The organism is Micromonospora halophytica, assembly GCF_900090245.1.
In the GTDB taxonomy this organism is placed as follows: domain Bacteria; phylum Actinomycetota; class Actinomycetes; order Mycobacteriales; family Micromonosporaceae; genus Micromonospora; species Micromonospora halophytica.
In genome coordinates, this window is sequence record NZ_FMDN01000003.1 from 339099 (window position 1) to 517372 (window position 178274).

The 178274-nt window shown below is 72.3% G+C and carries 160 protein-coding genes, 1 tRNA gene and 1 other RNA gene (1 of these 162 only partly in view); 99 read left to right on the plus strand and 63 right to left on the minus strand.

Translation table 11 applies throughout. The features are described from left to right. The 5 genes from GA0070560_RS06700 to GA0070560_RS29760 all read left to right on the plus strand — a co-directional run. Nucleotides 1–1355, plus strand: the 3' portion of a protein-coding gene (locus tag GA0070560_RS06700; RefSeq protein ID WP_091292609.1) for an NAD(P)/FAD-dependent oxidoreductase. It extends 67 nt beyond the left edge of the window; the window shows 1355 of its 1422 coding nt (coding positions 68–1422); its start codon lies off the left edge, out of view; it ends in the stop codon at nucleotides 1353–1355. Beyond that, complete coding sequence (locus GA0070560_RS06705) at nucleotides 1355–2557, plus strand: saccharopine dehydrogenase family protein (protein WP_091292613.1); 1203 nt, start codon at nucleotides 1355–1357, stop codon at nucleotides 2555–2557. The genes GA0070560_RS06700 and GA0070560_RS06705 overlap by 1 nt, the downstream gene beginning before the upstream one ends. Then, nucleotides 2554–3567, plus strand: coding sequence for an agmatinase (gene speB, locus GA0070560_RS06710; protein ID WP_091292615.1), 1014 nt, complete (start codon nucleotides 2554–2556; stop codon nucleotides 3565–3567). Before GA0070560_RS06705 ends, speB begins: the two co-directional genes overlap by 4 nt. A gap of 239 nt (nucleotides 3568–3806) precedes the next feature. After that, on the plus strand, nucleotides 3807–4652 hold the full coding sequence (locus tag GA0070560_RS06715; protein ID WP_091292618.1) for a DUF559 domain-containing protein: 846 nt from the start codon (nucleotides 3807–3809) through the stop codon (nucleotides 4650–4652). A 43-nt stretch (nucleotides 4653–4695) separates the two neighbouring features. Next, nucleotides 4696–4830 carry a hypothetical protein gene (locus GA0070560_RS29760; RefSeq protein ID WP_281183672.1) on the plus strand — a complete coding sequence of 45 codons (135 nt, stop codon included), beginning with the start codon at nucleotides 4696–4698 and terminating at the stop codon, nucleotides 4828–4830. 142 nt (nucleotides 4831–4972) lie between these two features. Here GA0070560_RS29760 and GA0070560_RS06720 read toward each other — a convergent pair whose 3' ends face one another. The 6 genes from GA0070560_RS06720 to GA0070560_RS06745 form a co-directional block, all read right to left on the minus strand. Beyond that, complete coding sequence (locus GA0070560_RS06720; protein WP_091292621.1) at nucleotides 4973–6907, minus strand: S8 family peptidase; 1935 nt, start codon at nucleotides 6905–6907, stop codon at nucleotides 4973–4975. A gap of 292 nt (nucleotides 6908–7199) precedes the next feature. Beyond that, nucleotides 7200–8189, minus strand: a complete 990-nt coding sequence (locus GA0070560_RS06725) for an ABC transporter permease (protein ID WP_091293013.1) — start codon at nucleotides 8187–8189, stop codon at nucleotides 7200–7202. Further along, nucleotides 8186–9076, minus strand: a complete 891-nt coding sequence (locus GA0070560_RS06730) for an ABC transporter ATP-binding protein (protein ID WP_091292622.1) — start codon at nucleotides 9074–9076, stop codon at nucleotides 8186–8188. The genes GA0070560_RS06725 and GA0070560_RS06730 overlap by 4 nt, the downstream gene beginning before the upstream one ends. A gap of 11 nt (nucleotides 9077–9087) precedes the next feature. Next, the gene (locus GA0070560_RS06735; protein ID WP_091292624.1) at nucleotides 9088–9504 is read right to left on the minus strand and encodes a GntR family transcriptional regulator; all 417 of its coding nucleotides are present in this window, start codon (nucleotides 9502–9504) and stop codon (nucleotides 9088–9090) included. A gap of 168 nt (nucleotides 9505–9672) precedes the next feature. After that, complete coding sequence (gene gabT, locus GA0070560_RS06740; protein WP_091292626.1) at nucleotides 9673–10944, minus strand: 4-aminobutyrate--2-oxoglutarate transaminase; 1272 nt, start codon at nucleotides 10942–10944, stop codon at nucleotides 9673–9675. A gap of 45 nt (nucleotides 10945–10989) precedes the next feature. Further along, nucleotides 10990–12426 (minus strand): gamma-aminobutyraldehyde dehydrogenase, encoded by a 1437-nt coding sequence (locus tag GA0070560_RS06745; RefSeq protein WP_091292628.1) that lies wholly within the window; start codon nucleotides 12424–12426, stop codon nucleotides 10990–10992. 140 nt (nucleotides 12427–12566) lie between these two features. On the opposite strand from GA0070560_RS06745, the gene GA0070560_RS06750 reads away from it, so the two are divergent. Then, nucleotides 12567–14006, plus strand: coding sequence for an aldehyde dehydrogenase family protein (locus tag GA0070560_RS06750; RefSeq protein ID WP_091292630.1), 1440 nt, complete (start codon nucleotides 12567–12569; stop codon nucleotides 14004–14006). A gap of 76 nt (nucleotides 14007–14082) precedes the next feature. On the opposite strand, the gene GA0070560_RS06755 is transcribed toward GA0070560_RS06750, so the two are convergent. Next, nucleotides 14083–15123, minus strand: a complete 1041-nt coding sequence (locus GA0070560_RS06755; protein ID WP_245675386.1) for an SUKH-3 domain-containing protein — start codon at nucleotides 15121–15123, stop codon at nucleotides 14083–14085. A 268-nt stretch (nucleotides 15124–15391) separates the two neighbouring features. Between GA0070560_RS06755 and GA0070560_RS06760 the strand changes: the two genes are divergently transcribed. From GA0070560_RS06760 to ahcY, 13 genes are all read left to right on the plus strand, one after another. Next, the gene (locus tag GA0070560_RS06760) at nucleotides 15392–15823 is read left to right on the plus strand and encodes a YbaB/EbfC family nucleoid-associated protein (protein WP_342670413.1); all 432 of its coding nucleotides are present in this window, start codon (nucleotides 15392–15394) and stop codon (nucleotides 15821–15823) included. Continuing rightward, complete coding sequence (locus GA0070560_RS06765) at nucleotides 15816–16160, plus strand: hypothetical protein (protein WP_091292634.1); 345 nt, start codon at nucleotides 15816–15818, stop codon at nucleotides 16158–16160. Before GA0070560_RS06760 ends, GA0070560_RS06765 begins: the two co-directional genes overlap by 8 nt. 17 nt (nucleotides 16161–16177) lie before the next feature. Continuing rightward, nucleotides 16178–20608: a toxin glutamine deamidase domain-containing protein gene (locus tag GA0070560_RS06770; RefSeq protein ID WP_091292636.1), complete on the plus strand. Its 4431-nt coding sequence runs from the start codon at nucleotides 16178–16180 to the stop codon at nucleotides 20606–20608. Further along, a complete protein-coding gene (locus tag GA0070560_RS06775) occupies nucleotides 20605–21042 on the plus strand; it encodes a hypothetical protein (RefSeq protein WP_091292638.1) in 438 nt (145 codons plus the stop codon). The genes GA0070560_RS06770 and GA0070560_RS06775 overlap by 4 nt, the downstream gene beginning before the upstream one ends. A 382-nt stretch (nucleotides 21043–21424) precedes the next feature. After that, complete coding sequence (locus GA0070560_RS06780; RefSeq protein WP_091292641.1) at nucleotides 21425–21634, plus strand: hypothetical protein; 210 nt, start codon at nucleotides 21425–21427, stop codon at nucleotides 21632–21634. 26 nt (nucleotides 21635–21660) lie between these two features. Then, entirely contained in the window at nucleotides 21661–22383 is a 723-nt protein-coding gene (gene nfi / locus GA0070560_RS06785; protein WP_091292643.1) for a deoxyribonuclease V, read from the plus strand. A 220-nt stretch (nucleotides 22384–22603) separates the two neighbouring features. Next, a complete protein-coding gene (locus GA0070560_RS06790) occupies nucleotides 22604–23698 on the plus strand; it encodes a hypothetical protein (protein WP_091292646.1) in 1095 nt (364 codons plus the stop codon). A 69-nt stretch (nucleotides 23699–23767) separates the two neighbouring features. Further along, nucleotides 23768–25150, plus strand: a complete 1383-nt coding sequence (locus tag GA0070560_RS06795; RefSeq protein WP_091292648.1) for a phosphomannomutase/phosphoglucomutase — start codon at nucleotides 23768–23770, stop codon at nucleotides 25148–25150. A gap of 62 nt (nucleotides 25151–25212) precedes the next feature. Continuing rightward, on the plus strand, nucleotides 25213–25398 hold the full coding sequence (locus tag GA0070560_RS06800) for a Trm112 family protein (RefSeq protein ID WP_091292650.1): 186 nt from the start codon (nucleotides 25213–25215) through the stop codon (nucleotides 25396–25398). Further along, the gene (locus GA0070560_RS06805; RefSeq protein ID WP_091292652.1) at nucleotides 25395–26591 is read left to right on the plus strand and encodes an SIS domain-containing protein; all 1197 of its coding nucleotides are present in this window, start codon (nucleotides 25395–25397) and stop codon (nucleotides 26589–26591) included. The genes GA0070560_RS06800 and GA0070560_RS06805 overlap by 4 nt, the downstream gene beginning before the upstream one ends. A gap of 76 nt (nucleotides 26592–26667) precedes the next feature. Continuing rightward, the gene (locus tag GA0070560_RS06810; protein ID WP_091292654.1) at nucleotides 26668–27654 is read left to right on the plus strand and encodes a cation diffusion facilitator family transporter; all 987 of its coding nucleotides are present in this window, start codon (nucleotides 26668–26670) and stop codon (nucleotides 27652–27654) included. A 2-nt stretch (nucleotides 27655–27656) separates the two neighbouring features. Then, the gene (gene manA / locus GA0070560_RS06815) at nucleotides 27657–28820 is read left to right on the plus strand and encodes a mannose-6-phosphate isomerase, class I (protein ID WP_091292656.1); all 1164 of its coding nucleotides are present in this window, start codon (nucleotides 27657–27659) and stop codon (nucleotides 28818–28820) included. A 289-nt stretch (nucleotides 28821–29109) separates the two neighbouring features. After that, a complete protein-coding gene (ahcY, locus tag GA0070560_RS06820; RefSeq protein ID WP_091292658.1) occupies nucleotides 29110–30597 on the plus strand; it encodes an adenosylhomocysteinase in 1488 nt (495 codons plus the stop codon). Nucleotides 30598–30823: 226 nt separating this feature from the next. On the opposite strand, the gene GA0070560_RS28620 is transcribed toward ahcY, so the two are convergent. After that, nucleotides 30824–30967, minus strand: coding sequence for a hypothetical protein (locus GA0070560_RS28620; RefSeq protein ID WP_170839306.1), 144 nt, complete (start codon nucleotides 30965–30967; stop codon nucleotides 30824–30826). Between the two features lie 79 nt (nucleotides 30968–31046). Further along, nucleotides 31047–32063: an RDD family protein gene (locus tag GA0070560_RS06825; protein ID WP_245675388.1), complete on the minus strand. Its 1017-nt coding sequence runs from the start codon at nucleotides 32061–32063 to the stop codon at nucleotides 31047–31049. Between the two features lie 41 nt (nucleotides 32064–32104). Here GA0070560_RS06825 and GA0070560_RS06830 point away from each other — a divergent pair, with 41 nt between their 5' ends. Next, entirely contained in the window at nucleotides 32105–33073 is a 969-nt protein-coding gene (locus tag GA0070560_RS06830; RefSeq protein WP_091292660.1) for a stage II sporulation protein M, read from the plus strand. A 60-nt stretch (nucleotides 33074–33133) separates the two neighbouring features. On the opposite strand, the gene GA0070560_RS06835 is transcribed toward GA0070560_RS06830, so the two are convergent. The 5 genes from GA0070560_RS06835 to GA0070560_RS06855 are packed head-to-tail and all read right to left on the minus strand — an operon-like array spanning nucleotide 33134 to nucleotide 38316. After that, nucleotides 33134–34444, minus strand: coding sequence for a DUF58 domain-containing protein (locus GA0070560_RS06835; RefSeq protein WP_091292662.1), 1311 nt, complete (start codon nucleotides 34442–34444; stop codon nucleotides 33134–33136). After that, nucleotides 34441–35433: an AAA family ATPase gene (locus GA0070560_RS06840; protein ID WP_091292664.1), complete on the minus strand. Its 993-nt coding sequence runs from the start codon at nucleotides 35431–35433 to the stop codon at nucleotides 34441–34443. Before GA0070560_RS06840 ends, GA0070560_RS06835 begins: the two co-directional genes overlap by 4 nt. After that, nucleotides 35430–36830, minus strand: coding sequence for a DUF4350 domain-containing protein (locus GA0070560_RS06845; protein ID WP_091292667.1), 1401 nt, complete (start codon nucleotides 36828–36830; stop codon nucleotides 35430–35432). Before GA0070560_RS06845 ends, GA0070560_RS06840 begins: the two co-directional genes overlap by 4 nt. Continuing rightward, nucleotides 36827–37417, minus strand: a complete 591-nt coding sequence (locus GA0070560_RS06850; RefSeq protein WP_091292669.1) for a DUF4129 domain-containing protein — start codon at nucleotides 37415–37417, stop codon at nucleotides 36827–36829. The genes GA0070560_RS06845 and GA0070560_RS06850 overlap by 4 nt, the downstream gene beginning before the upstream one ends. Then, the gene (locus GA0070560_RS06855) at nucleotides 37414–38316 is read right to left on the minus strand and encodes a hypothetical protein (RefSeq protein ID WP_245675389.1); all 903 of its coding nucleotides are present in this window, start codon (nucleotides 38314–38316) and stop codon (nucleotides 37414–37416) included. Before GA0070560_RS06855 ends, GA0070560_RS06850 begins: the two co-directional genes overlap by 4 nt. Nucleotides 38317–38483: 167 nt before the next feature. On the opposite strand from GA0070560_RS06855, the gene mtrA reads away from it, so the two are divergent. The 5 genes from mtrA (at nucleotide 38484) to hpf (ending at nucleotide 44364) form a co-directional block, all read left to right on the plus strand. Beyond that, complete coding sequence (mtrA, locus tag GA0070560_RS06860; protein WP_091292672.1) at nucleotides 38484–39173, plus strand: MtrAB system response regulator MtrA; 690 nt, start codon at nucleotides 38484–38486, stop codon at nucleotides 39171–39173. 88 nt (nucleotides 39174–39261) lie between these two features. Then, the gene (mtrB, locus tag GA0070560_RS06865; RefSeq protein ID WP_245675408.1) at nucleotides 39262–40944 is read left to right on the plus strand and encodes an MtrAB system histidine kinase MtrB; all 1683 of its coding nucleotides are present in this window, start codon (nucleotides 39262–39264) and stop codon (nucleotides 40942–40944) included. Then, nucleotides 40941–42749, plus strand: coding sequence for an LpqB family beta-propeller domain-containing protein (locus GA0070560_RS06870; protein ID WP_091292676.1), 1809 nt, complete (start codon nucleotides 40941–40943; stop codon nucleotides 42747–42749). The genes mtrB and GA0070560_RS06870 overlap by 4 nt, the downstream gene beginning before the upstream one ends. A gap of 52 nt (nucleotides 42750–42801) precedes the next feature. After that, nucleotides 42802–43473 (plus strand): ComF family protein, encoded by a 672-nt coding sequence (locus GA0070560_RS06875; RefSeq protein WP_170839317.1) that lies wholly within the window; start codon nucleotides 42802–42804, stop codon nucleotides 43471–43473. Between the two features lie 252 nt (nucleotides 43474–43725). Then, nucleotides 43726–44364, plus strand: a complete 639-nt coding sequence (hpf, locus tag GA0070560_RS06880) for a ribosome hibernation-promoting factor, HPF/YfiA family (RefSeq protein WP_091292681.1) — start codon at nucleotides 43726–43728, stop codon at nucleotides 44362–44364. 103 nt (nucleotides 44365–44467) lie between these two features. Here hpf and GA0070560_RS29365 read toward each other — a convergent pair whose 3' ends face one another. Both GA0070560_RS29365 and GA0070560_RS06885 read right to left on the minus strand, forming a co-directional pair. Further along, entirely contained in the window at nucleotides 44468–44593 is a 126-nt protein-coding gene (locus GA0070560_RS29365; RefSeq protein ID WP_245675390.1) for a GNAT family N-acetyltransferase, read from the minus strand. Continuing rightward, on the minus strand, nucleotides 44590–45747 hold the full coding sequence (locus GA0070560_RS06885; protein WP_091292684.1) for a GNAT family N-acetyltransferase: 1158 nt from the start codon (nucleotides 45745–45747) through the stop codon (nucleotides 44590–44592). Before GA0070560_RS06885 ends, GA0070560_RS29365 begins: the two co-directional genes overlap by 4 nt. A 169-nt stretch (nucleotides 45748–45916) precedes the next feature. Here GA0070560_RS06885 and secA point away from each other — a divergent pair, with 169 nt between their 5' ends. Continuing rightward, nucleotides 45917–48814 (plus strand): preprotein translocase subunit SecA, encoded by a 2898-nt coding sequence (gene secA / locus GA0070560_RS06890; RefSeq protein WP_091292686.1) that lies wholly within the window; start codon nucleotides 45917–45919, stop codon nucleotides 48812–48814. A gap of 245 nt (nucleotides 48815–49059) precedes the next feature. On the opposite strand, the gene GA0070560_RS06895 is transcribed toward secA, so the two are convergent. Together GA0070560_RS06895 and GA0070560_RS06900 are read right to left on the minus strand one after the other, a co-directional pair. After that, entirely contained in the window at nucleotides 49060–49650 is a 591-nt protein-coding gene (locus GA0070560_RS06895) for an Rv3235 family protein (protein ID WP_091293023.1), read from the minus strand. Between the two features lie 104 nt (nucleotides 49651–49754). After that, entirely contained in the window at nucleotides 49755–49982 is a 228-nt protein-coding gene (locus tag GA0070560_RS06900) for a helix-turn-helix transcriptional regulator (protein WP_091292689.1), read from the minus strand. A gap of 268 nt (nucleotides 49983–50250) precedes the next feature. On the opposite strand from GA0070560_RS06900, the gene GA0070560_RS06905 reads away from it, so the two are divergent. Further along, nucleotides 50251–50763 carry a DUF6912 family protein gene (locus tag GA0070560_RS06905; protein WP_091292692.1) on the plus strand — a complete coding sequence of 171 codons (513 nt, stop codon included), beginning with the start codon at nucleotides 50251–50253 and terminating at the stop codon, nucleotides 50761–50763. 28 nt (nucleotides 50764–50791) lie between these two features. On the opposite strand, the gene GA0070560_RS06910 is transcribed toward GA0070560_RS06905, so the two are convergent. Beyond that, complete coding sequence (locus GA0070560_RS06910; RefSeq protein ID WP_091292695.1) at nucleotides 50792–51811, minus strand: hypothetical protein; 1020 nt, start codon at nucleotides 51809–51811, stop codon at nucleotides 50792–50794. Between the two features lie 355 nt (nucleotides 51812–52166). Between GA0070560_RS06910 and pruA the strand changes: the two genes are divergently transcribed. The 9 genes from pruA to GA0070560_RS06955 all read left to right on the plus strand — a co-directional run bounded on the left by pruA (nucleotide 52167) and on the right by GA0070560_RS06955 (nucleotide 60325). After that, the gene (gene pruA / locus GA0070560_RS06915; protein WP_091293025.1) at nucleotides 52167–53795 is read left to right on the plus strand and encodes an L-glutamate gamma-semialdehyde dehydrogenase; all 1629 of its coding nucleotides are present in this window, start codon (nucleotides 52167–52169) and stop codon (nucleotides 53793–53795) included. A gap of 236 nt (nucleotides 53796–54031) precedes the next feature. Next, nucleotides 54032–54547, plus strand: coding sequence for a PadR family transcriptional regulator (locus GA0070560_RS06920; RefSeq protein ID WP_091292697.1), 516 nt, complete (start codon nucleotides 54032–54034; stop codon nucleotides 54545–54547). Between the two features lie 65 nt (nucleotides 54548–54612). Beyond that, on the plus strand, nucleotides 54613–55734 hold the full coding sequence (gene prfB / locus GA0070560_RS06925) for a peptide chain release factor 2 (RefSeq protein WP_091292700.1): 1122 nt from the start codon (nucleotides 54613–54615) through the stop codon (nucleotides 55732–55734). 118 nt (nucleotides 55735–55852) lie between these two features. Next, a complete protein-coding gene (gene ftsE, locus GA0070560_RS06930; RefSeq protein ID WP_091083937.1) occupies nucleotides 55853–56533 on the plus strand; it encodes a cell division ATP-binding protein FtsE in 681 nt (226 codons plus the stop codon). Between the two features lie 70 nt (nucleotides 56534–56603). After that, nucleotides 56604–57479, plus strand: a complete 876-nt coding sequence (gene ftsX / locus GA0070560_RS06935; protein WP_091292703.1) for a permease-like cell division protein FtsX — start codon at nucleotides 56604–56606, stop codon at nucleotides 57477–57479. A gap of 134 nt (nucleotides 57480–57613) precedes the next feature. Then, nucleotides 57614–58093 carry an SsrA-binding protein SmpB gene (gene smpB, locus GA0070560_RS06940; protein ID WP_091293028.1) on the plus strand — a complete coding sequence of 160 codons (480 nt, stop codon included), beginning with the start codon at nucleotides 57614–57616 and terminating at the stop codon, nucleotides 58091–58093. A 105-nt stretch (nucleotides 58094–58198) separates the two neighbouring features. After that, nucleotides 58199–58574: a transfer-messenger RNA gene (gene ssrA, locus GA0070560_RS06945) on the plus strand. 307 nt (nucleotides 58575–58881) lie between these two features. Beyond that, nucleotides 58882–59340 carry a hypothetical protein gene (locus tag GA0070560_RS06950; protein WP_091292705.1) on the plus strand — a complete coding sequence of 153 codons (459 nt, stop codon included), beginning with the start codon at nucleotides 58882–58884 and terminating at the stop codon, nucleotides 59338–59340. 40 nt (nucleotides 59341–59380) lie between these two features. After that, a complete protein-coding gene (locus GA0070560_RS06955) occupies nucleotides 59381–60325 on the plus strand; it encodes a hypothetical protein (protein ID WP_091292707.1) in 945 nt (314 codons plus the stop codon). Between the two features lie 4 nt (nucleotides 60326–60329). Here the strand turns inward: GA0070560_RS06955 and mdlC are convergent, their stop codons facing one another. Next, nucleotides 60330–61925, minus strand: a complete 1596-nt coding sequence (mdlC, locus tag GA0070560_RS06960; protein ID WP_091292710.1) for a benzoylformate decarboxylase — start codon at nucleotides 61923–61925, stop codon at nucleotides 60330–60332. A 107-nt stretch (nucleotides 61926–62032) separates the two neighbouring features. Continuing rightward, on the minus strand, nucleotides 62033–62836 hold the full coding sequence (locus GA0070560_RS06965; protein WP_091292712.1) for an S-methyl-5'-thioadenosine phosphorylase: 804 nt from the start codon (nucleotides 62834–62836) through the stop codon (nucleotides 62033–62035). A 141-nt stretch (nucleotides 62837–62977) separates the two neighbouring features. Between GA0070560_RS06965 and GA0070560_RS06970 the strand changes: the two genes are divergently transcribed. Then, the gene (locus tag GA0070560_RS06970; RefSeq protein ID WP_245675391.1) at nucleotides 62978–63577 is read left to right on the plus strand and encodes a YqgE/AlgH family protein; all 600 of its coding nucleotides are present in this window, start codon (nucleotides 62978–62980) and stop codon (nucleotides 63575–63577) included. A gap of 90 nt (nucleotides 63578–63667) precedes the next feature. After that, nucleotides 63668–63740 (plus strand) — tRNA-Ala (locus GA0070560_RS06975). A gap of 849 nt (nucleotides 63741–64589) precedes the next feature. Here the strand turns inward: GA0070560_RS06975 and GA0070560_RS06985 are convergent. The 3 genes from GA0070560_RS06985 to GA0070560_RS07000 form a co-directional block, all read right to left on the minus strand. Then, on the minus strand, nucleotides 64590–65000 hold the full coding sequence (locus GA0070560_RS06985; RefSeq protein ID WP_091292714.1) for a type II toxin-antitoxin system VapC family toxin: 411 nt from the start codon (nucleotides 64998–65000) through the stop codon (nucleotides 64590–64592). Then, complete coding sequence (locus GA0070560_RS06990) at nucleotides 64997–65275, minus strand: type II toxin-antitoxin system Phd/YefM family antitoxin (protein WP_091292716.1); 279 nt, start codon at nucleotides 65273–65275, stop codon at nucleotides 64997–64999. The genes GA0070560_RS06985 and GA0070560_RS06990 overlap by 4 nt, the downstream gene beginning before the upstream one ends. Nucleotides 65276–65732: 457 nt before the next feature. After that, a complete protein-coding gene (locus tag GA0070560_RS07000) occupies nucleotides 65733–67370 on the minus strand; it encodes an alpha/beta hydrolase family protein (RefSeq protein WP_091292720.1) in 1638 nt (545 codons plus the stop codon). A gap of 349 nt (nucleotides 67371–67719) precedes the next feature. On the opposite strand from GA0070560_RS07000, the gene GA0070560_RS07005 reads away from it, so the two are divergent. After that, nucleotides 67720–68562 (plus strand): glutamate ABC transporter substrate-binding protein, encoded by an 843-nt coding sequence (locus tag GA0070560_RS07005; protein ID WP_091292722.1) that lies wholly within the window; start codon nucleotides 67720–67722, stop codon nucleotides 68560–68562. Nucleotides 68563–68653: 91 nt separating this feature from the next. On the opposite strand, the gene GA0070560_RS07010 is transcribed toward GA0070560_RS07005, so the two are convergent. The 4 genes from GA0070560_RS07010 to GA0070560_RS07025 form a co-directional block, all read right to left on the minus strand. Then, the gene (locus tag GA0070560_RS07010) at nucleotides 68654–71236 is read right to left on the minus strand and encodes a CHAP domain-containing protein (RefSeq protein WP_245675409.1); all 2583 of its coding nucleotides are present in this window, start codon (nucleotides 71234–71236) and stop codon (nucleotides 68654–68656) included. Between the two features lie 197 nt (nucleotides 71237–71433). Further along, nucleotides 71434–72291 carry a hypothetical protein gene (locus GA0070560_RS07015; RefSeq protein WP_091292726.1) on the minus strand — a complete coding sequence of 286 codons (858 nt, stop codon included), beginning with the start codon at nucleotides 72289–72291 and terminating at the stop codon, nucleotides 71434–71436. Then, nucleotides 72288–72797 carry a SigE family RNA polymerase sigma factor gene (locus GA0070560_RS07020; protein WP_091292728.1) on the minus strand — a complete coding sequence of 170 codons (510 nt, stop codon included), beginning with the start codon at nucleotides 72795–72797 and terminating at the stop codon, nucleotides 72288–72290. The genes GA0070560_RS07015 and GA0070560_RS07020 overlap by 4 nt, the downstream gene beginning before the upstream one ends. A 150-nt stretch (nucleotides 72798–72947) precedes the next feature. After that, on the minus strand, nucleotides 72948–73919 hold the full coding sequence (locus GA0070560_RS07025) for a helix-turn-helix transcriptional regulator (protein WP_091293035.1): 972 nt from the start codon (nucleotides 73917–73919) through the stop codon (nucleotides 72948–72950). Nucleotides 73920–73982: 63 nt separating this feature from the next. Here GA0070560_RS07025 and GA0070560_RS07030 point away from each other — a divergent pair, with 63 nt between their 5' ends. Beyond that, nucleotides 73983–75185 carry an epoxide hydrolase family protein gene (locus GA0070560_RS07030; protein ID WP_091292730.1) on the plus strand — a complete coding sequence of 401 codons (1203 nt, stop codon included), beginning with the start codon at nucleotides 73983–73985 and terminating at the stop codon, nucleotides 75183–75185. A gap of 63 nt (nucleotides 75186–75248) precedes the next feature. Here the strand turns inward: GA0070560_RS07030 and GA0070560_RS07035 are convergent, their stop codons facing one another. Then, entirely contained in the window at nucleotides 75249–76874 is a 1626-nt protein-coding gene (locus GA0070560_RS07035; protein WP_091292733.1) for a glycoside hydrolase family 43 protein, read from the minus strand. 249 nt (nucleotides 76875–77123) lie between these two features. Between GA0070560_RS07035 and GA0070560_RS07040 the strand changes: the two genes are divergently transcribed. From GA0070560_RS07040 to GA0070560_RS07055, 4 genes are all read left to right on the plus strand, one after another. Further along, entirely contained in the window at nucleotides 77124–78416 is a 1293-nt protein-coding gene (locus GA0070560_RS07040) for an extracellular solute-binding protein (protein ID WP_091292735.1), read from the plus strand. Nucleotides 78417–78471: 55 nt separating this feature from the next. Then, nucleotides 78472–79470, plus strand: coding sequence for a carbohydrate ABC transporter permease (locus tag GA0070560_RS07045; protein WP_091292738.1), 999 nt, complete (start codon nucleotides 78472–78474; stop codon nucleotides 79468–79470). Next, on the plus strand, nucleotides 79467–80306 hold the full coding sequence (locus tag GA0070560_RS07050) for a carbohydrate ABC transporter permease (RefSeq protein ID WP_091292740.1): 840 nt from the start codon (nucleotides 79467–79469) through the stop codon (nucleotides 80304–80306). Before GA0070560_RS07045 ends, GA0070560_RS07050 begins: the two co-directional genes overlap by 4 nt. Before the next feature lie 98 nt (nucleotides 80307–80404). After that, nucleotides 80405–81391 (plus strand): LacI family DNA-binding transcriptional regulator, encoded by a 987-nt coding sequence (locus GA0070560_RS07055; RefSeq protein WP_425412605.1) that lies wholly within the window; start codon nucleotides 80405–80407, stop codon nucleotides 81389–81391. 63 nt (nucleotides 81392–81454) lie between these two features. Here GA0070560_RS07055 and GA0070560_RS07060 read toward each other — a convergent pair whose 3' ends face one another. Together GA0070560_RS07060 and GA0070560_RS07065 are read right to left on the minus strand one after the other, a co-directional pair. Continuing rightward, on the minus strand, nucleotides 81455–83608 hold the full coding sequence (locus GA0070560_RS07060; protein WP_091293037.1) for a DUF4153 domain-containing protein: 2154 nt from the start codon (nucleotides 83606–83608) through the stop codon (nucleotides 81455–81457). A 99-nt stretch (nucleotides 83609–83707) separates the two neighbouring features. After that, complete coding sequence (locus GA0070560_RS07065; RefSeq protein ID WP_091292744.1) at nucleotides 83708–84709, minus strand: 2-hydroxyacid dehydrogenase; 1002 nt, start codon at nucleotides 84707–84709, stop codon at nucleotides 83708–83710. A 130-nt stretch (nucleotides 84710–84839) separates the two neighbouring features. On the opposite strand from GA0070560_RS07065, the gene GA0070560_RS07070 reads away from it, so the two are divergent. After that, nucleotides 84840–85769 carry a lytic polysaccharide monooxygenase auxiliary activity family 9 protein gene (locus tag GA0070560_RS07070; protein ID WP_091292747.1) on the plus strand — a complete coding sequence of 310 codons (930 nt, stop codon included), beginning with the start codon at nucleotides 84840–84842 and terminating at the stop codon, nucleotides 85767–85769. Between the two features lie 1119 nt (nucleotides 85770–86888). Here the strand turns inward: GA0070560_RS07070 and mgrA are convergent. Continuing rightward, on the minus strand, nucleotides 86889–87884 hold the full coding sequence (mgrA, locus tag GA0070560_RS07075) for an L-glyceraldehyde 3-phosphate reductase (RefSeq protein ID WP_281183674.1): 996 nt from the start codon (nucleotides 87882–87884) through the stop codon (nucleotides 86889–86891). A gap of 73 nt (nucleotides 87885–87957) precedes the next feature. Here mgrA and GA0070560_RS07080 point away from each other — a divergent pair, with 73 nt between their 5' ends. From GA0070560_RS07080 to GA0070560_RS07110, 7 genes are all read left to right on the plus strand, one after another. After that, nucleotides 87958–88971 (plus strand): aldo/keto reductase, encoded by a 1014-nt coding sequence (locus tag GA0070560_RS07080; protein WP_091292749.1) that lies wholly within the window; start codon nucleotides 87958–87960, stop codon nucleotides 88969–88971. Between the two features lie 61 nt (nucleotides 88972–89032). Next, entirely contained in the window at nucleotides 89033–90262 is a 1230-nt protein-coding gene (locus tag GA0070560_RS07085) for a sensor histidine kinase (RefSeq protein ID WP_245675392.1), read from the plus strand. Beyond that, nucleotides 90259–90909: a response regulator transcription factor gene (locus tag GA0070560_RS07090; protein ID WP_091292753.1), complete on the plus strand. Its 651-nt coding sequence runs from the start codon at nucleotides 90259–90261 to the stop codon at nucleotides 90907–90909. The genes GA0070560_RS07085 and GA0070560_RS07090 overlap by 4 nt, the downstream gene beginning before the upstream one ends. A 94-nt stretch (nucleotides 90910–91003) precedes the next feature. Further along, complete coding sequence (locus GA0070560_RS07095; RefSeq protein WP_091292756.1) at nucleotides 91004–92080, plus strand: hypothetical protein; 1077 nt, start codon at nucleotides 91004–91006, stop codon at nucleotides 92078–92080. 100 nt (nucleotides 92081–92180) lie between these two features. Beyond that, a complete protein-coding gene (locus GA0070560_RS07100; protein ID WP_091292758.1) occupies nucleotides 92181–93659 on the plus strand; it encodes a magnesium chelatase ATPase subunit I in 1479 nt (492 codons plus the stop codon). 2 nt (nucleotides 93660–93661) lie between these two features. After that, nucleotides 93662–95614 (plus strand): VWA domain-containing protein, encoded by a 1953-nt coding sequence (locus GA0070560_RS07105; RefSeq protein WP_091292761.1) that lies wholly within the window; start codon nucleotides 93662–93664, stop codon nucleotides 95612–95614. 64 nt (nucleotides 95615–95678) lie between these two features. Continuing rightward, nucleotides 95679–96149: a hypothetical protein gene (locus tag GA0070560_RS07110; protein WP_091292763.1), complete on the plus strand. Its 471-nt coding sequence runs from the start codon at nucleotides 95679–95681 to the stop codon at nucleotides 96147–96149. Nucleotides 96150–96160: 11 nt separating this feature from the next. On the opposite strand, the gene GA0070560_RS07115 is transcribed toward GA0070560_RS07110, so the two are convergent. Continuing rightward, nucleotides 96161–96886: an RICIN domain-containing protein gene (locus GA0070560_RS07115; protein WP_091292766.1), complete on the minus strand. Its 726-nt coding sequence runs from the start codon at nucleotides 96884–96886 to the stop codon at nucleotides 96161–96163. Nucleotides 96887–96943: 57 nt separating this feature from the next. Next, complete coding sequence (locus GA0070560_RS07120; protein ID WP_091293042.1) at nucleotides 96944–97228, minus strand: DUF427 domain-containing protein; 285 nt, start codon at nucleotides 97226–97228, stop codon at nucleotides 96944–96946. 189 nt (nucleotides 97229–97417) lie between these two features. Between GA0070560_RS07120 and GA0070560_RS07125 the strand changes: the two genes are divergently transcribed. The 14 genes from GA0070560_RS07125 (at nucleotide 97418) to GA0070560_RS07190 (ending at nucleotide 113132) form a co-directional block, all read left to right on the plus strand. After that, nucleotides 97418–98800 carry an FAD-binding oxidoreductase gene (locus GA0070560_RS07125; protein ID WP_091292768.1) on the plus strand — a complete coding sequence of 461 codons (1383 nt, stop codon included), beginning with the start codon at nucleotides 97418–97420 and terminating at the stop codon, nucleotides 98798–98800. After that, nucleotides 98797–100140, plus strand: a complete 1344-nt coding sequence (locus tag GA0070560_RS07130) for a class I SAM-dependent methyltransferase (protein WP_091292771.1) — start codon at nucleotides 98797–98799, stop codon at nucleotides 100138–100140. The genes GA0070560_RS07125 and GA0070560_RS07130 overlap by 4 nt, the downstream gene beginning before the upstream one ends. Nucleotides 100141–100231: 91 nt before the next feature. Further along, nucleotides 100232–100792, plus strand: coding sequence for a winged helix-turn-helix domain-containing protein (locus GA0070560_RS07135; RefSeq protein ID WP_091292773.1), 561 nt, complete (start codon nucleotides 100232–100234; stop codon nucleotides 100790–100792). Next, on the plus strand, nucleotides 100785–101642 hold the full coding sequence (locus GA0070560_RS07140; protein ID WP_091292776.1) for an SRPBCC family protein: 858 nt from the start codon (nucleotides 100785–100787) through the stop codon (nucleotides 101640–101642). Before GA0070560_RS07135 ends, GA0070560_RS07140 begins: the two co-directional genes overlap by 8 nt. Nucleotides 101643–102032: 390 nt before the next feature. After that, the gene (locus GA0070560_RS07145; protein WP_091292779.1) at nucleotides 102033–102326 is read left to right on the plus strand and encodes a hypothetical protein; all 294 of its coding nucleotides are present in this window, start codon (nucleotides 102033–102035) and stop codon (nucleotides 102324–102326) included. A gap of 43 nt (nucleotides 102327–102369) precedes the next feature. Then, nucleotides 102370–102603, plus strand: a complete 234-nt coding sequence (locus tag GA0070560_RS07150; protein ID WP_091292782.1) for a zinc-ribbon domain-containing protein — start codon at nucleotides 102370–102372, stop codon at nucleotides 102601–102603. 254 nt (nucleotides 102604–102857) lie between these two features. Next, entirely contained in the window at nucleotides 102858–104240 is a 1383-nt protein-coding gene (locus tag GA0070560_RS07155; protein ID WP_091292784.1) for an MFS transporter, read from the plus strand. Between the two features lie 70 nt (nucleotides 104241–104310). After that, a complete protein-coding gene (locus GA0070560_RS07160; RefSeq protein ID WP_091292787.1) occupies nucleotides 104311–105399 on the plus strand; it encodes a hypothetical protein in 1089 nt (362 codons plus the stop codon). Next, complete coding sequence (locus GA0070560_RS07165) at nucleotides 105396–106901, plus strand: hypothetical protein (protein WP_091292790.1); 1506 nt, start codon at nucleotides 105396–105398, stop codon at nucleotides 106899–106901. The genes GA0070560_RS07160 and GA0070560_RS07165 overlap by 4 nt, the downstream gene beginning before the upstream one ends. Before the next feature lie 128 nt (nucleotides 106902–107029). After that, nucleotides 107030–108583 carry a glycosyl hydrolase gene (locus GA0070560_RS07170; RefSeq protein WP_091292792.1) on the plus strand — a complete coding sequence of 518 codons (1554 nt, stop codon included), beginning with the start codon at nucleotides 107030–107032 and terminating at the stop codon, nucleotides 108581–108583. A gap of 180 nt (nucleotides 108584–108763) precedes the next feature. After that, entirely contained in the window at nucleotides 108764–111031 is a 2268-nt protein-coding gene (locus tag GA0070560_RS07175) for a putative bifunctional diguanylate cyclase/phosphodiesterase (RefSeq protein ID WP_245675393.1), read from the plus strand. Nucleotides 111032–111211: 180 nt separating this feature from the next. After that, the gene (locus tag GA0070560_RS07180; RefSeq protein ID WP_091292794.1) at nucleotides 111212–111850 is read left to right on the plus strand and encodes a hypothetical protein; all 639 of its coding nucleotides are present in this window, start codon (nucleotides 111212–111214) and stop codon (nucleotides 111848–111850) included. A gap of 155 nt (nucleotides 111851–112005) precedes the next feature. Beyond that, nucleotides 112006–112764 carry a MerR family transcriptional regulator gene (locus GA0070560_RS07185; RefSeq protein WP_091292797.1) on the plus strand — a complete coding sequence of 253 codons (759 nt, stop codon included), beginning with the start codon at nucleotides 112006–112008 and terminating at the stop codon, nucleotides 112762–112764. 83 nt (nucleotides 112765–112847) lie between these two features. Beyond that, nucleotides 112848–113132, plus strand: a complete 285-nt coding sequence (locus tag GA0070560_RS07190) for a putative quinol monooxygenase (protein ID WP_091292799.1) — start codon at nucleotides 112848–112850, stop codon at nucleotides 113130–113132. A 66-nt stretch (nucleotides 113133–113198) separates the two neighbouring features. On the opposite strand, the gene GA0070560_RS07195 is transcribed toward GA0070560_RS07190, so the two are convergent. The 3 genes from GA0070560_RS07195 to GA0070560_RS07200 all read right to left on the minus strand — a co-directional run bounded on the left by GA0070560_RS07195 (nucleotide 113199) and on the right by GA0070560_RS07200 (nucleotide 117094). After that, on the minus strand, nucleotides 113199–115919 hold the full coding sequence (locus tag GA0070560_RS07195) for a cation-transporting P-type ATPase (protein WP_091292802.1): 2721 nt from the start codon (nucleotides 115917–115919) through the stop codon (nucleotides 113199–113201). After that, nucleotides 115919–116086, minus strand: coding sequence for a hypothetical protein (locus GA0070560_RS28070; protein ID WP_211565762.1), 168 nt, complete (start codon nucleotides 116084–116086; stop codon nucleotides 115919–115921). Before GA0070560_RS28070 ends, GA0070560_RS07195 begins: the two co-directional genes overlap by 1 nt. 138 nt (nucleotides 116087–116224) lie before the next feature. Then, complete coding sequence (locus GA0070560_RS07200) at nucleotides 116225–117094, minus strand: alpha/beta fold hydrolase (protein WP_091292805.1); 870 nt, start codon at nucleotides 117092–117094, stop codon at nucleotides 116225–116227. Between the two features lie 39 nt (nucleotides 117095–117133). Here GA0070560_RS07200 and GA0070560_RS07205 point away from each other — a divergent pair, with 39 nt between their 5' ends. Next, a complete protein-coding gene (locus GA0070560_RS07205; protein WP_425412606.1) occupies nucleotides 117134–117748 on the plus strand; it encodes a TetR/AcrR family transcriptional regulator in 615 nt (204 codons plus the stop codon). Here GA0070560_RS07205 and GA0070560_RS28075 read toward each other — a convergent pair. Beyond that, entirely contained in the window at nucleotides 117733–117915 is a 183-nt protein-coding gene (locus GA0070560_RS28075) for a hypothetical protein (protein WP_139131451.1), read from the minus strand. The two genes, GA0070560_RS07205 and GA0070560_RS28075, sit on opposite strands and share 16 nt — an antisense overlap. 62 nt (nucleotides 117916–117977) lie before the next feature. Between GA0070560_RS28075 and GA0070560_RS07210 the strand changes: the two genes are divergently transcribed. Then, nucleotides 117978–119096: a hypothetical protein gene (locus GA0070560_RS07210; protein ID WP_091292809.1), complete on the plus strand. Its 1119-nt coding sequence runs from the start codon at nucleotides 117978–117980 to the stop codon at nucleotides 119094–119096. 151 nt (nucleotides 119097–119247) lie between these two features. Here the strand turns inward: GA0070560_RS07210 and GA0070560_RS07215 are convergent, their stop codons facing one another. Next, nucleotides 119248–119802, minus strand: coding sequence for a hypothetical protein (locus tag GA0070560_RS07215; protein WP_091292811.1), 555 nt, complete (start codon nucleotides 119800–119802; stop codon nucleotides 119248–119250). A gap of 110 nt (nucleotides 119803–119912) precedes the next feature. Here GA0070560_RS07215 and yidD point away from each other — a divergent pair, with 110 nt between their 5' ends. Together yidD and GA0070560_RS07225 are read left to right on the plus strand one after the other, a co-directional pair. Then, the gene (yidD, locus tag GA0070560_RS07220; protein ID WP_091292813.1) at nucleotides 119913–120293 is read left to right on the plus strand and encodes a membrane protein insertion efficiency factor YidD; all 381 of its coding nucleotides are present in this window, start codon (nucleotides 119913–119915) and stop codon (nucleotides 120291–120293) included. A gap of 41 nt (nucleotides 120294–120334) precedes the next feature. Then, entirely contained in the window at nucleotides 120335–121495 is a 1161-nt protein-coding gene (locus tag GA0070560_RS07225) for a phosphotransferase family protein (RefSeq protein ID WP_091292816.1), read from the plus strand. A gap of 76 nt (nucleotides 121496–121571) precedes the next feature. Here the strand turns inward: GA0070560_RS07225 and GA0070560_RS07230 are convergent, their stop codons facing one another. Continuing rightward, nucleotides 121572–121940 (minus strand): VOC family protein, encoded by a 369-nt coding sequence (locus GA0070560_RS07230; protein ID WP_091292819.1) that lies wholly within the window; start codon nucleotides 121938–121940, stop codon nucleotides 121572–121574. 266 nt (nucleotides 121941–122206) lie between these two features. On the opposite strand from GA0070560_RS07230, the gene GA0070560_RS07235 reads away from it, so the two are divergent. Together GA0070560_RS07235 and GA0070560_RS07240 are read left to right on the plus strand one after the other, a co-directional pair. Then, on the plus strand, nucleotides 122207–123169 hold the full coding sequence (locus GA0070560_RS07235) for a hypothetical protein (RefSeq protein WP_091292822.1): 963 nt from the start codon (nucleotides 122207–122209) through the stop codon (nucleotides 123167–123169). A 97-nt stretch (nucleotides 123170–123266) separates the two neighbouring features. Then, a complete protein-coding gene (locus GA0070560_RS07240; protein ID WP_245675394.1) occupies nucleotides 123267–123854 on the plus strand; it encodes a class IV adenylate cyclase in 588 nt (195 codons plus the stop codon). Here the strand turns inward: GA0070560_RS07240 and tmk are convergent. The 3 genes from tmk to GA0070560_RS07255 are packed head-to-tail and all read right to left on the minus strand — an operon-like array spanning nucleotide 123812 to nucleotide 126715. Continuing rightward, nucleotides 123812–124468: a dTMP kinase gene (gene tmk, locus GA0070560_RS07245; RefSeq protein WP_091292825.1), complete on the minus strand. Its 657-nt coding sequence runs from the start codon at nucleotides 124466–124468 to the stop codon at nucleotides 123812–123814. The two genes, GA0070560_RS07240 and tmk, sit on opposite strands and share 43 nt — an antisense overlap. Then, complete coding sequence (locus tag GA0070560_RS07250; protein WP_245675395.1) at nucleotides 124465–125979, minus strand: B12-binding domain-containing radical SAM protein; 1515 nt, start codon at nucleotides 125977–125979, stop codon at nucleotides 124465–124467. The genes tmk and GA0070560_RS07250 overlap by 4 nt, the downstream gene beginning before the upstream one ends. After that, nucleotides 125912–126715, minus strand: a complete 804-nt coding sequence (locus GA0070560_RS07255) for a DNA glycosylase family protein (RefSeq protein WP_245675396.1) — start codon at nucleotides 126713–126715, stop codon at nucleotides 125912–125914. The genes GA0070560_RS07250 and GA0070560_RS07255 overlap by 68 nt, the downstream gene beginning before the upstream one ends. Before the next feature lie 606 nt (nucleotides 126716–127321). Between GA0070560_RS07255 and GA0070560_RS07260 the strand changes: the two genes are divergently transcribed. After that, nucleotides 127322–132763: an AAA domain-containing protein gene (locus GA0070560_RS07260; RefSeq protein ID WP_245675397.1), complete on the plus strand. Its 5442-nt coding sequence runs from the start codon at nucleotides 127322–127324 to the stop codon at nucleotides 132761–132763. 66 nt (nucleotides 132764–132829) lie between these two features. Here the strand turns inward: GA0070560_RS07260 and GA0070560_RS07265 are convergent, their stop codons facing one another. The 3 genes from GA0070560_RS07265 to GA0070560_RS07275 all read right to left on the minus strand — a co-directional run bounded on the left by GA0070560_RS07265 (nucleotide 132830) and on the right by GA0070560_RS07275 (nucleotide 138629). Then, nucleotides 132830–135892, minus strand: coding sequence for a DEAD/DEAH box helicase (locus tag GA0070560_RS07265; RefSeq protein WP_091292827.1), 3063 nt, complete (start codon nucleotides 135890–135892; stop codon nucleotides 132830–132832). Nucleotides 135893–136248: 356 nt separating this feature from the next. Further along, the gene (locus GA0070560_RS07270) at nucleotides 136249–137175 is read right to left on the minus strand and encodes an aminoglycoside phosphotransferase family protein (protein ID WP_245675398.1); all 927 of its coding nucleotides are present in this window, start codon (nucleotides 137173–137175) and stop codon (nucleotides 136249–136251) included. Next, nucleotides 137172–138629 (minus strand): helix-turn-helix domain-containing protein, encoded by a 1458-nt coding sequence (locus tag GA0070560_RS07275; RefSeq protein WP_091293057.1) that lies wholly within the window; start codon nucleotides 138627–138629, stop codon nucleotides 137172–137174. Before GA0070560_RS07275 ends, GA0070560_RS07270 begins: the two co-directional genes overlap by 4 nt. Nucleotides 138630–139165: 536 nt before the next feature. On the opposite strand from GA0070560_RS07275, the gene GA0070560_RS07280 reads away from it, so the two are divergent. From GA0070560_RS07280 to GA0070560_RS07305, 6 genes are all read left to right on the plus strand, one after another. After that, nucleotides 139166–139447: a hypothetical protein gene (locus tag GA0070560_RS07280; protein ID WP_245675399.1), complete on the plus strand. Its 282-nt coding sequence runs from the start codon at nucleotides 139166–139168 to the stop codon at nucleotides 139445–139447. Further along, the gene (locus tag GA0070560_RS07285) at nucleotides 139444–139755 is read left to right on the plus strand and encodes a globin family protein (protein WP_091292829.1); all 312 of its coding nucleotides are present in this window, start codon (nucleotides 139444–139446) and stop codon (nucleotides 139753–139755) included. The genes GA0070560_RS07280 and GA0070560_RS07285 overlap by 4 nt, the downstream gene beginning before the upstream one ends. Further along, entirely contained in the window at nucleotides 139752–140669 is a 918-nt protein-coding gene (locus GA0070560_RS07290) for an FAD-binding oxidoreductase (protein WP_091292832.1), read from the plus strand. The genes GA0070560_RS07285 and GA0070560_RS07290 overlap by 4 nt, the downstream gene beginning before the upstream one ends. Continuing rightward, complete coding sequence (locus GA0070560_RS07295) at nucleotides 140669–140932, plus strand: hypothetical protein (RefSeq protein ID WP_091292834.1); 264 nt, start codon at nucleotides 140669–140671, stop codon at nucleotides 140930–140932. The genes GA0070560_RS07290 and GA0070560_RS07295 overlap by 1 nt, the downstream gene beginning before the upstream one ends. Nucleotides 140933–141084: 152 nt before the next feature. Next, nucleotides 141085–142590: a hypothetical protein gene (locus GA0070560_RS07300; protein WP_139131452.1), complete on the plus strand. Its 1506-nt coding sequence runs from the start codon at nucleotides 141085–141087 to the stop codon at nucleotides 142588–142590. Between the two features lie 110 nt (nucleotides 142591–142700). Beyond that, on the plus strand, nucleotides 142701–144014 hold the full coding sequence (locus GA0070560_RS07305) for an AAA family ATPase (RefSeq protein WP_091292839.1): 1314 nt from the start codon (nucleotides 142701–142703) through the stop codon (nucleotides 144012–144014). Between the two features lie 22 nt (nucleotides 144015–144036). On the opposite strand, the gene GA0070560_RS07310 is transcribed toward GA0070560_RS07305, so the two are convergent. Further along, on the minus strand, nucleotides 144037–144315 hold the full coding sequence (locus GA0070560_RS07310; RefSeq protein WP_091292841.1) for a hypothetical protein: 279 nt from the start codon (nucleotides 144313–144315) through the stop codon (nucleotides 144037–144039). A gap of 618 nt (nucleotides 144316–144933) precedes the next feature. On the opposite strand from GA0070560_RS07310, the gene GA0070560_RS07315 reads away from it, so the two are divergent. The 4 genes from GA0070560_RS07315 to GA0070560_RS07330 all read left to right on the plus strand — a co-directional run bounded on the left by GA0070560_RS07315 (nucleotide 144934) and on the right by GA0070560_RS07330 (nucleotide 146935). Beyond that, nucleotides 144934–145626, plus strand: a complete 693-nt coding sequence (locus tag GA0070560_RS07315) for a hypothetical protein (RefSeq protein WP_091292843.1) — start codon at nucleotides 144934–144936, stop codon at nucleotides 145624–145626. Nucleotides 145627–145639: 13 nt separating this feature from the next. After that, complete coding sequence (locus GA0070560_RS07320; RefSeq protein WP_091292846.1) at nucleotides 145640–145900, plus strand: hypothetical protein; 261 nt, start codon at nucleotides 145640–145642, stop codon at nucleotides 145898–145900. After that, entirely contained in the window at nucleotides 145897–146301 is a 405-nt protein-coding gene (locus GA0070560_RS07325; protein ID WP_091292847.1) for a hypothetical protein, read from the plus strand. Before GA0070560_RS07320 ends, GA0070560_RS07325 begins: the two co-directional genes overlap by 4 nt. Nucleotides 146302–146434: 133 nt before the next feature. Beyond that, complete coding sequence (locus GA0070560_RS07330) at nucleotides 146435–146935, plus strand: GNAT family N-acetyltransferase (protein ID WP_091292849.1); 501 nt, start codon at nucleotides 146435–146437, stop codon at nucleotides 146933–146935. A gap of 97 nt (nucleotides 146936–147032) precedes the next feature. Here GA0070560_RS07330 and GA0070560_RS07335 read toward each other — a convergent pair whose 3' ends face one another. From GA0070560_RS07335 to GA0070560_RS07345, 3 genes are all read right to left on the minus strand, one after another. Beyond that, nucleotides 147033–147884 (minus strand): aldo/keto reductase, encoded by an 852-nt coding sequence (locus GA0070560_RS07335; RefSeq protein WP_091292852.1) that lies wholly within the window; start codon nucleotides 147882–147884, stop codon nucleotides 147033–147035. 129 nt (nucleotides 147885–148013) lie between these two features. Next, nucleotides 148014–149195 (minus strand): endonuclease, encoded by a 1182-nt coding sequence (locus GA0070560_RS07340; RefSeq protein ID WP_091292854.1) that lies wholly within the window; start codon nucleotides 149193–149195, stop codon nucleotides 148014–148016. A gap of 56 nt (nucleotides 149196–149251) precedes the next feature. After that, on the minus strand, nucleotides 149252–150211 hold the full coding sequence (locus GA0070560_RS07345; RefSeq protein ID WP_091292856.1) for a LysR family transcriptional regulator: 960 nt from the start codon (nucleotides 150209–150211) through the stop codon (nucleotides 149252–149254). 37 nt (nucleotides 150212–150248) lie between these two features. On the opposite strand from GA0070560_RS07345, the gene GA0070560_RS07350 reads away from it, so the two are divergent. After that, complete coding sequence (locus GA0070560_RS07350; protein ID WP_091292858.1) at nucleotides 150249–151136, plus strand: serine hydrolase; 888 nt, start codon at nucleotides 150249–150251, stop codon at nucleotides 151134–151136. 154 nt (nucleotides 151137–151290) lie between these two features. Then, nucleotides 151291–152259 carry an MBL fold metallo-hydrolase gene (locus GA0070560_RS07355; RefSeq protein WP_091292860.1) on the plus strand — a complete coding sequence of 323 codons (969 nt, stop codon included), beginning with the start codon at nucleotides 151291–151293 and terminating at the stop codon, nucleotides 152257–152259. 45 nt (nucleotides 152260–152304) lie between these two features. Here GA0070560_RS07355 and GA0070560_RS07360 read toward each other — a convergent pair whose 3' ends face one another. From GA0070560_RS07360 to GA0070560_RS07385, 6 genes are all read right to left on the minus strand, one after another. Beyond that, nucleotides 152305–152526 (minus strand): TM2 domain-containing protein, encoded by a 222-nt coding sequence (locus tag GA0070560_RS07360; RefSeq protein WP_091292863.1) that lies wholly within the window; start codon nucleotides 152524–152526, stop codon nucleotides 152305–152307. A gap of 212 nt (nucleotides 152527–152738) precedes the next feature. After that, a complete protein-coding gene (locus GA0070560_RS07365) occupies nucleotides 152739–153173 on the minus strand; it encodes a Rho termination factor N-terminal domain-containing protein (RefSeq protein WP_091292864.1) in 435 nt (144 codons plus the stop codon). Then, on the minus strand, nucleotides 153170–154102 hold the full coding sequence (locus tag GA0070560_RS07370) for a ParA family protein (protein ID WP_170839309.1): 933 nt from the start codon (nucleotides 154100–154102) through the stop codon (nucleotides 153170–153172). Before GA0070560_RS07370 ends, GA0070560_RS07365 begins: the two co-directional genes overlap by 4 nt. Nucleotides 154103–154178: 76 nt before the next feature. Then, complete coding sequence (locus tag GA0070560_RS07375) at nucleotides 154179–154742, minus strand: SOUL family heme-binding protein (protein WP_091292868.1); 564 nt, start codon at nucleotides 154740–154742, stop codon at nucleotides 154179–154181. 125 nt (nucleotides 154743–154867) lie between these two features. Next, the gene (locus GA0070560_RS07380; protein ID WP_091292870.1) at nucleotides 154868–155650 is read right to left on the minus strand and encodes an ABC transporter permease; all 783 of its coding nucleotides are present in this window, start codon (nucleotides 155648–155650) and stop codon (nucleotides 154868–154870) included. After that, a complete protein-coding gene (locus tag GA0070560_RS07385) occupies nucleotides 155647–156546 on the minus strand; it encodes an ABC transporter ATP-binding protein (RefSeq protein WP_091292872.1) in 900 nt (299 codons plus the stop codon). Before GA0070560_RS07385 ends, GA0070560_RS07380 begins: the two co-directional genes overlap by 4 nt. A 133-nt stretch (nucleotides 156547–156679) precedes the next feature. Between GA0070560_RS07385 and GA0070560_RS07390 the strand changes: the two genes are divergently transcribed. The 3 genes from GA0070560_RS07390 to GA0070560_RS07400 all read left to right on the plus strand — a co-directional run bounded on the left by GA0070560_RS07390 (nucleotide 156680) and on the right by GA0070560_RS07400 (nucleotide 159408). Then, nucleotides 156680–157930 carry a sensor histidine kinase gene (locus tag GA0070560_RS07390; RefSeq protein WP_091292875.1) on the plus strand — a complete coding sequence of 417 codons (1251 nt, stop codon included), beginning with the start codon at nucleotides 156680–156682 and terminating at the stop codon, nucleotides 157928–157930. After that, nucleotides 157906–158610, plus strand: a complete 705-nt coding sequence (locus tag GA0070560_RS07395; protein ID WP_091292877.1) for a response regulator — start codon at nucleotides 157906–157908, stop codon at nucleotides 158608–158610. The genes GA0070560_RS07390 and GA0070560_RS07395 overlap by 25 nt, the downstream gene beginning before the upstream one ends. Nucleotides 158611–158898: 288 nt before the next feature. Beyond that, nucleotides 158899–159408, plus strand: a complete 510-nt coding sequence (locus tag GA0070560_RS07400) for a hypothetical protein (protein WP_091292880.1) — start codon at nucleotides 158899–158901, stop codon at nucleotides 159406–159408. Between the two features lie 84 nt (nucleotides 159409–159492). Here the strand turns inward: GA0070560_RS07400 and GA0070560_RS07405 are convergent, their stop codons facing one another. Then, entirely contained in the window at nucleotides 159493–160272 is a 780-nt protein-coding gene (locus tag GA0070560_RS07405) for a D-Ala-D-Ala carboxypeptidase family metallohydrolase (RefSeq protein ID WP_091292882.1), read from the minus strand. Between the two features lie 322 nt (nucleotides 160273–160594). On the opposite strand from GA0070560_RS07405, the gene GA0070560_RS07410 reads away from it, so the two are divergent. Both GA0070560_RS07410 and GA0070560_RS07415 read left to right on the plus strand, forming a co-directional pair. Further along, on the plus strand, nucleotides 160595–161236 hold the full coding sequence (locus GA0070560_RS07410; RefSeq protein ID WP_091293060.1) for a DUF6642 family protein: 642 nt from the start codon (nucleotides 160595–160597) through the stop codon (nucleotides 161234–161236). 86 nt (nucleotides 161237–161322) lie between these two features. After that, nucleotides 161323–161787, plus strand: a complete 465-nt coding sequence (locus GA0070560_RS07415) for a PPOX class F420-dependent oxidoreductase (protein WP_091292885.1) — start codon at nucleotides 161323–161325, stop codon at nucleotides 161785–161787. A gap of 11 nt (nucleotides 161788–161798) precedes the next feature. Here the strand turns inward: GA0070560_RS07415 and GA0070560_RS07420 are convergent, their stop codons facing one another. Together GA0070560_RS07420 and GA0070560_RS07425 are read right to left on the minus strand one after the other, a co-directional pair. Continuing rightward, on the minus strand, nucleotides 161799–162440 hold the full coding sequence (locus GA0070560_RS07420; RefSeq protein ID WP_091292888.1) for an NAD(P)-dependent oxidoreductase: 642 nt from the start codon (nucleotides 162438–162440) through the stop codon (nucleotides 161799–161801). Nucleotides 162441–162545: 105 nt separating this feature from the next. Further along, the gene (locus GA0070560_RS07425; RefSeq protein WP_091292891.1) at nucleotides 162546–163778 is read right to left on the minus strand and encodes a serine hydrolase domain-containing protein; all 1233 of its coding nucleotides are present in this window, start codon (nucleotides 163776–163778) and stop codon (nucleotides 162546–162548) included. A 79-nt stretch (nucleotides 163779–163857) separates the two neighbouring features. Between GA0070560_RS07425 and GA0070560_RS07430 the strand changes: the two genes are divergently transcribed. The 3 genes from GA0070560_RS07430 (at nucleotide 163858) to GA0070560_RS07440 (ending at nucleotide 166426) form a co-directional block, all read left to right on the plus strand. Then, on the plus strand, nucleotides 163858–164451 hold the full coding sequence (locus GA0070560_RS07430; RefSeq protein WP_091292894.1) for a pentapeptide repeat-containing protein: 594 nt from the start codon (nucleotides 163858–163860) through the stop codon (nucleotides 164449–164451). 34 nt (nucleotides 164452–164485) lie between these two features. After that, complete coding sequence (heR, locus tag GA0070560_RS07435) at nucleotides 164486–165244, plus strand: heliorhodopsin HeR (protein WP_091292897.1); 759 nt, start codon at nucleotides 164486–164488, stop codon at nucleotides 165242–165244. Between the two features lie 294 nt (nucleotides 165245–165538). After that, a complete protein-coding gene (locus tag GA0070560_RS07440; RefSeq protein ID WP_245675400.1) occupies nucleotides 165539–166426 on the plus strand; it encodes a hypothetical protein in 888 nt (295 codons plus the stop codon). A 268-nt stretch (nucleotides 166427–166694) separates the two neighbouring features. On the opposite strand, the gene dacB is transcribed toward GA0070560_RS07440, so the two are convergent. Next, entirely contained in the window at nucleotides 166695–168278 is a 1584-nt protein-coding gene (gene dacB / locus GA0070560_RS07445; RefSeq protein WP_091292900.1) for a D-alanyl-D-alanine carboxypeptidase/D-alanyl-D-alanine endopeptidase, read from the minus strand. Between the two features lie 354 nt (nucleotides 168279–168632). Here dacB and GA0070560_RS07450 point away from each other — a divergent pair, with 354 nt between their 5' ends. After that, nucleotides 168633–168914 (plus strand): HesB/IscA family protein, encoded by a 282-nt coding sequence (locus GA0070560_RS07450; RefSeq protein WP_091292902.1) that lies wholly within the window; start codon nucleotides 168633–168635, stop codon nucleotides 168912–168914. 1 nt (nucleotide 168915) lies between these two features. Here the strand turns inward: GA0070560_RS07450 and GA0070560_RS07455 are convergent, their stop codons facing one another. Then, the gene (locus tag GA0070560_RS07455; protein WP_245675401.1) at nucleotides 168916–169980 is read right to left on the minus strand and encodes a beta family protein; all 1065 of its coding nucleotides are present in this window, start codon (nucleotides 169978–169980) and stop codon (nucleotides 168916–168918) included. A gap of 711 nt (nucleotides 169981–170691) precedes the next feature. Between GA0070560_RS07455 and GA0070560_RS07460 the strand changes: the two genes are divergently transcribed. The 3 genes from GA0070560_RS07460 to GA0070560_RS07470 all read left to right on the plus strand — a co-directional run bounded on the left by GA0070560_RS07460 (nucleotide 170692) and on the right by GA0070560_RS07470 (nucleotide 174583). Next, nucleotides 170692–171084 (plus strand): cupin domain-containing protein, encoded by a 393-nt coding sequence (locus GA0070560_RS07460; protein ID WP_091292904.1) that lies wholly within the window; start codon nucleotides 170692–170694, stop codon nucleotides 171082–171084. A 105-nt stretch (nucleotides 171085–171189) separates the two neighbouring features. Next, the gene (locus tag GA0070560_RS07465; RefSeq protein ID WP_091292906.1) at nucleotides 171190–172974 is read left to right on the plus strand and encodes a glycoside hydrolase family 15 protein; all 1785 of its coding nucleotides are present in this window, start codon (nucleotides 171190–171192) and stop codon (nucleotides 172972–172974) included. 244 nt (nucleotides 172975–173218) lie between these two features. Further along, nucleotides 173219–174583 (plus strand): pectate lyase, encoded by a 1365-nt coding sequence (locus tag GA0070560_RS07470; protein WP_091292909.1) that lies wholly within the window; start codon nucleotides 173219–173221, stop codon nucleotides 174581–174583. Between the two features lie 51 nt (nucleotides 174584–174634). On the opposite strand, the gene GA0070560_RS07475 is transcribed toward GA0070560_RS07470, so the two are convergent. Together GA0070560_RS07475 and GA0070560_RS07480 are read right to left on the minus strand one after the other, a co-directional pair. Further along, on the minus strand, nucleotides 174635–175828 hold the full coding sequence (locus tag GA0070560_RS07475) for a threonine synthase (RefSeq protein ID WP_091292911.1): 1194 nt from the start codon (nucleotides 175826–175828) through the stop codon (nucleotides 174635–174637). A gap of 14 nt (nucleotides 175829–175842) precedes the next feature. Further along, on the minus strand, nucleotides 175843–176877 hold the full coding sequence (locus GA0070560_RS07480; RefSeq protein ID WP_091292913.1) for a DNA polymerase ligase N-terminal domain-containing protein: 1035 nt from the start codon (nucleotides 176875–176877) through the stop codon (nucleotides 175843–175845). 78 nt (nucleotides 176878–176955) lie between these two features. On the opposite strand from GA0070560_RS07480, the gene GA0070560_RS07485 reads away from it, so the two are divergent. Next, entirely contained in the window at nucleotides 176956–177738 is a 783-nt protein-coding gene (locus GA0070560_RS07485) for an aldo/keto reductase (RefSeq protein WP_091292916.1), read from the plus strand. 291 nt (nucleotides 177739–178029) lie between these two features. Beyond that, the coding region (locus GA0070560_RS07490) for a transposase family protein (protein ID WP_139131453.1) at nucleotides 178030–178274 on the plus strand (245 nt) is incomplete at its 3' end.

Below are 178274 nucleotides of genomic sequence, written 5' to 3' on the forward strand. Positions count from 1 at the left end.
CGGAACGCCCCGACCCGCTGCCGCCGCTGCACGGTACGCACACCGCCGACCTGCTGGTCGTCGGCGGCGGGTACGCCGGACTCTGGACCGCCCTGCTCGCCAAGTCCGACGCCCCCGACCGGGACGTGCTGCTGGTCGAGGCGGGCACCTGCGGGTGGGCCGCGTCCGGGCGCAACGGCGGATTCTGCGCCGCCTCGCTCACCCACGGCCTCGCCAACGGCGTGGACCGCTTCCCGGGCGAGATCGACGAGCTGGAACGACTCGGCCGGGAGAACCTGGACGCGATCGCGGCGACCGTCGAGGCGTACGGGATCGACTGCGACTTCGAACGCACCGGCGAACTGGCGGTGGCGGTGGCGCCGTACCAGCTCGCCGGGCTGGCCGACGACGCCGAACTGGCCCGCCGGCACGGCCACGACGTACAGCTGCTCGACCGTGACGAGGTCCGCGCCGAGGTGGACTCGCCCACGTACCTCGGTGGCATGTGGGACCGGGGCCGGGTGGCCATGCTCGACCCGGCGAAGCTGGCCTGGGGGCTGCGCCGGGCCTGCCTGGAACTCGGCGTCCGCATCGTCGAGCACACCCGGGTCACCGGGCTGCGCCGCGACTGCGCCGCCCTGCGCGCCGTCACGGCTGGCGGCCCGGACGCCGTCCCCGGCCTGGTCCGGGCCCGGCAGGTCGTGCTCGCCACCAACGCCTTCCCGCCGCTGCTGCGCCGGCTGCGCGCCCGGATCGTGCCGGTCTACGACTACGCCCTGATGACCGAGCCGCTGAGCCCGGCCCAGCGGGACGCCGTCGGCTGGCGGAACAGGCAGGGGCTCGCCGACACCGGCAACCAGTTCCACTACTACCGGATCACCGGCGACGGGCGGATCCTCTTCGGCGGCTACGACGCGGTCTACCACTACGGCAACCGGGTCGCCCCGGAGCTGGAGCAGCGACCGGCCACCTTCACCGCCCTCGCCGAGCATTTCTTCACCACCTTCCCGCAACTGGCCGACCTGCGCTTCAGCCACCGCTGGGGCGGGGTCATCGACACCTGCACCCGGTTCTGCCCGTTCTTCGGCACCGCCTACGACGGGCGACTGGCGTACGCGGCCGGCTTCACCGGCCTCGGCGTCGGCGCCACCCGGTTCGGCGCGCGGGTGATGCTCGACCTGCTGGCCGGCGGGGACACCCCGCTGACCCGGCTCGACCTGGTCCGCAGCACGCCGCTGCCGTTCCCGCCGGAACCCGTCCGGGCCGCCGGCATCAACCTCACCCGGTGGTCGCTGGCCCGCGCCGACGCGCGCGAGGGCCGGCGCGACCTGTGGCTCCGTACCCTCGATCGTCTTGGACTGGGGTTTGATTCCTGATGCGCATCCTGCTCGTCGGCGCCGGCGGTGTCGGCTCCGCCGCCGTCGCCATCGCCGCCCGCCGATCCTTCTTCGAGACCATGGTCGTCGCCGATCACGACCTGGACCGCGCCGTGCGGGCCGTCGCCGGCCACGGTGACCGGTTCGTCGCCGCGACGGTCGACGCCTCCTCGACCGAGGCGGTCACCGCGCTCTGCCGGGAGCACCGGATCACCCACGTGCTCAACGCGGTCGACCCGCGCTTCGTCATGCCGATCTTCGACGGCGCGTTCGCTGCCGGGGCCGACTACCTGGACATGGCGATGTCGCTGTCCCGGCCACACCCGTCACGCCCCTGGTCCGAGACCGGCGTGAAGCTCGGCGACGAGCAGTTCGCCGCAGCCGACCGGTGGGAGACGGCCGGGCGGCTGGCGCTGTGCGGCATCGGCATCGAACCCGGTCTGTCCGACGTGTTCGCCCGCTACGCCGCCGACGAACTGTTCGACGAGATCGACGAGATCGGGGTACGCGACGGCGCGAACCTCACCGTCGACGGGTACGACTTCGCGCCGTCCTTCTCCATCTGGACCACCATCGAGGAGTGCCTGAACCCGCCGGTGATCTGGGAGGCCGGCCGGGGCTGGTTCACCACCGAGCCGTTCAGCGAGCCGGAGGTCTTCCACTTCCCGGAGGGCATCGGCCCGGTCGAGTGCGTCAACGTGGAGCACGAGGAGGTGCTGCTGATCCCGCGCTGGGTCGAGGCGAAGCGGGTCACCTTCAAGTACGGCCTCGGCGACGAGTTCATCGAGGTGCTCAAGTCCCTGCACAAGGTCGGGCTCGACGCCACCACCCCGGTCACGGTGCGCGGGGTGCAGGTGTCACCGCGGGACGTGGTCGCCGCCGCGCTGCCCGACCCGGCCACCCTCGGCGACCGGATGCGCGGCAAGACCTGCGCCGGGACCTGGGTACGCGGCCGGTCCACGTCCGGCGAACCCCGCGAGGTCTACCTGTACCACGTGGTCGACAACGAGTGGTCGATGCGGGAGTACGGCCACCAGGCCGTGGTCTGGCAGACCGCGGTGAATCCCGTGGTCGCTCTGGAACTGCTCGCCACCGGCGCGTGGTCCGGCACCGGCGTGCTCGGGCCGGAGGCGCTGCCGCCGAAGCCGTTCCTGGACCTGCTCACCGGGTACGGCTCGCCGTGGGGGATGGAGGAACGATGACCCGCTATGGCCCGATGTACGGCCCGGACGTCACCTTCCTCGGCGTGCCGCCGTGCACCCTGGAGGAGCCCGTCACCTACGTCGACGCCGACGTGGTGATCATCGGCGCGCCCTTCGACGGTGGCACCTCGCACCGGCCGGGCACCCGGTTCGGTCCGTCCGCCATCCGGCAGGCCTGCTACCTGCCGCACGACGGCTCCCGCCCGTCCCTGGCGATGCGGGTGGACGGGCTGCGGGACCTGCGCGTCTACGACGCCGGTGACGTGGAGATGTTCGCCGGCGACATCGAGCGGTCGCTGGCCGCGCTGGAGTCCGCCGTGCACGCGGTCGCGCACGCCGGGGCGATCCCGGTGGTGCTCGGTGGCGACCACTCCATCGCCCTGCCCGACGCCACCGGGGTGGCCCGCCACCACGGGCTCGGTCGGGTGTCGCTGGTGCACTTCGACGCGCACGCCGACACAGGCGACGTCGAGTTCGGCTCGCTGCACGGGCACGGCCAGCCGATGCGCCGGCTCATCGAGTCCGGTGCGGTACGCGGCGACCGGTTCCTCCAGATCGGCCTGCGCGGCTACTGGCCCGGCCCTGCCACGTTGGAGTGGATGGCCGCACAACGGATGCGCTCGTACGAGATGACCGAGCTGGTCGCCCGCGGGCTCGACACCTGCCTGACCGAAGCCTTCGCGATCGCGGTGGACGAGTGCGAGGGCGTCTTCCTCTCCGTCGACGTGGACGTGGTCGACCCCGGCATGGCCCCCGGCACCGGCACCCCGGAGCCCGGCGGGCTGACCTCTCGGCAGCTCCTCGACGCCGTCCGCCGGGTCTGCTACGAGCTGCCCGTCGTCGGCCTCGACGTGGTCGAGGTGGCCCCGCCGTACGACCACGCAGACATCACCGCGTACCTCGGCAACCGGGTGGTCCTGGAGGCCCTGTCGGCGATCGCCCGCCGCCGCCGCGACGCCGCCGGCGGCCCACCCTGGAACCCCCACCAGCCCCTCCTCGACGCCCGCTGACGACCCCCGCGCCCGCCCCGCCCTTCCCCGCGCCCCGCCCTTCCCCGCGCCCGCCCCGCCCTTCCCCGCGATCTTGCAGTTGCGGCCTGGATTTTCGGGACAGAGGCGACATTCCGTAGACCCAAACTGCAAGATCAACGAGGGGGACAGGTGGTGGGGTTGTCCACAGGGGTGGGGGTTGTCCACAGGGGCGGGGGCGGGGGGAGCGGTGGGGTGGTGGGGCGGGGGATTCTGCCGACATGGCGAACCGGCTATGGCGGACCACTTCTCTGCTCCAGCTGACCACCCGCAGGCGGCTGCGTACCCATGTCGAGAGAGGGCGGATCATCCGGGTGCGCCGTGGCGTCTACGGAGACCGGTACGCCTCCGACCTCGACGTCGTGCGGGCGGTGCTGATGTGCCTGCCTCCTGAGGCGATGCTGGCCAGGCACAGTGCCGCCCGGCTCCACGGCTTCGGTGTGCTGCGAGAGGACGCCGTCCACGTCCAGTTGCCGGCCCAGGTGTCGAAGCCGCGGCTTCCGGGCCTGGTGGTGCACCATTCGGTACTGCCCGTGCAACCCGTCCTGGTACGTGGGCTGCCCTGCGTCCCGCCGGCTCGGTGCGCGGTGGACCTCGCCCGGACCGTTCGTCGGTTGGACGCCCTGCCGGTGCTCGACGCGGCCGTCCGCTCCGGTGCCGTGTGTCGCGACGAGTTGATCGAGGAGGCGCTGGCCCATCGAGGGCTGCGAGGCGTACGGCAGGCCCGTGACCTGGCCCGGTTGGCGGACGGGCGGGCCGAGTGCCGGCAGGAGAGCCAGCTGCGGTTGGTGCTCGTCGACGGTGGGTTGCCGGCTCCCGAGCCGCAGATCGAGGTGTGCGACGAGGACGGCATACCGCGCTTTCGGCTCGACCTCGGATACCGGGAGCGGCGGGTCGGCGTCGAATACGACGGCATGTCCCATCTCGACCGTGACCGGCTGCGGCACGATCGGGACCGTGCCAACTGGCTGGCCGGCAACGGGTGGACCATGCGCCACTTCACCGACCGCGACCTCTACCGTCGACCGGCCCACATCGTCGCCACGGTCGCTGCCGCATTGACCTGAACCCCGTCTCCCTCTCGCGATCTTGCAGTTGTGGCCGGTGCGAATGGTGCAGAACGAGCATTGCGGAGGCCTCAAGTGCAAGATCGCGGGGGTGGGTGGGGTGGCCGCTGCCAAGGACGAGATTCGGGAGCCCGGCAAGAACCTGGGCCGCCGCAAGGTGGTCGAACTGTTCCGCTGAGCCGGCTGGGGCCAGCGGTCCCGGCACCCGCGCGCCGAGCTGATCACGGCGCACGACGACGGGTGGAACAGCCGACAGGGCCCCTCGCCAACCGATGGCGAGAGGCCCCGGGGGCCGACCCGGTCGAACCGGGGCAGCAGAGCTACAGGGTCAGCGTCCAGCTGTCGATGTAGCCGGTGTCACCGCCGGCGGCGTCCTGGACCCGCAGGTTCCAGGTGCCGTTGCGGGTCTCCGAGGAGAGGTTGACCGTGTAGGTCTGGTTGATGTTGTCGGTGGAGCTGCCGCTGCGGTTGTGCAGGGTGTAGACGCTGCCGTCGGGGGCGACGAGGCTGACCACCAGGTCCCCGATGTAGGTGTGCACGATGTGCACCTCGACCTTGCTGGTCGACGAGGCGGTGCCGCTGCAGCCCGAGACCGCGATGGCGCTGGAGACCGTGGTGTTGTCGCTGATCGTCACGTTGTTGCCGTTGTTGCCGCCGCAGGTGGCCGACGAGCCGCCCAGGTTGAGCGTCCAGCTGTTCAGGTAGCCGGTGTCACCGCTCGCGGCGTCCTGGACGCGCAGCTTCCAGGTGCCGTTGGCGACCTCGGAGGAGAGGTTGACCGTGTAGGTCTGGTTGATGTTGTCGGCCGAGCCGCCGGTACGGTTGTGCAGGGGGTAGGCGCTGCCGTCGGGAGCGATCAGGCTGACCGCCAGGTCGCCGATGTAGGTGTGCACGATGTTCACCGCGACGGTGCTGGCGGCACCGGCGTTGCCCGTGCAACCGGAGATGGTGATCGCGCTCTCGACGGTGGCGTTGTCCCTGACGGTCACGTCGGTGCCGTTGGTCTGCGTGCAGCCGGGCGTCGGCGTGGTGGTGCCGCTGCCGACGTGGAGCAGCTTGTTGGGCGAGCCGGTGCCGACGTTGGTCACCACGTTGCTGGTGGCGTCGGTGACGAGCTTGTCGCGCACCTGCCGCGGGGTGAACGACGGGTTGGCGGCGAGCACGAGCGCCGCGGCGCCGACCACGTGCGGCGTCGCCATCGAGGTGCCGCTGATGGTGTTCGTCGCGGTGTTGCTGGTGTGCCAGGCCGAGGTGATCGAGCTGCCCGGAGCGAAGATGTCCAGGCAGCTACCGATGTTGGAGAACGACGAGCGGGCGTCGGTGTTGGTGGTCGAGCCGACCGTGATGCCCTCCGGGGTGCTGGCCGGCGAGCTGTTGCAGGCGTTCGCGCCGCTGTCGTTGCCCGCAGCCAGGCCGTAGGTGACGCCGTCGGCGATGGATCGGGCGACCGCGTCGTTCAGCGCCTGGTTGAGGCCGCCGCCGAGGCTCATGTTGGCGACCGCGAGCTGGCCTGCGGTGTGGTCGCCGGTCACCCAGTCGACGCCCTGGATCACTCCGGCGTTGGTGCCGCTGCCCTGGCAGTCGAGCACCCGGACGCCGACCAGGGTGACGCCCTTGGCCACGCCGTACGAGGTGCCGCCGACCGTGCCGGCGACGTGCGTGCCGTGCCCGTTGCAGTCGTCCGCGGTGCCGCCGTCGACGGAGTCGAACCCGGAGATGGCGCGACCGCCGAAGTCGCTGTGGCTGGTCCGGATGCCGGTGTCGATGATGTACGCCTTCACGCCCGAGCCGGTGTTCGGGTACGTGTAGGAGTTGTTCAGCGGCAGGGCGCGCTGGTCGAGCCGGTCGAGCCCCCAGGACGAGGTCGGGCTCTGCGTACCGGTGATGCGCATGGTGTGGTTCTGCTGGACGTATCGGACGGACGGGTCGGCGGCGAGCTTGCGGGCCTCGGCCTCCGACAGCCGGGCCTCGAAGCCGCGCAGCGCGTTCTGGTAGGTGCGGGCCACCGCGCCACCGTGCTCGGCGGCGAGGGCGCGTGCCGTCCTCGCGACGTCGGCCCGGCCGACCGCGGCGTCCTTCAAGACGACGATGTACGAGTCGGTGACCGCGGTGGCGCCACCGGCCTGGAGGATCTGTCCCTCGGCGGGGGCGGTCGGGGCGGCGGTCGCCGGGGCGCCGAGGGCCACCGCGGTGGTGACGGCGGCTGTGGCGATTCCGATGCGCCAGGGGCTTCGGGGTGCGTGGGGGTTCGTCATCCCTGGGGGTGTTCCTTCCGGTGAGGTGTGCTCGTGGCACACCGCCCGATCGATGTTGATCGAGTTGAAGGAGATCGTAGGGCCAGACATCGACGCATGTAGAGACTTCGACAAGATCGGAAAAAAATCACAAACGCTGGACGGGACGGGCCTCGGCCTCGTATGCGCAGGCAGCTGGGCCCGTCTGGCTCGTGCCCGGCTGACTGAAGAGTCAGTTTTTCGGTTGCCGTGCCCGTCGCAACGGTCGGTGGAACACCACGGGTGCCACGCACCCGTGGTGTTCCACGGCTCGTCAGGCGATGCGCCGGATGCGGCGGACGGCCAGGTAGAGCAGGAGCACGGCGAGGGCGACGAAGATGCCGGTCTCGATGCCCTGGAACAGCCAGAACCGGTCGGCCGGCTGGTAGAGCTGCCAGTTGTACGCCCCCGGCTGAAGGCCCAGCTCGGCGCCGCAGGCCCGACCGTCCGGTGCCTTGCCGCCGGGCGGGCAGATGATCCGTGCGTCCTCCGCCACCATCGTCCCGTCGGCGTTCCGGATGCCCCGGGCGAGGACCCAGTCGCCGCGTCCCATGTCTGCCTCGGTGGCCCCCTCGATGGGGAAGGTGAGGGTGCGGGCCGGCTGATAGTGCGGTCGGGCCAGGATCGCCACCGCCGCCCGTACGCCGATGAAGCCGGCCAGGGTGATGCCCATGGCGGGGAGCATCCGCTTCCACACGGTGCCGGCGAAGATGCCCAGGGCCACGGCGAAGAGGGTGTATCCGATCGGGACGACGCCCTGGAGGTCGAAGACGATCATGCCGAACCGGCCCTCCCGCGCGGCCTGGGTGAGCGGCGCGACCCACCACGACATGCCCAGCCCGTAACCGACGGCGAGGGCCGTCACCGCCGTGCCGACCAGCCCGAACTTCGCCAGCGCCCAGCGGCTGCGAGCGACGCCCTGGGTCCAGACGAACCGGTGCGTGCCCTGCTCCACCTCGCGGGCGACCAGCGGGGCGCCCCAGAACAGGCCCACCAGCACCGGCAGGGTGAGCAGCAGCACGGCCAGCAGGTTCAAGTTGCCGTACTCGTGGGTGAAGCGGTAGAAGCCCGCCTCGCAGGTCTCCCGGGTCGCCGCCGCCACGTCGGTGCCGGCGACCTGGCGTACGCACTCCGCCAGCCCGAGGTCGGCGAAGGTGTGCCGCATCGACAGGCCGATCGGCACCATCAGGGCGGCGAGTGCCGCGAACCCCAGCAGAGTGAAGAACGCCTGCTTGCGGTGTTGCCGCCAGGTCAGCCAGATCATGCCGGCACCCCCCACTCCCGGTGACTGGTCTGCGTGGCGCCGTCGGCCAGGTAGGCCAGGACGACGTCCTCCAGGCCGACGTCGCGCACGGTCCAGGTGGGGTCGGTGACCGGGCCGTCGGTGCGGACCAGCAGCGTGGACTGCCGGTCGGTGTGGCTGGCCCGGACCACCTCGGCGACGCCGCCGATCGAGCCGTCGTCGTGCCGCGGGCCGACCAACTGCCGGTGCGCGGCGATCAGGTCGTCGACGACGCCGACGAGCTGCACCCGGGCGGAGTTGAGCACGATCAGGTAGTCGCAGACCCGTTCCAGGTCGGCCAGCAGATGCGAGGAGAGCAGCACGGTCGTCTCCGACTCGGCGACGCTGCCCATCAGCGACTGGTGGAACTCCCTGCGGGCCAGCGGGTCGAGGCTGGCGACCGGCTCGTCGAGCAGCAGCAGCCGGGGTCGTTTCGCCAGCGCGAGCGCGAGCGCGACCTGGGCGCGTTGGCCGCCGGAGAGCCTGCCTACCGGCAGGTTCGGTGGGATGCCGAGCTGGGCGAGCCGGTCCCGCGCCAACGTGGCGTCCCAGCGCCGGTTCATCCGGCCGCCGAGGTGGACCAGTTCGGCCGCGGTGAAGTCGCGGTACAGCGGGGTGTCCTGGGCGACGAAGCCGATCTCCGGCAGGACCCCCGGGTTGTCGTACGGCGACTCGCCGAAGATCCGCACCGCGCCGGCGTCCGGTCTCAGGAGGCCGACCGCCAGGTGTAGCAGGGTGCTCTTGCCCGCACCGTTGGGCCCGACGAGGGCGGCGACGCGCCCGGCGGGCAAATGCAGTGAACAGTCCCGCAGCGCCCAGCTCTTGCCGTACCGCTTGCCGAGCTGCTCGGCCTCCAGCACGATCTCCATCTGCTGTCCTCTCATTCCGTTCGTGCGGTCTGGTCGCGCGACGCCTCGGCGGCGAGTGCGGCCCGCATGGTGGTCTCGACCAGGGCGGTGACGTCTTCCGGGGCGAGCCCGGCGGCCCGGGCCCGCTGCACCCAGGCGACGAGCTCCTCGCGCAACTCGAGCTGGTTCCCCAGGGACGCGCCGGCGAGGGTGCGCCGGACGAAGGTGCCCACCCCGGGGCGGCCCTCGACCAGGCCCTCGATCTCCAGCTCGCGATACGCCTTCAACACCGTGTTCGGGTTGATCGCCAGCGACTGTGCGACGTCGCGGACCTTGGGCAGTTGGTCGCCCGGCATCAGCAGCCCGACGCGCAGGGCCTGTTTCACCTGCTCGATCAGCTGCACATACGTGTTCACCCTGGACCGGCCGTTCAGCACGAACTCGATCACCCAGGACCAACCCTTCTATTGTCCTACGACAGTAAGACTATAGGACAGGGTGGCGGGGTGGGAACCCTGCGTCGGGCGCCTCGGACGAGGTGGGCGCTGCTGAGGGGAGAGCGCAGCGAACCCGCCCCTGGTGGTGAGGGACGGGTTCGGTGGCGGGTCGGACGGGCGTCAGCCGAAGGCGGCGTCCAGGATGTCCAGGCCGCGGGTGAGATGCTCGTCGGAGATGACCAGCGGGGGCAGGAACCGCAGCACGTTGCCATGCGTGCCGCAGGTCAGGGTGAGCAGGCCGGCGGCGTGGCAGGCCGCCGAGATCGCCGCCGCCGCGGCCGGGTCCGGGATCAGGGTGCCCGGCTGGACGAGTTCCACCGCCAGCATCGCGCCACGACCGCGTACCTCGGCGATGCGCGGGTCGCGGGCGGCGATCACGCGCAGCCGGTCGCCCATCACCTGCCCGATCCGCCGCGCGGCGGCGGGCAGGTCCAGCTCGTGCATCGTCTCGATGCTCGCGAGCGCCGCCGCACAGGCGAGCGGGTTGCCGCCGTACGTGCCGCCGAGGCCGCCGACGTGCACCGCGTCCATCAGCTCGGCCCGGCCGGTCACCGCCGCCAGCGGGAGCCCACCGGCGATGCCCTTGGCCAGCGTGATCAGATCCGGCTCGACGCCCTCGTGCCGGCAGGCGAACCAGTCGCCGGTGCGGCAGAAGCCGGTCTGGATCTCGTCGGCGATGAACACCACCCCGGTGGCGGTCGCCCACTCGCGCAGCGCCGGCAGGAACCCCGGCGCGGGTACGACGAAACCACCCTCGCCCTGGATCGGCTCGATCAGCAGCGCGGCCACGTTCTCCGCGCCCACCTGCTTCTCCACCGTCTCGATCGCCCGGGCCGCCGCCTCGGCGCCGGAGAGACCGCCGTCGCGCAGCGGGTACGACATCGGCACCCGGTAGATCTCCCCGGCGAACGGCCCGAACCGGTGCTTGTACGGCATGTTCTTCGCGGTCAACGCCATGGTCAGGTTGGTCCGCCCGTGGTACGCGTGGTCGAAGACCACCACCGCCGGCCGCCCGGTGGCGTGCCGGGCGATCTTCACGGCGTTCTCCACCGCCTCGGCGCCGGAGTTGAACAGCGCCGACCGCTTCTCGAACATACCCGGCGTGAGAATGTTCAACTGCTCGCACACCGCCACGTACGACTCGTACGGGGCGACCATGAAACAGGTGTGGGTGAAGCGTTCGACCTGCGCCTGCACCGCCTCGACCACCCTCGGCGCGCAGTTGCCGACGTTGGTGACCGCGATGCCGGCGGCGAAGTCGATCCACTCCCGGCCGTCGACGTCGGTGATCGTGCCGCCGGAGGCCCGGTCCACGTAGTACGGGACGACGCTGCCGACGCCACGGGCGACCGCCGCGTCACGCCGCTTGTGCAGCTCCTCCGACGACGTCACGGCGGTGCCTCCCTCGTTCGTGGCCTCACTCCCCGCGCTCACGGATCAGCCCTCGATGTTGTGCATGACGTGCTTGATCCGGGTGTAGTCCTCCAGGCTGTACACGGAGAGGTCCTTGCCGTGGCCGGAGTGCTTGAAGCCGCCGTGCGGCATCTCGGAGACGAACGGGATGTGGGTGTTCACCCAGACGCAGCCGAAGTCGAGCCGGCGGGTCATCCGCATCGCCCGGCCGTGGTCCTTCGTCCAGACCGAGGCCGACAGGCCGTAGTCGACGCCGTTGGCCCAGCGCACCGCCTCGTCCTCGGCGGAGAAGCGCTGCACGGTGATGACCGGGCCGAAGACCTCGTCCTGGATGATCTCGTCGGCCTGCCGGACGCCGGAGACGACGGTCGGGGCGTAGAAGTACCCGCGCTCACCCAGCGTCGACCCACCGGTCTCGACCGAGGCGTGCTCCGGCAGCCGGTCCACGAAGCCGCGTACCCGGGCGAGCTGGTTGGCGTTGTTCAGTGGGCCGTAGAGGACGTCGGAGTCGTCCGGTGCGCCGGTCCTCGTGTTGCGGGCCTGCTCGGCGAGGGCGGCGACGAAGTCGTCGTACACGCCGGGACCGGCGAGCACCCGGGTCGCGGCGGTGCAGTCCTGACCTGCGTTGAAGTAGCCGCCCATCGCGATCGCCTCGGCCGCGGCCGCCACGTCCGCGTCGTCGAAGACCACCACCGGGGCCTTGCCGCCCAGCTCCAGGTGGGTCCGCTTCAGGTCGGGCGCGGCGGCGGAGGCGACCTCCATGCCCGCGCGGGTCGAGCCGGTGATCGACACCAGCTGCGGGGTCGGGTGCGCCACCAGGGTACGACCGGTGTCCCGGTCGCCGCAGACCACGTTGAACACGCCCGGCGGGAAGAACTCGGCCGCGATCTCGGCGAGCAGCAGCGTGGACACCGGCGTGGTGTCCGACGGCTTGAGCACCACCGTGTTGCCGGCCGCCAGCGCCGGGGCGATCTTCCAGACCGCCATCATCAGCGGGTAGTTCCACGGGGTCACCTGCGCGCACACACCGATCGGCTCACGCCGCACGTACGAGGTGTGCCCGGCCAGATACTCGCCGGCCGAGCGCCCCTCCAGCAGGCGGGCGGCGCCAGCGAAGAAGCGGAACTGGTCCACCGCCGGCGGCAGCTCCTCGTCGGTGGTGAGCTGGCGCGGCTTGCCGGTGTTGCGCACCTCGGCGTCGACCAGATCGGCCGCCCGGGCCTCGACCGCGTCGGCGAGCTTCAGCATCGCGCGCTGCCGCTCGGCCGGAGTGGTGTCCCGCCAACTCTCGAAGGCGGTGGCAGCAGCCGTCATCGCCGCGTCCACGTCCGCCGCACCGGAGACCGGCGCCTGGGCGAAGACCTCCCCGGTGCACGGGTCGATCAGGTCGGCGTACCCGCCGTCCACCGGGTCGACGTACTCGCCGTTGATGAAGTTACGGAGCTTCTGCTGCTCGCTCATGAGGGTGACTCCGAGGGTGGCCGGGAGATGATCAGCGGAGGTAATCGCAATCTGTCTGCCATCTTGGCTACTGAATTCGCGGCAGACAAGGCCCACGGCGACTGTTTCCGTGTGGACGGGGAGTCGTCTACGCTGCCGACGTGGAGCCGAGAGCCTTCTACGTCGCCGGCCGGGAAGTCCACGGCGAGGGCGAGCTGACCGTCACCCACCCGTACGACGGCCGGACGGTGGGGCGTACCACCCTCGCCACGGCCGACCAGGTCGAAGCCGCCGTCGCGGCAGCGGCCGGCGTGGCGGCGCAGGCCGCGGCCCTGCCCGCGCACGCCCGGGCGGCGGCCCTGGACCAGGTGTCCCGCCGGCTGGCCGAACGGGCCGACGAGGTCGCGGCGCTGATCACCGCCGAGAACGGCAAGCCGGTCAAGTGGGCGCGGGCCGAGGTGGGACGCGCGGTGTCGACGTTCCGCTGGGCGGCCGAGGAGGCCCGCCGCTTCTCCGGAGAGCTGCAACGCCTCGACACCGACCCGACGGCGACCGGGCGGATCGCCCTGGTACGCCGGGTGCCCCGAGGGCCCGTGCTGGGCATCGCCCCGTTCAACTTCCCGCTCAACCTGGTCGCGCACAAGGTCGCCCCGGCGATCGCGGTCGGTGCACCGATCATCGTCAAGCCAGCCCCGGCGACCCCGCTGTCCGCGCTGCTGCTCGGGGAGATCCTGGCCGGGACCGACCTGCCGGCGGGCATGTTCTCGGTGCTGCCGCTGCCCAACGACCGTGCCGCCGAACTGGTCACCGACCCGCGCCTGCCGGTGGTGTCGTTCACCGGCTCCGGCCCGGTCGGCGCGGCGATCCGCCGATCCGTGCCGGAGAAGCACGTCACCCTGGAACTGGGCGGCAACGCGGCGGCGGTGATCTGCGAGGACTGGGCCGCCGACGAGGACCTCACCTTCGCCGCGCACCGGATCGCCACGTTCTCCAACTACCAGGCCGGGCAGTCGTGCATCGCGGTGCAGCGGGTGTTCGTGCACGAGTGGCTCTACGACGGCTTCCTGCCCCGGCTGGTCGCGTCCGTGCAGGAACTGCGCACGGGTGACCCCGCCTCGGAGTCGACCGACGTCGGGCCGCTGGTGTCGGAGGACGCCGCGCGCCGGGTCGAGGCGTGGGTGGACGAGGCGGTAGCCGCCGGGGCGACCATCGAGGTGGGCGGCCGGCGCGACGGCGCCACCTACCCGCCGACCGTGCTGTCCGGGGTGCCGTCGTCGGCCAAGGTCTGCGCCGAGGAGGTCTTCGGGCCGGTCCTGGTGGTCGCCAAGGCCGAGACCGACCGCGCGGCGTTCGCGGCGGTCAACGACTCGGCGTACGGGTTGCAGGCGGGTGTCTTCACGCACCGCCTCGACGTGGCCTTCGAGGCCGCTCGGGTGCTGGAGGTCGGCGGGATCATCGTCGGGGACGTGCCGTCGTACCGGGCCGACCAGATGCCGTACGGGGGCGTCAAGGGCAGTGGGGTCGGGCGGGAAGGGCTGCGCAGCGCGATGGAGGACTACACCGAGCCGCGGGTGATGGTGCTGACCGGGGTGCAGTTGTAGACGGTCCATGCCGGCCTGACGGTCGGCGGCCCGGCGCGATCACCGGACGGGCAGGCCCGGTGCCTGCGGGCGGCTGTCACCAGGTGCCGTCGTCGTGGACCCGCCGTGGGGCCAGGCCGAGCAGCAGCGTGGTCAGCGCGGCGTCGATGTCGTCACCGAGGAACCACTCGCCGGCCTGGTCGAGGGCGAAGATCCTGCCCCGCTCGTCGACCGCGAGGATGCTGTCCTGGCGTTCGGAGCCGATCGGGAAGAGCCGGACGCCGAGGACGGCGCCGAAGTCGGCGAGCGTGTCGGCGGTGTACGCGGCTCGTAGCGGATTGGTGTCGAAGAGGCGAACCCACACCTCCTGCCCCGGCCGCCGGCGGAATGTTCCGATCGCCGGGAAGTCCAGGAAGACGCGTTCGGCGGCCGGGAACGGCTCATGGCGATGCGTCGGTCCTAGCACTTCGCAGGTTTCGGCAATGGCACCGTCGGCCATGGCCCAGTTCAAAGGATTCTGGTCCCATCCCGCGTCGGCCAGAGCTTGGGCCACCTCATGAGGAAAGCGGTCGGGAACCGGAATCTGCCGCCTGAGAGCAGGAGGTTCCGTGATCGCCCCTAGCTCTCCCCATGGAAGAGGGCCGAGACGGACAAGAGCGGTCGTGCACGACTCGCACAGGTTCTCCGTCCTGCCACCGGCCGGGTCGCCGGGCTCCCGAACGCGGAAGACCTCCAGTCTGCCGCTAGCCAGCAGAGACCTGGCTTCTTCTGCTGTCAGTGGTGGCTTACCAACGGCGGCGCGGCGGTGGTCGTAATCGTGAAGGACGTCGGAGACGACGATCAGTTCGGCGTGGCGGTCCCCGCCCCGGACCAGGTGCCCGGGCGGCAGTTCGTCCAGGTAGGCGCGGACCAGCGGGTGGTGATGCAGATCGATGTCGCCCTTGGCGCCCTGCGCCACGTACGTCCGGCCGTCGACGGTGAGATGGGCGACCGTGGCCGGAGTCGGCAGCCGACGGATCTCGCGGAGCAACTGGCTCGCCGGATCGACGGTGCGCGGCGCGGGCGTGCCGGTGGGGCGACTGCGGCGGTACATCTGCTCGACTGCGGTGGCCGGCACCCGCGGCCAGGTGGAGACCACGCCGGTCTCCTTGTCGACCACCGTGGTCGGCAGGTCGCCAGGGACGGTGTCGACCTCCGGGGCCACGACCGACCTGATGACGTAGCCCAGATCGAACTCGTCGACCCGGGGCCGGCATTCGTGCCCGAGGCGCTCGGAGTCGCGGCGGGCCCACACCGTGGCGAGCTGCTCGGCCTGCTGGCGATCGATCACGAGGCTGAAACTACCGGACCCTCACGATTCCGTGGCGCCCGGTATGGTTCGCCTGACTGAACGTGACCGGGGGAGGGTGGCGTTGGCCGAAAGTGTCGACCGGGAGGCCAATCGCGCGCTCCGGGCGCGGTTCGACGAGATCCACGGGCAGTACCAGCGGCTCCGGTCCGGTCTGGACGAACTGCAGACGAAGCTGGCACAACTGCGGGTCACCGAACGCTCCGACGACGGTCAGGTGACCGCGACCGTGGGAGCCCGAGGCGAGCTGATCTCGGTGGAACTCCACCCCAGCGTCTTCCACGACCGCGACGCCAAGGCGCTGAGTCGGAAGATCACCCTGACGGTGCACCGGGCCACCGCGACCGCCGCCACCACCACCCAGGAACTCGTCGCCGGTTACCTGCCGGCCGGGTCGGGGTCGGTGGAGTTCCTGCGTACCGGCGACTTTGGGGCGCTGTTGGGCCGGGCCGACGCGGTGTTCCGAGGCGAGGGGGAGCGGCGTGGCTGAGGGACAGCTCTGGCTCGACCCGGACCGGGCCCGCCGGGGCGGCAAGGACCTCCACCTCGCCGGCGAGACGGTCGGCAGCCGGCGGAAGGAGATCGGTGGCCGGATCGCGGCGGCGAGCGCCCAGCGGCCCTGGGGCCGCGACGACATCGGGGCCGCGTTCGAGAAGAGCTACCGGGGCTACGAGGAGACGCTGCTGCGCGCCTGGGAGGGCCTCGGCCGTTCAGTGGCCGGGCTCGGCGCGGACGTGGTCACCTCCGTCGAGGCCACCGTGAACACCGACACCGCGAGCGGCCGGCGCCTCGACGGAGTCGCCGGCCGGCACGACTACCGGCGCTGACCTGCGGAGGACCAGGCGTGAGCATCCTGCCGAGCCCGATTCCGCATCCGCTCCAGTACAGCCCCTGGGACCTGCCGGGCTGGGTCTACGAGGCGTTTGACTGGGTCATCGGGGTGGAGTGGCCCGAAGGCGACGAGCGCGCCGTCTGGGACCTCGCCGACCAGTGGTACGCGGTGGCCTCGACGCTGACCGGTCCCCGGGACGACGCGATCACCGCCGCCGCCGAGGTGCGCAGCGGGTACGGCGGTGTCGGTCTGGTGGCCGAGGCGTTCGACACGGCCTGGCGGCGGGTGGCCGAGGGCGACGACGCTCCGCTGGCGGTCCTGCTCGCGGTCAGCAGCGACCTGGGCCGGCTCGTCGAGGAGTGCGGTTGCGACATCGAGGGCGCCAAGCTGGAAGTCTGGATCGAGCTGGGCATCCTCGTCGTCGAGCTGATCTCGCTGGCCGTGGCGGCGGTGCTGACCGCAGGCGCGGCGTCGCCGGCCGCCGCAGCGGCGATCACCGCCACCCGGGTCCTGGTCCAGCAGATCTTCAAGCGCCTGCTGGCTCAGCTCGCGAAGAAGGAGCTCAAGGCCGGCCTGAAGGAGGCCGGGGAGCGGGCCGCCAAGCAGGTGACGAAGGACGGCATGCGGGGGCTCGGCAAACGTTCCCTCAAGGGCGGGTTGGAGGAGGCGGCGGAGGAGTCCGGGATCAACCTCGCCACGCAGGCGTACCAGAACACCACCGGGCGACGCGACGGCCTGGACATGGCCGACCTGGGCGCGTCGGCCGTCGGTGGCCTGGCCGGTGGCGCGGTGGCGCCCCTGGCCGGGCTGGGACGGCACGCCCAGGGCCGGGGCGGGCGGATCGCCGAGCACTTCGGTCGGGAGATGACCGGCGAGACGATGGCGGAAGGGGCGGCGAGCCTGGCGACCGGCCAGGGCACGCTGTCGCTGGAGGACGCGGCCAGGGCTGCCGTCTCCGGTGCCACCGGCTCCGCGACCGGCCAGGCGGACGCGGCGCTGCGTGCCCGCCTCGACAGCCAGTTGGGCGCGCTCGCCGCGCCTGTTCCATCAATGGACCTACCGCCTGCGCCACCAGTGACGGCTGTAAGCGAGGTTCCCTCCCCTCGGAGCGCACCAGACGTTGATGCGGACACGTCCACGCCGACCGTGTCGAGCGCTGGTGTCGCTTCCGCAGGCGTCCACGACAGCCCGGTGTCCGCCATGCAGCCTGACCCGGCTGCTGCCGCCACGAGGGGCGCGTCGCCCGCTCTAGTCGAGGACCTGGGATCGACGGCAAACGCTGCCGTGTCGCTCGGCACTGTTGGCGCCGACGGTTCGACCGGGAGCGACTCCAGCTCGGCCAGCCCGACGCTTTCCTCGGTGGCCGAGCGTCTGTCGTCGCTTCCGCACCAGCCGGTCGACATGCCGGCGACGGCGGGTCAGTCGACAGCCCAACAGATGGCTACGGCCACCATGGCGACAGCCGGCCCGGTGACCCCTGCACCCGCGACGTCGTCCGCGACGGCAATGGTCTCTGGCAGCGTGGGGGTATCCGCGACTTCGGTCTCATCCGCCGGTGTGGCGGCCGGGGGCACATCGTTAACCGGCGGCACACCACCTCTCGATTCGCAGAACGGTCGTGCCTGGACAGCGGCGTTCCATACACCGGTGGCGGCACCCCACTCCGCTGCCTCGACCGCCGCTGCACCCTCCCATCCAGGGCAGTCTTCGGAGATCGGTGCGGATTCGACACCGAAGCCGGCCGGCGCGACGACGGAGCGAAACGGCGACGCCAGCACGGCACGGAAGCTGAACCGCTTCCCCGAGCTGGAGGTACTGGCCCCAAAAACGGCGGCCCCGCCACCGTCCGACGTGCCGCCTCCCGTGTCGCCCTCGCTGGGCCCTGGCAATGAGGAACCTCGTCCGAGGACGCCGGAATGGTATGCCGCCAAGTGGGCCGCTGAACGTGAAGCTCTGGAGCGGCGCCGCTACCAGGGCTACTTCGAGTCGCAACGCGCTTGGTACGAAGACAGGCGGCGAAGGGATCTGGCGGCTCATCTTCTGCAATCAGCAAGTCACTACCTCGACCGAGCGCGGTGGTTGAAACGACGCGCACGCCAACTGGTCGAGGCAGGCCTGACGCTCCGCGCTGAGCACATGTTCAAGGCCAGCAGCGTCGCGGAGCGGGACTCGTACGATTTCACCGACTGGGCGGACGCGGTTCGGGACGGCAGGGTCGTGCCGGAGCAGGTTGTCATTGACGATCCAGCCGACTTCCAGCGGATCAACGATGACGTCGCCGAGTTGGCTATCGGTGCGGTGGAGACGAGTGACCGGTCGGCGTTGACCTGGGACGACCACCCACCACCGATCGACCGATCCCGTCCCTACGGGCGGTGGGGCGGTCTGCGACCGCCGCTCGCGTTGCATCAGACCGACCTCGAACGGGCGATGCCGCGCAACGCCGACGGCAGCGTCGTGCGTACCGCCGACCCACGGCAGGGCGGGTGGTTCGCGCTTGCCAACGACGGAGGATCGCAGGCCGACCCCACCCGGGGCATCAACTGCCTCGACTGCACGCTGTCGCTCTACGACACCTGGATGCACGGCCGGCCGCGCGTCTCCGCGCCGCGTACCTTCGACGGCTACACCGACGGCGACATCTCACGGCCGATCATGGGCGAGCAGGGCGGCCCTGGCCGGGTGGAGGAGGTGACCGGCGGGCGCTTCCAGAGGCTCATGGCGATCCCCGAACACGAGGAGTGGAACCCGAGCCTGACGCGCCACGCCGTCAACCGCCGTTTCGACAACCTCCAGTACCAGTTGCAACTCGGTGGCCACGGCAGCTACGCCTTCCTCATCACCGAGTGGGAGAGCGGAGGCTCGCACGCCTGGGTCGCGCTCAACCAGAACGGCACCATCCTCTACCTCGATCCGCAGAGCGGCGCGGTCCGTGACCAGCCGCTGTACGGGCACGCTGGGGTGGCCCACGAGGACAACGTTGTCGGCATCGACGTGCTGATACTCGGTGGGGACGGGCGGCCGATGCCACTTGGCGGGCTGGCCCGTGGACGGTTCAGCGCCCTACCGGACCTGCCCGACTATCCGTCGGTGCCGGACGAACTGGCGGGAGCCGGGGACCCGTACCTGAACCGCCTGTATCTGCTCGACGGACCGGGCTCCGCTGCACCAGTGTCTGGTTCAGAGGGAGAACCCTTTCCTGGTGTTCCACCTGCCCCGCTTCCGAGTCGAGGCGAACCGAACGCCGACCAGGAGGTGCTGCGGCGGGAGCGGGATCGGGCCGTGGCGAATCGGCTCTCCACTGGAGCATCACCACGCGACGCCATAGCAGTCAGCCGGGATCTCGGCCAGGTCTTCCTCGCTGGGATCACGCCTGCGGAGGTTGCGGCACATCTCGACGTCCCGACGCTGCGGCGGCTTGTCCCGCATCTTGACGAGGCGGCGGCCAAGGATGTGGCTCGGTTCTTCGCCGACCCACAAGTCAGGCACATGCTGGACGACACCTGGCGGGCGCCGCCACGCGGGGAACCGATGCTCGCCGAGGTGCTGGTCCGCCAACTGACCCGGCAGCCTGACCTCGTACGTATGGTCCTCGACACACCCGAGTTGGCGTACTCGCTCACGGCTCGACCGGTGACGCTGCATCACCTCGCCGGGCACCAGCAGGCGATCAATGTCCTCGGTTCGGTGCTCGATGGAATCACTGAACAGGGTGCGGCCGCGATCGTAGCTGGAAATCCGCCCCTGCCTGCTCCGACGCCGCTGTCGGACGACCATCGCCAGATCAGTGCCAGCGTCGAGGCGGACGGGGAGAACGTCAGGCAGCCAGGGTTCGACCGGAGCCGGCTGGGTGATGCTGCTTACTGCAGCGCCTACCTTGACGATCTATATGCATCGGCCGCCGTCGCCCAGGCGGAACTCAACAGGCTCGCGCAAGAGCTGGCGTGCGTCGATGACGAGGTTGTCGGCCGCCCCGGCTGGCGTCTGAAGCCCAAGGACCGTCGGCGGGCCGAAGACAAGATCGAGAAGTATCGAGGTGATGCCGCGAAGCTGATCGACCTGGCTGCGGCAAAGGTGGAGTTCCAGTCGCTGGATCAGGTGTACGCAGCACTCAGTCGTCTGAGGGATCACCCTGGCGTGCGCATCGTGCGGTACGAGGATAGGTTCGTTGTCCCGCAGGACAGTGGCTATCGTGACATTCAGCTCGTCCTTGAGATGTCGAACGGGCATCTCGCGGAGTTCAGGCTGCACCTCGCCGTCCTCGACGAGGTTGCGGGCTGGGAGCATGCGCTGTTTGAGGTACGTCGTGACCTCAAGAGCCTTGCTCGCAAGGAGAACCGGGCCCTTTCTGTTATGGAGAAAGCGATCGCCGAGAGGATCCTGCGACATGAGCAGCAGTTGTTTTGGCGTGCGTTGCTCTCGACGTACGAGGAGATGCCTTGACTAGTGGTGCGCCAGGTCTGGTGCTGCCTTCCTACTACTCTTACTACGACTCGCCCGTCAAATTGTTGGCGACGCGTGACGGCGGTGTGTGCGTATGGCGCGTTTCGCGCGACGACGGCGGGTGGCGCGAGGAGAACGACCTTTTCGAAGAGGTTTCCTTCGCCCGTGGTGGGGAGATATTCAAGCGCACCCCGGCGGAATTCGTCCAGGATGTCGAGCGCTACCGTGCCGACCATCTTACTGGAACTGGTCCGGTATTCGCACTCTATGAGACGGTTAATGCGATCATCGATGCCAGCAGGCGGGAGGGGAGATCGCTGACATTGGAGGAGCGAGCTCTCATCGCCGGCATCCGACGCAGGACCTTCGTGATGTTCGAGGACCAGTTGCGAAATTTCGGTGACCGAGCAGCGGATCCTGGTATTGCCGCCTAACCCTGCTCGATGTCGACCAGTCCCCGGACCTGGGCGTCAAGACAGCCGGGGCGACCTGAGCACCTCGCTACGCGAGCTGCTGGGTGCCCATGCTCGAGGAGCATGCCCCGTCAAAACGGGCACGCCGACCTGCTCCGGGAACGGATCGACGGCTGCGTCGACCAGTGACCGGGTGGTCCGCTCGCCCTGGCCGGCGGGCGCTCTTCGGCGGCGATCCGCAGCCTCGTCAGTTGCGCGTGGAGATCGGCTTCCGGGTGTCGCGGGGTACCGCGCTCGGATTGAGCCACATTTGCGCTCACGTCGGAAGCTTCTCCCGCGCCGGCCCGGGAGCGCGGCTCAACAGGCGCGACACCAGCTTGCAGCGGCCAAATAGGATCAAGTGATGACGAGTTCCGAGAGCACGAAGCGGCAGTCCGCCGCCTGGGGGTTGGGCCTCCTCTTCGGCGTCGTCATCGGCCTGACCGTGTTCCAGGACGCCTCGGGGGTGGCGTTCGGGATCGCGATCGGCGTCGCCTTTGCGGTCGCCTTCGGCGCCATGAGCAAGGGTGGTCGGGCAAAGGACAGGTCGGGGATGGGCGACGTAACCCCGTGACAGGTCATGCCAGCCGATCCGAAGATGTGTGTCAGAGCCAGGACCAGCCGCGCACGGTGGCCGAGGCGGTGGCCGTACAGGACCGGTTGCGACCGCTCGCCGACCTGGTCGGGCCGGGTCCGCTCCGGCCCGCGACGGTGGCCGGCCTCGACGTGGCGTACGCGGAGAGCGGTGACCTGCTCGCGGCGGCCGTGACCGTGCTCGACACCGCGACGCTCGCCGTGGTGGACCGGGCGGTCAGCGTGGGACGGCCGGCGTTCGGGTATGTGCCGGGGCTGTTCGCCTTCCGGGAACTGCCGGCGCTGCTGGCCGCGCTGGACCTGTTGACCACCCGTCCCGAGTTGCTGGTCTGCGACGGGCACGGGCTGGCTCACCCGCGTCGGTTCGGGCTGGCCTGCCACCTGGGCGTGGTCACCGGGTTGCCGGCGATCGGGGTGGGCAAGACCCCGCTGGTCGGGCAGTGGACCGAGCCGGCGCGGGAGCGGGGCGCCAGCGCACCGCTGGTGGACCGGGGCGAGACGGTGGGGCGGGTGCTGCGTACCCGCGACGGGGTGAAGCCGGTCTTCGTCAGCGTCGGGCACCGGATGAGTCTCGACAACGCCGTCGAGCAGGTGCTCGCCCTCACCCCGCGCTACCGGCTGCCGGAGACCACCCGTACCGCCGACCGGCTCTGCCGCGACGCCCTCGCCGCTGCCATTCCTGCCGCCGGACCGGGCGGTGCCGGCCTCGGACCGGGCGGCCCGGGCTGACGTCGGCACCGGACCGGGTGACGTCGGCACCGGCAACAGACGCGGCGCCGGCAGGCCGGGCGGCGCCGGCGAGCGGGCCGTTGCGCGGCTGGCGTGATTCAGGCCACGGCCGGCAGGGTAATGCCGCACACATGTGGAGCGTTCAATGAGCGGGGGACCCCCTGACCCGGTAGTAGCCTGACCGCCGGACCCCAGCGGGGGCAGAGACGGTGAGGTGGAGATGTCGGTGCGTCGGCACCTGGCGCGCCTGGTGACGGCGGGCGCGCTGCTGGGTGGCCTGCTGGTCGTCGGCGCCGCCCCCGGGTACGCGGACTCCGACCGGGTCGGGGTGCGCGTGGCGAGCAGCTTCGCGGCCGGCGGTTCTCCGGGCGGCGCCTCCCTGGAGGTGCGCAAGCGCACCGACGGGTGCGTGCAGCTGCGTAGTTCGCTCGGGCTGCGCCTGCGGGGATTGAACCCGGACCAGGTGCGGGTACAGGTGAACGTCGGAGGCCGCTGGTTCCCGGTGCCGGTCTCCGGTGGGGGTGGCAGCGTGGCCACCGCCCGTACCTCGCCGGCCGAAGCGACGTTGTGCAAGGGGAAGAGCATCACCGTCCGGTACCGGATCGCGTTCGTCGCGGGCGCACCCGCGGGCCGGCTGGAGGTGGTCGGTGAGGCGACGACCGCGGTCGGCCGGCTCATCGGCCGGGCCGTCGACACCTCCCGGGTCGGTGGTCGGGCGGCTGCCTCCCCGACGCCGAGCAGGAAGCCCACGCCGACCCCCAGCCCGAGCGCGATCGAGACCCCTGCCACGGACGAGCCGACCCGGGCCGTCCCGGCAGCCCCGACCACCGGCCAGGCCACCGCCGCTGCCGAAGAGTCCTCCGGAGGATCCATGCTCATGTGGTTCGGCATCGCCCTGGTCGCCGTCGGCGTCGGGCTGATCGCCCTCCTCGTCCGCAACAACCGTAAGGACCGCTCGCACGTCGAGGAGCCGTCGGCCTACCCGGGCGTGCCGCTGCCGCGCAACCCCGGTCCGACCACCTACCGCTCCGGCGGCGGGCTGCCGGGCGGAGCCCCGGCACCGACCGGCCAGGTGTACGGCCAGCAGGCCGCTCCCGCGCCCCGCTCCAACGGCCTCTACGGCAGCCCTGGCGCGTACCCGACGGTCAACCCGGCGTCCCGCCCGACCAGCGGCGTGTACGGCGCCCCCGCCGCGCCGGACCGCCCGCACCCCGCGCCGGACCGGCCCACCTCCGCGCCGCCCACCCCGCACAACCCGCCTCCGGCGGCCGCGGGCGGCGACGCGACCACGGTGATGCCCCGCCTGCCCGGCTAGGACGGGACGGACCCGTCCGCTCCGTTACGCTCAGGTTCGTTGACGACCTGCTGCCGAGGAGCTGAACCGGTGTCTGACCTGTCCCAGATCGTGAAGGCGTACGACGTCCGGGGGACGGTGCCCGACCAGTGGGACGAGCGTACGGCTGAAGCCCTCGGGGCTGCGTTCACCCAGGTCCTCAACGCCAGCGGCGAGCCGGGTGAGGCGGTGCTGATCGCGCACGACATGCGGGCCACCGGGCCCGGCCTGGCGGCTGCCTTCGCGGCCGGTGTCCGGGCCGAGGGGCGGCGGGTGATCGAGTTGGGGCTGGCCTCCACCGACATGCTCTACTACGCCTCCGGCGCGCTGGACCTGCCCGGGGCGATGTTCACCGCCAGCCACAACCCGGCGCAGTACAACGGCATCAAGATGTGCCGCTCCGGCGCCCGTCCCATCGGGCAGGACAGCGGCCTGGCCGACATTCGGGACCGGGCCCAGGCCCTGCTGGACCGCGGCGAGCGTCCGGCCGGTGAGCCGCAGGCCCCGGCCCAGCGGCGGGACCTGCTCGCCGACTACGCCGCCCACCTGCGCAAGCTGGTCGACCTGTCGACCATCCGACCGCTGAAGGTGGTCGTGGACGCGGGCAACGGCATGGGCGGGCACACGGTGCCCACCGTGCTCGGCGATGCCGCCCTGCCCGCCCTGCCGCTGGAGATCGTGCCGCTCTACTTCGAGCTGGACGGCACCTTCCCCAACCACGAGGCGAATCCGCTGGACCCGAAGAACCTGGTCGACCTGCAGCGTGCCGTGGTCGACCACGGCGCGGACATCGGCCTGGCCTTCGACGGCGACGCTGACCGCTGCTTCGTCGTCGACGAACGGGGCGAGCCGGTTTCCCCGTCGGCGATCACCGCCCTCGTCGCGGCCCGGGAACTGGCCAAGCACCCCGGCTCCACGGTGATCCACAACCTGATCACCTCCCGCGCGGTGCCGGAGATCATCCGGGAGCACGGCGGCGAGCCGGTGGTGGCCCGGGTCGGCCACTCCTTCATCAAGGCCGAGATGGCCCGGACCAATGCGATCTTCGGTGGTGAGCACTCCGCGCACTACTACTTCCGCGACTTCTGGTTCGCCGACACCGGCATGCTCGCCGCCATGCACACCCTGGCCGCGCTGGGCGAGCAGTCCCAGCCGCTGTCGATCCTGGCCAGCGTCTTCGAGCGGTACGTCGCCTCCGGTGAGATCAATTCCACGGTGGTGGACCAGGCGGCGAAGGTCGCCGAGGTGCGCGCCGCGTACCCGGAGGCGGAGGTCGACGAGCTGGACGGGCTGACCCTGCGGTTCCCCGACGGGGCCTGGTTCAACCTGCGCGCGTCCAACACCGAGCCGTTGCTGCGGCTCAACGTCGAGGGCCCGACCGAGGAGCGGATGATCTCGCTGCGCGACGAGGTGCTGGAGCGGGTTCGCCGATAAGATCCCCAGCGCCGGTCGGCACCGCCGGCCGACGACGACCGCACAGTGGAAGGAGCCGCACCGTGGCCCTGGACCCGCAGTTGCTCGAGATCCTCGCCTGCCCGGACACACACCACGCCCCGCTGGACTATGACGCGCAGGCGCAGACCCTGACCTGCACCGAGTGCGGCCGCGTCTTCGAGGTCCGCGACGACGTGCCGGTGCTGCTGCTGGACGAGGCGCGCGGCGGGCCGGAGGCGCAGCAGTGATGGACGGGACGGCCGGCGTCAGCGGCCGGCGGGTGGCCGACGAGTCCGTGCTGGACGACCCGGACACCTTCGCCGAGCAGGATCCGGGCGGCATGCTCCGCTTCACCGCCTCCGCTGGCGCCCAGGTACGCGAGTCGGCGGCGCTGGCCGCCGAGGCGAACCTTCAGCTGCTGGAGGACGAGGGCCGCCCCCGCGCGGTCGTCATCGCCGGTATCGGCACCGCCGGGCGGACCGGTGACGTGCTTGCCACGGTCGCCGGGCCGCGCTGCCCGGTGCCGGTGATCCCGCACCGCAGTGCCGGCGTGCCCGGCTGGGTCGGCGCGGCCGACGTGGTGATCGCGGTCAGCGCCTCCGGCCGCAGCCCCGAGGCGCTGGGCGCCGCCGAGGCCGCGCACCGGCGGGGCGCCCGCCTGGTCGCGGTCGGCGCGCCGGACTCACAACTGCAGTCGGTGGCGGAGCGGGCCCGCGCGCCGTTCATCCCGGTGCCTCGGCGTGCCCCGGCCCGGGCCAGCCTCTGGGCGCTCACCGTGCCGGTGCTGCTGGCCGCCCGCACGCTCGGCCTCGTCAAGGTCAACGAGGCGGATCTGGCGGAGACCGCGGCCCGGCTGGACGCCGACGCCGACCGGTGCCGCCCGACCGCCGAGTCCTTCGTCAACCCGGCGAAGTCGCTGGCGCTGGGGCTGGCCGGGTCGATCCCGATCGTCTGGGGGTCGTCCCCGCTGGCCACGGTCGCGGCGCGACGGTTCGGCGACACCCTCTCGGCCAACGCCCGCTACCCGGTGGTGACCGGGGCGCTCGGTGAGGCCGGCCGGGGGCGGGTCGGCCTGCTCGACGGTGTGTTCGGCGGGCTCGTCGAGTCGACGCGGGACATCTTCGCCGACCCGGCCGACGTCGAGGCCGACCCGACCCGGCTGCGGCTGGTGCTGCTGCGCGACGGTGGCCTGAACGCCGAGGACGACACCGACGAGCCGCTCGCCGTCGAGGAGCGCCGCGCCGACGCGGTGCAGACTCTCGCCGAGCGGCGCGGGGTGCGCTGCGACGTGGTGACCGCCGAGGGGGGCTCGGCGCTGGAGCGGCTCGCCTCGCTGGTCGCGGTGCCCGACTTCGCCTCGATCTACCTCGCTCTGGCCCACGGCCTGGACCCGATGGCGGTCCCGGCGATCACGGAAATGAAGGAGCTGGCAAACCAGTGAGCGACCGTAGGGAGCGAACCATTCGGCTCAGCGGTGTGGTGCCTCGCGCTGCCGCGCAGCGGAGCGGAGCGGCGGCGTGAGTGCAAATGGCGGGACGAAGGCGATCGTCGCCGCCCTGCTGGCCAACGTCGGCATCGCCGTCACCAAGTTCATCGCCTTCCTGCTGACGGGTTCGTCGTCGATGCTGGCGGAGTCGATCCACTCGGTGGCCGACTCCGGCAACCAGGGCCTGCTGCTGCTGGGCGGCAAGCGGGCCAAGCGGGAGGCCACCCCGCAGCACCCCTTCGGGTACGGCCGGGAGCGCTACATCTACGCGTTCATCGTGTCGATCGTGCTGTTCACCGTCGGTGGTCTGTTCGCTCTCTACGAGGCGTACCACAAGTGGTCGCACCCGGAGCCGATCACCAGCTGGCAGTGGGTCCCGGTCGTGGTGCTCGTGGCCGCGATCATCATGGAGACCTTCTCCTTCCGGACGGCCATCGTGGAGTCGAACCATGTCCGGGGCAACCAGTCCTGGGTGAAGTTCGTCCGCCGGGCCAAGGCTCCCGAGCTGCCGGTGGTGCTGCTGGAGGACCTGGGCGCGCTGGTCGGTCTGGTTTTCGCCCTCTTCGGCGTCGGCATGACCCTGATCACCGGCAACGGCAAGTGGGATGCCGCCGGCACCGCGATGATCGGTGTGCTGCTGGTGGCGATCGCGATCATCCTGGCCATCGAGACCAAGAGCCTGCTGCTCGGTGAGGGTGCCGAGGAGCACGACGTGGCCGCGATCGAGCGGGCGGTCACCGACGGCCCCGAGGTCGAGCGGATCATCCACATGAAGACGCTCTACCTGGGTCCGGAGGAGCTGATGGTCGCCGCGAAGATCGGCGTGCCGGCCTGCGACAACACCGAGAAGCTGGCCCGCGACATCAACACCGTCGAGGCCCGGATCCGGGCCGCCGTGCCGCTCGCCCGGGTCATCTACCTGGAGCCGGACATCTACAACCCGGCCGCTGCCGGGCGGGCGGGCGCGGTGCGGTCCGAGGCCGGTTCGGACGAGGTGTCGGAGCGGGCCGGGAGCTGAGCGTGGAACTGCTGTACGGGCCGATCCGCGACTACGCCTGGGGGTCCCGCTCGGCCATCGCCGCGTTGCAGGGGCGTCCGGTGCCGAGCGACGGACCGGAGGCGGAACTGTGGCTGGGCGCCCACCCGGGCGCCCCGGCCATGGTCGACCGGGACGGCAACCGGGTGAGCCTGGTCGACCTGCTGGTCGCCGAGCCGGACCACTGGCTCGGCGAGCGGGTGGTCGACCGGTTCGGCACCCGGTTGCCGTTCCTGATGAAGGTGCTCGCCGCGGACGCCCCGCTGAGCCTGCAGGCCCACCCGGACGCCGAGCAGGCCCGGGCCGGGCATGCCGCCGACGCGGCGCGCACCGACGGGCACCGCAACTACGTCGATCCGTACCACAAGCCGGAACTGCTGGTCGCCATCTCGCCGATGGAGGCGCTCTGCGGTTTCCGGGACCCGGCCGAGTCGGCGCAGGTGCTCGCCGCGTTCGGCGTACCGGCGCTGGAGCCGGTGGTGGCGGCGCTGCGCACCGGGCCGGCGGGGCTCCGGGAGGCCGTACGCCTGCTGCTGACCTGGCCGTCGGCGGAGCGGGCCGGGCTGGTCGAGGCGGTGGTGGCGGCGGACGTCGCCGGCCCGGACGCGGAGCTGGCGCGGGCCCTGGCCGCCGGCTACCCGGGCGACCCGGGGGTGCTGGTGGCGCTGCTGCTGCACCATGTGGAGCTGGCGCCGGGGGAGGGGATCTGGATGCCGGCCGGCAACCTGCACGCCTACCTGCGGGGCACCGGCGTGGAGGTCATGGCGGCCAGCGACAACGTGCTGCGTGGCGGGCTCACCCCGAAGCACGTGGACGTCGACGAGCTGCTGCGGGTGCTCTGTTTCGAGGTGCTGGCCGATCCGGTGGTCACCGCGCGGCCGGTGGCGCCGGGGGTGGTCTGTTGGCCCGTGCCGGTGGACGACTTCGCGCTGCACCGGGTGACGGTGGACGCGGCCACGCCGCAGGTGCGGCTGCCGCTGCCGGGGCCCCGGGTGGTGCTCTGCCGGGCCGGCAAGCTCTCGGTGGACGATGGGGCCGGCGTGGTCACCATCGGCCCGGGGCAGGCCGCCGTGGGTACGGCTGTCGCGGAACCGCTGGTCTTCTCCGGCGAGGGTGAGGCGTTCGTCGCCACCTGCGGCGCCCACTGACCTGACCCTCGCTCGGACGACACGAGTCCGACTTTCCCGAAATAGCTTGACTCGTCGGTGGCGCGGTGTGAGTCTATGGGTACGCAGCGTTGTCGTGACGAAGGTCCGGGAACGTGCGGGGGAAACCAAACCGGGGGGATGCACGGGGCGGCCGGCCGTGGACGGAGAGTCAGTCCACACCGACCGCCCCGTGCGCTGTCCGCGTTCATTCACGGCGGTGCTCCCTGCGATCCACGGGCACGCGCGTAAGGTGGAGGGTCGCGCAGCACAACGTTCGACAGGAGCTTCCATGACCAGCACCCTCCCGGCGTCCACCAGCGGCGCCCGGCCGAGCACCCTCGCCGAGGGCGACTACAAGGTGGCGGATCTGTCGCTCGCCGAGTTCGGGCGTAAGGAGATCCGGCTTGCCGAGCATGAGATGCCCGGCCTGATGGCGATCCGTCGTGAGTTCGCCGATGCGCAGCCGTTGGCCGGTGCGCGTGTCACCGGTTCGTTGCACATGACCATCCAGACTGCTGTTCTGATCGAGACCCTGGTCGCGCTCGGTGCGCAGGTCCGGTGGGCGTCGTGCAACATTTTCTCGACCCAGGATCATGCCGCGGCGGCGATCGTGGTGGGCCCGCAGGGGACTCCTGAGGCTCCTGCCGGTGTCCCGGTGTATGCCTGGAAGGGGGAGAGCCTGCAGGAGTACTGGTGGTGTACCGAGCAGGTGTTGAACTGGCCGGACGGGCAGGGTCCGAACATGATCCTCGATGATGGTGGTGACGCCACTCTGCTCGTGCACAAGGGTGTCGAGTTCGAGAAGACGGGTGTGGTTCCGCCGGTCGAGTCCGCCGATTCCGAGGAGTACGCGGTCATCCTGGAGTTGCTGCACCGTTCGTTGGCCGAGGACGGGCAGCGGTGGACGCGGGTGGCGTCGACCATCAAGGGTGTGACCGAGGAGACCACCACCGGTGTGCACCGTCTCTACGAGATGCACCGTGCCGGCACGTTGCTGTTCCCGGCGATCAACGTCAACGACTCGGTGACCAAGAGCAAGTTCGACAACAAGTACGGCTGCCGGCACTCGCTCATCGACGGCATCAACCGGGCCACCGACGTGCTCATCGGCGGCAAGATGGCCGTCGTGCTCGGCTACGGCGACGTGGGCAAGGGCTGCGCCGAGTCGCTGCGCGGGCAGGGCGCCCGGGTCGTGGTGACCGAGGTCGACCCGATCTGCGCGCTGCAGGCGGCGATGGACGGCTACCAGGTCGCCACCCTGGAGGACGTCGTCGAGCAGGCCGACATCTTCATCACCGCGACCGGCTGCTTCGACGTCATCACCAACGAGCACATGGCCCGGATGAAGCACCAGGCCATCGTCGGTAACATCGGCCACTTCGACAACGAGATCGACATGGCCGGCCTGGCCAAGCGCCCGGACGTCACCCGGGAGAACATCAAACCGCAGGTCGACGTGTGGCGCTTCGACGACGGCCACGCCATCATCGTGCTCTCCGAGGGCCGCCTGCTCAACCTCGGCAACGCCACCGGCCACCCGAGCTTCGTCATGTCGAACTCGTTCGCCAACCAGACCATCGCCCAGATCGAGCTGTACACCAAGACCGACCAGTACCCCGTCGGCGTGTACGTGCTGCCGAAGCACCTGGACGAGAAGGTCGCCCGGCTGCACCTGGACGCCCTCGGCGCCAAGCTGACCGAGCTCACCAAGGAGCAGGCCGCGTACCTCGGCGTCTCCGTGGAGGGTCCGTTCAAGCCGGAGCACTACCGCTACTGAGCCCCACCCGCAGACCGGGTCGGCCGCCGCGCGGCCGGCCCGGTCTGTTCTTCGGGTACGCCCGCGTCCGGTCTCCCCCGGCGCTGCGCGCCGGCTCCCGGCGTCCGGGTGGCCCGTGCCGCCGTGCTCGACTCCGTCGTGGGACGCGACGGCGTCCCGCCGTGCCGAGGCCGTGGATCCCGGCCCGGCGCGTCCGCCGTGGCACCCGACCGGTTGGCGCTGGAGGTCAGCGTGGGCCGGGGCGGACCCAGGTCCAGACGCACCAGACCAGCCAGGCGAGCGACACCACGGTCGCGAGGGCGCGCAGGCGCAGCGCACTGAGGACGAAGACCACCGCCAGCACCGCCACCCAGGGACCCCACCCTCTCACCCGCACCCCCTCCTCCCGACCCCGTCGATCATGGCGTTGGCGGTACGACACGTCGTCCCGCCGGATGGCAGCTTCATGGTCAACCGAGCGTCGGCGGGGTGGCCGGAGGGCCGGTGCGGGCGGTGGGGACCGACGGGCGAACGGCGTTCGGCGCGGACCCCGGTACGGCGGCGGACGCCGGGGTGAGCCGTGGCGTTGGGGTGAGCTGCGGGGCCGGGTTCAGCTCCGGCCACAGGGTGGCGGTCACCGCCCGGGTACGGCGCAACCGCAGCGACCCCCGACGGTTCCGTTCGGCCAGCACCGTGGCGAGCAGCAGCTGCTCCGGTACGCCCCGCGGCGGCGGCGGGGAGGTCACCGCCGCCATCTCGCTCCACAGCCCCTGCGCCAGCCGGGTCCGGGACGGCTCGGCGAACCCGTGCGCCCGGGTCAGGTACTGCCGTACGGCCAGCGCCAGCGCGTCGTCCATCCGGGTCAGGTCCAGCGTGGCCGCCCAGCCGACCAGCGGCGGGATGATCATCGGTGTCGGTCGCCACGACCGTGTCGTGCGGGTGTGTACCACCATGGTGCCGGCCACCAGGTCGCCCAGTCGTCGCCCGCGCCGGTCGGTCAGCATCACCGTCACGCCGGCCACCCAGCTCAGCAGGGGCAGCACCAGGCCGGGCCACTCCACCGCCACCCCGACCAGCGCCCGGGTCAGCGACTGCCGCAGCCCGACGGGGCCGCCGTCGACGCTGACCACCCGCAGGCCGACCGCCATCTTGCCCGGCGTACGCCCGTGGCAGAAGCGCTCGAAGAGCACCGGGTAGCCGACCAGCGCGAACACGAGGAAGACCGTCGCGAGGCCCTCGAAGAAGGCGCCGTCGACCAACCCCGAGGGCAGCAGTGGCACCGCCAGCGTGCTCAGCAGGATCGCCAGCAGCAGCGTCAGCACCGCCTGGGCGACGATGTCCAGCAGCAGCGCCAGCACCCGGGATCCGAGTCGGGCGGCTCGTACGTCCAGCTCCACGGCCTCGCCGCTGACCAGGCCGGCGTCGGCCCACGCCGGGGCACGGCCGGCTGTGCCGGTCGGGGCGGACACCGGTGGTTGCGCGGTCACCCGCACAGTGAACACTATGAGCGCCGGACGGGGGAGGACGAGTGGATCTCGACGCGTACGTCGCCGAGCACGAACACGAGTGGCGGCGGCTGGACCAGCTCTGCGGCCGGCGGCGGCCGGACGCCGACGAGATCGACGAGCTGGTGGCGCTCTACCAGCGCACCGCCACCCACCTCTCCGCGCTGCGCAGCCGAGCGCCCGACCCGGCCCTGGTCAGCCGCCTCTCCCAGCTCGTGCTCCGGGCCCGGGCCCGGATCGCCGGCCGGCGTCGCCCGTCCTGGGCGGCGGTGGGCCGGTTCCTGACCGTCGGTTTCCCGGGGGCGGTCTACCGGGCGTGGCCCTGGTGGTGTGCGGTGTCGACCGGCTTCACCGCGCTCAGCTTCTTCCTGATCTGGTACGTCGCCGACAACCCGGACACCGCTGCGGCGTTCATCGGCCCGGAGGCGGCGGCCGACCTCGTCGACTCCGGCTTCGCCGGCTACTACACCGAGTTCTCCGCGCCGACCTTCGCCTTCCACCTCTGGACGCACAACGCCTGGATCGCGGCCCAGTGCCTGGCCTCCGGGGTGCTCGTCGTGCCGGTGTTCTACCTGCTCTGGCAGAACGCGCTCAACGTCGGAGTGGTGGGCGGGGTGATGGTCTCCTACGGCCGGGCCGACGTCTTCTTCGGCCTGATCACCCCGCACGGGCTGCTCGAACTGACCGGGGTGTTCGTCGCTGCCGGGGTGGGGCTGCGGACCGCCTGGGCGTGGATCTCGCCGCCGTCGCACCTGCCCCGGGGGCGGGCGGTGGCCGAGGCGGGCCGCTCGGCGATCCTGGTCGCCGTCGGCCTGGTCGGGCTCTTCGCCGTCTCCGCGCTGCTGGAGGCCTTCGTGACCCCGGCGCCGGTGCCGACCGCGCTGCGCGTGGGTGTCGGGGCTGCCGTCTGGCTGGGTTTCCTCGGGTACGTCGTCGTCCTCGGCCGCCGCGCGGTCCTCGCCGACCCCACCCGCCCCCTTTCCTGGCGTTGACCATGAGGTTGGCGGCACCATCAGCCCATCACCTTCGGGTCAACCCGGCCAGCCTCACGGTCAGAGTTGGCCGAGGGCCTTGAGGCGGAGGTAGGTGTCGGCGACGGTAGGGGCCAGGCGGTCGGCCGGGGCGTCGACGACGGCTACGCCGTAGCGGGCCAGGGCGGCGCGTACCCGGCCCCGCTCGGCGAGCGCCCGCCAGCCGGCCGCCGCCGCGTACGCGTCGCCGGGGCGGGCCGGCTCGGCGGTGGTGAGTCCGGTGAGCACCGGATCGTGCACGGCCGCCACCACCACCCGGTGCCGGGCGGCCAGCCGGGGCAGCACCGGCAGCAGCCCCTCGCCCAGCGCACCCGGCTCCAGGGCGGTGAAGAGGACCACCAGGCTGCGCTGCCGCTCCCGGCGCAGGATCTCCCCGGCGATCAGCTCGAAGTCCGTCTCCACCAGGGCCGGTTGGAGCGGCGCGACCGCGGTCACCAGCCGGCTGAGCAGCGCCGGCCGGCCGCTGCCGGTCACCGTGGCCCGGATCGTGGCGTCCGCGGCGAGCAGGTCGACCCGGTCGCCGGCGCGGGCGGCCAGCGCGGTGAGCAGCAGCGCCGCGTCGATCGCGGTGTCCAGCCGGGGCTCGTCGCCGACCCGGACCGCCGAGGTGCGGCCGGTGTCCAGCACGCAGAGCAGTCGCCGGTCCCGCTCCGGCCGCCAGGTGCGCACCAGCACGTCGGCCCGGCGGGCGCTGGCCCGCCAGTCGATCGAGCGGACGTCGTCGCCGACCACGTACTCGCGGAGGGTGTCGAACTCGGTGCCCTGGCCCCGGCCCCGGGTCACCTGCGTGCCGTCGATCACCCGCAGCCGGGACAGCTTCTCCGGCAGGTGCCGGCGGGAGTCGAAGCGGGGCAGCACCCGCAGCGTCCAGGCCGGGGTGGCGGGCCGCCCGGCCCGCTGCCGGAAGGCCAGCCCCAGCGGCCCGTGCGAGCGCACCGTCAGGGCCACCGCCGGCCGGTCGCCGCGCCGGGTCGGGGTCAGCCGGCCGGGCAGCACCGCGGTCGCGCCGGGCGCCACCCGGGTCACCCGCTCCGGCGGTACGTCCGCGACCGCGCCCGCCGAGGGCACCCACGCGTCGCGCACCTGGGCGCGCAGCGTACGGCCGGAGGTGTTGGTCAGGCGCAGCGTGACGGTGGCGGTGCCGCCGAGGCGTACCGACCGGTCACCGTCGCGGGTGGCGGTGAGCGCGTGCAGCGGGGCGGCGAGCGCCCAGTCCAGGGCGCAGAGCAGCAGCACGGCGCCGGTCATCACCGCGACGCCGGAGAACGGGTCCGGCCAGACCGGCAGGGTCAGCGCGCCCACCAGCAGCAGGACGGCCGCCCGCCAGGTCATCGCGGGGTCGGCACGGTGGCGAGCACCGTGTCCAGCACCGCGTCCACCCCGACGCCCTCCAGTTCCACCTCCGGGCGCAACCGCAGCCGGTGCCGCAGCGTCGGCCGGGCGGTCGCCTTGACGTCGTCCGGGGTGACGTGGTCCCGCCCGGCCAGCCAGGCCCACGCCTTGGCGGTGCTGAGCAGGGCCGTGGCGCCCCGGGGCGAGGCGCCCAGCTCCAGCGCCGGGGTGGCCCGGGTGGCCCGGCACAGGTCCACGATGTAGGCGAGGACCGGCTCGGCGACGTACACCCGGCCGACCGACTCCCGCGCGGCGGCCAGGTCGGCCGCGGTGGCCACCGGCCGTACGCCGGCGGCGGCCAGGTCACGCGGGTCGAAGCCGGCGTGGTGGGCGCGCAGCACACCCAGCTCCTCGTCCCGGGTGGGCAGCGGCACGGTGAGCTTGAGCAGGAACCGGTCCAGCTGCGCCTCGGGCAGCGGGTAGGTGCCCTCGTACTCGATCGGGTTCTGGGTGGCGGCCACGATGAACGGGTCGGGCAGCGGGCGACGTGCCCCCTCGACGGAGACCTGCCGCTCCTCCATCACCTCCAGCAGCGCCGACTGGGTCTTCGGCGGCGTCCGGTTGATCTCGTCGGCGAGCAGCAGGTTGGTGAAGACCGGCCCCTCCCGGAAGGTGAACGCGGCGGTGTGCGGGTCGAAGATCAGCGACCCGGTGACGTCCCCCGGCATCAGGTCAGGGGTGAACTGCACCCGCTTCGAGCCGAGGTCCAGCGCGGTGGCGACGGTGCGGATCAGCAGCGTCTTGGCCACTCCCGGGACGCCCTCCAGCAGCACGTGGCCACGGCAGAGCAGCGCGATCACCAGCCCGGTGACCACGGCGTCCTGCCCGACGACCGCCTTGGCCACCTCGGCGCGCAACCGGTGCAGGGCGGCACGGCCGTCGTCCGCGCCGGCGGTCGCGGGCGCGGCGGGTGCGGCGGGGTGGGTCACCGGGGGTCTCCTTCGGTCGGGTGGTCGGGGGCTGCCGTGACCGTACGGGTCACCCGGTCCAGTGACCGGGCCAGCGCCAGCAGTTCGGCGTCGGTGCTCGGCTCCGCCCCGTACAGCAGCTCGTGGACCTCGTCGGCGGTGCCGCCGGCGCGGGCGGCGACGAACGCGGCGACCTCGGCGGGCGGCGTGGTGGCGGGCAGGTTGAGTCGGGTCAGCAGTCGGTCGAGGGTGGCCGCGCGCAGCGTACCGGCGGCCGGGCCGCGCGCCCGGGCCTGCTGGTAGAGCCGGGCCCGGCCGAGCACCGTCTCGGCGGCGCGGACCTGCACCGGCAGCGGTTCGCCGACGGGTGGGCCGAGCCGGCGGGCGCGCCAGAGCACCACCAGCAGCGCGGCCAGCGCGAGCTGGAGCAGCAGCGCCCAGAACCAGGGCGGGAAGGCGGACCAGAGCGGGTTCTCCTCCGGCTGCGGCCCGTCGGCCCGGTCCTGCTCGTCGCTGTCGCCGCCGTCGCCCGGGCCGCCGGGACCGCCGCCGGCCGGACCGCCGTCCCCGGTGCCGCTGCCGTCGCCCCAGGTGGTGGAGCCGCCCGGGGCCGGTGACCAGGCCGGCGGGCCACTGCTGCCGGTGCCGAAGTGCGGGGGCGGCGCGGGGCCGTCCAGGTCGAGCCAGACCACCCGGCCGCGTACGCCGAGCAGCCCGGTGGACAGCGCCTCGTTGCCCCACTCGCCGATCCGGTCGTTGCGGAACGGGTCGCTGGCGCCGATCACCACCACGTCCGCGGCCCACGGCAGGTGGACCAGGCCGCCGGAGTAGCAGCGGCGCAGGTCGCCCGCGTAGCCTCCGGCCGCGGCGTAGCCCTGGAGCCGGACGGCGGCGGTGCCGGCCCGGTCCGCCTCGGGCAGCGGGCACGGCCTCCCGTCCGCTTCCGGGTCGACCGCGCGGGCGGCCCAGCGACGGTCGGTGGGCGCCACCGGCAGGTCGACCGACTCCAGTACGCGCCGCGACGGGTCGACCAGCACCAGCCGGCTGCCGGCGGGCAGGTCGCCCAGCGCGCCGACGGTGTCCGGGTGCAGCAGTTCCGGGGCCGGTACGAAGAGCGTCGCCGGCCGGCCGTCGAGCGCCAGCAGCGCCCGCAGGGTGTCCGTCTCCCGCTGCACGGTGACGCCCTGCCCGCGCAGCGCCTCGGCGAGCCGACTGCCGCCGTCGTCGCCGGTCGCCACCGGGGAGAGGAAGCCCCGGTCCCCCGCGTCGGGCTGGTCCGCGGCATGGGTGAGCAGGGTGACCGTGACCAGCACGGTGGCGAGCGCGAACGGGATCACGATCCGGTGCCACCGTCGCCGCCGCCGCACCGGGGCGGTCTTCGCGGGTACGGGCGCGGGTGGCGCGGCGGTGGCGGTCATCGCGGCTCCTCCGGGTGGCCGGCGAGCACCCGGTCGAGTTCGTCGGCGAGCTCCCGCATCCGCCGGTCGTGCGCGGCCGAGGCGGGGTGGTGGGCGTACCAGAGCTCGGAGAAGATCGTGCCGGCCGCGCGCAACGGAGGGTCGACCGGCGGCCGGTTGCGGGCCGCCTCGTCGGCCAGTTCGGTCACGGTCATGCCGGGGCGTTGCTCCACCACCCCGACGGCGACCAGCCGGCGGACCATGTCGCGCAGCCGCTCCCGGACGGCCTCGGCGAAGCGCCCCTCGGCGGCCAGCCGGTCGGCCAGGCAGAGGCCGGCACCGGCCGGCGCGTCCGACCCGCCGTCGCGCGGGCGGGGCACCTCGGCCACCGACACGTCGGCCTCCGGCCGGCGGCGCCGTCGGCGCTTGCGCCGAGGCCGGCGGAACCGGGGCAGTCGGGGCAGGCGTCGGGGCACCCAGGCGGGGAAGTGGTACCAGGCCAACGCCGCCAGCGCGGCGGTCAGCAGGAGGAGCACCGCCGCGAGCGGTAGCGGGACGAGGTCGCCGAGCGCGGCGGTGGCCTCGGTCCACCAGCGGCTGAAGCTCATCGGTCGGCCGCCAGCAGGACGGGCTCGGTCAACCCGGCGGGGGAGCGGGAGAGACGGATGTCCAGCCCTTCGGTGCGCATCCGGTTGTCCAGGTGCAGCACGGCGTCCAGGCAGGCCAGGGCGGGGTACGCGACGGCGTTCACCGCCGCGAAGACGGCCATCGCGGTCAGCGTCCGCATGCCCGGCTCCCGCAGGTCCAGCAGGTCGAACGAGGCCAGCCCGTAGAACGCACCGAGGGCGAGGCCGACCCGCAGCAGCCACCAGCCGAGGTAGCCGAGCAGCCGGATGCCCGCCGCCCGGGCCCCGCCGCGCAGCGCGAGCCCGGCTGCCCGGTCGAGCGCCCGCCACGCGGGCACCCGGTCGAGCACCAGGGCCGCCGCGAGGGAGCCCCACATCCCGAACGCGAGCAGCCAGACCGGCCCGGCCAGCGAGGCCAGCAGGACGAGGGCGCCGACGGGCGGGGCGAGCAACAGGGTCGCGCCCCACCGGGCGCCCCGGGGGCGGAGCAGCTCGGCCACGCCCGCGCGTCGGCCGAGCAGCGCGGCGCCGGCGGCCCGGGCGGCCGGGTTGCCGAGCAGCGTGATGATCACCGCCTCCGTCCCCGCGCCGACGGCGAGCATGAGCCACACCCAGCCGAAGTTGTCCAGCTCCGGCCACCAGGTGGGCGGGTCGACCCGGGCGGCGTGCCGCAGTGGCAGCAGGAGGAGTTGTTCGCCCACGGCGAGCAGGGCGCCCAGCGGGATCAGCAGCCGGCCCTGGCCGCGCAGCAGCAGCACCGCGGAGTCGAGCAGTTCGCCCACGGTGAGTGGTCGGCGGGGGAGCACGGCGGTCGGGCCGACGTCGGGCAACGCGTACTCCTGGCGGTCTTGGTGGCGGGCGGCGGCGCGCCCGGGGATCATGGTGACACGACCGGTCCGATCCGGTGGACCCGCACGCCGCGTGAGCCGCGGCGGCGACCACGGAAACGGTCGTTCCGCGTGGAACGTGCGGGGACGCCTCTCCCGGCAGTACGGTGCCGGGTGACGCCGATCCCACCTGACAGAACGGGGATGGGAACATAAACCCCATGAGAGCCCGGGTACTGGTGGTCGACGACGACCCCGCGCTCGCCGAGATGCTCGGCATCGTCCTGCGCAGCGAGGGCTTCCTGCCCTCCTTCGTCGCCGACGGGGAACGGGCACTGGCCGCGTTCCGGGACAGTCGACCCGATATCGTCCTGCTCGACCTCATGCTGCCCGGTATGAGCGGTATCGACGTGGCCCGGGCGATCCGGGCCGAATCCGGCGTGCCGATCGTGATGCTCACGGCCAAGAGCGACACCGTGGACGTGGTGCTCGGCCTGGAGTCCGGCGCCGACGACTATGTGGTCAAGCCGTTCAAGCCCAAGGAGCTGGTGGCCCGGATGCGGGCCCGGCTGCGGCGCGGTGAGGACGTCGCCCCGGAGATGCTGACCATCGGTCCGCCCGGCAACCAGATCACCATCGACGTGCCGGCACACACCGTCAGCCGGGACGGCGAGGAGGTCAAGCTGACGCCGCTGGAGTTCGACCTGCTGGTCGCGCTGGCCCGCAAGCCGCGCCAGGTGTTCACCCGTGAGGTCCTGCTGGAGCAGGTGTGGGGCTACCGGCACGCGGCGGACACCCGGCTGGTCAACGTGCACGTGCAACGGCTGCGCGCCAAGATCGAGCCGGATCCGGAGCGGCCGGAAATCATCCTCACCGTTCGGGGCGTGGGCTACAAGGCGGGTACCGGATAGCCTGGTCTGCACCGTGACCAGCGCCCCGAGTTCCCTCCCCGAGTCCCCCGCCGGCTGGCGTCCCGCCGCGCGGGCGCTGGGGCGTGCCCTGACCGGCCGGGTCCTCGGCCTGGCCGCCGGGCTGCACCAGACCTGGCGACGCTCGTTGCAGGTCCGGGTGGTGACCATCACGTTGGTGGTGTCCAGCCTGCTGGTCGGCGGGTTCGCCTACCTGATCGCCAACAAGATCACCGACATCCTGGTGGAGAACGCCAAGGCCGACACGCTGCTGCGCCTGCGCAGTGGCAGCGACTACTCGGCCAAGCAGTTCTACCTCTACCACCAGCCGCAGGAGGCGCAGCTCCAGGACACCATCGAGGGCACGGTCAACTACCTGGCCGGGGGCGACCCGCAGCAGACCAGCGGGGTCGTCGTGGCGATCACCGCGGACAGCTACGCCGGGGTCATCGAGACCCGGACGTCCCCGGCGACCGACGTGCGGCCGCTGGTCAGCCGGGAGCTGCGGGCTGCCGTCGCGGACGGCAAGGTGGCTCACCAGATCCGGACCGGCCGGCTCGGCGACGAGCGCACGAAGTACCTGGTCTACGGCTCGCCGGTGCCCACCCGCTTCGGCCAGCTGGAGCTCTACTACCTCGTCCCGCTGACCCGGCAGGACGCCACCGCCGCCGACGCCCGGGCCACCGTGCTCGCCACCGGCCTCGCCCTGGTGCTGCTGCTGGGCCTGCTCGCCGCCCTGGTGACCCGCCTGGTGGTCACCCCGGTACGGGTGGCCGCCCGCACGGCCCAGCGGCTCTCCGCCGGCCTGCTCGACCAGCGGATGGAGGTCAACGGCGAGGACGACCTGGCGCTGCTGGCCGCCTCGTTCAACCAGATGGCGACCAACCTGCAACGGCAGATCCTCCGGCTGGAGGAGATGTCCCGCCTGCAACGCCGGTTCACCTCGGACGTGTCGCACGAGTTGCGCACCCCGCTGACCACCGTACGGATGGCCGCCGACCTGATCTTCGCCGAGCGCGACGAGTTCGACCCGGCGGTGGCCCGCAGCGCCGAGCTGCTCCAGGCCGAGCTGGACCGGTTCGAGGAGCTGCTCACCGACCTGCTGGAGATCAGCCGGTTCGACGCCGGCTTCGCCATGCTCGACTCCGAGCCGACCGACCTGGTGCCGGTGGTGCACCGGGTCGCCGACCGGCTGGCCGGGCTGGCCGAGCGGGTGGGCGTGGCCATCGAGCTGGACGTGCCGAGCACCCCGGTGATCGCCGAGGTGGATCCGCGCCGGGTCGAGCGGGTGCTGCGCAACCTGGTCGGCAACGCGGTCGAGCACGGCGAGGCCAAGCCTGTCCTGATCACCCTCGGCGTGGACCGGAGCGCCGTCGCGATCACCGTGCGGGACCACGGCGTCGGGCTCAAGCCGGGGGAGGAGAAGCTGGTCTTCAACCGCTTCTGGCGGGCCGACCCGTCCCGCGCCCGGCAGACCGGCGGCACCGGGCTGGGCCTGTCGATCAGCCTGGAGGACGCCCGGCTGCACGGCGGATGGCTGGAGGCGTGGGGCGCGCCCGGGCAGGGCGCCCAGTTCCGGCTCACCCTGCCGGCGCGCGCCGGGGACCGGCTCACCACCTCGCCGCTGCGGCTGGTGCCGGCCGACGCCGCACTGCCCTTCGGCGGCCCCCGCGACGGCGAGATCCTGGCCATCGGCCCGGCCGGCGGCGGTGCGCTGGCGATCGGGCCCGGTCCGGCGGCCGAGGCCGGGGACCGGGCGGAGGTGCGGTCGTGAGGCGGGTGCTCGCCGGCGTGCTCGGTGCCGTCCTGCTGGCCCTGACCGGGTGCGGCATCCCGGCGAACACCGAGGTGCAGGTGGACGGGTCCGGGCCGGCGGTCGAGGCGGGGGCGTCCAGCTTCCGCCGGGACGAGCCGCCGAGCCGTACGGCCAGTGGCGACGACCGGGAGCTGTTCGTCCGTAACTATCTCGCCGCCGCGGCGGGCGAGCCGGAGCAGGCGTACCCGCGGGTGAAGAAGTTCATCGCGCCGGAGAACAAGAGCCGTCTGCAGGAGAAGCAGGGCAGCGAGATCGCGGTCAACGTGGTCCGGCTGACCGAGAAGCCGGTGATCACGGAGAACGCCAACGGGTTCTTCTCCGTCCGGCTGCCGGTGCAGCAGATCGGGCTGCTGCGCGCCAACGGCGTGCTCGGGCCCCCGGTGGCGACCGACAAGGAGTACCGGTTCAGCCTGCGCGGCGCGGGCTCGCCCGGGCAGGACGGGCCCGCGGAAGCGGGCCTGTTCGTCACCGACCCGCCGAACGTGCTGCTGCTCAGCGTCGACGCCCTGCGCGAGTACTACCAGACCTCGCCGGTCTACTTCTGGAGTTCCGACCAGAGCCGGCTGGTGCCCGACCAGCGTTACCTGCCGCTGGCCGTGCCGCACGAGCGGCGGGTCAGCGAGGTGGTCAAATGGCTGATCGCCGGCCCCTCGGAGTGGCTGAGCGCCGGGGTGAGCCGCCTGCCGGACCGGACGGCCCTGATCAACAACGCCACCGAGACCGACGGCCGCTGGGACGTCACCCTCGACCTGCCCGGTGACGACAGCCGCCGGCTCGCCCAGATCGGCACCCAGCTCGCCTGGTCGCTGCCCGAGTTGGACGGGCAGCTCCAGCTCACCACGCGCAACCAGTCCCGGGTCTTCATCGACGACCTGAAGAAGCACCGCCTCGCCCACCCGGTCTACCCGGTGAACGACAACCCCCAGCGGTACGCCGTCTACGAGGGCGCGGTGCACCCGCTGGCCTTCTCCGGCGAAGCGAGCGGCCCGGTGCCGCTTGCGGCGGAGGTCAACCGGAACGTCGTGTCGGCCGGGCTCAGCCGCGCCGACGAGCGTGTCCTCGCCGCCCTCGTGGTCGACGCGCCGGGTGGTCGGCGGCGCCTGGTCACCGGCTCCGGGCCGGATCCGGTGCAGGTGGGCAATCCCTCGGCGCAGACCTTCAAGACGATCGGGCGGCCGGTCTGGCTGCGCTCGCCGGACCCCCGCCAGCCGTACGGGCTGGTGGTGGCCGACGGCAACCTGTGGCGCTTCGACGACCGGGGCCGGATGGAGCAGGTGCCGCTCAACGTCCCCGGGCCGGTGACGGCGGTGGCCGCCTCGTTGGAGGGCCACCGGATCGCCCTGGTGGTCGGTGGCGCGCTGCACCTGGCGGCGGTGAACCTGGACGGCGGCGTGGTCACCCCCGGCCCGGCCCGCCGGGTGGCGACCTCGCTGACCGAGTTGTCGGCGGTGGACTGGGCGGGAGAGAACACCCTGGTCCTGGCCGGTACGGCCGGCCGCTCGGCGGTCTACCAGGTGAGCATCGACGGCGCCCTGGAGACGCCCCTGGTCGCCGACGTGGGCGCCCGGGTGACGCACCTGTCCACGTATCCGACCAACCCGGTGGTGCGCCTGCCCAGCGCACTGATCATGTACGAGGCGAACGGGGTGGCCTACCGGTACCCGCAGGGCGACACCATCCGCCGGGACCAGGTCCTGGAGGTCACCCCGCCACCGAACGGCGTGCGTCCCGGCAGCCCGACCGCGCCGTTCTTCCTGTTCTGAGCACATCGTGCGGCGGGACCTCGGGGACATCTGGGCGGACCTGACCGACCTGGTGCTGCCGGTGGAGTGCGCGGGCTGTCGGCAGCGTGGCCCGGCCGTCCGGCGGGGCTTCTGCCCGGCCTGCGCCGACGCGCTCGAGGCGCTGCGTCCCGCCCCGGCACGGCCCGATCCCGCCCCGCCCGACCTGCCGCCCTGCCACGCCCTCGGCCCGTACGCGGGTGAGCTGCGGGAGGCGCTGCTGGCGTACAAGGAGCGGGGCCGGCACGGGCTGGCCCGGCCGCTGGGCGCGCTGCTGGCCGAGGTGGTGGCCGTCGCGGTCGGCGGCGCGGCACGACCGGTGCTGCTGGTGCCGGTGCCGGACACGGCGGCCGCGGCCCGGGCCCGCTACGGCGACCACCTGGCCCGGCTGGCCCGGCACGCCGGGGCCCGGTTGCGTGCGGCGGGCTGGGACGTGCGGACAGCCCGGCCGCTGCGGGCGCTGCCCCGGCCGGACTCGGTGGCGCTGGACAGCGCCGGGCGGGCCGCGGCGGCGGAGTCGGCGTTCCGGGCGCGGGCGCGGGCCGGGTCGGGGCCGGTCGGCGGCGGTCGGGTGGTGGTGGTGCTCGACGACATCCTCACCACGGGAGCGACCCTGGCGGCGGTGAGTCGGACTTTGCGCGGCGTGGGAATGACGCCAAACGTCGCGGCGGTGCTCGCGGCAACGCAAAAGTGGCGGCAATGGTGACGCTTCGTGTTTCCTTTTCACCCCTTGGTGGCGAGAGCTGTGAGTTTTCTGAGGGTTGTCGACAACCAGGGGTGACGGCCGGGCGAACAAGAGTTAGCGTTTCCATTACCGGGGTAGGAGGTGTCAAACCCCACCCCGGCGGTGGAAGGAGGCGTAGCCGTACTGACCGGTCGACGCCACGCGGGGCGCTCCCCCGAGGGCCGGTCGACCGGGTCCTGAAGATCAGACGACCATCCGAAAAAGGGAGGTCACGTGGACATCGTGGTCAAGGGCCGAAACGTCGAAGTGCCGGACCATTACCGGGTGCACGTCGCGGAGAAGCTCGCGAAGATCGAACGCTACGACCACAAGCTCATCCGGGTCGACGTGGAACTGTTCCACGAACGCAATCCCCGACAGTCCGACATCTGCCAGCGGGTGGAGATCACCTGCGTCTCGCGCGGGCCGGTGATCAGGGCCGAGGCCTGTACGAACGACTTCTACAGCGCGCTCGACGCGGCCATCGCCAAGCTCGACACCCGACTTCGCCGCGCGGCCGACCGCCGCCGCGTACACCGGGGCCGCCACGCGCCGATCTCCGTCGCCGCCGCCACCGCGGACCTGCCGGTGGCCGACCTCGACGGGCCCGGCCTGGCGACGCTGAACGGCCGCTCGGCCACCGCGGTCGCCGAGCGCGACGAGGAGCCGGCCGACGAGTACGACGAGCAGCCCTGGCACATCGCCCGGGCCAAGGTGCACCCCGCCGAGCCGATGACCGTGGACGACGCCCTGTTCCAGATGGAACTCGTCGGGCACGACTTCTACCTGTTCCACGACAAGGAGACCGGCCGGCCGAGCGTCGTCTACCGACGGCACGCGTACGACTACGGGATCATCTCGCTCGACACCTGACCCCTGTCCACCCCTCGCGACCGGTCACGGGGTCCCGGTGGTCCGCCACCGTGGACTCCGTGACCGTTTCCGTCTCCGCCCACGCGGCAGCGGGGTCGTCCCGTCACCGGCGGCCGGCGTCCTCGCGTGCCGTGCGCGGATCGTCGCAGCCGGCGGCGAGGTCGTCGGCGTCCTCCGGCCGGAAGGGCCGCAGCCGGATGTCGCCCGCCTCGACGACCTCCGGGATCACGTCAGGTCCTCGGCCAGCAGCGCGGCGACCCAGGCGTCGCCACGGCCGCCGTCCCGGGTGGGCAGCCGGCCCCGCGCGGTGCCCTCGACGGTGAAGCCGGCCTTCTCCGCCACCCGCCGCGAGGCGGTGTTGCCGACCAGCGCCAGCCACTCGATCCGGGCCAGGCCGAGGGTGGTGAAGCCCCAGGCGGTCAGAGCGCCCACCGCGGCCGGCATGTAGCCCCGGCCGCGGGCGTGCGGGGCGGTCATGAAGCCGACGTGCCCGAGCAGCGGGTCGGGGCCGACCCGCAGGTCGACCGAGCCGACGTACCGGTCGTCGGCGTCGGCGATGGTGTAGTACGCCCCGGTCCCCCGGGCCCAGGCCAGGTCGGCGATGTCCCGGACGAAGCTCTCGGCGTCCTTCCGGTGGTACGGGTGCGGCACGGTGGTCCAGCGGATCGTGTCGGCGTCCCGGCAGGTCGCCACGATGGCGTCGAGGTCGCGCTCCTCCCGTGGGCGCAGCCGCAGTTCGGTGTCGCCGGCGGTGGCGAAGAGGACGGGCTGCGGCCGGCCGAAGACGGCGGCGCGGCGGGCGTCCAGGGTGTCCGGGCCGGCCGGGCCCGGCTCGCCCGGGGCGGGCACCTCGCCGGGGAGCAGCGAGCCGACCCAGCCGTCCGTCCGGCCGCCCTCGGCGGGGTGGGCCAGCCGCAGTTCGCCGGAGACGCGGAAGCCGGCGCGCAGCGCCACCAGCCGGGAGAAGTGGTTGCCCACCTCGGCCTGCCAGACCAGCCGGCGCAGCTTCAGCGTGTCGAACGACCACCGGGCGACCGCCCGGGAGGCCCGTACGGCGACCGCGCGACCGCGTGCCCACGGCGCGGTCCAGTAGCCGAGTTCCCCGGAGTCGAGGGACCGGTCGATCGAGACCAGCCCGCAGGAGGCCAGCAGTTCCCCGGTGGCAGCGTCGCAGACCGCGAACGGGGCTCCGGTGCCCTCGGCCCAGGCCCGGCCGCTGAGGTCGGTGACGAAGCCGTGAGCGTGCTCCGGCAGGTAGGGGCGCGGCACGGTGGTCCAGCGCTGGATGTCCTGGTCCTGGCAGGCGCGGTGTACGGCGTCGGCGTCGTCCGCGCGCCAGGGGCGCAGCAGCAGGCCGTCCTCGGTGATCTCCACGGGCTCCATCCGGCCCATCGTGCCGGACCGTTCGCGATGGGCGTAACCGGATATCCGCCGGTGGGGCCGTGGGTCGCGTGTTATGTCGTTTTCGTCGCCACGGACCGCCGCCACCAGTGACCATCACGCCGATGGAGCGCCTACGATGGTTCGAGACTGTCTAGGGGAGCGTTGATCCGTGTCGATTCTGGAAAAGGTCCTCCGCGCCGGCGAGGGCCGCATGGTGCGCCGGCTGAAGGCCATCGCGGCCGCCGTCAACTCGATCGAGGACGACTACGTCAACCTCACCGACGACGAGCTGCGGGGCCTGACCGCGCAGTACAAGGAACGGCTCGCCGACGGTGAGACCCTCGACGACCTGTTGCCGGAGGCGTTCGCCACGGTGCGCGAGGCCGCCGCGCGGGTGCTCGGCCAGCGCCCGTACGACGTCCAGGTGATGGGCGGTGCGGCGCTGCACTTCGGCAACATCGCCGAGATGAAGACCGGTGAGGGCAAGACGCTGACCTCGGTCATGGCCGTCTACCTCAACGCGCTCTCCGGCAAGGGCGTGCACGTGATCACGGTGAACGACTACCTGGCCCAGCGCGACGCCGCCTGGATGGGCCGGGTGCACGAGTTCCTCGGGCTCACCGTCGGCGTGGTGCTGCCGAACCGGCCGGCCAGCGAGCACCGCGCCGCGTACGAGTGCGACATCACCTACGGCACCAACAACGAGTTCGGTTTCGACTACCTGCGCGACAACATGGCCTGGTCGAAGGACGAGCTGGTCCAGCGCGGGCACAACTTCGCGGTGGTCGACGAGGTCGACTCGATCCTCATCGACGAGGCCCGGACGCCGCTGATCATCTCCGGCCCGGCCGAGCACTCCGCCCGCTGGTACCAGGAGTTCGCCGGCGTGGTGGCCCGGATGCAGCCGGGCACCGACGGCGCGGGCGACTACGAGGTCGACCACGCCAAGCGCACCATCGCGGTCACCGAGCGCGGTGTCGCCAAGGTGGAGGACCGGCTCGGCATCGACAACCTCTACGAGTCGGTCAACACCCCGCTGGTCGGCTACCTCAACAACGCCATCAAGGCCAAGGAGCTCTACAAGCGCGACAAGGACTACATCGTCAGCGACGGCGAGGTCCTGATCGTCGACGAGTTCACCGGCCGCATCCTGCACGGCCGTCGCTACAACGAGGGCATGCACCAGGCGATCGAGGCCAAGGAGGGGGTGGAGATCAAGCAGGAGAACCAGACCCTGGCCACCATCACCCTCCAGAACTACTTCCGCCTGTACGAGAAGCTCTCCGGCATGACCGGTACGGCCCAGACCGAGGCGGGCGAGTTCAACAAGGTCTACAAGGTCGGCGTCGTGACCATCCCGACGCACCGGCCGATGGTCCGGCAGGACCGCGCCGACGTCATCTACAAGACCGAGCGGGCCAAGTTCAACGCGGTCATCGAGGACATCGCCGAGCGGCACGAGAAGGGCCAGCCGGTGCTGGTCGGCACCGTCTCGGTGGAGAACTCCGAGATCCTGTCCCAGCTGCTGCGCCGCCGTGGCATCCCGCACTCGGTGCTGAACGCCAAGTTCCACGCCCGGGAGGCGGAGATCGTCGCCCAGGCCGGTCGCAAGGGCGCGGTCACCGTCGCCACCAACATGGCCGGCCGGGGTACGGACATCCTGCTCGGCGGCAACGCCGAGTTCCTCGCCGCCAACGAGCTGCGCCAGCGCGGCCTCGACCCGGTGGAGAACGAGGAGGAGTACGCCAAGGCGATGGAGGAGGTCCTCCCCACCTGGAAGCAGGCGTGCGAGACCGAGGCCGAGGAGGTCGCCGCGGCCGGCGGTCTCTACGTGCTCGGCACTGAGCGGCACGAGTCCCGCCGGATCGACAACCAGCTGCGTGGCCGTGCCGGCCGGCAGGGTGATCCGGGTGAGTCCCGCTTCTACCTCTCCCTGCAGGACGAGCTGATGAAGCGGTTCCGGGCCGGCGCGGTCGAGGCGGTGATGGAGCGCTTCAACATCCCGGAGGACGTGCCCATCGAGTCGAAGATGGTCACCCGGCAGATCAAGAGTGCGCAGGCCCAGATCGAGGGCCAGAACGCCGAGATCCGCAAGAACGTCCTGAAGTACGACGAGGTGCTCAACAAGCAGCGCCAGGTGATCTACGCCGAGCGGCTGCGCGTGCTCAACGGCGAGGACCTCTCCGACCAGGTCCGCAACATGATCGACGACGTGATCGGCGCGTACGTCGTGGGTGCCACCAGCGACGGCTACGCCGAGGACTGGGACCTGGAGCAGCTCTGGGCCAGCCTCAAGCAGCTCTACCCGGTCGGCGTCACGATCGAGGACCTGGAGGAGGAGGTCGGCTCCCGGGCCGGCCTCGACCAGGACTTCCTGCTCGCCCGCCTCAAGGAGGACGCGAACGCCGCGTACGACCGGCGCGAGGAGCAGCTCGGCGAGGAGGCGGTACGCCAGCTGGAGCGGATGGTGCTGCTCCAGGTCATCGACCGCAAGTGGCGTGAGCACCTCTACGAGATGGACTACCTCCAGGAGGGCATCAGCCTGCGGGCGTACGCCCAGCGCGACCCGGTCATCGAGTACCAGCGCGAGGGCTTCGACATGTTCGCCACCATGATGGACGGCATCAAGGAGGAGACGGTCGGCTTCCTGTACAACCTGGAGGTGCAGGTCCAGGAGCCGGAGCCCGAGGCCGAGGAGGTCCAGCTGTTGGAGAAGCCGGTCGAGATCCGGGCCAAGGGTCTCAGCCGTGCGCCGCAGCAGCAGGGCCTGCAGTACTCCGCCCCGACCATCGACGGCGAGGCCGGTTCGGGCGCGGTGGCGGTCGAGCGGCCCGAGGAGCAGGCCCCCGCGCTCGGCGTCGGCCGTCCGGAGGCGCCGGAGCGCCCGGCGGCGCAGGCCAAGTCGCGTCGTCCGCTGGGCGGGCAGGCGATGGCCGCGGCGAGCACCGCCCGGCGGGCCGTGCCGGGTGAGGCCGCCGAGGCCGGCCCGTCCCGCAACGCCCCCTGCCCGTGCGGCTCCGGCCGCAAGTACAAGCGCTGCCACGGCTCGCCCAACGGCGGCGCCTGATCCCCACCAGACCGGCCCGCCCGGTCGCCCCGCACGACACCACGGAGCCGCGGTCCCCAGGGGGCCGCGGCTCCGCTGCCTCTCCCTCCCCCTGCCTCTCCACCCCGCTCCGCCCACCCGTTCCGCCCGCCCCTGCCCCAATCCCGCGATCTTGCAGTTCGGGTCGGTGATTCATGGGGTTTTGCGCCACTTTATCCCGACCGGAAGTGCAAGATCGCGGGATTGGGGCAGGGCCGGGCGGGCTGTCAGAGGATGTGCAGGGTGGTGCAGAGCCAGGTGCCGCGGCGGTGTTCGAGGCGTACGGCCATGGCCCAGCTGCGGCCGGCGGCGGCGAGTACGGCGGCCACCTCGACGGCGGCCGGGCGTGGCTCGCAGACCCGTAGCCGGCGCAGGTGCACGGTGGGTCGGGTGGACCGGCGGCGGACCGGCCCGGTGCGGGACGTGGCACGGGCCAGTTGTTCGCTCGCCTCGGTCATCCGCCCCGGTTCGACCAGGGCGCGGAGCTGCCCGGGTGGCCGGTAGCCGTTGAGGATCTCCAGGAAGGTGCCGACGAACCGCTGCGCGGCCCGGGTCGCCTCCGGCGTGGCGGCGGGGACGCCCGACGGTGGGCCGGTGGGTGGCCGGCCCGGCCGGGTCGGTGCCGGTCGGGGATCGTGCCGGCGACCTGACGGGCGTCCGGCGGGCTGCTGCCCGGTGCCGAAGAGGTCCAGGGCGAGCTGGCCGCTGGGGCGGGGCCACAGGTCGGGGGCCTCGTCGGCGTACGGCGGCTCGCTGACCGGGGCCGGGCGCAACCGGATCGGGGGCCGGGACGGCCCGGGACGGCGGGAGTCGACCATCACCTCACCCCTCAATCGTTGCGTTTGCTTTCGTTTGCCTTCAACAGGCTTTGATTCTTGGGCACGGTAGTGCCCGCCGTCAATGTCAGAATGGGGTCGGGTCGCTACTCGGAGTCGCGGTCGACGAGGGGATTGCCGCGTACCCACTCCGCGGTCTCGGCGTACTTGCGTTGGATGTACTCCTCCAGCCGGGCGCGCTCGACGCGCCACTGGCCACGCCCACCGATCTTGATCGCGGGCAGCTCGCCGCTGCGGACCATGTGGTAGACCTGCGAGTCCGACACGTTCAGCTCGGCGGCCACGTCGGAGAGCAGGAGAAACCTCGGCTCCACGGTCAACCCCCGGTGTTGGCGTCGTTTGCCTCAGTTTGCCACCGCCGCCCGGCGCGGCCCAGTGCCGCCGCCCGGTACGGCCCGGCATCCTCGCCCGGCACCACCCGGACACCGCCGGCCGGCCCGGCCGAGCACCGCCGGCAGCGGACGTACGGTGAGCCGCCTTCCACTGGCGCGGTGCGAGGTGTATGACGGTCTCGGCGTGCGGCATGATCGGCGCCCGGGACCGGCGGACCTGCCGGTCCGGCGAACGATCGGGGGAGTTGACGTGAGCGACCAGTTGGTCCGGGTGTACGTCCCGGCGACCGTGCCGATGCTGACCCGGCTGCGCGAGCACGGGCTGCCGGCTGCGGAGGCGCACGCCGTCACCCCGGCCCTGCGCGAGTGGTACGCCGAGGGCGACGAGGAGGAACTGGAGTATGTCGCGTTCACCCGCGCCGCCCAGGACGCCCTCCAGCTCCTGCGGGAGGACCCGGCCGCCCCCCGTCGGCGGGTGGTGGTCTCGGTGGACCTGCCCCCGGCGGCGGTCGGTCGAGGCGACGGCGAGCTCGGGTCCAGCTACGTGCTGCTCGACGGGCCGGTGCCGGTCAGGTCGGTGGCGGCGCTGCACGTGGACGGGGCGGACGCGGTCGACGACGTCAGTGCCGCGGTGGAGGTGATCGCCGAGGCGCTGGCCGGTGACCCGGACGCCCAGTTCACCGTCGACAGCGCCGAGGACCACGAGCTGGAGTGGTACGACCCGTCCGAGCTGGACCTGCTGCTGCGCGCGGCGACCTCCTGACCACACACGGCGCCGGCGGGTCGGAGGCTCAGTCCGTGGCCGGCTCCGGCTCGCCGTCCTCGTCGTGCCGGGCCGGGCCGAGGGTGCGGCCGAAGAGGACCAGCGCGGTGAGCGCCCCGACGAAGAGCACCCAGATCCCGTTGTCGATCCGGGAGGTGCCGAGACTGGTCTGGGCGACCGCGTCCGCCTCGCTGAGTGCGCCGGCCAGGTCGAGCAGGGTCCCGCCGCCGATCCGGATGATCACCTCGGCGAGCAGCAGGAGCAGCCCCGGCCCGGCACCGGCGACCAGGTAGACGGGCCAGCGCAGCGCCGGCGCGGCCGGGTCGCGTCGGACGGCCCGGCGTCGGGCCCAGGTCAAGTAGCCGAAGACGAGCAGGCCGGCGAGCAGGCCGGCGAGCAGCGACTCGGTGCGGGAGACCCACTTCGCGGCGGTGACCAGCGACGCCTGGGAGCCGTCGGAGCCGAAGAGGTCGAAGAGGGGGTCCCGGGCCCGGCTGAACGCCACCACGAACAGCAGCGTGCCGAGGGCGGCGGTGACGACCGCGCCGACCGGGGCGGCGGTGCGCGCCCCGGCGATCGCCCCGCCGATGATCGCCGCCGCCGCGCTGGTGCCGGCGATGGTGTTGGTGGTGGCGTTGTCGGCGTACGTCAGGTTGATCGCGAGCGCGGTGCCGAGCCCGACCAGCATGCCGGCGCCGATCGCCGCCGCGAAGCGCACGCTCGTCCGTTCGCCGAGCCGGCGGGCGGCCAGTTCGCTCGCCGCCAGTGCGACGGCCGTGCCGGCCACCAGCGCGGCGGAGATCACCCCGGGCAGCGCGAAGGCGGAGAGGCTGATCGCGGTGAGACCGGCCGCCGCCGAGGTGATCGCCTCCCGGGTCGACCAGAGCATGGCGGCCAGCCAGCCGACCGCGAGCAGGGCCAGCACCGGCGTGCCGGGAGCGCCGGCCGGGTGGGCCGTGCCGGCCTCCGGCGCGACCTCGTCGACCGGGTCGGTGGTGTCCGGCTGGTCCGGCTCCGCGGCCGTCGAGCTGCCGGGCTGGTTGCTCATGCTCTCCCCTTCGACACCGCGCCCGCCGTGTCGACGGGCCGGGCAGGTCACCGGCCATCCAGCGTACGCGCCCGGCCAGGGCGGGCCCGCGCGCCCGCAGGGCTGCCCGCAGCCTGCATTCCTTCGGCAGATCACCACATTCGGGTACGGATCAGTGCCCGATGCCGGTGTGCGCTTGACGATCCACGGTTTCGGGGCGGGCGTGGCGTGATCGTCGGGGTGCGGGCGTGGGAGAATCGCGGCAGGTCCCGCCGCCGCGACCGGGTACGCCGTGCGGTGTCCGGCGTCCGGCCGCCCGGTCGGTGCCCGCGGGTCCGGTTTCGCCACCGCCGTCGAGATCGCACAGGAGCCTGTGATGGACGCCGTGTTCTCCGTACCCGAGCCGCGCAACGAGCCGGTACGCACCTACGAGCCGGGCAGCGCCGACCGGGAGCGGCTCCAGCGGAGGCTGGCCGAGCTGGCCGCCGAGCGGATCGAGCTGCCGATGACCATCGCCGGTGAGCAGCGGATGGCCGGCGGCGCGTCGATCGACGTGGTCCAGCCGCACAAGCACGCGCACGTGCTCGGCGTCACCGGTCACGCCACCCACGACGACGCCCGGGCCGCGGTGAAGGCCGCCAAGGACGCCGCCCCGATGTGGCGGGCGCTGCCGTTCTCCGAGCGTGCCGCGATCTTCCTGCGCGCCGCCGAACTGCTCGCCGGCCCCTGGCGGGACACGCTGAACGCGGCCACCATGCTGGGCCAGTCCAAGACCGCCGTGCAGGCGGAGATCGACGCGGCCTGCGAGTTCATCGACTTCCTCCGGTTCAACGTGCACTTCGCCCGCAACCTGCTGGAAGAGCAGCCGATGTCGTCGCCGGGGGTGTGGAACCGCTTCGACCACCGCCCCCTGGAGGGCTTCGTCTACGCGGTCACCCCGTTCAACTTCACCGCGATCGCCGGCAACCTGCCCTCGGCGCCGGCCCTGCTCGGCAACACGGTGGTCTGGAAGCCGGGCCCGACCCAGCAGTTCGCCGCGCACTTCACCATGCGGCTGTTCGAGGCGGCCGGCCTCCCGCCCGGCGTGATCAACATGGTCACCGGGCGCGGCGAGGAGGTCTCCGACGTCGTGCTCGCCGATCCTGACCTGGCCGGGATCCACTTCACCGGCTCCACCAAGGTCTTCCAGCACCTGTGGAAGACGGTCGGCGAGAACATCGCCGGCTACCGGGGCTACCCGCGCCTGGTCGGCGAGACCGGCGGCAAGGACTTCGTGGTCGCCCACTCCAGCGCCGACGTCGACACCCTGCACACCGCGCTGATCCGCGGCGCGTACGAGTACCAGGGCCAGAAGTGCTCGGCCGCCTCGCGGGCGTACGTCCCCCGGTCCATCTGGGAGGGCGGGCTGCGTGACCGGCTGGCCGCCACCGCCGAGGCGCTCACCTACGGTGACGTCGCCGACTTCAGCAACTTCGGTGGCGCGGTCATCGACGACAAGGCGTTCTCCCGGCACACCGCCGCACTGGAGCTGATCTCCGGCGACGACGCCTGCCGGATCCTGGCCGGCGGCACCGCCGACGACTCGGTCGGCTACTTCGTCCGGCCGACGCTCTTCGAGTGCACCGACGCGGCGCACGAGACCTTCACCACGGAGTACTTCGGCCCGATCCTCGGCGTGCACGTCTTCGACGACGCCCGCTTCGACGACGTGGTGACCCAGGCCGAGTCGATCGCGCCGTACGCGCTGACCGGCTCGATCTTCGCCACCGACCGCCGGGTGGTCGACGCGGTGGCCGAGAAGATGCGGTACGCGGCCGGCAACTTCTACATCAACGACAAGCCGACCGGCGCGGTGGTCGGGCAGCAGCCCTTCGGTGGCGCCCGGGCCAGCGGCACCAACGACAAGGCGGGCTCCTGGCACAACCTGGTCCGCTGGATGTCGCCCCGGACGATCAAGGAGACGTTCGTGCCGCCGACCGACCACACGTACCCGCACATGGGCTGAACCGGCGACGGCCGTCGGCGGCGCGAGCGGCGTCGCCGGCGGCCGGGCCGGCCCTCGACCCGCCCCTCGGGGGAGGGCCGGCCGCCGATCATCGGAGTCCGCGTGGCCGGACGGCGGCGAGGCATCGATGGTCCTGGCACCACTGTCGTCCGCCGACAGTGCACATAGGAAATCCTGCCGGGTGGCAAATACGGAAATCCTGGACGCGGTGACGGCAAAGTGGCAGCTTAGAGGGCATGGCGGAATCCGGAGTCAACCCCACCGCGGCGGCCCTGCTCGGCCTGCTGCACGAGGGGCCGATGACAGGCGGTCAACTGATGGCCGCCGCCGAGCGCCGACTGGCGCCGTACTGGTCGATGACCCGCAGTCAGGTCTACCGGGAGTTGCCGGTGCTGGCCGAGCGGGGTCTGGTGCGGCTCGGCAAGCCCGGGCCGCGGATGAGCCAGCCGTACGCGATCACCGCGAGTGGGAAACGGACGTTTTCCCGCTGGTTGGCGGAGAGCCCGGGGCGGGACACCATCCGCAACCCGGTCGCCCTGCGTATCGCCTTCGGTGAGCTGCACTCGGCCAGCCAGCTGAAGAACCTGTACGCCTCGGCGAACGAGTACCACACCGAGGCCCTGGCGCACGTCCGTGAGCAGGTGAAGAACGCCAAGAAGGAGGGCGACACGTACGACGCCAGCGCGCTGGAGTTCGCCGTGGCGTACCACAAGGCCGCCCTGTCCTGGCTCAAGACCGCCCCGGTCGGCTGACGACCTGTGTCGGCTCGGCCATCTGAGGTGAACGGACCGCAGGTCGCCAAGTACCCTTGTCTGTCGTGACCGCTGCCGATTACGCCGAACAGCTCAAGGAACTCGACGCCACCCTGCGCAACATCGAGTCGGTGCTCAACCTCGACCGCCTGCGGGAGGACAAGGCCCGGCTGGAGGAGCAGGCGTCCGCGCCGGACCTCTGGGACGACCAGGCGCGGGCGCAGCAGGTGACCTCGCAGCTGTCGTACGTCAACGGCGAGATCAGCAAGCTGGGCAGCCTGCGCTCCCGCCTCGACGACGCGCACGTGCTGCTGGAGCTCGCCGAGGCCGAGGATGACGCCGGGGCGCTGACCGAGGTCGAGACCGAGGTCGCCGGGCTGAAGAAGGCCATCCAGGAGATGGAGGTCCGCACCCTGCTCTCCGGCGAGTACGACTCCCGGGAGGCGCTGGTCGCCATCCGGGCGGGCGCCGGCGGGGTGGACGCCGCCGACTTCGCCGAGATGCTGCTGCGGATGTACCTGCGCTGGGCCGAGCGGCACGGCTACCCGACCGAGGTCTACGAGACCTCGTACGCCGAGGAGGCCGGCCTGAAGTCCGCCACCTTCGCGGTGAAGGTGCCCTACGCCTACGGCACCCTCAGCGTCGAGTCGGGCACCCACCGGCTGGTGCGGATCAGCCCCTTCGACAACCAGGGCCGCCGGCAGACCAGCTTCGCCGGGGTCGAGGTGCTGCCGGTGGTGGAGCAGACCGACAGCATCGACATCCCCGAGAACGAGATGCGTGTCGACGTCTACCGCTCCTCGGGCCCGGGTGGGCAGAGCGTCAACACGACCGACTCGGCGGTGCGGATCACCCACATCCCGACCGGCATCGTGGTGACCTGCCAGAACGAGAAGTCCCAGCTGCAGAACAAGGCCTCCGCGCTGCGCGTGCTCCAGGCCCGGCTGCTGGAGCGCAAGCGCCAGGAGGAGGAGGAGAAGCTGGCCGGCCTCAAGACGGGCGTCACCAGCTCCTGGGGCGACCAGATGCGGTCGTACGTCCTGCACCCGTATCAGATGGTGAAGGATCTGCGAACCGAGCAGGAGACCGGCAACCCGTCCTCCGTCTTCGACGGGGAGCTGGACAGCTTCATCGAGGCCGGCATCCGCTGGCGCAAGCAGCAGCAGTTGGCCGGCGACGCTGCGTGATCGTGCGCGGACGGGGCGCGTCGCCGATCTCCTGGTGAGCGGGCGAATCGACGACGCGCCTCGCATCGGTGGGGCGTAGGACTTGGCTCAGCGGTTACACCGCGTAGACTCACCACCCGTGATTCAGCTTGAGCAAGTGACGAAGACGTACCCGAAGGCGTCCCGGCCTTCGCTCGACAACGTGTCCGTCTCGATCGAGAAGGGCGAGTTCGTCTTCTTCATCGGTCCTTCCGGCTCCGGCAAGTCCACGATCATCAAGATGCTGCTGCACGAGGTCAGCCCCAACAAGGGCCGGGTCGTGGTCAACGGCAAGGACGTCACCTCGATGCGCTCCTGGAAGCGACCCCACTTCCGGCGTTCGATCGGTTGCGTCTTCCAGGACTTCCGGTTGCTGCCCAACCGCACCGCGTACGAGAACGTGGCGTTCGCCCTCGAGGTGATCGGCAAGACCAAGGCGGTGGCCCGCCGGGTCGTACCCGAGGTGCTGGAGCTGGTCGGGCTCGGTGGCAAGGAGCACCGGTACCCGCACGAGCTCTCCGGTGGTGAGCAGCAGCGCGTGGCCGTCGCCCGGGCGTTCGTGAACCGTCCGCTGATCCTGCTCGCGGACGAGCCGACCGGAAACCTCGACCCGGACACCTCGATCGAGATCATGCGCCTGCTGGACCGGATCAACCGCACCGGCACGACCGTCGTGATGGTCACGCACGACTCCAACATCGTGAACCAGATGCGCCGCCGCGTCATCGAGATCGAGAGCGGCCGCATCGTGCGTGACCAGGCCCGCGGCGTCTACGGGTGAGCCGACGCTCCACCCCTGCCGTACGACCTGACGACGAACATCTCACGCCGGAGAGCCGGAGGAACACCCGATGCGGATGAAGTACGTCCTGTCCGAGGTACTGGTCGGACTGTGGCGCAACGTCACCATGACCGTCGCGATGATCATCACGATGGCGGTGTCACTGACCATGCTCGGCGCCAGCGGCCTGATGTACCAGCAGGTCGGCGACATGAAGGACCTCTACTACAAGAACATCCAGGTTTCGATCTTCCTGAAGACCGACGTCAGCGCCCAGCAGCGTGACGACCTGGACGCCAAGTTGAAGAGCGACCCCCTGGTCAAGGAGGTCCTCTACGTCAACAAGGACGAGGCGTACAAGCGGTTCCAGGAGATGTACCAGGACGCCCCGGACCTGGTGAACGCCGTCAAGGCGGACCAGCTGCCCGAGTCGTTCCGGATCAAGCTGGTCAACCCGGAGCAGTACAAGGACATCTACGACCAGTACAAGGACACCGAGGGCGTCGACGAGATCGTCGACCAGAGTCGACTGCTGGACAAGATCTTCGACATCCTCACCGCGATCCAGAACATCGCGTTGGCCGCCGCGATCGTGATGGCCGTCGCCGCGCTGCTCCTGGTCGCCAACACCATCCAGGTGGCCGCGTACAGCAAGCGGCGTGAGGTCGCGGTCATGAAGCTGGTCGGCGCGTCCAACTGGTTCATCCAGGCGCCGTTCGTGCTGGAGGCCGTGGTCGCCGGTCTGATCGGTTCACTGCTCGGCCTGATCGCGCTGATCGGCGCGAAGTACTTCCTCTTCGACGGGTCGTTGCAGGCGCTGCGCGGGCTGCTCTCGCCGATCCAGTGGTCGGACATCTTCCTGATGTTCCCGCTGATGGCCGGCGTCGGCGGTCTGGTCAGCGCGGTCACCGCCTGGGTCACGCTCCGCTTCTACCTGCGGGTCTAGTCGCCGTACGGCTCTCCGGGGGCCCTTCCGCGCCAGGAATAAACGGCGCGGGAGGGCCCTTGTCGTTCGGGTAGCATGATCTCCGCCCACCGGCCGGTCGCCGGCGGGCGGATCACCGGAAGGGGGTGGCGCCGATGCCACGGGAAAAGGGTCGCAAGGTGGTCGCCTCCAACAAGAAGGCACGCCACGACTACGCCATCCTCGACACGTACGAGGCGGGCATGGCGCTGACCGGCACCGAGGTGAAGTCGCTGCGCGCGGGTCGGGCCTCGCTGGTCGACGCGTTCGCGCAGGAGCGCAACGGCGAGCTCTACCTGCACGGCATGCACATCCCGGAGTACACCCAGGGCACCTGGACCAACCACGAGCCCCGGCGTACCCGCAAGCTGCTGCTCAAGCGCCTGGAGATCGACCGGCTGATCGGCAAGACCCGCGAGGGCGGCCTGACCATGGTGCCGTTGCAGGTCTACTTCTCCGACGGCTGGGCCAAGGTGGAGATCGCCCTGGCGAAGGGCAAGAAGTCGTACGACAAGCGTCAGGACCTGGCCAAGCGGGACGCCGACCGGGAGATCGCCCGGGCGGCGGGTCGGCGCGGCAAGGGGATGGACGACTGATTCATCCCGTTCGTCCGGTTGGCAAGTTCGCCCCGGGCCTCGGGATGAATCCGGTTGCGGCAGGCGTTACGCTTGACGGAGCCGCCAACACCGGCGGCCCGCCGAGGGGGTGACTGGTTTCGACTTCGTACGTTGCGGCAGGGGAAGCGAGCCGAGGAAGCCGACGTCGTCTCGAGAATCGTTCGTCGGAAACCAATAAGCGCCAAGAACAATCGCGCTGACTTCGCTCTCGCCGCCTGAGGCGAGTAGTGAGTCTGTCGGCCTGGGAGCGCCTTCGACCCAGTTAGCCGGCATCAGCTAGAAGGCTGGCCAACCGGACCCGGTCGCGGGGTCCGTGCGGCGAGATCAATCAGCGACTGGGCCCGTCACACCGACTCGCTCGCGTGATCGGAGGGGCCGAGTAGAGGCACAGCGAGCTGCGCTCGGAGAAGCCCTGACAAACCGGCGAAGGACCCGGGTTCGATTCCCGGCACCTCCACCACCTGAACTGTGCGCCCCGGTCCACCGGACCGGGGCGCACAGTCGTCTCCAGGTCCGGTCGACGCTGCCGCCCGGTCGGCGCGTTCGCCGCCGCGCGGGCCAAGCCGGGCGCCGAGCGCGGCTTCCGGGCGTCCCGACCGCGCCGCGCGGGCCCGCACCCCGGCGAGACGGTGGGGCAGGAGAGACAGCTGTGACCAGCGGGACCGGTGGGGCGGACGGGCCGAATGAGACCGCGCCGGAGCCTGGACAGGGCCCCGTCACGGGTCCACCATCGCTGTACGCGGAAGCACGCAGCGCGGGAGGTGCCCATGGTCACCGGTCCGATCCAGCAGCCGTCCGTCGCCCCCACGACGGTCCGCCCGCCCGCCGCCCGCCGGCCCGTCGGCGACCTGCCCGCCCTGACCCGGGCGTTGGCCGTGCCACCGGGGGAGCCGCACTGGCGGGAACGGGTCATCCGGCAGCTCGCCCCGGTCCGCCGGGGCTTCGCCGAACACGTCCGGCTCACCGAGGGGCCGGCCGGTCTCTACGCCGAACTGCTCGCCCAGGCGCCCCGACTGCACCGGGGCGTACGGCTGCTGGCCAGGGAGCACGCGGCCATCGTCGCGGCACTCGCCGAGCTCCAGCACGCCGTCGAGCGGCCCGGGATGCCCGCCGAGGAACTGCGACGGCGCACCGACGAACTGCTGGACGCCCTGGCCCGGCACCGGCAGCACGGCGCGGACCTGCTCTGGGAGGCGTACCAGACCGACCTCGGTGGGGAGACCTGAGCCGGCGGAACCGGACGACGACGCGGGCCGTCCAAGGGGTATGCGTCGACTTCTGGTCCTGCTGAGCCTGCCCCTGGTCGCCGTGGCCGCCTGCGCGCCCGCCGGCTCCGACCCGGCCGACGGCGGGTCCGCCGGCAGCCCCGACCACCGCCGCGAGGCGTTCGCGCAGCGGGCCGTCGAGGTCGCCGAGGCGTGGCGCCCCGGCCCGGCCTGGACGACCGGCTACGTCCCGTTGCAGGACCAGACCGTGCTCGTCGGCGACCCCGACTTCACCGCCGACACCGAGGCGGCCTTCCGGGCCGGCTGGTACCGGGATCAGATCGAGCTGCCGGCCGCCCGCCCGGCCGCCGGCACGATCCGATTCCCCGACGGGACGATCACCGTGCCGCTGGTCAGCGCGGCCGAGGCGTACCGGCAGCTCGACCAGGGCGACCCGCCGCCGTGCGAGGGCCGGCCCAAGGAGCCCCGCCCGACCATCGAACCCGGTCCGGACGGTTCGGTCTCCAGCCCGGTCGCCACGGCCTGCATCCCGCTCACCGTCACCGCCGTGCGGCTCGGCACCGCCGGAGTACGGACCAGCCGGGGCGTCGCCGAGGTGCCGGCCTGGCTGTTCACCGTGGAGGAGTTGGCCGCGCCGGTGGCCCGGGTCGCGGTCGCGCCGCAGTCGGTGGGTGCCCTGCCGGCGCCGACCGCGCCCGCCCGGCCCGCCCCCGACGGGGTGGTGGCGGCCCAGCACCTCCGCGCGACCGACGGGGCGACGCTCACCTACGTGCTCGGGGTCGGCTCCTGCGACACCGGGATCACGCCGCTGGTGCAGGAGCGCGACGACCTGGTGGTGGTCGGTGGCGCGGTGACCCGGTCGACCGGCGTCTGCGACGCCATGCTCAGGCTGGCGCCGGTCACCGTCACCCTGGCGGCGCCGCTCGGCGGCCGGCCGGTGCTCGACGTGGTCACCGGCCAGGTGCTCACCGAGCAGCCCGGCTGAGGCGTCAGAGGATCCGCGGCACCTCGCCGCTGACCGGCACCGGGAGCACCGTCGGCCGGTCGGCCCGCAGCGCCCGCTCCAGCGCCTCCGGCAGCTCGTCCAGCGATCCGACGGTCCGCGCGGCGCAGCCGTAGCCGTGGGCGATGGCGGTGACGTCCAGCCCGGGCAGCTCCAGCCCGGGCACCCCGGGGGTGGACTTCAGCTCGGCGAACGCCTTGAGGATCGCGTACTGCCGGTTGGCCGGCACCACGACGGCGAGGGGCAGGCGCAGCTGGGCCGCGGTCCAGAGCGCCTGCACCGAGTAGTGGAAGGAGCCGTCGCCGATCACCGCGACCACCGGCCGGTCCCGCCCGGTGTCCCGCTCGGCCAGAGCGATGCCGACGGCCGCCGGCAGGCCGTAGCCGAGCCCGCCGCTGGCCATGGTGAAGTACGACGCCGGTCGGGTCACCGGCAGCCGGCGGCGCAGCGCGGCCAGGTTGGACGGTGACTCCTGGACCAGCACCCCCTCGGTCGGCCAGCAGTCGGCCAGCGCGGCGAAGAGCGCGTCGGCGCTCGGCGGGTCGCCCGCCTCGGGCGGCTCCGGGTCTCCCCGGGGCGACGGCGCGGGCCGGTCGGCCGCCGGCAGCAGGTCCAGCAGCGCGGCGAGGGTCAGCCCGGCGTCGCCGAGCAGGCTGTCGCCGACCGGGGCGCGCGCCGCCTCGTCCGGGTCGTCGGTGACGTGCAGCAGCCGGGCCCCGTCCGGCAGGTGCTCGCCGGGCACGTACGGGTAGTAGCGGAACACCGGGGCGCCGACGACCAGCACGACGTCGTGGCCGCGCAACTGTTCCGCCAGCGGGGCCATCGCGAACGGCAGCACACCCCGGTAGTGCGGGTGCTGTTCGGGGAAGGCGGCCCGCTCCGGCGCGGGCGCGGACCACACGGGCGCGGCGAGCCGCTCGGCCACCGCCACGGCCACCGGCCAGCCGGCGGCCCGGTCCACGGCCGCGCCGAGGACCAGCACCGGGTTGCGGCTCGCGGCCAGCAGCGCGGCGAACTCCCGTAGCCGCCGGGGATCGGGGGCGAAGCGGGTGGCCACGGTACGCACCTGCGGCGGCGGGTCCGCCGGCTGCTCCCAGTCGTCCAGGGGCAGGGAGAGGAAGACCGGCCCGGCCGGAGGCTGGGCGGCCGTGGCGTACGCCCGCATCACCGCCGCCGGCACGTCCTGTGCCCGGACCGGTTCGTGGCTCCACTTCACGTACGGCTGGGGCAGCTGCGTCGGGTGGCGCGCCGCCAGCCGGGGCTCCATGAGCAGCATCGTCCGGCTCTGCTGGCCGGCGGTGACGATCAGCGGGGTCCGGTTGTGCCAGGCGGTCACGAGGTTGCCCATGCCGTTGCCGGTGCCCGGGGCCGTATGCAGGTTGACGTGCGCCGGGCGTCCGGTGGCCTGGGCGTACCCGTCGGCCATCGCCACCGCGGACGCCTCGTGCAGGGCGTGGACGTAGCGGAAGTCGGCCGGGAAGTCCTGGAGGAAGGGCTGCTCGGTGGAGCCGGGGTTGCCGAAGACGGTGGTCATGCCGAGGGCGCGCAGCAACTCGTACGTGGTGTCCCGGACGGTCGCCATCGCACCTGCCTCCGTGTCGCCGCGCCTGCCGGGAGCGGCGGCCCCGACCTGCCGAATCTATCGGGGCGAACCGGGTGCTTCGGGCGCTTTGCGCGGCGCGGGTCGGCTCACGGCAGGTCGAACGGGAGCGTGATGCCGTCCAGGGCGTGCCCGCACGGGCAGTCCCGGTCGGCCGGCAGCGCCGCCACCGCGTCCAGCAGCACCGCACGCAGCCGGTCGGTGTTCTCCGCGAAGACGCGGAACACCTCCTCCTGGGTGACGGATCCGCCGGCCTCCACGCCCGCGTCCAGGTCGGTGACGAGTGCGATCGAGGTGTAGCAGAGTGCCAGCTCGCGGGCCAGCACCGCCTCCGGATGGCCGGTCATGTTGACCACCGTGCCGCCCATCGCCGCGTACCACCGGGACTCGGCACGGGTGGAGAAGCGGGGCCCCTCGACCACCACCACCGTGCCGCCGTCCACCGCCGGCACGTCCCGCCCGGCCGACGCGCCGAGCAGCGTACGCCGGCCCACCGGGCAGTACGGGTCACCGAACGCGACGTGCACCGCGCCCCGGTCGTAGTAGGTCTGGGTACGGCCACTGGTCCGGTCGATGAGCTGGTCCGGCACCACGAAGGTGCCCGGCCCCAGGTCCGGCCGCAGCCCGCCCACCGCGCACGGGGCGAGCACCTGACGCACCCCGAGCGAGCGCAGCGCCCACAGGTTGGCCCGGTACGGGATCAGGTGCGGCGGGTGCCGGTGGTCGCGGCCGTGCCGGGGCAGGAACGCCACCCGTCGCCCGCCCACCTCGGCGATGGTCACCGCGTCCGAGGGCGCTCCGTACGGCGTGGCGACCTCGTGCTCGGTCGCGCCGTCGAGCAGCGCGTAGAGCCCTGACCCGCCGATCACCGCGATGTCCGCCGTCGGACCCATCGCACCTCCCTCGATCTTGCTCGATCACCCGCCGGTCAGACCTTAGCCAGCGCCCCGGACGCAGGCTATGGTGCCAGGCATGGCGGTGACAGCACGGACGGACGGCGGCGCCTCGTCTCACGACGCGGAGCGCGGCTGACCATGTCCGAGATGCAGGAGGAGGGACGCGCGATCGGCGGTCGAGCCACGGAGTCGATGACCGGACGGCTGCTGGTCGCGACTCCGGCCCTCAAGGATCCGAACTTCGACCGTACGGTGGTGCTGCTGGTGGCCCACGAGCCGGGCGGGGCGCTCGGCGTGGTGCTCAACCGGGCCACCGAGGTGCCGGTGGCGGACGTCCTCGGGGACTGGAGCGACCTGGCCCGCCACCCCGCGGTGCTGTTCGAGGGCGGCCCGGTGCAGCCGGAATCGGCGATCTGCCTGGCCCGGATGCGACACCCGATGCGGCGGCTCAAGGGCTTCCAGCAGATCTCCGGCGCGGTGGGCACCGTCGACCTGTCGGCCGACCCGGAGAAGATGCGGGACAGCATCGGTGGCATCCGGGTCTTCGCCGGTTACTCCGGCTGGGGTTCCGGCCAGTTGGAGCAGGAGATCGAGGAGGGGTCCTGGTTCGTCTTCGACGCGCTGCCCGGCGACGCCTTCGTCGATCGCCCCGACGACCTGTGGCCGATGGTGCTGCGGCGGCAGGGCGGGATGATGGCGGCGGTGGCCCACTTCCCGCCCGATGTGGCCCTGAACTGAGCCCGGCGCGGGGGGACCCCCGCGATATGACCATGCCGGCCGTCGTGTGTATAGTTCTCTCCGTGCCCGGGACACCGGGGACGACAGCAAGGGGCCGTGGCGCAGCTGGTAGCGCACCACACTGGCAGTGTGGGGGTCAGGGGTTCGAGTCCCCTCGGCTCCACCCATACGAAACGCCCTGGTGGGGGACAGGATCCCCCACCAGGGCGTTTGTCATTGCGCATGCCTGAGTCGCTACGTGCCAGAACCGTGCCAGATCACGCGTCGACCTTGCCTCGCGCCTCGTTGATCAAGACGTCTAGAAGGCGGCGATGGCGTGATCGCGAGCACGGGTGACGGCGAACGGCTGCCCCGTTGTTCGACGCACGTCGGCTCCTCGCATCGCCGACCGGATCTGCCGACATGTCGGGGGGCTGGTGTCGCCAGGGCGTGGCGGCGAATACCGGCCTCCGTTACGATCATTACCCCGCCTCCCATTAGGAGGGATATATGGAAAATTCCCTTCTGGCTTGGTTTGCTCCTAGGTGTTCCGTTGTCCATCATGGCAAATATGCTCACCACTCCAATTCAGCGCCAAGTGGCCCATCACAGCCGCAAGGTAAGGATGCGCCAAGAGGAGAAGCGGAACCGAAGTCAGCAACTGGCGGAGATCCACGCTCAGCACCCCGAGTCGCTAGGGGCGCAGCCTCGCGCCTCTTCGGTCAAGGCGTCCAGCGCGGCGGCGATGGCTTGATCGCGGTCACGGGTTGCGTGCTGGTAGGTCATAGCGGCACGGGTGCTGGAATGCCTGATGCGTGCCATCAACTCCTTGAGCGTCGCGCCGCTCTGCGCCGACCAGCGGCGGGTGCCATGCTCGGCCCGACTCGCGTCCTTGGCGACTCGGCGAGCGATTTCGCAGCGGCAGGGCATTGCTTCGTCGTCCAGCTCGACAGTTGGCGGAGATGCGGGCGGGGCCGGGCTTCGGTGAGGCGGATTTCGCCGTCTTCCGGTGCCCGTCTTCGGGAGCCGTGAGTCAGTTCTGGCCGGGGCTTGCTACGGGTAGTCCTGCTTCCTTGGCGCATTCGAGCAGTCGCCGGTCGTAGGTGACGAAGGCGATGAGCGCCGTTCCGGACTCGTTGGTCAAAACCTGGGCGGTGGCCAGGTGGATGGCATCGAGGCTGCGTAGCGTCGGCTCGGCGAACGCGGCCGCGGTCGCGCGGATCGTACTGTCGATCTCCAGTCGGAAGAGCCGTCCGACGGCCGCTGGTACTCCGATCAAGGCTTGGGGAGCTGATCGGCGCAGCGCTCTGGGCACTTCCACCTCGACGAGAGCGGAGGAGACCAGTGGCACGTCGTCGTGGTTGTTGAGCCAGGTGACGAGGTCGGCGCTGCATGCCTCCTGCCGGACCAGTTTGACGACGGCGGCGGAGTCGAGGTAGATCACCAGCGCTCCTCGTCTCGCATCGCGGTGAGCGTGGCGGCCACGTCCACATCCTCGTCACCGAGCTTCGGAGGAAGCGGAACAGGACCGCCGCCGGTCGGGGCGAGGGCTCGCCCCGCAGCTACCAGCTTGGCCAGCGTCGACCTGTCGTCACCGACTGGAACAAGTCGGGCGATCGGGTGCCCGCGATCGGTGATCTCGACGGTCTCACCGCCGCTCACCCGAGCCAGCACCTGGCTCGTGTTCTGGTTCAGCTCCCTGACACCGATACGTTCCATGGCAAGAGTGTAGAACCAAATGTTCTACGTTTCCAGTTGCTCGCGTGACCAGCGGCTTCCTCCTCGTCACGGCCAGAACCGACGGCATCAGGCCGCCATTGAGAGGGCCCGCCGGTAGTTCCTCGCAGGACAGGACCCGGGGGCGCATTCGATCACCGTCTGCCCCTGTGGTCGCCACGGATGTTGCCGGCCGTCCCCGGCGCGGGTCGACGCGCTCCAGGCATGGTGGTCGACCGGCGGTTCGGCCGGTCGGGCCGGAATCATCGGGCGCCATCCGAGCTCCGTGAGTTGGACAAACTCAGCGGTAGCGGGTCACCGGCGATGGTGGCGATGTGGTTCGCCTGGTGGTACCTCCGGCCCACCCGAGCGGAAACGCCTTGGTGAGGGAGATGATTCCCACCAAGGCGTTCGTCGTTTCCCCCTCCCTCAGGTCGCTACGTGACCCAGGCGGTTCGGCTCAGGGCCGGCAGGGTTCCCGTCGCAATGCCGCGTCGGGCTGGTCGGCGGCATGCCATGCCGGGTTGAGTGCCAACGGCAGGGCCGGCGCCTGCCACGCCCCGGCGACCCGCTGGAGGGCCGAGTACTCCCAACGGAGCAGGTTGCTCGGTGGCTTGCCGGTGAGGTGATCGGCCAGGTGGCGCAGTCCGGCCGGCCGGTCGATCAGGTGGCCGTGGAAGCCGGCCATCTGGATCACGGGAATCTGGGCGTTGAGCTCCGCCGGGACCGCGATGGCGTCGACAATCGGCAGGAGCGCGATCATCCGCACGCCCGGCACCGGGCAGAGCAGGCGGTTGCGGTAGAACGGGGCGTCGTCCAGCAGGGAGCGGATGAACGGCGAGTCGGGCGTGTCCGGCGCCTCGCTGGTGGCCTCCATCAGCTTGAACATGCCGCGCAGTTGCCAACCCGTGGCGATGCCCCAGCCCGATCGAGCCTGCGGCGGCGGGTAGTAGGCACGCCCGGCCCGCAGGATCGGGCTGTCCAGCACCACCGTGTCGACTGCGGGGTGCGGGTATCGGTCCAGGTAGTAGCGGACGACGAGGGCGCCTTCGCTCTGCCCGACCAGCGAAACCCGTTTACCGCTGCGCGCGTGGAGCTGGTCCACCTGGGTGGCGAGCAGTTGGGCGCTGGTGGACAGCGACTGGTGGGTGTCGACCGGTGAGTAGAACACCGGCTTTCCGTGGTTGTCGGTCCCGCGGTACGAGAAGCGCACGATGGGAGGTTGGGATTCTGACGGGTCCCCGTAGTGGGCCGAGTTGTAGCCGCCGAGGAAGATCACCGGATGGCCGATGTCCCCGAACTGTGGCAGGGCGTCGATGGGTTGCAGCGACTGGCCGGCGCCGCGGGCCCCCCGGTCCTCGGCGTATTCGACCAACAGCAAGCTGCTCACCACCAGGGCGACGACCAGCGGCGTCACGGGCAGTCGGGACCACCGCACCCGTTGCTGGAGCACTGTGGCGCGCACCTTCTGCTGCCACAGAAGGCCGTTGACCATTCCGGCCACGGCGGCTGCCGGTACCGTCAACCAGTCCGGGACGGACCAGACGAGCGCGGCGCCCGCGGCGAGGGTCACGAAGTTGAGCAGCGACCAGCCGACCATGGCGGCCGACGGCAGACCGCGCCACCAGTTCGGCACGATCCCGCCCCGCTGGAGCAGCGGGGCCAGGATTATCACCGGCACCAACTCGAGAAACTGGAAGTAGGCCAACGAGACATCCGAGGCGACCACGGCCAGCGCGGTCCACGGCGAGAGAATCACGGCGACGACGGCCGCGAAGGCCAGGTTGCGACCGGCCAGCCGGCGAAACGACGGACACGGCCGCTCGGCCGGCCAGGCGAGCGAGACCAGTAGGGCCGAGAACAGTCCGCGGAGCACGATGGCGCCCAGTAACAGCCCGGCGAACATGGCCCAGGAGTTGTGGTACACCAGCACCCAGCGCAGGTCGAAGAACGCCCCGTACGGCGAGATCGCGCTGGCCTGGGGGGCCAGGCCGAACGCCGAGGTGAAGTCGACGGCGTACAACACGGTCGCCACGGCCGCCGCCGGCAGGGCGGTCAGGACGAGCAGCCACAGCAGACGTACCCGATCAGGGCGCACGGCTTCTCCCTTCCGCCAGCCGACCGGAGGGTGCGAGACCAGTTGGGGTCAACCTACCGTTCTGCTGCTATTTCCGGACCAAGTAGGTAAGACCTGGGTAGCCTGGGCGCACGGGACGGTAGGTCGGGGCGTCGGCCGACTGCTCATCCCGCACGCGTGGTCGGCCAGCGCCCGCGCCGCCGCGGTGCGGCCCACGGCGATGCTCTTCGACGAATGGTCCGGCGCACTCGACCCGCACCTGGTCGGCGAGCAAGCGGCCGAGGACTTCCTGCCGACGATCCCGATGCGCGAGGGGTCCCGTGTGGGTGTGCGGCTTCGGGGTCGTGCGCAGTCGGGGAAGGAGAGATGAATGCGTGCCAGGCGGGCGGCGGTGATGGCCGTGGTTGCGGCACTCTCACTGACCACCGGCGCCTGCGGTGAGGGCGACAGCGGCCCCGGTGTCATCGAGAAGGCCGCGAGGACAAAGACGCTCGCCATCGGCGTCATTCCCGACCAGCCGGGCCTCAGCCTGAAGACCGACGGCACCTACGTGGGCTTCGACGTCGAGATCGGCAAGATCGTCGCCAAGGGACTCGGCGTCGACCCGGCCAACATCCAGTGGAAGGACACCAACGTACCGATCCGCGAAGAGGCCATCAAGGAGGGCACTGTCGACCTGGTCGTGGCCGCCTACACGATCAACGACGCGCGCAAGAAGGAGGTCAGGTTCGCCGGTCCGTACTACGTCGCCGGCCAGGACCTGCTGGTCAAGACCGACTCGACCATCAGAGGGCCGGAGGACATCGACGGCAAGGTCGTCTGTTCGAACACCGGCTCGACGTCCGCCAGGCGGATCCGGTCGCAGTATCCGAGCGTCCGCCTGCAGCAGTACGACCAGGACTCCAGGTGCCTGCCGGACCTCGAGTCAGGCGCGGTCGACGCGATGAGCACCGACGACGTCGTCCTCCTCGGCTACTCCATGCAGCCGGAATACGTGGGCAAGTTCAAGCTGGTGGGCAAGACCTTCTCCGAAGAGCCCTACGGCATCGGAATGAAGAAGAAGGACACAGCCGGCTGCGAGAAGATCAACGAAATTCTGCAGGCCGCCGCGCGGGACGGGTCGTACCAATCGGCCTGGAACGCCACGTTGGGCAAAAATGACCACTCGGTACCGACGCTGGACGCCGGCAGAATGAGCCACTGCGGTGCATGAGTGATCGAGGCCGGCAGCGGCAACGGTCGCGATCGGGGCGCCGGCGGCGTGAGGGGCCCCGCCACGTCGCGCGGAGCCCCTCACCTGCCTGCTACTCGGCCACGACAATCATGTGGCCCTGGCCGGGGATGCCGTCCATGTTGGTCATGCTGTACATCTGGCTCGCGGTGACCAGATGGTGGTCGTCATGGGCGGGGTCCCACACGATGAACTTGTCGATGTCGTAGGTGCCGTTGCTGTTCTTGATGCCGGAGTAGCCCTGCACCACCAGGTAGTGCATGGTGAAGTAGTCGTCGTTGCTCCACCAGGGGATGTCCTTGGCCTGCACGACGATGGCGGCCGGCTGGCTCAGGTCGACCGAGCGGGCCAGCTTGTTCATCACCAGCTTCCACTTGTCGCTGGAGGCACCCTCGGCCGCGTAGTCGTGGTACACGTAGCTCTTGATCCCGGACCTGCCGGCGAGTTCGGCGTTGAGCACGTCGCGTACGTCCCACGGATTGGTGCCGAGCGAGTCGGTGCCGAGCTTGGCGGCGTACCCGGCCTGCGTGTCCAGCGGCGTCTTACCGAGCGACTTGAGGATCGCCTGCAGCGCGGTCGGCCCGCACCAGGTGCCGGTCTGCTGCTGCTCGCCGTTGACGTTCATGCTGGCCACCCGCAGGGTGTGCTTCCAGCCGCCGTCGATCTCGATGCCGGTCTGCAGCACCGTCGTCCCCCCGGTGGTCGAGACGAAGCTCGGCCCGTCGCAGGATCTGTCGTTGCTGTAGTACGCCGCCTGGCAGGTGTTCAACGTCAGGTCACCGGCTGAGTCGATCATCGTTAGCTTGCCGCGGATGACCCTTGAGGTGCTCAGCGGTTGCGCGTACAGGTGGGCCTTGACGCTGCTGCCGGAGTACTCCAGACAGCCGGTGTAGTACACACCCGGGTACGCCGAGGCGGCGCACAACTCCTCGCCGCTGTCGACGCCGTCGTTCTCCGCGTCTTGGTCGGAGATGGCCTTGGTGCCCCACTTCTTGTCGGTGGACGGGTCGGCGACCGGGGCGACGACGGCGTAGATGTTGTCGTACGTGTGCACAGCCCCGGGGTTGTTTGGGTGGAACGGGCCGACCTTCTTCACGGTGTTGCCGTAGTTGCCCTCGATGGTGGTGATCCGGCCGTCCGGCAGCACGTCGACGACGACCCCGACGTGCTGGCTGGAGTAGTAGCCGTTGCCGTAGAGGACCACGTCGCCGGGGCGGATGTTGGACTTCGAGCGCAGCAGGCCGTGGTTGCGGCCCCAGGTCTCGAAGGTGCCCGAGTACGGGAAGTACACGTCGACACCGGCCTGCTGCCAGGTCCACGAGGCGAACATCGAGCACCACGGGTCGCCGCACTTCACGGTGCCGTGGTAGCCGTAGGGGTTGCAGTTGTCGCCCCACTCGTCGGTGCCGAGCTGACCGTAGGCGGCGTTCACGATCGCCGAGCGGATGTTCGACGAGGCGACACTGCCCGGGCTCGGGGTCGTGGGCACGGTCGGGTTACCCGGTCCTCCGGTGGGCTTGGGGTCGCTGTCGCAGCGCGGCAGGATGATGTCGACCGAGCCGGTGGAGACGTAGAAGTCGGGCACCCACAGCCCGTCGCTGGTCTTGTCCCACACCGCCGAGCCGCCGTAGTTGAACTCACCGTACGCCTGGCAGGTGATGGTGAGGTAGCTGCCGCCCGGGTACTTGTCGACGACGCTGCCCGAGGTCAGGCTCTTGCCGTAGTAGCCGTTGAGGGTGGTCTTGGCGAGGAACCGGTTCCCGCCACCGGACGGCGAGTCGCTGTCGCACTGGCGCATCACGAGGCTGCTGGATCCGGTGATGACGTAGAAGTCGGGAATCCACAGCCCGTCGCTGGTCATGTCCCAGATCGCCGAGCCGCCGTAGTTGACCTCGCCGTACGCCTGGCACATGACGGTGACGTAGCTGCCCTCACCGTACTTGTCCCAGACGTTGCCCGCGCCGAGGCTCTTCTCGAAGTAGCCGTTCAACGTCGCGCGGATCTTGAACTGGGTGCCACCGTTCGGGTTGGTGGCCACGCCGCCGCTGATGCCGATCGAGGAGCACAGCGGAACGCCGGTGATGCGACCGCTCGTGCCGGTGGTGACGTACGCGTCGGGAACCCAGTAGCCGTCCGTCGTGTAGATCCACAGGGTCGAGCCGCCGGCGCTGACCCCGTAGTCCTGGCAGCGCACCCAGAGCGAGCTGCCGTCGGGGTACGCGTCGACGCGGATGCGGTCGTTCGGATCGGCGCTGCCGCGGCCGTCGATGGCGAACTTCACCGGGTACGGGCCGGAGTTGGAGCCGCCGCCCGACGGGGTGCCGTTGATGCCGATGGACAGGCAACGCGGAACGCCCGCGACGAAGCCGCTGGTGCCGGTGCGTACGTAGGCGTCGGGAATCCAGTAACCCTCACGGGTGTAGTCCCAGATGGTGCTGCCGCCGGCGGTCATGCCGGAGTCCTGGCAGCGCAGGTAGATCTGCTCACCGCTGAGGTACAGGTCGGTCGCGGTGCGGTCGTTCGGGTCCATGCTGCCGCGGCCGTCGATCGCGGTCGTGGCCGGGTAGGGGCCGTACAGCGGGAAGGTCGGATCGGCTTGTGCGGGAGACGTGATCGCCACGGCGGCGACCAGTGCTGTGCAGGCACTGACCGTCATGGCGAGCACGCGTTGCAAGGTACGCAGCTCCGTTCAGAGATGGTGAGCGATCCGAGCGGTCGCCCGTCTGATCAGACCGAAGCAGGCAGGGCTGCACAAGGTGGCTCATCGGGGAGGTCTCGCTGACCTTCCCGGCCGTGCGGCGAACGCCGCGTCTCGTGGGGCGCGGCGACCGCCACGCCCCACGAAAGCCAGTCTCACCGCAGGTGGAACCGTTCGTCGCCGGTCATGGCCGCGAGCTGCTCGACGGAGAACGGCAGCGCCGTCAGCCCTGGACCGGTGCCCAGGCTCCTGGCCTGTGCGACGTAGACCACCACGCCGTCCGGGTGCCGGTACGCCGCCCACTGGTCGAACCGGTCGTCCCCGGTGGGACGGACCACCACGCCGACCTTCCGCCCGCCGACGGTGGACACCTGGCACTCGCCCTGCATCCCCCAGAACCGCCGGGCCAGGTCGCACGGTTCGGACGGCAGCGTGTTGCCCGCGGTGTGCACCTCGACGGCGAGGCGGCCCGTCCGAGCCCCCTGCTTGAGGGTGACCGTGGACAGGTAGCTCCACACGTCGACGCCGTTGATCTTGTTCTCGAACTGTGCCTGGTGGTCCCGCAGCGGCATCTGGCCGGCGGGCCGGTTCGCGGGGTTCTCCGGCGCGGTGTAGCCGGCGGGCACCACGGCGAGGATCGCGTCGAGCAGCCGTACCCCCTGGTCGTGCCGGGTGCCGGCCCGCGCGGTCCGGTCCTGCTGCGGAACACCGTCCGGTCCGGTCGGCCAGGGCTTCGCGGTGTCCTTCGCCGACGGGTTCGGGATGCCCTGCGGCACGGGTCCGGCCGGGCCGGGGCCCGCCGGGCGGTAACCCTCCGCACCCGGGACGCCGACGGCCGCGACCCCGGCGACCGCCAGCACCGCGGCGGCGGCGCCGGTACAGGCCCAGGCGGTGTGGCGGCGGACCCGGGCCCGTCGTGCGAGGGCCAGGGCGGTGGCCGCGCTCAACGGTGGCGGCGCGTCGACCTCCGCCATCTCGCTGCGCAGCGTCTCGCGCAACTCTTCCCCGTTCATCGTTCCCCCTTCTCGGTCCCGCTGTAGGTGGGGGTCAGGAGCCCGCGCAGCGTGTCCAGACCGCGAGCCGCCTGGCTCTTGACCGTCCCGGCCGAGCACCCGAGCAGCGCCGCCACCTCGTCGACCGACAGGTCCTCCCAGTACCGGAGCACCAGGACGGCCCGCTGGCGCGGCGGTACGGCGGCCAACGCCCGCAGCATCACCAGCCGGTTCTCCGGCGAGTCGGGCGGGGTGGGCCGTTCGGCGTCCTCCCCGCCCACCCGCTCCCGCCGCCACCAGCCGCGACGCCGCTCGTCCAGGAAGGTCCGGACCAGGATCTGGCGCACGTAGGCGTCGAGCACCTCGTGCCGCGTCACCCGGTTCCAGACCAGGTAGAGCTTGGTGAACGCGGTCTGGACCAGGTCCTCCGCCCGATGCCAGTCACCGCAGAGCAGGTACGCGGTGCCGCGCATCGACGCCGACCGTGCGGCGAAATACTCCGCGAACGCGGTGTCGCGATCGCCCATTCGAGCCTCCGATCCCCGATTCGGAGATAGTCACGCGGGGTCGGCCTCCCAGGGTTGCAGCCGGACCGGCGCCTTCGACGCACGGCTCGCCGGCGCGAGTCCCGTCGTGTCCGGGCGGACCCGGACGGGCAGCGACCGCGCAAGCCGTCGTCACGGGTGCCCGTCCGCCGTGCCGTGGACCGCACGTGCGCACCGCGCACCGAGGGCTCGGACGGCCTCGACGAACTCCGGTGGCCCGGACACGGTGAAGTCGACGCCGAGCACCGTGACCATCCAGGCCAGGTCGGCCGGGGTGTCGGCGCCGAGGTGCAGCAGGCAGCTCGTCGCGTCGACGGCCTCGACGGCGCCCATGCCGGGCCAGAGCCGCCCGGCCACGAGGGTCGCCGGCTCGGGCACGGTGACCGTGGCCCGCACCGCCCACGGCCCGACGGAGAGCTGCCGTGCCAGGTACGCGGCGGCGTCGCCACCGGGTGGGTCCCGGCGGGTGAACCGGGGCCCGGTCGGTGTCCACGGCCGCAGCCGGTCCACCCGGAACGACCGCCAGTCGTCGCGGTCCGGGTCCCAGGCGATCAGGTACCAGTGTCGGCCCCAGCTGACCAGGGTGTGCGGCTCGACCAGCCGGGTCGACCGGTCGCCGTGGTGGTCGGTGTAGTCGAACCGCAGCTGTTCCCGGCGGTGGCAGGCGTCGGATATCGCGGTGAGGACGTCCGGGTCCACGGTGGGCCCGGGGTGTGCGGCCCGGACGGTCGCCTTCTGCACCGCCGTGACCCGGTGCCGCAGGCGGGACGGCAGTACCCGCTCCAGCTTGGCCAGCGCACGCAGGGCGGTCTCGTCGATGCCGGTCACCGCGCTGGCGGCGGCGGTGCGCAGCCCGATCGCGACGGCGACCGCCTCGTCGTCGTCGAGCAGCAGGGGAGGCAGTGCCGCGCCGACGCCCAGCCGGTAGCCGGCGGTGCCCTGGGCCGCGTGCACGGGGTAGCCCAGCTCCCGCAGGCGGTCGACGTCCCGGCGTACCGTCCGGACCGTCACGCCGAGCTGGTCCGCCAGCTCGGCGCCGGACCAGTGCCGGTACGTCTGCAACAGCGACAGCAGCCTGAGCAGCCGCGCGGACGACCTCAACATGACCACGAGACTGCCAGCCACTTAGGTCCGGAACTGACCTGACCGGCTCCTACCGTCGGATCCGTGACGACATCACCGGACATTCAACCCTTCCGTATCGACGTGCCCGGCTCCCAGTTGGACGACCTGACGGCTCGGCTGGCGAGCACCCGCTGGCCCGACCTGCCCGACGTCGGCTGGCACCGCGGCGTGCCGGTGTCCTACCTGCGCACGCTCGCCGAGCACTGGCGCACCGGGTACGACTGGCGCCGGCACGAGGCGGCGCTCAACGAGATCCCGCAGTACGTCACCGAGGTCGACGGTCAGCGGCTGCACTTCCTGCACGTACGCTCGCCCGAGCCGGACGCGACCCCGTTGCTGCTGTTGCACGGCTCGGCGGGCTCGTTCGTGGAGTTCCTCGACGGCATCGGCCCGCTGACCGACCCGAAGGCCCACGGCGCCGACCCGGCCGACGCGTTCCACCTGGTGATTCCGTCGCTGCCCGGCTTCGCGTTCTCCACGCCGCTGTCCGGGCCCGGTTGGGGCAGCGAGCGGATGGCCGGCGCGCTCGTGCGGCTGATGGCCCGCCTCGGCTACGACCGTTACGGCGTGCAGGGCGGCGACACCGGGTCCTGGGTCGCCCCGGCGATCGGCCGGCAGGCCTCGGACCGGGTCGTCGGGGTCCACGTCAACGCGCTGCTCACCTTCCCGACCGGCGCGGCGGGGGAACTCGACGGGCTCACCGAGATCGAGCGACGGCGTCTCGAGGCGATGGAGAGCTACAACGACGGCTACCTCCAGATCCAGGCGAAGTCACCACACACGCTGGCGTACGGGCTGCAGGACTCCCCGGTCGCCCAGCTCGCCTGGATCCTGGAGCTGTTCCAGCGGCTGACCGACCACCCCGACGACGGGCTCGCGGAGGACGTGGTCGGCCGGGACCGGTTGCTGACCAACGTCATGCTCTACTGGCTGACCGGTGCGGGCGGCTCGTCCGCCCAGGTCTACTACGAGGACATCACCGCCAGCGCGTGGGGCGACGAGGCGTGGGGCGACGGCACGGGATGCGGTGCCGGCGACGCCGGCCGGGAGGCGGCGGCACCGGGCACCGTACCCACCGGGGTCCTGGTCGCCACCACCCGGGACGTCACGGTCCGCCGCTTCGCCGAGCGCGACCACCACGTGGTGCACTGGTCGGAGTACGACCGCGGCGGGCACTTCTTCGCGCTGGAGCAGCCCGATCTGTTCGTCGCCGACGTGCGGCAGTTCTTCGGCAAGGTCCGCTAGCCGTCCCCGCCCGGGCCGGGCCCGCGCGTGCGGCCCGGCCCGGGCGGAGGCGAGTGCGTCGGGTCAGTGCTCCCGGTAGGTGGCGAGGTCGAAGTCGGCGTGCACACCGTCGCCGCCGAGGTCCTGCACCCACAGGCCGAGGAACGCGCCGGTGAAGCCCCACGCCGCCGGTTCCCCGTCGATGATCAGCGCGGCGTGTTCGTCGGAGAGGATGGTGGCGTCCAGTTCCACCGGGAGCTGTCGCCAGCCGGCGCCGAGGTCGTGGGCGAAACGCACGACGGGCCCGTCGAACACCGCTCGCAGGCCGACCCGGGCGGCGCCGGTGGCGTCGACGGTGAGTGCGGGGTACGCGGTGCGCCGGCCGCTGTCGGAGCTGAGCAGCTCCAGCACCGTCCGGCCGTCGTCGGCGCGGGTCAGGTAGAGGTGGTGCCAGTTGAGCGTGTTGTAGTAGGCGGTGATCCCGGCCAGCTGGCGGTGGTCGACCGGGTCGAACTCGACGACGGTCTCCAGCGAACAGTGCGTCGCGCCGACGCGCCGTGCGACCAGGCTGGGGGTCTGCCGGCCCACCGGGGACTGTCCGCCGTGAACGCGCAGGTGGGACGGGCGCGACCGCAGGTCGATCCAGTCCGGGGTGGCCGGCCGGCGCAACGTCGACCAGCAGTGATCGAGCTGTGGGTCGTCGAAGTGGTCGGTGGCGGGCTCCGCCGGCCACGGGTGTGCGGGCAGGCCGGGCGCGACGACCTCGTCCGCCGGCACGCCGCCCGGGATCCGGGGCCAGCCGCCCCGCGGCCACTCGACCCGCTGGATCGCGGTCTCCCGCCCGAGCACGCAGTTGCCCAGTGGGGTGTAGGGACGGCCGACCAGGTGGGCCAGGTACCACTCGCCGTGCGGGGTGCGAACCAGGCTGCCGTGACCGGCCTTCTGCAGCCGCAGGTCGGGCCGGCCCACGGAGGTCAGCAGCGGCCCTTCCGGGTCCACCTCGTACGGCCCGAACAGCTCGCGCGACCGGGCCACGGTGACCTGGTGCTCCCAGCTGGTGCCCCCCTCGGCGGTGATCAGCCAGTACCAGCCGTCGTGGCGGTACAGGTGCGGGCCCTCGGTGAGCCCGGCCGGGGTGCCGGTGAACAGCAGGCGTGGTCGGCCGACGAGGCGGCGCGCGACCCGGTCGTACTGCTGGATCTCGATGCCGCCGAAGCGGTCGCGACCTGGCCGCCAGTCGGCGCTCATGCTCAACAGCCAGCTGGTGCCGTCGTCGTCGTGGAACAGCGAGGCGTCGAACCCGTGCCCGTGCAGCTTCACCGGGTCGGACCAGGGGCCGCCGATGTCGGGGGCGGTGACCAGGTAGTTCTGCGGGTCCCAGTAGCCGCTGGCGAAGCTGGCCACGTCGCTGTAGACGAGGTGGAACTCGCCGTCGTGCCAGGACAGGTCGGGTGCCCACACCCCGTTGGAGTCGCCGCAGCCGCGCAGGTCGAGCAGGCGGCGCTCGGTGATGATCCCGCCCAGCGGACGCCAGTGCACGAGGTCGCGCGAGTGGTGCACGCGGACTCCCGGATACCACTCGAACGTCGAGGTGGCCAGGTAGTAGTCGTCGCCGACCCGCAGGATCGACGGGTCCGGGTGGAACCCGGCGAGGACGGGATTGCGGATCGACCGGGCAGCGGTCGCCACGTCAACGGTCTCGGTCGACACGTGGACTCCTCTGGTGCGGTTCTCGGAAACTTTCGGAGAGTATTCCGGAAGTTCGGGAAGTCCTGACCACGCTAGCCGTTCTCAGCGCGATGCGACAGACCCCTTGACCCGCACGGAATCAGCTCGTAGCGTGCCGGCCATCGATCGGTAATACCGAGCAAGACCCTGAAAGTTTCGGAGTTCGACGTTGGGTGTCCCGCCGAGCTGATCGGCACCCGAGCACCTCGTGATTTCTGGAAGGGACGGATCATGACCGCGCACCTCTCCCGCAGAACGCTGCTCGGCCTCGTCGGCGCCGGTGCCGGCGCCTACCTGCTGAGCGCCTGCAGCGACGACGAGTCCGGCGACCCGGACGGCCCGCAGACCATCAACTGGTGGCACATTCAAAACACCGAGCCGATGCTGCCGGTGTGGGCGGCGATGGCCCAGGAGTACCAGGGCGCGCACAGCAACGTCACCGTCAAGATCCAGCCGCTGGAGAACGAGGCGTTCAAGGCAAAGCTGACCACCGCCACCCAGGCCGGGGACCCGCCCGACCTCTTCCAGTCCTGGGGCGGCGGCGTGCTCCGGCAGCAGGTGGACGCCGGCCTGGTCAAGGACCTCACCGACGACGTGCGGCCGTGGATCGGTGGCCTGCTGCCCGCCGCCCTGCAACCCTTCACCATCGACGAACGGATCTACGGCGTTCCGTTCGACGTCGGCATGGTCGGCTTCTGGTACAACAAGGACCTCTTCGCCCGGGCCGGGATCACCGCGATGCCCACCAGTTGGGCCGGCGTGCTCGACGTGGTCCGCAAGCTCAAGGCCGCCGGGATCGTCCCGATCGCGCTGGCCGGCAAGGACAAGTGGCCGGGCCACTTCTACTGGGCCTACCTGGCGATGCGCATCGGCGGGCTCGGCGCCCTGCAACAGGCCGCCAAGGACAAGAACTTCGACACCCCCGACTTCGTCGCCGCCGGCGAGCGGCTCAAGGAACTGGTCGACCTGCAGCCGTTCCAGAAGGGCTTCCTCGGCGCGGAGTACGGCTCCCCGGACGGGCAGGCCGCCACCATCGGCAACGGCGGCGCGGCCATGGAACTCATGGGCCAGTGGGCACCGTCGGTGCAGGCGTCCAGTTCCACCAGCAAGAAGGGCCTCGGCGACAAGCTCGGCTTCTTCCCGTTCCCCGCCGTCGACGGGGGCAAGGGCTCGGCGGCGGAGGTGTTCGGCGGCGGCAACGGCTTCGCCGTCGGCAAGGACGCCCCCGCGGCGACCGTCGACTTCCTCAAGTCCCTGCTGACCGCCGACAGCCAGCGCCGGGCCGCCAAGACCGGCGCGGTGCTCCCGACGGTCAAGGAGGCCGCCCCGGCCATCTCCGACCCGAACAGCAAGATCGTCGCGGAGAACCTGGCCAACGCCACCGGCTTCCAGCTCTACCTGGACCAGGCGTACCCGCCCGCCGTCGGCCAGCAGGTCAACGACAGCGTGGCCGAACTGATCGCCGGCAACAAGTCGCCGGCACAGGTCGTCAAGGACGTCACCCAGGTGGCGAAGAGCCAGTAGCCGTGGCGACCCCGTGCCGGTCCGCAGCCGGCGGCGAGACCCGAGTGGAGCAGGCATGACCAGTTCATCGGCCGTGTCGGGCGCGTTGCGCGGTGGCCCGGCGACCGACCCGCCGGCACCGGGGCCGGGCACCGCGCGTCGGCGCGACCGACGGCCCCGGCCGGGCCGCCGCGGCACCCTCGCGGCCTTCCTGACCCCGTCCCTGGTGCTGTTCCTGCTGCTGGTCGTCGCCCCGATCGCGGTGGCCAGCTACGCGAGCCTGTACAAGTGGAACGGCTTCGGCCTGCCGGAGAACTTCGTCGGGCTGGACAACTACACCCGCGCCTTCGCCGACCCGACCTTCCGGGGCGACCTGTGGCGCGGGCTCGTGCTGATCGTGCTGTCCCTGGTGGTCCAGCTGCCGATCGCGCTGGCGCTGGCCATGCTGCTCAACCAGCCGCTGAAGGGCCGCAGCGTCTACCGGCTGATCTTCTTCGCCCCGTACGTGCTCTCCGAGGTCACCACGGCCGTCCTGTTCACCCTGGTGTTCTCGCCCAACCGAGGGCTGGGCGACACGATCTCGCGGTGGCTGGGGGCCGACGCCGGCGCGGTCTTCGGTGACCCGGACACCGTGCTGTTCGCCGTCTTCCTGGTGGTGTCCTGGAAGTACTTCGGCCTCTACATGATCCTCTTCCTGGCCGCCCGGCAGAGCATCCCCAAGGAGCTGTCCGAGGCCGCCGTCACCGACGGCGCCAGCGCCTGGCAGGCCTTCCGCCACGTCACCCTGCCCCTGCTCGGGCCGACGATCCGGATCAGCGTGTTCCTGTCGGTGATCGGCACCATCCAACTGTTCGACATGGTCTGGGTGCTCACCGGTGGCGGCCCGATCCACGCCTCGGAAACCATGGCCGTGACGATGTACCAGTACGGCTTCCGCCGCTTCGAGGTCGGCTACGCCAGCGCGATCAGCATCGTCATGTTCGTCCTGAGCCTCGTCTTCGCCCTCTTCTACCAGCGCGTCGTCATGCGCCGCGACACCGAGGGCGCGCTCACCAACCAAGGAGACCAGCGATGACCGGCACGGCGAACCCGGCCCTGCGGACCCGCCGCCTCGTGCTGCACCTCGTCTGCATCGCCGTCGGCGCGCTCATCGTCGTACCGGTCTGGTTCGGGGTGCTCGGCGGATTCAAGGACAACGGGCAGCTCTCCACCAACCCCCTCGGCTGGCCGGACCCCTGGGTGCCCGGCAACTACACCGGCATCCTCGGCTCCGAGGTGTTCTGGCGGCAGCTCGGCAACAGCGTCCTGATCGCCGTCAGCAGCACGCTCATCATGGTCGGCGCGGCGGCGATGGCGGCGTTCGTCTTCGCGCGCTTCGCCTTCCGGGGCCGGGAACTGCTGTTCACCCTGTTCGCGATCGGACTGATGTTTCCGTTCGCGGTGGCCATCCTGCCGTTGTTCGTCCTGCTACGCGGCATGGGGCTGCTGGACAACCCGCTCGGGGTGATCCTGCCCCAGGCCGCCTTCGGACTGCCGATCACCATCGTCATCCTGCGCCAGTTCTTCCGCACCATCCCCGGCGAGGTCGAGGAGGCCGCGACCCTCGACGGGTGCAGCCCGTTCGGGTTCTTCTGGCGCATCCTGCTGCCGATGGCCCGGCCGGCCCTGGCCACCGTCTCGGTGCTCGCCCTGGTCAGCAGCTGGAACAACTTCATGCTCCCGCTGGTGGTGTTCACCGACCAGAGCTGGTGGACCCTGCCCGTCGGGGTGCAGGCGTTCCAGGGCCAGTACGCCGACGACACCGCCCGGGTGCTCGCCTTCGTCGTGCTGTCCATGCTCCCGGCCCTCGGCTTCTACGCCGTGGCCGAACGCCAGCTCATCGGCGGTCTGGCCGGCAGCGTCAAGGGGTGACCGACAAGCCCTGCGGTAGCCTTCTGCGACCGTAGGATCCCGCCACGACGAGAGGGTGGACCGTGGACTCCGACAACAGCCGGAACGTCACCATCGCGATGATCGCGCGCTTGGCCGGCGTCTCCGTGCCCACGGTCTCCCGGGTCCTCAACGGCCGCTCCGACGTCGCCCCCCAGACCCGGGAACGGGTCGAGGACCTGCTCTCCCGGCACGGCTACCGCCGCCGCCCGCCGAGCAGGCGTACCAGCTCGGCGCTGATCGACCTGGTCTTCAACGACCTCGACAGCCCCTGGGCGGTGGAGATCATCCGCGGGGTGGAGGACGTGGCGCACAGCAGCGGCGCCGGCACCGTCGTCTCGGCCATCCACCGGCGTACCTCCTCGGCCAAGCAGTGGCTCGACAACATGCGTACCCGCTCCACCGAGGGCGTCATCTTCGTGACCTCGATGGTGGAGCCACCCTTGCAGGCCGAGCTGCGCCGGCTCCGCCTCCCCGTGGTCATCGTCGACCCGGCCGGGGTGGCCCCGCAGGACGCGCCCACCATAGGCGCGACCAACTGGGAGGGCAGCCTGCGCGCCAACCAGTACCTGCTCGGCCTCGGTCACCGCCGCATCGGCTTCATCGCCGGCCCACCGCAACTGATGTGCAGCCGGGCCCGGATGGACGGCTACCGGGCCGCCCTCGACGCCGCCGGCATCGCCATCGACGACACCCTGATCCGCCCCGGCAACTTCTACCACGAGGCCGGCTACACCGCCGGCACCCAACTGCTGGCGCTGCCCGATCCGCCGACTGCCATCTTCGCCTCCAGCGACCAGATGGCACTCGGCGTCTACGAGGCGGTCCGCAAACGTGGCCTGCGGGTGCCCGACGACATCAGCGTGGTCGGCTTCGACGACCTGCCCGAGGTCCGGTGGTGCTCGCCTCCGCTCACCACGATCCGTCAGCCTCTGGCCGAGATGGGCATGCTGGCCGCCCGTACCGTGCTGCGCCTGGCCCAGGGCGAGAAGATCGAGAGCCCGCGCGTCGAACTCGCCACCGAACTCGTCATCCGCGACAGTGCCGCGCCGCCCCGGACGCGCTGACGGCGGGGAACCGGCCGCTGTGCCGTGCCGCCACGGCCGGATGACCGTGACGGCGCGGCGGGGTCAGCGCGTGCTGCGCCTCTTGGGCAGGTCGAACTGGTCGGCGGCCTTGCAGTCCTTCTGGCCGCCGGCCGCGCCCGGCCCGAGCCGGTCGAGTTCGGCCCGGGCCCGGGCCCGGCCCAGGTTCCAGGCGTACCAGGGGTCGGGCTGGTCGAGGTCGTCGTCGATCCAGCTCAGCGTGCACCGGCGGACCCGGTCGGGGAGCGTGGCCAGCGTCGGGGTGGCGTCGGCGGAGAGCGCCCGCAGGTACCAGGCGTCGATCTTGCCGGTCTGCTCGTACCGGGCGACGTTGCGGCGGGCGGCGTAGTCCTCCGGGTTGAGCACGGCCAGGCTCAGCAGCATCGCCACCGCCAGGGCGACGGTGACCCCGGGGATCCACCGCCCCCGCCACCGCACACCGGCCGCGATGATCATCAGGAAGACGGCCCCGAGCAGCAGCTCGAACGCCATCACGAAGATCCGCTCCCCGGTGAAGCTGTAGACCTTCTGGTACGTGTACATGCGCGACAGCGCCGAGATCACGATCACCACGCTGAGCGCGCTGAGCAGGCCGAGCAGCACCCGCAGCAGGGTGCGCTCCACCGGCTTGTCCCGCCGCGCCCACCGGGTGACCCCGCCCAGCACCGCCAGGGTGAGCAGGGTGACGACGACGAGCTGCCAGAATCCGCTGCGGGCGTACTCGGCGTAGCTGAGGCCGGCGGTACGCAGGACGTGGCGCTGACCGCCGAAGAGCACGGTGAACTGCACGGCCACGAAGCCGCCGAAGAGCGCGGTCAGCGCGGCGATCGCCGGGGCCCACTCCAGGATGCCGAAGCGCCGCTCACCCGGCCTGTCGACGGTGGAGAGGTCCGGCGGGGCGGCCAGGGTGTAGACGGCGGCGACGGCGATCAGGCCGCCCACCGCGGCCAGGAAGAGCCACCGGAACACGCTGCCGACGTTGATCTCCGGCACGATCGCGCCGAGGACCTCGGAGAAGGCCGCGTCGGCGGAGGAGAGCAGGCCGCCGAAGACCAGCAGCACCAGCGCCGTGGCGACCACCGACCAGGCCACCCGGCGGACCGCCCCGGTGTCCGGTCCGGCGGTGACGTGCCGGCGTACCCAGGGCAGGCCCCTCAGGGCCGCGAACGGGGCGGCGACCAGGCTGAACAGGATCGAGCGGAGGAGTCGGCCGCCGACGATCGCCAGCGCCGCGCAGCCGAGCGCGCCGAGCACGCAGAAGGTCACCAGCCACCAGGCGTTGCGGAAGGCGAGCACCGCGAGCAGCGCGAGTGCCGCCCCCGCCCAGCCTGCCCGGACCAGCCGTTCGGTCCGGGGCAGCGCGGCGGTGCCGCGCCGGACCGCGACGACCACCGCGACGGTCAGCACGAGCCAGCCCAGGAACCAGCCGATGCCGACCCGGCTCAGCGGCACGAAGGACGCCACGCCCAGCGCCGCGGCACCGACCGCGGCGGGCACCGCCCATCCGGTGGCGGGCTCCGGGCCGGGCCAGCGCGTCTGCAGGAACGACGGCGGCGGGTCCGCTCGGGGCGCCCAGGACACCGGCGGGCCGCCGTACTGCGGCATCGGCCGTGCCCCGGGAGGCGGCGGCACGGCGAGCGGCCCGGGGCGTGGGTCGGACGGCACCGGCAGCGCGGGGCCCGCGACGGCGACGGCCGGCCCGGTCGCGGCCGGCGCGGCCTCCGTGCGGGGGGCGGGGACAGCGCCCGTGGCCGGGCCGCCGGCCGGTGGCGTGGGGGCGGCGGTCGAGGGTTCCGCGGGCGTGGGGGCGCTGGTCACCTGGGTCGGGATCACCGGGCCGGGAGACGCCGCCGGGTCCGGGCCCGGCGCGCTGCCGGACGCGGCCGAGGTCGCGGGTGCGGCGTCCGCCGGTGCGGCGGCGGGCTCGCCGGTGGTCGCCGGCGTCATAGGGCTCTCCGGCGCCGCCGCCGGCACCAGAGGCACGAACACCGCGTACCCGCGGGTGCCCGGTGGCACGGTGACCGGGATGGCCCAGGCGGGCTGGCCCTGCTGGCCCGGCCACACCACGCTCGGCGGCGCGCCGTCGGCGGTCGGCATGACCAGCAGGTACGGCGTCCCGTCGGCGGGCAGTGGGCTGCCGGCGTCCCCGGCGGGCGCGGTGGCCCCGGGGGAGTCTGGCGTCGGTGGCGGCTCGGACACGGCACGCTCCTCGATCATGGAGTGGTGCGGTCACTGTAGAGCCGTGCAGGTGCCGCCCGCCGTCCCGTGACCCGGCGTGCCGCAGGCCGGTACGGCCGGTCAGCAGACCCGGGCCGGGCCGGTCACCCCGTCCGGGCCGTCACGCTCGACGGCGGTGAGGTTGGCGATCGTGGTGGCGGCGATGTTGTGCAGCGCCTCCTCGGTGAAGAACGCCTGGTGGCCGGTGATCAGCACGTTCGGGAAGGTGCTGAGCCGGGAGAAGTCGTCGTCGCGCAGCATCTGGTCGGAGAGGTCCTCGAAGAAGAGGTCGGTCTCCTCCTCGTACACGTCCAGGCCGAGGTGGCCGATCCGGCCGTTCTTCAGCCCCTTGATGACCGCCCGGGTGTCGACCAGCGCGCCCCGGCTGGTGTTGATCAGCATCACCCCGGGACGCATCTGCCGGATCCGCTCCTCATCGATGAGGTGGTGGGTCTCCGGGGTGAGCGGGCAGTGCAGGGTCACCACGTGCGACTGGGCCAGTAGCGTCTCCAGCGGCACGTACTCCACCCCGGCGGCGAGCGCGTCGGCGTTGGGGTAGGGGTCGCTGGCCAGCACCCGGCAGCCGAAGCCGGTCATGATCCGGGCCACGCAGACCCCGATCTTGCCGGTGCCGACCACGCCGACGGTCCTGCCGTGCAGGTCGAAGCCGAGCAGCCCGGTCAGGGCGAAGTTGTGTTCGCGTACCCGGTTGTGCGCGCGGTGGATCTTGCGGTTGAGGGCGAGCATCAGGCCCACGCTGTGCTCGGCGACCGCGTACGGCGAGTATTCCGGCACCCGGACCACGATGAGGCCGAGCTTCGCCGCGTTGGCCACGTCGACGTGGTTGTAACCCGCCGACCGCAGTGCCACCACCCGCACCCCGGCCCCGGCGAGCTGCTCCAGCACGGGCGCGCCCAGGTCGTCGTTGACGAACGCGCAGACCGCGTCCGCGCCGCGCGCCAGGGTCGCCGTCTCCACCGACAGGCGGGGCTCCAGCAGGGCCAGTTCGTGTCGCCCGTCGGCGTTCGCCGCGGTGAGGAAGTCCCGGTCGTACGGCTTGGTGCTGAAGACGGCCACTCGCATGGTGATCACGTTAGGCGGCCCGGGACCGGAGTGCGGAGCGGCTCCCAGCAGCCGGGCGCGGATCGCCGGTTTCCGGCCCGTCGAACCTTTGCCGCCCGTCGCCCGTACCAGTAGGTGGGAGGTCCGCCTGATGACCGTACGCCGAGTGCTCGTCGCCGTCGCGGCCGTCGCCGCGACCGTCCTGCCGACCGCGACGCCCGCGGCGGCGCACGGTGCGCCCACCAACCCGATGAGCCGCTCCGCGGCCTGCGGTCCCGAGGGTCCGCACGCCTCGATTCCGGCCTGCCGGGCGGCTGTCCGGGCCGGCGCCGCCCTGCGGGAGTGGGACAACGTCCGGGTCTTCGGCGTCGCCGGCCGGGACCGGGAGAAGATCCCCGACGGTGAGCTGTGCAGCGGTGGCCTCTCCGCGTACCAGGGGCTGGACCTGCCTCGCGCCGACTGGCCGGCGACCCGGCTGACCGCGGGCGCGACGTTCACCTTCCGCTATCGGGGCACCATTCCGCACAGGGGCACGTTCCGGCTCTACGCCACCCTCCCCGGGTACGACCCGCAACGGCGACTGACCTGGGACGACCTCTCGCCGCGCCCGTTCCTGACGATCACCGACCCGCCGCTGCGCAGCGGGTCGTACCAGATGCGGGGGCAGCTGCCGGCCGGGCTGACCGGACGACATCTGATCTACACGGTGTGGCAGAACTCGGACAGCCCGGACACCTACTACTCCTGCTCCGACGTGGAGTTCCGGGCGGCGGCCGAGGTGCCCCCGGCCGCCCGCGCCAGCGACCCACCGGCCGCCGAGGCCGCCACCCCGAAGCCCTCCGTGGCGTCCGACGCCACCGCGGTACCTGCCTTCACGGCGGCGCGGGACCCGGGCGTACCGGTCGCGTCGGTGACCGAGCTCGGCGGTGACGACCTCCGGTTGGTGATCGGTGGCGTAGCGGTCACCGCAGTCCTGGTCGCCGTGCTGGCCGCGATGCGGTTGCGCCGGCCCGTTCCCGTTCCGCCGGGCCGCCCCTGCGAGGTGCGCAACCACCGCGCCGGCCGCCGCCGCACCTGGTGACGCCGGGGGCGTCCCGGCTCACCCCGTCGGGCCTCGACGCCCGTGACGGCGGGTGACCGGCGGCGCGGTGGCTGCGCAACGGCGGCGCGGTGTGGTGGCGGCCGGTGCGACGGGCGCAACGGCTGTCGGGATCACGGCGGCCGGCGCGACGGGCCACAACGACGGGCATCGACGTCGGCGTACGTGGTCGTCAGCTTGTCCACCGCCCAGGAGGCCGGCGGGTGCACGGACCGCCGGGGCAGGCGGGCGCGCGGTCGCAGGCGGCGGGCCCGGTCGCGATGGTGGTCATGCCGTCACCCCCAGCGCAGGCGGTGGGCCCGGTCGCCGGGCGGGCGCGGAGCGAGCGGCGTCGTCGGCGGTGCTGGCGGGACCGGCAGGGTGTCGGTGGGACGCTACGGACCTGATCGCATGGATGGATCAGCGCGGCGGGTCGATGGATCGGGCACTCTCACCTGGCCGGCGGCCCGCCGGCACCCGGCCGCACCGGCATCGGCTTGGTCGGCGTCGGGTAGACCAGCTTCCGGAACGCCAGATGTCGGCCACAGGGCGCTGGTCCCGATCACTGACATGCCGGTGCGCGCACGCCGGGCCGATGGCGAGGCGCTGATCCACCCATGCGATCAGGTCTGTAGCGTCCCACCGACACCCCACCGGTCCCGCCTGGAGCGCCGACGACACCGTCAAGGAGTCGGTCCCGCCGTCCGCCCGATCGCCGCCCGATCGCCGCCCGATCGCCGTCCGCCCGATCGCCGCCCGATCGATTCCGGTACGCCGGCGGCTCCTGTCACGTCGACGGTGTCGGCCACGCCGTGCCTGCGACCCCGCCGCCGCCCCACTGTTCGCGTTCCCGCGCGGCTGCCGTGCTCGCCTTCCCCGCGCGGTTGCCGTGCTCGCCTTCCCCGCGCGGTTGCCGTGCTCGCGGTCCCCGCGTGGTTGCCGTGCTCGCGGTCCCCGCGTGGTTGCCGTGCTCGCCTTCCCCGCGCGGCTGCCGCGCCGCCCTTTCCGCGCGGCGGCCGCGCTCGCGACTCCCGCGTGGTGCTGCGATCGCGACCCCGCGACCCGCCCACCTCAAGGGCGACGCCGCCGCGAAGCAGTGGGGCCGGCAGGGAGCTGCGGTGGTCAGCCGAGCAGCCGGTCGATCTCGGCCAGCTCCTCGGCGGTGAAGTCGAGGTTCTCGACGGCGGCGACGTTGGTCTCCAGTTGCGCCACGCTGCTCGCCCCGATGATCAGGCTGGTCATCCGCGGGTCGCGCAGCGCCCAGGCGAGGGCGAGCTGGGCCAGGGTCTGCCCGCGCTGCTCGGCGATCCTGCCGAGCCCTCGGATGGTGGCCAGCTTCTCCTCGGTCAGGTCGCTCTCGTTGAGGAACACGCTGGTCCGCACCCGGGAGTCCGCCGGGATGCCGGCCAGGTAGCGGTCGGTGAGCAGCCCCTGCGCGAGCGGGCTGTAGGCGATGCAGCCCGCGCCGACCTCGGCCAGGGTGTCCAGCAGGCCGTCGGACTCCGTCCAGCGGTTGAGCATCGAGTACGACGGCTGGTTGATCAGCAGCGGGGTGCCCAGGTCGTGCAGGATCGCCGCCGCCCGGGCGGTCTGCTCCGAGTCGTAGTTGGAGACGCCGACGTAGAGCGCCTTGCCGGAGCGGACGGCGGCGTCGAGCGCGCCCATCGTCTCCTCCAGCGGGGTGTCGGGGTCGTAGCGGTGCGAGTAGAAGACGTCGACGTACTCCAGCCCCATCCGGCGCAGCGACTGGTCCAGCGAGGAGACCAGGTACTTGCGCGAGCCCCACTCGCCGTACGGCCCGGGCCACATCAGGTACCCGGCCTTGCTCGAGATCACCAACTCGTCCCGGTACGGCTTGAGGTCGGTGGCGAGCATCCGGCCGAACGACTCCTCGGCCGCCCCGGGCGGCGGGCCGTAGTTGTTCGCCAGGTCGAAGTGGGTGACCCCCAGGTCGAAGGCGCGCCGGACGATGTCCCGCTGCCGGTCGAAGGGCCGGTCCGGCCCGAAGTTGTGCCAGAGCCCCAGCGAGACGGCGGGCAGCCGCAGCCCGCTGCGCCCGCTGCGACGGTAGGTCATCCGGTCGTAGCGCTCATCCGCGGCGAGGTAGGTCACGGCCACGACCCTAGACCGCCGCGACCCGGCCTGACGGTGCGGGCGGGCCGGCGGCGGCGGCGCGGGTAGCGTCGAGAGCATGCGTTTCGTCCCGCTCGACACCCCCCGGCCCATCTCGAAGATCGGCCTCGGCACCTGGCAGTTCGGCTCGAAGGAATGGGGTTACGGCCCCGACTACGAGCGGCGGGCGGCGGACATCGTCCGGCGGGCGCTCGACCTCGGGGTCACCCTGTTCGACACCGCCGAGCTGTACGGCTTCGGCCGCAGCGAGCGGATCCTCGGCACGGCGCTCGGCGACGACCGGGACAGGGTCGTGGTGGCCAGCAAGATCTTCCCGGTGCTGCCGCTCGCCCCGGTGGTGCAGCAGCGGGCGGTCGCCTCGGCGGCCCGGCTCGGTGTCCGCAGCATCGACCTCTACCAGGTGCACCAGCCCAACCCGGTGGTCGCCGACACCACCACCATGCGGGGCATGCGCGCCCTGCAGGACGTCGGGCTCGTCGGCGAGGTCGGGGTCAGCAACTACAGCCTGCGCCGGTGGCGGTTCGCCGAGGCGGCGCTGGGCCGCCGGGTGCTGAGCAACCAGGTCCGCTACAGCATGATCGACCGTGGCCCGGAGGAGGACCTGATCCCGTACGCGCAGCAGGCCGGCCGGATCGTCATCGCGTACAGCCCGCTCGCGCAGGGCTTCCTCTCCGGCCGGTACGGCGCGACGAACCCGCCGACCGGCGCGATCCGGCGGGCCAACCCGTACTTCCTGCCGGAGAACCTGGAGCGCGGCGCCGCGCTGGTCGCGACGCTGCGCGAGGTGGCCGACGCGCACCGGGCCACCCCGAGTCAGATCGCCCTGGCGTACCTGCTGCGCCACCCGAACGTGGTGGCCATCCCCGGCGCGTCCGGCGTGGAGCAGATGGAACGCAACGCCGCCGCCGCCGAGATCGACCTGGCCGACGACGAGTACGCGGCCCTGGCCGCCGCCGCCCGGCAGTTCCGGCCGGTCACCGGCCTGGCCGCGGTGCCGAAGCTGATCCGGGCCCGAGCGGGCCGATCTCCCCGTCGCGGGGGATCCGCCGGGCCCGACGGGTGGCGAGAATGACCGGATGGGCCTCCGGACGGCCGTCGCGCCGCTGATCCGTGCCAGCACCCTCCGACGCGGCGTGTTTCTGCTGCTTGGCGGGGTGCTGGTGCTGCCGTACGTGCTGCTCGGGGCTACCTTCGCCCAACTGCTCACCCGTGGGGAGGTGCCCCGGCCGCTGGTCCTCGGGCTGGCGGTGATCGCCGCGGTCATCGGCGCGGTGCCGTTCTTCCTCGACGGCAGCCGGGCGTTGGAGATCGCCGCCGTCCGCGCCCTGCTCGGCGTACGGCTGCCGGAGCCGGCCACCGGCCACCCGGCGGACCGGGAGACCCGGCTGCGCGCGGCGCTCTGGATCGCCATGCACATGACCGTCGGCGGCGTGGTGATGTTCGCGCTGATCAGTGCCCTGCCGATGGCGCTGTCGTTCATCGCCGCGCAGTTCGGCATCGGCGCCGAACTCGTCGCCCGGGAACGCTTCGGCCCGCTCGACGGGCGGGACACCGGCTGGCTGAGCCTCACCGGGGTGCTGGTGCTGCTCGGTCTCGGGTACGCCGTCGCCGGGCTGGGCGCGCTCGCCACCTCGATGGCTCCGGCGCTGCTCGGCCCTTCGCCGGGCGAGCGGATCGCTGCCCTGGAGGCGCGGGCCGCCCGGCTCGCCGAACGCAACCGGCTGGCCCGGGAGCTGCACGACTCCGTGGGCCACGCGCTCACCGTGGCCACCCTGCAGGCCGGCGCGGCCCGGCAGCTCCTCGACGACGACCCGGAGTTCGTCCGGCGTGCGCTCACCGCGATCGAGGAGACCAGCCGGCACGCGATGGACGACCTGGACCATGTGCTCGGCCTGCTCCGCGACAACGGCGACGGCAGCCGCGCGTCGGCGGGCACCGCCCCGCAGCGCACCCTGACCCAGCTCGACCGGCTGGTCGCCGACACCCGTACGGCCGGACTGCCGGTGACGGCGGAGATCACCGGCGACCTGGGGGAACTGCCCGCAGTGGTGTCCCGCGAGGGCTACCGGATCGTGCAGGAAGGGCTCACCAACGCCGCCCGCTACGGTCGTGGGCCGGTACGGCTGCGGGTGGGCGTACCCGGGGAGCCGCGCGCCGGGGCCGACCCGCCGGACGGCCGGTGGCTGGAGATCGAGTTGGACAACGCCCTCGCCGGGGCGGCCCGGCCGGGGCGCGCCGGGCGCGGGCTGGACGGCATGCGGGAACGGGTGCTGCTGCTCGGCGGCCGGATCACCGCCGGGCCGGAGGACGACCGCTGGCGGGTCAGGGTGCGGCTGCCGGTGTCGGGAGGGGAGACACGGTGAGCGTGGACGTGCTGATCGTCGACGACGACGAGCTGATCCGGGTGGGGCTGCGGGCGATCATCGACGCCCAGCCGGACCTGCGGGTGGTGGGGGAGGCCGCTGACGGCGTGGAGGTGCCGCCGCTGGTGGCGAAGCTGCGTCCCCGGGTGGTGTTGATGGACGTCCGGATGCCCTCGATCGACGGCATCCAGGCCACCCGGCGGCTGCTCGCCACCTCGGCCGACCCGCCCAAGGTGCTGGTCGTCACCACCTTCGCCAACGACGAGTACGTCTACGAGGCGCTGCGTGCCGGGGCGAGCGGTTTCCTGCTCAAGCGGGCCCGGCCCGCCGAGGTGGTGGAGGCGATCCGGGTCGTGGCGGCCGGTGACTCGCTGCTCTTCCCGGCGGCGATCCGGCAGCTCGTCGGCGCGTACGGCGGGCCGGGCGGGGACCGGTTGCGCTCGGCCCGGCTCACCGATCGGGAGGCCGAGGTGCTGCGCCTGATGGCCACCGGGTTGTCCAACACCGAGATCGCCGGGCAGCTCGTCGTCGGTGTGGAGACGGTGAAGACGCACGTCGGCAACGTGCTGGCCAAGCTCGGTGTCCGGGACCGCACCCAGGCGGTGATCGCCGCGTACGAGTCGGGCTTCGTGGTTCCCACCGGCTGATCCCCGTCGCGGGCCGGGCCGGTCCCCCGGGTGGGGGAGCGGGTTCGCCGGCGCGCGGGAGGGAAGCCGCCCCGGCGCGGCCGACGCTGGAGCCATGACGACGATCACCACAGCATCCCGCACCCGAGGTGGCTGGACCCGGCGGGCCGCACCGCTGGCCGCCGGCTGGCTCGGCCTCTGGGGCGTGCTCGCCCTGCTCTGCACCCTCACCGGCGCCGGCTACCCGTTCGGCGCGAACGACCCGCACGGCGGCGACGCCACCCTGCTCCGGCTGGTGCCGGTGGACGTGGGGCCACCGGTCTTCGCCGTGCTTCTGCTCGGCGCCGCGGTCGCCGCCCTGGCCATGAGCGGTGGCGTGGCGACCGGTCTGCCCCGGCCGCTGCGCGCCCTGCTGCTCGGCTACGGCTGGACGGTCGCCTTCCTGCTCGCCGTCGTGGTGCCGGACTTCCGGGTGCTGGCGTTCCTCGGGTACCTGCCCGTCCTGATCGTCGGTGCGCCGTTCGGCTGGCCGGAGGTGGACTACGCCGACATCTTCACCTGGTCGCTGTTCGCCCGGTTCGCGGCCGTCGTCGGCGGGGTGCTGCTGGCCGGGGCGGTGCTGGCCTGGCAACGCCGGACGGCTGCCGGGTGCCCGGCGTGCGGGCGGGACGGCACCGACCGCGACGTGGCCCGGGCGGCGACGGTCGTCCGCCGGGGCCGGTGGGCGACCTATGTGGCCGCGGTCATCCCCGCCCTGTACGCGGTGACCCGGCTGGCCTGGGCGGTCGGCGTGCCGCTCGGCATCGACCGGGCGTTCCTGGACGAGATGCGGGATTCCGGATCGGTGTGGGCCGCCGCCGGGCTGGGTGCGTTCGCCCTGGTGGGGACGGCCCTAACGCTCGGTCTGGTGCAGCGTTGGGGCGAGCGGTTCCCGCGCTGGATGCCGGGGCTGGCCGGCCGGCGGGTGCCGGTGGCTCTCGCCGTCGTGCCCGCCGGCGGGGTCGCGGTGGCGGTGTCGGCGGCCGGTGTCGGCCTGCTCTCCACCCCGGCCTTCTGGGACTTCTCCTCGGGAGTCGACCTGGCGACCGCGCCGGTCCTGCTCTGGCCGCTCTGGGGTGCCGCGCTCGCCGTCGCGACGTACGCCTACCACCTGCGTCGCCGGGGTGCCTGCCGCCGGTGTGGCCGGCACTGACCGCGTCCGGGTTCGGGACGCCCCGCCCTCGGGACGGCGGGGCGTCCCGGACGGGTGGGCGGCACGTGGAAGGAGGCGGGGTCGGGTGCACCGCGCTAGCGTGGTTCGGGTGACTGCGCCCCATCAGGTTCTCCCGGTTCCGCCCGCCGACCTGCCGGGCACGCTCGGCGCGCTGCGCGCCGCCGGGTACGGGTACAAGACCGTCAAGCAGGAACTCCGTGACAACCTCCTCGCCCGGATGCGCGCCGGCGGTGACCGCTTCCCCGGCATCGTCGGCTACGACGACACCGTCCTGCCCGAGGTCGAGCGGGCCCTGCTCGCCGGCCACGACATGGTGCTGCTCGGCGAGCGGGGCCAGGGCAAGACCCGGCTGATCCGTTCGCTGGTGGCGCTGCTCGACGAGTGGACCCCGGTCATCGAGGGCTCGGCGCTCAACGAGCATCCGATGCGCCCGCTCACCCCGGCGTCGCGCGCGCTGGTCGCCGAGGCCGGTGACGACCTGGCGGTCGGCTGGCTGCACCGGTCGCTGCGGTACGGCGAGAAGCTGGCCACCCCGGACACCAGCGTCGGTGACCTCATCGGCGACGTCGACCCGATCCGGCTGGCCCAGGGGCGTACCCTCGGCGACCCGGAGACCATCCACTTCGGACTGGTGCCGCGCACCAACCGGGGGGTCTTCGCGGTGAACGAGCTGCCCGACCTGGCCGAGCGGATCCAGGTGGCGCTGCTGAACGTGCTGGAGGAGCGGGACATCCAGGTCCGCGGCTATCAGCTCCGGCTGCCGCTGGACCTGCTCCTGGTGGCCAGCGCCAACCCGGAGGACTACACCAACCGGGGCCGGATCATCACCCCGCTCAAGGACCGCTTCGGTGCGGAGATCCGGACCCACTACCCGGTCGACCTGGAGCTGGAGCTGGCGCTGATCCGGCAGGAGGCCGACCTGGTCGCCGAGGTGCCCGAGCACGTGCTGGAGGTCCTCGCGCGGTTCGCCCGTGCGGTGCGCGAGTCCCCGTCGGTGGACCCGCGCTCCGGGGTCTCGGCCCGCTTCGCGATCGCCGCCGCGGAGACCGTCGCCGCCGCCGCGCTGCGCCGCTCCGGCCTGCTCGCCGCCGGTTCCGCCGCGTCGGAGACCGGCGACGCCACGGTACGCCCCGAGGCGCCGGTCGCCCGGGTCGGTGACGCGGTGTCGGTGACCTCCACCCTGCGCGGCAAGGTCGAGTTCGAGAGCGGCGAGGAGGGGCGGGAGATCGAGATCCTGGCCCATCTGCTGCGTACCGCCACCGCGGAGACCTTCCGGGCCCGGCTGGCCGGGCTGGACCTTTCCGGCTTCACCTCCCTGGTGGCCGAGGGCACCGTGATCGAGACCGGTGAGCTGGTCGCCTCGGCCGAGCTGCTGCGCCAGGTCGGCACCGTCCCCGGGCTGGCGAAGGCGCTCGACCGGCTCGGCCTGGGTGACGCGCCGACGCCGGAGGAGGCCGCCGCCGGTGTGGAGTTCGTCCTCGAAGGACTGCACCTGAGCCGGCGGCTCGGCAAGGACGTCACCGAGTCGGGCCGCACCGTCTACGGCGGCCGGAGCTGACGATGGCCGGCGACCGGTTCCGGTACGGCCAGTGGCGCGGCGGGCCCGACCCGCTCGCCCCGCCGTACGACGTCCGGGCCGCGGTGGACGCGGTCGGCGCGGAGGTGCTGGCCGGCGGCAGCCTGCGGGAGGCGCTGCGCGATCTGCTGCGCCGCGGCCCGCAGGGGCGGGGTGGCCTGGACGACCTGGCCGCCCGGGCCCGGCGGCTGCGTCGGGAGGCGCTGCGCCGGGGCGACCTGGACGGCGCGGTGACCCGGGCCCGGGCCCTGCTCGACCAGGCCCTGGCCGCCGAGCGGGACGAGTTGCGCGGGCGCGACGGCGACGACGCGCGTTTCGCCGAGGCGGTGCTGGACAACCTGCCCCGCTCCACCGCCCGGGCGGTGGCGGAGCTGGCCGGGTACGACTGGGCCAGCGACGAGGCACGGCAGGCGTACCGGAAGATCCTCGACGGGCTGCGTGGCGAGGTGCTGGAGCAGCGTTTCGCCGGGCTGCGGGACGCGGCGCGGGCGGCCGGCGATCCGGCCGTGCAGCGGCAGCTCGCCGAGATGATGCGCGACCTCAACGACCTGCTGGCCCGGCACGCCCGCGCCGAGGACACCACCGACGCGTTCGCCGGGTTCATGCGCCGGCACGGGCAGTTCTTCCCGGAGCAGCCGAAGGACGTCGACGAGCTGGTCGACGTGCTGGCCCGGCGGGCGGTGGCGGGGGAGCGGCTGATGCGCTCGCTGTCGGAGCGGCAGCGCGAGGAGCTGGCCGGGCTGATGCGGCAGTCGCTCGGCGACCGGCTGGCCGGTGAGATGTCCGCGCTGGACGGGCACCTGCGGGCGCTGCGTCCCGACCTGGACTGGCAGCGCGGGGAGCGGGTGCGGGGTGAGCAGCCGCTCGGCTACGGCGAGGCGACCGGGGCGCTCGGCGAGATCGCGGAGCTGGACGAGCTGCTGGACGCCTTGGACCAGGACCATCCCGGGGCCAGCCTGGACGACGTCGACGTCGAGGCGGTCGCCCGGACGCTGGGCCGCGACGCCGCCGACGACGTACGCCGGTTGCGGGAGTTGGAGCGGGAGCTGCGCCGGCAGGGTTGGGTGGGCCGGGACGCCGACGGGCTGACCCTGAGCCCGAAGGCGCTGCGCCGACTCGCCGGCACCGCCCTGCGGCGGGTCTTCGCCGACCTGACCGCCGGCCCGCGGGGCCAGCACGACCTGCGTGCGGCCGGTGCGGCCGGGGAGGTCAGCGGCGCGTCCCGCCCGTGGGAGTACGGCGACGAGCAGCCGCTGGACGTGGTGCGCACCCTCACCCGCGCGGTACGCCGGGGCGGGCCCACCGTCCCGGTGCAGCTCGCGGTCGACGACTTCGAGGTGGTGGAGACCGAGCGGCGGGCGTCGGCGGCGGTGGCGCTCTGCGTGGACCTGTCGTACTCGATGATCTCGCAGGGGCGCTGGGGGCCGATGAAGCAGACGGCGTTGGCCCTGTCGCACCTGGTGGCTACCCGCTTCCCGCAGGACGCCCTGCAGATCGTCGGGTTCGGTCGTCGGGCGCTGCCGCTGACCCAGCAGGAGTTGGCGGCGGTGGAGCCGGACCTGGAGCAGGGCACCAACCTCCAGCACGCGTTGCGGCTGGCCGGGCGGCACCTGCGTCGGCATCCGGGTGCGGAGCCGGTGGTCCTGGTGGTCACGGACGGGGAGCCCACCGCCCACCTCGACCCGGACGACGGAGAGGCGTACTTCCACTGGCCGTCGCTGCCGGAGACGATCGAGGCGACCGTCCGCGAGGTGGACCGGCTGACCCGGTACGGGGCGACGTTGAATCTGTTCATGCTGGGTGACGATCCGGGCCTGCGCCGGTTCGTGGACGCGGTGGCCCGCCGCTCGAAGGGGCGGATGTTCACCCCCGACCTGGAGGATCTCGGCGAGTACGTGGTCTCCGACTACCTGCGCGCCCGGCGGGGTGGCCGCTGACCCGTCCGGGTGATCTGGCCGGGCGGCGGGGTGCCCGGCGTGCCCGGGCACGTTGACTGGGGGCATGGACAGCGGCGACCTGCGTCGGGCGTACGAGGAGCTGCTCGCCGAGGTGGAGGCGGGTGGCTTCGGCGGGCCGCCGCCGGGGCAGCTGAGCGCCGAGCAGATCGTGGCGCACCTGGCCGCCAACGACGAGCTGATGAGCGAGGCGACGGAGGCGGTGCTGGCCGGGTCGCCCTTCGCCTACTACGACCTGGAGACGATCCACCGGCCGCAGGTGGACGCGCTGGTCGCCGAGTGCGGCGGGCTGGACGGCCTGGCCACCCTGCTGCGCGCCACCAGTCACAAGTTGTGCGCCCTGGTGGAGCGGCTGGGCCCGGCGGCCGACACCCCGGTCGAGACGCACCTGCGGGAGGGTTTCGATCTGCGGGTGGACGAGCCGCTGCCCTGGTCGCGCACCCTGGACCTGCACACCCGCGTGCACCTGCCCAAGCACCTGGCCCAGCTGCGGATGCTGCGCCCGGTGGTGGCGTAGCCGGCGCAGCCTCAGCCGACCGTCCACTGCTGCTGGGCCGAGCCGGTGCAGGGGACCTGGCGCAGTTCGTCGCCGGCCTCGGTGCCGCCGTCCTTGGCCTCTGCGCACTTGCCGGAGTGCACCGCGACCAGCAGCACCGGGCCGCTGCCCATCGGGGTCAGCCGCCACTGCTGGTTGGCCTGGCCGTGGCAGGGGTACTGCTGGAGCTTCGCGCCGTCGTCGCCGCTGCCGCCCTCGACGTCCAGGCACTGGCCGTGTGCCGCGTTGGTCAGGGTGACCAGGTCGGGGGTGACCGGGTTGGCCACCCACTGCTGCTCCGGCCCGCCGGTGCAGGCGGCCAGTTCGGCCTCGGCCTTCTCGTCGTCGCCGTCGGTGCCGACGCAGAGGCCGGAGACGACCGACCGGAGCACCTTCGGCCCGGTGACGGCGGCCGGGGCCGGCGGGGTGGTGGGTGAGGCGCTCGGCGAGGGCGTGGCGGGGCTGCTCGCCGTCACCTCGGGGATCTCCGGGGTCGGCTCCTGGGTCGGCGGCGCGGACGCGGCCGCCGCCGGCACCACCGGTGGTTCGTCGCCGCCGCCGAGCACCCCGGTGGCGAAGAAGACCCCCAGCAGGACGCCGACCAGCCCGGTGGCCAGCGCGAACCGCATCAGCGGGTCCCGGGGCAGCCCGGGGCGCGGGGCCGGGCGGGCGCCGTAGACGGTGCCGGACGGGTCGTGGTGTTCGTCGGGGACGGACATGGGGGCATCCTGACCCACCGGCCGGGTCGACGGCCACCCGGCCCGTCCGGCGGTGACTCACTCGACGACGGTGACGTCCTTCCAGAAGGCCACCCGGTCGCGCACCATCTCGGCCTCCGGCTTCGGGTCCGGGTAATACCAGACGGCGTCGGCGCTGGTCCGGCCTTCGTGGGTGAGCGTGTAGTAGGAGGCGGTGCCCTTCCACGGGCAGACCGTGTGGGTGTCCGACTCCCGGATCAGGTCGGTGCGCAGGGCGGAGCGGGGGAAGTAGTGGTTGCCCTCCACCATGACGGTGTCGTCGCTCTCGGCGACGACGAGGTCGTTCCAGACGGCTCTCGGCATGGACACCACGCTATGTCGGCCCGGCCGGCGTGACCACCGCTCGGCTGCGGTCCCCGGGGCGATGACGGCCGTCCGGGCCGCGGCGACCGCCGCGTCGGTGTCCGGCCCCACCCGGCTGTCCGGTTCCGGACGCGCGAGGCCAGCGTGGACGTCCCCGCACGGAGGGCATGCGGCGCGTAAGGTGATCTCATGCGCGCTCTGCGTGATCATGACCAGGCGGTGGCGACGCTGCGGCGGTCGTACGCCGCGGTGCCCCCCGGACAACCCGTCCGCCTCGCCAAGCGCACCTCCAACCTGTTCCGGCCGCGGGCGGCCACCCGGGCGCCGGGGCTGGACGTCGCCGGTCTGGACGGCGTCCTCGCGGTCGACCCGCAGGCCCGCACCGCCGAGGTGCAGGGCATGTGCACCTATGAGGATCTCGTCGACGCCACCCTGCCGTACGGGCTGATGCCGTTGGTCGTGCCGCAGCTGCGCACGATCACGCTGGGTGGCGCGGTCACCGGGCTGGGCATCGAGTCGACGTCGTTCCGCAACGGCCTGCCGCACGAGTCGGTGACCGAAATGGACGTGCTGACCGGTGCCGGCGACCTGCTCACGGTCCGGCCGGACGGGGAGCACGCCGACCTCTTCGCGGCCTTCCCCAACTCGCTGGGCAGCCTCGGGTACGCCACCCGGCTGCGCATCGAGCTCCAGCCCGTACGGCACGCGGTGGCGTTGCGCAACGTGCGGTTCAGCCGGCTGGAGGAGCTGACCGAGGCGATCGGGGACGTGATCACCAAGGGGGAGTGGGAGGGCCGGGGAGTCGACGCGATGGACGGGGTGGTGTTCAGCCCCGGCGAGGCGTACCTGGTGCTGGGGAGCTTCACCGACGACCCGCCGCGGCCGAGCGACTACACCGGCCAGGCGATCTACTACCGCTCGCTGCGCGAACGCACCCGCGACGCGTTGACCACCTACGACTACCTGTGGCGCTGGGACACCGACTGGTTCTGGTGCTCGGCGGCGTTCGGGGTGCAGCATCCGCTGGTCCGCCGGCTCTGGCCGGCCCGCTGGCGGCGCAGCGACGTCTACCACCGGCTGGTCCGCCTGGAGCACCGGCACCAGGTGGCCGCCCGGGTGGACCGCTGGCGCGGCCGGCCGGCCCGGGAGCGGGTGGTGCAGGACGTGGAGATCCCCCTCGATCGGACGGCCGACTTCCTGCGCTGGTTCGCCCGGCACGTGGGGATGTCCCCGGTCTGGCTCTGCCCGCTGCGGCTGCGCGAGCCGGCCGGGCCGGGTTCGGCCCGGGGGTGGCCGCTGTACCCGCTGCGGCCTGGGCAGACCTACGTCAACATCGGTTTCTGGGGGACTGTGCCGATCGCCGAGGGTGCGGCGGACGGCGACGTGAACCGCTCTGTGGAGCGGGCGGTGTCCGAGGCGGGCGGCCACAAGTCGCTCTACTCGGACGCGTACTACGACCGGGAGGCGTTCGACCGGCTCTACGGCGGGGACGTCTGGCGCGCCGTGAAGGACCGCTACGACCCGGACCACCGGCTCACGGGACTGTACGAGAAGGCGGTAGCGAGGAAATGAGCCTGACCGACCGAGAACAGGGGGCGGCGAGCACCCCGTCCACACCGCCGGCGGGGGGCCGGCGCATCGGCACGACCGTCGCGGACGTCGTCCGCGCGGTCACCGCCCGGGACCTGCCGGTCCGTGTCACCGGGTACGACGGCAGCGCGATCGGCCCGACCGACTCCGGGATCACCCTGGCCATCCGCTCGGAGCGGGGCCTGTCGTACCTGCTCACCGCGCCGGGTGACCTGGGCATGGCCCGGGCGTACGTCAGCGGTGACCTCGCGCTGGAGGGGGTCCATCCGGGCGACCCGTACGAGGCGCTGCGGGTGCTCAAGGACGAGTTGCGGCTGCGGCCGCCCTCGGTGGCCGAGGGGCTGGCGCTGGTGCGCGGGCTGGGTTGGGAGCGGCTGCTGCCCCCGCCGCCCCCGCCGCAGGAGGCGCAGCCGCGCTGGCGGCGGGTGGTGAACGGGCTGCGGCACTCCCGGCTGCGGGACAGCACCGCCATCTCGCACCACTACGACGTCTCGAACGCCTTCTACGAGAGGGTGCTCGGCCCGTCGATGACGTACACCTGCGCGGTCTACCGCAGCCCGTCGGACACCCTGGAGCAGGCCCAGGCGGCCAAGTACGACCTGGTCGCCGGCAAGTTGGCGCTCAAGCCGGGGATGCGGCTGCTGGACGTCGGGTGCGGCTGGGGCGGGATGGTCCGGCACGCCGCCCGTGAGTACGGCGTGCGGGTCCTCGGGGTGACCCTGTCGCGGGCGCAGGCGCAGTGGGCGCAGGCGGCGATCGAGCGGGAGGGGCTGACCGGGCTGGCCGAGGTGCGGCACCTGGACTACCGGGACGCTCCCCGGCAGCAGTTCGACGTGGTCTCCTCGATCGGGTTGACCGAGCACGTCGGGGTGCGCAACTACCCGGCGTACTTCGGGGCGCTGCGGGACCGGCTGCGTCCCGGGGGCCGGCTGCTCAACCACTGCATCACCCGGGCCGACAACCAGGCCCCGCACCGCTCCGGCGCGTTCATCGACCGGTACGTCTTCCCGGACGGCGAGTTGGCCGGGCCGGGCCGGCTGATCGGTGAGATCCACGATGTCGGGCTGGAGGTGCACCACGAGGAGAACCTGCGCCAGCACTACGCGCTGACGTTGGCGGCCTGGTGCCGCAACCTGGTCGAGCACTGGGACTTCTGCGTCGGCGAGGTGGGCCAGGGCACGGCCCGGGTGTGGGGGCTGTACATGGCTGGGTCGCGGCTGGCCTTCGAGCGCAACGGCATCCAGCTGCATCAGGTCCTGGCGACCCGGAACGGGCCGGACGGGGTGAACGGGTACCCGCTGCGTCCGGACTGGACGCCCTGATCCGAGTCGACGAGAGCCGCGTCGGATCACCGGCGCGGCTTTCGTCGAACCGATTGACAAAGGAAGTTTTTACGTACAAGATGATTTTGCCATGAGAGACGTCCTGTACCTGGAACGGATCGAGCAGGCCGAGGTCCTGCTCAAGCCGCAGCGCATCGAGGTGCTGCGGCAGCTGGCCGAGCCACGCACCTGCACCGAGGTCGCCGGCCGGCTGGGGCAGACGCCGCAACGCGTCTACTACCACGTCCGGCAGTTGGTGGCGGCCGGCCTGGTCGAGCAGGTGCAGACGCGCCAGGTGCGCGGCATCAGCGAGGGCATCTACCAGGCCGCCGCGCGGTCGTACTGGCTCTCGCCCCGGCTCGTCGGGCGGGTCGGCGGGCTGCGCCGGGCCCGCGACGAGTTGAGCCTCGGCCACCTGCTCGACCTGATGGAGGAGGTTCAGGCGGACGTCGCCGCGCTCGACCGGTCGGCGCCGGAGCTGCCCTCGATCGGGGTCTCCGGCGAGATCCGGGTGCCGGCCGAGCGCCGGCAGGAGTTCCTGCACGACCTGCAGTCCACGCTGCAGGACCTGTTCACGCGCTACGGGGGCGCCGAGGGGGACGCCTTCAAGCTCGCCGTGGCCTGCTACCCCAAGGGGGATGACCATGACTGAACCGATGAAGCTGAGTGCCCGTCTCGCTGCGCCGGTCGAGGCGGTGTGGCGGGCGTTGACCGACCCGGCCGAGCTGCGCGTCTGGCTGACCGAGCACGCCGAGGTCGAGCTGCCGCGACGGTACGAGTTCTGGGGGCGGCACACCCCCGAGGGTGACGCGCCGCACCAGCGGCTGCTGCAGGCCGACGACCACACGTTGCGCTTCGCCTGGCTGCTCGACGGCGTCGAGACCACCAGTGAGATATCCCTGGCGGTCGACGGGCCGCAGGCGACCGTGCTGACCCTCACCCAGAGCCACTTCGACCTCGCCGCTGCGATGAGCGGCAGCAGCAGCAGCCACGGCGTGCTCCAGACCTGGTGGAGCCTGTCGATCGCCAATCTCGCCTCTCACCTGGACGGTCGTCCGCTGCTGCCGAAGACCGACTTCACCTCCGCCGAGCTGCGCGGCGAGCTGGTGATCGGCGCCGCAGCGGAGAAGGTCTGGCAGTCGCTGACCGACTCCGAGCAGGCCAGCGCCTGGTTCGGCTACCCGATCGGGATCGAACCCTGGGTCGGCGGCCGCTACGCCATGGGTGGCTTCGAGGCGGGCAACGCGGCCAAGGTGATCGACCTGGAGCCCGGCCGGAGGCTCGCCATCGACTGGGGACCCATCGGCGTCAGCACCTGGGAGCTGGCCGAGTCGGACGGAAAGACGAAGCTGACCCTCGTGCAGAGCGGCTTCGACGAGGGCAACCCGCCGTACGACGGGTGGAGCGGCATGGTGTCGGGCCTCTACGAGCTGCGCCGCTTCAACGAGATGGCCGACTGGCAGCCGATCTGGGTGACCGAGGAGGTGCCGACCGGCGCCTGAGGGCCGTCCCGTCGGGGTGGGCCGCGTCCACGGCCCACCCCGACGTGCGCCACCCGCCCGTGGACACCCACCGGCCCCGAACCCGGTGGGTGTCCGACGGACGCGCTACGGACCCGAGGACCTCAGCGCCTCGGCCCGGCGCAGCAGGGCCCGCCGCTCCGGCTCGGTGTCGGTGCAGACGAACATCATGAACTTCATCGTTCGGCTCCTCGGTGTCGTGGTCTCACCAGGGTGACGAACGCCGGAGCCGGATCCGGACACCCGCGTGGCGAAAAGTTCCGCGACCGGCATCGGGACACGGCCCGGCGGGTCAGACCGCTTCCGGGCCGCGCTCGGGGATCATGTCATCGTCACCGCAGCTCGGCGAGGGTTCGCCAGAGGAGGCCAACGATGCCCCGCGACGACTGGAAGGGTGTCGTCAACCAGATCCTCTACGGATTGATCTTCACGAGGGAGTTGGACGACGTCGCCGCGAGCCGGATGGCCGACGCCATGGTGGAGCGGCAGCACTTCGTCGCCGGCCCGGGCGTGTACGCCGCCGCGATCCTGCGGGCCCGCCGGCACCGCGGCCCCCTCACCGACGAGATGCCGACGCCGCACGGCGAGGAGGGGTTCCGGGCGTTCCTGGAGCTGCTCGCCGCCGAACTCGACGCGCGCCGTCCGTGGCGGCGCACCACTTCCTGAGAGATCGGGGATTCAACCGCGGCGGGCGGGGTACAGGCGGGCGATGTTCTTCATCTTCGGACTTCGCACGTCGGTCAGCCGCTCGGGTGTGGCCACCGCCGTCTGCCGCAACTGCGGCAACCAGGCCGCGCAGGTCGTCACCCGGCGGTCGACGAAGTTCAGCCTCTTCTTCGTCCCGTTGATCCCGGTGCGCACCCGCTACGTGCAGCAGTGCACGTTCTGCGGGGCCGAGTACGCCATCTCGAAGGACGAGGCCCGTCGCCTCCCGGTCGGCTGAACGATGGCCCGCTTCCTCTGCTGGCTGATCGGCCGGCAACCCGTCGTACCGGACCCGGCGCCGGTGCACACCGTCTCCCGCCCGCCCTGCACCCCGGGCCGTCGTCGGTACCGTCGCCGCCGCCGGCCGTTGGCCGGGGCACGGTTGCCCCGCTCACCCTGGACCCGGTCGGCCGAACGCTGACCCGGACCCGTACCGGAGCCGGCTCCACCTGCCCGTTCTAGGCTGATGCCGCCGAGTAACGGGGAGATTCATTGCGCAACCACCCGGCCGTCGTGCTGGTCGCCGTCCTGCTGTCCACCATCTCGCTGCCCGCGTCGCTGACCGGCGCCTCGGTGGCGTTGCCGGAAATCGGCCGGGACCTCGACGCCGGGCTGGCCGGCGTGCAGTGGGTGGTGAACGGCTACAACGCCACCTTCGCGAGCTTCATGCTGGCCACCGGCGCGCTGGCGGACCTGTTCGGCCGGCGGCGGGTCTTCGCCACCGGCGTCGCGATCTTCGCCGGGGCCGGGCTGGCGGCCTCGGTGGCGACCGGCATCGTGCTGCTCGACCTGCTGCGCGCGCTCGCCGGGGTCGGCGCGGCCGCCGCCGCGACCAGCGCCTCCGCCATCCTGGCCGCCACGTTCACCGGCCGGGCCCGGGCCCGCGTGTTCAGCCTCTTCGGTACGACCATCGGCGTCGGTCTGGCCTTCGGCCCCTCCGTCGCCGGGCTGCTGATCGACGCCTTCGGTTGGCGGGCGGTCTTCGCCGGGCCTGCCCTGGCCGGCCTGGTGGTGCTGGCGCTGACCCCGCTGCTGCCCGAGTCGCGCCAGCCGCACGCCGGCCGGATCGACTGGCCCGGCACGGTCACCTTCACCGCCGCGCTGCTGCTGCTCATCTTCGGCTTCGTGCAGGGTCCCGAGACGGGGTGGTCCGATCCGGTGATCGTGGCCGCGTTCGTCGCCGCGCTCGTCCTGCTGGTGGCCTTTGTCGTGGTGGAGCGCCGCCGCCACGATCCGATGTTCGACCTGGCCCTGCTGGCGAGCCCCCGCTTCGTCGGGATCTGCCTGGCGGCGGCCACCATCGTCGCGGTGCTGGTGCCGCTGCTGGTCTACCTGCCGTCGTACCTGACCACGGTGGTCGGGATGAGCCCCGGCGCGGCCGGCGCCACGCTGATCCTGCTGACCGCGCCGACGCTGGTGCTGCCGCTGCTCACCGGCGCGACGGCCCGGCTGGTGCCACCCTCGGCGGTGGTCGTCACCTCGGTGGCGGTGGTCGCGGCCGGCGCGGCCTGGGCCACCGTCCTGGCTCCCGACAGCGGCGCGGCCGCCCTGGCGGGTCCGCTGCTCACCATCGGTGTCGGGGTGGGCCTGTCCATCGGGCTGCTCGACGCGATGGCGATCGGCAGCGTCGTGCCGCACCGGGCGGCCACCGGCGCCGGGATGATCAACACTGCCCGGTTGGCCAGCGAGACGGTCGCCATCGCGGTGGTCGGCGCGGTGCTGGCCAGCACGACCGGTGGCCGGCTGGCCGATCCGGGCTTCACCGGCGGGCTGCGCACGGTGCTCTGGTCGATGGCGGCGCTGGCCCTGACCGCCGCGGTGGTGACCGCCGTGCTGGTCCGCCGCGCCCGGGTCCGGGGCGGTCCCGTCGGTTGAGGCGCCGCAGGCCGCCACCCGCCCGCGCGGTGCCGGCCGTGGCGACGGCGGACGGCTATCGTGGCCTGTCGTGACGAGCACCGCGCAGCGACTGGCCGCCATCCGGGGTGACGCGCCGCCGAAGCGGCACAACGCCCGTACCATCGCCGCGCTCACCGGGAACCCGGGCTGTGCCCGACGGGCGGTGCTCGACGGCGCCGGGGCGGACAAGCCGAAGCTCGCCGAGCGGATCGGTTTCCCGGCCCGTTTCGGGCAGTCCCGGTTCGCCATCACCCGCGGCAACGCGTTCGAGGCGCAGGTCAAGGCCGATGGTGGGGTGGAGCTGCTGCGGCTGGTCGCGCAGCGGCTGGGCGTACCGGTGCCGGAGCGGGCGAGCTGGACGGACCTGGGCGGCGCGGACGACCTGCCGGACCGGCACGAGCGGTCCCGGCGGGCGTTGACCGCCGTCGGGCCGGACCCGGCGCTGTTCGACCATCCGCTGCTCGGGCTGGACGTCGCCGGGCAGCGGGTGAGCCTGGAGCCGGATCTGGTCGCGGCCCGACTCGGTGGCCGGTTCCACGTAGTGGAGATCAAGTCGTTCCCGGTGGTGGACGGGCAGGCCGACCCGGCGAAGGTCTCCGCCGCCGCCGTCCAGTCGGCCGTCTACGTGTTGGCGCTGCGCGAACTGCTCGTCGCCGAGGGGTACGACGAGGAGCTGGTCTCGCACGACGTGGTGCTGGTCTGCCCGCGCGACTTCACCAACCGGCCGGTGGCGAGCCTGCTCGACGTGCGCAAGCAGTTGCTGGTGCTGCGCCGTCAGCTCGACCGGATGGCCCGGCTGGACGACCTGCTCGCCGGGGTGCCGGCGGGGTTCACCGCCGACCCGTCGGCCGAGCCGGCGGCGCTGGCCGCCGCGCTGCGCACCGTCGAGGCTCGTTACGCGCCGGAGTGCCTGGCCAGCTGTGAGCTGGCGTACTTCTGCCGGGACGAGGCGCGTGGGCACACCGGCGCCCTGGGCCGGCCGGTCCGCGAGGCGCTGGGCGGCGTCGGCACGGTGGCCGACGTGCTGGCGCTGGCCGCCGGTGAGCGCGCTCCCGACCCCGGGCAGGAGGAGGCCGCCGCGCTGCTGCGGGCCGCCGCCCGCCTGCGCGCCGACGCCCTCGCCGGAGACCCCGCATGAGTACGCTGCGGGCGCTGGCCCGGGCGCAGGCGGTCGCCGCGGGGGCGGCCCAGCGGGTGGCCACGGTCCGCCACCTGCACCTGGCCGAGCGGCCGCTGGTGCTGGTGCCGCTCGCCATGGCCGGTGAGGCGAACGCCCCGCTCGCGGCGCTGGTCGGCGCGGCTCCGGACGAGGCGCGGCTGCTGATCGTGCCGCAGCCCCGCAACCGGGACCAGCGGTTCCGGTTCGCCGCCGAGCTGGCCGCGATCGTGTTGCCGTACCTGGACTCGTTCCGGGGGGTTTCGGAGGCGGTGCCGGTGGACCGGGGCCGGGACGTGCGGTACCGGTACCTGGACGCGCCGCAGCTGCTGGTGCCGAGTCCGGCCGGGGTCGGCTTCCTGCGGCTGTTCGGCCGCTCCACCCGGTTCCGCCGCACCGACGGCGAGTATCCGGTGCACCCCGACGTGCCGCTGCTCGGGCGTTGGCTGACCTTCTTCACCGAGCGGGCCGAGCATCCCGGCTCGTCGGCGTTGCTGGCGATGACCGACGCGCTCACCCTGCACTGGGCCACCGGGCAGAGCACGGTGGAGGATCTGCACCTGCCTGCGCTGCTGGGCTGGATCGACCCGCCCGCCGGGCTCACCGGCGCGCAGGCGGCCGTCCGGGCGGAGGATCCGAGCGCCTGCCCGCCGGCCGGCCCGGCCACCGACCCGGACTTCGACAACCGGGTGCTCGCCCCGGCCGTGGCCGCGTACGCGGAGGCGGGGGAGGACCCGGTCGCGGCCGCGGCGGCGTACGCGGAGCTGGAGCGGGTGCTGCGCGCGCAGCTCGCGCCCACCTGGGAGCTGATGTGGCGCGGCGTCGGGTTGTTGCGTGCGCTGACCCCCGGGGCGCGGGTGGCGGGCCGTTGGGACGGCGACAAGGACGCCTTCACCGCGCACGCCGAGCACGTCGACTCGGGTGGCGCGCCACAGCCCCGCCGGGACGGGGCGGTGGCCGCGGCCGTGCGGCTGCACCGGCTGGAGCGTGCCCTGACCTCGTACGCGGTGCAACGCGCCTACGACGACGCGCTGGTCATGGCGGAGCACCGGCTGACCGGTGAGGCGTTCGTCGGCGACGTGACCCTGGCCGATGCGAAGCGGGTGGACGACAGCGGCAGGCGGCCGGTGCTGCGCCCGCGTATCCAGGTGGTGACCGCCGAGCCGGTGCTGGTGCCGGTGGGGGCGACGCTGTACTCCCCGGCCCGCCCGGCGCAGAAGGCGAAGGTGGTCTTCGTGACCCCGGCGGACGGCAAGACCGAGGTGGTGCTGGAGCTCTCCGGCGGGATGGGGCGCGGGCTGACCGCGCCACCGGGCACGGTGCCGGAGGTGGGGGAGCGGCTCTGCCTGACCACGCTCTCCGACGCGTTCATGCCGGCGGGGGCGTTTCCCGCGCCGGAGGAGACCCCGTGGACGCACGGCGGACCGCCGGTGTCCGGAACGGACCCGGCAACGGACGGTGACGCGGCCGAGGAGTGGGCCTGAGTCACTCGGCGTGACGGCAAGCATTTACCTGCTTGAAACTTAACCGGTTCAGTAGTCCACTGGATGAACGGACCCTGACCGCGCGGAGGGTCCGGACCACCACCCCCGTCCCCGTAAAGGTTGGTCCGATGGAAAGTAGACGACTCCGCCTCGCGCTCAGCGCCGCCGCCACCGCACTCGTCGCGGCCTCCGTGCTGACCGTGATCGGGCGTGCCGACGCGCACACCGTCCCACCCGTCAACCCCAACGCCTCCGCCTCGACCCGCAGCGTGCTCAACTGGCTGGCCCACCTGCCCAACCGGAGTTCCAACCGGATCGCCTCCGGCTTCTTCGGCGGCTACAGCAACAGCGGCTTCTCCCTCGCCCAGACCGAGGAGCTGCGCAACGCCACCGGGCAGTACCCGGCGATCCTCAGCTGCGACTACGGCTCCGGCTGGGCCACCAACAGCGACATCACCGCGCTGGTCGACCACTCCTGCAACTCCAGCCTGAAGTCCTGGTGGAACAGCGGTGGTCTGGTCACCATCAGTGTCCACTCGCCCAGCCCGGCCAACGCCAACGGTGGTGGCCTGAACACCGCGATGGGCAACTTCGCCGACCTGCTCAACCCGTCCACCGCCGCCGGGGCGCGCTGGCGGCAGCTGATGGACAAGATGGCTGCCGGCCTGCAGGACCTGGAGAACGCCGGGGTGCCGGTGCTGTTCCGGCCGTTCCACGAGATGAACGGCGACTGGTTCTGGTGGGGCAACCGGGACCAGGCCACCTTCCGGCAGGTCTGGCAGCAGATGCACAGCTACCTCACCGGCACCAAAGGGCTGGACAACCTGCTCTGGGTCTACTCCGCCGACTTCAGCCGGGGCAACCGCACCGCCTTCTACCCGGGCGCGTCCTACGTGGACATCGTCGGCATGGACGCCTACGACGACAACCCGCAGACCTCGGGCATCCAGTCCGCATACAACGAGCTGACCGCGTTGGGCAAGCCGTTCGCGTTCGCCGAGATCGGGCCGGACAGCCAGGGCTCCTTCGACTACGGCAGGTGGATCACCGCCTTCCAGCAGAACTACCCCCGGACCACCTACTTCCTGGCCTGGAACGACGGCTGGGGCCCGGCGCGCAACGCCGGTGCGAGCACCCTGTTCAACAGCTCCTGGACCGCCAACCGGGGCGAGGTCGACCTGGGCGCCGTCACCGAGCCGGGTGGCGGCACCACCAGCCCGCCGCCGACCGGGGGCACCCTGCTGGCCGGCTTCGAGTCGGGCACCGACGGCTGGGCCGGCACCAACGTCACCGGCGGCCCGTGGCGGGTGAACGAGTGGGCCGCCCAGGGCTCGTACGCCCTGAAGTCCGACGTCAACCTCGCCGCCGGCGCCGCATACCTGCGCCGGACCGCGACCACCAGCCTCAGCGGGAGGACCACGCTGCGGGCCACCGCCCGGGTCGCCCTCTGGGGCAACTTCGGCACCGGCAGCCAGGCCAAGCTCTACGTCAAGACCGGCTCCGGCTGGCAGTGGTACGACGGCGGCGCGGCCACCGTCACCTCGTCCGGCGTCACCCTCACCCTCAGCCTCGGCGGCGTGGCCAACCTCGGCGACGTCCGCGAGATCGGCGTGCAGTTCGTCCCCGGCAGCGGGGCGAGCGGCGGCTCCGCCGTGTACGTCGACAACGTCACCGTCCAGTAGGGGCGAGGGGCGGGCCGGCGCGACCCTCCCGGTCACGCCGGCCCGTCCGCGTCTGCTCGGCCGGATCGGCCGGACCTGGCGGCCCGCCCGCCCGGTGGCTACGCTTCGATGGTTCGCCGCTCGTGAGGCGGTCCTCAGCCTTGAGGTGCGCGCACAAAGAAGAGAGCCGGAGCGACCACCGTGCTGCCCCAGGACGTCCGCCGCGAGGCCGTCACTCCGCGCGCCCGCCACGTCGGCGTCGTCGTCGCGGCGACGGTCTTCCTCGTCGAAGCGATCTGGCTGGCAGCGGAACTGCCGCAGGCGGCCCTCGCCAGCGACCTGGGCGCGATCACGGTGGCGACCTGGGCCGCCGTCGCGTGCGCGGGCGCGGCCCGCCGGCACCCGACCCCGCTGCGCCGGTTCTGGACGCTGCTCGCGCTCACCATGGGGCTGGCTGCCGCCGGCCGTACGCTCTGGACCGTCGAGCGGCTCGGCAGTCACGAACTGCCGCACACCTTCCTGATCGGGGCGGTCTTCACCGCCGGGATCGTCACCGGCACCGCGGCCCTGCTCTGCTCGCTGTCGGCCCCCCGCAGCCTCGTCGGTCAGGCCCGCACCCTGCTCGACGGGGTGATCGTCGGGCTCGCGCTGATCCCGATCGGCTGGGTCGTGGTGTTCCGGGACATCGCCACCGCCGACCTCATCGACCCGCTGCGCACCTTCGGCCTGCTCTACCCGATGCTCGACCTGATGCAGCTGACCATCCTGGTCGCGGTCGCCGGACCGAGGCGCCCGGTGTGGCGGCCGCTGACCCTGATCGGGGCGAGCCTGGCCGTCCGGGCCGGAGCGGACGCGTTCTACGTCTCGCTGGTCGCGCACCACAGCTACGCCCCCGGGCACCCGATCGACCTCTGCTGGCCGCTGAGCTACCTGCTGATCGGGGTGGCGGCGAGCCACCCGCCGCCGCCGGTCCACGACGGCCTCGACGACGCCGCCGAGTCGCCGCTGCCGCCCTGGTGGCGGGTGGCCCTGCCGTACCTGCCGGTGGGTGGGGCGATCATCGCGGTGGTGCTCGCCCGCCGCCCCACCGGGCAGACCCCGCACCTCGTCTTCACCGGCATGATGGCGCTGCTCGGCGTGCTGGCGCTGCGCCAGGGGCTGGCCGCCAACGAGAACCTGCGGCTGGTCGGCCGGCTGCGCCGGCTGGCGTACACCGACCAGCTCACCGGGCTGCCCAACCGGCTGATGTTCAACCGGCGGTTGCGCCGGGCGCTGCGCGACGGCCCTCCGGTCGCCGTGCTGCTGCTGGACCTGGACGGGTTCAAGCAGGTCAACGACCGGTTCGGCCATGCCACCGGGGACGCCCTGCTGACCGCCATCGCCGGCCGGATGCGGAACGCGGTCGGCGGCGACGGCGACATCGCCCGGCTCGGTGGCGACGAGTTCGCCGTGCTGGTCGACGCGGCCCGGCCGGTCGCGCCGGAACGGCTCGCCGAACGGCTGCTCGCCGCCCTGCAACCCTCGCCCGGCGAGGAGGACGTCGGCATCCACCCGTCGGCCAGCATCGGCATCGCCGAGTACGGCCCGCAGCACGCCTCCCACACCGACCTGCTGCGCGACGCCGACATCGCCATGTACGCGGCCAAGGCCGCCGGGAAGTGCGCCTACCGGACCTGCACGCCGGCGCTGCGGGAATCCGCGGTCAGCCGGGCGGAGCTGATCGCCGACCTGCGCCGGGCGGTCGACGAGCGGCAGTTGCACCTGGACTACCAGCCGATCGTCGACCTGGCCACCGGCGCGGTACGCAGCGCGGAGGCGCTGGTCCGCTGGCGGCACCCCCGGCTGGGGCTGCTCGGCCCGGCGGCGTTCCTGCCGCTGGCGGAGGAGACCGGGCTGATCGTGCCGATCGACCGCTGGGTGGTCCACGAGGCGTGCCGGGCCGCCGCCGCGTGGCGCGAGCGGGTGCCGGAGGCCACCGTGGCGGTCAACATCGCCGCCGCCCACCTGCGCCGCCCGGACCTGATCGCCACGGTCACCTCGGCGACCGCCAGCGCCGGCCTGGCCCCCCGCGCGTTGACCCTGGAGCTGACCGAGTCGGCGCTGATCGACGGCAGCGAGGCGGTGCTGGAACGGCTCGCCCAGCTCCGTGAGCTGGGCATCCGTATCGCCATCGACGACTTCGGCACCGGCTACTCCTCACTGAGCTACCTGCACCGCATCCCGGCCACCGAGCTGAAGATCGACCGCTCGTTCGTGGCCCGGCTCGACACCGACTCCCGGGCGTACGCGACGGTGGAGATGGTGACCCGGCTGGCCGGTGCGTTCGACCTGGCGGTGGTGGCCGAGGGGGTGGAGACCGAGGAGCAGCATGCCGCGGTGACCGCGATCGGCTGCGTCCACGGCCAGGGCTACCGGTACGGCCGCCCCGGCACCCTCAGCACCCTCCACCCCCACCCCACGCCCGCCTGACCCACCTCACCCCCGTGCCCGTCTCGCCCCCACACCCCGGGGTGGCGGAAAGCCCGGGGTGGGGCGGGTACAAGGTCCCGGCGGGGACGGGGGGTTCGGCCCTGACCGGGGCCTTCCAAGATCGGGCAGGATGGAGCGCGACACACCGACGCCCCCTTTCGCACCCTCGGGAGACACCACATGAAGCGCCGCACCCTCGACCTCCTGCTCAGCATCGGCGGGCTGGGCCTGACCGTCCTGCTGCTCGTCGCCGGCATCGTGCTCACCACGAACGCCAACTTCGCCAACAACTACGTGCGTGACCAGCTCGGCGCGCAGCACATCTCCTTCACACCGGCCGACGAGCTGAGTGACGAGGAGAAGAAGGTCGACTGCCTGGTCGAGTACGCCGGCAAGCCGCTGACCACCGGCAAGCAGGCCGAGTGCTACGCCAACGAGTACATCGGGCTGCACCTGAAGAACATCGCCGGCGGCAAGACGTACGCCGACCTGGGCGAGCCGCAGAGCGAGCTCAAGGCGAAGGTGAAGGCCGCCACCGAGGCGAACGACCCGGCCCTGGCCGACCTGCAGAAGCAGCTCGCCGAGGTGTCCGGCCAGCGGGACACCGTCTTCAAGGGCGAGACGCTGCGTGGCCTGCTGCTCACCTCGTACGGCTTCAGCGAGTTCGGCCGCAAGGCCGGGCAGGCGGCCCTGGTCACCTTCATCGCCGCCGGACTGCTCCTGCTGCTGTCGATCGCCGGCCTGGTGCACGCCTTCCGCACCCCGGCCAGCGAGGCCTTCGCCGCTCCCGCGCCGACCAAGGAGCGGCTCACCTCCTGACCGTCCCGACCCGGCCGCCCCCGCTCTCCCACACCCCCTCGGGAGACCGGGGGCGGCCGCGTGTCCGGCCCCGGCAGGCCGTCCGCCGCGCAGAATGGGGCTTGACCCTCACGCAGCGGGAGGCGGGAGCCTCGGTCGCGGAAGGGAGGGAACCCATGGCGTACACGGTGGGGCAGGTGGCGAAGGCGGCCCGGGTGACGGTCCGGACGCTGCACCACTACGACGAGATCGGCCTGCTGTCGCCCGGCGGCCGGACCCCGGCGGGTTACCGCCGCTACGACGACGCGGACCTGGAGCGGTTGCAGCACATCCGCTTCTACCGCGAGCTGGGGTTCCCGCTGGAGGAGATCGCGGCGATCCTCGACGACCCGGCGGCGGACCCGGCGGCGCACCTGCGCCGGCAGCACGAGCTGCTCACCGACCGGATCGGCCGGCTCCGGGAGATGGTCGCGGCGATCGAGATCGCGATGGAGGCGAGACGGATGGACATCAGGCTCACGCCGGAGGAGCGCTTCGAGGTCTTCGGCGACTTCGACCCGGACGCGCACGCCGAGGAGGCGGAGCGAAGGTGGGGTGACAGCGACGCGTACCGGGAGTCGACCCGGCGGACGGCCGGCTACTCCAAGGAGGACTGGCTGCGCAACAAGGCCGAGACCGAGGACTGGGGGCGGCGGTTCGTCGAGGTGATGGCCTCCGGCGCGGCGGCGGACTCGCCGGTGGCGATGGCGCTGGCCGAGGAGCACCGGCAGCTCATCACCCGCTGGTTCTACGACTGCTCGTACGAGGTCCACACCGGGCTGGCCGACCTGTACGTGGCGGACCCCCGGTTCACCGCGCACTACGAGCAGATGGCGCCCGGGATGACGGCGTACCTCGCCGAGGCGATCCACGCCAACGCGATCACCCGCGCCTGACCGATGAGTCGGGTGCCTCCCCGACGTTAACCCTCGGGGAGGCATCCGCCTCCCGACCAGGCCCGTACCACCGGAGGTCCGCAGTGCTCATCGTCGCCGGAACCCTGTACGTCGACCCGACCGGGCGGGACGCCCACCTGGCCTCCTGCGTGGAGATCGTCCGGCAGGCGCGGTCCGCGCCGGGTTGCGTCGACTTCGCGATCAGCGCCGACCTGGTCGAGCCGGGCCGGATCAACGTCTACGAGCGCTGGGAGAGCGACGAGCAGTTGCTCGCCTTCCGGGGGTCCGGGCCCGCCGGGGAGCAGGTGACGGCGATCCGTGGCGCCGAGGTGCACAAGTTCCGCATCTCCGGCGTCGAGGCCCCGTGAGACGGCGTCGGCCGGACCCGGTGGTGGGCCCGACCGATGTCGGTCAGCAGGTGGCGGATGACGGAGTCATGCTGGTCGCCGCAGGCGTTTGTCGACGGCGACCACGAGGCTGGCCGCTACCGCGATGGCCAGGATCCGCAGCCAGGCGTCCCCACCGATGGGCGCGGTACCGAAGACCGTGTTCATGGCGGGCAGATAGGTGATGGCGAGCTGACCGATGGCCTGCACGGTGACGCCCAGGATGATCCAACGGTTGGTGAACAGGCCGATCCGCCACGCCGAACGGGTCAGGGAGCGGCAGCTGAACAGGTAGAACGCCTCGACCACGACGAAGAGGTTCATGGCTGCGGTCCGGGCTTCGGTGAGGCTCGCGCCGTGCGTGCGTTCCCATTCGAACAACCACCATGATCCGGCCACCAGCAGCGTGGACACCAGCAGGATCCGCGCCATCAGCGCGCGGGTGAGCAGCGGCTGGTCCGGGTCGCGGGGCGGCCGGGTCATGATCCCGGCCTCCTTGGGCTCGAAGGCGAGCATCAGGCCGAGCGCGACGGCGGTGGTCATGTTGATCCAGAGGATCTGGGTGGGCAGGATCGGCAGGGCGGCGCCGGCCATGATCGCGGCCAGGATGACCAGGCCCTCCCCGATGTTCGTGGGTAGGGTCCAGATGATGAACTTGGTGAGGTTGTCGAAGACGCCGCGGCCCTCTTCGACGGCCGCCTCGATGGTGGCGAAGTTGTCGTCGGTGAGCACCATGTCGGCGGCGTCCTTGGCCACCTCGGTGCCGCTTGCGCCCATGGCCACACCGATGCCGGCCTGTCGCAGGGCCGGGGCGTCGTTGACGCCGTCGCCGGTCATCGCGACCACATGCCCGCGGGACTGCAGGGCCTCGACCAGCCGCAGTTTCTGCTCTGGTGACACCCGGGCGAACACGGCCGCACGGTTGACGGCGTCGGGGAATTCCTCGGCCGGCAGCGCGGCAAGGTCGGTGCCGGTCAGGACAATGCCCTGACCAGGCTTGTGGCCGTCGAGCAGACCGACCTGGTCGGCGATCGCGGTCGCGGTCGCGGCGTGATCCCCCGTGATCATCTTCACCGAGATGCCAGCCGTGTGGCAGGCGGTGACCGCGGCGGTAGCGGCGGCGCGGGGCGGGTCGAGCATCGCCTGCAACCCGGTCAGGATCAGGCTGCCCGGCAACGTGTCCTCGGCGAACTCGTCCGCTCCGGCGGCCGGGCCCATCGCGGTGGCGAGTACCCGCAGGCCCTGGCTGGCCAGGTCGCCGGCCGTGCGCAGCACCACGTCGGTGTCCAGGGGCCGGACGGTGCCGTCGGCGTACAGTTGCGCACCGCAGAGGTCGAGTACCCGTTCCACCGCCCCCTTCGCCAGGATCACGTGTCCGCCGGCGTGCCGGCCGGTGGTGTCGCGGTGCAGGGTGACCATGTACTGGCGTTCGGAGCTGAACGGGATCGTCGCCGTACGGGGAAGAAGGGTGTCGACGTGGCCCTTGCGGAGGCCGGCTTTGGCGGCGACCACCAGCATCGCGCCCTCGGTGGGATCACCGATGACGTCTGACCGCCCGTCCTGCTCGGTCAGGGCGGCGTCGTTGCAGGCGGCGCCGGCCAACAGGGACCACCGCAGCGCCGAATGGGAGTCCGGCACCGCCGGTGCGCCCCGCGTGTCCCGCACCGTCCCGTCGAGGGCGTAGCCCGAGCCGGTCACCTCGAACCGGCCGCTCGGGGTCCACACGGCGCGTACGGTCATCTGGTTCTCGGTGAGGGTGCCGGTCTTGTCCGAGCAGATGACGGTGGTGCTGCCCAGCGTCTCCACCGCGGGCAGCCGGCGGATCACCGCGCGTCGCCGTGCCATCCGTGCCACGCCGATGGCCAGGGTGATCGTGACCGCGGCCGGAAGTCCTTCGGGGATCGCGCCGACCGCGAGGGCGATGGCGGCGGTGAAGGTCTCCACCGCGTCCTGGCCGCGCAGCAGGCCGACCCCGAAGGTCACCGCAGCCAGGGCGAGGATGCCGACGGTGAGGATCTTGCTGAATCCGGCGAGCTTCCGGGTCAGCGGGGTCGCCAGCGTCTCCGCCGCCCCGACCAGCCGGTGGATCTCCCCGAGTTCGGTTTCCGCGCCGGTGGCGACCACGATCCCGGCGCCACTGCCGGTGGTGACCAGAGTGCCTGAGTAGGCCATGTTCTGCCGGTCGGCCACCGGGATCGCCTCGGGCAGCACGACCTCGTCCTTGGTCACCGGCACGGACTCGCCGGTCAGCGCCGACTCGTTCACCCGCAGCTCCGCCAACCTGGTCAGCCTCAGGTCGGCGGGCACCTTGTCACCCGCCTCGAGCAGGACGAGATCGCCGGGGACGAGATCATCGGACAGCACGGTCCGCTCGTGCCCGTCGCGGATCACCGTCGCGTGGGTACGCACCATCGACCGCAGGCCTTCGAGGGCGGCCTCGGCCTTGGACTCCTGGATGAAGCCGACGATCGCATTGATCAGCACGACACCGAGGATCACCGCCGAGTCGACGTACTCGCCGAGCCCCGCGGTGACCGCGCCCGCGGCGAGCAGGACGTAGATCAGCGGGTGGTGAAACTGGCTCAGGATCCGCACGAACAGCCCGGTGCCCTTCGCGGCGGGCAGGGTGTTCGGCCCGAACCGTGCCAGCCGCTCGCTGGCCTGCGCACCCGTCAGCCCACGGTGCGGGTCGGTCTCCAGCAGCAGCACCACCTCGTGGGCCGCCAACCCGTGATGGGAGGTGCCGGACGAGAGTGCGGAGGTGGTCATCACGTCACGCGCTCCGGGGCAATCACGGCCAGCACCGGGCCGAGAGCCACCGCAATCAACATCCACAGCCGATCCCGATGACCCCGGCGGGCCATCCACAGCGCGCTGGCCAGTCCCGAACCGACCAAGAACGCCAGCGCCACGGTGATGAACTGTGCGCGTGTCATGACTCTACGATCCGCGTGGGCGCCCTCCGCCGGCAGAGGAGGACGCACCGCGGCCCCAGGCCGGTCGCCTCTGGCGCCTCGGTGTCCGGACGATCAACCTGAGGTGGCGGTCGTGTCGAGAGCTTGGGCGTGGGATCCTCAGCCGGCGCGGCGCAGGAAGGCGCGGATCAAATCGGCGATCTCAGCGCCGTGGGTCTCCAGCGCGAAGTGGCCGGTGTCCAGCAGGTGGATCTCCGCCTCCGGCAGGTCCCGGGCGTACGCCTCGGCGCCGGCGGCCCCGAAGATCTCGTCGTGCCGCCCCCAGGTGACCAGCGTCGGCGGCTGGTGCTCGCGGAAGTAGCGCTGGAAGTCGGGGTACACGTCGAGGTTGAACTGGTAGTCCCAGAACAGTTGGAGCTGGATCTCGGCGTTGCCGGGCCGGTCCAGGCCCGCCTGGTCGAGCAGCCAGGTCTCCGGGGCGATCCGGTCGAGCAGGTCGGTGGGGACTCCGTGGGTGTACTGCCACCTGGTCGCCTCGACCGTGAGCAGTCGGCGGACGGCGGGCTCGTGGGTGGTGCGGTCCTTGGCATGGGCGAAGAGGGCGTCCCAGAACGGGGTGAAGCCGTCCAGGTAGGCGTTGCCGCTCTGCACGACGAGCCCGGTGACCCGGTCCGGGTGGCGGGTGGCGATCCGCAGGCCGATCGGTGCGCCGTAGTCGTGCAGGTAGAGGGCGAAGCGGTCGAGTCCGAGGGTGTCGAGCAGCGCCTCGGTCACGGTGGTGAGCCGGTCGAAGCTGTAGTCGAACCCGTCGACCGGTGGCGCGGACGACTGACCGAATCCGACGTGGTCGGGGGCGATCAGGTGGTACTCGTCGGCCAGCGCGGGGATCAGGTCGCGGAACATGTGCGAGCTGGTCGGGAAGCCGTGCAGCAGGACGAGGGTGGGGCGGGTGGGGTCGCCGGCCTCCCGGTAGAAGATCTGCTGGCCCTGCACCTCGACGGTCCGGTGGCGGGTGGCGGACAGAGACATGGGGACTCCTCGACAGTCGGGAGAACGATCGTTCTCCGGCTGCCTGCTACCGTAAGAGAACGGACGTTCTCCGCGCAAGGGGGTTCCGCTGTGGACCAGGCGACAGCCGAGGAGCGGCTGCTGGACGCCGCCGACACGCTCTTCTACGAGCGCGGCGTGCAGGCCGTCGGGATGGACGCCATCCGGCAGGCGTCCGGGGTGTCCCTCAAGCGGGCTTACCAGCTCTTTCCGTCCAAGGAGCACCTGGTCGAGGCGGTGCTGCGCCGACGGGACCGGGCCGTGCTCGCCGGGCTGCAGGCGTACACCTCGGCGCGGGCCACCCCGGCGGCGCGCATCCTCGCCGTCTTCGACTACCTCGACGACTGGTTCCGGCAGCCGGACTTCCGCGGCTGCGCGTTCATCAACTCGTACGCCGAACTGGGCGGCGTGTCGGAGGGCGTCGCGGCCCTCGTACGCGGCCACAAGCGGGCGTTCACCGCGCACCTGGCCGCCCTCGTCGCGGCGGCCGGCGAGCCACCCGCCCTCGCCGATCAGCTCGCCATCCTGGCCAACGGCGCGATGGTCACCGCCGCCGTAACCGGCAGCCCCGAGCCGGCCCGCCAGGCCGCCGACGTGGCGCGCCGCCTGCTCGAGCCCGCTCAGGGGGTCACGTAGTCGTAGACCGTGCGGGCGAGCCGGCGGACGAGATCGGCGCCGGTGGCCTCCGGACCGGAGGTGAGGAAGGCGACGGCCAGGACGTGAATCGACGCGGCAACTCCGCCCAACGTGCGCCGATGGATCCACCGATCGGGTGAAAGATCGGCAATGCCGGTTCCGCCCACGCTGGTCCGCTGTTAACCCGTACGACACCCCGGTTGGTGGCTCGCGCGGCGGAGGAGTCGGCGTGGCAGAAACTGATTCGACGGGTTCCACCTGGCGCTACACCTGGGCCCGGAAGCAGAACGAGCGCCGGCAGCACACGTACCGCGAGGCCGAGGCGGCCTGGCGGCGGCACGACGACGAGTTGCGCCGGCTGCGGGCCCTCGCCGTCGGCCTGCGGGGCTCGGTCGCGGCGGGCAGCGGGCTGCCCCTGGAACTGGCCCCCGGCGAGGTGGTCCTCCGGGCGTGGCCGGCCGCCCAACTGGTCGAGGTGCGGCACACGGCGGTGCTGCCCGCCCCCGACCTGACCGTCGAGCCGCACCCGGCGCCGCTGCGCCACCGACCCCCCGACGGGGTCCGGGCCACCGACGCCGGGATGGCGGTGATCACCAACCGCCGCCTGGTGTTCGTCGGCGGCAGCGGCCGGCGCGACTGGGCGTACGGCAGGATGACCGGCCTGTCCCACGACCCGGCGGCCCCGGTGACGCTGGTCCAGGTTCTCGACCGCAGGCAGACCGTCGGCCTGCTGCTGCCGGCCGTCGAGGCGGCCGACTTCCGCTTCGTGCTCACTCTCGCCTTCGCCGACGCCATCGAGCAGCGGGACACCGTCCTCGCGCAGCTCGACGAACTGATCGCCGAGCACGACCAGACCCGGCCGTTCCGCCCGGCGATCGCCACCCCCGGGCAGGCCCGGATCATCGCCCGCGTCCCCGGTGGACGCCGCACCGTCGCCGTCGCCGCCGCGCTGACCCTGGTCGTGCCGGCGGTGCTGCTCGATTCCGACCCGCCGGTGCGGTCCGGCTCCGAGGTCGCCGCCGCCGCCACGCCCGCGCCGGCGAAGTCGGCCGCGCCGAAGCCGAAGCCCGCCGCGAAACCCCGGCCGAAGCCCTCGCCGTCACGCAGCGCCGTGCCGGCCGAGCGGCGCTGCGGTGCCCCGGCAAACCCCATGGGGTACGACTACTGCGGCGGCGAGCGCATCCGCCGGCCCGACCACCGGGTCTGCGACCACTTCGACTGCGTGCAGGAGTTCTACGCCGGGCGGGGCTACCTGGTGCTGTGCAGGGACGGTTCGGTCAGCCTGACCGGTGGGCGGCGCAACGCCTGCGCCGGCCACGAGGGGGTACGCCGCACCATCTTCACCTGACCGGTCAGGGCGACGGCGGGGTGTCGAAGTCCGGCACGGTCAACGTGCCGTCGTAGAAGGCGCGGGCGCGGGGCAGGTCGGCGACGCCGAGGGTGACCAGGCTGATCCGCTGCTCCATGCCTCCGGACGCTACCGGTGCGCTCCGACACCGTCAGCGCGTCCCACCCCGGGCGAGCGGCAGCAGCCCGACCAGCACCAGAGCCGCGCCGACCGGCAGCAGGTCCAACTCGACGGCGATCGCCACGAAGCCGACCAGCACCAGCACCGGGCTCCACGGCGGCAGCAGACGCGGCCGGACCAGGACCGCCCGCACCAGCAACGCCAGCAGGCCCAGCTCGAACAGGGCCGGCCCGAGGAGGAACACCGGGCCGGGGATCACCGCCACGTCCTCCAGTCCGGGGAACAGGTCGTAGACGATCACCCAGAGGAAGCCGGCCGCACCGAGCAGGGTGGCCGCCGTCGCGACCGTCAGCCCCGCCCGCCACCCGGCCGGCAGCAGCACACGACGCAGCCGCAGCGCCAGCGCGCCGAAGACCAGGATGCCGAGGCCGAACGCGACGTGCCCGACGTCCCAGGCCCAGCCGTTGCCCCGGTCGCCGTCGAGCCCGTCGGCGAAGCGGAACAGGCCGTAGACGAGCAGCAGCAGCGGGGCGACGACGGCGGGCAGGCGGAGCGACGAGCCGGCGCGGGTATCGGTGAGCGTCATCAGCCCAGGCTGGCAGGACAGCCGCCGCCGGGCATCCGGGCCGACCCGTAAGCGGCCCCCGAGGCCGCCCCGGATTCCCGCCACCTGCAAGGTGGCGCGGCTGCCGCATCATGTACGACGTGATCGACCTCAAGCGCAAGCGGCACCCGTCCAAGAAACACAAGAAGCGCGACTGGTGCGACTGCAACTGCGACGGCCCGGACTGCTGCGACTTCGGGCTCTTCTCCTTCCTGCTCACCCTCGGCGCGACCACCGCGCAGGTCAGCCGCGCGCCACTCGTCGACCGGGCCGGCCGCGCCGCCATCCTCGGCTACCGGCGCTGGCTGTCGCACCGCTGGCCCGGCCAGTGCCGCTACACCCCGACGTGCAGCGCGTACGGCCTCACCGCCGTCGAGAGGTACGGCCTTGCCGTCGGCGGGCGGATGGCCGCGGACCGGCTGCGCCGCTGCAAGCCGCACATGCCGCGCGGCACCCACGACCCGGTCCGATAACCACTGGCCGGCCCACGCCGGTGGCACTACCGTCGGCGGGCGTGACCCGCACCGTGACCCTCGTCCTGGTCGATGCCACCGGCCGCCCCCTCGGGGCGCTGCCCGAGTACGAGGTGGAGTCGCCCTGGTGGCAGGAGGTCGACCCGGTGGTGCGGGGCGCGCCCGTCGAGGTGAGCGTGCTGCGCCTGCTGGACGGACACGGTGACCGACCGGGCGTCGGCGGCCGGGTCCGCTACCTGGCCGAGGTCGCCGAGCCGCCCGCCGTGCCGCTGCGCCCGACGCCGGTGGACCTCGCCCCGCACCCGCTGCGCGCCCCGTACGCCGAGCCCGGTGGCCCGGCCGCCAGCGTCGCCTGGGCGCGGGCCGTCCTGGACCGCCTCGGCCGGCCCGCCGGCGAGGTGACGCAGCGGCGAACCTGGAACCTGTCGGCGATCTGGCGACTCGACTCACCGCACGGAACGGCCTGGCTCAAGCAGGTGCCCGGCTTCTTCCGGCACGAAGCGGCGGTGCTGCGCCGGCTCGGCACGGTCACGCCCGGGCGGGTACCGGTCCTGCTGGCCGCCGACGGCGACGGGCGGATGCTGCTCGACCACGTGCCGGGGGAGGACCGCTACGACGCCGACACCACCGAACGCGCCGCCATCGCCACCGACCAGCACGACCTCCAGGTACGCGCGCTCGGACTCGTCGACGACCTGGTCGCGGACGGCGTGCCGGACATGCGTGGGCCGGCGCTCGCCCGGTGGATCCGCGCGACGATCCCGCCGTCGGCGCTGCCCGCCACCGATCCGCTCGACGCTCTGGAGGACCGGCTCGCGCAGGTGGCGCGGTGCGCGCTGCCGGACACCCTCGTCCATGGCGACCTGCACCCCGGCAACGTCCGGGGCGACGGCGCGCGGCGAGTGATCATCGACTGGGGGGACGCGTTCGTCGGGCACCCGGCGTTCGACATCCTCCGGCTGACCGAAGGGCTGCCCGCGTCCTCGGCCGCCCCGCTGCTGGCGGGGTGGTGCGCGCGGTGGCGGGACAGCGTGCCCGGGTGCGACCCGGAACGGGCGGTGGAGTTGCTGCGGCCGGTGGCGGCGCTGCGGATGGCGGCCGTGTACGCGATGTTCCTCGCCGGCATCGAGCCGAGCGAACGCATCTACCACGCCGACGACGTGCCGCAATACCTGGCGAGAGCAGCCTCCGAGATCGGCTGACGGCGCTCTACGTACGCGAGCTCGCCGTGCGCTTCGCAGCCGAACGTCGATGCTGCCTGATCCTCCTCGGACACCGTCACTCCGGGGCGTGGCAGACCGCCTCGACGTTGTTGCCGTCCGGGTCGCGGACGAACGCGCCGAAGTAGGTCGGGTGGTACTCCGGCCAGACCCTGGGCGCGTGCAGCACCTCCGCGCCGGCCCCGACCGCCGCGTCGTGGAACGCCTGCACGGCCGCCCGGCTCGGGGCGGTGAACGCGACGTGCGTCTCGTACCCGTTCCCGGGGGAGGTCGCGGGGCTGATCCAGAAGTCGGGGTGCTCGACGCCGTAGCCGATCACGTCGCCGAATTCCATCATCCGGCGCGCGCCCAGCGGGGCGAGGACGGTGTCGTAGAAGGCGCTGCTGGCGGGGATGTCGCGGGACTGGATGCCCAGGTGGTCGAGCACGTCGTGTCTCCTTCATGTGTCGTGGCCCGGCAAGGCTAGGACCGGCCTACGACCTTTCCGTGTGCTGCTCAAGGCGTGCCTGGCCGACCGGCACTGCCTGTCGTCGCCGCGCGTCGCCGACGACAGGCCGACGTCGCCGCACGACCAGGACCGAAGGTCCCGCCCGCCGGTGACCTCGCCCCCTGCCGCATCCCCGTGACGCCGCGCAGGCTGGAGGGAGACAGGGACCGGCGCCACGCCCGCCGGCGGCAGGGTCGGGAGGCATCATGGCCACGCAGCTCACCACCCACCCGGCAGCACGGGCCGTCGACCGGTACCGGCCGCTCGGCGTCGCGCTCACCGCCCTCGCAGCGGCCATGGCGACGGCCTCGCTGCTCGGCCCGCTCGGGTTCGACCTGATGCGCTACCGCACCTCACCGACCACCCTGCACCAACTCCTCGTGCTGTTCGTGATGGCGCCGCTGGCCGTGGCCGCCGCCGTGCTCGCGTACCGCCGGCACCCGGTCGCGCCGCCGCTGGCCACCGGCGTCGCCGGGTACGCCGTCTACACGTATGCCCAGGTGATCATCGGTCAGGAGTACCTGCGGCTGCCCGGCACCGTGGAACGGTTCTTCCCGCTGCTGCTCGCCGTGTTCCTGCTCGCCGAGGCGGTACTCGTGCTGGCCTGGCGGGCGCTGCCGTCGTCCCTGCCCGCGCCGTCGGCGCGGCTGCGGCGGGCCACCGGGACGACCCTGCTCGTGGCGGCCGGGTTTCTGACCTTCGGGCTGCACCTGCCGACCATGCTGACCGCCTGGTCGGACCCGACCGCCATGACCGAGTACGCCTCCAGCCCCACCCCGTTCTGGATGGTCAAACTGATGGACCTCGGCATCGTCGTCCCGGCCGCCGTGGCCGTCGGCGTCGGCGTGCTGCGGCGGGCCGGCTGGGCGCAGCGGGTGGCGTACCCGCTGCTGACCTGGCTGACCTGCCTGGCGGTGTCGGTGACGTCGATGGCGGTGGTGATGTTGGCCGACGGCGACCCGGATGCGTCGCCGGTGCTGGCGGTCGGGTTCGGCGTGGTCACCGTGGCGCTGGCTTGGCTGACGGTGGCGGCCCACCGGCCGCTGGCGGTCCGCCGCGTGCCGGCGGCCAGCGCGCTCTGCTACTGCGCCCCGGACATCCCCCGGGACCTTGTCACGCTGTCGGCGGGCAGAGGTGCGCCTCGGCCGGCCGCCGGCGTTAGGCGGTAGAGCGGTACGGCTTGCTCAGCCTGCACGTCCCTTCCACCGTTCGCGCCCGTTGCGGGTGTCGTCGGTGTCCCGGGCAGTCCCTGTGATTGAGTGACCGGTGACCGACCAGTTTGCTCATGGGGATGCGATGGCTGCCGCAGTACGGGAAATTGAGGTCAAGTACCGGGTGATCGACTCGGCGGCGCTGGTTCGAGCCCTGGCTCAGCGTGGAGCCGTTCTTTCGGAACCGGTTCGCCAGGATGACCAGGCATACGCCGCCAGTGACTGGACCTACGGGCAGAGTAAGGTAGGGGCCGCGTTCGCCCGGCTGCGTACGGAGAACGGTCGGCACACGTTCTGCGTCAAGAAGCCGCTCGAGAACGAGCTTGCCTGCGCGGAGCACGAAACCGAGGTCCTCGCCCGAGACCCGATGCACGCGGCGATCCTTGCCATGGGTTTCTATCCGACCACTCGAATCGTGAAGACCCGGCGTACCACCCGGCTCGACGAGATGTCGCTCTGTCTCGATGAGGTGGAGGGGCTCGGCGTGTTCTTCGAGATCGAAGTCATGGCCGATGATGATCGGCCGGCGATCGAGGTCCAAGAGGATCTGGACGGCTTCGCCCGCTCCCTCGGCGCCGAACTGGTGCGCATCACCGAGACCTACGACGCGTTGGTGCACGCGGCCTCACCGGTTGGCTGCTGACCGCAGGCCGTGCCGAGCACCAGCTTCACCTGGATGAGCAGTTCGGCGGCGACCTCATTCGGCGTCTGCTCGCCGATATCGTGCAGATGGACGGGGAACCCCGCCTCTGCCAGCTCCACCGCCACCTCCGCATAGCGCTCGCGTTCCTGCTGGCCAGCCCCCGGACCGCCGCGATGGAATCGGCTGTGGATGCCCCGGGCCGCGGCCCTGGCTCGGGAGCGGGTGGGGTCGCCGGTGAGAATGATGGTCAGGTCCGGGCGGTCGACGTACTGGTTGAGGGCCCAGATGAACTCGCCGTCCACCCCGTCGAGCCGTTGCAACACCAGCGATGTCGCCAGATAGCGGTCGCAGATGACCAGTTTCGCGGCGGCGAGCGCGGGCCGGATCTCGGTCTCCAGGTGCTGGTAGCGGTCGGCGGTGACGAGACAGGCGAGAGTCAACCCGTGATAGTCGTCGGTGCCGTACCGCGCTGTCTCGCCGAGCTGGGTGTGCGTCGGTTCCTTGGTGCGGTGAACGTCCCACCCGTCTTCGGCCAGCAGGTCGGCAAGGAGCGCGGTGACTGTCGTCTTGCCTACGCCACTCGGGCCGTCGAGGACGAGGAACCTACCGCTCACCGGTTCACCAGCCGCTGGTGCTGAGCGCGTGCCAGTTCCACCAGCCGGCGGCGTACGTGGGACAGCTCGACCTCGCCGAACTGCAGGTTCACGGAGAAGTTGAATTCGTCGCGGTCGCGCATCGCCTCATCCAGTCCGTCACTCGTCAGGTCCACTGCCGTGTAGTCAAGGAGCTGAGCGGAGTCGTACCGGCCTGTTGCGAGCAGCCGCTGCCATTCGGGCGTGCCGGGGTACGGCCGGAACTCGAACACGCTTGCCCGGAACCGGCCGGAGCTGTTTTCCGTGAGATCCCACAACTCGTGGATGTGCCGGACGGTCGCCTCCAGATCGTCGTGCGTTTCCGTGGGTAGACCGAGGATGAAGTAGCCCTTGACGTCGATACCGAGCCGGGTGAGTCGGTCCACCACGTTCCGGGTCCACTCCGGTCTGATCCGCTTGCCGATATGGCGGAGGATGCGCTCGCTACCGGACTCGACGCCAATTGCCACCTCTCGACAGCCGTTCGCGGCGAGCAGTTCCAAGAGGGCGTCTTCGCTTCGGGTGAGGATGTTGATGCGTCCAGTGGCGTCCCAGACGTACCTTCCGCCGATGTCCGCTTCGGTGAACGCGGCCATGCATCGTCGGATGAACCGTTCGTGCCCCAGGAACAGGTCGTCGACGAATCGGAAGGCTGTCACACCGTAGCGTGCATGGACCTCGTCCATCTCGGCGATGATGTTGGAGGGCTCACGGGTGCGAATGGTGACATCGGGATTGGCGCTGACCGCAGCGCCGCAGAACGAACAGTCGTACGGGCAGCCGCGTGCGCCCACCATGGCCGCCTCGAGCGGCCCACCGTCAGGCTGGTACGGGTCGGCGGCGAAGAAGCGGCGGTCGACGAAGGGCAGGGCGTTGATGTCGGGAGCCAGGTGCCAGGCCATTCCCGGCACGCCGCCGGTGACAGGCGACTGCAGAATCGGATCTCGCCACATGACCCCCGGCAGTCGCACCCGACGGTGGCGGTCTTCGAGCAACTCGGCCACCCGAGTCTCGCCTTCGCCGATGACCAGCGCCTCGAGCCGGGCGAATCGAGGGTCCGCGATGACCGCTTCCGGCATCGCCTTGGCCTGGTGCCCACCGACCATCACTTGGATGCCGGTGTCGATCCCGGCGGCGATGCGAGCACTCAGTGCGTAGGTCGGTGCCAGGAGATTGAAACCCACCCAGCGGGGCGCCGCCTGGTTGATGATCTCCTGAATCCGGTCGATGCCCAGACCGCGACTCTCACCGTCGAGGACACCGACGGTGAAACCCTGTGCCGCGGCGTAGGTGGCGAGATAGCCCATCCCCAGCACTGGCAGGGTGAAGTCGTTGATCCTGGGGCGCCGGGCGTAGTCCCGTAGCGGTGCATTGACCAGCAATAGGTCGATCGGCGCGCCAGCGGGGGCACCGACGATGCAATTGTCAGAGTGCTCCGGCGTGTTGGTTTCCGTACGCGAGGGTGAGGAGGGTGTAGGTGGCGAGATGGTCACCTGTCATCCGCCGCCATTCGCGGGCGAACGCCGGCTCGTCCGCAGGCCACGGTTGGTGTGGACTCGCATGGCGGGCCCAGGTGCGGACCGCCAGGTCGGCGTAGGGGTAGAGCGTCCAGTCGTTGCTCCAGTCGGCGACAGCTGCGCCCGCGCTCCACGGTCCGATGCCGGAGACGTTCTGGAGCTCTTTGACCAGGACCGACGGTGACAGCTCCAGCCAGGACCCGCCATGGGCGAGGAATGCGGTGGCGGCGTTCCGGAGTGGCCTGCGCTTGAAGGCCATGCCACACTCGGTGAAGTCATCATCGCTCAGGGTTAACACACGTTCGGCGGAGGGGAAAGTGTGAAAGTCCGTCTCATCGGATGGTGCGATCACCTCTCCGAAGCGGCGACAGAAGTCCCGATACAGCTTCCGGGCCTGCCCGGCGCGGATCACCTGCCGGATGATGGCCGTCGCGAGCGCCTCCCACAGGCCGGGGTTGCGAAGTCGCGCGACCGTGCCGATCGCCGCCAGCGGTGCGTGGATCGCGGTGGCCTGCCGATGAGGCGTCCCCGGTGCTGAGAAGACGTCCAAGTGAGGCAGCGGCTGCTCGCCACGTACGCACACCGTCGACACCTTCGTTCCCTGCACGGTGATCAGGCCGACGGTGCCGGTCGTGAAACTCAGGACCCGCGACTGACGGAGCCCGTCCGATCTCCAGGCGGGGTGGTCCGTCATGAGGAAATCGAAGCTCACGAGCCACCCCTGCGTGATCGTCCGGGACTGACTTGGCGATTCTTCCACCGTGAAAGGCGGCCCGCAGCCCTGGCTCGCCGCACTCAGGGATCAGGCTGCGATGACCCGGGCAGCGGCATGCATGTCGGCCGGCGGCAACTGCGTCCAACTCCGTACGATCCGCATCGGTGCCTCCAATCTGCTGCTGGTGCCTCAGCGGCCCGCCGTAGAGCCGCCCCCGTGCGACCCGGATCCTTGTCGTTGGCCCTGCCGTGCGAACGAACATCCGACTCATGGCGGAGGTTCCTGCCGTAGTGGAGCGGCAAGCGCTGTCCGGCGTCGTGAAGTAATGCCGACTCAGGGGTCCCGTCGGCAGGACCGGCGCGGGTAGGGTGCGGGGACCGCCAGTGGGGAGGTGGGCCGGATGTATGCCAGGTCAAGGCATGTGCGGGTGGTTGGACGAGCTGAGCCGCGAACAGGCGGGGATCCTCGGGCCGTCGTCCGCAGGTGGGCCGTGCGCCGAGGCCCGTCGCCCTGCCTGGCGTCGGGTCGGGCCTGAACGACTGAGGATCGTCTCGGCGTTCCGCTCCCTCGACCTGCACCCTCCCAGCCACCCAAAGGTGTTGCATGCTCTCCCGCTCTGCGTCCTCCGTCGAATCGCCCTCCCTGATCCTCGACCGGGCCACCTCACTGGTCGAGTACCTGATGGCCGTGCGCGCCCAGATGGAGAAGCCGGCCCGGACGGTGCCGTCGGCGGACGCGTTCTGGCAGCAGGACCTGCCCACCCATGCTGACTGCGAGGTGGGCGTCTCGCGGGACGGGGCCAGCTGGCTGAGCGTGGGCCTACCCGCTGCGCCCCGGCCGCTCCGGCCGCCTGCCGAGTTCGCCCCGTACCTCGACGGCGACGTTTCGTACGCGAGCGAGCCGCGGCTCAGCGGTGACGACGAGGTGGTCGACCGGCTCCGGGCACGCTTCGAGCAGTGGCGGGAGCGGGAGTGGCGGCCGTGGACCGAGCAGGCCCGACGTACCGAGCAGGTGCGGCAGCTGCACCGCAGCCTGTTCGACCTGAAGCACCGCGTCGACATGAACGCCGCCACCCACGAACTCGTCTGGGGACACGGCGTCATCCGGACCGACGTTGCCGGGCACCGGGTGCAGTACCCGCTGGTGGTGACCCCGGTCGCCATCGAGTTCGACGCCGACCGGTCGCTGGTGCGGGTGGTGCCGCAGGGTGCCGCCCGCCTGCAGACCGACCCGCTGACCGGCCTCGACGAGCGTTACCTCAGCCAACTGCTGGCACTGGCCGGCTCGGGCGGCCAGCTCGACCTCGACGTCTGGGACGACCTCACCCGCCGCGAGTTCTTCGAGCGGGCGCTGCGCCGGCTGGGACACGACCCGGTGCTCCGGGACGCCGATGCGATCGCGCCCACCGGGGCGTACGTCCACGACACCGGCGTGCTGTTCGTCCGGCCCCGCCAGCGGATGCTGCGGCGCTTCCTCGAAGAGCTGCGTGCCCGGCTGTTGAAGGGCGACACCGCCAGCATCGGGGCACTGGCCGCCATCCTGGCCCACGAGCCGAGCCGGCTGGAGATGCCGCAGGACCAACCGGCCCAGTGGAAACCGCTGGGGGAGCGGCTGCTCATGCCGCTGCCGACCAACGAGGCGCAGGAGTCCATCGCCCGACGACTGGCGCAGCACCGCAACGTGGCGGTGCAGGGCCCGCCCGGCACCGGCAAGACCCACACCATCCGGAACCTCATCTGCCACCTGATGGCACACGGCAAGCGGGTGCTGGTCGTCGCCCAGAAGGAAGACCCGCTGCGCGTCCTGCGCGACGGGCTGCCACAGGAGATCCAGTCCCTCTGCCTGGCGGTTCTCGGCCGCTCCACCGACCAGCTCGTACAGCTTCAGCTCGCCGCCCGGGAACTCTCCGACCGCGGTGCCACCCTCGACCGGCGGGGCGAGCAGCAGCGGGTGGACCGGCTGCGCCGCCAACTCGAAGAGGCCGAACGCGACCTCGGCCAGGCGCTCGGCGCACTGCGCACGATGGCGGAGAACGAGTCCGCACAGTACGAGATCGACGGCATCCGGCTGTCGCCGAGCGACGTCGGTAGCTGGCTGCGGGACCGGGCCGACCGGTACGGCGACATCCCCGACGAGATCGCGCCGGACCTCGACGCCCCGCTGACCGTCGAGGAGTTCACCGAACTGCTCGACATCGCCCGGCGTACCGTCCGACAGGACCGGGCCCAGGCGCTGCGGCACCTGCCCACGGTGGCCGACCTGCCGGCCGCCTCGGCCATCCTCGCCGAGCGGCGGGAACTCGCCGCCGCCCGCGGCGAGCTGGAACGCCTCGCCGCTGCGGGCGTGGTCCTGCCGGAGGTACGGGCGTTCGGCCAGCCCGCCCTCGGCGAACTCGCCGGGCACCTGCGGGAATCGCTCACCGTGCTCACCGCCCGCGAGGGCGCCTGGACGGACCGGCTCGCCGCCCTCCTGCAAGCCGACCCGAACTGGCGGGCCATGTGGGAGGACCACGTCGGCGCCTGCCAGCGGGTGCTCACCGACCTGACCGCGACGGCCCGGATCGTCGCCGGCCACCAGGTGACCGTCCCCGAGGCACACCTGGCCGAACCGCGCCGGCTCCTGGCCCAGCTCGGGGAACTGCGGCAACGGTTCGCCGCCGGCAAGGGCGTCAACCGTCTCTTCCAGGGCACCCTCGCCAAGCTCGCCGCCGACTGCCGCATCGACGGCGAGATCCTGCGCACCACCGACGACGTCGACATCGTGGTCGCGTACGTCAACCGCCTCCGGCTACGACAGGAGCTGACCACCCGGTGGACCGAGTGGCGGCAACTGCTCAACCTCACGCAGGAGCTCGGCGACCAGCCGGAACTCTGGGCAGGCCGGCTGCTCGCCGACGCGACGACCACGCTGGACTGGGACCGCCGCCGCTGGCCCACTCTGCTCGCCACCGTCCGCCGGTTGGTGCCCCGGGCGGAGCAGACCGTCGACGTACGACGACTGACGGCACTCCTTGAGCTGGTCGACCGGTGCGCGACGGTGTTCACGCACGACCGGCTCGTGGCCGACGAACGCCACCTCGACGCGGTGCTGCAGGCCGGCATGTCCACGACCAACGCCAGTGAGCTGTGGCGGCTGCTGGACCAGAGCCGCCAGCACGCGGACCTCGCCAGCTGGGACGGCACCCTGGACGAGGTACGCCGGCTCGCCGCCCTGCGCCCCGACGCGCAGCGCCTCGCCCAGCTCACCGACCTGCTCCGCCCCGCCGCTCCCGGCTGGACCGGCCAGATCGAGGACGGCACGGCAGCGGCCCTCGCCGGCACCGGCGCCGACTGCCTGCACCGTTGGCAGTGGCGTCAGGCACAGACCTGGTTCGACACCGTGGTCGGCAGCGTCGACCCGGTCGCCCTGGGCCGCCGGATCGACCGGACGCGGGAGCGGATCCGACAGCTGACGCAGGAACTCGTCGTCGCCTCCTCCTGGCTGGAGGTGTCGCTGGCGCTCGACGACCGGCGTCGGGCCGCCCTCGCCGACTGGACCACCGCGCTCCGCAAGATCGGAAAGGGTACGGGCAAGAACGCCGCTCAGTGGCAGGCCCACGCCCAGCGGGCGATGACCGCCGCCGTCGACGCCGTGCCCGTCTGGGTCATGTCCGTCGACCGGGCCATCGAGCAGTTCGCCGGCGGCGCCCACTTCGACGTGGTCATCGTCGACGAGGCGTCCCAGGCGGACATGTTCTCGCTGCCCATCCTCAGCCTCGCCGAGCGGGCCGTGGTCGTCGGCGACGACCAGCAGATCGGCCCGCAGCTCTCCTTCGTCGGCACGGTCACCGCCCTGATCAACTCACACCTGGTGGACGTGCCGTCGGCCGAGCACTTCGACCCGGAGAGCAGCCTCTACGACCACGCCGTCCGCCGCTCGCCCGAACGGATCCTGCTCACCGAGCACTTCCGGTCCGTACCGGCGATCATCGGCTTCTCCAGCGACACCTACTACGGCGGGGAGATCGAACCGCTGCGCACCGACCGGCCCGCGGGCATCGGTGACCCGGTGATCGCCGTGCATGTCCCCGACGGCATCCGCCAGGACCTGACCGCCTACGGCAACGTCAACGTCGCCGAGGCGGAGGCGCTCGTCGCGCGGGTCGCCGCGATCGTCGCCGACCCCGCGTACGAGGGACGGACGATCGGCGTGGTGAGCCTGCTCAGCACCAGCGGGCAGGCCCTCTACCTGCTGGCCCGCCTGCGCGAGGTGGTGGGCGAGGAGGAGATGGAACGACGCCGGCTGCGCGTCGGCGACTCGTACACCTTCCAGGGCGACGAACGGGACATCGTCCTCGTGTCGACGGTCGTGTCACCGCACAACGGTGTCGTCTCCGCGTTCACCAAGCGTGACCATCACCGGCGGGTCAACGTCGCCGCCTCCCGCGCCCGCGACCAGCTCTGGGTCTTCCACTCCGTGCAGCCCGCCGACCTGCGCGACGACGACGCCCGGGGGCTGCTGCTCACCTACTGCCAGAACGTCAACGCCGCCGAGGAGGCGTACGACGACCTGGAGAAGCGCTGCGACAGCGACTTCGAACGCGAGGTGCTGCGCCGCATCCTGCGCCGCGGGTACCGGCCGCTGCCGCAGTTCCGCATCGGCGGGTACCGGATCGACTTCGTGCTGCCTGCCCCGGACGGCCGGCGACTCGCCATCGAATGCGACGGCGACGCCTACCACGGGCCGGAGCAGTGGGAGAGCGACATGCGCCGGCAGGCGGTGCTGGAACGGGTCGGCAACTGCGTCTTCGTCCGGATCCGGGGGAGTGTGTTCAGCCGGGACCCGCAGGCGGCGCTGGAACCGCTGTGGCAGCGCATCGACGAGTTGGGCATCAGCGTCGACTCCTCGCCGGCTCCAGTCGTCGACGGCACGGTCGTTGAGCCCGCGCGGGTAGCGCCGAATCCATCGCTGGAGTCCACGGAAGAGCCGGCGCCGGTGCCCGACGCGCCGCCGTCGCCACCGGCTCCGCCGTCCACCACGACGCCTGCCCCCATTCCTCCGGCCAGGTCCGCCCCGCCGGCCCCACCGAAGCGTCCGGCCGTAGCGCCGCAACCTGCGGTGGCTGTACCCAAGGAGAATGCCGCGCCGGTGCCGAGTGCTCGGTCTGGGGATGAGCCAGCGGCGGGCGACGACGGCACCGTGCCCGTGCCGGTCGGCTACCGCAACGTCGCCTGGCTGCGGCCCTACGAGGCGGTGGCCGCGATGGACAGCTACCGGCACTGTCGGGACGTGCCGATCCGGCACGAGGGCAAGGTGCTCGGCTGGGCCCGCTACTACGACAGCGCGTCACCCGAGGCCCGCAAGTACCGGGCGAACGTCCGCGTCGAACGGGCGCACCCGTCAGGCGCACGACTGGTCTGCTGGGTACGGCCACACGAGGCGAAAGCCGTCATCAGTGCCGCCTCCATGAAGCGGGACGTGCCGGTGGACGACAGCCGGGGGCGGCACACCGGCTTGGTCCAGTTCTTCCCGACAGGTAGCCCGGCGGCCACCCGGTTCCGCAGCGTCACACGGCTGTTGCGGCTCTCCGGCGGTGGCGAGGCCGCCCCCAGCGCACCGGTGCCGGCACCAGCGGCATCAGGGCCGCGTGAAGCGCTCGACCGCGCGGCGCTGGAGGAGACGCTGGACCGGGCTATGCGGCGTGCGTACTCAGGGAGGGACACCGAGCCGGAGCCGGCGGATGGCCACACGACGGACCGGCGGGCGCTGGAAGCGGCCTTCCACCATGCGATGGTCCGCGTCTATGAGCGGGCCCGCGATGAGGCCCACTATCAGGCGACGCTGTTCCTGCGCATGGTCACCGAGAAGGGCGGCCTGGCGACGGCCCGGCAGTTGCTGCACCATCCGGTCGTCTCGGACGGGTTCACGGCGCTGTGGGAGCGGGGGCGGGTCGACCTGACCGTTGAGGCGCTGGTGATCCAGCCCCGGTTCCGGTCGCTGTTCACCGACGAGGAACTGGCGACCGCCAGCCGACGGGTCGTGGAGGCCTCCACGCACACGTCCTGAGTAGCGGTACGAGTCGCTGCGCGGAGTGGCGGCCAGTGTCTGCTGGCTGCCACTCCCGGCTACGGATCAGGCCGCGATCGCCCGAGCAGCGGCGTACATGTCGGCAGGCAGCGGCGTCGCCAGCTCCCAGACGATCCGCATGGGCCGCTCGCCCGAGTGGCTCTGATACGACATCCGCCCCGCATACAGGTAGGCCGGTGCGCCCAGGTCCCGGTCCGGGATCCGCGTCTCCCGCACGAACAGATGCACCGTCGACCCATGCGAGGCGTGGTGGATGTACCGCTGCCCGGTCGCCGACGCCGCCGAGGTCGTGCTCTGCGACTCCCACTGGAACAGCCGCTCGGTAATGGCGCGGTCGGCGTACATGGTGGTGGGGGAGTAGTGCTGTTCGGACTTGACCAGGGTGACGAAGAAGAGGTCCGCCTGGGCATCCGGCAGCCACTTCACTCCCTCCCGTAGCGATCCGGGGTTGGCCATCCCGAACGCCGCGCACGCCTCGTTGCGGCTGTACCGGGCGTGCACCCGCAACGCCCCCAACGGCTGCGTCACCCGGTGGATCCGGTCCCGCAGCACCTCGGCGACCTGCCGCAGCTCGACGCAGCGGGCCGTCTCCTTCCACAGCCGCGCCAGCCGTTCGTCCCGCGAGGTCAACGCCGCGTTCGGCCCCCACAGGTCGAAGTGCAGCATGTCCCACAGCCGCCCGCGCGGCGGCTGCTCACCCGCCGCGACCCGGGCCAACAGGTCCAGCCGGTCGATGTCGTCGAGGTGCAGCATCCGCCCGATGGCACGCCCCAGCTCGCGGTCATCCGGCCCAGGCAGCGAGGTCTCGATGCCGGCGAGCCGGCGCAGCCCGGTCCAGCCGCCGAGCGCCGCCGACCGGTACACGTCCTCGACGTCCAGCCCGGTCTCCCGCAGGAAGCCGGCCAGGCTCACGTCCCCGAGCTGCCGCAGCTCCGCGACCAGGCCCTTGCGGGACGTCGGCATCGCCGCACGCAGGTTGTCGAGCACGATCTCCTTGGCGACCCGGTCGAGCTGGACGTGACAGCCGCTCGGCAGCATCGGGAAGTCCTGCTCGACGGTGTCCCTGATCGCCCGTCGGGTCACCCCGGTCAACGCCCGCCACCGTAGGTCGAAGCGGAAGTTGGCGTGCTGGCCGCCGATGAAGTCGAGCACGGTCAGACAGGGTTTGTCGTCGTCCAGGCGCAGGCCACGGCCGAGCTGCTGAAGGAAGATCGTTGCGCTCTCGGTGGGCCGCAGCATCAGGATCGTGTCGACCATCGGCAGGTCGACACCCTCGTTGAACAGGTCCACCGTGAAGAGCACCCGCAGCTTGTCGGCCTTGAAGTCCCGCAGCAGGCCGTCCCGCGCCGCGCGGTCCGCCCGCGACGTCACCGCCGCCGACGGTACGCCGTGCCGGCGGAACCAGTCCGCCATGAACTCGGCGTGCCCGATGCTCACGCAGAACCCGAGCGCCCGCATCCGACCCACGTCGACCGTGTCCTGGACCGCCTTGAGCACCATCCGTGCTCGCGCGCTGTTGCCGGTGTAGAGGCCGTCCAGCTCTGCGGGGTCGTACCCCTGGCCGCGCTTCCACCGTAGTTGCGACAGGTCCACGTCGTCGTGCATCCCGAAGTACTGGAACGGTGCCAGCAACTGCCGTTCCAGGGCGTCCCACAGGTGCAACTCCACTGCGGCGCGGCCGTCGAACCACCGCCGCACGTCGCCGCCGTCCGCCCGGTCGGGTGTCGCCGTCAGCCCCAGCAGCACGCGGGGTCGCAGCCGCTCCAACAACCGGGCGTACGTCGGCGCTTCCGCGTGGTGGAACTCGTCGACGATCACCATGTCGTACGCCTCGGGGTTGATCTCCCGCCGGTGCAGCGACTGGATGGAGGCGAAGACGTGCCGCCAGTGGGTCGGCTCCTTGCCGCTGACCAGCATCTCGCCGAAGCTGCCGTCCCCCATCACCTGGCGGAACGTCGATAGGCTCTGCTTGAGGATCTGCTCCTGATGGGCGACGAAGAGCAGCGAGTCGACGCTTCCGCTGCGGTGCAGCCGCCGGTAGTCCAGCGCTGCCACCACCGTCTTGCCGGTGCCGGTCGCCATCACCACCAGGTTGCGGTGCCGGCCGTGCACCTGCCGCTCCGCCTCCAGGTCGGCGAGGATCTCCGCCTGATACGGGTACGCCCGCACATCCAGATTCGCGATCTGCATCGGCGCGTCGGTGGTGCGCTCTCCGCTGAGTGCCTGCCTCAGTCGGTCGGCGTTCGTGGCCGGGTCGTAGTCCTCGAACGCCGGGTCGTTCCAATAGTCCTCAAAGGTGGCGGTGAAGGTGTCGATGACGTGCGGCTGCTCGACGTTCGAGATCCGGACGTTCCACTCCACCCCGTCGACCAGGGCGCTCTTCGACAGGTTGCTGGAGCCGACGTACGCCGTGGTCATGCCGTTGTTGCGGCGGAACAGCCATGCCTTGGCGTGTAGGCGGGTGGTCCTGGTCTCGTAGGAGACCTTGATGTCAGCACCCAACTCGGCGAGCCGGTCGAGGGCGCGCTGGTCAGTGGCGCCCAGGTAGGTCGTGGTGATGACGCGGAGCTTGCCGCCTCGGGCGATCAGGTCGCGGATGGCGGGCTCGACGATGCGCAGGCCGTGCCATTTGATGAAGGCGCAGAGGAGGTCGACGCTCTCGGCGGACGCCATCTCGTGCGTGACTTCGTGGCCGATCCGCGGTTGATGCTTGCCGTTGACCAGGAGAGCGCCTGTGGAGAGCGGGGTGGTGGGGCGTGCCGGAAAGGTGGGCTGCGCCGGTGGGGTCGGTGGGGCAGCGATGGCGTGCAGGAGGTGCTTGGCGTCGGCCACCTGGTCGTCGTGGCTGGCCGCGCTTGGGTTGAGGTCTGCGATGGCGGCGGCGAGTCGGTTGGCTATCGCGACCTGGCGGGCAAGCTTGTCCTCCCCGCTGGGGACGGCGTGCATGGCGCGGTGAGCCAGTCCAGCGATGTAACGAGCAAGGGTGCCGGGGGCGTCGACGGGGTCGAGGTTGGCATGCTGAACCAGAGTCGGGTCCACACCCTGGAGGCGGTCGGCCAGATCGCGGGTGATGACATGCTCGTAGATGCCCAGCTCAAGATCCCTCACCTCGGCAAGGTAGCTGGCCTGTGGACCGAGGCGTATCCCTGCCGCCGGCTGAATTGCTATCTGTCGGGTCTACGACAGATATTCGAAGTCAATCCTGGACCTGCCCGCTCGTCATCCGATGCCGGTGGGCCTGGGCGGGCCTCGTCCCCTGCGACCTGCCCCAACACTGCGGAGACGCCGCAGTGTTGGCAGGTGCTTGCCGTCCGATAGCGAATTCGAAGCTTATTGACAGCGCAGCAGGGCGATGTGAAGGCCCTCTCAGGCTATCTTCGCGTGATCTTGTGGGCGATGCGGGGCTTCTGATTGCCGTATCCGCATGAGTGCGGACCATCCGGCAGCGTTGACTGCTGGGCGAATCAGACTCTCCCCGATTTCCTGATCGGCGTGGTGAGGTCGGCGAATGCTGTCCAGCGCGTCTCGTGATCATCCTCTTGCACGGAACGGAGACGGGTAGCGAACTCGGCGGCGATCTTCGTCGAAGTCGCGAGGAGCGGCACAGCGGCGACGATCATCTTAAGTTCCCGAGCCTGGCAGAAGAGCGGCCATGACGGGTCCGAGGTGACGTCGAAGCCGTAGGCGGTGGCTAGCGTGCGGTGGGCCCCCGAGACCCCGAAACGGGCCTCGCCGACGGCAACCGCTGCCAGGTCAACCTGCCACGGGCCGATGCATGTCGCGTCGAAATCACACATCACCGTACGGCCGGAAGGGTGACGGAGCAGGTTGCCGACATGGGCGTCTCCGTGGATGAGCTTCAGCTCTGCGCCCCTGCTGAAAGCAGAGATTTGCGGATCGAGTCGGTCGCACCACTCCAGCAGGAAGTCTCGGTCCTCCCCGTCGAGACCTTCGGCGTCGGCCAGCCGCTGGCGTGCGTCCTGGATCGGGTCCCAAAGGGGAAGCGGCAAGGATGGAACGCCGAGCGCGTGGAATTCGCGCAACACCAAGCCGAGGTCCTCCACCGCCGGTGCGGGTGACAGCGGCGGAACGTACGTCCAGATCGAGGCGACCAATTCGCCGACCCGAATCGGCTGCTCGACGCCTGGCGGTAGGCGGATCGTCGGCGCGTCGATCTCGGCGAACCACTGCGCGAGCTGGACCACCTTCGTCACCCGGTCGCGGAGGCGATGGGTGCGCCCGATCCGGATGACGATCCCTGATCTGGGCAGGGCGAAGACGGCGTTGTTGGTCAGTCGTAGCAGTTCGGCATCGTCGGAAGGAACGCCCAGAACGGTGGCGATCTGCCGCATGGCCGCAGTCATCGTCTCCTTGGAGAACCGCCCGCTCATTTGGCCGCCGCAGCTTCGATGCAGAGACGACGCTCGAACTCGGCCACCTCCGAGAGTTCCAGGTGCCGTGCCAGATCACGGCGCAAGTTAACGACCCGATCGGTCACCCGCTTGGAACTCATGGCTCGCGCCTGCTCTATCACGCGGGCACCTACAGCGAGTGCCTCTTCAGGCTCGTCAGCCAGGAACAGTGCGCTACACAGCCCGACCTCGTTCAGCACCGTGCTGCGCACGTTCGCCGGGCCGAATGCGGCTATGGCGTCCTGTACCCACCGCACCGCCTCGCGCGCGTATCTGCGGTCTTGCCGTGCCTTGTCCCGGTACACGCGGCCGTACTGGGCAAGCAACTCGCCACGGTCGTAGAAGCCCAACCAGTCCGGCTCGCGCTCGTTGCTGATGCGCTCGAATTGATCGCTCGCCTTACCGAGGGCGGTCGTGGCGGCCTGGTGGTCGCCAAGTGCCGCGATGGAGGCTGCTTCCGCACCCCAGAGAAGGGCCTTGATCGTCGGAGTAGCCCGCGATCCCAGCTGCGCCTGAGCGAGCTGCAACGTAGCGAGCGCGTCCCGATTGTGCCGCAGGTGTTGAAGCTGCTTGGCCTGCGAGTATCGGATCATCGCGGCAAGCAGGACATCGCCAGCGGTGAGCGCAGCCCGTTCGCCGGCGGCGAAATGTCGCTGCGCGTCACCGTGCCTACCCGCGTCGAGCGCCGTCCAGCCGGCCAACTGTCGCGCTGCCGCCACCGCTGCGACGAGGCGTGGAGTGAGTCCGGCCGGGTGCGACCAATCGAGCATGCGGTAGACCGACTCAGCGAACCGTGCCACCTCCCCGTACAGCAGCCCGCCGCCGCATTCATAGTCCACCGAGCGGTACAGCTCCAGTACGGCGTTCAGCCGAGCGACATCTGCGGAGCCGATACGTCGGGGCTGGACGAGACCCCTGCCGCCTACGAGCCCTGCGCCTGCGGCGACGGCGGCGATACCAGCGAGCAATGCCCGCCGGCCTTGGTCTGCTTCCGAGACTTGCGCGTGGGACATCGGGCTGATGTTGATAGCGCCGACTGCGCTGTGGGTGTGGCCGAGGGCTGCGAACCACAGATGCTCCAGGGGGATACGAAGAACCTGTGCCCAGTGCGCCAACCGGTCCAGGTGCACCACCGGCGGCCCGTTCTCGACCCGGCTCAACTGCGCCTGCGTGATTCCCAGCCACCCGGCCACCACGGTCTGCGGCAATGCCGACCGCCCGTGATACGGATGGCACCGATACGCCCGGATGACCCGACCCAGGTGCCGTGACGCCAACGCCTGCCGCACCGGCTCGTGCTCCCAGAACGACGCCGGCACCGCCGGCGGCGCGCTCATCCGGGCCCGCTCGGCCGCCTGGCAGGGCGCGCAGCGTCCGCTGTCGTTGTCGCGGGCCAGGCGTCCGCCGCATCGGGGGCAGTTCGTGTGTGTCACCGGCAACCTCGCCATCGGCAGGTGGCTCCCGTCCGTGTCGCCTCGTCGAGCCTATCCATTCAACCCGCTGAGTGGGGGAGCGGTATACGCAGCGCGCATATCGATGATGTTCGCGCTGCCATCCCTGGACCAGGCGCTCGCCTTTCTCGGTGCCTGCCGTCACCACCGAACCGATCGGCCCGTCCGAGCCGGTTGACATCGGCTGGCACGCCTTTGTCCTGCACACCCGCCTTCGCCGTCGCGCTCGTCCGGCTTTGGGAACGCAAGCAGCGCGCCACCTCCGCCCCACACCACGGTCCGCCCCTCGACGTGACCGCCCGCCGCCGGGCGACGTACCGGACGAGTCACCGCGCGCATACGCAGCGCGCATAGCTCGCACGATCATCACGGCATAGCTCCGCCCCCGCCCAGCGGCGAAGGTCGTCGCATGGCCCGGGGCGGGTGCCGGGCTCCGGTTGCCGCGCCGACCCGAACGGCGCGGTAGCCGTCCCCGCCCGCCCCGGTGCCCCTCCACCATCCACGAGCGAGGGACGACCATGACCGACTTCCCCGTCCTCACCCCGGTCACCGACGAGGACCTGACCGTCGCCATCCGCGCCGTGCGCACCCACGCACCGGAACCGTGGCCCGAGGGCCTGCTCTGTCGCAGTGAACGCGTCCCGTTCCCGTGCCGGCTGGCCCGCTGGGGGAGGGCGACGCTGGCCGCCGCCGGCCTGCCCGAACAGGCCGCACTGGTCGAACCACATGCGCAGGCTGATCTGCCGGAGCAGGCCACACCGGTGGAGCACAAAGACACGGTGAAGGCCACCCGGCGGTGAGCCCGGAGCAGATCACCGCCCGGTGGCTGCGCCTGGTGGTCGCCGACGCGGAGCTGTCGCCGTACCTCGTCGGGGTGGACCTGGAGCGGCTCGGCACGCACCTGACCGCGAGCCTCGCCGCGGCCCTCGGCGATGAGCCGGCGACGGACGGGCGGACGCCGGGCACGGGCCGCCACGACGGCTGGCGCGGCCTGGGCCTGTCCGAGGCGCAGCACCGGCGCATCGTGGACTACCTGACGGGTGTGCTCTGGGCGCTGGACCTGCCCGACGACCGGATCGCCCGGCTGACCCAGGCGGTCAGCCGGTGATCGACGAGCTTCGCGACGCGCTGCGGCCGAAGTTGGCGGAGCACGACGCGCGGCTGCTGGTCGCCGCCCTGCGCCGGCACGCCGACACCGACGACCCGGCCGAGCGAGCGGCACTGCGGACGGTGCTCGGTCACGCCGCCGGGTACTTCGACCTGCGCCCGCACGCCGACGTGATCTCCCGGCTCACCGGCTGCGCCCTGCCCACCGGCACCGGCGACGACCCGCCCTGGCGGCCCGCCGAGGTCCTCACCCACGACCGGCCCTGCGCCGGCATCGCCGTGGTCACCGTCCGCCCCTGGCGGCGGCTGCACTGGCGACCCGGCCAGGCCGTCCCGGTCAGCCTGCCGCGTCACCCGGGCCGCTGGCGCTGGTACTCCCCGGCCAACGTCCCACGCCCCGACGGCACCGTCGAGCTGCACGTCCGCGCCGTGCCCGCCGGCACCGTCTCCGGCAGCCTCGTCCACGAGGTACGCCCCGGCGACCTGCTCCACCTCGGCCCGCCCGCCGACACCGGGCTGCACCTGACCGGCCCTGACCTGCTGCTGGTGGCCGGCGGCACCGGGCTGGCCCCGCTGCGCGCCCTGGTCGAGCAGGCCGCCGCCGAGGCGGGCGACCGGCGGGTCATCCTGGTCGTCGGCGCGCGCACCTTCCCCGAGCTGTACGACGCGATCAGCCTCGACACACTCCAGTGCGCCCACGGCTGGCTGACCGTCGTACCCGCGCTGTCCCACGACCCGCACGCCGCGCCCGGCGAGTGGGGTGACGCGCTCACCGTCGCCCTCGACCACCTGCGCCCCGACCAGGACGTCCTGCTCTGCGGGCCGCCGGCGATGCTGGCCGGCTCCCGGCTGCGGCTGCTCGCCGCCGGAGTACCCGCCGACCGCATCCACCTGCCGCACCTGCCGGAGGGGTGATGGCCGTCTACCGCAGCCGCAACGCGCTCGCCGGCCCGCTCGGCCCGGACGGGCTCACCACCGTCACCCTGCCGCGCACCCCGCTCGGCCGGCGCGGCTACCGGCCCGCCGACGTCGACGCCCTGCTCCACCGCCTCACCCACGAGCTGCGCGAACGCACCCGCGAGCGGGACCGGGCGTACGCCGAGAACCAGCGCATCAAGAACGCCCTGCGCACCTGGCAGTCCGCCCGGACGGCCGCCCGACAGGGCGACGGCATCTGACGAAGGTGGGAGGTGCCGGCCGGTGGTGGCGCATCAGCCTGCGAGGTCCGCTGGCAGGAGACCGCCAACCCAGGGAGTACGAAGGAAGGTCTGGTCCTGGCTCTCAAGCCGCGTTTCGACCGGCAGGTGCCACGCCGGTAGTGTCGGCCGTCATGCGGATGGTCTACACGTCGGCGCCGGACGACCTCTTCCTCTCCGCCCGCCAGCGGCTGGTCCGGCGGTTCGACCGCTGGGCCCGACGGCACCGCCGGCCGGTCGACCTGTTCGTCATCGAGGCGCTGCTCGACCACCGCTGGTCCGACGGTGACGGCCTGCTCGGACGATGGCAACCCGAAGATCTGGAAGGGGCGCTGCTCGACTGGTTCCCCCGCCAGGTGACGCTGCCGCCGAACCAGTGGGTCTCCGTCGCGCCGACCGTGGGCGCGTTCGTCGACTTCCTCTTCGACCAGGACCTCGCCGACCGGCGCTGCGCCGACCGGCAGCTGCTGCACGCTGCCCTGGACAAGCTCGCCGATCCGTTCGCCGACGCGATGGCAGACCAGAGCCGGTACGGGCTCGCGAAGTTCTGGACCACCCGGATGCTGGACGAGGGCATCGATCCCACCGACCAGGTGGCCGCCGAGCGGTTCATCGCCGACCTGCACGCCGGTCGCGTCGCCGTCGACAAGGACCTGCTGAACCAGGTGATGGCCAACCACCTGCTCGGCGAGGATCCCGACCGGCACCCACCGCTACCGTTGGTGGCCGTGCCCGACGACGACACGCTCCGTGGGCTGGCCGCCGAGTCAGTTGTCGTACGCCGGATGCGGGAACTCGTGCGGTGGCTCGGTGATGGGCGGACGCTGACCAGCACCGGCCGGCTGCGGCTGGCCGACGCGCGGGAACTCGTCGCGCTGCTCGACACCGGCGACGTCGTCGACCCGGTGATCGGCGACCGGGTCTTCAAGACCGGCAGCAGCGACGAGCTGTACGTGCTCACCGTGCTGGTCGCCTGGGCCCGGGCAGCCCGCGTCGTACGGGTGGTGAAGGGGCGACTGGTGCCGGTCAAGAGCGCGGCGAAGGTGCTGGCGGACCCGCTGGCGCTGTCCCGGCGGGCGTTCACCGGGTTGTTCGAGCTCGGCGAGGCGGTCTGCGGCGGCGGGTGGGCCGAGTCGGTGCTGCGGTGGCGGTTCGACGAGGCGGTGTTCGCCGTGACCATGGCGCTGTACATCGCGCCGGAGCCTCTGGAACTCGACGAGCTGCGGGAGCTCGCCTACCAGGCGGCTTGCGACGGACTGGGGTTCACCCCCGGCACCGAGGAGCAGGAGCGGAGCTGGCGCCGGCTCGCCGACAACGACACCGACCGTCTACTCGACCAACTGGCCACGCTCGGTGTGATCGACAGGGGCGTCGCCGCCGCACTGACCCCCATGGGTGTTGGTCTGCTCGCCGGGCACCTGCGTGAGCTGGGCGTGACCGTGCCGACCATCGACCAACTGCTGGAGGAAACCGCGGAGGTGGTGGTCGCCACCGCCACCGGGAGCCCGCCGGAAACCGCCACCGCCCTCATGCACGCCTGGTGCGCACGCAACACCGCCACCGCATCCTCGGAACTGCGCGCGCTGGCCGACCGCACCAACGACGTCGAGCACCGCCGGCTCGCCCTCGCGTACGCCTGAACCGGCGCACCGCATCCGGATCGAACCGCGCCCGGTCCGGTACGCGTCAGGCCGGGCTCGTATGGTGACGGGACCGCTGCCAGGGGTGGCAGCCGTGCGGGAGGTGGTCGATGCGCGCCACGTTGGCGGTGCCGCCCGCCGTCGAGGCGGAGCAGGTCATCACCGCCGTCCTCGCCGACCTGCGCTCCGGCGTACACCGGGGCGTGGTCGTCGACTCCCCGCCCGGGGCCGGCAAGTCCACGCTCGTCGTCCGCGCCGCCGTCGAGCTGGCCGCCGCCGGTGAGCCGCTGATCATCGTGGCGCAGACCAACGAGCAGGTCGACGACCTCATCGACCGGCTCGCCCGCAAGGCCCCAGAGCTGCGTATCGGCCGGCTGTCCGCCGGTGACTACCAGCCGTCCGAGCGGGTGAAGGGCCACGAGTCGGTCCGGGTCGCCGCCAAGGTCGCCGACCTCGGCGGTCCGGCGGTCGTCATCGGTACGGCCGCCAAGTGGGCCACGGTCACCGAGGGCTGCTGGCCGTGGGCGATCGTTGACGAGGCGTACCAGATGCGCTCGGACGCCCTGCTGCGCGTGGCCGGCAGGTTCGAGCGGGCGCTGTTCGTCGGTGACCCGGGGCAGCTCGACCCGTTCTCCACCGTCGAGACCGGGCGCTGGACGGGCCTGACCTGGGATCCGATGCAGGCGGCGGTCGCGGTGCTGCTGCGGCACAACCCGCAGCTGCCGGTGCACCGGCTGCCGGTGTCGTGGCGGCTGCCCGCGTCGGCGGCCCCGGTGGTCGCGCAGGCGTTCTACCCGTTCACCGGTTTCCGCGCCGGCACCGGCCCGGCCGAGCGGGCGCTGGCGTTCACCGGGCCCGGGCCGGGCGATCCGCTCGACGTAGCGGTGGAGACGGCCGCGGCGACCGGCTGGGCGCTGCACGAGCTGCCGGCCCGGCACACTGTGCGTACCGACGCGGAGGCGGCCTCGGCCTGCGCGGCGCTGGCGCTGCGGGTGCTGGCCCGGGGTGCGGTCGCGGTCAGCGAGCACGCGCCGGCCGGCTCGCCGGTCACCGCCGACCGGATCGCCATCGGCGCCGCGCACCGCGACCAGGTCGCCGCCATCCGCGCCCGCCTCGGCGAGGCCGGGGCGGGCGTCACCGTCGACACCGCCAACCGGCTCCAGGGCCGCGAGTACGACCTGACGATCGTGCTGCACCCGCTGTCGGGGCGGCGGGACGCGACCACGTTCCACCTGGAGTCGGGGCGGCTCTGCGTGCTGGCGTCCCGGCACCGGCACGCCTGCGTCGTGGTGGCCCGGTCGGGCATCGGCGAACTGCTGGACGCGCACCCGTCGACGGAGACGGTGCACCTGGACGTGCCGGTGAAGTTCCCGGACGGGTGGGCCGCCAACCACACCATGCTCACCCACCTGGGCGGGACGTAACCGGTCCACCGGTCCGGTGGGTTCAGGCGGCGCGTCCGAGGCTGCGGCTCAGCCCCTGGAACTCCTGGTCGAGGAGGACACCCGCCTCCGCCCCGGTGACCTCCTTCAGCAGATCCATCAGACACAGGCAGTTCGCCGCCGCCGCCCCGCGCAGCATGCAGGTCAGGACACCGAGGAGCCGTAGCGCTCGTGCCGCCGCCCTGAGTTGTGTCAACGGCGGCACGGGCGCGCGTGCGGCCACGGCTGCGGCGAGTTGGCCGGCGAGGGTGGGCACCGAGATCGCCGAGAGGGCTTCGGTCACCGTCTCGCCAGTCGATCGCCGTAGTGTGGCGTCGACTTCCAGAAGGTGCCGGGCCGCGTACGCCAGTCGTGCGCAGTTGGCGGTGCGCATCCACGGGTGGCCCCGCTCGTAGGCCCTGTCACCGACCAGATCCCGGATGTTTCGCTCGACCGATCGTCGCCAGGCGTCGTTGTCGATCCTCGCTCGTAGCCGTGCGGCGGATTCGGAAGGCCGATCCGCTCTCCGCGAAGGTGGCCCACCGAGCATGTCCAGCAGATCCCCGATCGGCTCCGGCCCGCCGCCCGAGGGCGGCTTCCAGGTGACACCTGTCGAGGGAATCCGCGGGTAGCGGTGCTGGTAGCAGGGCGCGTTCCTGACAGGTCTCCGGCACGGACGGCTGTCGAGCCTCGGCTCTCCGCATCTGAAGGTCATAGAAACATGCTGATATCAACCGAGGGTAATTTCAATATGACGAACAGTAGTTCCTGGTGGCGGGGTGGACCGCGGTGGGCGCGTGAATGCCGTGCCCGGCAGGCACAGGAATGCCTGTTCACGCCGCCCATGATCACCGCGTTTACTGTCGGCGTCCCGACAGCAGAGCCGTATCAGTGATCTATATCGGTCTATAGAGTCCGTCGCATGGACCACAACGGACACCCGCTCTCCCGCCGCTGGCTGCTCGCCGGCGCGGCGGCGGCCTCGGCGGTCACCGTCGCCGGCGTGGCCGCCCGACCGGCCGCCGCCACGGCGGCCCCGACCCGCACCACCACCCCGCTGGTCGTCCGCGACGGGATCGCCACCGCACAGCTGCGCACGGTGGACGGCGCGGTGGCCCGGTTCCAGACCGACTTCCACGAACGCCTCGCCGGCTGGCTGGCGTTCTGGTCGGCGAACTCGCCCCGCTCGTGGAGCGTGCCGGTCGAGGTGGTCGCCTCGGTCGGCGCGGACGGCGACACCCTCACCCTGCACACCGTCCGCCACCGGTACGGCGTCCAGCTGCGCGACGGCTTCGCCGCCGGCCGGGTCGACGCCGCCTGGTGGGGCACCCTCGCCAGCCTGCACCACCACTTCCCGACGGTCCGCGCACTGCCCGACGGGAGCCTGCGGGTGGTGGACGGGGCCGGCGGCTGGACGGGCTCGTCCGCCCAGGTCGCCTTCGCCGGCGCGGCGCTGCGCGAGCTGTGGGGGCAGCAGCCGACCGGCTGGCAGGAGCACGCCAACCGGGTGCTCCGCCGGGCCGGGCACCGGACGGACGTCGCCTCCCGGGCCGGTTGGGCCGCGTTCACCAGGGCCAGCCTGCGCCGCGGGCTGGGCACCGAATCGTACGAGTGATCGGAGACACGACATGGCCCGCAACGAGTTCCGCTTCGTCGTCGACGGCGTCGACCTCACCCCGGATCAGCAGAGCCACATCGCCGGGGAGATCCAGAAGGCCGGCCTGGCCGCCCTGTCGAGCGCCGGGGCCAAGCTGGCCACCCCGCTCGCCCTCGGCCACGCCAACCTCAAGCTCCGCCCCGAGTGGTACGGGATCTGGGTCATCGACGGCCCGTTCGCCGAGGACCTCGGCCAGAAGATCAACGACCTCGGATTCTGGATGCCCCGGTGACCGAGCCGGCCCGCCGGCCGGATCCGCCGGAGCGGATGTGCCCGAGCACCTCCGCGGCCAACGCCACGGTCTTCCTCGGCATGATCAGCCCGGCGGGCCGGGTCGCCTACGTCACCCCGCAGGTCCCGGCCGAGGTCGCGCTCGCCGTGCCCGTCGAGGCGGGCACCCCGGTCGAGGCCCGCTACCGGCTCGCCGGCCCCTGCATCACCTCGTCCTGCGGCTTCTGGACCGGCGACCACTGTGGCCTCGGGGCCCGCGTCGTGGAGTCCTACCGGGAGGTGGCCGACCCGGCCGAACCGGAGCTGCCCAAGTGCGCAATCCGGCGGACCTGCCGGTGGTACGCCGAGCAGGGGCCGGCGGCCTGCCCCGCCTGCTCCCACGTCGTCACCGACGCCCGCTGAGTGGTGAACCCGTCACCGTCGATCATCAGGGTCCCCGGTCGTGGGGATCGGGGCCGGCGGCGGTGGCCGTGGACGCGGAATGTCGGCGGTGGTTGCTTCACTTGAGGCCGGGCGACCGGACGGGGGAGCAGGGATGACCGAGGTGCGCATCACACCGTGGGACGAGGACGACCTGGCGCTGCTGCGGCGGCTCAACGCGCCGGAGATCCGCCACCACACCGGCGGTCCGGAGACCGACGAGCAGGTGCTCGCCCGGCACGAACGCTACGTCCGGTTCGCCGGCACCGGCCAGGGCGTCATGTTCACCGTCGTGCTGCCCGACGGGGCGAAGGCCGGCAGCGTCGGCTACTGGGAGCGGGTCTGGCGCGACGAGCCGGTCTACGAGATGGGCTGGGCGATCCTGCCCGAGCATCAGGGGCGCGGCCTGGCCACCGCAGCCGTCCGGGCGGTCGTCGCCGAGGCCGCCGCGCGCCGACGGCACCGCTGGGCGCACGCGTACCCGTCGGTGGACAACCCGGCCTCGAACGCGGTCTGCCGCAAGGCCGGCTTCACCCTGCTCGGCGAGACCGAGTTCGAGTACCCGCCCGGGCACCTGATGCGCTCCAACGACTGGCGGATCGACCTGAGCGCCTGACACCACGGCGCGACGGCGAGCGGGTGAGTCAGGTGGGTGGTGGATACGCGCAGGAGCAGGGCCGGGCGTCCGAGACCCGCCGGGCACCCGCGGATCCTCAGGCGGGGAGGTAGTCGAAGGTGTCCGGGTCCGGCCCCTGCCGCCCGGCCTCACCCCTGTCCAGCCCGGTGATCCGTTCCATCGTCGCGTCGTCCAGGTCGAAGACGAAGATGTGGAAGTTCTCCTCGATCCGCTTCGGCGTGGTCGACTTCGGGAAGACGATGTCGCCGCGCTGCACGTGCCAGCGGAGCACCACCTGGGCCACCGTGCGGCCCAGTTCCTCGGCGATGTCCACCAGGGTCGGGTCGTCGAGGACCTTCCCCTGGGCGATCGGCGACCACGCCTCCGTCGGGATCCCGTGCGCCCGGCCGTACGCTCGCACGTCGGCGTTGCCGAAGTACGGGTGCACCTCGATCTGGTTCACCGCGGGCACCACCTCGGCCTCGGCGGCCAGCCGCTCCAGGTGCGCGACCTGGAAGTTGGACACGCCGATCGAGCGGGCCCGGCCGTCGCGCCGGAACTCCTCCAGCGTCCGCCAGGTGGACACGAAGTCGCCGTCGTAGCGGGTGGGCAGCGGCCAGTGGATCAGGAACAGGTCGATGTGGTCCATCCTCAGCGCGGCCAGCGTCGAGTCGAACGCCCTGCGGGCGTCGTCCGGGCGGTGGAAACCGTTGTTGAGCTTGCTGGTCACGAAGACCTCGCGCCGGTCCAGTCCGGAGCGGCGGATCGCCTCGCCGACCTCGGCCTCGTTGCCGTACATCTCGGCGGTGTCGATGTGCCGGTAGCCGATCTCCAGGGCCTTGCCCACCGCCTCGACGGTGTCCTTCGGCTCGATCTGGTACACCCCGAAGCCGAGCTGCGGGATGGTGTTGCCGTCGTTCAGGGCGATGTCGGGAATCGTGTTCGCCATCCGGGTTCTTCTCCCATCGTCAGGTACGCCCGGTTCGCACCGTGACGGCGTCCACCGGGCGCGTGCCACCGGACAGGAATACCCGGCCGGGCCGTACGCTCACGGCCCGACCGGGTGATCGGCGACAGGTCAGCCCCAGATGGCGCCCGCCCACTCGGGGTGGTCGACGAACGGGTTGCGGTTGCCCTGCCAGCGCTCGTAGATGCGCTGGTTGCGACGCTTCTCGAAGGCGTCCGGCGGGTCCTGGGCGTGCCACTGCAGCAGCACCGACTGCCGGCCCAGGTACGGCGCGGTGCCGTTGGAGACGTAGTTGTTCATCTCCAGGTTCGGCCAGCCGTCGTTGCCCTCGTACCGGATCGCCATGTACATGATCATGCGGGCCACGTCGCCCTTGACCGCGTTGCGCGGCTCGAACGAGTCGGCGTCGGTGTAGCAGCCCGGCGCCTCGGCGACCGCGCTGCCGCCGGTGTCGAAGTCCTTGTTGCCGCGCAGCGAGTTGACCGAGGCGTCCGTGGGGCGCAGGTGGTGCACGTCGGTGCCCGGCCCGGTGGTGGTGCCGAAGTCACCGTGCGACTTGGCCCAGACGTGCTCGCGGTTCCAGTCGTCGACCCCGCCGCCGTTGCGGGTCTTGCTCTGTGAGCGGCCGGTGTAGAGCAGGATCACGTTGTTGGCGTTGGCCGGGTCCTGGTCGGTGTCCCGCAGTGCGTCCCAGACCTGGGAGTACGAGAGCTTCGTCTGGTTCCGGATGATCGAGTGCAGCGAGCTGCGCAGCGCGGTGCCGGTCTTGCCCATCGCGTTCGCGTAGTAGGTCGAGTCGTACGGGCCGCCGGTCGAGGTCGGTGACGGCGAGGCGGTGGGCGACGGCGCGGTGCCGCCCAGGCTCATCGCGGTCGGGCTCTTCAACCCGCCGTGGCTGAAGTACGCGGTCAGCGTCCCGGTGGCGGTGATCTGCCTGCCCCGCAGCGACGGGTTGGTCAGCAGCCCGAAGCTGCTCCGGTACGCCGAGGTGACCTGGACGTAGAGCATCCGGCCGGTGCTGGTCTCGCCGGCGGCGTCGGCGATGGCGATCGCGTAGTCGGCGGTGTAGTTCGAGGTGATGACGGTGGTCGAGGCGACGGGTTGCCCGATCACGTAGCCGGTGACGGTGGCGGTCCGGCCGTCCTGTGCGGCCAGTGCCTGCGCCACGGTCAGGGTGGCCGCCGCGGACGCCGACGTCGCGGCCACCGCAACCGAGGCCACCAGGGTGACGGCGAGGGCGAACGCCGTGACCAGCCGCCCGGGTCGCGGGCGGGTGGAGCTCTTCGTATCCATGGCTGGCGATGTTAACGGGATCGGGGCGGCCGGTGGGAGAGCGGCGACGTTAATTCTCAGTGGCGGGTGGTGTCGAACAGCACCGGCCAGGGCCGGGCCGACGGCACGATCGGGGCCGGCGGTGGCGGCTCCTCGGCGGCCAGCACCTCGACGGCGAGCTGGCCGAACATCACAGCCGCCGGATGCGCCGAGCGGTCCGGCCAGGCCGCCGACGTCCGCTTCGCCAGGGGCGCGCCGGCGAGCGGACGCCACGCGATCCGAGGCTCCCGCCGGGCGGACGCCGCCGGTTCCAACGCCACCGCCCCACCCGCCAGCAGCAGACCGAAGATGAACTCGGGGTTACGGGCCGGGCGTACCCGGCGGGGCGTGAATCCGTGCCGGCGGCAGACGTCCAGGACGTGGTCGTACCAGCCGGGCGCGGTGGTCCGGGGCGGACCGACCAGATCCAGCCCGGCCAGGTCGGCCAGCGCCACCTCACGCGGTCGGGCCAGCGGCGACGCCCGGGGCAGCAGCACCCCCACCGGTACGTCCACCGGCGGACCGAAGCGTAGCCCGTCCGCCCGCACCGGGTGGTGCAGCAGCCCTGCGTCGAGCCGCCCCTCGGCGAGCATCCGCACCTGCTCGCCGCTGGTCAGCTCGTGCAGGTCGACGTCGAGCCCGGGCGCGGCGGCGGCGAGCCGGTCCAGCAGCGCGCGCAGCGTCACCGCCGGGGTCTCCGGCGGCACCCCGGCCCGGAAGACGCCGAGCGCGCCCTCGCGGATCTGGCGCATCAGATGGCGTACCCGGCGTTCCCCGGCCAGCAGATCGTCGGCCTCACCGAGCAGTAGCTGGCCGGCGGTGGTGAGCCGGACCTGCCGGCGGGACCGGTCGAACAGCTCCACCGCCAGCTCCCGCTCCAGCCGCTGGATCGACTGGCTCAGCGGCGGCTGCGCCATGCCCAACACCTCGGCCGCTCGGCCGAAGTGCAGCTCGCGGGCGACCACCACGAAGTGCCGCAGGTGGCGGAGCAGGTCCACGCACGGACCCTACGACAGCGCCGGCTACCGTGCTGCGGTGGCAGTTCAGCAGCGGATCGGGCAGCTCTTCGCCCAGGCGGGGATCACCGGCAGCCTGCACGTCGTGCCGGTGGACGGGCCGCACGAGCAGGAGGTCGCCCTCGACGCCGACCGGCGGACCGTCATCGCCTCCGTGTTCAAGATCCTGCTGGTGCTGGAGTTCGCCCGGCAGGTCGCCGCCGGGCAGCTCGACCCGACCGAACGGGTGCTGGTGACCGCCGGCGACCGGCTCGGCGGCTGGGGCGTGGCCGGCTGCGCCGACGACGTCGAGGTGTCCCTGCGCGACCTGGCGTACTTCGCCATGTCGGTCAGCGACAACACCGCCGCCGACCTGCTGCTGCGCCGGGTCGGGGCGGACGTGCTGCCGATGCTCGCCGCCGAGCTGGAACTGGGGCGTACCCGGCTCCGGGGTGGACCGCGCCACCTGGTGGAGCTAATGCTCGCCGACGTGGGTGCCCGCACCGAGGCGGACTTCGCCCGGATCTTCCCGACCCTGCCCGAGGAGCGGATCCGGGCGATGCGGGTCTTCGACCCGGAGCGGACCTCGTCGAGTACCGCCCGCGACCTCACCCGACTGCTCACCCTGATCTGGTGTGACCGGGCCGGCCCGGCCGTTGCCTGCGCCACCGTACGGGAACTGATGTCCCGCCAGCTCGTGCGGACCCGGCTCGCCTCCGGCTTCCCGCCCGGGGTGCGGGTGGTGTCGAAGACCGGCACCCTGCCCGGGCTCTACCTCGACGCCGGTGTGGCCGAGTACCCGGACGGCGCCCGGTACGCGATGGCCGTCCTCGTCCGCGCCGAGCACCTCGCCGCCCGCCGCATCGACGTGGACCTGGCCATGGGCGAGGCCGCCCGGATCGCCGTGCAGGCGCTGCGGGACGCCTGAATCCCCGGCCGGGCGTGCCGCTCGCAGCGGCGCTGAGCTGGTCCGATATCCGAAGCGGTATCGACGGTTGCGGCATTCGGTCTTGGACGTGACGGCCCGCGCGGTGGTGGGCTGTGGGTCGACCACGTACCGCGTGAGACGGGGAGGATCCATCATGTCCGTACACCAGCTCGACCGCCGCCGCTTCCTGCGCGACACCGCCGCCGGGGCCGCTGTGCTCACCGCCGGCGGGCTCGTCGCCGGGGTGCCGGCCGCAGCCGCGCCCGCCGCCGGGGCCCGGCCCGCTCGCTCCGGGCCGGTCACCTTCCGCTGGTGGGGCACCTCCGGCTGGCGGATCGACATCGGCGACCGGACCGTGCTGGTCGACCCGTACCTCAGCCGCTACGACACCGGCCTGTTCCGGGGCGCGTTCGACCCGGCCACCCCGCTGACCGTGCGGTCGTCGGTGGTGGACTCCCTGGTGGACCGGGCCACCACCGTCCTGGTCACTCACACCCACTGGGACCACTTCAACGACGTGCCGTACATCGCCGGGCGAACCGGTGCCCGGGTCTTCGGCACGCTCACCGCCTACCACCTGGGCATCGCGTACGGGCTGCCGGCCGGGCAACTCAGCCCGGTCTCCGGTGGCGAGGTGCTGGAGTTCGGCGACCACACGGTCGAGGTGGTGGCCTCCCTGCACAGCCGCAACGCGTCGTGGTCGATGGCGTTCCCCGGCGTACGGGTCAGCCCGCCCTCGAAGCCGGCCACCATCGCCGACCTGCCCGAAGGGGACACCCTGGCGTACCAGCTGCGGGTCGACGGTGGGCCGTCGGTCTTCCTGATGGGTGCCAGCGACTTCGCCGCCCGCAACATCACCGGCCTCGCGCCCGACGTGGCGATGGTGGCGCTGCCGGCCACCGGCTCGACCGCCGACTACGTGCCCCGGCTGATGGCGGCGCTGGACCACCCGGCGGTCGTGGTGCCGGTGCACTGGGACAACTTCGAGACGCCGCTGGCCAACCCGCCGGTCGTCGCCCCGGACGACCGCAGGCGCCTGGACGAACTGGTCACGGCCGTACGCAAGGCGTCGCCGCGCAGCCGGGTGCTGGTCCCCGAGTACGGCACGGCGTACCGCTTCTGACCGACGGCGGGGCCGGGACCCGACGGGGTCCCGGCCCCGCCGGTGTCACTTGGCGAGCGGCTGGCCCTGCTTGTCCTTGAAGGAGCCGACCAGGATCATGATGAAGTCGATAAGCGTCCAGACGCCCAGGCCACCGAAGGTGACGAGTTGCAGCACACCGGTGCCGACCTTGCCGGTGTAGAAGCGGTGCACACCGAGGGCGCCGAGGAAGAAGCAGAGCAGCAGGGTGACGAGCCAGGACTTCTGGGTCGTGACGGGAGTGGTCACAGGGGGTCCTTTCACGAGGGATAGCCGCGGGAGCGTATCGGGGGCCCAGGTCAGAGGCAAGATCAATAACGCGCTGATCAGCCGGACGGACGAGCCGGCCCCGACCGGTGCGGTGCCGCGATGACGCCTGCTCAGGTCGCTCGCCGACACGCGTCGGCGACCGGAGCGGCCAGGGGGCGGCACCCGGCGGCGGTGATCCACCGGCGAGCGCCTCAGAGCTGACGGATCGCCGTGGAGTTCAACCGGAAACCGACCGTCCGATCGACGATCCGCTCCACCAGGTCGGCCTTGCGGGCGCCGGCCACCCCGCGCAACCCGAGCCGGGCCGCCAGCGCCCGCAGCTCCTTCGCCGACCAGCCGGCGAGGTACGCCGTACCGTCGTGGCGGGTGGTCAGGGCGGCCAGCGCCGCCACCGCCCGGTCCGGGTCGGTGACCGGCGCGACCGGCCGGTGCGGCGTGCCCCGGCGCCCGGTGACAGCGGTGGCGGTGGGCGGGGCGGCCCGCTCGGCGGTCGACGGCTGCGCGACGGGCACGACCGCCAGCCGGGCCCGCCCCTCGGCCAGCGCGACCACCTCGGCGGCCGGGAGGGCCCTCACCAGCTCCGCGAGGCGGATCAGCAGCGTGGCGGTGACGCTCGGGTCGGTCACGCCGCCACCTCGGCCGGTTGCAGGTGCGCGATGAACTCGGTGGTGATCTGGCGCAGCTCCTCCTGCACGGCCGGCAGCCCCACCCGGGGACGCAGCACCGCCGGCACGCCGCGCGGGGTGTTCGTGGCGAAGAGGGTGACGTTCTCCCGCAGCACGGTCGGGAAGACGGGCAGGCCGAGCGCGCGGACCTGGTCCATGTAGCCCTGGTGGGCGGCGACCGGCCGCTGCGCGTTCAGGTGGATCATGGTGAACACCACCCCGGCGATACCGGGGGCGACCTTGTGGTGCCGCCGGATGGTGGCGAACCGCCGCGAGTCGGCGTTGTAACGGTCGACCAGTTCCCGGACGTTGCCGCAGAGGTAGTCGATGCCGAGGGTGGAGAGGTAGTCCGCCTTCGCCGGGATGAGCAGGTGGTCGCTGGCGATGACGGCGGACTGGGTGACCACGTTGAAGTTCGGCGGGCAGTCGATGAGCACCAGGTCGTAGCCGCCCAGCGCCTCGTCGTGCAGCCCCTCGGCGAGCGAGCCGCGAACCCGGAACAGCTCCCGGTCGTACTCCTCGCCGTCGGCCACGCCCCGGGCCAGCGCCAGGTCGATGTCGGTGAGGCCGAGGTGCGAGGCGATCAGGTCGAGCCGCCCCGCGCCGGCCAGGTGGGCGTTGGCCGGGCCGGGGGAGACCACCAGCTCACCCAGGGTGACCGCCGGGGTGTCCCCGCGCAGCCCGTCGTACCAGCGTTTCACGGTGCGCCCGTCGCGCAGCCGTTCCCGCCAGTCGTCCGGCTCGTAGAAGCTGAAGGTCAGGCTGGTCTGCGGATCGAGGTCGACCAGCAGCACCTTCATCCCCCGGTTGGCCAGCTCCGCACCGAGGTTGGCGGTCAGGGTGGTCTTGCCCACCCCGCCCTTGTAATTGATCACGGACACCACGTACACCGACGGCACCTCCCAGACGGGGGAACCGTAGCGGGCGCGGCGGAGTATGACCATCCGTGACGGCGACCCGTGACGGTCACTCCGCGACCGGGAGGACCACCTCGTTGCGGCGCAGGAACCAGGGCTTCCACGGCGGGTCGAAGCGGGCGTACCGGATCGCGCCGGACGGGGTCAGGCCCGCCGCCGTCACCGCCCGGCCCAGTGCGGTGGCCCGCCGGCCGAACGACTTCTCCGTCCACCGTCCGGAGAAGCGGACGGCGGCGGCGAGCTGCCCCGGGACCTCCCGGACGGTGATCCGTGGGTCCTGCGGCTCGGGCGCGGTGTCGGCGGAGAGTTCCGCCGGCAGCACGAACCGCACCAGCCAGCAGCCGGGCCGGTCACCCTCCTCCTGCACGACCGGCGCGGTCATCGCGATCCGTTCGGCGCCGTCGGACTCCTGGACCACGGGAGCGGTCACGGTGGCCCTCCGCCGGGACCGGTTGGCCCCGCCGAGGTATCCGGCCAGCGGGCGGAACGCGGCGTTGCCGGCCTCGACGAACGTCCCGTCCACCCGCATCTCGGCGACCAGGTGGGCCGGGTACCGGCGCAGCTCGAAGCCCGGATGCGTGGCCACCACCCGGTACGGCTGCTGCTCGGTCATCAGGCACGCTCCCGGGCCGTCAGGACTCCTCCACCAGCACGCTACCGCTCATCGGGGGTCTGCTCCCGGCGAAGCGGAACCCCCACCGACCACCGTGGCGGTGCCGTGCCGCTGGGCGTCCACGGTCAGGACACCTCCCGCCGCAGGGTGCGGACCAGCCCGGCGGCCAGCGGCACGACCAGCCAGACCAGCAGCGAGACCGCGAGCCGGCCCCACTGCCCGGCGGTGACCTCGGCGCCGAGCAGCGGCTCCATGGTCACCGAGGTGTCCAGCCACGCCGCGGGCCGGTGCAGGGCCTGCACCATCGCGGAGAGGATGCTCCACACGGTCGGCAGCAGCAGGTACGTGACGATCGCCAGGGGGGTGTTCAGCAGCAGCAGGCCGAAGCCCGCGCCCATCAGCACGTTCGCCACCTGGAACACGGCCGCGTGCGGCAGCAGCTGCCAGTCGAAGTTCCATTCGCCCGCCCCGCCGGTGGCCCCGGCGAGCAGCGTGCCGACGGCGGCGACGGCCAGGCTCACCCCGACCGAGGCCAGCGCCGCCAGCACCACCGCGGCGAGCTTGGCGACCACCACCCGTTCCCGGCGGGGGACCAGGGCGAACGTGGTCAACGCCGTCCGCTGTGACCACTCCGAGCAGATGGAGAGGATGCCGAGCACCGGCAGGAGCAGACCGACCGGCAGCAGCGACGGGGCGAAGAAGGCGGTGAACGTCTGCTCGGCGTCGTCGAGGACGAACAGCTGCACGGTGACGATGGCGGCGGCGATCAGCCCGATGGTGGCCAGCAGCCAGCGTCCGGCCCGGGTGTCGGCGAGCTTGCGCAGCTCCACCCCGGTCAGCCGGGCCAGGGACGGCCCGTCGGCCACCGGGCGGCGGTTGGTGACGGCGGGTGCGGTGGTGGTGGTCATTTCACGGCTTCCTTCGTCGACGCGCCGGCGGTGAGGGTGAGGAAGAGCTGTTCGAGGCCGCCGTTGCCGGCGGGACGCAGCTCGGTGAGGACCAGGCCGGCGTCGGCGGCGACCTGCCCCACCGCGCCGGGCTCGGCCCGGACCAGGAAGCCGCCGTCGGTCCCGGCGGTGGCGGTCAGGCCGACCCGGTCCAGGGTCAGCCGCAGGGCGTGCGGGTCGCGGCCGCGGACCAGGGTGCCGGCGCCGGCCAGCAGCTCGTCCTTGCCGCCGGCGGCGACCACCCGGCCGCCGCCGATCACCACGACCCGGTCGGCGACCGCCTCCACCTCGCGCAGCAGGTGGGAGGAGAGCAGCACGGTGCCGCCCCGGTCGGCGAAGTCGCGCAGCAGGCCGCGCATCCAGAAGATGCCCTCCGGGTCGAGGCCGTTGGCCGGCTCGTCCAGGATCAGCACCCGGGGGTCGCCCAGCAGCGCCAGCGCCAGGCCGAGCCGCTGCCGCATCCCGAGCGAGTACGCCCCGACCCGCCGCTTCGCCGCCGTCGCGTTCAGCCCCACCTGGTCGAGCACCGCGCCCACCCGCCCACGGTCCACGCCCATCGTCCGGGCGGCCAGGGCCAGCGCCTCCCGGCCGGTGCGCCCGGCGTGCTGCGCCGAGGCGTCCAGCAGCACCCCGATCTCCCGACCGGGGTTGGGCAGCTCCCGGTAGCGGCGTCCGGTGACGGCGGCGTTGCCGGACGTCGGTGGGGTCAGCCCGCAGATCATCCGCATGGTGGTGGACTTGCCGGCGCCGTTCGGGCCGAGGAACCCGGTCACCGTCCCCGGCTCGCAGTGGAACGAGACGTCGTCGACGGCGACGTGCGGGCCGTACCGTTTGGTGAGGTGTTCGACCATGATCATGGCGTCGAGCCTGCCCGCGCCACCCGGCCACGCGCTGCGGCCGGCGGTCGAGAGCCACCCGTACCTCGGTCTACCGGCAGACCTCGACTTTGGTAGGTGTCGACGCGGCGGAGCGGCTTCCTAGCATGGACGGGTGAGCAGCGCCGCCGTCGTGCCCGAACATCCCTGGCTGCTGCCGGGGACCCTGACCCGTCCGACGACGACCGTACGACGGACGCCCCGGGACTGGTTCGTCGACGGACTCTGCTTCCTGCTCGCCCTCGGCTGGGCGGTGCTGGCCTTCCACGACTCGGTGGGGCCGGAGCCGGAGTTCGCGGTCAACGTCGGCCCGTCCTGGCTCAACGAGATCGACCTGGTGCTCGGGGTGTCGGTGAGTGCGGCGCTCTGGCTGCGCCGACGCTGGCCGGTCGCGCTGGCGGTGGCCAGCCTGCCGCTGGCGCTGTTCTCGGTCAACGCCGGTGTGGCCCTGCTGATCCTCCTGTTCACCGTGCTGGTGCACCGGCCGCTGCCGATCGGCGCCGCGCTGGTCGGCGTGCACCTGCTGACCACGCCGATCTACACCATGATCCGGCCCGACCCGGTGCTGCCGTTCTGGGCCACCATGGCCTGGACGCTCCTGTTCATCGGCGCGGTCGTGGCGTGGGCGCTGTTCGTCCGGGCGCGACGGCAACTCGTGTGGTCGCTGCGCGAGCGTGCCGACCGGGCCGAGGCCGAGCAGCAGCTGCGGGTCGCCCAGGCCCGGCAGCTCGAACGCACCCGCATCGCCCGGGAGATGCACGACGTGCTGGCGCACCGGATCTCCCTGCTCAGCCTGCACGCCGGGGCGCTGGAGTTCCGCCCCGACGCGCCTGCGGAAGAGGTCGCGAAGGCGGCCGGGGTGATCCGGGCCAGCGCGCACGCCGCCCTGCAGGACCTGCGCGAGGTGATCGGGGTGCTGCGCGCCGAGCCCGGCGGCGCCGAGACGGCCACCCCCGAGCGCCCGCAGCCGACCCTCGGTGACGTGCCGGCGCTGGTCGCGGAGTCCCGGGCCGCCGGGGTGCGGGTCGGCGTGGTCGACGCGGTCGCCGACGCCGCGGCCGTGCCTCCGGCGGTCGGGCGCAGCGTGTACCGGATCGTGCAGGAGGGGTTGACCAACGCCCGCAAGCACGCGCCGGGGGCGCTGGTCTCGATCCAGCTCGCCGGCCGCCCCGGCGACGGCCTCGCCGTCGAGATCCGCAACCCGTGGCCGGTCGGTGAGCCGGCCGCCCCGGTGATCCCGGGCACCGGCACCGGCCTGGTCGGCGTCGCGGAGCGGGTCAGCCTCGCCGGTGGCCGGCTGGAGCACGGGCGGGACGCCACCGGCGACTTCCGGCTGGCCGCCTGGCTGCCCTGGCCGGCGTCGTGAGCGCGGGCGAGCAGGCGCCGGTCCGGGTGCTGATCGTGGACGACGACGCGCTGGTCCGCGCCGGACTGTCGATGATCCTCGGCGGGGTGCCCGACGTCCGGGTGGTCGGCGAGGCCGCCGACGGTGCCGAGGTGCCGGCCGCCGTCGAGGCGTACGCGCCGGACGTGGTGCTGATGGACATCCGGATGCCCCGGGTCGACGGGCTGACCGCCACCGAGGCGCTGCGTGCGGCGGCCGACCCGCCCGAGGTGCTGGTGCTGACGACGTTCGATGCCGACGAGCAGGTGCTGCGGGCGCTGCGTGCCGGGGCGGGCGGATTCCTGCTCAAGGACACCCCGCCCGCCGAGATCGTCCGGGCGGTGCGCCGGGTGGCGGCGGGGGAGGCGACCCTCTCCCCGGCGGTGACCCGCAAGCTGATCACGCACGTGACCGTCGTCGGCACGCCGTCCGGGCCCGATCCGCGCCGGCAGCGGGCGTTGCGGCTGCTCGACGGGCTCACCGCGCGGGAACGGGAGGTCGCGCTCGCGCTCGGGCAGGGCCGCACCAACGCGGAGATCTCGGCGGAGCTGTTCATGAGTGTGGCGACGGTGAAGGCGTACGTGTCCCGGCTGCTGACCAAGTTGGCGCTGAACAACCGGGTCCAGGTGGCGCTGCTGGTGCACGACGCCGGCCTGGTCTGAGCCGCCGGGCCGAGGCCGGCCTCTTGGTTGTATCACCGATGAGAGTGTCGAGGCTGGAAGCGTGGACGGATACTGCCCCAGGCGTCGCTCAGCCGCGCGCTGCGCCTGCTGACCGACAAGCGCCTCGTCGACGTCGCGACACCGCTGTCCACCCGGCCGTCGCGGGAGACGCGCTACGCCGTCACCGCCTGGCGGGATTGAACTTCTGCCCGCTGTGGGCCGTACCACTGGCCGAGGATGCGCTGCGGCGGACAGCCGCAGTCGCTGGCGAGCTGCGGGAGGCCTGCCGTGCGAGTTGGTGAGCAGTCGACGGACCCCATCGATCTGATCCTGGGCGAGGTGCCGGTGCCGGCACCGCTGACGCCGGAGGACGTCCGGCTCGCGGTCCGGGCGGTGGTCGTGCACGCCGCCGAGGAGTGGCCCAACGGGCCGCTGTGCCGCAACGACGGCGCGTCGTACCCCTGCCGGCTGCACCGCTGGGGCCGGCGGGTGCTGGAGAACCACGGGCTCAACGAGCGTCAGATCGAGGCGCTTGTCCGGCACGGGAACCCGTTCGTGCACGTGCCGTTCCCCTTCACCTACGGCAGCCCGGCCCAGGGCCGGCCGGTCACGGCCCCGTCGGCCCGGCAGGCGCCCGGCCACCCGACGCGCAGCCAGGCCGGGTCCGCCGGCCATCCGGCGCGGAGCCAGACCGGCCGGGGCGCCGCACCGGTGACGCGGCCCGCTCTCCGGCCCGGCGGGCCCGTTCGGCCGGTGGCACCCCCCGCCACCGCGCCGCGCTGGCCCCGGGCGAGCTGAGCGGAGGTACGACCGCCGGCGTCGCCCGGGCGCCACGACGCCGGCCCGGACCGGGGTTGGTCAGCCCGGCCGGGCCGGCGCCGCTCAGCCGCCGACCCCGCAGTCCGGGGCAGACCAGCTCGTCGTGTTGCGCGTCCGGTCGCGGTTGTTCTCCCGCCGTGAGTCGACGTGCACGTGGCTGTCGTGGTTGGTGTATCCCGGGCCGTAGATCCCGCTGAACCCGTGGTTGCGTGCCGTCCGGGCGACGTCGCACAGCGAGCGCGACCGGGAGACCAGATCGGCGGCGTTGCCGTAGAGATGCTGGCTGTCCGACGCGCCGCCCACCCGGCGGTTGCAGGCGATGTCACGGAAGCCGCTGGTCACGTAGAGCGGCCGGTCGCCCAGGCTCCGGCGCAGCGCCTCCAGCTTCCACATGGTGCGCAGGGCGTTGGCCCGGGTCTCGGCGGCCGACAGCGGACCCCCCGTCCATCCGCCCTGGCCACAGCCGTCGTCCAGTTCGGTGTAGCTGAAGTGGGTGGGCGTGCAGTCGTCGTCCTGCAACTGGTAGAGCTTGGTGAAGGTCTGCGGGCCGGCGATGCCGTCGCTGCGCAGCCCGTACGCGGTCTGGAACCGGCGCACGGCGGCGGCGGTCTCGGGGCCGTACCGGCCGTCGATCCGGACGATCCCGCCGTTGCCGGCCCATCCGGCGACCCGGATCTGGAGCTGGCGGACGTCCTCGCCCGAGCGTCCCGGCAGCAGGGTGCGCTGCCAGGTGTAGCAGCCGTCGGCGTGGGCCGCCGGCGCGGCGACCACCACGGCGATCGCGGCCCCCGGTAGTGCCAGGGCGCACGCGATGAGGGCCCGCTTCAGGGTGTGTACGCGCACAGATGTCCTCCCGGTAGGAGAGCGATGGGGTGTCGACCGGGACATCGACCGGGACGTCCCGCGCTTTCCACCCTGACAGCTCTTCTGCCGTTTCGAGGCGGTTGATGAGAATTGTTCTCATGATTGCTGGTTGCTGGGCATTTCCTGGGACGGCAATGAATGGTGATACGGCCGAGCGGGCCGAGAGTTCGCGATCCGGAGCAGCGCACCCGACCTGGCGGGCACCACGCAAAACACCCGTCCGATCACCCGGGGTGACTGCCGGCCCGTGACCGGCGACCGGTAACGTCGGTCCCGGCTCGCGGGGACGGGGGAGGTGGACGTGGCGCGTGGTGGCGTCTTCTGCGTCGAGGGTCAGTGGCACCGGGACCTGCACGAGCGCGGCTCCGTCCTGCCCACCCTGGAACTGCTGGAACGGCTCGGCAAGATCCGCTTCATCCACAAGGACGCCGCCACCCGCGACGAGCTCTTCTACTTCGTCGACCGCTGGCTGCTCAAGCAGTACGCCGACTACCGGGTCGGCTTCTTCGCCATGCACGGTGAACCGAGCCGGCTCTGCCTCACCGACTGGGACTCGGTGGCCCTCACCGACGTCGCCGAACGGATGGCCGGGCGGTGCGAGGGGCGGCGGCTCTACTTCGGCAGCTGCTCGGTCCTGCGTGCCTCCGACGCCACCCTGCGGGACTTCCTCGACACCACCGGAGCGGCGCTGGTCTGCGGTTTCACCCGCGAGGTCGACTGGGTGGAGTCGGCCGCCTTCGAGACGGTGCTGCTCGACGTGCTCGCCAACGGCCGGCGGCACAACGCCGCCGAGCTGCGGATGGGCTCGGCGCACTGGGCGCCGCTGGCGGCGTACCTCGGGTTCCGGGTGATCTACGCCAACGGCCGGGCCTGGCGGCCGAGCGTCCGGCCCCGGGTGCCCGCCCAGACCGCGCCGGGCCGGGTGGCCGGCCGGGCCCGCTGAACCTCCGGGGCATCCGACCTCCGCGCGCCCGGGGGGAGGGCGGGGCGAGCGGGGCCGGCCCGCCGGTGGCCTGGTAGAACCGAGGGATGGCACGCACCGTCGCGAGCAACACCCGGGTCGACCGGGACGCCCTGACCGAGTTCCTCCGCCCCCGGCACCGGGTCGTGCTGATGACCACCCGGGCCGACGGCCGTCCGCAGTCCTCCCCGGTTTCCTGCGGGGTGGACGCCGAGGGCCGGCTGGTGATCTCCACCTATCCGGAGCGGGCGAAGGTGCGCAACATCCGGCGCGACCCGCGGGTCTCCGCCTGCGTCCTCTCCGACGACTGGAACGGCCCCTGGGTGCAGGTCGACGGCACCGCCGAGGTGCTCGACCTGCCCGAGGCGCTGGAGCCGCTGGTGGAGTACTTCCGCAGCATCTCCGGCGAGCACCCGGACTGGGACGAGTACCGCGCGGCCATGGTGACGCAGGGCAAGTCGCTGATCCGGGTCACCATCGACAGCTGGGGGCCGGTGGCCACCGGCGGCTTCCCGGCCCGCCTCGCCGACTGACCCCCCGGCACTCAGTACGCGGCGGTGAAGCGCATGTTCTCGAAGCGCGGGTTCTCGATCTCGTCGACGATCACCACGGCCAGGTCCTCGTACGTCAGCACCGAGCGCCCCTGCTCGTCCACCACCGGGTGCTCGGTGCCGGTGCGGTAGCGGCCGGTCCGCTCGCCCGGGTGGAACTCCAGCGGCGGTGGGGAGAGGTACGTCCAGGTCACCCCGTCGGCCGAGGAGCGGTACCAGGCCAGCGCGTCGGCCTGGCCCAGCGCCGCGTCCCGGTACTCGTCGGGGAAGTCCGGCTCGTCCAGCAGCGGGGTGTCCTTCGACGTCAGCAGGGTCGCCCCGCCGCCGACGTGGATGACCCGGGGCGGGTTCGGCAGGTCCCGCAGGACGGTGGTCAGGGTCTGCGCCGCGTCCCGCCAGAGCGCCCGCTCGCCACCGCCGACCGCCACCACGATCACGTCGGCCGCACCGGCGAGGTCCCGGACGCTCTGCGTCGAGGTGGCGTCCCCGGTCACCAGGTGCGCCGCGGCGGGCAGCCAGGTGACCGCCTCCGGGCGGCGGACCGCCGCCGTGACCCGATGCCCGCGCCCCACCGCCTCGGCGACGATCCGCGAGCCCGCGGTGCCGCCGGCGCCGTACACCACGATGTCGCTCATGCCGGCACTCCGCCGCCGTGAGGTGCCACCGTGCGGGGGCTGACGATTCGCTCGCTCATGCCGTCCAGGCTATGGACCGACCCGCCCGCCCGTCGGCGGAACGGCTCAGTCGACCAGGGCGGAGTAGACCAGCTGACGCAGCTGCGAGCGCAGCGGGTAGGTGCTCGACGGCATCAGCTGGGTGAAGAGCAGCGCGGTGACCTCCTCGGCCGGGTCCACCCAGAACGCGGTGCTGGCCAGCCCGCCCCAGTAGTACTCGCCGACGCTGCTCGGCACCCGCGCCGGCACCGGGTCCTCCACCACCGCGAAGCCCAGCCCGAAGCCGATGCCGTCGAGCACCGTCTCGGCGAAGCCCTCCGGTTCGAACGACGCCAGGTCGCCGCCGCCGGGCAGGTGGTTACGGGTCATGTAGCGCACCGTGCGGGGGGCGAGCAGGCGTACGCCGTCCAGCTCGCCACCGCGCAGCAGCAGCTGGGTGAACCGGTGGTAGTCGGCGGCCGTCGAGACCAGCCCGCCGCCGCCGGAGAAGCACTCCGGGCGGGTCAGCGCGAACGCGCCGATCTTGTCGACCCGGACCGCCTGCCCGGTGGCCGGGTGCGGGGTGTAGAGCGCGGCGAGCCGCTTGACGTTCGGCTCGTCGACCCAGAACCGGGTGTCGGTCATGCCCAGCGGGGTGAGGATCCGCTCGGTGAAGAAGTCCTCCAGGCTCTGCCCGGAGACCACCTCGACCAGCCGGCCCAGCACGTCGGTGGAGACGCCGTAGTTCCAGCCGCTGCCGGGCTGGAACATCAGCGGCAGCTTCGCCATCCCGACGGTCGCCCCGGCCAGGTCCAGCCCGGGGGGTACGCCCAGGTCGTACCCGGCGGCCCGGTAAAGCGCGTCCACCACCGAGGTCTGCGCGAAGCCGTACGTCAGGCCGGAGGTGTGGGTGAGCAGGTGCCAGATGCGGATCGGCTCGATCGCCGGCACGGTGTACGCCTTGAGCGCCGACCCCTTGTCGTAGACCCGGACATCGGCGAACTCCGGCAGCCAGCGGCTGATCGGGTCGTTCAGCTCGAACCGGCCCTCCTCCCACAGCATCATCGCCGCGACGGAGGTGATCGGCTTGGTCATCGAGTAGATCCGCCAGATGGTGTCCTGCTCCACCGGCGCGCCCGCCTCGACGTCGCGCAGCCCGTACGTCGAGGAGTGCGCCACCTCGCCGCGCCGGGTCACCACGATCTGCCAGCCGGCGAGCCGGCCGTCGTCGACGTAGCGGCCGAAGTGTTCGTCGATCCGCGCGAGCCGCGCGGGGTCGAAGCCGATCTGGTCCGGGTCGATGCTGCGTGCCACGCTCACGTCGGCGAACCTACTAGCCGGTACGGCGGCGGCGGAAGAGCGGGAGCCCACTGTCGGAGCCCCTCGTTAGTGTGGTCCGATGCTCCGGACGACCGAGGACGCGACGTTCCGCGACGACGACTGGTACGCCGAGGAGCTGGTCGACCGGCACTTCGTCCGGTGCTCCTTCCAGCGGGTCGACCTCACCGAGGCGGTCAGCCGGGGCACCTCCTTCACGGAGTGCTCGTTCGGCAACGTGGCGTTCAACGCCTCCCGGCACGTCGACTCGGCCTTCACCCGGTGCGCGTTCCGCCGGTGCAACCTCTTCGAGGCGGAGTTCGTCGGCTGCAAGCTGGTCGGCAGCACCTTCGCGGAGTGCGACCTGCGCCCGCTGCGGGTGACGGGCGGGGACTGGTCGTTCGTCGCGCTGGCCGGCGCCGACCTGCGCGGGGTGACGCTCACCGACGTACGGATGCGGGAGACGGACCTGACCGGGGCCGACCTGACCGGCGCGACGGTGACCGGCGTCGACCTCTCCGGCGCGCAGCTGCACGCGGCCCGGCTCACCCGTGCCGACCTGCGCGGCAGTGACCTGACCGCGGTGGACCCGACCACGGTGCAGCGGGCCGGTGCGGTGATCGACGCGGAGCAGGCGATCGTGCTGGCGCAGGCGCTCGGCTTCGAGATCCGCTGACGCGCGGCCGCCCGCCGCCCGTATCGTGCGTTTCATGGTGGTGTGGGAGGACTCTCGGGACCGGCGGCTGCGCCGGCTCAACGTGGCGGTCGGGTTGTTGCTGGCCGCCGAGGGGATCGTGATGTGGGCGGCGAGCAACGACCTCGCGCTGCCGGTGACCGCCTCCTACCTCACCGCCGACCCGGTGACGCTGCGCGACGGCACCCTCCCCGAGACGGTCTTCCGGCTGGCGATCGGCCCGACGGTGGCGGTCTTCCTGCTGTTCGCCGCCGTCGACCACCTCGTGGTGGCCGCGCCCGGCGTGCACCGCTGGTACGCCCGTCGTCTCGACCGGCGGGCCAACTACGCCCGCTGGATCGAGTACTCGGTCAGCGCCTCCGTCATGATCGTCCTGATCGGACTCTTCGTCGGTGTCCGCGACCTCGCGGCGGTGATCGGGATCTTCGCGGCCAACACCGCGATGATCCTCTTCGGTCTGCTGATGGAGCGCCAGCAGAAGCCCGGCGTCGCGGACTGGAGCGCGTTCTGGTTCGGCTCGCTGGTCGGGTTCGCCCCCTGGGTGGCGATCGCGGTCTACATCACCCAGCCGCCGCAGGTGCCGACCTTCGTGTACGCGATCACGGTGGTGCAGTTCGTGCTCTTCGCGGGCTTCGCGATCAACATGGCCCTCCAGTACCGCCAAGTGGGACGGTGGCGGCACTACCGGTTCGGGGAGGTGGTCTACATCCTGCTCAGTCTGGGGGCGAAGTCCGCGTTGGCCTTGCTGATCTTTGCCAACGTGCTGCGCACCTGACTCGCCACGACGGCCCGCCGGGACCTCGACCGACCCACCCGCACGGTGACCGTGCGGACACGAGGGGGTTAGGATCCGTACTCCGCTGAGTGGGTCGATCGCAGCGTCGTCAGGACAGTTTTCGTTACGACCATTTGGTAACGAACTGGAAACGCTGACGGGTCTGCCTATGACGCAAGCGGTCGTACGGATGAAAACGTGACGGGGCTCACGCTGGGCGGGCGAGCGCGATCGGGCCCGGCGGAGCGGACGCGCGGCTATGGGCGGAGCTGCGGTGTGGGGAACGGAGAAGCGGTGACGGACGACCAGGTGAGACGGATCGGCCCGGGTCCGACCGGCGGCACGACCCCCCGGATCGCCCGCCACCGGCACCGTCGCCGCTGGGTGATCGAGTCGCTGGGCGCCCTGACATGCCTGCTCGCCCTCGTGGCGTACCTGAACTTCGAGACGGAACCGGAGTTGCCCGCGACCGGCGGCGACCTCTCCGCCGGCGCGCCCACGGTGGCCGGCCGCCCCACCGGCCTGCCCGGCGTGGTCACCGAGGCCGGCGTCGCCTCGCCGGGCCTGCAGCCCCGGCAGCGACCACCGTCGCCGTCGCCGTCGACCACCCCGACGCCGGCCCCGAAGCCGGAGCCGGTCACTGCGGTGCTGACCGTCGCCGAGGTCGAGGTGCCGGCCGTGGTGGACCTGACCGGCCTCGGCACCCGTGACTGGGTGCACTGGGGACTGGCCGGCCCCGATCGGACGGTCCGCAAGCGCGACGGCTCGGGGGAGATCCGCGACGAGGGCGGCCGGGGCCAGCGCGCCACCTACGACACCAACCCGGAGGGGTTCAGCTGGCGCGACGGCACGCCCGTCGGATCCGCCGACGCCACCGCGACCGGGACGTACGCCTGCGGCGTCGGCAACGGCTTCGCCCTGAGCGTGGCAGGCAGCGGCGAACTGCGCACCGTCCACCTCTTCGCCGGGCTCTGGATGTCCCGCGGCCGGCTCGACGTGCGGCTCTCCACCGGCGGCCCGACCAGGACGCTGCGCCTGGAGGACCCGCACACCAACCACACCGCCCAGTGGGTCGTCCGGTTCCGGGTGCCCCGGGGCCAGAAGTTGCTGGTGTCGTGGACCACCGAGCGGACCTTCAACGGCTGCGGCAACGTCGGCATCCAGGCGGTCGCGCTGCGCTGAGCCGACCCCGTGGCGAGAGCCGGCCGTGGTCACCCGCGTGGGGGAGCGGCACCCTTCCGGCACGGGAACCCGGGCGCGGTGATCGACGACAGGCTGGATCCTCCAGCCGTTCGCGCCGTCCACCGCCGGTGCGGTGGCCAGTCGGCTGGGGGCGCTCACCGGTGCGGTGCTGCTGCACGCGGCGCTGCTCGACCACCACTGCGGACCCGGCGTTGCCCACGCTGCGGGCGGTGACGGGACCCCGCGCGGGCGGGGCCCCGTCACCGGCTCAGCAGACGATCGGCTTCACCCAGGAGCACTCCCGGCCCTCCGGGACCCGGGGCGTCTGCGGCGCCGTCGGCGGCGCCACCCGCGCGGTGGTCCCGCTCTTCTCGGTGTACGACGCCAGCGCGATGGCGATCTGGTCCTCCAGCGCCTTCACCGACGAGGCGAGGTAGTTGTTGAGCACCACGGAGAAGGCGAGCAGCCGGCCGTCGGCGTCGGTGACGTAACCGGAGAGGCTGGACACCCCGGTGAGGCTGCCGGTCTTGGCGTGCACGTTGCCGGCGGCCGGGGTGCCGCGCATCCGGCTGCGCAGCGTGCCGCCGACGAAGCGGTCGGCGTTGCCGGCGACCGGCAGGCTGGCGTACCAGGTGTCGAACCACGGCTCCTGCCGGACGGCGGTGAGCAGCCCGACGAACTCGGCCGGCGGGATCATGTTGCGTCGGGAGAGCCCGGAGCCGTCGCGCTGACGCAGCGTGCCGGTGTCCATGCCGGTGTCGGCGACGTACTCGCTGATCGCGGTGAGCCCGGCCGACCAGGTGCCGGAGCCGGAGATGACCCGGCCGACCTCCTTGGTCAGCACCTCGGCGTGCCCGTTGTTGGAGAGCTTGAGGAACGGCACCATCAGCTCGGCGAGGTTCATCGAGTCGTGCCGTGCGACGGCGGTCGCGTCCTGCGGGGTGGCCTGGCCGAGCACCGTCCGCCCGAGCACCCGTACGCCGTGGCGGCGCAGCGCGGCGCGGAACACGTCGGCGGCGTACCCGGTGGGCTCCCAGACGGTCGTCCAGTCACTCTCCGGCTCCTCGCCGAGGGCGATCCGGCCGGTGACCACCACGGTGTTGGTGCCGTGCTCCCGCTCGAAGGAGATCGTCGTGTCCCCCTCGGCGACCGTCTCGGCCCGGTTGTCGATCCGCAGCCAGCCGTTGGGCGGGGTCATGGTGACCACCGGGGGAACGCCGGGGGTGTCGGCCGGGGCGGCACGCACGATCACGGTGCCGGCGTCGTAGTCGGTGTCCGGCGCGACGGTCAGCGCGGAGACCTGCGCGGCGTAGTAGTACGGCTGGTCGTCCCAGGCCCAGTCCGGGCCGAGCCGGGTGCGGTCGTAGCGGGTGTCGTCGGCGACCAGGTTGCCGGTCACCACCCGTACGCCGTCCGCCGCCACCTGGGCGGCGAGCGCGTCGTAGTCGGCGGCGAGCATCGTCGGGTCGCCGCCGCCACGCAGGTAGAGGTCACCGGAGAGCAGGCCGGCGCGGCGCTGCCCGGTGGCGCGTACGTCGGTGGTGAACCGGTGCCCCGGACCGAGCAGTTCCATCGCTGCGGTCGAGGTGAGCAGCTTGGTGTTGGAGGCGGGGACCAGCCGGCGGTGGCCGTTGCGGTCGTACAGGGTCCGGCCGGTGGCGGTGTCCACCACGACCACGCCGGCCTGCGCGTCGGTCAGCCGGGCGTCGGCGAGGATCGCGTCGATGGTGGCGTGCAGCCGGGTCGCGGCCGGGGTGGGCGACTCGGCGGTGGCGGGGAGTGCGCCGGCGGCGGCCACGGTGGCGGCGAGCGTCGCGAGGGCCAGGCTCCGGAGGAAGAGACGGCGATGCATGCGCTGACGCTGCCATGGAGATTTCCGACGGACAAGTCTCTGATAAGAAGGTTTTCTTCAAATAGGGGTTGCCCGCCCAGGGCGCCGACGAAATCGCCGGCGTGCCCTCTGCCGTTCGCCACGACCTCAGCGTATCGGCGATCCGGGCGCTGAGGAGCGGAAACGAGCAACCACCGGTCCCGCTCCCACCGATCGCGCTCTATTTGACGGACGGCCGCGCAGCGGGCACGGTGGGTTGGAGGGGGCCGTGGAGTGTGCCCCGATTCGCCGGGCGACGGCCGTTTTCGCCGTCGGATGCGCGCCCGCTCCCGTGGCGCGGTGCCCGATCCCCGAACTTACTGAGGAGTTTCCGTCATGCTCACCATGACCGACAATGCCGTGCTCGTGATCCGCGACCTCGCCGCCCAGCAGGACGTGTTGCAGGACGGCGGGCTGCGCATCGCCGCCGACACCCAGGCCGGCTCGCTCACCGTCGAGCTGGTGCCCCAGCCGGCGCAGGGCGACCAGGTGGTCGACAACCAGGGTGCCCGGATCTTCCTCGACTCCGACGCCGCCGAACTGCTCAACGACACCTCCGTCGACGCCAGCGTCGACGACGAGGGGGTCGTGCAGTTCGGCTTCACCGAGAAGGAGTGACTCACCCGGCCCGGCGGGTCTCACCGCCCCGGTGCGGCCGGCCGGGCCGTCCGCGCTCCTGGCCGCCGCCCCACCGGCCGGCCCGCCGCTCACCGGCCGGTCGGGTCAGTGCCGCCAGCACGTACGCCAGGTGGTGCGAGGTGCTCCACGCCGTCCAGTTCGCCGGCGAACCCGCGCCCGCCCCCCGCCGCGCCCGGCGCAGCAGCTCATGGTCGCCCCAGGAGAATCCGGCGCCCGTCGTCGGCCAGTGCGGGGCGGTCACCAGCGTGCGACACAGGTCGGCGAACCGTTCGTCGCCCCGGCCACCCCGGCGGGACCACCGGTATACCCACCAGGCACCCTCCGTCGTGTAGCGGACGGTGGGGAACCGGTCGCCGGGCACCTCGCCCGGCGCCGCCGGCGCGACGCCGTAGTCGCCGTAGGAGACCCCGAGGTCGGCCAGGCGCTCCCAGAGCAGCCAGTCCCAGCGGTCGAGGCGTACCGGCTCGTCGATGGGGAGCCGGTGCACCGTGGGCGGCATGCCGCCGGCCGCCACCGTCACCGACCGCCAGGCGTGCCGGCGCGACCACTGCACCAGCCGCCGCACCCGGGGTTCGGTCATCCGCAGATCGGCGGGACAGCAGACGTCCCCGGCGTCGACGAGCAGGTCGCACTGCTCCGGCACCAGCCGGGCGTACCGCCAGATCCGCTCCGCCGCGGTGGTCGCGTCCGGCCCGGCCCGGTCCCGCCCGGCCCGCAGCCGGACCACCGCGCGCCGGGCGTACGCCTGTGCCGCCACCCCGTGCGCCACCAGCCGCCGGTCGCTCTCCGCGAGGCCGATCACCGGCACCACCGGTACGCCCCAGCGGACCAGCTCGGTCTCCGGGGTGTCGGGCAGCGCGGAGACGTCGACCGCGGGGACGAGCCCGGCCGGTAACCGGCCGAGCAGCTCGACGAGCTGACCGTCGACGGTGGAGACACTGAGGACCGGAGCGAGCAGTGGAGCCACGGCGCTGTCCAGATGACCCAGCGCCTCCAGCTCACCCCGTCGGCTGGCGAGGATGGGGCGGTAGACCGGTTCCGCCACCCGATCCCCGTGGGCGGGCACCATACTTCAATCTAGCGGGACATTCGTCGTCGTCACATGGTTTCAGGCGGATACGCGCAACATTCATCCATACCGGAGGGTCCTCCTGGCCGCTGGCGGTGCGTCCAGGTGCCGGCTTCGGTCGTCTCCCGCGCGGAGCAGGGGGAGCGGCTGACGGAGCGCGCCTCCGGCGGTCTCCCCGGACCCGGGGATACCGACATCGGCGGGTGACGGACCGCGGGCGGTTGCTCCGCGAGCGCTACGGACCTGATCGCACGAGTGGATCGCGCCCGCGGAGCAGCGATCCACCTACGCCATCAGGTCGGTAGCGTGTCGAGCCCGTCCCGCCGTCCCCGTCGGCCAGCCGCAGCCGGGGCCCGCCCAGGGTCGGCCGCCAGGTGGTCTTCGGTCAGGACGGGTCCGCCACGGACCGCTCGTCGCACCCGGCGGTGCCGGCCTGAACCGGGGACGGTAACGAGCGCACGGCGCCGCCCGACCCGTGGGTCGTCGCGTCGCCGCGCTCCGGCCGTCTCCCACCATCGCAGCCCATCCGGCGGTACGCCGGCGGGGACCTGGCCCATCCGGCGCGGTGCGCGCCGGTCTGGGGTGGTCGATGCCCGTTCGGTCGCGGGTCAAACCTGACCGGGGTGGGGAATTCCATCATCTGCCAGTCCCGGCGTGACCGGGGCCCACGCCGGGTATGAGCGCGCCATGGAGCATTTCACGATCGCGACCGTCGCCCAGAAGAGCCCGGACTTCCGCCGGGTGCTCTGGACCGGCGAGAAGACCCAGTTGGTGATCATGACCATCCCGCCGGGCGGGGAGATCGGTGAGGAGGTCCACGAAGGGATCGACCAGATCCTGACCTTCGTCAGCGGCACCGGCGAGGCCCGGATCGCGGGGGAGACGAAGGAGGTCGCCCAGGGCGACCTGGTGGTCGTACCGGCCGGGACGAAGCACAACTTCGTCAACACCGGTCCGAACCCGTTGGTCCTCTACACCGTTTACGGCCCCCCGGAGCATGCCGACCAGGTGGTGCACCGGACCAGGGAGGAGGCCGACGCGGCCGAGGCCGCCGGTGAGGACGAACCGCCGACATCCTGACGGGCGCGGGCGCGGGCGCGGGTCGGCTCGGTGCGGGCCGGCCCGAGGACCGGGCGAGCGTCTCCGCCCGGGCCTGATCCGGCCCTGCCGGGGTACCCGGCGCGGGTGGGCCAGCCGCCGATCTCCGACTACGGGTTCCTCTCCGACTGCCGCTCCGGGGCACTGGTCGGCAGGAACGGCTCGGTCGACTGGTGGTGTCCCGACCGGTTCGACTCGCCGTCGGTCTTCGGGCGTCTGCTCGACCCGGGTGCCGGGCACTGGTGGCTGGGGCCGCTGGGGCCGTCCCGGGTCCAGCGGGCGTACCGGCCGGACACGCTGGTGCTGCGGACCGTCCACCACACCGCCGAGGGGAGCGTGGCGGTCACCGACGCGCTCGCCGCCGAACTGGGCGCGCGCGGCCACGAACTCGGCATGAACTCCCCGGCGGTGCTGCTGCGGGTGGTGGAGGGGCTCAGCGGCCGGGTCCGGGTCGGCCTGGAGTTCGCGCCCCGCCCGGAGCACGGGCTGCTCACTCCGTACCTGCACGAGCAACCGGACGGCTCGGTGCTGGCCACCGCCGGCCCGGTGGCGCTGACCCTGCGCGGCACCGGGCTGAGGCTGCGGGCTGACGTCGACCGGGTGCGCCACGAGTTCGAGGTGGGCCCGGGCGACACCGTCGGCTTCGACCTCGCCTTCTGCCGGCCGTACGGCACGCCGCCGGTGCGACTGGACCCGGTGGTCGCGCTCGCCGAGACGGTGCAGGCGTGGGAGGCGTACCGGGAGACGCACGGCTACGACGGCCGGTACGCCCCGCAGGTGCGCCACGGCGCGACGGTGCTCACCGGCCTGACGTACGCCCGCAGTGGTGCGGTCGCCGCCGCGTTGACCACCTCGCTGCCGGAGCGGTGCGGCGGCGACCGGAACTACGACTACCGCTACTCCTGGCTGCGCGACTTCGCGATGACCCTGCGCGCCCTGTGGGTGGCGGCCTGCCCGGACGAGGCCAACCGCCTCTTCGCCTGGGCGGCCCGCTCGATCGGCCGGATCGGCGCCGCCCCGGTGCCGGTGATGTTCGGGCTGGAGGGGGAGCGGGACATCTCCGAGCACGAACTGGACCACCTGCGCGGGTACGCGGGCAGCCGGCCGGTGCGCATCGGCAACGATGCCTGGCGGCAGCGGCAGCTCGACGTGCCCGGTGAGGTGATCTCGGCGGTCTGGCGGCTGCACGACTACCTCGGCGAGACCTTCGACGAGGAGTTGCGGGAGATGGTGGTGGGCCTGGCCGAGCAGGTCGCGTCGACCTGGCGGCTGCCGGACCGCGGCATGTGGGAGGCCCGGGACACCGAGCGGCACTACCTGTCGTCCAAGGTGCTCTGCTGGACGGCGCTCGACCGGGCGGTGGCGCTGGCGCCCCGGCTCGGCGAGCGGGCCGACGCGCCGCGCTGGGCGGTGATCCGCGACGAGATCCGCGAGACCGTGCTGCGGGACGGTTGGAACGACCGGATCGGCGCGTTCACCGGGGCGTTCGGTTCGGCGGAGCTGGACGCGTCGGCGCTGCTCCTGCCGATGTTGGACTTCCTGCCGGCCACCGAGGCGCGGATGCGCTCCACCATCGAGGCGGTGGAGCGGGAACTCGGCAGCAGCCGGGGTCTGGTACGCCGCTGGAGCACCGACCCGGCCGGCTTCGTGCTCTGCTCGTTCTGGCTGGTGGAGTGCCTGGTGATGGCGGGTGAGCAGGAGCGGGCCGACCGGCTCTTCCAACAGGTGCTCGGTCACGCCAACGACGTCGGCCTCTTCGCCGAGCAGGTCGACCTGCGCACCGGGACGCAACTGGGCAACATGCCGCAGGCGTTGTCGCACATCGGGCTGATCAACGCGGCCTGGCGGCTGACCGAGCCGGCCACGGACTGAGTCGCCTCGTGTGATCCTGCAACAGTCCTGCAACCGCAAGGCATTGACGGTGATGTACGGCCGGTCCTAGCCTCGTGGTACGGGAAAGCCCTTTCCTGGGGGTCGTACCCCACCTCCCGCTCCGGAGACCGGGCCTCCGGCGGGACGCACCGCGGCAACGGCCACCGACCGCCGTCGCGCCCGCACACCTTGTTCGACGCGGACGGTCGTCGTCACCCCACCACCTGCTCCACAGGAGGAATCCGTGCGTACCAGATCCGTCGTACACCGACGTCCACTACTGCTCGCGGTGGGCGCCGGCGCCACCGCCGCCGCGCTCGCCGCCGGCATGGGCACCTCGGCCTTCGCGGCCACCGTCTTCTCCGACAACTTCAGCGACGGCGACCACTCCGGCTGGTCCAAGTCCGGCGGCGCCTGGGCCGTCAGCGGCGGCGTGTTCAGCCAGTCCAACGCCAGCAGCGAGCTGGCCCGGCAGTTCGCCGGCCAGACCAGCTGGACCGACTACCAGGTGCAGGCCCGCGTCCGGCCCGACGGCTTCGGCTCCTCCGGCGCCCTGGTCGGGCTCGCCGCCCGCTCCAGCAGCAGCACCAAGATGTACCGGCTGGCCCTGCTCGGCTCCGGCCGGGCCGAACTCCAGGCGGTCAACGGCAGCCAGATCACCGCCATCGGATCCGCCTCGGTCGGCGCGTCCGCCGGCACCTGGTACACGCTGCGGATCGAGGCCACCGGCAGCACCATCCGGGGCTTCGTCAACGGCACCCAGATCGCCTCGGGCAGCAACAGCCTGGTCGGCGCCGGCCGGATCGGCCTGGTCACCGCGTACGCCAAGGGCAGCTTCGACGACGTTGCGGTGGACACCTCCGGCTCCACCCCGACCACGCCGCCCACCTCGTCGCCGACGCCCACGACGACGCCGACCACCCCACCCCCCACCAGCACGCCGCCGCCGTCGACCTCGTGGCCGACGCCGACCTCCAGCGTCAAGGTGGACGCCACCACGAACGTGTCCGGCACCTTCGACGGTGGGATGAAGCGCTACTACGGCATCGGTGACGGCGGGCAGAGCGAGAGCCAGGACCCGATGTTCGTGCTGTCCGCCGGGGCGACCCTGCGCAATGTGATCATCGGCGCCCCGGCCGGTGACGGCGTGCACTGCGAGGGCAACTGCACCCTGATCAACGTGTGGTGGGAGGATGTGGGCGAGGACGCCGCCACCTTCCGCGGCGGCACCACGTACACCGTCGACGGCGGCGGCGCCCGGGCCGCCAGCGACAAGGTGTTCCAGCACAACGGCTCGGGCACGGTCTACATCAGGAACTTCCGGGTGCAGAACGCCGGCAAGCTCTACCGGGCCTGCGGCAACTGCTCCACCTCGTACCAGCGCCACGTGGTGATGGACAACATCGTCGCCACCGACACCGACGTGCTCGCCGGTATCAACACCAACTGGGGCGACACCGCCCGGTTCACCCGGATCACCGCCGACAGCGGCACCCGGATCTGCGTCAAGTACAGGGGCGTGCCGAAGGGCAGCGAGCCGACCGAGATCGGCGAGGGCGCCGACGGCGTCAACTGCATCTACTCGCCGTCCGACATCACCTGGCGCTGACGCGCCGCTCCGGTGCCCCGTGGACGCCCGGTCCGCGGGGCACCGGTCCGCTCAGAGGTCGACCAGCGGCACACCGGAGACGTCCACCGTCTCCGGGTACTTCAGCCCCGCGCCGGTGTTCAGCACCACCACCCGCTCGCCGGCCCGGATCCAGCCGCCCGAGCGCAGGTGCCGGGCGGCGGTCAGGCAGGCCGCACCCTCCGGGCAGAGCAGCAGCCCCTCCCTGGCGGCGAAGTCCCGCAGGTCGGCCAGGATCTCCGCGTCGTCGACGGCGAGCGCCGTACCGCTGCTCTCCCGCAACGCGTCCAGGATCAGCTCGTCGCCGAGCGGGGCCGGGACGGTGATCCCGAAGGCCACCGTGCGCGCATCCGTCCAGGGCGTCACCCGTTGCTCACCGGCGGCGAAGGCGCGCACGACCGGGGCGCAACCGGTGGACTGCACCGCCACCAGCCGGGGCAGCTTGTCCTCCACCCAGCCCAGCTCGCGCAGCTCGTGCATCGCCTTGTGGATGCCGATCAGCCCCACCCCGCCGCCGGTCGGGTAGATGATCACGTCGGGCACCTGCCAGCCGAGCTGCTCGACGATCTCGTACCCCATGGTCTTCTTGCCCTCCAGCCGGTACGGCTCACGCAGCGTGCCGGCGTCGAAGACCGCGCCACCGGAGTCGGCGACCAGCTTCGCCACCCACCGCCCGGCGTCGCCGATCAGCCCGTCCACCAGGCGCAGGTCCGCCCCGGCGGCCAGGCACTCCCGCCGGCAGATGGTCGGCGCGTCCAGCGGCATCGCGATGGTGGCGCCCAGCCCGGCCCGGGCCGCGTACGTCGCCCAGGCCGCGCCCGCGTTGCCGTTGGTCGGCATGGCGATGTGCCGCACGCCCAGCTCACGGGCCCGGCTGACGCCCACCGCCGCGCCACGGGCCTTGAACGACCCGGTCGGGGTCAACCCCTCGTCCTTGACGATCAGATCCGGGATGCCGATCTCGTGGCCGTACGCCGGCGCGCGCAGCAGCGGCGTCCAGCCCTCACCCAGCGTGGTGACGTGCCGCTCGTCGGCCACCGGCAGCACCTCCCGGTAGCGCCACAGGTCGGCCGGCCGCAAGCCGAACCGCTCCGGGGTGACCGCCGCCGCCACCGCAGCCAGGTCGTAGCGGGCCAGCAGCGGCGACCCGCAGCCGCAGAGGTTGGCCGGCTCGCCGGCGTCGTGCTCCCGGCCGCAACGTGGGCACTGCAGGTGGGTCAGGTACACGATGCTCCTCGCCGTCAGCCCGTGCCGATGCTCAACCAGCGGCGGCTGCGCCGGCCCGGCTCGTAGACCGAGTCGAGCCGCTTCGCCACCACCCCGGGCAGCCGCTGCGCCCGCGCGGTGTCGAGGGCCTCGGCGCCGGTGCCGGGAAACCACGGCGGAGTCTGCCAGTGCGTCCCGGCCGGCGCCAGCCCGTCGAGCAGCTCCCGGCGCTGCGCGTACGGCACGTCGGTGCTGGCCACGCCCTCCAGCCAGAGCAGGTCGAAGATCAGGAACTGGCCGTCGCGCCCGCTGGGCCGGCGGACCCGTCCGGCGCCGTCGATGCGCACCAGCACCCCGTCCAGCACGGCCTCCGTGGGTGCCAGCGCCTCGGCCATCCCCCGCAGCCAGGGGTACGTCCCGGTGACGTCCTCGTCGGTCTCCGACCGCAGCCGCAGCCGCCCCCCGGAGACGTACGCCATCGCCCGCACCCCGTCCCAGCACAGCTCGTAGCCCCAGGCGTCGGCGTCGCGGGGCAGCCGCCCGGCGGGCGTGGGGTGCATCGGCCGGACCAGCTCCGGCATGGGGGTCCAGCCGGGCGGGGGCGGGTCGGTGCGACGGACCATCCAGTCCCGCCCGTCCCGGCCACCGGCGGCGAACAGGACGTACCGGCCCCGGGTCCGCTCCCCGTCCAGCACCACCACGACCTCGTCGTCCTGCCACTTCTCGCAGCGGTAGGCGCCCCGGTCGTGGATGGTCATCGTGCCGCCCCCGTACTCGCCGGCCGGGATCTCGCCGTGGAAGTCGAGGTACTCCATCGGGTGGTCCTCGGTGCGCACCGCGAGGTGGTTGCGCCCGGTGTCCCGGGGCAGGCCGCGCGGCACCGCCCAGGAGACGAGCACGCCGTCGCGCTCCAGCCGCAGGTCCCAGTGCAGGGCCCGGGCGTGGTGCTGCTGGATGACGAAGCGCGCCTCGCCCGCCCGCCTGCCCCGACGTGGCGGGCGGCGCGGCACCGGCTCCGGGGTGCGCGCGGCGTCCCGCTTGCGGCGGTACTCCTCCAACCGGTCGGCCACCCCCGCATTCTCCGGCAGTCCGCCCCGGTTCGCCCGTTGCCCGGCATGTCGGGAGCGAACCCGGGTAGAACCGTCGGTATGGACCACGACCAGCCCACCGTCCTGCTCCCCGGCGACGTCCGGATGCCGCTGCTCGGCTTCGGCACCTGGCAGGTCACCGGCCAGGCCGGGTACGACGCCGTGCTGGCCGCCCTCGACGCCGGCTACCGGCACATCGACACGGCCAGCATGTACGGCAACGAGGAAGAGGTGGGCCGGGCGGTCAAGGAGAGCGGACTGCGCCGGGAGGACGTCTTCATCACCACGAAGCTGCCGCCGGACCGGGTGGGTCGGGAGCGGGAGACCATCGAGGCGAGCCTGCGCGCCCTCGACCTGGACCACGTCGACCTGTGGCTGATCCACTGGCCGCCGTCCTCGCCGTCGGACAGCATCCCGACGTGGCGGGAACTGCTCGCGGCGCGGGACGAGAACCTGACCCGCGCGGTCGGGGTGAGCAACTACAGCACCGCGCAGATCGACGAGCTGATCCAGGCCACCGAGGAGAACCCGGCGGTCAACCAGATCCGGTGGAGCCCGTCCCTGTACGACCGGCAGCGGCACGCCGAGCACCGGGACCGGGGGGTCGTGCTGGAGGGGTACAGCCCGTTCAAGACCACCGACCTGTCCGATCCGGTGCTGGTGCGGATCGCCGCCGCGCACGGCGTGTCGCCGGCTCAGGTGGTGCTGCGGTGGCACATCGACCACGAGATCGTGGTCATCCCGAAGTCGGTGACCCCGGACCGGATCAGGGCCAACGCCGATGTCTGGAACTTCTCGCTGACCGCGCAGGAGATGCGCGACATCGACGCGCTCGGCGGCTGAGCCGGTGATCCTCTAGCACTCCGGCTTCGGTTCCACCAGGTGTCGGTCAGTGGAATATCTGTCGTCTCGGCGGAGATCTGGCGAACGGTCGTCGAATCCGAGCTGACGTCGTGCCGGCACCCCTGCGCCGACGGTTTCCTTGCGGGTGATGAGTGGCTCCACCTGCTTTGACGGCTCTTCGAAGTTGAGCGGGGTTCGCGGTCGGCGGCGACCCGGACGTGGAGGGCTCGCAGCTCATCGGTGATCATCTGAGTGTCGAGTTCGGATGGTCACAAGTGAAGAGCTGCGAGCATGGTCAACGATACGACCCGGCTGCTGGGTCTGGACGACCTGGTGGTCGAGCGAGTCGAGTTGGACGCCGCCGGCGTCCCGGTTGTGGATCTGTCCACCGGTTGTGAGCAGGCACAATGCTGCCCGGGGTGCGGACAGCGGGCGGTGCGCGTGAAGCAGTGGGCCACGACCCGGCCGCGGGACCTGCCGGTCGCCGGGCGGCCGGTGCGGCTGCGCTGGCGCAAACGACGCTGGTTCTGCCCGAC

Coding starts and splice junctions, on each gene's coding strand:
- mdlC (WP_091292710.1), bottom strand. CDS start 61,925: ATGGCGACCGTCCGGGACACCACGTACGAGTTGCTGCGCGCCCTCGGC.
- GA0070560_RS07415 (WP_091292885.1), top strand. CDS start 161,323: ATGGCACGCACCGTCGCGAGCAACACCCGGGTCGACCGGGACGCCCTG.
- GA0070560_RS07130 (WP_091292771.1), top strand. CDS start 98,797: ATGAGCCTGACCGACCGAGAACAGGGGGCGGCGAGCACCCCGTCCACA.
- GA0070560_RS06850 (WP_091292669.1), bottom strand. CDS start 37,417: ATGAGCTTCAGCCGCTGGTGGACCGAGGCCACCGCCGCGCTCGGCGAC.
- GA0070560_RS06705 (WP_091292613.1), top strand. CDS start 1,355: ATGCGCATCCTGCTCGTCGGCGCCGGCGGTGTCGGCTCCGCCGCCGTC.
- pruA (WP_091293025.1), top strand. CDS start 52,167: ATGGACGCCGTGTTCTCCGTACCCGAGCCGCGCAACGAGCCGGTACGC.
- mtrA (WP_091292672.1), top strand. CDS start 38,484: ATGAGAGCCCGGGTACTGGTGGTCGACGACGACCCCGCGCTCGCCGAG.
- GA0070560_RS07025 (WP_091293035.1), bottom strand. CDS start 73,919: ATGTTGAGGTCGTCCGCGCGGCTGCTCAGGCTGCTGTCGCTGTTGCAG.
- GA0070560_RS06955 (WP_091292707.1), top strand. CDS start 59,381: ATGCGTCGACTTCTGGTCCTGCTGAGCCTGCCCCTGGTCGCCGTGGCC.
- GA0070560_RS07330 (WP_091292849.1), top strand. CDS start 146,435: ATGACCGAGGTGCGCATCACACCGTGGGACGAGGACGACCTGGCGCTG.
- GA0070560_RS07015 (WP_091292726.1), bottom strand. CDS start 72,291: ATGAACGGGGAAGAGTTGCGCGAGACGCTGCGCAGCGAGATGGCGGAG.
- heR (WP_091292897.1), top strand. CDS start 164,486: ATGGTGGTGTGGGAGGACTCTCGGGACCGGCGGCTGCGCCGGCTCAAC.
- GA0070560_RS07305 (WP_091292839.1), top strand. CDS start 142,701: ATGCGCGCCACGTTGGCGGTGCCGCCCGCCGTCGAGGCGGAGCAGGTC.
- GA0070560_RS06720 (WP_091292621.1), bottom strand. CDS start 6,907: ATGACGAACCCCCACGCACCCCGAAGCCCCTGGCGCATCGGAATCGCC.
- yidD (WP_091292813.1), top strand. CDS start 119,913: ATGTACGACGTGATCGACCTCAAGCGCAAGCGGCACCCGTCCAAGAAA.
- GA0070560_RS07340 (WP_091292854.1), bottom strand. CDS start 149,195: ATGGATACGAAGAGCTCCACCCGCCCGCGACCCGGGCGGCTGGTCACG.
- GA0070560_RS07125 (WP_091292768.1), top strand. CDS start 97,418: ATGCGCGCTCTGCGTGATCATGACCAGGCGGTGGCGACGCTGCGGCGG.
- GA0070560_RS06855 (WP_245675389.1), bottom strand. CDS start 38,316: ATGATCCCCGGGCGCGCCGCCGCCCGCCACCAAGACCGCCAGGAGTAC.
- GA0070560_RS07320 (WP_091292846.1), top strand. CDS start 145,640: ATGGCCCGCAACGAGTTCCGCTTCGTCGTCGACGGCGTCGACCTCACC.
- GA0070560_RS06715 (WP_091292618.1), top strand. CDS start 3,807: ATGGCGAACCGGCTATGGCGGACCACTTCTCTGCTCCAGCTGACCACC.
- GA0070560_RS06970 (WP_245675391.1), top strand. CDS start 62,978: ATGTCCGAGATGCAGGAGGAGGGACGCGCGATCGGCGGTCGAGCCACG.
- GA0070560_RS07280 (WP_245675399.1), top strand. CDS start 139,166: ATGACCGACTTCCCCGTCCTCACCCCGGTCACCGACGAGGACCTGACC.
- GA0070560_RS07200 (WP_091292805.1), bottom strand. CDS start 117,094: ATGTCTCTGTCCGCCACCCGCCACCGGACCGTCGAGGTGCAGGGCCAG.
- GA0070560_RS07150 (WP_091292782.1), top strand. CDS start 102,370: ATGTTCTTCATCTTCGGACTTCGCACGTCGGTCAGCCGCTCGGGTGTG.
- GA0070560_RS07385 (WP_091292872.1), bottom strand. CDS start 156,546: ATGATCATGGTCGAACACCTCACCAAACGGTACGGCCCGCACGTCGCC.
- GA0070560_RS07185 (WP_091292797.1), top strand. CDS start 112,006: ATGGCGTACACGGTGGGGCAGGTGGCGAAGGCGGCCCGGGTGACGGTC.
- GA0070560_RS07215 (WP_091292811.1), bottom strand. CDS start 119,802: ATGACGCTCACCGATACCCGCGCCGGCTCGTCGCTCCGCCTGCCCGCC.
- GA0070560_RS06725 (WP_091293013.1), bottom strand. CDS start 8,189: ATGATCTGGCTGACCTGGCGGCAACACCGCAAGCAGGCGTTCTTCACT.
- ahcY (WP_091292658.1), top strand. CDS start 29,110: ATGACCAGCACCCTCCCGGCGTCCACCAGCGGCGCCCGGCCGAGCACC.
- GA0070560_RS07420 (WP_091292888.1), bottom strand. CDS start 162,440: ATGAGCGACATCGTGGTGTACGGCGCCGGCGGCACCGCGGGCTCGCGG.
- dacB (WP_091292900.1), bottom strand. CDS start 168,278: ATGCATCGCCGTCTCTTCCTCCGGAGCCTGGCCCTCGCGACGCTCGCC.
- GA0070560_RS07235 (WP_091292822.1), top strand. CDS start 122,207: ATGGCCACGCAGCTCACCACCCACCCGGCAGCACGGGCCGTCGACCGG.
- GA0070560_RS28070 (WP_211565762.1), bottom strand. CDS start 116,086: ATGACACGCGCACAGTTCATCACCGTGGCGCTGGCGTTCTTGGTCGGT.
- GA0070560_RS07195 (WP_091292802.1), bottom strand. CDS start 115,919: ATGACCACCTCCGCACTCTCGTCCGGCACCTCCCATCACGGGTTGGCG.
- GA0070560_RS07300 (WP_139131452.1), top strand. CDS start 141,085: ATGCGGATGGTCTACACGTCGGCGCCGGACGACCTCTTCCTCTCCGCC.
- GA0070560_RS06885 (WP_091292684.1), bottom strand. CDS start 45,747: ATGGAGCCCGTGGAGATCACCGAGGACGGCCTGCTGCTGCGCCCCTGG.
- GA0070560_RS06790 (WP_091292646.1), top strand. CDS start 22,604: ATGTCGGTGCGTCGGCACCTGGCGCGCCTGGTGACGGCGGGCGCGCTG.
- GA0070560_RS06780 (WP_091292641.1), top strand. CDS start 21,425: ATGACGAGTTCCGAGAGCACGAAGCGGCAGTCCGCCGCCTGGGGGTTG.
- GA0070560_RS07315 (WP_091292843.1), top strand. CDS start 144,934: ATGGACCACAACGGACACCCGCTCTCCCGCCGCTGGCTGCTCGCCGGC.
- GA0070560_RS06910 (WP_091292695.1), bottom strand. CDS start 51,811: ATGAGCAACCAGCCCGGCAGCTCGACGGCCGCGGAGCCGGACCAGCCG.
- GA0070560_RS07485 (WP_091292916.1), top strand. CDS start 176,956: ATGGACCACGACCAGCCCACCGTCCTGCTCCCCGGCGACGTCCGGATG.
- GA0070560_RS07380 (WP_091292870.1), bottom strand. CDS start 155,650: ATGACCACCACCACCGCACCCGCCGTCACCAACCGCCGCCCGGTGGCC.
- GA0070560_RS07135 (WP_091292773.1), top strand. CDS start 100,232: ATGAGAGACGTCCTGTACCTGGAACGGATCGAGCAGGCCGAGGTCCTG.
- smpB (WP_091293028.1), top strand. CDS start 57,614: ATGCCACGGGAAAAGGGTCGCAAGGTGGTCGCCTCCAACAAGAAGGCA.
- GA0070560_RS06950 (WP_091292705.1), top strand. CDS start 58,882: ATGGTCACCGGTCCGATCCAGCAGCCGTCCGTCGCCCCCACGACGGTC.
- GA0070560_RS06920 (WP_091292697.1), top strand. CDS start 54,032: ATGGCGGAATCCGGAGTCAACCCCACCGCGGCGGCCCTGCTCGGCCTG.
- GA0070560_RS07080 (WP_091292749.1), top strand. CDS start 87,958: ATGCGTTTCGTCCCGCTCGACACCCCCCGGCCCATCTCGAAGATCGGC.
- GA0070560_RS07105 (WP_091292761.1), top strand. CDS start 93,662: ATGGCCGGCGACCGGTTCCGGTACGGCCAGTGGCGCGGCGGGCCCGAC.
- GA0070560_RS07065 (WP_091292744.1), bottom strand. CDS start 84,709: ATGCGAGTGGCCGTCTTCAGCACCAAGCCGTACGACCGGGACTTCCTC.
- GA0070560_RS06965 (WP_091292712.1), bottom strand. CDS start 62,836: ATGGGTCCGACGGCGGACATCGCGGTGATCGGCGGGTCAGGGCTCTAC.
- GA0070560_RS07180 (WP_091292794.1), top strand. CDS start 111,212: ATGAAGCGCCGCACCCTCGACCTCCTGCTCAGCATCGGCGGGCTGGGC.
- GA0070560_RS07270 (WP_245675398.1), bottom strand. CDS start 137,175: ATGAGCGGGCGGTTCTCCAAGGAGACGATGACTGCGGCCATGCGGCAG.
- GA0070560_RS07040 (WP_091292735.1), top strand. CDS start 77,124: ATGACCGCGCACCTCTCCCGCAGAACGCTGCTCGGCCTCGTCGGCGCC.
- GA0070560_RS07020 (WP_091292728.1), bottom strand. CDS start 72,797: ATGGGCGATCGCGACACCGCGTTCGCGGAGTATTTCGCCGCACGGTCG.
- GA0070560_RS07170 (WP_091292792.1), top strand. CDS start 107,030: ATGGAAAGTAGACGACTCCGCCTCGCGCTCAGCGCCGCCGCCACCGCA.
- GA0070560_RS07055 (WP_425412605.1), top strand. CDS start 80,405: ATGATCGCGCGCTTGGCCGGCGTCTCCGTGCCCACGGTCTCCCGGGTC.
- GA0070560_RS07375 (WP_091292868.1), bottom strand. CDS start 154,742: ATGACCGAGCAGCAGCCGTACCGGGTGGTGGCCACGCATCCGGGCTTC.
- GA0070560_RS07260 (WP_245675397.1), top strand. CDS start 127,322: ATGCTCTCCCGCTCTGCGTCCTCCGTCGAATCGCCCTCCCTGATCCTC.
- GA0070560_RS07110 (WP_091292763.1), top strand. CDS start 95,679: ATGGACAGCGGCGACCTGCGTCGGGCGTACGAGGAGCTGCTCGCCGAG.
- GA0070560_RS06845 (WP_091292667.1), bottom strand. CDS start 36,830: ATGACCGCCACCGCCGCGCCACCCGCGCCCGTACCCGCGAAGACCGCC.
- GA0070560_RS07355 (WP_091292860.1), top strand. CDS start 151,291: ATGTCCGTACACCAGCTCGACCGCCGCCGCTTCCTGCGCGACACCGCC.
- GA0070560_RS06895 (WP_091293023.1), bottom strand. CDS start 49,650: ATGGTCGACTCCCGCCGTCCCGGGCCGTCCCGGCCCCCGATCCGGTTG.
- GA0070560_RS07140 (WP_091292776.1), top strand. CDS start 100,785: ATGACTGAACCGATGAAGCTGAGTGCCCGTCTCGCTGCGCCGGTCGAG.
- GA0070560_RS07145 (WP_091292779.1), top strand. CDS start 102,033: ATGCCCCGCGACGACTGGAAGGGTGTCGTCAACCAGATCCTCTACGGA.
- GA0070560_RS07050 (WP_091292740.1), top strand. CDS start 79,467: ATGACCGGCACGGCGAACCCGGCCCTGCGGACCCGCCGCCTCGTGCTG.
- GA0070560_RS07070 (WP_091292747.1), top strand. CDS start 84,840: ATGACCGTACGCCGAGTGCTCGTCGCCGTCGCGGCCGTCGCCGCGACC.
- GA0070560_RS07335 (WP_091292852.1), bottom strand. CDS start 147,884: ATGGCGAACACGATTCCCGACATCGCCCTGAACGACGGCAACACCATC.
- GA0070560_RS07165 (WP_091292790.1), top strand. CDS start 105,396: ATGAGTACGCTGCGGGCGCTGGCCCGGGCGCAGGCGGTCGCCGCGGGG.
- GA0070560_RS07460 (WP_091292904.1), top strand. CDS start 170,692: ATGGAGCATTTCACGATCGCGACCGTCGCCCAGAAGAGCCCGGACTTC.
- GA0070560_RS07430 (WP_091292894.1), top strand. CDS start 163,858: ATGCTCCGGACGACCGAGGACGCGACGTTCCGCGACGACGACTGGTAC.
- GA0070560_RS06745 (WP_091292628.1), bottom strand. CDS start 12,426: ATGAGCGAGCAGCAGAAGCTCCGTAACTTCATCAACGGCGAGTACGTC.
- GA0070560_RS07095 (WP_091292756.1), top strand. CDS start 91,004: ATGACGACGATCACCACAGCATCCCGCACCCGAGGTGGCTGGACCCGG.
- GA0070560_RS07010 (WP_245675409.1), bottom strand. CDS start 71,236: ATGACGGTCAGTGCCTGCACAGCACTGGTCGCCGCCGTGGCGATCACG.
- speB (WP_091292615.1), top strand. CDS start 2,554: ATGACCCGCTATGGCCCGATGTACGGCCCGGACGTCACCTTCCTCGGC.
- GA0070560_RS07115 (WP_091292766.1), bottom strand. CDS start 96,886: ATGTCCGTCCCCGACGAACACCACGACCCGTCCGGCACCGTCTACGGC.
- GA0070560_RS07450 (WP_091292902.1), top strand. CDS start 168,633: ATGCTCACCATGACCGACAATGCCGTGCTCGTGATCCGCGACCTCGCC.
- GA0070560_RS29760 (WP_281183672.1), top strand. CDS start 4,696: ATGGTGCAGAACGAGCATTGCGGAGGCCTCAAGTGCAAGATCGCGGGG.
- GA0070560_RS06730 (WP_091292622.1), bottom strand. CDS start 9,076: ATGGAGATCGTGCTGGAGGCCGAGCAGCTCGGCAAGCGGTACGGCAAG.
- GA0070560_RS07045 (WP_091292738.1), top strand. CDS start 78,472: ATGACCAGTTCATCGGCCGTGTCGGGCGCGTTGCGCGGTGGCCCGGCG.
- GA0070560_RS07295 (WP_091292834.1), top strand. CDS start 140,669: ATGGCCGTCTACCGCAGCCGCAACGCGCTCGCCGGCCCGCTCGGCCCG.
- GA0070560_RS06990 (WP_091292716.1), bottom strand. CDS start 65,275: ATGGAACGTATCGGTGTCAGGGAGCTGAACCAGAACACGAGCCAGGTG.
- GA0070560_RS07005 (WP_091292722.1), top strand. CDS start 67,720: ATGCGTGCCAGGCGGGCGGCGGTGATGGCCGTGGTTGCGGCACTCTCA.
- GA0070560_RS06835 (WP_091292662.1), bottom strand. CDS start 34,444: ATGACCTGGCGGGCGGCCGTCCTGCTGCTGGTGGGCGCGCTGACCCTG.
- ftsX (WP_091292703.1), top strand. CDS start 56,604: ATGCGGATGAAGTACGTCCTGTCCGAGGTACTGGTCGGACTGTGGCGC.
- GA0070560_RS07120 (WP_091293042.1), bottom strand. CDS start 97,228: ATGCCGAGAGCCGTCTGGAACGACCTCGTCGTCGCCGAGAGCGACGAC.